The sequence below is a fragment of the Rhodococcus pyridinivorans genome, assembly GCF_900105195.1.
In the GTDB taxonomy this organism is placed as follows: domain Bacteria; phylum Actinomycetota; class Actinomycetes; order Mycobacteriales; family Mycobacteriaceae; genus Rhodococcus; species Rhodococcus pyridinivorans.
In genome coordinates this window covers 796551-1027236 of record NZ_FNRX01000002.1, presented here as the reverse complement: position 1 = coordinate 1027236, position 230686 = coordinate 796551, and the positions used below count along the sequence as shown (strand labels likewise).

General features: G+C 64.1%; 182 protein-coding genes, 13 pseudogenes, 1 riboswitch and 1 other annotated feature (2 of these 197 only partly in view). Of the genes and pseudogenes, 104 read left to right on the top strand and 91 right to left on the bottom strand.

Annotation, left to right across the window (positions count from 1 at the left end; all coding sequences use genetic code 11):
- Window positions 1-148, top strand: the 3' portion of a protein-coding gene (locus BLV31_RS05495; protein ID WP_064060860.1) for a TIGR03086 family metal-binding protein. Its footprint begins 419 nt before the window's first position; 148 of the gene's 567 nt are visible here — the last part of the coding sequence; the start codon falls outside the window, past its left edge; it ends in the stop codon at window positions 146-148.
- Window positions 145-1842: a dihydroxy-acid dehydratase gene (gene ilvD, locus BLV31_RS05490; protein ID WP_064060861.1), complete on the top strand. Its 1698-nt coding sequence runs from the start codon at window positions 145-147 to the stop codon at window positions 1840-1842. Before BLV31_RS05495 ends, ilvD begins: the two co-directional genes overlap by 4 nt.
- A gap of 34 nt (window positions 1843-1876) precedes the next feature.
- Here ilvD and BLV31_RS05485 read toward each other — a convergent pair whose 3' ends face one another.
- Both BLV31_RS05485 and BLV31_RS05480 read right to left on the bottom strand, forming a co-directional pair.
- On the bottom strand, window positions 1877-2539 hold the full coding sequence (locus BLV31_RS05485; RefSeq protein WP_006550994.1) for a chymotrypsin family serine protease: 663 nt from the start codon (window positions 2537-2539) through the stop codon (window positions 1877-1879).
- 48 nt (window positions 2540-2587) lie between these two features.
- A complete protein-coding gene (locus BLV31_RS05480) occupies window positions 2588-3424 on the bottom strand; it encodes a DUF6319 family protein (RefSeq protein WP_064060875.1) in 837 nt (278 codons plus the stop codon).
- A 140-nt stretch (window positions 3425-3564) separates the two neighbouring features.
- Here BLV31_RS05480 and BLV31_RS05475 point away from each other — a divergent pair, with 140 nt between their 5' ends.
- From BLV31_RS05475 to BLV31_RS05465, 3 genes are all read left to right on the top strand, one after another.
- Window positions 3565-4662 (top strand): adenylate/guanylate cyclase domain-containing protein, encoded by a 1098-nt coding sequence (locus BLV31_RS05475; protein ID WP_039586522.1) that lies wholly within the window; start codon window positions 3565-3567, stop codon window positions 4660-4662.
- Entirely contained in the window at window positions 4659-5087 is a 429-nt protein-coding gene (locus BLV31_RS05470) for a hypothetical protein (RefSeq protein ID WP_064060862.1), read from the top strand. The genes BLV31_RS05475 and BLV31_RS05470 overlap by 4 nt, the downstream gene beginning before the upstream one ends.
- A 118-nt stretch (window positions 5088-5205) precedes the next feature.
- A complete protein-coding gene (locus tag BLV31_RS05465) occupies window positions 5206-6138 on the top strand; it encodes an AurF N-oxygenase family protein (protein ID WP_006550998.1) in 933 nt (310 codons plus the stop codon).
- A 106-nt stretch (window positions 6139-6244) separates the two neighbouring features.
- On the opposite strand, the gene BLV31_RS05460 is transcribed toward BLV31_RS05465, so the two are convergent.
- On the bottom strand, window positions 6245-7084 hold the full coding sequence (locus BLV31_RS05460) for an IclR family transcriptional regulator (RefSeq protein ID WP_006550999.1): 840 nt from the start codon (window positions 7082-7084) through the stop codon (window positions 6245-6247).
- Between the two features lie 377 nt (window positions 7085-7461).
- On the opposite strand from BLV31_RS05460, the gene BLV31_RS05455 reads away from it, so the two are divergent.
- A complete protein-coding gene (locus BLV31_RS05455; RefSeq protein ID WP_039586519.1) occupies window positions 7462-8775 on the top strand; it encodes a bifunctional o-acetylhomoserine/o-acetylserine sulfhydrylase in 1314 nt (437 codons plus the stop codon).
- A 71-nt stretch (window positions 8776-8846) separates the two neighbouring features.
- Here the strand turns inward: BLV31_RS05455 and BLV31_RS05450 are convergent, their stop codons facing one another.
- From BLV31_RS05450 to BLV31_RS05430, 5 genes are all read right to left on the bottom strand, one after another.
- Window positions 8847-9212: a hypothetical protein gene (locus BLV31_RS05450; protein WP_019290778.1), complete on the bottom strand. Its 366-nt coding sequence runs from the start codon at window positions 9210-9212 to the stop codon at window positions 8847-8849.
- Window positions 9209-9913 (bottom strand): ABC transporter ATP-binding protein, encoded by a 705-nt coding sequence (locus BLV31_RS05445; RefSeq protein WP_006551002.1) that lies wholly within the window; start codon window positions 9911-9913, stop codon window positions 9209-9211. Before BLV31_RS05445 ends, BLV31_RS05450 begins: the two co-directional genes overlap by 4 nt.
- Window positions 9910-10653: an ABC transporter ATP-binding protein gene (locus tag BLV31_RS05440; RefSeq protein WP_039586515.1), complete on the bottom strand. Its 744-nt coding sequence runs from the start codon at window positions 10651-10653 to the stop codon at window positions 9910-9912. The genes BLV31_RS05445 and BLV31_RS05440 overlap by 4 nt, the downstream gene beginning before the upstream one ends.
- The gene (locus BLV31_RS05435; RefSeq protein ID WP_064060863.1) at window positions 10646-12916 is read right to left on the bottom strand and encodes an ABC transporter permease; all 2271 of its coding nucleotides are present in this window, start codon (window positions 12914-12916) and stop codon (window positions 10646-10648) included. Before BLV31_RS05435 ends, BLV31_RS05440 begins: the two co-directional genes overlap by 8 nt.
- A 65-nt stretch (window positions 12917-12981) precedes the next feature.
- Window positions 12982-14376 (bottom strand): ABC transporter substrate-binding protein, encoded by a 1395-nt coding sequence (locus tag BLV31_RS05430; RefSeq protein ID WP_174556304.1) that lies wholly within the window; start codon window positions 14374-14376, stop codon window positions 12982-12984.
- Window positions 14377-14680: 304 nt separating this feature from the next.
- Between BLV31_RS05430 and casG the strand changes: the two genes are divergently transcribed.
- Window positions 14681-16318 carry a steroid-24-oyl-CoA synthetase gene (gene casG / locus BLV31_RS05425; protein ID WP_174556303.1) on the top strand — a complete coding sequence of 546 codons (1638 nt, stop codon included), beginning with the start codon at window positions 14681-14683 and terminating at the stop codon, window positions 16316-16318.
- 16 nt (window positions 16319-16334) lie between these two features.
- On the opposite strand, the gene BLV31_RS05420 is transcribed toward casG, so the two are convergent.
- On the bottom strand, window positions 16335-17213 hold the full coding sequence (locus BLV31_RS05420) for an amidohydrolase family protein (RefSeq protein WP_006551007.1): 879 nt from the start codon (window positions 17211-17213) through the stop codon (window positions 16335-16337).
- 191 nt (window positions 17214-17404) lie between these two features.
- On the opposite strand from BLV31_RS05420, the gene BLV31_RS05415 reads away from it, so the two are divergent.
- From BLV31_RS05415 to BLV31_RS05400, 4 genes are all read left to right on the top strand, one after another.
- Window positions 17405-18388 carry an ABC transporter substrate-binding protein gene (locus tag BLV31_RS05415; protein ID WP_052227353.1) on the top strand — a complete coding sequence of 328 codons (984 nt, stop codon included), beginning with the start codon at window positions 17405-17407 and terminating at the stop codon, window positions 18386-18388.
- Between the two features lie 100 nt (window positions 18389-18488).
- Window positions 18489-19457, top strand: a complete 969-nt coding sequence (locus tag BLV31_RS05410; protein ID WP_033098431.1) for an ABC transporter permease — start codon at window positions 18489-18491, stop codon at window positions 19455-19457.
- Complete coding sequence (locus BLV31_RS05405) at window positions 19444-20454, top strand: iron chelate uptake ABC transporter family permease subunit (RefSeq protein ID WP_232333396.1); 1011 nt, start codon at window positions 19444-19446, stop codon at window positions 20452-20454. Before BLV31_RS05410 ends, BLV31_RS05405 begins: the two co-directional genes overlap by 14 nt.
- Window positions 20451-21209, top strand: coding sequence for an iron ABC transporter ATP-binding protein (locus BLV31_RS05400; protein WP_033098433.1), 759 nt, complete (start codon window positions 20451-20453; stop codon window positions 21207-21209). Before BLV31_RS05405 ends, BLV31_RS05400 begins: the two co-directional genes overlap by 4 nt.
- A gap of 12 nt (window positions 21210-21221) precedes the next feature.
- Here the strand turns inward: BLV31_RS05400 and BLV31_RS05395 are convergent, their stop codons facing one another.
- Window positions 21222-21740, bottom strand: coding sequence for a ribonuclease H family protein (locus BLV31_RS05395; RefSeq protein WP_033098456.1), 519 nt, complete (start codon window positions 21738-21740; stop codon window positions 21222-21224).
- Between the two features lie 125 nt (window positions 21741-21865).
- Here BLV31_RS05395 and BLV31_RS05390 point away from each other — a divergent pair, with 125 nt between their 5' ends.
- The 5 genes from BLV31_RS05390 (at window position 21866) to BLV31_RS05365 (ending at window position 25914) form a co-directional block, all read left to right on the top strand.
- Complete coding sequence (locus tag BLV31_RS05390; protein WP_006551013.1) at window positions 21866-22828, top strand: DNA-3-methyladenine glycosylase family protein; 963 nt, start codon at window positions 21866-21868, stop codon at window positions 22826-22828.
- A gap of 43 nt (window positions 22829-22871) precedes the next feature.
- Entirely contained in the window at window positions 22872-23351 is a 480-nt protein-coding gene (locus BLV31_RS05385) for a MarR family winged helix-turn-helix transcriptional regulator (protein WP_039586507.1), read from the top strand.
- A gap of 63 nt (window positions 23352-23414) precedes the next feature.
- Window positions 23415-23924, top strand: coding sequence for an acyl-CoA thioesterase (locus BLV31_RS05380; protein WP_081263431.1), 510 nt, complete (start codon window positions 23415-23417; stop codon window positions 23922-23924).
- Window positions 23925-24399: 475 nt separating this feature from the next.
- Window positions 24400-24999 carry a class I SAM-dependent methyltransferase gene (locus tag BLV31_RS05370; protein WP_081263432.1) on the top strand — a complete coding sequence of 200 codons (600 nt, stop codon included), beginning with the start codon at window positions 24400-24402 and terminating at the stop codon, window positions 24997-24999.
- Between the two features lie 75 nt (window positions 25000-25074).
- Window positions 25075-25914 carry an alpha/beta fold hydrolase gene (locus tag BLV31_RS05365; protein ID WP_033098434.1) on the top strand — a complete coding sequence of 280 codons (840 nt, stop codon included), beginning with the start codon at window positions 25075-25077 and terminating at the stop codon, window positions 25912-25914.
- Between the two features lie 30 nt (window positions 25915-25944).
- Here BLV31_RS05365 and BLV31_RS05360 read toward each other — a convergent pair whose 3' ends face one another.
- The 14 genes from BLV31_RS05360 to BLV31_RS05295 all read right to left on the bottom strand — a co-directional run bounded on the left by BLV31_RS05360 (window position 25945) and on the right by BLV31_RS05295 (window position 45425).
- The gene (locus tag BLV31_RS05360) at window positions 25945-27096 is read right to left on the bottom strand and encodes an acyl-CoA dehydrogenase family protein (RefSeq protein WP_039586501.1); all 1152 of its coding nucleotides are present in this window, start codon (window positions 27094-27096) and stop codon (window positions 25945-25947) included.
- A gap of 40 nt (window positions 27097-27136) precedes the next feature.
- On the bottom strand, window positions 27137-28654 hold the full coding sequence (locus tag BLV31_RS05355) for an acyl-CoA synthetase (protein ID WP_006551019.1): 1518 nt from the start codon (window positions 28652-28654) through the stop codon (window positions 27137-27139).
- A 57-nt stretch (window positions 28655-28711) separates the two neighbouring features.
- Complete coding sequence (locus BLV31_RS05350) at window positions 28712-29527, bottom strand: enoyl-CoA hydratase (protein ID WP_006551020.1); 816 nt, start codon at window positions 29525-29527, stop codon at window positions 28712-28714.
- A gap of 26 nt (window positions 29528-29553) precedes the next feature.
- On the bottom strand, window positions 29554-30402 hold the full coding sequence (locus tag BLV31_RS05345) for an SDR family oxidoreductase (protein ID WP_064060865.1): 849 nt from the start codon (window positions 30400-30402) through the stop codon (window positions 29554-29556).
- Entirely contained in the window at window positions 30402-32354 is a 1953-nt protein-coding gene (locus BLV31_RS05340) for a hydantoinase B/oxoprolinase family protein (RefSeq protein WP_064060866.1), read from the bottom strand. The genes BLV31_RS05345 and BLV31_RS05340 overlap by 1 nt, the downstream gene beginning before the upstream one ends.
- On the bottom strand, window positions 32351-34453 hold the full coding sequence (locus BLV31_RS05335) for a hydantoinase/oxoprolinase family protein (RefSeq protein WP_064060867.1): 2103 nt from the start codon (window positions 34451-34453) through the stop codon (window positions 32351-32353). Before BLV31_RS05335 ends, BLV31_RS05340 begins: the two co-directional genes overlap by 4 nt.
- 196 nt (window positions 34454-34649) lie before the next feature.
- Window positions 34650-35327: an SRPBCC family protein gene (locus BLV31_RS05330; protein WP_039586497.1), complete on the bottom strand. Its 678-nt coding sequence runs from the start codon at window positions 35325-35327 to the stop codon at window positions 34650-34652.
- On the bottom strand, window positions 35324-37852 hold the full coding sequence (gene cutA / locus BLV31_RS05325) for an aerobic carbon-monoxide dehydrogenase large subunit (protein WP_064060064.1): 2529 nt from the start codon (window positions 37850-37852) through the stop codon (window positions 35324-35326). The genes BLV31_RS05330 and cutA overlap by 4 nt, the downstream gene beginning before the upstream one ends.
- Entirely contained in the window at window positions 37849-38520 is a 672-nt protein-coding gene (locus BLV31_RS05320) for a (2Fe-2S)-binding protein (protein WP_006551027.1), read from the bottom strand. The genes cutA and BLV31_RS05320 overlap by 4 nt, the downstream gene beginning before the upstream one ends.
- On the bottom strand, window positions 38517-39431 hold the full coding sequence (locus BLV31_RS05315) for an FAD binding domain-containing protein (protein ID WP_019290758.1): 915 nt from the start codon (window positions 39429-39431) through the stop codon (window positions 38517-38519). The genes BLV31_RS05320 and BLV31_RS05315 overlap by 4 nt, the downstream gene beginning before the upstream one ends.
- A gap of 87 nt (window positions 39432-39518) precedes the next feature.
- Window positions 39519-40967 carry a uracil-xanthine permease family protein gene (locus BLV31_RS05310; protein ID WP_006551031.1) on the bottom strand — a complete coding sequence of 483 codons (1449 nt, stop codon included), beginning with the start codon at window positions 40965-40967 and terminating at the stop codon, window positions 39519-39521.
- A 177-nt stretch (window positions 40968-41144) separates the two neighbouring features.
- On the bottom strand, window positions 41145-42848 hold the full coding sequence (locus BLV31_RS05305; RefSeq protein WP_033098441.1) for a helix-turn-helix domain-containing protein: 1704 nt from the start codon (window positions 42846-42848) through the stop codon (window positions 41145-41147).
- A 54-nt stretch (window positions 42849-42902) separates the two neighbouring features.
- The gene (locus tag BLV31_RS05300; RefSeq protein WP_006551033.1) at window positions 42903-44006 is read right to left on the bottom strand and encodes an XdhC family protein; all 1104 of its coding nucleotides are present in this window, start codon (window positions 44004-44006) and stop codon (window positions 42903-42905) included.
- Between the two features lie 21 nt (window positions 44007-44027).
- The gene (locus BLV31_RS05295) at window positions 44028-45425 is read right to left on the bottom strand and encodes an amidase (protein ID WP_039586493.1); all 1398 of its coding nucleotides are present in this window, start codon (window positions 45423-45425) and stop codon (window positions 44028-44030) included.
- A 141-nt stretch (window positions 45426-45566) separates the two neighbouring features.
- On the opposite strand from BLV31_RS05295, the gene BLV31_RS05290 reads away from it, so the two are divergent.
- Window positions 45567-46742, top strand: a complete 1176-nt coding sequence (locus tag BLV31_RS05290; RefSeq protein WP_064060063.1) for an MFS transporter — start codon at window positions 45567-45569, stop codon at window positions 46740-46742.
- Here BLV31_RS05290 and BLV31_RS05285 read toward each other — a convergent pair.
- Together BLV31_RS05285 and BLV31_RS05280 are read right to left on the bottom strand one after the other, a co-directional pair.
- A complete protein-coding gene (locus BLV31_RS05285) occupies window positions 46712-47629 on the bottom strand; it encodes an alpha/beta fold hydrolase (protein WP_052227354.1) in 918 nt (305 codons plus the stop codon). The two genes, BLV31_RS05290 and BLV31_RS05285, sit on opposite strands and share 31 nt — an antisense overlap.
- A 133-nt stretch (window positions 47630-47762) precedes the next feature.
- Entirely contained in the window at window positions 47763-48734 is a 972-nt protein-coding gene (locus BLV31_RS05280; protein WP_064060066.1) for an LLM class F420-dependent oxidoreductase, read from the bottom strand.
- Window positions 48735-48902: 168 nt separating this feature from the next.
- Here BLV31_RS05280 and BLV31_RS24415 point away from each other — a divergent pair.
- From BLV31_RS24415 to BLV31_RS24410, 5 genes and pseudogenes are all read left to right on the top strand, one after another.
- Window positions 48903-49605 (top strand): annotated as a pseudogene (locus BLV31_RS24415) (transposase).
- 321 nt (window positions 49606-49926) lie between these two features.
- Window positions 49927-51060 carry an IS630 family transposase gene (locus BLV31_RS05265; RefSeq protein ID WP_064060061.1) on the top strand — a complete coding sequence of 378 codons (1134 nt, stop codon included), beginning with the start codon at window positions 49927-49929 and terminating at the stop codon, window positions 51058-51060.
- A gap of 1086 nt (window positions 51061-52146) precedes the next feature.
- The gene (locus BLV31_RS05260) at window positions 52147-53361 is read left to right on the top strand and encodes a cytochrome P450 (RefSeq protein ID WP_024102186.1); all 1215 of its coding nucleotides are present in this window, start codon (window positions 52147-52149) and stop codon (window positions 53359-53361) included.
- Window positions 53362-53458: 97 nt separating this feature from the next.
- The gene (locus BLV31_RS05255) at window positions 53459-54499 is read left to right on the top strand and encodes a 2Fe-2S iron-sulfur cluster-binding protein (protein WP_064060060.1); all 1041 of its coding nucleotides are present in this window, start codon (window positions 53459-53461) and stop codon (window positions 54497-54499) included.
- Between the two features lie 337 nt (window positions 54500-54836).
- Window positions 54837-55633 (top strand): IS5 family transposase gene (locus BLV31_RS24410; RefSeq protein ID WP_371850707.1). Its coding sequence is split into 2 segments (ribosomal slippage): window positions 54837-55173 and window positions 55173-55633, totalling 798 coding nucleotides; the frame shifts between segments, so codons are not numbered across the junction.
- A 337-nt stretch (window positions 55634-55970) separates the two neighbouring features.
- On the opposite strand, the gene BLV31_RS24640 is transcribed toward BLV31_RS24410, so the two are convergent.
- Window positions 55971-56153, bottom strand: coding sequence for a hypothetical protein (locus BLV31_RS24640; RefSeq protein WP_138941515.1), 183 nt, complete (start codon window positions 56151-56153; stop codon window positions 55971-55973).
- Between the two features lie 399 nt (window positions 56154-56552).
- Entirely contained in the window at window positions 56553-57647 is a 1095-nt protein-coding gene (locus BLV31_RS05240) for a VOC family protein (protein ID WP_039586482.1), read from the bottom strand.
- A gap of 222 nt (window positions 57648-57869) precedes the next feature.
- On the opposite strand from BLV31_RS05240, the gene BLV31_RS05235 reads away from it, so the two are divergent.
- The 5 genes from BLV31_RS05235 to BLV31_RS05215 all read left to right on the top strand — a co-directional run bounded on the left by BLV31_RS05235 (window position 57870) and on the right by BLV31_RS05215 (window position 62584).
- Window positions 57870-58748 (top strand): acetaldehyde dehydrogenase (acetylating), encoded by an 879-nt coding sequence (locus tag BLV31_RS05235; RefSeq protein WP_006551041.1) that lies wholly within the window; start codon window positions 57870-57872, stop codon window positions 58746-58748.
- The gene (gene dmpG / locus BLV31_RS05230; protein ID WP_006551042.1) at window positions 58745-59800 is read left to right on the top strand and encodes a 4-hydroxy-2-oxovalerate aldolase; all 1056 of its coding nucleotides are present in this window, start codon (window positions 58745-58747) and stop codon (window positions 59798-59800) included. The genes BLV31_RS05235 and dmpG overlap by 4 nt, the downstream gene beginning before the upstream one ends.
- A gap of 14 nt (window positions 59801-59814) precedes the next feature.
- Complete coding sequence (locus tag BLV31_RS05225; protein WP_019290744.1) at window positions 59815-61293, top strand: aldehyde dehydrogenase; 1479 nt, start codon at window positions 59815-59817, stop codon at window positions 61291-61293.
- A gap of 87 nt (window positions 61294-61380) precedes the next feature.
- Window positions 61381-62133 (top strand): SDR family NAD(P)-dependent oxidoreductase, encoded by a 753-nt coding sequence (locus BLV31_RS05220; RefSeq protein ID WP_039586480.1) that lies wholly within the window; start codon window positions 61381-61383, stop codon window positions 62131-62133.
- A gap of 25 nt (window positions 62134-62158) precedes the next feature.
- Entirely contained in the window at window positions 62159-62584 is a 426-nt protein-coding gene (locus BLV31_RS05215) for a tautomerase family protein (RefSeq protein WP_064060057.1), read from the top strand.
- A gap of 67 nt (window positions 62585-62651) precedes the next feature.
- On the opposite strand, the gene nphA is transcribed toward BLV31_RS05215, so the two are convergent.
- On the bottom strand, window positions 62652-63179 hold the full coding sequence (gene nphA / locus BLV31_RS05210; protein WP_039586529.1) for an NADH-dependent flavin reductase: 528 nt from the start codon (window positions 63177-63179) through the stop codon (window positions 62652-62654).
- A gap of 28 nt (window positions 63180-63207) precedes the next feature.
- Window positions 63208-64713, bottom strand: coding sequence for a 4-hydroxyphenylacetate 3-hydroxylase family protein (locus tag BLV31_RS05205; protein ID WP_139192999.1), 1506 nt, complete (start codon window positions 64711-64713; stop codon window positions 63208-63210).
- Window positions 64714-64921: 208 nt separating this feature from the next.
- Between BLV31_RS05205 and BLV31_RS05200 the strand changes: the two genes are divergently transcribed.
- Both BLV31_RS05200 and BLV31_RS05190 read left to right on the top strand, forming a co-directional pair.
- Window positions 64922-65920 carry a helix-turn-helix domain-containing protein gene (locus BLV31_RS05200; protein ID WP_039586476.1) on the top strand — a complete coding sequence of 333 codons (999 nt, stop codon included), beginning with the start codon at window positions 64922-64924 and terminating at the stop codon, window positions 65918-65920.
- Between the two features lie 367 nt (window positions 65921-66287).
- A complete protein-coding gene (locus BLV31_RS05190) occupies window positions 66288-67313 on the top strand; it encodes a helix-turn-helix domain-containing protein (protein WP_039586527.1) in 1026 nt (341 codons plus the stop codon).
- A gap of 414 nt (window positions 67314-67727) precedes the next feature.
- On the opposite strand, the gene BLV31_RS05185 is transcribed toward BLV31_RS05190, so the two are convergent.
- The 4 genes from BLV31_RS05185 to BLV31_RS05170 are packed head-to-tail and all read right to left on the bottom strand — an operon-like array spanning window position 67728 to window position 70367.
- The gene (locus tag BLV31_RS05185; protein WP_006551052.1) at window positions 67728-67925 is read right to left on the bottom strand and encodes a tautomerase family protein; all 198 of its coding nucleotides are present in this window, start codon (window positions 67923-67925) and stop codon (window positions 67728-67730) included.
- A 2-nt stretch (window positions 67926-67927) separates the two neighbouring features.
- The gene (locus BLV31_RS05180) at window positions 67928-68716 is read right to left on the bottom strand and encodes a 2-keto-4-pentenoate hydratase (RefSeq protein WP_037216937.1); all 789 of its coding nucleotides are present in this window, start codon (window positions 68714-68716) and stop codon (window positions 67928-67930) included.
- Window positions 68713-69507 carry a 2-keto-4-pentenoate hydratase gene (locus BLV31_RS05175; protein WP_006551054.1) on the bottom strand — a complete coding sequence of 265 codons (795 nt, stop codon included), beginning with the start codon at window positions 69505-69507 and terminating at the stop codon, window positions 68713-68715. The genes BLV31_RS05180 and BLV31_RS05175 overlap by 4 nt, the downstream gene beginning before the upstream one ends.
- Before the next feature lie 35 nt (window positions 69508-69542).
- Entirely contained in the window at window positions 69543-70367 is an 825-nt protein-coding gene (locus tag BLV31_RS05170) for an IclR family transcriptional regulator (RefSeq protein WP_033097545.1), read from the bottom strand.
- 440 nt (window positions 70368-70807) lie between these two features.
- On the opposite strand from BLV31_RS05170, the gene BLV31_RS24405 reads away from it, so the two are divergent.
- Complete coding sequence (locus BLV31_RS24405; RefSeq protein WP_064060065.1) at window positions 70808-71797, top strand: hypothetical protein; 990 nt, start codon at window positions 70808-70810, stop codon at window positions 71795-71797.
- Between the two features lie 188 nt (window positions 71798-71985).
- Here the strand turns inward: BLV31_RS24405 and BLV31_RS05160 are convergent.
- A pseudogene (locus tag BLV31_RS05160) lies at window positions 71986-72450 on the bottom strand (IS5 family transposase); the annotation flags it as partial.
- A 247-nt stretch (window positions 72451-72697) separates the two neighbouring features.
- Here BLV31_RS05160 and BLV31_RS05155 point away from each other — a divergent pair.
- A pseudogene (locus tag BLV31_RS05155) lies at window positions 72698-73923 on the top strand (transposase).
- A 20-nt stretch (window positions 73924-73943) separates the two neighbouring features.
- On the opposite strand, the pseudogene BLV31_RS05150 reads toward BLV31_RS05155, so the two are convergent.
- Window positions 73944-74291: pseudogene (locus BLV31_RS05150) on the bottom strand (transposase); the annotation flags it as partial.
- A gap of 222 nt (window positions 74292-74513) precedes the next feature.
- Window positions 74514-75912, bottom strand: a pseudogene (locus BLV31_RS05145) (IS1380 family transposase).
- Window positions 75913-76053: 141 nt separating this feature from the next.
- On the opposite strand from BLV31_RS05145, the gene BLV31_RS25775 reads away from it, so the two are divergent.
- Window positions 76054-76377 carry a helix-turn-helix domain-containing protein gene (locus BLV31_RS25775; RefSeq protein WP_072740548.1) on the top strand — a complete coding sequence of 108 codons (324 nt, stop codon included), beginning with the start codon at window positions 76054-76056 and terminating at the stop codon, window positions 76375-76377.
- Window positions 76378-76768: 391 nt separating this feature from the next.
- Window positions 76769-77779 carry a carbon-nitrogen hydrolase family protein gene (locus BLV31_RS05135; RefSeq protein ID WP_039584647.1) on the top strand — a complete coding sequence of 337 codons (1011 nt, stop codon included), beginning with the start codon at window positions 76769-76771 and terminating at the stop codon, window positions 77777-77779.
- Window positions 77780-77893: 114 nt separating this feature from the next.
- Here BLV31_RS05135 and BLV31_RS24400 read toward each other — a convergent pair whose 3' ends face one another.
- From BLV31_RS24400 to BLV31_RS05120, 4 genes and pseudogenes are all read right to left on the bottom strand, one after another.
- Window positions 77894-78373, bottom strand: coding sequence for an integrase core domain-containing protein (locus BLV31_RS24400; protein ID WP_081263344.1), 480 nt, complete (start codon window positions 78371-78373; stop codon window positions 77894-77896).
- The gene (locus BLV31_RS25770) at window positions 78370-78750 is read right to left on the bottom strand and encodes an IS3 family transposase (RefSeq protein WP_161793619.1); all 381 of its coding nucleotides are present in this window, start codon (window positions 78748-78750) and stop codon (window positions 78370-78372) included. Before BLV31_RS25770 ends, BLV31_RS24400 begins: the two co-directional genes overlap by 4 nt.
- 55 nt (window positions 78751-78805) lie before the next feature.
- Window positions 78806-78927: a sequence feature (AL1L pseudoknot), on the bottom strand.
- Between the two features lie 6 nt (window positions 78928-78933).
- Window positions 78934-79983, bottom strand: a complete 1050-nt coding sequence (locus tag BLV31_RS05125) for an IS110 family RNA-guided transposase (protein ID WP_064060056.1) — start codon at window positions 79981-79983, stop codon at window positions 78934-78936.
- A 210-nt stretch (window positions 79984-80193) separates the two neighbouring features.
- Window positions 80194-80481, bottom strand: a pseudogene (locus BLV31_RS05120) (transposase); the annotation flags it as partial.
- Between the two features lie 145 nt (window positions 80482-80626).
- Here BLV31_RS05120 and BLV31_RS25765 point away from each other — a divergent pair.
- The 11 genes and pseudogenes from BLV31_RS25765 to BLV31_RS05065 all read left to right on the top strand — a co-directional run.
- Window positions 80627-81075: pseudogene (locus BLV31_RS25765) on the top strand (IS21 family transposase); the annotation flags it as partial.
- Window positions 81063-81170, top strand: a pseudogene (locus BLV31_RS25200) (ATP-binding protein); the annotation flags it as partial. The pseudogenes BLV31_RS25765 and BLV31_RS25200, both read left to right, overlap by 13 nt.
- Before the next feature lie 824 nt (window positions 81171-81994).
- Window positions 81995-83875 carry a molecular chaperone DnaK gene (gene dnaK, locus BLV31_RS05105; RefSeq protein WP_039584650.1) on the top strand — a complete coding sequence of 627 codons (1881 nt, stop codon included), beginning with the start codon at window positions 81995-81997 and terminating at the stop codon, window positions 83873-83875.
- An 8-nt stretch (window positions 83876-83883) separates the two neighbouring features.
- On the top strand, window positions 83884-84408 hold the full coding sequence (locus BLV31_RS05100) for a nucleotide exchange factor GrpE (RefSeq protein WP_039584651.1): 525 nt from the start codon (window positions 83884-83886) through the stop codon (window positions 84406-84408).
- A 5-nt stretch (window positions 84409-84413) separates the two neighbouring features.
- Window positions 84414-85346: a DnaJ C-terminal domain-containing protein gene (locus tag BLV31_RS05095; protein WP_039584652.1), complete on the top strand. Its 933-nt coding sequence runs from the start codon at window positions 84414-84416 to the stop codon at window positions 85344-85346.
- Complete coding sequence (locus BLV31_RS05090; protein ID WP_039584654.1) at window positions 85343-85672, top strand: chaperone modulator CbpM; 330 nt, start codon at window positions 85343-85345, stop codon at window positions 85670-85672. Before BLV31_RS05095 ends, BLV31_RS05090 begins: the two co-directional genes overlap by 4 nt.
- Complete coding sequence (gene clpB, locus BLV31_RS05085; RefSeq protein WP_039584656.1) at window positions 85654-88284, top strand: ATP-dependent chaperone ClpB; 2631 nt, start codon at window positions 85654-85656, stop codon at window positions 88282-88284. The genes BLV31_RS05090 and clpB overlap by 19 nt, the downstream gene beginning before the upstream one ends.
- A 14-nt stretch (window positions 88285-88298) precedes the next feature.
- Window positions 88299-88751, top strand: coding sequence for a thioredoxin (gene trxA / locus BLV31_RS05080; RefSeq protein ID WP_033097415.1), 453 nt, complete (start codon window positions 88299-88301; stop codon window positions 88749-88751).
- Window positions 88748-89014, top strand: coding sequence for a UBP-type zinc finger domain-containing protein (locus tag BLV31_RS05075; RefSeq protein WP_072740546.1), 267 nt, complete (start codon window positions 88748-88750; stop codon window positions 89012-89014). Before trxA ends, BLV31_RS05075 begins: the two co-directional genes overlap by 4 nt.
- The gene (locus BLV31_RS05070) at window positions 88992-90713 is read left to right on the top strand and encodes an FAD-dependent oxidoreductase (protein WP_039584658.1); all 1722 of its coding nucleotides are present in this window, start codon (window positions 88992-88994) and stop codon (window positions 90711-90713) included. The genes BLV31_RS05075 and BLV31_RS05070 overlap by 23 nt, the downstream gene beginning before the upstream one ends.
- Window positions 90714-90726: 13 nt before the next feature.
- A complete protein-coding gene (locus BLV31_RS05065) occupies window positions 90727-91167 on the top strand; it encodes a DUF1931 family protein (RefSeq protein WP_174556302.1) in 441 nt (146 codons plus the stop codon).
- A 66-nt stretch (window positions 91168-91233) separates the two neighbouring features.
- On the opposite strand, the gene BLV31_RS05060 is transcribed toward BLV31_RS05065, so the two are convergent.
- The 3 genes from BLV31_RS05060 to BLV31_RS05050 all read right to left on the bottom strand — a co-directional run bounded on the left by BLV31_RS05060 (window position 91234) and on the right by BLV31_RS05050 (window position 94354).
- The gene (locus BLV31_RS05060) at window positions 91234-92517 is read right to left on the bottom strand and encodes an IS256 family transposase (RefSeq protein ID WP_072740545.1); all 1284 of its coding nucleotides are present in this window, start codon (window positions 92515-92517) and stop codon (window positions 91234-91236) included.
- Between the two features lie 113 nt (window positions 92518-92630).
- Window positions 92631-93251, bottom strand: coding sequence for a cysteine hydrolase family protein (locus BLV31_RS05055; RefSeq protein WP_039584661.1), 621 nt, complete (start codon window positions 93249-93251; stop codon window positions 92631-92633).
- 29 nt (window positions 93252-93280) lie between these two features.
- Window positions 93281-94354: an LLM class flavin-dependent oxidoreductase gene (locus BLV31_RS05050; RefSeq protein ID WP_006551092.1), complete on the bottom strand. Its 1074-nt coding sequence runs from the start codon at window positions 94352-94354 to the stop codon at window positions 93281-93283.
- 265 nt (window positions 94355-94619) lie between these two features.
- On the opposite strand from BLV31_RS05050, the gene BLV31_RS05045 reads away from it, so the two are divergent.
- The 5 genes from BLV31_RS05045 to BLV31_RS05025 all read left to right on the top strand — a co-directional run bounded on the left by BLV31_RS05045 (window position 94620) and on the right by BLV31_RS05025 (window position 100967).
- Window positions 94620-95360, top strand: a complete 741-nt coding sequence (locus BLV31_RS05045; RefSeq protein ID WP_064060777.1) for a GntR family transcriptional regulator — start codon at window positions 94620-94622, stop codon at window positions 95358-95360.
- A gap of 374 nt (window positions 95361-95734) precedes the next feature.
- A complete protein-coding gene (locus tag BLV31_RS05040; protein ID WP_064060776.1) occupies window positions 95735-97102 on the top strand; it encodes an MFS transporter in 1368 nt (455 codons plus the stop codon).
- 10 nt (window positions 97103-97112) lie between these two features.
- Window positions 97113-99008: an FAD-dependent monooxygenase gene (locus BLV31_RS05035; RefSeq protein WP_259444412.1), complete on the top strand. Its 1896-nt coding sequence runs from the start codon at window positions 97113-97115 to the stop codon at window positions 99006-99008.
- Window positions 99005-99874 carry an alpha/beta fold hydrolase gene (locus BLV31_RS05030; RefSeq protein ID WP_006551096.1) on the top strand — a complete coding sequence of 290 codons (870 nt, stop codon included), beginning with the start codon at window positions 99005-99007 and terminating at the stop codon, window positions 99872-99874. The genes BLV31_RS05035 and BLV31_RS05030 overlap by 4 nt, the downstream gene beginning before the upstream one ends.
- 136 nt (window positions 99875-100010) lie before the next feature.
- Complete coding sequence (locus BLV31_RS05025; RefSeq protein ID WP_039957954.1) at window positions 100011-100967, top strand: 3-carboxyethylcatechol 2,3-dioxygenase; 957 nt, start codon at window positions 100011-100013, stop codon at window positions 100965-100967.
- 126 nt (window positions 100968-101093) lie between these two features.
- Here the strand turns inward: BLV31_RS05025 and BLV31_RS05020 are convergent, their stop codons facing one another.
- Window positions 101094-101660 (bottom strand): IS5 family transposase, encoded by a 567-nt coding sequence (locus BLV31_RS05020; RefSeq protein WP_161793620.1) that lies wholly within the window; start codon window positions 101658-101660, stop codon window positions 101094-101096.
- 203 nt (window positions 101661-101863) lie between these two features.
- Here BLV31_RS05020 and BLV31_RS05015 point away from each other — a divergent pair.
- Window positions 101864-103102 (top strand): annotated as a pseudogene (locus BLV31_RS05015) (IS110 family RNA-guided transposase).
- Between the two features lie 20 nt (window positions 103103-103122).
- Here BLV31_RS05015 and BLV31_RS05010 read toward each other — a convergent pair.
- From BLV31_RS05010 to BLV31_RS05000, 3 genes and pseudogenes are all read right to left on the bottom strand, one after another.
- Window positions 103123-103464 (bottom strand): annotated as a pseudogene (locus BLV31_RS05010) (IS5 family transposase); the annotation flags it as partial.
- Between the two features lie 150 nt (window positions 103465-103614).
- A pseudogene (locus BLV31_RS05005) lies at window positions 103615-104529 on the bottom strand (ParB/RepB/Spo0J family partition protein).
- Window positions 104529-105191, bottom strand: a complete 663-nt coding sequence (locus BLV31_RS05000) for a ParA family partition ATPase (RefSeq protein WP_006554888.1) — start codon at window positions 105189-105191, stop codon at window positions 104529-104531. Before BLV31_RS05000 ends, BLV31_RS05005 begins: the two are co-directional and overlap by 1 nt.
- 1268 nt (window positions 105192-106459) lie before the next feature.
- Here BLV31_RS05000 and BLV31_RS04995 point away from each other — a divergent pair.
- From BLV31_RS04995 to BLV31_RS04965, 7 genes are all read left to right on the top strand, one after another.
- Window positions 106460-107635, top strand: coding sequence for a carbon-nitrogen hydrolase family protein (locus BLV31_RS04995; protein WP_230826513.1), 1176 nt, complete (start codon window positions 106460-106462; stop codon window positions 107633-107635).
- Between the two features lie 355 nt (window positions 107636-107990).
- On the top strand, window positions 107991-108950 hold the full coding sequence (locus BLV31_RS04990; RefSeq protein WP_006553303.1) for an AraC-like ligand-binding domain-containing protein: 960 nt from the start codon (window positions 107991-107993) through the stop codon (window positions 108948-108950).
- A gap of 1593 nt (window positions 108951-110543) precedes the next feature.
- Window positions 110544-111182, top strand: a complete 639-nt coding sequence (locus BLV31_RS04985; protein ID WP_006553302.1) for a TetR/AcrR family transcriptional regulator — start codon at window positions 110544-110546, stop codon at window positions 111180-111182.
- A 22-nt stretch (window positions 111183-111204) separates the two neighbouring features.
- Window positions 111205-112455, top strand: coding sequence for an acyl-CoA dehydrogenase family protein (locus BLV31_RS04980; protein ID WP_039584671.1), 1251 nt, complete (start codon window positions 111205-111207; stop codon window positions 112453-112455).
- Window positions 112456-112463: 8 nt separating this feature from the next.
- Entirely contained in the window at window positions 112464-113528 is a 1065-nt protein-coding gene (selD, locus tag BLV31_RS04975; RefSeq protein WP_371850705.1) for a selenide, water dikinase SelD, read from the top strand.
- Window positions 113525-114070 (top strand): adenylyltransferase/cytidyltransferase family protein, encoded by a 546-nt coding sequence (locus tag BLV31_RS04970; RefSeq protein ID WP_006553299.1) that lies wholly within the window; start codon window positions 113525-113527, stop codon window positions 114068-114070. The genes selD and BLV31_RS04970 overlap by 4 nt, the downstream gene beginning before the upstream one ends.
- Window positions 114067-115401, top strand: coding sequence for a BPG-independent phosphoglycerate mutase family protein (locus tag BLV31_RS04965; RefSeq protein ID WP_039958329.1), 1335 nt, complete (start codon window positions 114067-114069; stop codon window positions 115399-115401). The genes BLV31_RS04970 and BLV31_RS04965 overlap by 4 nt, the downstream gene beginning before the upstream one ends.
- 275 nt (window positions 115402-115676) lie before the next feature.
- Here BLV31_RS04965 and BLV31_RS04960 read toward each other — a convergent pair whose 3' ends face one another.
- From BLV31_RS04960 to BLV31_RS04935, 5 genes are all read right to left on the bottom strand, one after another.
- Window positions 115677-116036, bottom strand: coding sequence for a DUF5313 family protein (locus tag BLV31_RS04960; protein ID WP_255312755.1), 360 nt, complete (start codon window positions 116034-116036; stop codon window positions 115677-115679).
- A gap of 26 nt (window positions 116037-116062) precedes the next feature.
- Window positions 116063-116593 (bottom strand): MarR family winged helix-turn-helix transcriptional regulator, encoded by a 531-nt coding sequence (locus BLV31_RS04955; RefSeq protein ID WP_072740544.1) that lies wholly within the window; start codon window positions 116591-116593, stop codon window positions 116063-116065.
- A 459-nt stretch (window positions 116594-117052) separates the two neighbouring features.
- The gene (locus tag BLV31_RS04950; protein WP_039584677.1) at window positions 117053-117667 is read right to left on the bottom strand and encodes an acyl-CoA-like ligand-binding transcription factor; all 615 of its coding nucleotides are present in this window, start codon (window positions 117665-117667) and stop codon (window positions 117053-117055) included.
- An 896-nt stretch (window positions 117668-118563) separates the two neighbouring features.
- Window positions 118564-119652: a helix-turn-helix domain-containing protein gene (locus BLV31_RS04940; RefSeq protein WP_037215951.1), complete on the bottom strand. Its 1089-nt coding sequence runs from the start codon at window positions 119650-119652 to the stop codon at window positions 118564-118566.
- A gap of 14 nt (window positions 119653-119666) precedes the next feature.
- Window positions 119667-120563 carry an alpha/beta hydrolase fold domain-containing protein gene (locus tag BLV31_RS04935; RefSeq protein WP_039584680.1) on the bottom strand — a complete coding sequence of 299 codons (897 nt, stop codon included), beginning with the start codon at window positions 120561-120563 and terminating at the stop codon, window positions 119667-119669.
- Window positions 120564-120805: 242 nt separating this feature from the next.
- Here BLV31_RS04935 and acmB point away from each other — a divergent pair, with 242 nt between their 5' ends.
- Complete coding sequence (acmB, locus tag BLV31_RS04930) at window positions 120806-121987, top strand: methyl acetate hydrolase AcmB (RefSeq protein ID WP_006553291.1); 1182 nt, start codon at window positions 120806-120808, stop codon at window positions 121985-121987.
- Between the two features lie 327 nt (window positions 121988-122314).
- Here acmB and BLV31_RS04925 read toward each other — a convergent pair whose 3' ends face one another.
- The 3 genes from BLV31_RS04925 to BLV31_RS04915 form a co-directional block, all read right to left on the bottom strand.
- A complete protein-coding gene (locus tag BLV31_RS04925) occupies window positions 122315-124042 on the bottom strand; it encodes a sigma-54-dependent Fis family transcriptional regulator (protein ID WP_232512527.1) in 1728 nt (575 codons plus the stop codon).
- Window positions 124043-124506: 464 nt separating this feature from the next.
- Window positions 124507-125568, bottom strand: a complete 1062-nt coding sequence (locus BLV31_RS04920) for an alpha/beta fold hydrolase (protein ID WP_024102233.1) — start codon at window positions 125566-125568, stop codon at window positions 124507-124509.
- Between the two features lie 119 nt (window positions 125569-125687).
- Window positions 125688-127331, bottom strand: coding sequence for a flavin-containing monooxygenase (locus tag BLV31_RS04915; protein ID WP_064060773.1), 1644 nt, complete (start codon window positions 127329-127331; stop codon window positions 125688-125690).
- A 1181-nt stretch (window positions 127332-128512) separates the two neighbouring features.
- On the opposite strand from BLV31_RS04915, the gene BLV31_RS04910 reads away from it, so the two are divergent.
- Window positions 128513-129445 (top strand): MHYT domain-containing protein, encoded by a 933-nt coding sequence (locus BLV31_RS04910; RefSeq protein ID WP_254778501.1) that lies wholly within the window; start codon window positions 128513-128515, stop codon window positions 129443-129445.
- A 111-nt stretch (window positions 129446-129556) separates the two neighbouring features.
- Here BLV31_RS04910 and BLV31_RS04905 read toward each other — a convergent pair whose 3' ends face one another.
- From BLV31_RS04905 to BLV31_RS04895, 3 genes are all read right to left on the bottom strand, one after another.
- The gene (locus tag BLV31_RS04905) at window positions 129557-131002 is read right to left on the bottom strand and encodes an NAD-dependent succinate-semialdehyde dehydrogenase (RefSeq protein ID WP_039584682.1); all 1446 of its coding nucleotides are present in this window, start codon (window positions 131000-131002) and stop codon (window positions 129557-129559) included.
- 135 nt (window positions 131003-131137) lie between these two features.
- On the bottom strand, window positions 131138-132007 hold the full coding sequence (locus tag BLV31_RS04900; RefSeq protein WP_019288297.1) for an alpha/beta fold hydrolase: 870 nt from the start codon (window positions 132005-132007) through the stop codon (window positions 131138-131140).
- A gap of 34 nt (window positions 132008-132041) precedes the next feature.
- Complete coding sequence (locus tag BLV31_RS04895) at window positions 132042-132449, bottom strand: hypothetical protein (RefSeq protein WP_039584279.1); 408 nt, start codon at window positions 132447-132449, stop codon at window positions 132042-132044.
- Here BLV31_RS04895 and BLV31_RS04890 point away from each other — a divergent pair.
- Together BLV31_RS04890 and BLV31_RS04885 are read left to right on the top strand one after the other, a co-directional pair.
- On the top strand, window positions 132448-133635 hold the full coding sequence (locus tag BLV31_RS04890; RefSeq protein ID WP_269324910.1) for a LysR family transcriptional regulator: 1188 nt from the start codon (window positions 132448-132450) through the stop codon (window positions 133633-133635). The genes BLV31_RS04895 and BLV31_RS04890 overlap by 2 nt on opposite strands.
- A 302-nt stretch (window positions 133636-133937) precedes the next feature.
- Entirely contained in the window at window positions 133938-134954 is a 1017-nt protein-coding gene (locus BLV31_RS04885) for a nucleoside hydrolase (protein WP_072740543.1), read from the top strand.
- Between the two features lie 264 nt (window positions 134955-135218).
- On the opposite strand, the pseudogene BLV31_RS04880 reads toward BLV31_RS04885, so the two are convergent.
- The 6 genes and pseudogenes from BLV31_RS04880 to BLV31_RS04855 form a co-directional block, all read right to left on the bottom strand.
- Window positions 135219-136312 (bottom strand): annotated as a pseudogene (locus tag BLV31_RS04880) (hypothetical protein).
- Between the two features lie 331 nt (window positions 136313-136643).
- Window positions 136644-138023 (bottom strand): MFS transporter, encoded by a 1380-nt coding sequence (locus tag BLV31_RS04875; RefSeq protein ID WP_039584280.1) that lies wholly within the window; start codon window positions 138021-138023, stop codon window positions 136644-136646.
- A gap of 54 nt (window positions 138024-138077) precedes the next feature.
- Window positions 138078-139088 carry a 2Fe-2S iron-sulfur cluster-binding protein gene (locus BLV31_RS04870; RefSeq protein WP_039584281.1) on the bottom strand — a complete coding sequence of 337 codons (1011 nt, stop codon included), beginning with the start codon at window positions 139086-139088 and terminating at the stop codon, window positions 138078-138080.
- Window positions 139085-140017, bottom strand: coding sequence for a PdxA family dehydrogenase (locus tag BLV31_RS04865; protein WP_235367005.1), 933 nt, complete (start codon window positions 140015-140017; stop codon window positions 139085-139087). The genes BLV31_RS04870 and BLV31_RS04865 overlap by 4 nt, the downstream gene beginning before the upstream one ends.
- A gap of 77 nt (window positions 140018-140094) precedes the next feature.
- Complete coding sequence (locus BLV31_RS04860) at window positions 140095-140565, bottom strand: aromatic-ring-hydroxylating dioxygenase subunit beta (RefSeq protein ID WP_006552196.1); 471 nt, start codon at window positions 140563-140565, stop codon at window positions 140095-140097.
- The gene (locus BLV31_RS04855) at window positions 140562-141827 is read right to left on the bottom strand and encodes an aromatic ring-hydroxylating dioxygenase subunit alpha (RefSeq protein ID WP_039584283.1); all 1266 of its coding nucleotides are present in this window, start codon (window positions 141825-141827) and stop codon (window positions 140562-140564) included. The genes BLV31_RS04860 and BLV31_RS04855 overlap by 4 nt, the downstream gene beginning before the upstream one ends.
- 92 nt (window positions 141828-141919) lie before the next feature.
- On the opposite strand from BLV31_RS04855, the gene BLV31_RS04850 reads away from it, so the two are divergent.
- Complete coding sequence (locus BLV31_RS04850) at window positions 141920-142726, top strand: IclR family transcriptional regulator domain-containing protein (RefSeq protein ID WP_174556300.1); 807 nt, start codon at window positions 141920-141922, stop codon at window positions 142724-142726.
- Between the two features lie 829 nt (window positions 142727-143555).
- On the opposite strand, the gene BLV31_RS04845 is transcribed toward BLV31_RS04850, so the two are convergent.
- From BLV31_RS04845 to BLV31_RS04830, 4 genes are read right to left on the bottom strand one after another with little or no spacing between them, the layout of a single operon-like run.
- Window positions 143556-144533: a PDR/VanB family oxidoreductase gene (locus BLV31_RS04845; RefSeq protein WP_039584285.1), complete on the bottom strand. Its 978-nt coding sequence runs from the start codon at window positions 144531-144533 to the stop codon at window positions 143556-143558.
- A 2-nt stretch (window positions 144534-144535) separates the two neighbouring features.
- Window positions 144536-145042 carry a hypothetical protein gene (locus BLV31_RS04840; RefSeq protein ID WP_064060771.1) on the bottom strand — a complete coding sequence of 169 codons (507 nt, stop codon included), beginning with the start codon at window positions 145040-145042 and terminating at the stop codon, window positions 144536-144538.
- Window positions 145039-146226, bottom strand: a complete 1188-nt coding sequence (locus BLV31_RS04835) for a zinc-dependent alcohol dehydrogenase (RefSeq protein ID WP_064060770.1) — start codon at window positions 146224-146226, stop codon at window positions 145039-145041. Before BLV31_RS04835 ends, BLV31_RS04840 begins: the two co-directional genes overlap by 4 nt.
- A 32-nt stretch (window positions 146227-146258) precedes the next feature.
- Window positions 146259-147542, bottom strand: a complete 1284-nt coding sequence (locus BLV31_RS04830) for an aromatic ring-hydroxylating dioxygenase subunit alpha (RefSeq protein WP_006552202.1) — start codon at window positions 147540-147542, stop codon at window positions 146259-146261.
- Window positions 147543-147856: 314 nt separating this feature from the next.
- Between BLV31_RS04830 and BLV31_RS04825 the strand changes: the two genes are divergently transcribed.
- The 4 genes from BLV31_RS04825 (at window position 147857) to BLV31_RS04810 (ending at window position 152639) form a co-directional block, all read left to right on the top strand.
- Window positions 147857-148687: an IclR family transcriptional regulator domain-containing protein gene (locus tag BLV31_RS04825; protein WP_248846222.1), complete on the top strand. Its 831-nt coding sequence runs from the start codon at window positions 147857-147859 to the stop codon at window positions 148685-148687.
- 253 nt (window positions 148688-148940) lie between these two features.
- On the top strand, window positions 148941-150185 hold the full coding sequence (locus BLV31_RS04820) for an MFS transporter (RefSeq protein WP_039584292.1): 1245 nt from the start codon (window positions 148941-148943) through the stop codon (window positions 150183-150185).
- Window positions 150182-150976, top strand: coding sequence for an IclR family transcriptional regulator domain-containing protein (locus tag BLV31_RS04815; protein WP_039584294.1), 795 nt, complete (start codon window positions 150182-150184; stop codon window positions 150974-150976). The genes BLV31_RS04820 and BLV31_RS04815 overlap by 4 nt, the downstream gene beginning before the upstream one ends.
- Before the next feature lie 397 nt (window positions 150977-151373).
- The gene (locus BLV31_RS04810) at window positions 151374-152639 is read left to right on the top strand and encodes an MFS transporter (RefSeq protein WP_228044743.1); all 1266 of its coding nucleotides are present in this window, start codon (window positions 151374-151376) and stop codon (window positions 152637-152639) included.
- A 204-nt stretch (window positions 152640-152843) separates the two neighbouring features.
- On the opposite strand, the gene BLV31_RS04805 is transcribed toward BLV31_RS04810, so the two are convergent.
- Window positions 152844-154319: an aldehyde dehydrogenase (NADP(+)) gene (locus BLV31_RS04805; protein ID WP_039584295.1), complete on the bottom strand. Its 1476-nt coding sequence runs from the start codon at window positions 154317-154319 to the stop codon at window positions 152844-152846.
- Between the two features lie 162 nt (window positions 154320-154481).
- Here BLV31_RS04805 and BLV31_RS04800 point away from each other — a divergent pair, with 162 nt between their 5' ends.
- The 10 genes from BLV31_RS04800 to BLV31_RS04755 all read left to right on the top strand — a co-directional run bounded on the left by BLV31_RS04800 (window position 154482) and on the right by BLV31_RS04755 (window position 165919).
- A complete protein-coding gene (locus BLV31_RS04800; protein WP_071936074.1) occupies window positions 154482-155618 on the top strand; it encodes a CaiB/BaiF CoA transferase family protein in 1137 nt (378 codons plus the stop codon).
- 50 nt (window positions 155619-155668) lie between these two features.
- A complete protein-coding gene (locus BLV31_RS04795) occupies window positions 155669-156787 on the top strand; it encodes an acyl-CoA dehydrogenase family protein (protein WP_064060769.1) in 1119 nt (372 codons plus the stop codon).
- Between the two features lie 7 nt (window positions 156788-156794).
- A complete protein-coding gene (locus tag BLV31_RS04790; protein WP_024102240.1) occupies window positions 156795-157994 on the top strand; it encodes a CaiB/BaiF CoA transferase family protein in 1200 nt (399 codons plus the stop codon).
- Window positions 157991-159145, top strand: a complete 1155-nt coding sequence (locus BLV31_RS04785; protein ID WP_039584297.1) for a zinc-binding dehydrogenase — start codon at window positions 157991-157993, stop codon at window positions 159143-159145. Before BLV31_RS04790 ends, BLV31_RS04785 begins: the two co-directional genes overlap by 4 nt.
- The gene (locus BLV31_RS04780; protein ID WP_039584299.1) at window positions 159142-160266 is read left to right on the top strand and encodes a glycoside hydrolase family 88 protein; all 1125 of its coding nucleotides are present in this window, start codon (window positions 159142-159144) and stop codon (window positions 160264-160266) included. The genes BLV31_RS04785 and BLV31_RS04780 overlap by 4 nt, the downstream gene beginning before the upstream one ends.
- Before the next feature lie 55 nt (window positions 160267-160321).
- Window positions 160322-161503, top strand: coding sequence for a GAF domain-containing sensor histidine kinase (locus BLV31_RS04775; RefSeq protein WP_039584301.1), 1182 nt, complete (start codon window positions 160322-160324; stop codon window positions 161501-161503).
- Complete coding sequence (locus BLV31_RS04770) at window positions 161500-162138, top strand: response regulator (RefSeq protein WP_039584302.1); 639 nt, start codon at window positions 161500-161502, stop codon at window positions 162136-162138. The genes BLV31_RS04775 and BLV31_RS04770 overlap by 4 nt, the downstream gene beginning before the upstream one ends.
- 130 nt (window positions 162139-162268) lie before the next feature.
- On the top strand, window positions 162269-163579 hold the full coding sequence (locus tag BLV31_RS04765) for an MFS transporter (RefSeq protein WP_006552215.1): 1311 nt from the start codon (window positions 162269-162271) through the stop codon (window positions 163577-163579).
- A 181-nt stretch (window positions 163580-163760) separates the two neighbouring features.
- The gene (locus BLV31_RS04760) at window positions 163761-164522 is read left to right on the top strand and encodes an SDR family oxidoreductase (RefSeq protein WP_064060768.1); all 762 of its coding nucleotides are present in this window, start codon (window positions 163761-163763) and stop codon (window positions 164520-164522) included.
- 14 nt (window positions 164523-164536) lie between these two features.
- Window positions 164537-165919 (top strand): potassium channel family protein, encoded by a 1383-nt coding sequence (locus BLV31_RS04755; RefSeq protein WP_064060781.1) that lies wholly within the window; start codon window positions 164537-164539, stop codon window positions 165917-165919.
- A 165-nt stretch (window positions 165920-166084) separates the two neighbouring features.
- On the opposite strand, the gene BLV31_RS04750 is transcribed toward BLV31_RS04755, so the two are convergent.
- The 7 genes from BLV31_RS04750 to BLV31_RS04720 all read right to left on the bottom strand — a co-directional run bounded on the left by BLV31_RS04750 (window position 166085) and on the right by BLV31_RS04720 (window position 174843).
- Entirely contained in the window at window positions 166085-166342 is a 258-nt protein-coding gene (locus BLV31_RS04750) for a MoaD/ThiS family protein (protein WP_064060767.1), read from the bottom strand.
- Entirely contained in the window at window positions 166335-167210 is an 876-nt protein-coding gene (gene fdhD, locus BLV31_RS04745) for a formate dehydrogenase accessory sulfurtransferase FdhD (RefSeq protein ID WP_064060766.1), read from the bottom strand. The genes BLV31_RS04750 and fdhD overlap by 8 nt, the downstream gene beginning before the upstream one ends.
- A 156-nt stretch (window positions 167211-167366) precedes the next feature.
- Window positions 167367-169727, bottom strand: a complete 2361-nt coding sequence (locus tag BLV31_RS04740) for an FdhF/YdeP family oxidoreductase (RefSeq protein ID WP_072740542.1) — start codon at window positions 169725-169727, stop codon at window positions 167367-167369.
- Between the two features lie 349 nt (window positions 169728-170076).
- On the bottom strand, window positions 170077-170274 hold the full coding sequence (locus BLV31_RS04735; RefSeq protein WP_006552221.1) for a tautomerase family protein: 198 nt from the start codon (window positions 170272-170274) through the stop codon (window positions 170077-170079).
- A gap of 125 nt (window positions 170275-170399) precedes the next feature.
- Complete coding sequence (locus tag BLV31_RS04730) at window positions 170400-171656, bottom strand: metal-dependent hydrolase family protein (protein ID WP_039583665.1); 1257 nt, start codon at window positions 171654-171656, stop codon at window positions 170400-170402.
- A 69-nt stretch (window positions 171657-171725) separates the two neighbouring features.
- Window positions 171726-173201 (bottom strand): aldehyde dehydrogenase, encoded by a 1476-nt coding sequence (locus BLV31_RS04725; protein ID WP_081263415.1) that lies wholly within the window; start codon window positions 173199-173201, stop codon window positions 171726-171728.
- Between the two features lie 34 nt (window positions 173202-173235).
- On the bottom strand, window positions 173236-174843 hold the full coding sequence (locus BLV31_RS04720) for a nicotinate phosphoribosyltransferase (RefSeq protein WP_232512519.1): 1608 nt from the start codon (window positions 174841-174843) through the stop codon (window positions 173236-173238).
- A 690-nt stretch (window positions 174844-175533) separates the two neighbouring features.
- Here BLV31_RS04720 and BLV31_RS04715 point away from each other — a divergent pair.
- The 10 genes from BLV31_RS04715 (at window position 175534) to BLV31_RS04665 (ending at window position 184978) form a co-directional block, all read left to right on the top strand.
- On the top strand, window positions 175534-176625 hold the full coding sequence (locus tag BLV31_RS04715) for an LLM class flavin-dependent oxidoreductase (RefSeq protein WP_039583668.1): 1092 nt from the start codon (window positions 175534-175536) through the stop codon (window positions 176623-176625).
- Between the two features lie 34 nt (window positions 176626-176659).
- Window positions 176660-177301, top strand: a complete 642-nt coding sequence (locus BLV31_RS04710; protein ID WP_039583670.1) for an HAD family hydrolase — start codon at window positions 176660-176662, stop codon at window positions 177299-177301.
- Window positions 177302-177375: 74 nt separating this feature from the next.
- Window positions 177376-178131 carry a glutamine amidotransferase gene (locus tag BLV31_RS04705; protein WP_039583672.1) on the top strand — a complete coding sequence of 252 codons (756 nt, stop codon included), beginning with the start codon at window positions 177376-177378 and terminating at the stop codon, window positions 178129-178131.
- A gap of 20 nt (window positions 178132-178151) precedes the next feature.
- Entirely contained in the window at window positions 178152-179198 is a 1047-nt protein-coding gene (locus BLV31_RS04700; RefSeq protein ID WP_072740541.1) for a LacI family DNA-binding transcriptional regulator, read from the top strand.
- Window positions 179191-180114: a PfkB family carbohydrate kinase gene (locus BLV31_RS04695; protein WP_039583674.1), complete on the top strand. Its 924-nt coding sequence runs from the start codon at window positions 179191-179193 to the stop codon at window positions 180112-180114. The genes BLV31_RS04700 and BLV31_RS04695 overlap by 8 nt, the downstream gene beginning before the upstream one ends.
- Window positions 180115-180295: 181 nt before the next feature.
- Window positions 180296-181288, top strand: a complete 993-nt coding sequence (locus BLV31_RS04690) for a ribose-phosphate diphosphokinase (protein WP_052227156.1) — start codon at window positions 180296-180298, stop codon at window positions 181286-181288.
- 28 nt (window positions 181289-181316) lie between these two features.
- Window positions 181317-181850: a flavin reductase family protein gene (locus BLV31_RS04685; RefSeq protein ID WP_052227157.1), complete on the top strand. Its 534-nt coding sequence runs from the start codon at window positions 181317-181319 to the stop codon at window positions 181848-181850.
- Window positions 181851-181864: 14 nt separating this feature from the next.
- Window positions 181865-182194: an NIPSNAP family protein gene (locus BLV31_RS04680; protein ID WP_039583675.1), complete on the top strand. Its 330-nt coding sequence runs from the start codon at window positions 181865-181867 to the stop codon at window positions 182192-182194.
- 329 nt (window positions 182195-182523) lie between these two features.
- Complete coding sequence (locus BLV31_RS04670; RefSeq protein ID WP_064060765.1) at window positions 182524-183981, top strand: NAD-dependent succinate-semialdehyde dehydrogenase; 1458 nt, start codon at window positions 182524-182526, stop codon at window positions 183979-183981.
- Between the two features lie 115 nt (window positions 183982-184096).
- Window positions 184097-184978, top strand: a complete 882-nt coding sequence (locus BLV31_RS04665; RefSeq protein ID WP_064060764.1) for an HpcH/HpaI aldolase/citrate lyase family protein — start codon at window positions 184097-184099, stop codon at window positions 184976-184978.
- 702 nt (window positions 184979-185680) lie between these two features.
- Here the strand turns inward: BLV31_RS04665 and thiC are convergent.
- Complete coding sequence (gene thiC, locus BLV31_RS04660; protein ID WP_064060778.1) at window positions 185681-187438, bottom strand: phosphomethylpyrimidine synthase ThiC; 1758 nt, start codon at window positions 187436-187438, stop codon at window positions 185681-185683.
- Window positions 187437-187546, bottom strand: a riboswitch (TPP riboswitch). Its footprint overlaps the gene before it by 2 nt.
- A 142-nt stretch (window positions 187547-187688) precedes the next feature.
- Here thiC and BLV31_RS04655 point away from each other — a divergent pair.
- From BLV31_RS04655 to BLV31_RS24625, 6 genes and pseudogenes are all read left to right on the top strand, one after another.
- Window positions 187689-188018 (top strand): ArsR/SmtB family transcription factor, encoded by a 330-nt coding sequence (locus BLV31_RS04655; RefSeq protein ID WP_039583680.1) that lies wholly within the window; start codon window positions 187689-187691, stop codon window positions 188016-188018.
- A gap of 164 nt (window positions 188019-188182) precedes the next feature.
- Window positions 188183-189449: pseudogene (locus tag BLV31_RS04650) on the top strand (substrate-binding protein).
- A 599-nt stretch (window positions 189450-190048) separates the two neighbouring features.
- On the top strand, window positions 190049-191122 hold the full coding sequence (locus BLV31_RS04645; protein WP_371850706.1) for a glycoside hydrolase 5 family protein: 1074 nt from the start codon (window positions 190049-190051) through the stop codon (window positions 191120-191122).
- Window positions 191123-192361: 1239 nt separating this feature from the next.
- Window positions 192362-194203, top strand: coding sequence for a sigma-54-dependent Fis family transcriptional regulator (locus BLV31_RS04640; protein WP_496559993.1), 1842 nt, complete (start codon window positions 192362-192364; stop codon window positions 194201-194203).
- 256 nt (window positions 194204-194459) lie between these two features.
- Window positions 194460-194744, top strand: coding sequence for a YciI family protein (locus BLV31_RS04635; protein WP_006550534.1), 285 nt, complete (start codon window positions 194460-194462; stop codon window positions 194742-194744).
- 1288 nt (window positions 194745-196032) lie between these two features.
- Window positions 196033-196650 carry a hypothetical protein gene (locus tag BLV31_RS24625; RefSeq protein WP_139192934.1) on the top strand — a complete coding sequence of 206 codons (618 nt, stop codon included), beginning with the start codon at window positions 196033-196035 and terminating at the stop codon, window positions 196648-196650.
- 61 nt (window positions 196651-196711) lie between these two features.
- Here BLV31_RS24625 and BLV31_RS04630 read toward each other — a convergent pair whose 3' ends face one another.
- From BLV31_RS04630 to BLV31_RS04610, 5 genes are all read right to left on the bottom strand, one after another.
- Window positions 196712-197575, bottom strand: coding sequence for an SMP-30/gluconolactonase/LRE family protein (locus tag BLV31_RS04630; protein ID WP_039585272.1), 864 nt, complete (start codon window positions 197573-197575; stop codon window positions 196712-196714).
- Between the two features lie 88 nt (window positions 197576-197663).
- Entirely contained in the window at window positions 197664-199286 is a 1623-nt protein-coding gene (locus BLV31_RS04625; protein ID WP_064061491.1) for an AMP-binding protein, read from the bottom strand.
- Window positions 199286-200392, bottom strand: coding sequence for an acyl-CoA dehydrogenase family protein (locus tag BLV31_RS04620; RefSeq protein ID WP_039585265.1), 1107 nt, complete (start codon window positions 200390-200392; stop codon window positions 199286-199288). The genes BLV31_RS04625 and BLV31_RS04620 overlap by 1 nt, the downstream gene beginning before the upstream one ends.
- Window positions 200385-201545, bottom strand: a complete 1161-nt coding sequence (locus BLV31_RS04615) for an acyl-CoA dehydrogenase family protein (RefSeq protein ID WP_064061490.1) — start codon at window positions 201543-201545, stop codon at window positions 200385-200387. Before BLV31_RS04615 ends, BLV31_RS04620 begins: the two co-directional genes overlap by 8 nt.
- A gap of 5 nt (window positions 201546-201550) precedes the next feature.
- Window positions 201551-202324: an enoyl-CoA hydratase-related protein gene (locus BLV31_RS04610; protein ID WP_064061489.1), complete on the bottom strand. Its 774-nt coding sequence runs from the start codon at window positions 202322-202324 to the stop codon at window positions 201551-201553.
- Between the two features lie 1439 nt (window positions 202325-203763).
- On the opposite strand from BLV31_RS04610, the gene BLV31_RS04605 reads away from it, so the two are divergent.
- Window positions 203764-205407: a flavin-containing monooxygenase gene (locus BLV31_RS04605; RefSeq protein ID WP_064061488.1), complete on the top strand. Its 1644-nt coding sequence runs from the start codon at window positions 203764-203766 to the stop codon at window positions 205405-205407.
- A 430-nt stretch (window positions 205408-205837) separates the two neighbouring features.
- Here the strand turns inward: BLV31_RS04605 and BLV31_RS04600 are convergent, their stop codons facing one another.
- Both BLV31_RS04600 and BLV31_RS04595 read right to left on the bottom strand, forming a co-directional pair.
- Complete coding sequence (locus BLV31_RS04600; protein ID WP_072740604.1) at window positions 205838-206971, bottom strand: TetR/AcrR family transcriptional regulator; 1134 nt, start codon at window positions 206969-206971, stop codon at window positions 205838-205840.
- Window positions 206972-207543: 572 nt separating this feature from the next.
- Window positions 207544-208458 carry a LysR family transcriptional regulator gene (locus tag BLV31_RS04595; protein WP_064061486.1) on the bottom strand — a complete coding sequence of 305 codons (915 nt, stop codon included), beginning with the start codon at window positions 208456-208458 and terminating at the stop codon, window positions 207544-207546.
- A 114-nt stretch (window positions 208459-208572) separates the two neighbouring features.
- Here BLV31_RS04595 and BLV31_RS04590 point away from each other — a divergent pair, with 114 nt between their 5' ends.
- Together BLV31_RS04590 and BLV31_RS04585 are read left to right on the top strand one after the other, a co-directional pair.
- Complete coding sequence (locus tag BLV31_RS04590) at window positions 208573-210063, top strand: CoA-acylating methylmalonate-semialdehyde dehydrogenase (protein WP_064061485.1); 1491 nt, start codon at window positions 208573-208575, stop codon at window positions 210061-210063.
- A 10-nt stretch (window positions 210064-210073) separates the two neighbouring features.
- Entirely contained in the window at window positions 210074-211234 is a 1161-nt protein-coding gene (locus tag BLV31_RS04585; RefSeq protein WP_064061484.1) for an iron-containing alcohol dehydrogenase, read from the top strand.
- A gap of 146 nt (window positions 211235-211380) precedes the next feature.
- On the opposite strand, the gene BLV31_RS04580 is transcribed toward BLV31_RS04585, so the two are convergent.
- Window positions 211381-212475, bottom strand: coding sequence for an acyl-CoA dehydrogenase family protein (locus tag BLV31_RS04580; protein WP_064061483.1), 1095 nt, complete (start codon window positions 212473-212475; stop codon window positions 211381-211383).
- Window positions 212475-213626 carry an acyl-CoA dehydrogenase family protein gene (locus BLV31_RS04575; protein ID WP_064061482.1) on the bottom strand — a complete coding sequence of 384 codons (1152 nt, stop codon included), beginning with the start codon at window positions 213624-213626 and terminating at the stop codon, window positions 212475-212477. Before BLV31_RS04575 ends, BLV31_RS04580 begins: the two co-directional genes overlap by 1 nt.
- Window positions 213627-213908: 282 nt before the next feature.
- Here BLV31_RS04575 and BLV31_RS04570 point away from each other — a divergent pair, with 282 nt between their 5' ends.
- The 7 genes from BLV31_RS04570 (at window position 213909) to BLV31_RS04540 (ending at window position 222943) form a co-directional block, all read left to right on the top strand.
- A complete protein-coding gene (locus BLV31_RS04570; RefSeq protein ID WP_153008491.1) occupies window positions 213909-214607 on the top strand; it encodes an IclR family transcriptional regulator in 699 nt (232 codons plus the stop codon).
- Window positions 214608-215506: 899 nt separating this feature from the next.
- Window positions 215507-217147 (top strand): flavin-containing monooxygenase, encoded by a 1641-nt coding sequence (locus tag BLV31_RS04565; protein WP_060655096.1) that lies wholly within the window; start codon window positions 215507-215509, stop codon window positions 217145-217147.
- A gap of 40 nt (window positions 217148-217187) precedes the next feature.
- Window positions 217188-218636, top strand: a complete 1449-nt coding sequence (locus tag BLV31_RS04560) for an aldehyde dehydrogenase (RefSeq protein ID WP_039584512.1) — start codon at window positions 217188-217190, stop codon at window positions 218634-218636.
- A gap of 234 nt (window positions 218637-218870) precedes the next feature.
- Window positions 218871-220118 carry a CaiB/BaiF CoA transferase family protein gene (locus BLV31_RS04555; protein ID WP_039584513.1) on the top strand — a complete coding sequence of 416 codons (1248 nt, stop codon included), beginning with the start codon at window positions 218871-218873 and terminating at the stop codon, window positions 220116-220118.
- A 275-nt stretch (window positions 220119-220393) separates the two neighbouring features.
- On the top strand, window positions 220394-220678 hold the full coding sequence (locus BLV31_RS04550; RefSeq protein WP_006550551.1) for a YciI family protein: 285 nt from the start codon (window positions 220394-220396) through the stop codon (window positions 220676-220678).
- Window positions 220679-221070: 392 nt separating this feature from the next.
- Window positions 221071-221976: an alpha/beta hydrolase gene (locus tag BLV31_RS04545; RefSeq protein WP_039584514.1), complete on the top strand. Its 906-nt coding sequence runs from the start codon at window positions 221071-221073 to the stop codon at window positions 221974-221976.
- A gap of 166 nt (window positions 221977-222142) precedes the next feature.
- Complete coding sequence (locus tag BLV31_RS04540; RefSeq protein ID WP_039584515.1) at window positions 222143-222943, top strand: crotonase/enoyl-CoA hydratase family protein; 801 nt, start codon at window positions 222143-222145, stop codon at window positions 222941-222943.
- 427 nt (window positions 222944-223370) lie between these two features.
- Here BLV31_RS04540 and lipP1 read toward each other — a convergent pair whose 3' ends face one another.
- Window positions 223371-224303, bottom strand: coding sequence for a LipP1 family hormone-sensitive lipase (gene lipP1 / locus BLV31_RS04535; protein ID WP_039584517.1), 933 nt, complete (start codon window positions 224301-224303; stop codon window positions 223371-223373).
- Window positions 224304-224734: 431 nt separating this feature from the next.
- Here lipP1 and BLV31_RS04530 point away from each other — a divergent pair, with 431 nt between their 5' ends.
- Both BLV31_RS04530 and nudC read left to right on the top strand, forming a co-directional pair.
- Window positions 224735-225031 carry a Dabb family protein gene (locus BLV31_RS04530; RefSeq protein WP_039584518.1) on the top strand — a complete coding sequence of 99 codons (297 nt, stop codon included), beginning with the start codon at window positions 224735-224737 and terminating at the stop codon, window positions 225029-225031.
- A gap of 73 nt (window positions 225032-225104) precedes the next feature.
- Complete coding sequence (gene nudC / locus BLV31_RS04525) at window positions 225105-226031, top strand: NAD(+) diphosphatase (RefSeq protein ID WP_039584519.1); 927 nt, start codon at window positions 225105-225107, stop codon at window positions 226029-226031.
- Window positions 226032-226893: 862 nt separating this feature from the next.
- Here the strand turns inward: nudC and BLV31_RS04520 are convergent.
- The 3 genes from BLV31_RS04520 to BLV31_RS04510 form a co-directional block, all read right to left on the bottom strand.
- The gene (locus BLV31_RS04520) at window positions 226894-228540 is read right to left on the bottom strand and encodes a flavin-containing monooxygenase (RefSeq protein ID WP_006550557.1); all 1647 of its coding nucleotides are present in this window, start codon (window positions 228538-228540) and stop codon (window positions 226894-226896) included.
- 209 nt (window positions 228541-228749) lie between these two features.
- Complete coding sequence (locus BLV31_RS04515) at window positions 228750-229895, bottom strand: acyl-CoA dehydrogenase family protein (protein WP_039584521.1); 1146 nt, start codon at window positions 229893-229895, stop codon at window positions 228750-228752.
- A gap of 142 nt (window positions 229896-230037) precedes the next feature.
- Window positions 230038-230686, bottom strand: the 3' portion of a protein-coding gene (locus BLV31_RS04510; RefSeq protein WP_496559998.1) for a sigma-54-dependent Fis family transcriptional regulator. Its footprint extends 1127 nt past the window's final position; 649 of the gene's 1776 nt are visible here — the last part of the coding sequence; its start codon lies off the right edge, out of view; the stop codon is at window positions 230038-230040.

Here is a 230686-nt window from a genome sequence, read left to right as displayed (position 1 = left end):
CGACGCCGTGCTCGCCGACATCGAACCGCAGAAGGACATGCTCGCCTCGAGCGGTCTGTTCGCCGATCCCGTCCCGGTCCCCGACGACGCGTCCCCGCAGGACCGGCTCATCGCCCTCACCGGCCGCGACCCCAGGAAGGCGTCATGACGGACCGACCCGATATCAAGCCCCGCAGCCGCGACGTCACCGACGGCATGGAGAAGGCCGCCTCGCGCGGCATGCTCCGTGCGGTGGGGATGGGAGACGAGGACTGGGGCAAGCCGCAGATCGGTGTGGCGTCGTCGTGGAACGAGATCACCCCCTGCAACCTCCCGCTCGAACGCCTCGCGCGATCGGTGAAGGAGGGCGTGCACGCCGCGGGCGGTTATCCGCTCGAATTCGGCACCATCTCCGTGTCCGACGGGATCTCGATGGGGCATGAGGGCATGCACTTCTCCCTGGTGTCCCGCGAGGTCATCGCCGATAGCGTCGAGACGGTGATGCAGGCCGAGCGGCTCGACGGCTCGGTGCTGCTCGCGGGATGCGACAAGTCCTTGCCCGGGATGCTCATGGCCGCGGCCCGCCTCGATCTCGCCGCCGTCTTCCTGTACGCCGGGTCGATCCTGCCGGGCATCGCGAAACTGTCCGACGGTACCGAACGCGACGTGACGATCATCGACGCCTTCGAAGCGGTCGGGGCGTGCGCGCGGGGCCTGATGTCCGAGACCGACCTCGACGCGATCGAACGCGCCATCTGCCCTGGCGAAGGTGCCTGCGGCGGCATGTACACCGCGAACACGATGGCCGCCTCGGCCGAGGCGCTCGGCATGTCGCTGCCGGGGAGCGCGTCACCGCCCGCGACGGATCGTCGCCGTGACGGTTTCGCCCGGCGCAGCGGTCAGGCGGTGGTCGAGATGCTGAAGCGCGGCATCACCGCGTCCGACATCCTCACCAAGGAGGCGTTCGAGAACGCCATCGCGGTGGTCATGGCCTTCGGGGGATCCACGAACGCCGTGCTCCACCTGCTCGCGATCGCGCACGAGGCGCAGGTGGATCTGAGCCTCGACGACTTCGTCCGCGTGGGCGCGCGGGTGCCGCACCTCGCCGACGTCAAACCGTTCGGCCGGCACGTGATGAAGGACGTCGACCACATCGGCGGTGTCCCGGTCATCATGAAGGCGTTGCTCGACGCAGGTCTGCTACACGGCGACTGCCTCACCGTCACCGGGAAGACCGTCGCGGAGAACCTCTCCGGCATCGCGCCCCCGGACCCCGACGGCAAGGTGCTGCGCGCCCTGAGCGACCCGATCCATCCCACCGGCGGCATCACGATCCTTCGCGGCAGCCTCGCTCCCGGCGGAGCGGTGGTGAAGTCCGCGGGCTTCGACGAGTCGGTCTTCGAGGGAACGGCGCGGGTCTTCGAACGAGAACGGGCCGCGATGGATGCGCTCGAGGACGGCACCATCACCGCCGGCGACGTGGTGGTCATCCGCTACGAGGGCCCCAAGGGTGGCCCGGGTATGCGCGAGATGCTCGCGATCACGGGCGCCATCAAGGGCGCCGGGCTAGGCAAGGACGTCCTGCTGCTCACCGACGGACGATTCTCCGGTGGTACCACCGGGTTGTGCGTCGGGCACGTCGCCCCGGAGGCCGTCGACGGCGGCCCCATCGCCTTCGTCCGCGACGGCGACCGGATCCGTCTCGACGTCTCGAACGGCCTGCTCGACGTGCTGGTCGACGAGAAGGAAATGGAAACGCGGCGACAGGGCTGGGAGCCACTGCCGCCGCGCTACACCCGGGGTGTACTGGCGAAGTACACGAAGCTGGTCGGTTCCGCATCGAACGGTGCGGTGTGCGGATGAGGGTCGGGTGAACCCTCCCGCTCCGGGGGTGCTGCTAGATCGGACGGAAACCTGCGCCCGGCCCGCCCCGACCGTTGATGTCGGCCATGATCACGTCGATGTTCGTTCCGACCTCGGGGCCGGCGCACGGCGCGAGCAGGTAGGCGTTGACCATCGCGACGAGCGTCGTGCCCACCACGAGCGGTGCGCCCGAGTCGCCTTCGATGACGCACACCTGCGTCCAGGTCTCCTGCGAGCCGAACACGTCGCCCCAGACGATGCCGCAGGTGTTGCCCGTGGTGCGGCCTTCCTTGCAGGCGATGTTCGGGAAGCCCGCGGGGGCACCGAGGCCGGTGATCGTCACGTTGCCGACGCGGTTGACCGGAACGACCTTGCTCCGGTCGAACTCGATCACGGCGTAGTCGAGCCGTTCGTTGGTCGACACGATGCGGCCCACCGAGCCGGCAGCGAGGTCGTATTCGGCTTTCACCGTCATGCCGGGAGAGCCGCAGTGCGCGGCAGTGAGACCCACGAGGCGTCCGGCGGCGTCGTTGCCGATCGTGGTGAGCGTGCAGTCGAAGATGTCCTGCCCGTTGTCTCCGAGAGTGATGCCCGAACCGCCACCGAGGGTGACCGGAGGAGCCGCGACGGCCACCCCGGAACCCGCGCCGACCAGCGCGACCGCGCTCGCGATTGCAACAACCAGTTTTCTGAACATGGAGGCCCTCCTGCGCTGCGCCGTCCGGCAGCCGTCGGGCTGAGCGTACTAGAGGTTTCCGCCGGATTTCCGGGTTGCGCCCAAGCTTTCCAGAGCTTGACGGGCCTCCTCGAGCTCGCGGCTGAGCTGCGCGACCCGCTCCTCGGCCGCGCGACGCGCCTCCTCGATCACCGACTGGACGGCCTCGGTGGCCGTGGGATCGCCGAGTTCCTTCACCGCACGTTCGACGGCGTCGGGTGCGACCGTTGCGGGCTTACCGACCTTGCGGGTGCCGTGCGCGACCCCCACCGTCCACTCGTTCTCCGGGTCGATCGTGACGGTGATCGTGATCGACGGCGCCTTCTTCGCTTTGCGGGCCGGGGCCTTCGGCTTCGCCGGTGCCGGCGGCCGGGAGGCGGGAGTGTCGGACGAAGCGGGGGTCGTCTGGGTCACGGGCTTCTTCTCCTGGGCGCGGGGAACCGCAGCGACTGCTGGGCTCTCGGATTTCTGGGGAGCAGGCTTCGGTGCAGCAGGCCTGGATGCGGTAGCCCGTGGGGTCGCGGGTTGCACAGGTGGCACCTTCGCGGGAGCTGCCTTCGCCGGAGCGGGCTTCGCACCACCGGACGTGCGCGCGGTCTTCGTCGGTGCGCGCTTCGTTCCGGCCGGCTCGCGGGTGGCGCGCAGTTCGTCGGTCTCGAACGGCAACTCGTCGTCGACGCCCTTCGGCCGCACCATCACGGTGCTGCCGCTGATCGATACCACCCGCGCCGACGTCCCCGGGTCGATGCCGAGACTCGGAATGCCCTCGACGAGGTAGACGGTCGCGCGGCGCCCCTCGGCGAGAGCGGCACCGAGCTCTCCGAGTTGTTCCTCCGTCAGGTGGTCCGCGCGTCTGCGGGGCGACATGCGACGTCCTTTCTCGGTTCGCCGAAGGGTCGGCAGGGCTTCGATGTCGGTCACTGTCGCACATCCGTACGACACGCCTGTACACCTGTTCGATACGACCTGCCGCGCGCATGGGCCCGGGGCACGGTAAGGATGGAGGAGTGACCCCGTCCGATCCGGCACCTGCCTCAGGAACCGACGTGCTGTCCGTGATCCAGTCACAGCTGGAGAACGCGCTGCTCGGTGGTCCTCTTCGTTACACCCTGAACGAGGTGGCCGAGTTGTGCGGGCTCGCACCTGCGCGGGTGCGCCGGCTGTGGCAGGCACTCGGTCTGACCGTCGATCCCGATCCCGACGTCGTGATGTTCACCGACGGCGACGTCGAGGCCCTGCGTGCGACGGCGGCCATCATCGCGAGCGGCGCGATCGACGAAAGCCTCGAGGTGCCCGCGGCCCGGTCGATCGGACAGTCGATGTCGCGGCTGACCGAGTGGCAACTGAATCTGCTCAACACCCACGTCTTCACCCAGTTGGCCTCCGCCTACGCGAAAACGGAGACTCCCCCGCAGGAAGAGGAGATCCGCGCGCTGATCGACCACATCGTCGATCGCACGACCGAGCTCGCGCTGAGCCTCCAGAGCCACATGTGGCGTCGGCACCTGGTGGCCACGACCGCCCGGGCCGCCGCGCGCCCGCAGGATTCCGGGGAGCTCCACGAGTTGGTCGTCGGTTTCGCCGACATGGTCGGCTACACACGGTTGACCCGGCAGATCGATGCGGCCGCGCTGAGCGAGCTGCTCGACTACTTCGAATCGGAGGTCTCCGACGTCATCGCCCGGCACAACGGCTGGGTGATCAAAACCGTCGGCGACGAGGTGATGTTCGCGGCCGAACGTCCGGTCGACGCCGCACGGATCGCCCTCGAACTGCAGGATTCGTTCAGGTCCCAGAAGGACTATCCGGACCTGCGGATCGGACTGGCGTGGGGCCAGGCGTTGCCGCGCTTCGGCGACCTGTTCGGTTCGGTCGTCAACATCGCGGCCCGTCTCACCGGCGCGGCGCGGCCGGGCACGATCCTCGTCGACGAGAACCTCGCCGACGCCCTCTCCGACTGCGAGGAGTTCCGCTTCCAGACGGTGCGCACGCTGCGGCTGCGGGACTTCCAGCATTCGCGGCTGTACGTCCTGCGTCGTCCGCGCGAGGAGAAGAAGGCGGCGGTGGGCGTGGAGGGTCTGCACGACGAGGACATGGGTCTGTGACCGGCAGGCTGACAACAGTCGACGAGAAGCCCGATACTCCCTCATACCCACTGATACTTCTTCCGACCTCCTTCGCCCTCGAGGAGACCACGAAGTACCGCCCCCATGCGGCGGTCGACGACGCGACCCGCGAGATCGGTGCGGCGATCGGTGTTGCGATCACGGGCAGCGTCCTGGCCGCAGCCTACGGGCACGGCATCGATCCGGTGGCGCCGATGATCCCCGAGCCGGCCCGGGCCGCCGTGCAGGATTCGCTCGCCGCCGCGATACAGGTCGCCGAGCATGCGGGTCCGCAGGGCGAGCAACTCGCCGAACTCGCACAGAACGCCTTCCTCGACGGCTTGAAGCAGGCATCGTGGGCAGTCGCCGCGATCTTGCTGGTCGGAGCGTTGATCTCCGCCTTCTGGCCACCCCGGCGCTCGTAACCCTCCCCTCTCTTTTCTTTCTCGATGCCCGCGACGCAGGTCGCGGGCATTGTGCTGTGCGCGTGATCACGCTAACCTAGATAACAGTTACTAGTCGTCACACTAAAAAGGTGGAGGCATGACCGCATCGCTCACCCGCGAGACCAGCAAGGGCTTCATCCCCGGCGTCGCACTGTCCGATCGCGAAGAAACCGCCGGACGACTGCTCGCCTCGTCCGCACGTAAGTCGTACGACCCGGTCGTCGAGGTGGACTGGGAAGCCCCCGTCCCCGACGACAAGTTCGGAATGACCCCCGAATGGAGCACGCTCTACGGCACCGCACTGTGGGACGAGCTCACCGACGAACAGCGCATCGAGCTGACCAAGCATGAGGCCGCGAGCGTTTCGAGCGTCGGCCTGTGGTTCGAGATCCTGCTCATGCAGATGCTCCTGCGCGACGTCTACGACCGCGACAAGCATTCGCGTCACGTCCAGTTCGCCCTCACCGAGGTCGCCGACGAGTGCCGCCACTCGGTGATGTTCGCGCGCGCCGGCGAACGGCTGAACATGCCGGGCTACGGTCCGGCCCGCTACATCCACCAGCTCGGTCGCCTGTGGGGCCATTTCTTCAAGGGCGCCAACGCCTATGCATCGGTCATGGCTGCCGAGGAGATCCTCGACATGATGCAGCGCGACTTCATGCGCGACGAGCGGGTGCAGCCCGTCACCCGCGCGGTGTCGAAGATCCACGTCCTCGAGGAAGCGCGCCACATCCGCTTCGCCCGCGAGGAGGTCGCACGCCGACTCGCCGGTGCGAGCCGCACGCGACTCGCGTTCGAGCGGTTCAACACCGCGCTCGTGGTGTTCTTCGTCGTCAAGAGCATGATCCACCCCGACGTTTACGCCAATGCGGGCCTCGATCGCGAGCGCGCTCTGCAAGAGGCGAAGGGCAACAAGCACTATCACGATCGCGTGCGCAAGTCCGGCGCGAAGCTGATGACCTTCCTCGACAACGTCGGCCTCATCGGCGGACCGTCGAAGATCCTCTACAAGAAGGTCCACCTGCTCTGACACGGCCTACGGCCATACAACGAACTGTGCGCAGTTCTCGTCGATCTCCTCGAGGGATTTCCGACGAGAACTGCGCACAGTCCTTCGTGGCGAAAACCGAAAGGCGTCAGCCCACCTTCTCGGTGGCCCGCAGGCTGTCGTCGCGCTCCTGCTCCGGGAACAGCGTGCGCGTGATCTTTCGAGCGGTATCGGCGACGATCGGCGCCACCCACTCCAGGCGAGTCGAACGCGCGTCCGCTGCCAGCGACAGGGCGGCGACCGGGCCGTCGACGCCGCGGAGCGCGACGCCCACGCATCCGATGCCCCGCGCAGCTTCCTCACGTTCGAACGCGACGCCACGACGCTTGCGAATGCGGTTGAGCTCCTGGTGCAGTGCGACGTGATCGCGGATGGTGCGCTCGGTGCACGGCACGAGAGTCTTGCCGTACAGCGCGTCGATGCGTTCGGGCTCGAGCCACGCGAGGATGGACTTGCCGGCCGCGGTGGCGTAGGCGGGGAACCGACCGCCCACCCGTGACGGCACGCTCGACGCGAACTGTCCACCAACCTTGTCGAGGTAGAGCACCTCGTTGCCCTCGAGGACCGTCAAGTGGACGACGGCGCCGGTCTGCATCGCCAGGTCGTGGAGATGCGGCGCAGCGGCCTCCCGGATGCGGCGGTGGCCTGTGTCGCTGCCACCGAGACCGAGGGCACGCGGGCCGAGGCAGTAGCCGAAGGATGCGTGCTCGATCCAGTCGCGACGCACGAGGTGATCGAGGATGCGGTGCACCGTCGAACGGGGCAACCCGGAGCGACAGGTGACCTCTTCGAGAGTGAGTGCGCCGCGGCTGTCGAAGGCCTCCAGGATGAGGGTCATCCGATCGACCATCGATGGTGGAAGTTCTCGTTTCGACGAGGTTCCGACGGGCTCGAGCGCGGAGTCGACGGCGGTCAACTGCACCTCCATAAGTCCTGGCCACGACCCTGCGCGCCTCATGAAACTGGAATCTGTTCCAGAACGTTAGCAGTAACAGAGGTCACACCGGAAGGGGTACACACAGACTGTAGGTACTCCGGAGTCAGTTTCCTGGCGAGAGCGAATTCCTACGAGTCTGGTCGGAATCGTGCGGACAGGTTATTGTCGGGACCGTGAGCAAGACGTACGAGCGCGCGAGCCGGTCGCCGCACCGTCGTGCCCAACTCTCGTGTATCCGCGGGTGCCTGGCCCGCTGACCGCCGCACCCGTTCCTGCCCTCTCCACACCGCCGTACGGTGATGTCGTGTGCGGGGCCCGAAGGTCAGCATGTCGACGATCAGAACACATCCCGAATCCGGAGCAGAGCCATGAGCGACACCACCCCTGAAGCAACCGATCCCAGCGCGAACTGGAGCTTCGAGACCAAGCAGATCCACGTGGGACAGCCTGCCGGCGGCGACACGAAGGCCCGGGCCCTGCCCATCTACCAGACCACCAGCTACACCTTCGACAACACCGATCACGCCGCGGCGCTGTTCGGTCTCGCCGAACCGGGCAACATCTACACCCGCATCATGAACCCGACGCAGGACGCGGTCGAGCAGCGCATCGCTGCCCTCGAAGGTGGCGTCGCCGCCCTCCTCCTCGCGTCCGGACAGGCCGCCGAGACCTTCGCGATCCTCAACCTGGCGCAGGCCGGCGATCACGTCGTGTCGAGCCCGTATCTCTACGGCGGCACGTACAACCTGTTCCACTACACGCTGCCCAAGCTCGGCATCGAGGTCACCTTCGTCCAGGATCCCGACAACCTCGACCAGTGGCGCGAGGCCGTCCGCGACAACACCCGCGCGTTCTTCGGCGAGACGATCGCCAACCCGAAGAACCACATCCTCGACCTGCCCGGCATCTCGGGTGTCGCCCACGAGAACGGGCTACCGCTGATCGTCGACAACACGGTCGCGACCCCCTACCTGCTCCGCCCGCTCGAGCACGGTGCCGACATCGTCGTGCACTCGGCCACCAAGTACCTCGGCGGCCACGGCACGGCCATCGCCGGTGTCATCGTCGACGGCGGCACGTTCGACTGGACGCAGGGCCGCCACGTCGGTTTCACGACCCCCGACCCGAGCTACCACGGTGTCGTCTTCGCCGACCTCGGCGCTCCGGCCTACGCACTCAAGGCGCGCGTGCAACTGCTGCGCGACATGGGCGCGGCGGTCTCCCCGTTCAACGCCTTCCTCATCTCGCAGGGCATCGAGACGCTGAGTCTGCGCATCGAGCGGCACGTGGAGAACGCACAGAAGGTCGCCGAGTTCCTCGAGGGACGCCCGGAGGTCACCTCCGTCGCCTACGCCGGCCTGAAGTCCTCGCCGTGGTACGACCGCGCCCAGCAGCTCACCCCGCGCGGCGCCGGTGCGATCGTGGTGTTCGAGCTCTCCGGCGGCATCGACGCCGGCAAGCGCTTCGTCAACGCGCTGACCCTGCACAGCCACGTCGCGAACATCGGCGACGTCCGTTCGCTGGTCATCCACCCCGCGTCGACCACCCACTCGCAGCTCACCGGCGAGGAGCAGATCGCCGCGGGTGTCACCCCGGGTCTCGTGCGACTCGCCGTGGGCATCGAGAACATCGACGACATCCTTGCCGACATCACCACCGGTCTCGAGGCTGCCGGCAGCTGATTCCGGCACATCGACAACGGCGACGGCCCATCCCTCGGGGTGGGCCGTCGCCGCGTTCGGCGTATGTGCGCTCAGTCGTTGCGTGCGAGCGCCTGCGCGATCCGCTCGGCCTGCGTGCTGCTCTCGAGCAACTGCCTGACCAGCCACAGACGCAGGACACGAGTGACTGCGGCGGCGAGATGGACCGCCACACCGATCAGAGTGACAGCCACGAAGCCGAGAGCGAGCAACTGGTAGGACAGCAGGTCACGGGTATCGGAGAGGGTCAGCGACGCAATGTAGACGACGAAGATCGCGATGGCGCCGATCACCATCAGGGCCAGGCCGACGATGCGGGCCTTTCCTCCCGAATCCGGACGGGGAGCGTCGAGACCCAGCGCTGCAACGTCCTTCTTGAACTGTTCACGTCGCTCGTCGGCGAGTGCGGTCATGGTCATCCTCCTAGATAGGTGGTGGAAAGTTCTTCTTCGATCTCCGCCGGATCGCCCGTGCGCACCACCCGGCCCTGCAACATCAGCGCGGCACTGGTGGCGATCGGGAGCACCGCTCGCGCGAACTGTTCGGCTACGAGAATCGACACCCCCTCGGCGGCGAGTTCGCCGACGATGTCGTAGATCCGGGAGACGATGCGCGGCGCCAGACCCATCGACAGTTCGTCGAGCAACAGCACCGTGGGATGGGTACCGAGCGCCCGCGACAGCGCAAGCATCTGCTGTTCGCCGCCGGACATCGAACCGGCCAGCTGTGATCGGCGCTCACCGAGAACGGGGAATCGCGTGTACGCCACCTCTTCGAGGTCTGCGAGAGGAACACCGGTGCCGGTTCCGATCCACAGGTTCTCGCGGACGGTGAGGTTGGGGAAGATGCCGCGTCCCTCGGGAATCGAGCACACCCCCAGACGTGCGAATTCCGCTGCGGACACACCGTTGACGACACGGCCGGCCAGCCGGAACTCACCCGACGAGACCGGATGGATACCCGAGCACACGCGCAGGGTCGTCGTCTTACCTCCGCCGTTGGGCCCGAGCAGGGCGACCACCGCGCCCGGTTCGAGTATGAGATCCACGCTGTGCAGCACCTCGATCGCACCGTATCCGGCCCGGACACCCGACAGTTCGAGCAACGGTTCGACGCTCATACCGCTTCCTCCTCGGTGCCGATGTAGGCGTTGATCACTGCCGGATCGTTCTTGATCTCGTCCGGGACGCCACTGGCCAGCACCGCGCCGTAGTCGAGCACGTGAATCCGGGAGCAGATCTTCATCACGAGCGGAATGTCGTGCTCGACGAGGCAGATCGCGAGATCCGAATCGGCCAGATCGCGGAGCAGGGCGGCGAACGCCTCCGTTTCCTGTTCCGTCTGCCCGGAGGCGGGTTCGTCGAGCAGCAGCACCCGCGGCGAGGTCATCAACGCGCGGGCGACCTCCACGACGCGGGCGCGGCCGGTGGGTACGTCCGAGACGTCGGTGCTCGCGATATCGGCCAGGCCGGTCAGCTCGAGGAGCCGGTCGACTTCCTCGTCCAGATCGATCTTGTTGCGTCCGTTGGCATTGTGGATGTCCCCGGCCACTCGGAGGTTGTCGCGCACGGACAGCGACACGAACAACTCGAGACGCTGGAACGTGCGGGCCATACCCATGCGGGCCCGCTTGTAGGGCGGTAGCGACGTGATGTCACGACCATCGAGGAAGACCTTGCCTACCGTCGGCCGTTGCAGGCCGGTGATCGTGTTGAACAGGGTCGTCTTCCCGGCCCCGTTGGGTCCGATCAGGCCCGTCACCGTTCCCGGTTCGATTCCGAGGCTCACGTCCTTGACCGCGACGTGTCCGCCGAATCGGACTGTGATTCCGCGTGTTTCCAGAATGGGTGTCTCAGCCATGAGGAATCAGTTCCTTCTCCGACCCGGTGGCACGTGCGGCCAGAAGTTCGTCGATGCCGAGTTCACGGTCGATCTCGTCCCGTGCCTGCTCGTTGTAGGGCTCGTCGATTCCGATCCGTTCGGGAACCAGCGGCGCGCGACGTTGCGCTTCCTCTGCGCCGAGCACAGCTTCGGGCATCAGCCACTGTCCCACGACCGGAAGCATGAACACCGTCGCGATGGTGATCGACGCGAACCACCAGTTGTCGAGCGCGCCGACGAGCGCGAGCAGGTAGGACACGAGCACCACCGCGGCACCCCCGACCAGCACGGGCTCCGCGTTCTTCAGGTGACGGTAGCCCTCCACCATCTGGTGGACGCTGCCGCTCGGGTTGGCCGCGACGCCGATACCGATGAGCGCGGGGCTCACTGCGGCGACGTGACCGAGGAAGGTCCACATTCCGGCCAGTTCCGGCTGTCCCGCAGCGAGATCGGAGAACGAAACCATGATGACGGCGAAGCCGATACCCGACATCAGACCACCGAACAGCGCACCGGAGACGTAACCGATACCGGCCACGACGGTGAGCATCAGCAGCGACAAGCTCACCATGATCGAGAAGCTTTCGTTCGACACCGAGCCCATCGCACTCGACATGAACAGCCCTCCCAGTCCGGCGATGCCCGCCGACAGGGTGAAGACTCCGAGCTTCAGACGCACCAGGCTCTGGCCGAGCATCGCCGCCGCGGCGGGGCTGTCCTTCATCGCTGCGAGCCGGCGGCCGTAGCCGCTGTTGCGCAGGGCGATGAGGCCCACGCCGAGAACGGCGAAGATCACCGTCACCGTCATGAGGAAGGCCGTCTCGTTCCGCAGGTCGAGTGGGCCGACCTTCAACGGCGGGATCGCGATGTTGCCGTCGGTGAACAGCGAGAACCTGATGCCGAACAGCTCGTGCTGGGTGGTGTCGCGCAGCACCATGTTCGACAGGAACACACCGAACGCCATCGTGGCCAGGGCGAGATAGAGGCCGCGCAACCGCAGGGCCGGAAGCGCAATGAGCCCGCCGATCACGGCCGTGACGGCGACGCCGAGCGCCACGCCCCACAGGTTCAGGTGGGCAGCCAGTCCGCTCCCGGAGATACCGAAGTGGAACGCCACGATCGTCGCGATGGCACCGAAAGATACCGGCGCGAGGTTCATCTCGCCCGCGTATCCGGTCTGCAGGGTCAGCGACAACGCGATGATCGCGAAGGCCATGCCGATCGTGAGGGTCGTGACCGCCGACGTCACCATGAGCAGGCGGATGGCATAGACGATGACGACGAGCGCGACCGCCCAGGCGATCGCCTTGCGCACCGACGGCACGTGGTAGCGCTCCCGGGTACGGGTGACGGCACCGCGCAACCGATCCTGCGGCAGTACGACGAGAACCACGAACAGCGCGATCATCGGCAGGGACACCCGCAGATTCGACGTCCACGTCCACGCGGTCGGGAAGTAGGCGAGCACGTATGTGGCTGCCAGGCCGAGGAACAGCGCACCGGCGAAGGTGCGCGGAATGCTGCGCAGCCGGCCGAACATCGCCGCCGCGAACGCGTCGATGACGAGCAGGGTCAGCATGTTCGCTTCGAGGGTGCCACCGTTGATCGGTGTCACGAGGACACCTGCCAGCACCGCGAGGGTCGAACCCATCATCCAGGACAGCGCGGCGAGCCGGTCGGGGTCGTGCCCGTTCAGGCGCAGCAGATCGGGATCATCGACCACACCTCGCATCGCCACTCCGACGCGGGTGCGCACGAACATGATTCGCAGTCCCACGGCGATGAGCACCGCGGCGGCGAGACAGATCAATTCGTGGTAGCGAATGGTGACGCCGAAGAGGTCGATCCTTGCCTGGTCGCCGAAGAACATCGTCATGGTGCGTGCGGTCTCCGGATGCCAGAACCAGTGCGACACCGAGACCATGCCGAGCAGGATCGACACGGTGACGACGATTTTGGTGACCTCGGCGGTGTCACGCATGCCGCGCATGATCACGACGTAGAGCAACAGGCCCGTCATCGGGCCGAGGACGCCGAGGACGAGAAGCAACGCGACGGGTGTGGGCAGCCCCCAGCCGTAGCGCAGTTGCCAGTAGGCGAACGCACCGAGCATCGCCTGTGCGCCGTGCGCGAAGTTGAAGATGCCGGACGTGTTGTAGGTGAGAACGAGGCCCGATGCAGCGATCGCGTAAACCGATCCGAGCACCAACCCCACGATCGTGAAGGTCAGAAAGGTGTCCATACGAGTACCTCTGGTCGGGGTGCCGGCGAGTGCGTGTCAGGCCTCGCCGGCACCGGGCGCTCGGATCAGACGGTCGGTCTGATGATGTTCGGGTTCAGGTATTTCGTCGCGACGCGGTCGGGTCCGAGTTCGGTGCCCCACGTGCTCGGATCGGTTGCGACGCGGTAGCGGTCGTCGCACTTGAAGGTGCCGGCCTCCGTGGGGAACGCCTGGGTGTATTCGGCGCCGGTGAGCCTCACGACGAGCCCGCAGGTTGCCGGCATGTTGTTCCCGGGATCGGTGACGGCGTGCAGCCCGCCTCCGTCCCACTCGTCGATTCGGGACAGTTCGTCGATGACGCACTGACGGGACAGGTCCGATCCGCAGGCGTCCGCAGCGGTCGCCCACAACAGGAACGAAGAGGTGGCCTGCATGCCGAGCAGCGCGGTCTTGCCGTCCTGCTCGGTGACCAGCTCGACGTACTTCTTCACGGCCGGTACGGCATCAGCGTTCTCGATCATCTGGAAGGTCATGCCGGCGTGGAGGTTGTCGAGCAGACCGCTCTCCCCGTTCCACGCCTGGGCGGCGTTGCCGTACCAGGTGGCCTCACCGAGCAGGATCGGGTCGATGCCGACCTGGTCGAGTGCCTTCACGAAGTTGAACTCGGCCGGCACCGGAGAACGGGACGTCCACAGGCCCTTGACGTCGCACTGCTTGAACTTCTCGGCGAAGGGCGCGTAACTCGACTCGCCCTCGTAGTTGAGCGTGACACCGCAGTTCTTCAGCGTGAAGCCGGCGGCCTCGGCGATGGACCGGATCTTGGTGCTCGCCGAGATGATCGTGGGCATCGTGCTGTCGATGACGTCGAACTCGCCGACCAGGTCCGGGTACATCTCGGCGATCTGGAACCACTGCGAGCCGTTCGCGTAGTCGACCGGGAACGGGACGCCCTGGTAGGTCATTGGACCGTTGGCCGCGTCGGGGGACACGGTGAAGGCGGGGACAGCGGCGAGATTGCACGCGACCCGAGTCTGCTCGGACGTCTGGTCCATGGCGAAGCCGTGACCGACCATCATGAACTCGCTCGCACACGCGTTCTGCATCACGGCGTTGGCCTGCGTCATCGCAGCGTCGTAGTGGGTACCGACGATCGTGCGACCGTTGATGCCACCCTGGGCATTGCACCAGTCGATCATCGCGGAGACGGCGTCACCGATCTCTTTGTTGAGTCCGGGACTTTTCGAGTAGCCCCGGTCGTCGCCGTATCCGATGCGGATCTCGGTATCCGACACTCCCTGGTCGGTGCTTCCTGCCGCATCCCCCGGCCCGCACGGAGACACGAGGGTTCCGAACGATTCCTCGGCCGTGGGGGCCGCCGCTGCGGCGGCTGCCGCCGGAGCGAGGGCGCCCGCCGACGGGTCGGCGCCGCGGTCCGACGCACAAGCGGACGTCGCCACTACGACGGCGAACAGACCCGCCATCGATTTCGAGGCAGCGCTGAGTTTCACGACGATGGACTCCTTGGTCTCGGTCTGGGCTGAAGCGCAATTCCGGGGCGTCGGACGGTAGGCCGGGTGTCGCGAAGGTAGCCACCCCACAGAGTGAGACCTGGGCCACTCTCACTCACCGGGACAAATCTGTGACAGTGAACACAGCGCCTAGGGTTCGATGCACTACATCACCCGAAACAGTTCTCCGATCCCCCTGTGTACGCCCTACTGCGCGACGAAACCGTGCGGGACCGAGAAAGGCGAATCCTTGACAGCACAAGCAGATCTGCAGCAGATGTTGCAGATGGTCGTTTCCCAGCTCACCGGCCCCGGTGGCCGATTCGAAATCGTCGAAGAGGACGTGCGCGGCAACCGGATGCAGGTCATGCGCAACCGCGACCGCCGCATCGGTGACCTCGTCGCCGCGTCCCGGCAATGGGGCGACCGCGACTACCTCGTGACGGCCGATCGCCGCCTCTCGTTCAGCGCGCACGCCGACGCCGTCGCCGCCCTGGCGACCGTCCTGCGCGACGAGCACGGCGTGAAGAAGGGCGACCGCGTCGCGCTTCTCGCGGCCAACTCCCCCGAATGGATCATCACCTTCTGGGCCGCTCAGTGCCTGGGTGCAATTGCAGTGGGCCTGAACTCCTGGTGGACGCCGCCCGAGATCGCGTACGGCGTGAACCTGGTGCGGCCCAAGGTGATCGTCGCCGACGCCAAACGCGCCGCGTTGCTGGGGAGAGCGGGGGTCTCCGGGTTCGATCTGCTCACCACCGAGCAGGACGTGCCCCGGATCGTGGCCGCGGCGTCCGGCGCCGAACTGCCGTCGGCGGACGTGGAGGAGGACGATCCCGCGGTCATCCTGTTCACGAGCGGTACCAGTGGGCGTCCCAAGGGGGCACTGCACTCCCACCGCAACGTGCTCGCCGTCGTCGACTATCACCGATACTCCGACGCGCTGGTTGCCGCGATGCAGCAGCGCCCCTATGACGACTCGGTGCCCAACGACAACCGGTATCTCCTGACCTCACCGTTGTTCCACATCGCGAGCCTGCACAACCTTGCGGTGCCGCGACTCGCAACGGGAAGCGCCGCTGTCATGACGGAAGGCGGGTTCGACGTCGACAAGGTCTTCACGCTCATCGAGCGCGAGAGGGTGACCAACTGGGGTGCGGTGCCGACGATGGCTTCGCGCATGCTCGAGCACGAGAACACCGACAAGTACGACCTCGGCTCGCTCACTGCGTTCGCGCTGGCTTCTGCTCCGTCCTCCCCCGAGTTCAAGCAACGCCTGCAGGCGAAGTTCCCCTTCGCGCGACAGGCTCTGGTGGACAGCTATGGGCTGACCGAGTGCAGCACCGCGATCGCCATGGCGACGGCCCCGGAAATCGAGGCCTTCCCCGGAACCCTCGGCTCCCCCATCATCACGGTGAGCATGGAGATCCGCGATCCGTTCGGCGAACGGGTGCCCGACGGCACCGAGGGTGAGATCTGCGTCCGCAGTCCCTACGTAATGCTCGGCTACTGGGAGGATCCGGCCGCAACGGACGCGGCCATCACCCCGGAGGGATGGTTGCGTACCGGCGACTACGGCGCGATCGAGAACGGACGTCTGCGGCTCACGGGCCGACGGTCCGATCTCATCCTGCGCGGCGGCGAGAACGTCTATCCCACGGAGATCGAACAGTGCCTCGACGAGCACCCCGGCGTCGTCGAGAGCGCCGTGATCGGCGTGGACCACGAGGATCTGGGACAGGAGATCGCCGCCGTCGTCGTGCTGCGACCCGGCAGCACGATCACCGAGGACGAGTTGCGAGCCTTCTGCGCCGAGCGACTGGCCTACTACAAGGTCCCTACCGTCTGGCGGATCACGCAGGATCTGCTCCCCCGCAACGCGACCGGCAAGATCGTCCGACGCTCGATCACCGTCTGACCGGCGAACCCGTCGATCACTCGCCGAGCCCGAACAGCGACGTGGCGTTGTCGCGGCACACCGCGCGGATCCACTCGCTGTCGGGCGCGACGCGCTCGAGCACCTCGAGCTGGTGCAGATAGTCGTACGGAATGTTCGGAAAATCCGTGCCGAGCAGGATCTTCCGACGCAGCGCGTCGAGACGCGGCAGCTGATCCCTCGGGAAGGGTGTGTCCTCCTCGACGAAATCGGTGAACGCCATCGTCGTGTCGAGATACACCCGCTCGTACTGTTCCGCGAGGTCGAGGAACTCGCGGTACTCGGGCAGACCCATGTGCGCGACGATCACCGTCAGCTGCGGGTACCGGCGCATGAGTTCCTGCATCGGAGCCGGACCGGTGTACGTGCCGGGCGCCGGGCCCGACCCGCAGTGCACGACGATGGGCACGCCCGAGTCCTCGAGCAGGCCCCACACGTCGTCGAGGAGCGGATCGAGCGGCGAGTAATCGCCGACCTGGATGTGGGATTTGAACACGCGCGCGCCCGCCTCGATCGCCGACGCGACGTACTCCTTCGCCTCGGCCTCCGGGTAGAAGGTGGCGGTGTGGAGACAGTCGGGGGTCCGGGCCGCGAAGTCAGCCGCCCACGAGTTGAGCCACGCCGCCATCTCCGGCTTGTGCGGGTACAGCATGGCGGTGAACCGGCGTACCCCGAAGTCGCGGAGACGCGCGACGCGTTCCTCCTCGTCGTGCCGGTAGGTGATCGGCCAGGGCCGTCCGACGAGCGGGCCTGCGGAGTCGAAGTACGCCCAGACCTTGTCCATGACCTGGCGGGGCATGAAGTGCGTGTGGACGTCGATCAGGTGATCGAGACCGTGGGTGCTCCGAAAGCGTGCGACCGACTCGACTTCGTTCATGCCGCGACCCTATCCGGCGACCCTCAGCAGGGGTGACGTGAGTAGTTGATATTCGCTCCGGGAGATCGTTGTCACATACCCCCAGCAGGACAAAGGTTTGCCTTACCAATACTATGTGAAACTTGAATTACCGATCCGCGAGCGTCTTGGCACATGTCAGCACGCCGTCCGACCCTTCCTCGGAGTCACCCGTGAAACTGAATCTCAAGCGCCTGCTCCTCGCACCGGCCCTCGCCGGGGCGCTCGTCCTGACCGCCTGCGGTGACAGCGGTATCGACAGCGCCGACGCCGAGAACGGCGCGACCGTCACCATCGAGACCAACAACGGTGAGATGGAAGTTCCTACGGACCCCGAGCGTGTGGTGGCCCTCGACAACAAGTCGTTCGAGATGCTGCGCGATTGGGGCATCACGCCCGTCGCCCTGCCGAAGACCCTCCTCCCCAACACGGGCTTCGACGAGTGGCGTGAGGACGACTCCATCCTCGATGTCGGCACGCACCGCGAGCCGAAGCTCGAACTGGTCAGCGAGGCCGAGCCGGATCTGATCATCGGTGGTTCGCGCTTCACCGAGTTCACCGGAGAACTGTCGAAGATCGCGCCGGTCGTCGACGTCTCCGCGCTGGACGATTCCGAGGGCGGCTACATCCAGGGACTGAAGGATCAGGCCCTCGCGCTCGGGCAGATCTTCGAGAAGGAAGCCGAGGCCGAGGAGATCGTCGCCGAGCTCGAGGCTGCCACCGAAGCTGCCCAGGACGCCACGAACGGTGAGAGCGTCTTCCTCGCGGTCGTCGCGGGCGGCAAGATCGACAACGGTGCAGGCCGTATCGGTCGCCTCCTCGAGGGCGTGAACCTGAAGGACGTCTTCGCCGGCGACGCCGGTGATGTCCACGGCGATTCCGGTCTCGCTCCCGAGACCATCGCGCAGGCGAACCCCGACTGGATGATCGTCCTGGACCGCGACTCCGCCACCGCCGTGCCGGGCGAGGAAGCCCCGCAGCCGGCCGCCGCGGTGATCGACGCGCAGGAAGCGTTCGCCAACACCACCTTCGCCACGAAGGACCAGATCATCTACCTGGACGGCGACTTCTACAAGCGTGAGGGCATCGAGTCCTACACCGAAGCGTTCCAGCAGATCACCGACGCGTTCGAAGCTGCGAACCAGTCGGCACAGTAAGTCCCTGTTGTTCGACGCTCCACAGCAGCCTGCCCCGACCCGAATCACGGGCCGGGGCAGGCTGCGTGTGTGAGCGCACCTTCTCCGGATCCGAGCCCCCATGACGAAGAACAAAGTGCTGCTGCCGGTGATCTCGGTGGTCGTTCTGGCACTGACCGTGGCGTCCCTGATGGTCGGCGGCTACGACATCACCCTCGAATCGCTGATCCACGACCCGGCGGCCCGCGAGATGTTCTTCATCTCCCGCGTGCCGCGAACCCTCGCCCTGATCTTCGCGGCCGTCGCGATGAGCATCTCGGGCGTGATCATGCAGTTGATCACCCAGAACAAGTTCGTCGAACCGACCACCGCGGGCACCGCGCAGTGGGCCGGTCTCGGCCTGCTGGCCACATTGATCGTCGTTCCCGACGCGTCGCCGATGGTCAAGATGGTGATCTCGGTGATCTTCGCGTTCGCGGGAACGATGGTGTTCATCGTCGTCCTGCGCCGGATCGCGCTGAAGTCGTCGATCATCGTGCCGCTCGTCGGCATCATGCTCGGTGCCGTGGTCGGCTCGATCACCACTTTCCTCGCCGGCAACTTCGACCTGCTGCAGTCGATGTCGGCGTGGCGTTCGGGTGGCTTCAGCAGCGTGGTTCGCGGCTTCTACGAACCGCTGTGGGCGGTGCTCGCCGTCGCCGTCCTCGCCTATCTCCTCGCCGACCGGTTCACCATCGCCGGTCTCGGTAGAGACCTCGCCACCAACGTGGGGCTGAAGTACGAGCAGGTCGTCTTCCTCGGCGTCATGCTCGTCGCGATCGCCACCGGCGTCACTACCGTGGTGGTGGGCTTCATCCCGTTCCTCGGCCTGATCGTCCCGAATCTCGTGTCGATGATGCTCGGCGACGACATGCACAAGAACCTGCCCTGGGTCGCCGTCATCGGCGCCGGACTACTTCTCGCGTGCGATCTCGTCGGCCGCACGATCGTCGCCCCCATGGAGATTCCCGCGTCCGTCGTCCTCGGCGTCGTCGGCGCCGTCGTCTTCATCACTCTCGTTCTGAGGCAGCGTCGTCATGTCAGTGCTTGATTCCGTACGCGCCCGGGCCGTCCCGACCGGCAAGGGTGAGCGCCGTCGCCTGTCGCCGGGAGTGCGCCTGGCCATCGTCGCCGCGATCGCCGCCGTAGCGGTCGCCTGCTATCTGTTCCTGTTCATCCGCGGCTCGTTCGACTTCACCTTCCCTCGCCGGCTCACCGTCCTGGGAGCCATGGTGGTCGCGGCGTTCGCGCACGGCATGGGGACCGTCGTGTTCCACACGGTCACCGACAACCGCATCCTCACGCCGTCCATCATCGGGTTCGATTCCCTGTACACGCTGATGCAGACGCTGACGGTCTTCTTCTTCGGAGCCACCGCGATCGCGACCTCCGAAGGCATCCCGAAGCTCGTCCTCCAGACCGGGCTCATGGTGGCACTGGCGACGCTGCTCTATCGCTGGTTGTTCTCCGGCCGTTTCGGCAGCCTGTTCCTGATGCTGCTCGTCGGCGTCGTACTCGGAATGGCGTTCGACAGTCTCTCGACGTTCATCCAGCGGGTGCTCTCCCCCACCGAGTACGACATGCTCTCGGTCGAGCTGATGGGTCGCCTGTCGTCCGTACCCGGCGACTATCTGCCCCTCGCATTCGGCATCTGCATCGTCGTGGGGGTGATCCTGTGGCGCCGTCGCCACCGTCTCGATGCGCTGCTGCTCGGCCGCGACACCGCAACCAACATCGGTGTCGCCTACAAGCGCGAGTTGACGCTGATGCTCGTCCTCATCGCGCTGCTCGTGGCGTTCGCGACCGCATTGGCCGGGCCCATGACCTTCTTCGGCTTCCTCGTCGCCACCCTCGCCTACCAGATCGCCGGTTCGTACAAGCACCAGTACGTCATGCCCATGGCGTTCCTGCTCGGCGTGATCACCCTCGCCTTCGGCCAGTTCTTCATGCAGCACGTCTTCTACGCGGGCGGGTTCCTGACGGTGATCATCGAGTTCGTCGGCGGCATCCTGTTCCTGTTCATGCTCCTGAGAAAGGGAACGCTGTGATCGAGTTCCACGACGTCTCGATGTCGTACCAGGACAAGCGGGTCCTCGGACCCGTCTCCGGCACGATCCGCGAGGGCGGCATCACCTCCCTGATCGGACCGAACGGTGCCGGCAAGTCGACGCTCATGACGATCATCGGCCGACTGCTGCAACCCACCAGCGGCACCGTCACCGTGGGCGGACTCGACGTGCATTCCACGAAGACCCGGGAGCTGGCCAAGCATCTGTCGATCCTGCGGCAGGAGAACCACATCACCGCGCGCCTGACGGTCCGCGAACTGGTCGGCTTCGGTCGATTCCCGCACTGCCAGGGCAGACTCACCGCGGAAGACGTGCGGCACGTCGACGAGGCGATGGAATTCCTCAACCTCACCGACCTCGCAGACCGCTTCCTCGACCAGCTCTCCGGCGGTCAGCGGCAGCGCACCTTCGTGGCGATGGTGCTGGCACAGGACACCAAGTACGTGCTGCTCGACGAGCCGCTCAACAACCTCGACATGAAGCACGCCGTGCTGATGATGCGTCAGCTGCGGCGGGCAGCGGACGAACTGGGCAAGACGATCGTGCTCGTCATCCACGACGTGAACATCGCCGCCGCGTACTCCGATCACATCATCGCGTTGCGCGACGGCCTGATCGTCACCAGCGGCACGTCCGACGAGATCATGCGGGACGAGATCCTCACCGACGTGTTCGATACCCCCGTGACCGTCCACGCGATCAACGGGCAACCCACCGCGGTCTACGCGCGCTGAGCGGAACTTCGCTCAGAACAAGGTCAATTCGGCGTCGTCGGCGCACTTCGGCGGCTTGTGCGCGACCACGGGCGTGCTCGGCACCTCGATCGGTCCGGGCTGCGCCGCGATCTCGCGGGCGGCCTGGCCGGCGAGCGTGTCGGCCATCTCGTTGAAGTGGTTGCCGACGTGGCCGCGCACCCAGCGGAACCGCACCGGACCGGTGCGGTCGGTGAGCTCGCGGTCGATGGCGCGCACGAGTTCGAGGTTCTTCACCGGCGCGCCGGTGGCCGTCTTCCAACCCTTGCGCTTCCATCCGGGCAGCCATTCGGAGGCGCACTTGATCGCGTACTGCGAATCGGATTCGATGATCATCGGCTCGGCGCCGGGATGCGCGCGCAGTGCCTCGAGCACCGCCCGGAGCTCGGCGATCTGATTCGTGCCCGAACGCTCACCGCCCGACGCGCTGGGCCCCTCGTGATTGACCCACGCCCACCCGATGGCGCCACCGGGATTGCGAAGGCAGGATCCGTCGGTGCTCACGATGATCATGCGCCCGACCATAGCCGCACCCTCCGACACCACGAAAGTCGGCTCGAGCGCACAGAGTCGCGAAAGTCGGCTCCAGCGCACAGAGTCGCGAAAGTCGGCTCCAGCGCACAGAGTACGGTAGGACGGTGACCGTGTCCGACGAGCGAGGCCGTCGCATCGCGAGCGTGGCGGACGAAGCACCCCTCGACACCCGCGTGCGCGTGCCGTGGCCGGTCGACGTGGTGCGCACCCTGCGCCCGCTGCAGCGCGGGCCGTGGGATCCGTGTCATCGCGTCGTCGCCGGCGCCGTCTGGCGTACCTCCCGGATGAACACCGGTGCCGTGACGTACCGACTCACCCAGGACGGTCCGCACGGCGCGCGGTGTCTGGCGTGGGGTCCGGGCGCATCCGAGTTGGTCGATCGGCTTCCGGCGCTGCTCGGCGCCGACGACGACCCGTCCGGCTTCGTACCCGAGCATCCCCTGCTCGTCGAGGCGCACCGACGCATGCCTGCCCTGCGCATCACCCGCACGGGCCGGGTGCTCGAATCCCTGGTGCCGGCCATCCTGGAACAGCGGGTGCACGGGGTGGCGGCGTTCGCGTCCTGGCGTCGTCTCGTCACGTGGTTCGGCGATCCGGCGCCCGGTCCGGCCCCGGAGGGCATGCGCGTGCCGCCCTCCGCGGCGACCTGGCGGACCGTGCCGTCCTGGGAGTTCCATCGGGCGAACGTCGACCCCGGCCGCGCACGCACTGTGGTGCGGTGCGCGCAGGTCGCCGACTCCCTCGAGCGCCTCGTGCATGAACCGGCCGCCGACGCCCGACGGAAGTTGCGGGTCGTGCCGGGGGTGGGCGTGTGGACGGCCGCGGAGGTCGCCCAGCGCGCGTTCGGCGACACCGATGCGCTTTCCGTCGGCGACTATCACCTCGCGAAGGTCGTCGGATGGGCGCTGCTCGGTAAGCCCCTCGACGATCCCGGCATGATCGAATACCTCGAACCCCTGCGCCCGCAACGCTATCGGGCGGTTCGACTGATCGTGGAGTCCGGTGGGTACGCGCAGGTTCCGAAACGCGGCCCTCGCACCCCCATCACCGACCACCGTCGGCGGTGACGGGGTCTCGATCCACAGGGCCCGTAATCGTAGACTCGGTCACATGTCCGCCACCCACGACGCGGCCGGCCCCGATCGGCTCGGACACCTCCCGAGCTATCTGATGACCCTGGCGGCGCGACACGTGCATCGCGTCGTGTTCGACCGCCTCGATTCCGCCGATGCCCGAGGTCACCACTACCGGATCCTGGCCGCCCTCGAGGTACACGGTCCGTCCAGTCAGATCGACCTCGCCCGTCGCTGCGGACTCGATCGCAGCGACGTCGCCGCCGCCGTCGACGCACTCGTCGACCGGCGTTTCGTCGAACGAGCACCCGACCCGACCGATCGGCGACGCAACATCATCACCCTCCCCCAGCGCGGGCGCCGGCGACTGTTCGATCTCGACCGGATGCTCACCTCGGCGCAGGACGAGGCGTTCGCTCCCCTCGACGCGGCCGAACGCGCACAGCTCACCGCCATGCTGACCAGGATTGTCGAGTATCACACCAGGCCTGCGCCGATTTCCGCGCAGCAGTCGTAGGCTTGTAGAGGTGCATCCGGCGGAGATCCAGCCGTGAGCACGATCTACGAAAGGACCATCGGCGTGCAGGCCAAACCTTGCCGAGAATCGCGAGTCGTCAAGACCAGCAGGGTGTTTCCCAACGACGTCAACGACCACAACACGTTGTTCGGCGGGAAGCTGATGAGCGACATCGACATGACCGCGTCGATCTCGGCGACCCGTCACAGTCGTGCCTCGGTTGTGACGGCGTCGACCGATTCCATGGCCTTCCTCGAACCCGTCCGTCCGTCCGATTCGGTGTGCCTCGAGTCGTTCGTGACGTGGACCGGACGTAGCTCGATGGAGGTCTTCGTCAAGGTCACCGCCGAAGATCTGCGCAGCGGGGAGCGGCGCATCGCCGCCACCGCCTTCCTCACCTTCGTCGCCGTCGACGACGGCGGTCGAACCATGCAGGTCCCACCGGTGCTACCCGAATCCGACGAGGAACGCAAGCTGAACGAGTCCGGTGACGAGCGGGCGGAGCACCGCCGCATGCACCGCGCGCAGAGTCAGGAGATGGCGAAGTATCTCACCACGAGCCGGCCGTGGTAGGTGCCTTCACCCGGTGAAGGTCCGTCAACGGCCCGTCGCGAAGGCCGGCGAGCAGCCTCGTGAGGTAGATCGGGCAGTGGGACACTGCGCGGACGACATTCGCAGCATCCTCGGGTGGTATGGCGTCGAGTCGCCGGCTCGCGTTCCGGAGGATCGGTCGTTGGAGCCGTGCCCAGGCCCGCTCACCGAGCACCCGCGCCGCTGCCGCCAACGGAAACTGCGCAATGAACGACAAGCCGATACGGAACTCCCTCCATGACAAACGTTTCCGACCGCGACTCGGACTGACAGCAGCCGGCGAACGTGCACGGCCATGGCGTTCGAGTTCGAACCCGACCTGTCCACGGAGGGAGTTCCCGACGATGTGGCAGGTGCCCCAGCCCGATGCGTAGAGTTCACGCTCGATACCGTCGGCGATTCCGCGGACCCGACCTCATGCACCCTGACACGTTCCCGACGACGAGAAAGGAGCATCGTGACCGAGTATTGGAATCACAACACGGTCTTCCACTCGGAGTTGCTCGCAGCGGTTCCGCACCGTGACAGCAGCGTCCTCGATATGGGCTGCGGCGACGGACTTCTCCTTCGGAAACTCGCCACGGCAGCTGCATCGGTCACCGGCATCGATTCGGATCACTCGGCTGTCGCCCGAGCGCGCGCACGCCTTGCCGACACCCCCGACGCGCACGTCGTCGAGGGAGATGTCCTCACCTCGTCGGAACTCGATGATCGGCGCTTCGACCTGATCACGTGCGTCGCCACCCTCCATCACATGCCGCTGATCATCGCGCTCGAACGCATGCGAGAACTTCTGGCCCCGGAAGGGAGCCTGTGCATCGTGGGGCTGTCTGCCAACAAGACCGTGATCGATCGGCTCGTCGCCGGGGCCCTTGTTCTTCCCGTTCGCGTAGCGAGCACCATCCACCGCGAATCCGGCTACCCCGGCATGACGACCGAACAACCCCGCGAGTCACTCGCCGATATCCGTCGCGCGGCCGCGATGGTGCTGCCCGGAAGCCGTATCCATCGACGCTTCTACTACCGCTACACGCTGGACTGGACCAAGCCCCTCTGAGGGAATCAGTGAAATCCCGGTGATCGGCGTCGAACTGTGGAAGTATCTCGACGACTCGACGCGAAGGGGGATCGCGTGTTCGACATCGAGCTTTCGGCAGGAACGATCGAGTACGAGGACACCGGTGGCGACGGACCGGTTCTCGTGTTCATCCACGGTCTACTGATGGACGGAACCGCGTGGCGAAACGTCGTGGAACAACTCCGCGGCACCTACCGCTGCATCGCGCCGACCTGGCCTCTCGGCTCGCACCGCATACCGATGCGCCCGGAGGCAGACCTCACCCTCGTCGGCATGGGCCATCTCATCGGGGAGTTCCTCGACGCTCTCGACCTGCGTGACGTCACGCTGATCCAGAACGATTGGGGCGGCGCCCAGGCCTTCTTCGCCGTGTCGAATCCCGAACGGGTCTCGCGACTCGTGCTCGCCGCGTGCGAGGCATTCGACAACTACCCTCCCGGCCCGGTGAAACGACTCCTGCCGCTGGTCAAGCTTCCGGGTGGGGTACGCCTGCTCATGGCGGTGCTCGGCACGAAGTTCGGCCGGCGTGGCCCCGGCACCTGGGGATGGATGAGCAAACGTCCGGTACCCGGCCCCGTCATGGACGCCTGGTTCCGCCCGGCCACCGTCGACCGGAACATCCGGCGTGATCTGGCCAAGTACGCACTCTCGGCCCCGCCCAAGCAACAGCTGCTCGAGATCGCTGCGAAAGCGGCGCAATTCTCCGGGCCGGTGCTGGTCGTGTGGGCCACCGAGGACCGCATGATGCCGCGCGATCACGGGCGACGCCTCGCCGAGGCCTTCCCCGACGCGCGGCTGGTCGAAATCGACGACAGCTACACCCTGCTGGCCGAAGACCAGCCCGAGAAGCTCACGGCGGCGATCGAAGAGTTCTTGACCGCCACAGCACGCTGAGACGTCCCGCATCCGGATACGACTCGGCGGTTACAGCGCCCGCGCGATGATCTGCTTCATGACCTCGTTCGCGCCGGCGTAGATCCGCTGGACGCGCGCGTCCTCGTACATCCGCGCGATGAGGTATTCGCGCATGTAGCCGTAGCCGCCGTGCAACTGCACGCACCGGTCGATGACCTCGCACTGCTTGTCGGTCAGCCAGTACTTGACCATCGCGGCATCGGACGGATCGAGTTGGCCCTTCAGGTGCTGCTCGATGCAGTGGTCGAGGAAGATGCGGCAGGTGCGGGCGATGGTTTGACACTCGGCGAGTTCGAAGGCCGTGTTCTGGAACTCGAACAGGCTGTGCCCGAACGCCTGTCGCGCCTTGGTGTAGCGGACGGTCTCCTCGACGGCCCGGTCCATCGCACCGGCGGCCTGCGCGCCGATGATCAGACGTTCCTGCACGAGCTGTGCCATGAGCTGACCGAAGCCGAGACCTTCGGATTCGCCGAGCAGGTTCGTCACGGGCACGCGCACGTCGACGAACGACAGCTCGGAGGTGTCGGCGGCGTGCTGGCCGACCTTGTCGAGCACACGGCCCACCGAGAAGCCCGGGGCGTCACGGAGATCCACGATGACCAGCGACACACCCTTGGCGCCTGCCTTCGGGTCGGTTTTGACGGCGAGGACGATGACGTCGGCCGAAGAACCGTTGGTGATGAAGGTCTTCGAGCCGTTGACGACGTAGTGGTCGCCGTCGCGCACCGCGGTGGTCTTGATCGCTTTGAGGTCCGAACCCGCGCCGGGTTCGGTCATGCCGATGGCACCGAGGATCTCGCCGGTGGCCATGCCCGGCAGCCACGTCTTCTTCTGCTCCTCGTTGCCGTATTCGAGGATGTAGTGCGCGACGATGCCGCTGTGCACGGAGTTGCCGAACGCGAGATCGCCGGAGTAGCCCTGCGCGTCGAACACCGCGAGGTCGTGCGCGAAGGTACCGCCGCCACCCCCGTATTCCTCGGGGATCGAGCAGCACAGCAGACCGAGTTTGCCGGCCTCGAGCCACACCTCACGATCGATACGACGCTGCGAATCCCACTTCTCGGCCTTGCCCATGACCTCGCGATCGAAGAACTCGCGCGCGAGATCGTAGACGGCAGAGACCTCGTCGTCGTACCAGGAGGCGACGTGCTTCTTCGGCATCGGGTTCGGATTTCCTTTTCGCAGTGTTCGGTCGGAGTGGTCAGGATCCGCGCAGTTCGCGCTTGAGGAGCTTGCCGCTCTGGTTACGCGGCAGGACGTCGGCGAAGCGAACGGCCTTGGGCACCTTGAACGGTGCGAGGCGCTGCTTGACGTGGTCGATCAAGGTGGGCTCGTCGAGCTCGTGACCGTCCTTGAGGACGACCACCGCGGTCACCGCTTCGATCCATTTCTCGTCCGGAGTACCGATCACCGCGACCTCCGCGACGGCCGAATGCGTGTAGATCGCGTCCTCGACCTCACGTGAGGCGACGAGGATGCCACCGGTGTTGATGACGTCCTTGATGCGATCGACGACGGTGATGAAGCCTTCGGCGTCGCGGGTGACGAGGTCGCCGGAGTGGAACCAGCCGTCGCGAAAGGCCTCCTCCGTCGCGGCGGGATTCTCCCAATAGCCCAGGCACAGTTGCGGTGAGCGGTACAGGATCTCACCGGGTTCACCGTCGGGGACGTCGTTGCCGTCGGCGTCGACGACGCGGGTTTCGACGAACAGCACGGCCCGGCCGCACGAGGCGGGACGCGCGTCGTGTTCCTCGGGGCGGAGGACGGTGGCGAGCGGACCGATCTCGGATTGGCCGAAACAGTTGTAGAAGCCGAGCTCCGGGTAGCGGCCGCGGAGTCGCTCGAGGACGGTGACGGGCATGATCGACGCTCCGTACTGCGCCTTGCGCAGCGACGACAGGTCGCGCTCGTCGAGGTCGGGATGGTTGGTCAGCGGCACCCACACCGTCGGGGCGAGGAACAGCGATCCGATGCGCTCCTCCTCCACCAGCCGCAGGATCTCGGCGACGTCGGGTGCGGGCAGCAGCCGCACGGTCGCACCGACCGCGAAGTACGGGATGAGGAAGACGTGCATCGCCGCGGAGTGGTAGAGCGGCATGCACACGAGCGGGTCGTCGCCGGCCGACAGGTCGAGCGCCTCGATCGACGACATGTATTCGAAGGTGAGCGCCTGGTGGGTCATCATGGCGCCCTTGGGCTTCGACGTCGTGCCCGAGGTGTAGAGGAGCTGGACGAGGTCGGTGTCGGCCACGGCGACGTCGAGCGCCGGCACGTCGCCGGTCTGCGCGACCGTCACCAGGGAGTCGTCGGCGTCGCGGAGCGGGACGACGGTCTCGGCCGGCACGTCGGCCAGGACGGCGTCGAGATTGTCGCGCAACACGGGGTCGACGAGCACGGCTTTCGCGCCCGACTGACCGAGCAGGTACGACAGTTCCTCGCCGCGCAGTGCGTAGTTGATCGGCACGTGCACCAGGCCGGCGCGGGCAGCGGCGAGATATCCGATCGCGTAGCCGTCGGAGTTGGTGCCGTAGGCGGCCACGCGGTCGCCCTTGGACAGGCCCAACGAGAGCAGGTGCGCAGCGGCACGGGTGACGGCGTCGTCGAGTTCCCGGTAGGTGAACTGCCGGTCGCCGAAGCGGAGTGCGACGCGGGCGGGATAGCGCGCGGCGGTGCGGTGGAGGATGCCGTCGACGGTGCTCTGACGCGGGTCGGGGGTCATGCAGTGAACTTTATAGGACGTCCAACCAACTAGTCCAGACCTAGCGATCGCTCGGGATCAGCGGTCCTTCCAGACCGGTGCCCGCTTCTCGAGGAAGGCCGTCATCCCCTCCTGCGCGTCGTCGATCATCGCGTTCGACGCCATCGTCTCCGCCATTGCGGCATAGGCCGTCTCTTGCGGCAGATCGATCTGCCGGTAGAACGCCTCCTTGCCGATCCGCATCGTCTCGGGGGACGACGTGGCGATCTTCAGGGCGAGCTCGGTGGTCGCGGTCTCCAGCGTCTCCGGTTCGACGACGTAGTTCACCAGGCCCCAGTCGGCGGCGGTCTGCGCGTCGATGGTGTCGCCGGTCAGCAGCATCTGCAGCGCCCGCTTGCGGCCGATCGCGCGGCTGACCGCGACCATCGGCGTCGAGCAGAACAACCCGATCCGCACACCCGGGGTACCGAAGCGGGCGTCGCCGGCAGCGACGGCGAGATCGCACGCAGCGACGAGCTGGCATCCCGCCGCGAGCGCCGTGCCCTGCACCGATGCGATCACCGGTTGAGGGATCGACTGCACGGTCCGCATCATCTCGTTGCACGTCTCGAAGATCGCGCGTTCCTCGTCGAGCGTGCGTCCGATCATCTGCCGCAGGTCGTGCCCGGCCGAGAACACCGGGCCTTCCGCGCGGACCACGATCACCTTCGTGTCGGCCGCGAGCGCCGTCAGACCGGCGATGACCTCGCGCATCGTCTCCACCGACAGCGGGTTGCGCTGCTCCGGGCGGTCGAGGGTGAGCACCCCGATACCGCTGGCCTCGTCGACAGCGATGAGCACGGGTGGGGGCAGGGTGTCGACGGCGTCGGGGCCGTCCGCAGAGCGATCCGTCACGTTCCCTTTCCTACACCACCGGCGGGTTACCGGCGCGGCATCGACGAGACGAGATCCGCGACGCGGGCGGGCGCCCGACCGAGCAGCGCCGCCGTCACGGCGCTTCCCGCGACGAAGCCGTGATCGTCGTAGAAGTCGAACATCGCCGCCAGACGCTCCCGGGTATCCGCGGGCAGGTCGCGGCCGTGGCGCTCCATCCACACCGGGACGGACACCTGCTCGATCTCCACCGACCGCCCGGCGACCGCGCACAGCTGCCGCACACTCACCGAGTCCGGTCCCCCGAGCTCGTAGGTGGCGCCGTGGTGGATGTCCGTACCCTCGACGAGGACACGGGCCGCCACCGTCGCGACGTCCGACAGGGCGACGAACGAGAACGGCGCGTCGGGGTCGTAGGGGACGTCGAGTGCATCGACCGAGCCGTCGAGGACGGATGCGAAGTTCTCCGTGTACGCGCAGGGCTGCAGAACGGTCCACCGCACCCCGGAAGCGTGCAGGATGTCCTCGCAACGCGCCTTGTCGAGGTGGTGCGGCATCGCCGGCGTGTACGGCCAGGCGACGGAGTGGTAGACGACGTGATCGACACCTGCCTCGGCCACCGCCGCGAGGAACTGTTCGAACAGCGCCGGTTCGTCGGGGTGCATGTTCGGGGCGATGAAGTAGACGCCACGGCAGCCCGACAGGGCGTCGACGAGCCCGGCACCGGTCTCGAGGTCGACAGCACGATCCCCCGCCTGCCGAGCGGTGTGCACCACTCGGCGGACGGGGGTCGTGTCTGCTGTCTCCAGCGCCGCGATGACAGCCGTTCCGGTCTTCCCCGCGGCACCGATCACTGCGAGATCGGTGCCGCGGGAGAAAGTGGCCGTCGTCGACATCAGTTGCCGATGAAGTCGTACTCGGCGAACTCGGCACCACCCGACAGGCGGGCGTAACCGGGACCGCGGTCGAAGAAGGGCTCTTCCTCGCCGCGCTCGGCGCGCATCTGCGCACGCAGCGCCTCGGTGGCCTCGACGTCGGCGACGGGCTCCTCCGCCGAGGTGTCCTTCAGGATCACGCCGTAGTCGTCGCGGGCGCCCTCGACGGACACCTTGCGCCACAGCACGTCCCGGACCACCTCGTCGATCGGACGATCGAGCGGGTCGCCCCAGCCACCGCCACCGGTGGTGCGGATGCGCACGACCTCGCCGGCCTTGATCGGCTCGGCGTCCGTGAGGGCGTCGAACTCGCGCTCGTTCGGGCCGCCGGGAGCGAGGGTGACGGAGAACGGCTTGCCGGCCTTGCCGCCCTTGACGCCCCAGCAGGCGAGGATCGAACGGTCCGCGATGGACATGAAGTTCGCGTCCTTGAGCATGCGGATGTGCTTCTCGTAGCCGAGACCACCGCGGTAGCGGCCGGCCCCACCGGAATCGATTGCCAGACCCAGCTTCTCGACGATGAACGGGAAACGGCTCTCGGTGAACTCCGTGGGCAGGTTCCGCGAGTCGGGCACCACGTGGATGGTGTCCTCACCGTCGGCGTAGTGCCGGCCGCCGGAGCCGCCGCCGAGCACCTCACGCATGAGGTAGGAGTGGCCGTCGAAGTCCTCGCCGTACACACCGGTGTAGCGGATGGTCTCCTGGTCGGCGGGCATGTTGCCGTCGACCGCCTTGGCGACCACACCGGAGAGCACACCGAGCAGACGCAGGATCACGAACGTGCGAGCGTTGGTGGGAGCGGGGAAGATCGGCGTGATGAGCGTGCCCGGCTCCGGGAACCTCATCTCGATCAGCGGCACGACACCTTCGTTGACGTCCAGTTCCGCCATGCGGTCCGGGGTGTCGGCCAGGTTGCGGAGGATCGGCGCCAGCCACTTGATGAGGAAGTTGCCGTCGGCGTAGTCACCGCAGTGGTTGATCGGGCCCTTCGCCTGCGGACCGGTGCCGTTGAAGTCCAGGATCAGGCGCTCGCCGCCCTCGTCCTCCGGGGAGGTCTTGGTGAGGGTGATGCGCTGCACGTGCAGCATGGGCTCGTCCACACCGTCGTGCTCGGCGTAGTCCTCCCAGGTGTACGTGCCCACCGGGATCTTGCTGAGGATCTCGCGGCGGTAGGTCTCCGTGGTGGCGTCGAGGATCGCGTCGAAGCAGGCCTCGACGGTCTCGACACCGTAGCGTTCGAACAGTTCCGACAGTCGACGCGCACCCATGAGGCACGCCGAGCACTCGGCGTCGAGGTCGGCGGCGAGCGAATCGGGCATGCGGGAGTTGCGGGTCATGATCCGCAGCGCCGCCTCGTTGGGAACGCCCTGGTCCCACAGCTTGATCGGCGGGACCATCAGTCCCTCCTCGTACACGGTGGTCGCACCCGAGGGCATGGAGCCCGGGCAGCAACCGCCGATGTCGTCGTGGTGGCCGAAGGCCTGCACGAACGCGACCACCGAAGGCTCGGTGTCGCCGGGGCGGGTCGCGAAGACCGGGACCGTGACGCACAGGTCGGGCAGGTGCCCGATGCCGCCTTCGGAGAGGTAGACGTCGTTGTGGAAGAAGACGTCGCCGGGCTTCATCGTCTCGAGCGGGAAGTCCCGCGCCACCGGATGCACGAGCGCCGAGTACGAACGACCGGTGAGCTTGCGCAGGTTGCGGTCGTGGATGCCGGCACGGAAGTCGTGGGCGTCGCGGATCATCGGCGAGCGCGAGGTCCGGGAGATGGAGGTCTCCACCTCCATCTCGACACTGGCGAGGTAGCCGGCGACGATCTCGACCAGCACCGGATCGGGAGCGCTACCCGAAGCGTCGGTCAGCCGGAAGGGCTTGCGGGTCGTGGCCGCGGCGGGTTCGAGAGTCGCAGTCATCGGGTGGCTCCGTTCGAGTCGGACGTCTTGCTGAGGCGGATGTTGCCGAAAGTGTCGATGCGAGCGCGGAATCCGGGATGAACCGGGATGGTCGAGCTGAACTCCTCGATCACGGCGGGACCTTCGAGTTCGTCGCCGGCGCCGAGGCGGGCGCGGTCGTACACGCGGGTGGTGACCCACTCGTCGAAGTACGCCTGACGGGTGCCGGTGAGCGCGTCGTCCGCCCCCGTGCCCGGGGCGATCTCGGCGAGTTCCGGTCGCTTGATGGGGCCGATACCGCTGACGCGGAGGTTGACCCATTCCACGTGCTGGTGGGGATCGTTGCGGAAGTCGTAGCCGTAGAGCTCGCGATGGGCCTGGTGGAAGCGTTCGGCCGCCTCGTCCATCAGTTCCTGGGTGATGGGGCCGTCGCCGACCGGCACACGCACCTCGAAGGCCTGGCCGAAATAGCGCAGGTCCGCCGAGCGGGCGTACTGCCGCTGATCGGGCCCGAATCCCTCGTCCTCCAGGGCACGTTCGGCCTCGGCCGCGAGGGCGTCGAGTCCGGCCTGTAGTTCCTCGATCTCCAACCGGTCGTGGCGGCTGACGTGCGTCTGCACATAGTCGTTGCGGACATCGACGGTCAGCAGCCCGAAGGCCGAGACGTTGCCGGGCTCGAGCGGCACGAGGACGTCCTTGAGACCGAGGATGTCGATGAGGCGACAGGCCAGCAGCGACCCGGAGCCGCCGAAGGTCACCAAGGTGAAGTCGCGGACGTCGAGACCACGCTTGACGGTGATCTGGCGCAGCGCGTTGGCCTGGTTCCAGGCCGACACTTCGAGAATGCCCGTGGCGCACGCCTCGAATTCGAGGCCGAGACGGTGTGCGAGCTCCTCGACGCCCTTGCGGGCGAGTTCGGTGTCGAGCGGGATCTCACCGCCGAGCAGGTGGGGAGGGATGCGACCGAGCAGGACGTGGGCGTCGGTGATGGTCGGCTCGTTGCCACCCTTGGCGTAGCACAGGGGTCCGGGATCGGCGCCCGCCGACTGCGGGCCGACGCGCAGGGTGCCCTCGGGGGTCATCCACGCGATGGAGCCACCGCCGGCGCCGACGGTCACCACGTCGATCATGGGGATCTTGGACGGGTAGACACCCACGCGACCTTCCGTGGTGAGTGCCGGCTCGCCGCCGACGACCACGGTGACGTCCGTGGAGGTGCCGCCACCGTCGCAGGTCAGCACCTGGTCGACACCGGCGACGCCGGCAATCAGGGCCGCACCCAGGGCACCGGCTGCAGGGCCGGAGAGCACGGTCGTGATCGGCTGGTGCACGACCTCCTTCGCCGACAGCACGCCACCGTTGGACTTCATCACGTAGAACGGGATGTCGCGCTGTTCGCCCTCGGCGGAGGAGAACTCGCGGAGCCGGTTCGCGATGTTGTTGACGTAGTTGCGGATGTTGGGCTTGACCGCGGCGTCGACGAGGGTCGTGATGGACCGCTCGTACTCGCGGTACTCGCGCAGCACCTCGCTGGAGATGCTCACGGTCGCCTCCGGGTACTCCTCCATGAGGATGTCGCGGACGCGGCGCTCGTGCTCGGGGTTGGCGTAAGAGTGCATGAGGCACACGCCTACGGTGCGGATCTCGCGGGCCTTGAAGAAGCGGGCGGCGGCGCGGACGTCGTCCTCGTTCAGGGGACGAATCTCGCTGCCGTTGTAGGCGAGACGACCGCGGATGGTGCGGACACGGTCGGCCGGCACGATGCGGTCGGGCTTGACCCAGAAGTAGGAGTTGCCGTAGCCGTCGGGGACCGACTGGCGGGCGATCTCGAGGACGTGTTCGTAGCCCTCGGTGGTGATGAATCCGAGGGTGCCGACCTTGCCCTCGAGGAGCTTGTTGGTCGCGACGGTGGTGCCGTGACTGACGGCGTCGATCGCGTCGCCGGTCTCGCCGAGCTGCGCGAGGACCTTCTCGATGCCTGCGAGGAAGCCGATGGCCGGATCCTGCGGTGTCGACGGGGTCTTCGTAGTGACGATGGCGCCGGACTCGTCGTCCACCGCGACCACGTCCGTGAATGTTCCGCCGGTATCGATACCGACCCGAATCTTCCTGGATCCCATGTTTCCTCCTGGGTTCGTCTCGCCGGTGTCCCACCTGACGTCTGATGACATTCCACCCCCTGAGCGGCGGTGTTTCTTTGTCACATCTCGCCGAACTCGTCGCCTGGAGTTCGGGGTTCGTGCACCTGCCACCTGCAGACGACGGCACCCCCGGGCCGTGATGGCCCGGGGGTGCCGTGGAGATTCGACGAGAAGGTCAGCGTCGGGCGAGGATCGCTCCCAGGGCGACGCCCGCCAGCGCGATACCGGCGCCCACTCCCGCGGACAGCAGAACGGTTGCTACCGAAGGTGTTCCGGCCGGTACCGGTGCAGCGGACGCAGCGGCCACGGGCAGCGCGGTGGTCTTCACACCCGCACCCTCGGCGACCTCGGCCACCTCGGCTCCGTTCATGCCCGCGACAACTTCGGCTTCGGCCGCACTCGGCGCCGCCGGCAGACCGTCGGCGATCACACCGTCGATGCCGTTGAAGAACACACCGGCCATCTTCTTGGCGACACCGGTGATCATCCGTTGTCCGACACCACCGACCATGCCGCCGACGACCGCGTCCGCGTCGTAGGTGAGCACGGTGCCGCCGTCGCGTTCTTCGAGACGCACCGTCACATCGGCCTTGACCGTTCCCGGGGCACCGGATCCCGATGCCGTCATCACGAACGATTCGGGGCGATTCTGCTGCGACAGAACCACTTCCCCGTCGTAGGTGCCCTTGATGGAGGCCACTCCGGCGGTGATGGACAGCTTGTAGTGGTTGTCGTTGATCTGCTCGAGCGACTGCACGCCCGGGATCGTCGCCGCGAGAACACGGCCGTCCTGCAGGCTGTCGTACACCACGTCGGGAGGTGCCTGCAGTTGCGCGGTACCGGCGATTCTCATTCGTTCTCCTTGTTTCGGGACGCCGCGCGGGTCAGACGCAGCTCGAACAACTCCGAGGGGGAAATCGGCATGCTGGTGATCGGGATACCCTCCGCGTCCTCGACGGCCGCGGCGATCACCGCCGACGTCGGGATGACACCGGCCTCACCGGCGCCCTTCATCCCGAGGGGATTGAGTGCGGACGGGGTGACGGTGTGGTCCATCTCGAGAGAGTCGGGCATCTCCGTCACGAAGGGCATGAGGAAGTCCATGTACGACGCGTTGAGCATCTGCCCGTGCTCGTCGTAGACGATCTTCTCGTAGAGTGCGCCGCCGATGCCCTGCGCAACCGCGCCCTGCACCTGGCCTTCGACGATGCGCGGGTTGATGACGTTGCCGCAGTCGTGCACCACCGCGTACCGGAGCACCCGGATCTCGGCGGTGACGGGATCGGTCTCGACGATCGCCGCGTGGATTCCCGACGCGAACGTCGAGGTGGGCGGCGAGTAGTAGCCGGTCGCCTCCAGGCCGGGCTGCTCACCCTCGAGGACGGGCGGCACCGACATGTCGGTCTCGGCGTTCGCGAATCCCGTTGCGCGACGGGATGCGTCGTCGAAGGCGTAGCGGAGCGGGTTCGACAGTACGGCCACGACACCGAGTGGGATCGAGGTACCCTCCGCGCCGGGTTCGGTGCCCACCACGCACACGTGCCCCTCGCGCAGTTCGAGATCGGCGACGTCGGCGTGGAGGTGGTCCGCGGCGATCTTCTTCGCCTTCTCCGCCACCATCTGCGCGGCGACGTGGAAGGCAGATCCGGACATCACGGCACCGCGCGAGGCGAACGTGCCGACCGCGTACCCGAATCGGCGGGTGTCGCCGGTGACGATCTCGACATCGGAGACCGGCACACCGAGATCATCGGCGACGATCTGCGCGAAGGAGGTCTGGTGTCCCTGGCCCTGGGTGGTCAGGCCCGTGGCGGCCTTGACCTTGCCCGAGGTCTCGATGAGCACGTGGGCGCCCTCGTACGGGCCCGGCCCCGTGCCCTCGACGTACGCTCCAACACCGATTCCGACGCGGCGGCCCTCGGCGCGGGCACGTTCCTTGTACTCGGCGAACTCGTCCCAGCCGATGAGCTTCTTGAGTTTGTCCATTCCGGCCTGGTAGTCGCCGGTGTCGTAGATGAGGGGACGGCCGTCCTGGAAGATCAGGTGGAAGTCGTAGGGCATCTCCTCGGGGCGGATGAAGTTGGTCTCGCGGACCTCGAGGACATCCTTGCCGAGATGCTTGGCGATGGCGTCCATCGCCCGCTCCATTGCGAACACGCCCTGGGGTCGTCCCGCGCCGCGGTAGGGCGTGACGATGACCGTGTTGGTGTACAGCGAATAGGCGTCCACCCGGAAGGCGCGCGGTTTGTAGGGGCCGAGCACCTGGGTGGAGGTGTTGAGCAGCACGATGATTCCGTACGGCAGGTACGCGCCGTTGTCGTGCCAGATCGAGAAGTCGAAGGCCAGCAGCCTGCCGTCGTCGTCGAACCCGACGGTGACCTCGTGGACCTGCCCGCGCTCGTGGGCGCTCGAGATGAAATGTTCGCGCCGGTCCTCGACCCACTTGACCTCGCTGGAGATCCCGGCCTGCCCCAGCTTGCGGGCGGCCCAGGTGACCATGACCTCCTCGGGCCACGGGTGGACGATCTTCACACCGAAACCACCACCGACGTCGGGGGCGATGCAATGGACCTTGTTGTGCGCCATGCCCAGTCGCGCGGCGATCGCAGCACGGGCGGACGTCGAGGTTTGGGTGGACGTCCAGAAGGTCAGCACCTTCTCGTCGTCGTCCCAGCGGGCGTAGACGCCCTTGCCCTCCATCGGCATCGACGCCGAACGTTCGATCTCGAGGTCGAGGGTCAACGTGTGCGGTGCCGCGGCGAGTTCCGCCTCGATGTCGCCGAACCCGTGCTGGAGGTGCGCCGCGACGTTGTCGGGCACATCCGGATGGACGACGTGCTCGGCGTTGCGTGCGGTGTCGACACCGACCACGGCCGGAAGGGCCTCGTAGGTGATGTCGATCAGCGCGCAGGCGTCCTCGGCGATGTACCGGTTGTCGGCCACGACCATCACGATCGCCTCACCGACATGGTTCACCTCGTCCTTGGCGAGCGGATATCCGTTGCGCGGAGCGGTGATCGCGGGGTGCGGGATGAGCAGTGGGAGATTCTCGGCCATCTCGGGCGAGTCGGCCTCGAGATCGTCGTAGGTGTAGATGGCGTGCACGCCCGGCAGTTCGAGAGCCGCATCGACGGCGATGTCGAGGATGCGGGCGTGCGCGTGCGGCGACCGGACGAAGGCCGCGGCGAGCGCGCCGTGCCCGAGATCGTCGAGATAGCGGCCGTTACCGCTGACGAGCCGGTTGTCCTCGACACGCGGGATGGGCTTGCCGAACGACTTGCCCGACTCGGTGGCACCACCGATGTCGGCGGGGGCGAGGTCGGTTGCCGTGCTCGTCGAGACCGAGGTGGAGACGGGCGAATCGGAGACGCTGGTCATGCTCGTCCTGCCTTTCCTCCGACCGGAGCGGTGGCGCCGCGGACCTTGGCGTCGAGCGAGGCGCGTGCCGCCTCGCTGTCGGGGCCGAGCGGTGAGCCTCCGGACCGTTCGCGCTTGATCTCGGCGGCGCGCAGCACGGCCGCCCGGATGTTCTGGTAGCCCGTGCACCGGCAGAGGTTGCCGGCGATCGCATCGGTCGCCTCCTCGTGGGTGGGCGACGGGTTCTCCTCGAGGAAGGCGGCGATCGTGGTGACGAATCCCGGTGTGCAGAAACCGCATTGCAGACCGTGGCAGTCGACGAACGCCTCCTGCACGGGATGCAGGGTGCCGTCCGGTTCGACGAGCCCTTCGACCGTCGTCACCGAGCGGCCCTCGAGGCTCGCAGCGAGCACGAGGCACGACCGCACCGGCTTGCCGTCGAGCAGCACCGTGCACGCGCCGCACACACCGTGCTCGCATCCCACATGGGTCCCGGTCTGGCGGAGGTGATGACGGATCGCGTCCGATGCCAGCGTGCGCGAGGGCAGCACCACGGTCTGCGTCACGCCGTTGAGGGTGAAGGTCACGGCGACGTGGTGCTCGCCGGTCTCCGCCTGCAGCTCGTCGACCTGTTCGGCGACGGTCCGCCGCGAGGCATCGCGACCACCCTTGTGGATCGAGCTCGTCATCGACTTCCTCCCGTGTGCATCGGTACCCGTGTGTCGTCGCGGATCGCGTCCTGCGCGGCCGCGAAGCCGACACGGCCGGTCAGTGCCGCCACCAGCTGCGACCGGTAGCGGTCGGTGGCGTGGATGTCCGCCTCCGTCTCGACGGTCTCGCGTGCCTTCTCCGCGACCTGCTGCCAGAGCGGGTCGCGCTCGTCGTGCGCCGAGGCTCCGCGCAGGATGTCGGTGTAGTCGACGACCTGCCCGAGTTCTCCCGCGGAGACGTAGGTCATCCGGGCGGACGTCACCGCGCCGTCCTCGACCTCCACCTGCGCGACCACGCCGACGAGTGCGTAGTCGCCGTGGCGTCGTGCGATCTCGTCGATGGCGGTGCCGGTGCCCGGCCGCGCAGCCGGCACCGTCACGCTGGTGGCGATCTCGTCGGCCTCGAGGGTCGATTCGAGCGGCCCGGCGAACAGCTCGGCGGCGGGGATCTGCCGGACTCCGCGGACGGAGCGAACGGTGAGCGTTCCCCCGAGCAGCGACAGCACGGCCGGCATCTCCGCGGACGGATCGGCGTGGACGATCGATCCCACGGTCGTTCCGCGATTGCGGATGGTCGGGTGTGCGACCAACCGGAGCGCGCGGCCGAGCAGGGGCTGGACCTGCGCGACCGTCGAATCGGATTCGAGCGCTGTGTGGGTGGTGAGAGCGTCGAAGGTGACGCCGAGTTCCGGTGAAGCGGAGATCGCGTCGAGGCGCGGGATCGAGCCGATGTCGACGAGGTGAGCCGGTGCCGCCAGGCGCATCGACAGCAGTGGAATCAGTGACTGGCCGCCGGCGAGCACTTTGCCCTCGTGCGCGACCCCCGCGAGGATCTCGCAGGCTTCATCGATCGACCGCGGTCGGTGGTAGGTGAGTGGCGACGGTTTCATTGAACAGATCCTGCCCGCATAGTGTGATCGGCGTTTCGTGGAGAAGTGACAAAGCTCACCGGTCGACAATGTCAGATGTAATAGAGGTCACGCGAACTCCTTCAGCCTCCCGGCGCCGCTCTCCCCGTCGGGATCGGGCTCCGTCCGGACCGGTTCTCCCTGATCGGAGGGGGTATCGGGATCCTCGGGGGCGATGTCCTTGGGGGCGATGACCCGGCACAGGTGGTAGAGACCGATAACGACGATGGTGCCCAGCGCGATGCCGCTCAGCGAGAACGTGTCGGTGAACTCGAGGCTGGTGTCGCCGATGGCGATGATCAGGCCGGCCGCGACGGGCATGAGGTTGCGCGGGTCGCCGAAGTCGACGCCGTTCTCCTTCCAGATCTTGGCGCCGAGCAGGCCGATGATGCCGTAGAGGACCACGGTGATGCCGCCGAGCACGCCGCCGGGGGTCGCGGAGATGACCGCGCCGAACTTCGGGGAGAAGCCGAGGAGCATCGCGATGACACCGGCCGCGGCGTAGGCGGCCGTCGAGTACACGCGGGTCGCGGCCATGACGCCGATGTTCTCCGCGTAGGTCGTCGTCGGGGAACCGCCGACACCGGTGGCGAGGGCCGTGGCGAGACCGTCACCGGCCAGCGCGCGTCCCATCATGGGGTCGAGATCGGTCTTGGTGATCTCGGCGACCGCTTTGACGTGTCCGGCGTTCTCCGCGATCAGGGCGATGACGCCGGGCAGCACGAGCACGATGAAGGTGAGGCTGAACGACGGGGCATGGATGCCGACGACACCGGCGGCTTCGTCCGTGAACGGCGGCAGACCGAACCACGGCGCGGACGCGACGCCGTCCCAGTTCACGCGGAAGTGTTCGGTGACGGCGTCGGCACCGGCGTCGTAGGAGGTGATCGGTCCGCTGATCCGGTCGAGGATCCACGACAGTGCGTAGCCGAACAGCAATGCCAGGAAGATGGCGACGCGGCCGAGGAAGCCGCGCAGCACGACACTGCCCACGATCAGCGCGATCATCACCGTCAGCGCGACCCACTGATCCTGCGGCCAGTAGGTACCGGCCACCACCGGCGCCAGGTTGAAGCCGATGAGCATGACCACCGCGCCGGTGACGACCGGCGGCAGGATCTTGAAGACCAGCGAGCCGCCGAGGAAGTGGATCACCACACCGATCGCGGCGAGCACGAGCCCGGAGACCATGATCGCACCGGTGACCTCCGACGGCGAGCCGCCCTGGGCGTAGATCGCGGCGATGCCGCCGACGAAGGCCGCGGAGGTACCGAGATAGCTGGGGATCCGGCCCTTGACGACAGCGAGGAAGAACAGGGTGCAGAAGCCCGAAAGCATGACTGCGAGTTGCGGGTTGAGTCCCATGATGATGGGGAAGACGAAGGTGGCGCCGAACATCGACACCACGTGCTGGCCGCCCAGGCCGATGGTGCGGCCCCAACTCAGGCGCTCCATCGGCGCCACGACCTGTCCCGGTTCTATGTTCTTGCCGTCTCCGTGCACTGTCCAGATGGGCATATCGGACCTTTCAGCAGAGTGTGGGTGCCGATAGCGTTCACGTGGATCGTTACGCCTGTGTTGCCGATCACACGTGTACTTCGGTAGCCGCAAACGCTAACGGAGCAGCTCCGGCCCGGCGTGGGAGGAATCTGCCAGGAGCGACCTTCCGAAATTGGCAAGATCGGTGGTTGATCGTCAGGAATCGATCCCGCGCATCGCGATGATCTTGAGGGCGAGCGAAAGGTCCAGCCGCAGTTCGGGCTGCTCGGTGAAGGGACCGAGGATCTTTTCGAGTTTCGCCACACGATAGCGCAGAGTGTTGTAATGAAAATGTAACTGGCGCGCGGCTTCTGCGATGTTGATGTTGGTGGCGAGGAGCACCTCGAGGGTACGGCACATGTCCTGCGCCTCGGCCGTGCCGTCGGTCAGTTCCTTGAGCGTCTCGCGCGCGAACGACTCGAGTTCCTCGGTGTCCTCGACGAGGCTCAGCAACCGGTACACACCCAGATCGTCGAAATGGGTCACCGCCCACGGCCCGGAGATCTTGCGCCCCACTTCGAGTGCCGTGCGCGCCTGGGCGTAGAGCACCGGCAGGTCGTCGGTGGACGACGACGCACGCGAGACCCCCACACCGAACGGGCGACGTCCTCCCCCACCGGCTCCGCGCACCTGGGCGACGAGTTCGTGCACGAGGGTCATCGTGTCGCTGCCCTCACCCATGAGCACGACGGTCTCGGTCGCCAGGGCCGTGACGGACGCTCCGGAATCGCGGCCGGCGAGCGCACCCGCGAACGCGCGGGCCTGCCGTTCCACGACGGGCAGTCGCGCCGGTGCCGCCGAGGAATCGTCGTCCACGCGATCGGGTTCGACGGCGACCACCACCACCGGGCGGTCGAGATTCCAGCCGAACATCTGGGCGTGCACGATCACCTGTTCGGGTTCCCCGGCGCGGCCGCGCAACAGGTCCCGGACGAAGTTGGCCCGGTGCTTCTCCTCGACCGCCGACACTGCGAGTTCACGACTGACGACGAGCGCACACACCGTCGCCGCCTGCTCCACGAGATACAGATCCGGCGCGGAGAGATCGCGTGCGGGACAGAAGAACACGAGCCGGCCGTGGTCTATGCCATTGGCGGAGATCGCGGCGATCGCCACGTACTCGTTGCCGAATCGGTGCAGACCGAGCCCGCCCTCGATCGAATCGGTCCGCACCCGGCCAGTCGCGTCGACAGCCGCCGTCGAGGACAGCCAGGCGAAATCGGACTCTTTTCCGGCCCTGTAGGTCTGGCGTCCGTCGGGCGTGGTGATCAGAACCGCCCCGCCGAGCCGGCGCGAGATGCCTTCGGCGAGCGCCCTGTGCCCACCACCCGCCATGACGATCTCGAGCAGCCCGCGACGGAGGTGATCCGCCTCGAAGACCGCTTCCACCTGAGCGACAGCCATGTCGCGGAGATCCCGCGCGAGACGGTGATCCGCGACGACCTCCTCCGGCGTCGTCAGCACAGGGAGGGGAACGTCGTCCGTGAGACCCTGCGGCAGCGGGTGTCCGGTGTCGAGTCGGACCACCAGAGCCGAGACCTCGCTCCGGTCCAGCCGCGCCAGGAAGTCGGCGATCGGCACGGCGAGTCGCGCGAGCACGGTGGTGGAGGTGACGAGCAGCAGTCCCGGACGCAACCAGGGACCGATCTCGGGGAGCATCATCACCGCGACCCCGGTGACGGCTCGCGCCGTGGAGACGTCACCGGCGATCACCGTCGGTGCGACGAGGAAGCCCGAGGAGACGACGTCCGTGAGCGGGCAGGGTTCGAATGCGACCGCTGCGCTGTCCTCCGGATCGGCTGCGCTGCGATCCGGTTCGGCTGCGCTGGGCCCCGGTTTCTCAGCCTTGCGCACCGTCACAGCAATACCCGTCCACCTGCCAGTCGTTCACCCCTGCGTGGGAGACACGTGACATTAGAGGGCTGTGGCAACACCGTCAATCGCAGGCGGACAAGCCGCAGGTCGGGCAGCACGTCCCGCCGGGACCCGGTGGATGGGTCCGCGCAGTGTCGCGAGGCTGCGTCCGGTGGCACCGCGCGTGCTCACGAGGACCTCGGCGAAGATCGACACGGCCGTTTCCTCCGGGGTGCGCGCCCCGAGGTCGAGTCCGATCGGCGAGTGCAGCCGTCCCAGTTCGTCGGCGGACAGACCGGCCTCGCGCAACAGGGCGACCCGGCGCTCGTGCGTGGAGCGGCTGCCCATCGCCCCGATGTATCCGGCCTCGCAGCGGAGGGCCCGTTCGAGCAGTGGGATGTCGAACTTCTCGTCGTGGGTGAGCACCGCGACGACCGTGGTGGGGTCGATCGGCGCCGACTCGAGGAAGACGTGCGGCCACGCCACCACGACCTCGTCGGCGTCGGGGAATCGGGCGGGCGTCGCGAAGACGGGCCGGGCGTCGATCACCGTCACGCGGTAACCGGCAAACTTCCCCAGCGTGCACAGGGCGGACGCGAAGTCGATGGCACCGAAGACGTACATCCTCGGTCGCGGCGCGAAGATCGCCACGATCTGCGCACGCCCCTCGTCGACATAGACCTCCGAATCGCCGTAGGACAGGCGCAGGCGCACCTCGTCCCCGACGTCGGTGCCGTCGTCCCCGTCGAGGGTGACCACACGATGGTCGGCGGACTCCCGATCGGTAACGACGGCGACCGGCTCTCCAGCCCCGATCCGCCGTGCCACCTCGGGGAACTCGGGATAGGTCGCGGCATCGACCCGCTGCACGAACACCTCGATGGTGCCGCCGCAGGTCAGACCCACTCCGAAGGCGTCGTCGTCAGTGACGCGGAAGACCTCGGTCCGTGCACGCCCGTCGGCGAGCACGTCACCCGCGATGTCGTACAGCGCGCCTTCGATGCACCCTCCCGAGACACTGCCCACCACCTCGCCCGACCGCGAGACGGCCATCGCGGCGCCGGGTTCGCGCGGCGACGACTTCCAGGTGCGCACGACGGTTGCGAGCGCGAACGTCTCACCGTCGTCGAACCATCGCGACAGCTCGTCGAGAATGTCCCGCACAGCGGTCTCCTTACCGGTGTGTCACAGACGCGCGGCGACGGCCAGCGCGACGTGGTCGTGGAAGGGGCGCGCGACGACCTGCACGCCGATGGGCATGCCGTCACTCGTCCGCCCGACAGGGACGACGACGGACGGGAGGCCGGTGACGCTGATCGTGCGGCAGCTCGCCAGTGCCTCCTGCCAGGTGAGCAGCCGGTCGCCGACAGCGAAACGATCGTCGCTGAGCGGAGGCGCCCCGATGGACGCGACCGGCAGCACCAGCACGTCGCCCATCTCGTCGAGCAGGCGATGGATCAGCGCGGTGCGCCACGCCCAGAGGCCCTCCACCTCCCGATGTTCGGCGCGACCGGCCGTGGACAGCAGGTCGCGGATGACAGCACCGAAGCGGTCGGTCCTCGCCAGCGCGTCGATGTCGGCGTGGGTCTGGGTGGCCCTCAGCCGCCCGAACAACTCGTTCCCCTCTACCAGGGCCGACCCGCGGTATTCACGGGCACCGAGGCGCCGCGCGCTCTCGCGGACGACGTCCTCGATCTCTTCGTCGACGGGCACGGTGCCCTCCCCGGGCGCCCAGGTAATCGTCAGCGTGTCGACGTCGACGGTCGCCGGGTCGGTCCACGCGACGTGCGGTTCGGAGATCATGCGCAGGGCGAGGACGAGGTCGTCGAGGTTCCGTGTCATGGGCCCGACGGTCTGCAGCGCGCCGTGCACCGTCGTCGGATTGGCACGTACATGATCGCCGACGAGCACCCCCGGGTACTGGCCGTCCGCGGACACCCGGCCGACGGTGGGGCGGATCGAGCACAGGCCGGTGCAGTGCGCGGGCCAGCGCACGGACCCGCCGAAATCGGTGCCCAATCCGAGGACGCTCATGCCCGACGCGATCGACGCGGCTTCGCCCCCGCTGGATCCGCCGGGTGAGCGCGGCGACTCGGGGCTGCCGAGCGGGTTCACGGCCGGTCCGAACATCTCGTTGTCCGTGAGCCCGGAGGTCCCGAATTCGGGCGTGTTGGTCTTGCCGACGAGGATCGCGCCGGCCGCCTTCATCGCGGCGACGGCCGGTGCATCGACGACGGGGACGTTGTCGGCCAGCGCCCTCGAGGCGGCCGTCGTGCGCACGCCTGCGGTGGCGATGAGGTCCTTGACGGTGAACGGCACCCCGGCGAGCGGACCGGCCACCTCGCCGCGGTCGAGGCGTCGGTCGAGGGCGTCGGCCTCGGCGAGGGCACTCTCCGCCGCGACGGTGACGATCGCGTTGAGGCGCGTGTTCTGCTCGGCGATCAGGGCGAGATGGTCCTCGACGACCCGACGGGCGGTGACCTCGCGGTTGCGGACCACGGCGGCGATCGACCGCGCGTCGGCGCCGGTCCACGTGCCGGTGCGCTCGGTGTCGAGCGTCGGGGATCGACCGTCTACCGCCACTGGCCCTCCTTGGTCTGCGTTCGACGAGAACGCTATGGCCGGCTCCGGGCCCCTCCTACGTCCACACTCCACAGGAAGCCGGTCGCCGCGGTGTGAAGAGTTGATACTTTCCCGCCGGAACGGGCCTGAGAGGATCGGGGAATGATTCCGTCCTGGGCTCGTCTCGCGTTCGCCGTATTCGCGGTGAGCTGGGGCGCCAATCAGTTCGCTCCGATGCAGCTCGTCTACCGCGACCACCTGGGACTCGGCAGCGACTCGTTCACCGCCATGCTCGGCTCCTACATCGTCGGGTTGATCCCCGCCCTGCTCTACTTCGGGCGCGTGGCCGACCGGATCGGGCGTCGTCCGGTGATCCGGGCGATGATCCCGGTGAGCATCGTGTCGTCGATCGTCCTGCTTCTCGGCGCCGATATCCCGGCGTTGCTGTATCTCGGCCGGGTCCTCGCCGGATTGGCATCCGGGATGGCGTTCGGAGCCGGCACCGCGTGGATGAAGGAACTGAGCGAAGGTCCAGGTGTGGGAGCGCGCCGAGCCGCCGTCTCACTGTCGGCGGGATTCGGCAGCGGCGCCCTGTTCGCCGGTCTCATCGCGCAGTGGCTGCCCGCCCCCGACCGTCTGCCCTATCTCGTGCACATCGCTCTGATGGTGGTCGCGCTGGTACTGGTGTGGACCGTCCCCGACGCCCACCGGCCCCGCACCGTGCAGGGCTCGTGGCGCCTGTCGACGCTGTCGTCCCCGCGCTTCCGCTGGGGTGTCGTGCCGTGGGCCCCGTGGGTCTTCGGATGCGCGACCGTCTCGTTCGCCACGATGCCGCCGATCGTCTCGGGCCGCGTGGACAGCGTGGCCGTCGCGTTCACCGGCGTGGTCGCCGCCCTGACCCTGCTCACCGGTGCGTTGATCCAGCCCGTGGCCCGGCGCATCACCCGGCACGGTGAGGACCGTGGCGTCTGGACGGGGGTGGGTCTCGGTGTGCTGGGCTTCGTGACCGCCGGCGTCGCAGTGCTCGTCGACGGCCCGGTATCGGTGCTTGCCGTCCTCGTCACCGCCGTCCTTCTCGGCGGGGGTTACGGCATGCTGCTCGTCTCCGGTCTCGTCACCGTCGAGCACATCGCTCCGCCGGACGAGCTGGCGCAGACCGTCGCCGTCTTCTACTGCCTGATCTATCTGGGTTTCGCGGTGCCCTTCGTCACCTCGCTCGCCGCACCCCACGTCGGGTTCGTCGCATGCTTCGCGGTCGCCGTGGCACTGCTCGTGCTCGCGCTCGTCCCCCGGAAGTTGCTCGCCGATCAGGAAGCGACCCTCGTCGGCTCGCGCTGAGCGAGGCCGACGGGGTCCAGGCCGACGGGGTCCAGGGCGCGCACGTGCCCGAGCAGATCCGACAGCGCACCGGCGACCTCCTGGGGACGGTCGGCGAGCACGCGGTGACCGGCACCGACGAACCGCACGAGGTTCGCGTGCGGCAGCCGCGCCGTCATCATCTCCGACAACGACAAGGGCACGAAGACGTCCTCCGTGCCCGCCGCGACGACCACCGGCACTCTGGCGAGCACATCGAGGGCGGCGGACTCGTCGAGCACCGCGAAGTCGGCCAGCAGTCGCGACCAGGTGACGACGGAGGTCTCGTTCGACAGCGCCGATCCGACCACCCGCAGCCACGATTCCTCCGTGCGCCTGCGTGCGGCAACCGTGCACACCCGGCCCCCGGCGCGTTTCGACAACTCCATGACGCGCGGTGCACGCGACACCGCCCGGTGCACGATGGAGGCGGCCGGATGCCGCAGATAGCGTCCGATACCGCCGTCCGCGAGTCCCGATGCTGCGGTGGCGAACAGGCCGACACCCACGATGCGGTCGCCGACGGCGTCAGGGTGACGACGGACGTAGGACAGTGCGACCATGCCGCCCATCGAATATCCCGCCAGCACCACCGGTCCGTCCGGCGCGAGGGTCCGGAGCACCGCGTCGAGGTCGTCGGCCATCCCGGAGACCGTGCACGCCGTGACGTCGCCGGTCCCGGAACGACCGTGTCCTCGCTGGTCGTAGCGGACGATGCGCAGACCCGGCAGGTCCACCGATTCGCAGACGGCATCCCAGCTCGCGGCGTCCTGGCAGTGGCCGTGCAGGCACACGAGGGTCAGACCCGCATCCCGCGATCCGGTCACCGTGGTGGCCAACGGCACTCCGTCGTCGGCAACCACGGTCACACGAGCGATCGTGTTCGGGTCCGTACTCGACGTCGGCTCGGCCATCTCGCCTCCTGCACAGCGCATCTGCAGGAGTTGTCGCGTCGCCCTCGGGTGCCGTTAACCGCCGACATCGAATCGTGACGTCCGGTCGTCAGCGCGGGGCGAGCGCCCGGATCATCGGTGCGGGATCGCCCGAGGGCACCAGGGCGATGGCCGGGGTGGTCACACCTGCCTCGATGTAGCGCTCCACATGCTCGCGGCAGGCCTCGGGTTCGCCGTGGATCACGAGGGCGTCGACCACGTGGTCCGGGATCGCTTCGAGGGCGGCCTTGCGGTCGCCTTCCGCCCACGCCTTCCACATGCCGGCGAAATCGTCCGAACGGCCGAGGAATTCGTGGAAGGCCCGATAGACGGGGACGTTCATGTAGGCGGCGATCATGCGGCGGCCGATGGCGCGGGCGGTCTCGGTGTCGAAGCCGGGGAGCACGAAGATCCGCGCGACGATCTCCTTGTTCTCGCCGCCCTCGTGGACGTAGGGCGCCACGGTGCGGACGTCGTCGGCGGACAGCCAGTTGATGATGGCGCCGTCGGCCTCACGTCCGGCCAGACGCAGCATGCCCGGGCGCAGTGCCGCCAGCAGCACCGGCGGCGCCGGGTCGGATACGACGCCGGCCCGGAAGCCGTCGACGGCGAAGGTGTCGTACTTCTCGGAGACCTTCTCCCCCGCCAGCGCCGCACGCAGGAACCGCAGGGTGTCACGGGCACGCTTGAACGGTTCCTCGAAGGGGATGCCGTTCCACTTCTCCACGATGACGTCGGAGGAGGTGCCCACCCCGAGCACGAAGCGGCCGGGTGCGGCGGCGGCGAGGCTCGCGGCCGACATGGCCAGCGTCGCGGGGCCGCGAGTGTAGACGGGGACGATCGCGGTACCCAGGCGCAGGCCGGGAGCCCACACGCTCGCGAGGGTCAGCGGGGTGAACGCATCGGCAGCGCCGGCCTCGGACGACCACACGTCCGTGTACCCGAGATCGGGGAGCTCTTCGATGATGCGTCGCTGGTCGGGCAGGGGGATGCCGTCGAGCGGGACGGTCAGGCCCCATCGTCGTGTCGTGTTCTCCGTCATGACCGTCACCCTAGCCACACTGTGGTTCAGGTCATATCCGGGCGTGTCCCGCCCCGGGCGATCGAGCCCGCCCCGCGCCCACTCCGGTCCTCGGTGTCCGGCGTGTTCGACACCCACTCTCGCCACCGTGTCCGGAGAGTGCGGCATCACCGCGTTTTTCGATCGACGATCGACGAAGGGGAAATCTCCCGGCCCGTCACCGCGGCGAGGTTCGACGATGCGAATCTCGTGTCGGCCGCCGGGCTCGTTCCGATCATGGGTTTGGCACAGAACTGCGGCCTACAGGCTCTCGCCGACGAACACCTCAGCGTTCCCATCGACAAGGGTGCGCACTCCGGCGACCAGATCGGATCACTCATCGCAGGATTGATCACCGGCGCCGACAGCATCGCCGACGTGGCACTACTACGGCACGGGGCGATGGGAACACTCTTCGACCGTCCGTATGCACCCTCGACCCTGGGATCGTTCCTGCGCACCTTCACCTTCGGACACGTCCGGCAACTCGGGTGCCGTCGCCTCCGTCAAGCTCCACCGCCATCACGCGATCATCGAGCAGGTCCACGCGGACCTGAAGAACTCCGCGCTTGCTCGTGTGCCGTCGTCTCGGTTCACTGCCAATGCCGCGTGGCTGGTCTGCGCGGTGATGGCGTTCAACCTCACCCGCGCCGCAGCCGCCGCCACCGGCGATCCGAAGCTGGTCAGGGCAACCACCGGAACTGTCCGGCGGACCCTCGTGTCGGTTCCCGCACGGATCGCGTCGTCGGCGCGCCGGTTGACGTTGCATCTACCCCTGCGCGGGCCGTGGGAACCGGCGTGGAACTCCCTGTTCGACACAGCGTTCGGGCGGAACCGGCCGATCGTCGGCTAACCGGCTCGTCCTTGCCTGTCTACGACACGAAAGATCCAGTGGAACAACCCGGCACGAGCGGTCAGGCGGTCAGCTGTGTCCAGACTCTGTCCGAAGGTGCGCAAAGGAAGTCACGACGACCGCATCAGCCGATCGGTGCATTGAGGCTAAATCCTGTTGACGGCGCTCGGAAGTCGGACAGTTCCGACCACGCTGATGCCGTCCCGACGGAGGTCCGCGATCTGGATCCGCTAGTGCCGCACCCGTGAACCTTTGCCCCGTTCTCGCCGACACGCCGACCGGTTGCGGCGTGTCGGCCACGGGATCGATCAACCTGGTCGAGTGGCAGAACGAGTACGCGTGCGAGAACTCGATGACGACGAAGGCAAGCGGCTGGTGCGGATCATCCGCCGTGGCACCGGATCGGTGGTGACCTGGCGGCGCGCCCAGATGATCCTGCTCTCCGCCCAGAACATGCCAGTACCCAAGATCGCCGAAGTAGCTTTCACCAGCGCCGACCGGGTCCGCGATGTGATCCACAACTTCAATACCGACGGATTCGACTCGCTGTACCCGAAATATTCCGGTGGCCGGCCGAAGAAATTCACTCTCCCGGAACGCCGGGAGATCAAGAAGATCGCCAAATCGGTGCCGACCGAACATGACCTGCCGTTCTCGACCTGGAGCCTGACCACACTCGCCGAGTTCCTGGTCGCCGAGGGGGTGGTCGACGACATCAGCCACGAAGGTCTGCGCGTGCTGCTCCGCGAGGAGGGTGTCTCCTTTCAAAAAGTGAAAACCTGGAAACGATCGAAAGATTCGGAGTGCGCAGCCAAGAAAGCCCGTGTCGAGCACCTGTACGCCATCGCCGACGGCGAGGTCGTGCCCGATCCCGATGAGCCGCAGGTGATTTTCTGCCTCGACGGGTTCGGTCCCTCGAACTTGCAGCCGCATCCGGGCCGGCAGTGGGACGAGCGCGGTGGCAAGCACAAGGACCCGGACCGGGAACCGCGGCGCCGGCGGCGGGCGACCTATACCCGCCCGCACGGAGTGCGGCATCTGTTCGCCGCGTACGACCTGGGCAAGGACAAGCTCTACGGGCACGTCAAGACCACGAAGAACCGCACCACGTTCCTCGAATTCTGCCGCTACCTGCGCACCTTGTGCCCAGCCGAGGTCCGTATCGCGATCGTGTGCGACAACTTCTCACCCCACCTGACCACGAGAAAGTGCCGTCGCGTCGCGGAGTGGGCAGAGGCGAACAACGTCGAGATCGCGTACACCCCGACGAACAGTTCGTGGTTGAACCGGATCGAGGCGCAGTTCACGGCGTTGCGGTACTTCGCACTCGACGGCACCGATCACGGTAGTCATCGGGAGCAGGGGTCGATGATCCGTAGCTACATCATCTGGCGCAACAAGCACGCCGAGGATCAACGGCTACGCGAAATCGTGAACAGGGCGAACGTAGCCTGATGCGGCACTAGTCTTCGGGCAGACAGAGGGAACTGATCTCGCGGACGACGAGGCGGTCGAGTGGGGCGACGGTCGTGATCGATCTGCCGTCCCACTCGAGAATATAGCCGCCGGCCCAACTCCCCGGCGGCAGGTCGGGCTCCAACCTGTCGAGCGACGGTGCGTACGCCCTATCGGCGGGCACACAGCTCGAGGAATCGTCGGGGTTTGGCAGACAGTGGGCGCCGCCCCGCGCCCTATTGACATATCGAGTCGACGGCACAGCCTCCAGATGTGCAGGTGCGTGTCGCACACGATGGAGTGCGACCACCTCGGGGCCAGCTGCTCACTTTTCGACCGGACCCAACAACGAAGCTCAGGGATGCTCCCCGAATCATCCCTGACACGTCTCATTTCCGGTGCAGCCGAAAATGTCCCGACGATTCACCCTTTCCGTTCGGCTATCCCGAACAGTGCGACGCACAGCCGACGATTCCGACCATCCTCGTGACATCAGACACAAACCGACGCGGTTCGGTGAAGTTGGGAAGCCGGATCCTGCGGGCTCATGTCCGACGCTATTCGTGTGCGCGCCGCCACCCGCCGGCCGCCACACCACCTCTCACTCCGCCGCAGGTGACGAAGGAGAACGACGCATGAGTGACCGCCGCGACCGGTTCGATATCCAATCTCTGGCGCACGCGAAACCACTGAGCCTCCAACCTCGGGGAACTGAGATCGTCTTTACGCGGTTTCTAGGCGTGGACGGGGACCCATAGTGAGGTCCGAGCAGCTTGTCTGCGCTGCTACGAAGATCCGCGCCAGTGGCGTCCGAGGATGAACGAGGCCCCTGACATACGACTCGACCGTGCAGCACTTCGTACCAGCTCTCTCGACGCTCTCGAGCGCAGCACACGCTAGCGATCAGGTCCCATCAGACATCCCGATAATCGGCACACCCAACTGACGTTTGTCGCGGCCAGCTCACACAGACATTTACCAGCGCTTCGCTGACCCGACGATCACCTCCGCCTGGTCAACCGAAGCAGCTCACAGCCGCCTCAGCCCGCCTCCCGGCTCAAAGCACCCGAAATCAGAAGGAGCATGATGACTTCCACCCGCAGCTTCATCGACGAAATCACCATCGAGGAGCTCGAGGCCGATCCATACCCGTTCTACGAGCGCCTCCGCAAAGAGGCACCCATTGCCTACGTTCCCGCCCTCGGCATGCACATCGTCTCGACGAAAGAACTGTGTGCTGAGATCTCCAAAGACGACACAACCTGGCCTGCGGTGATCTCCGCTGCCGGTGGCCGCACCTTCGGCCCTCAGGCATTGCTGAATACCAACGGAGACGAGCACCGCAACCTGAGGGACATGGTCGAACCACACCTGCAGCCCTCAGCCGTCGACAAGTACATCGACGATCTCGTCCGACCGTTTGCGCGACAGCGCATTGCCGAGTTCGAGAACGACGGGCACGCGGATATCGTCGCCGCCTACTGCGAGCCGGTGAGTGTCCGCGCACTGGGCGACCTGCTCGGTCTCGGGGATGTCAGCACCGAAAAACTGCGCGAGTGGTTCCACAATCTGAGCGTGTCGTTCACCAATGCGGCAGTCGACGAAAACGGTGAGTTCGCCAACCCCGAAGGGTTCGCCCCCGGCGACCGCGCCAAAGCGGAAATCATCGCGCATGTCGACCCGAAGATCGACAAATGGATCGTCGAACCGGACCATTCAGCCATCTCGCACTGGCTGCACGACGGGATGCCGGAGGGCCAGACCCGCAGTCGCGACGTCATCTACCCCAACCTGTATGTCTTCCTGCTCGGAGCAATGCAGGAGCCCGGTCATGCCATGGCCACGACCTTGGCCGGACTGTTCAGCCGACCGGACCAGCTCGAACGTGTCATCGACGATCCGACTCTGATCCCCCGCGCCGCATCCGAGGGCATGCGCTGGGTTGCCCCGATCTGGTCCGCCGCGGTCAAGCGTGCCGCGAGAGAAGTTACCGTGGGCGGGGTCACGCTTCCTGAGGGTTCAATCGTGATGCTGTCGTACGGTTCGGCCAATCAGGACGAAAACGCGTACAACGCCCCCACCGAATACGACCTCGATCGTGCCCTGGTGCCGAACATGACCTTCGGCGGCGGAAAACACGCATGCGCCGGAACCTATTTCGCCAATGCAGTCGTCCGAATCGGACTCGAAGAATTGCTCGAGGCAATTCCGAACATCGAACGAGACGAAACCCACGAGGTGGACTTTTGGGGATGGGGTTTCCGCGGCCCCAAGCAGCTGTTTGTCGAATGGGAAGTGTAGGCGACCTCGACCTCACCCCTCCTGAATCATCTGCACAGATACGGCGAGCATCGGGAACACCCGAGGTTATCGATATTGAATTGGAGCGCTACCGGAAATGTCTGATCAATATTTGGTCCGTATAGAGGGAAAGAACACGGACATTGCCGTTGAAGAAACCCAATCCATTCTCGATGCTGCCCTGCGGGCCAACGAGTGGCTGCCCCACTCGTGCACTCAGGGAACCTGCGGGACATGCAAACTCAAGGTGCTGCGCGGTGAGGTCGACCACCGTCAGACTCCGGAGTACACCCTGACCGTCGAGGAAAGGGCCGAAGGACTGGCTCTGGGGTGTATGGCCACTCCCCGCTCGGACTTGACCGTCGAGCCGCTCGGCAACGTCAGCGATGACGGCGTGCCTCGTCATCCTCTACGCGACTATGAAGGCACCGTCGTCGTGTTGGACGACATCGCTGCCAACACGCGCAGACTGGTGATCGAGTTGGACACTCCGATGCAGTTCAATGCCGGTCAGTACGCCGAACTCATCGTTTCTGAGCACGCAGGGGCGCGGCAGTACTCGATGGCTAATCCTCCGACCGAGACTCGGCGGCTGGAATTTCACATCAAGCTCACCGCGGGCGGGTTGTCGACCGATGGGTGGATCTTCCGCTCAATGACGCTCGGGGAACGAGTCTCGCTGCGCGGCCCCCTCGGGCAGTTCAATCTCGTCGCGAAACAGGATGAACCGGCGATCTTGATCGGCGGTGGGACGGGGTTGGCTCCACTGAAATCGATCGTCCAACACGCCCTCGTCGAGGACCTCGTCCCAGAACTGTTCCTCTACCACGGCGGCCGCCGGCGGGAAGACCTCTACGATGTCGAATTCTTCCGCGATCTCGAACACCGGCACCCGCATTTCCACTACCGACCCGTTCTCAGCGAGGAGCAGTGGGAAGGGGCAACCGGGCTGGTCACCGATGTCGTGGTCAGCGACTTTCCCTCGTGCAAGGGGATGAGCGCATTCCTTTGCGGCCCACCCGCGATGGTCGATGCGGCGGTCAAGGCACTCAAGCGCAGGCGTATAGCTCCTCGATTGATCTTCCGCGAGGAGTTCGCCATCACGCCCGCAACCAGCACAGCGCCGGCAGTGCTCTGACCTTCAGGATCCACCACGACAAGAGTCTGGGGCAGCGCGTATGTACTCGCTGCCCCAGACTTTGTTCGTTGCCAGTTCATTCGCCCGGGGACGTAACCCGCAGATCTTCCGCAAAGCTGGACCCGAAGGCCGTTCTGTAACCCCGCCCCCGTGAACCGCCGAGCATGCAAGAACCCCAATTGCGCGACTTCAGTGACGTCGGCGGATGCACGGTCCTGCGCGGTTAGGCGTCACCGTATCCAGCTCGCGTCCTCGGATGTTCCGAGTCCCGATTTAGAGCATGTCTCTTATGGCTCGGATCTTGTGTGCGGCATAATGCACTGTCGTGGTCGATGCGTTGTCTTTACGGCTGGTGCCGGATGCGTTGTGGGAGATCATCGAACCGCTGCTACCCGAATTCCGGGCACGTCCGCAGGGCGGCGGCCGCGCAGCGCTCGATGACCGAGCGGTGTTCACCGCAATCGTCTACGTGCTCACCAGCGGCTGTGCCTGGCGGCACCTACCGCCGTCGTTCGGAGTCAGCGTCCCGACCGCGCACCGCCGCTTCACCACCTGGGCCCGGGCCGGAGTGTTCGACGAGCTGCACCGGCGCGTCCTCGATCGACTCGGCGCCGGCGGGGATCTGGACTGGTCCGCCGCGATCCTCGACGCCGCCCACGTCCGGGCGAAAAAGGGGGCTCTCTGACCGGTCCCAGCCCGGTCGACCGCGGCAAGAAGGGCTCGAAAATCCACATCCTCTCCGACGCCGACGGTATCCCGCTGGTCACCGCGGTGACCTCGGCGAACACCCACGACAGTGTCATGCTGCAACCGATGGTCAGCGCGATCCCTGCGGTGCGCTCGCGTCGCGGCCCACGACGCCGCCGACCCGGTCGGCTGCGGGCGGACAAGGGCTACGACTATCCCGTCCACCGCCGGTGGCTGCGGGCCCGCGGGATCGTCCCGCGCATCGCCCGCCGCGGCGTCGACAGCAGCGAACGCCTCGGCCGTTACCGCTGGAAGATCGAACGCACCTTGGCGTGGCTGAGTGGCTACCGCCGGCTGACCATCCGCTACGAACGCCAGGGCGAGCACTTCGCTGCTTTTCTTCAACTCGCCGCCGCGTTGACCTGCTTCAAGAAGCTCTCCAAATGAGACATGCTCTTATCGAGCATGGCAAGTGGCGGGAAATATTGCCTTCAGCCCGAGTAATCCGAGGAGGCTGGCTCGCCCGGCAGCTCGCTCTGCGCTCTGCTGCAGTTCACCAACGGCATCGGTCCATCAGTCTTGACCACCGTGTTCACAGGGAATCGCCCCCCGAACCAGGGGCGGCCATCACCTCGGCCTTCGTCACAATCCTTGGTATCGCGACTGCCGGCCTTTTCGCATTCCTACCCCTGCCCGCCACAGCTCTAGGCGAGCACAAGCATCTCGTACAGGCCAGTTCTACTGTGCACCAGAGCAATGCACCATCGAATTCGACAGTATGTCTTCACAACTGATGCGGGATACCCACACGAGACATCCTCTCGAGGTCGAGAGCAGACTCGACAGCCTCGATATCAACGGCCTCCATAGGGCGACCGGTCAGCGCTTGCAGCACTACCTCGAGATCGCGTGCGGTCACCGATTCGGTCGTCGAATCTGATACTCGATAACGAATGGGATATTCCATGACATCTCCTGACAGGATAGGGAGACAAGACATCTGGTAGCACTGCTCAACGGACCCAGCTGGGCTGCGACGGTATCCCTGCGAACTTCGCCATCAGCGCCAGCATCCCTTCCCAGGTTGGAGTTGACGCTCAATGCCGTCATCCCGAACCGACACCGATTTCCTTCACAGCAGAGGAAGAACTCGACCGCCCCGGACCTCATTCGAGACCACCCGCCGATGGACATCGCCCCTCAGTCCGTCGATTCGACTACACCAACGGCAATTCTGTATGGGAAGCGCTCCTGTACACACAAAGGTCTCCGATGTGGAGAGTTGTTCAACTCGCTGTCCACATCGGAGACCTCAGGCTCTCAACAACAATCACACGATTGCGGTTGAGCGGGTGCACGATCCCAATCAGGCGGGCGAACCGGAAACCGCCCGCGAGTGGTCGATGTCGTCCGGGATGGCCTGCTCGGCAGCAGCCACATCCGGATCCTCGATCGGCGCGCCGGGACCGAAGTGGGCGAACTTCTCGATGTGCTGATCCAGCGCGAGCGGATTGGGAGTGCCATACGTAAAGTACGTTTCCCACGGCAGCTTCGCACCGCCAACAGCGAGACCGGTATCGATGTCGGACATCTGCCAGGTCTTGGTCTCAGCGTCAGGATCCAGATGCAGATAGCCGGCTTCACCGAACAGCTCGATACGGTTTCCACCGGGCTCGAACACGTACAGGAACTGCCCCTGGGTGATGCCGTGCTTATCCGGACCAGCCTCGATCTGGATGTCATAGTCACGGAACATCTCGACCGCGTCGGCCAGGTGCTGTCCGGTGCCGTAGTAGAACGCCACGTGATGAAGCTTGCCGTTCCCACCGGTCATGTCGCGCATACAGGCAACTTCGTGACCGAGCAGGTTCGAGCTCATCCACGCCCCGATTTCGACGTTGCCGTCGACGACACGTTCAGTGGTCCGGAACCCGAGGTGCTGCTCGAACGATTCCTTGAGCGCGGTGACATTCGACGCCATCAGGTTGAGGTGATCGATGCGCTTGACCGGAATACCCGACAGCGGCTTCTTGGAAGGACGCGAAAGGATCTTGCTCTGCAGTGCCGTCGGGGCGACGTACTTCTCGACCTCCCACAACAACTGCAGGTTGTGTCCATCCGGGGACTGGAACTCGAAGGTCTTGCCGTAACCGAACTGGTCCTCGCTCCACTTACCGTCGACGTTGCCCTGCTCGAGCGATGCCACCCGACGTTCGAGTGCTTCCGGAGAGCTCGCGCGCAGCGCGGCGTGACCCATTCCTGCCTCGGGTGCCTCGGTGACCTTCAAGCTCCACTGGTACGGATCCTCGTAGCCTCGAAGGTATACGGACTGACCCTCCCGATGAGTGACATACATGCCGAGGAACTTGGTGAAGAAGTCGAGCGTCTCCTGCGGCTTGGGAGTGAACAGTTCGGTGCGAGCGAGATGCGCGATATCGAATCGAGCAGTGAGTTCGGTCATGGCTACTCCTGATCTGAGCTGTCCGGGCGAGCTGCACCGGGCTGTGGTGGTGACCACGAGCTTGCGGCGATGTAAACCAGGCAGTCGCTGACATCCGGGATAACCGAACAGGGACGTTCCCGACCGCGCACATGTTCAGGACCACGGGATTTCCGCCTTCCGACCAGCAACCCCTTCCTAGCGTCGAGCCCATTACCCGAGAGTTCAGGGAAGGCCGCACAGATGAGTCGATTGAAAGCTGCGATCGTCGGATCCGGCAACATCGGAACAGACCTGATGTACAAGTTGCTGCGATCCGAGCACGTCGATCCCATGTACATGATCGGTATCGATCCGACCAGCGAGGGGCTCGAACGAGCCCGACAGGAAGGCCTCGAGGCCTCCGCAAAGGGAATCGACTGGTTACTCAACCGGCCCGACCTTCCCGACGTGGTCTTCGAAGCGACATCAGCGAAAGTCCACGCCGCCGCTGCCCCGCGCTACGCCGAAGCCGGCATCCGCGCGATCGATCTGACACCTGCCTCAGTGGGCCCGTACGTGGTGCCGGCCGTGAACCTCAGCACGCACCTGGACGCGCCGAACGTGAACATGGTCAGTTGCGCCGGCCAGGCCACCATCCCGATCCTGTATGCCATCAACGAGGTCGCCGACGCGTCCTACGGCGAGATCGTCGCTGCCATCGCCTCGCACAGCGCCGGACCCGGCACCCGGCAGAACCTCAGCGAGTTCAGCGAGAAAACCGGCAAGGCACTTGCCCAGGTCGCCGGAGCCGATCGCGCCAAGGCCATCTCGGTGATCAACCCAGCCGAACCACCGATGAACATGCGCGACACGGTCTACGCCAAAGTCCGCAACCCCGACCCGGCCGCGATCGAGCGCGCAGTGATCGACATGGTCGCCAAGGTCCAGCAGTACGTCCCCGGCTACACCCTGCGCCTGGTCGACGTCGACGGCGACCAGGTCACCGTCATGCTCGAGGTCGTCGGCGCCGGCGACTTCTTGCCCACCTACGCCGGAAATCTCGACATCATCACCGCCGCCGCCGTGCAGGTCGCCGACGTCATGGCCCAGCGCACCCTCGTCAAGGAAGCAATCCAGTGACCACCACCGCCACCACCGATACACCCCGCAAGGTCACCCTCGTCGACACCACACTGCGCGACGGCATGTCGTCGGTCTCGCATCAGTTCACCACGCAGAACGTCGCCGATATCGCCCGCGGACTCGATCAGGCCGGCATCCCGACCATCGAGGTCGCCCACGGCATCGGCCTCGGCGCCTCGTCCATCCAGTACGGCTTCGCCGCCGCCACCGACCCCGAGTACGTGCGCGCCGCGGTCGACGCCGTCGACAACGCCGACATCGCCGCGCTCTACGTGCCAGGCATCGCTACCCTCGCCGAACTGCAAAGAGCGATCGACGCGGGCATCAAAACCGTCCGGGTAGCGGTGCACTGCACCGAAGCCGACTGCGGCCAGCAACCCATCGAATGGGCGAAAGAACACGGCCTCAACGTCATGACGTTCCTGATGATGAGCCACAAACTCGACCCCGAGCCGCTCGCCGAGCAAGCCGCCAAGCTCGATTCCTACGGCGCCGACGTCGTCTACGTCGTCGACTCTGCCGGCGCCATGGTGCCGCAGCACGCCGGCGAGCGCGTCGCCGCGCTGCGGCAGGCGATCTCCGCCGACATCGGCTTCCACGCCCACAACAACCTCGGGGTCGGTATCGCCAACGCTTTGGCCGCCGCGGAGAACGGGGCGACATTCATCGACGGATCTCTGCGCGGGCTCGGCGCCAGCGCCGGCAACGCCCAGACCGAGGTATTGGCCGCCGCGTTCGAACGAGCCGGCTGGGACACCGGCGTCGACCTGTTCACACTCATCGACACCGCCGAGCACATCGTCGCGCCGCTGATGAAAGAACCCCAGATCGTCGACGAGACCGCACTGATCCTCGGCTACGCCGGTGTCTACTCGACATTCTTCCACCCCACCAAACGCGCCGCGAAGAAATTCGGTGTCTCCACCCGCGACATCCTGATCGAACTCGGCCGACGCGGTGTCATCGGCGGCCAGGAGGACATGATCATCGACGTCGCTTCCGAGCTCGCCGGCCGCACCTACGAACTCCCGGCCCGCGCCGGAGTCTGACACAGGAGACTGTCATGACCCACACCCACAACGCACCGTCGACCACACAGGTCCGTCATCTCATCGGCGGCGAATGGAAGCACGCATCGGACGGAGCAACTTTCGAATCGATCGATCCGCACGACGGGTCGCTACTCGGTGTCGTACCCAAGGGCACCGCCGAAGACGGACAAGCTGCGATCACCGCCGCCCGCCACGCCTTCGACAGCGGGCCCTGGCCACAGATGTCGCCGAAGGAACGCGCAAAGATCCTGCACGCGGTCGCCGACAAGGTCGACGAGCACCGCGAAGAACTCGCCCAGCTCGAAACCCGCGACGGCGGTAAGGGCATCAACCAGTCCCTGCACGCCGAAATCCCGCGCGTGGCGCACAACCTGCGGTTCTTCGCCGACTACGCGTCGATGGCCGCCAACGAGGCCTACCCCGACGGGGATCTGCTGTCCTACGTGCTCTACCCGCCTGCCGGCGTGGTCTCGGCGATCAGCCCCTGGAACGCACCCCTGATGCTGGCCACCTGGAAGATCGCGCCCGCCCTGGCGTTCGGTAACACCGCAATCCTCAAACCGGCACCCCAAACCCCACTGACTGCACACCGCTTCGCCGAACTCGCACTCGAAGCCGGACTGCCCGACGGAGTACTCAACGTAGTACACGGTTTCGGTGGCGAAGCCGTCGCCGGCCCGCTGACCTCCGATCCGCGAGTCGACCGGATCACCTTCACCGGGTCGAGTGCCACAGGAGTCAAGATCCTTCAGGCAGCAGCACCCAACCACACGCCGGTCTCGGCCGAGATGGGCGGAAAGTCCGCAAACATCATCTTCGCCGACGCCGACCTCGACGTGGCCGTACCGATGTCGATCCGTGCGATCTTCGGCGGCAACGGACAGGTGTGCCTGGCCGGATCCCGACTGCTCGTGCAGAACAGCATCATGGACGAGTTCCTCGAGCGGTTCGTCGACGAGGCGAACAAGCTCAGCGTCGGCGATCCGAAGGATCCGTCGAACTTCATCGGCCCGCTCATCGAACAACGCCATCTCGACAAAGTCCACGGCTATGTCGAACTCGCGCAGCAGGAAGGCGGGAAAGTCGTCACCGGCGGCGCCCGTCTGGCCGGCGACGCCCACGCCAAGGGCTTCTACTATCCCCCCACCGTCATCACTGGGCTGACCAATGACTCCCGGACCGCGCAAGAGGAGATCTTCGGGCCCGTCGAAACCGTCCTGGGTTTCGACACAGAAGACGAGGCACTGCGCATCGCCAACGACTCACGCTATGGCCTGGCCGGGATGCTGTTCACCCAGAACCTCGACCGCGCCCACCGGATGGCCGCGCGCTGGAAGGCCGGCACCGTATGGATCAACTGCTTCTTCGAACGCGACCTGCGTCTCCCCTTCGGAGGCGAAGGCGCCAGCGGCCTGGGACGTGAAGGCGGTCAGTACTCCCGCGACTTCTTCACCGAACCGCGCGCCGTGACCCTTCGGCTGCGCGGCTGATCCGGTCCTTCGACTCATCCACGTGGGCGGCCGGTGCAGTAGGTGCTGCACCGGCCGTCCCCGCTTCTCCCCGAGGAGTAATCACCCGTGACCTGCCCCAAGTTGTGTGTCGTCGTCGGCGCCACCGGTGCGATGGGCACCGAGTTCACCCGACGCCTGGTCCGTCGAGGCCTACGCGTGATCGCGGTCGCGCGCAACGCCGAAGACCTCAAAACCCTTGCAGCCGAAAACAACCTGATCATCCCCTGTGTCACCGACATCAGCGACGACAGTGCGATCGAGGCGATCTCCGCCTATGTCGACGCGCCGATCCGGCTGGCCGTGTTCGCCGCGGGTCTGCCGGTACGTGGTTCCGCCGACACCATCAGCCCCGGCGAGCTTGCTGTAGGGGCGAACATCAAGGTCGGCGGGCTGGTACGGCTGCTGCACGCAGTCCGCGGCCAGCTGGTCCCCGGATCGCGATTCGTCGCCGTCGCCGGATCGCTCGGTTTCGAACCCGGCCCGCTCGACGCCGCGCCGGGCACCGTCAACGCCGCAGTGTTCAATCTGATGCGCCAGCTCAGCGCCCTGTACGGACCGAAGGGCATCACCACACACACCATCGCGCCCGGCCCGGTCGACACGCCACGGCTCCGCAAATTCGTCGAAACCGAAGCAGCCGAGACCGGCCGCGATCTCGACACCATTTGGGAGCGCTACCGCGCCAAGACCACGCTCGGCCGGTTACCGACGCTGGACGAGCTCGGCTGGGTCCTCGAGATGCTGCTCGCCCCCGAGGCGAGCGTGCTGCACGGCAGCGTCCTCAACGTCGACGCCGGCACACGCCACGGCGTCCAATAGAGCACCACTCCCGAAAGGCCCTCTCATGCCTGTTGCACATTTCCATCTGCTCGACGGACGGTTCACCGTCGAGCAGCGGCACCGTCTGCTTGTCGAGGCGAGCCACTGCTATTCGGAGGTTCTCGACTCCCCGCTCGAGCGAGTTCGGACCTTCATCGTCCGCTACACCACCGATGATGTCGCGGTCGCCGGCGCGGTTGCCTCCGAGAGCAGCACGGCTGCACCGTACTTTACAGCCATCGTGCTGGCGGGTCGTCCTCGCGCACAGCGCGAGGAGCTCGCGGCCCGGTTCACCGACCTGATCGTCGATTTACTCGGGGTGCCGCGTTCGGCCGTCCGTGGTCGGATCATCGAGGTGGACCCGGCGAACTGGTTCATCGGCGGCCACTCAGCAGCGGGGGTACGCGCCGACGAGATCGCCGCTCGCGCGGACAGCGGATCGTCCATCTGATCTACCCGACACCGCAAGGGGGTGGGATCGACCTTCGGCAATCCCACCCCCTGTCCGAGGGGTTTACTCAGAACCCCCACGGGTCGTCGCGCAGCAACTCGAGCGACCGGAAGCTACCGGTGTAGAAGACGAGCGGATGTCCGTCGTCATACCACAGTTGCTCCACTCGGCCCACGTACAACATGTGGTCACCGGCGGGATACGAGGCGTCCACCGAACAGGCCAGGTGCACCAGCGCGCCTTCGAGGAGAGGAACCTCCCGGCGCCAGACGAATCGCACCAGATCGGGTTGATGGGCAGCTCCTGCGAAGTGCAGTGACAACGGCTCCTGATCTGTCGCCAGGATCGAAACACCGTACTTGCCGGTCTTGTTGATCCGCTCGTTCATCTTGGCTCGGTTCGCGATGGATATCAGAACAAGCGGGGGGTCGAGCGAAACGGAGGTGAATGCGTTGGCCGTCATACCGTGCACCGACGCGTCGTCCTCGCTTTCGGCGGTGGTGACGATGGTGACGCCGCTGGCGAACCGGCCGAGGGCCTTCCGCATCTGTAGGGGTGTGACCTCGATTCCGCCGTTCGGGGTGTTGTCGGTCATGGTCGTGCTCGTCATCGTCGCGTCCCGTTCAACCACGCACGATCTTCAGATCATCATTGCTGATCAAGTCCGGACGTGTCCACCCGTCGACGTTGTACTCGGACATGCACTTCTCGGCGAAGCCCTTGAGCTCGGTATCCAGTCCCTGGGCCTGGTAGGCGAACAATGTCTGGAAGCGGACGGCCTCGTGGTCGCCACCGTAGTTGCGCTCGTACAGCTCGTGCCGACCTCCGAACTCGGTGCCCACGGCATCCCACAGCAGCTTGAGCAGCTGCACACGATCGATCGCGGTGATGCCGTTGGACCCGCGCACGTACTGGTCGAGGTAGGGCCGGATGTCGGGGTTACCCCAGTCGCTCGAATGCGAATTCAGGTAGATCAAGCTGCTACCGAGCGTCTGCTGGATGATCTCCTTGATCCGCGGATAGCCCACCCCCATGAACGTGCGATAGGCCAGACCGTAGTTCAGGTTCGGCTGCACAGCCCCGTTCACCCACTCATCGGGAGACTTGGCCATCGCATCCGACAAGCCCCAGAACATATCGCGCCAGTTGAGGATCTCGCCGATCTGCATCTGGACACCACGAAAATTGTTGGTACCTGTCGTCTCCACCGCCTTCAGAACACAGCCGGCGATGAAGTCGAGCTTGACCGCCAAGCGTGCACAACCATGGAACATGAACCGAGCCATGAACCCGGACTTCGTCACAAATCCGTTCGTGGTGTCCGCGTCATAGGCAAACACGTTCTCCCACGGAACCAGCACACGATCGAACACCATGATCGCGTCGTTCTCGTCGAAGCGGCTCGACAAGGGATTATCGAACGGGCTGCCCATCACTGCAGCGTTCATCTCGTAGGACGTCCGACAGAACAGCTTCAAGCCCGGCGAGTCCATCGGAATAGTGAAGATCAACCCGAACTTCTTGTTGCGCAGCGGAAGTCCATAATGGGCGATGAAATTGGCATTGGTGATCGCAGACCCGGTCGCCACCACTTTGGCGCCGGAAACGATCACGCCGGCGTCGGTTTCCTCCACCACATGTACGCAGATGTCCGCGGTCTCGTCGGCAGGCTTATCACGGTCGATGGGCGGATTGACGATCGCGTGATTGAGATAGAGCACCCGCTCCTGCGCCTTCTTGTACCAGTCGAGTGCGTTCTGCCTGTACTCACCGTAGAAGTCCGCGTTGGCACCGAGGGTCCCGAGGAAAGAGGCCTTGTAGTCGGGCGACCGGCCCATCCACCCGTACACCTCACGTTGCCACGCGACGATCGCGTCGCGGGACAGAAGAAGATCGTCGGAACTGTGGGCGGTCTTGAAGAACGGGTGCGTGAATCCACCGTTACCCGTATCGGTCGGCACCGCCAGCACCCCCTGGGCTTCGGGGGTATGAAGCGCGTCGTACATCCGAGCGATCGAGCGAACCGAATTCCGGAAAGCCGGATGAGTCGTGACATCCGGGACACGTTCTCCGCGGAAATACACTTCGCGTCCATCCTTCAAGGACTCGATGTACTCCGCGCCGGTCATCGGCCGGACATCGTTGGGGGTTCCGGTGGAGGTCTCGAGAATAGTTGGCGTCGTCACGTGCTCACTCCTGTTGTCGAGCTCAGACCGAGACGGTGTTCTCGGCCGATGCGAATCCAGGCGCCGCTCCGAGGCAATTCCGCACTCGACGGTCCGTACAGAGCCAGCTCCCTGTGACACGGAACACTAGATTCCGGAGGTACCGATAAACATGACTGAGCGCGAACGATGGAGTGACTCCACGCGTAAATCCACCAAACCCACTGTGGTATCTCTCGATACGCGAGGGCTCGACTCCACGGAAGGCCGTAATCTGTGGGCGAACACAGTCGGCACCCTCTATTGCGAGTCGGACGTGGCATGGCCCAATCCACGCCAACCGTTCATCGCAGAATGGGGCGGTCATCCCATCGGAGAACTGCATGTCAGCACGATGCGCGCGGACGTCCACTCGGTCATCCGTTCGCCGGCGATGGTGCGTTCGGACGACGCGGGAGACTTCCTCGTGTTGGTGGTGACCGACGGTAACGTCCGCGTCACCCAAAACGGACGCAGCGGAGTTCTCGAGCAGGGATCGTTCGCGTTACTGGACTGCGCCGCCCCGTTCGAATTCGAAGCCGAGTCGAATTTTCGTCAGGTCGTCATCGACACTCCCAGACCCCTGCTCGAAGCGCGGTTACCCCAGCGAGTACTCGAGCAGGGAACCGGGCTGCCCATCAGTGGGATCTCGGGAACGGGCCGACTCGTGAGCAGGTTCCTCCTCGACGTCGCCGAACAGGACCGGACACTGCCGACGAGGTCAGCGGTCTCGATATCATCCGTCGCTCTCGACCTGCTGGTCACCGCCCTCACCGACAGCGCCACCGAGACCGACCCGACGAAGATCAGTCACGCGCGTGATCTGGCCGAAGTGCAGCGGATCGTCGAGCGACAGCTACACGATCCCGCTTTATCACTATCCAGGGTCGCTGCAGAAGTGGGGATGTCTGTGCGACACATTCAGAACCTCTTCCGTGAGCAAGGCACGGCCCCTCGCGCCTGGCTGTACCGCACACGGGTGGAGCGAGCACGTAAGTACCTCCTGAGCACCGATCTGACAGTCGCCGAAGTGAGTGAGCAATCAGGCTTTCGCGATGTGTCCCATTTCAGCCGCACATTCCGCGCCGCATACGGTTCCAGCCCTGGCCGTTATCGAACCGAACACCGCTGACCTACACAGGTGGCCCGATTCGCTCCGGGTCACCTCCGCGGCTCATGCCGACAGTCGAGCCGGTCCTGCGCCCTCTACCGCGAACTCTTCCGTCGAGACAGTTCGCGAGATCGACACCAGATGCATGCCGACTACGCGGACGTAGGACACGGGTGCTTCGCGGCGAAGTCGAGCGTCATGGGGTTCCGGTCGGTGTCACTCCTTCAGGTGATCCAATCGCCCCAGGCGGAGCAGCGCGGGTCACGATCTACTCCGTTCGGGACGAGTGCGGACGCGGAAGCTGTGGGCGTGACTCCGGGGAGCGAATACCTCCTATATTCGAAGCCGGTGTGATCTGCAACACTAGGATATGGAGGTGAGCAGCGACATGACCGACAGTGCACAGAACAATGACTCCGATTGCACCGACAAGGGCAGCGCCAAGGTCGTAATCAGCACACGCGAGCTCGAATCGAGCGAGGTACGTTCGCGGTGGGTAGACACACTCGACTCGACATACTGCGAACTCGACGTCGACTGGCCTGACATATCGGACTCGTTCGGGGCGGAACTATCGGTGCGTCCCTTCGTCGACGTCACAGTCAGTGTCGTACGCGCAGACCCACACACAGTAATCCGCACCCCGAACATGATCTCGTCCGATCCCAACGACGACTACCTACTGTGCTTGATCACGAGCGGTACAGCGGTCATCGGTCAACACTCTCGGTCCGCAAAGCTCGAAAGCGGGGCGTTCGGAATCCTCGACTCATCGGCGCCGTTCATCGTCGACGCCCAGACCGAGTTCGAGCAGATTGTCGTCCGCGCGCCGCGCGCGGTGTTTGCGCCACATCTTCCCCTGGAAGCCGTAGCGGAGATTACCGGTGAAGGTTTTTCCGGCCACAGCGGCATCAGCCGATACGTCTCTCGCCTATTCGTCGACATGGCAACTGACGACTCCCTTCTTTCGCCCAACTCCTCAGCCTCCGTTGCCGCGTGCGCGATGGACCTACTCGTATCCGCCATCAGTGAACGCACAACTCCGTTCAACACCACCAAACGAGTTCACAACAAGGACTTTCGAGTCATACAGCAGGCAATGCAACGACACATGACAGACCCCGACTACTCGATCAGCGACCTTGCAGCCGAACTGGGAATGTCCGTGCGGTACATCCACAAACTATTCAGCGCAGCAGGCACGACACCACGCACATGGCTGAATCAACAGCGGCTCGAGCGAGCTCGCAAACTCTTGCTGAGCACCGACGCCACGATCTCTACCATCAGCGTCCGCGTAGGTTTCCGCGATGTCTCGCATTTCAGTCGAGCGTTCCGACGTCGCTTCGGGACCAGCCCACTGCATTTCCGCATGCAGCAACTCGGCACCAGCACCAGCAGCGACAACGGGTGACCAGACCGCCACGTTCTGACCTGTAGCCGTCATCGTGTATTCAATAGCGGTTTTCGAACTCCCGCAACGGTGTTCAGCAACCGCCGGTAAGCTGTTGAGCAATCTCGTCTACCCGGCGTGCTGGCGCGTCCGCAAATCGGACGCGCCAGCACCAGCGTTGAATCTCGCCGACTCCCTCGTAGATTTCCGACGGTCTCGCCTGCGACGTCCAACCGCAGCCATCTGCGACGTTGCTCGTCTGTCCCCGGTCAAGGCATTGCCGGCGACGACGTGCCGTCGTCATAGCGACTCCCCGAACGAGAAAAGGAACAGGGCAGTCCGCCCCAACTCCGGTCTACGTGTCCCTTGCACTCATCGTCTTGTCCCGACTCGCTTGCATTGACACGAGAATCGTTCGGGAGAATCAAACGAAAGTCATTGAGCAGGAGATCGTTCTGCAATCGTCACATCACCGGCGGCAAAGTGAGTAGCCGGAACTTCACGCAGCACCACCCGAATGTTGCTCAACGGCGCGTCCACGGCCCGCTGGGCGGCAAAGGTGAGTTCATGTATCAGTGCGCGGAGCTGTTCGGGCGAACGCCCTGCGGAAATAGTCACCTCGATGAACGGCATCATCAGCCTCCTGACACATTTACGGTACCGAGATGAGTGAAGTGAGCAGCGATCCGCGCCCCCGGCCGGACCGGAACCGCATCCGTCATCCCCCCGGTGAGGATCACCCAGCCCGGCTCGATCGCCAGGCCACGCTCGGCGAGGGTGTTCGCCGCGAAAGCCAGCGCCTCCGCGGGATGGCCGTGCACAGCAGCTCCTGTCGCCGAATCGACGATCTCACCGTCCACTTCGAGCAAGCAGGCTTCGAGACCGAGGTCCAGCGAGTCCGGCCGCACACTGATGGGACCGGTGACGTACCGGCCGGACGAATTGTTGTCCGCGACAGCATCCATCATGGAGAACTTGTAACCCGAGAACCGGCTGTCGATGATTTCGATCGCACCGACCACATGGTCGACCGCCGCGAGCGCAGTCGCCGCCGAGACCCCGGGCCCTTCGAGTCGACGTCCCATGACGAACGCAATCTCCGGTTCGGCACGCGCGTGGATCATCTTCTCCCGGGGCACCGGCTCACCGATCGGAAGGATCATCGCGTCCGTCAACCACGCCGTCGACGGCGAGTCGACTCCCACCTGACGCTGCTTCGCCTTGGAGGTCACACCCAGTTTGACACCGGTGACCCTCTCCCCCCGCGAGATCCGCATTTGCAGCGCAATATCTTGAGCCTCATATGCCGCGGCCAGATCGAGACCGTCCCATTCTGCGAGAATCGACGTCTGCGCGACGCCGCTATCCTCCGCTCGTATAAGAACATCGGCCACTTTGGCCGGGCTCCATAGTTGCTCGGTCACTGTTCGTCCTTTCCGCCGAGCACGGCGGTGACGGTGCCGAGCCCACTGATAGTCGCAACGATGGAATCGCCGGGTGCGACAGGATACGCACCGGTCATCGAGCCGGGCAGCACCACGTGCCCCGGCTCGAGGGTCACGCCGAGCGGACCTACCGTGTTGGCCAGCCACACCAGCGCACTGAGCGGTGACCCGAGAACTGCGCCACCGGCACCGGTTGCGACGAGCTCGCCGTTGATGTGCAGGTTACAGCCAGCCAGACGCAGATCCAGCTGGTCCAACGAGACCGGGCAACTGCCGAGTATGACCCCGCCGGATGAAGCGTTGTCGGCGATGGTGTCGAAAATTCCGATCTTCCAATCCTTGATCCGCGAATCCACAATCTCCAGCGCAGGCAGGACGAAATCCACTGCCCGCGCTGCCTCTGCGGCAGTCACGCCTGGGCCGACCAGTGGACGACCAAGGACGAATGCAATCTCCGGTTCGATACGCGGTTGCAGAAATGTGCCGCTGGCGATGGGATGGTGCTCCAGATGAAACATGCTCTGGGTGAGATGCCCGAAGTCGGGCTGGTCGACCCCCATCTGTCGCTGAATTGCTCGCGACGCGAGGCCTACCTTGTGTCCCTTGACGACATCGCCGGCCGATGTCCACTGCTCTACTTGCGCCTGCTGGATGCGGTATGCCACTTCTAGGGACGCGTCGGGATACTCGGGCGTCAGCGGGGCGATCGGCTCGGCGGTGCGATACGCGTCGAGCAGACGATCCGCTGCCTTCTGAACAGCAATATCCATAGTTCCTCGGTTGTGTCGTGCGGTTGATACAGATGTCAGGACGCTCGGGGACAGCTACCGACCGGCTCCAGCGATGGGTGGTTCCGGGATTCGAGTGGAACGATGTCCGCCGCCTCGGCAATAGAGCGAGTGATCTTGTTGGCGGCAGCGATCACAGCACGCTCGAGTTGAGCTCGCCGCGAAGCGAATCGGGTGGCCGGAACACTTATGCTCACTGCAGCAACCACCGAACCCATGTCGTCTCGTACCGGTGCGGCGACACAGTGCACCTCCGACACCGTCTCGCCCATGTCCACCGCGACACCAGCCATGCGAGTCATTTCGAGAGCATCGGCGAGCGCATGCGGACTCGTAGTCGTCGACGGTGTCAATCGACGTAACGGACGCGCTGTCAAGTACCGCTGCAATTCAGTCTTGTCGAGTTGCGCGAGCAGGACCTTGCCCACAGCTGTGGAGTGGGCATCGAGCCGGGTGCCCACTCGAGCCCCCTGCACGGTGATGTTGTGCGTACCGATCACCTTGTCGACGTAGAGGACACTCCAGCGTTCCATGATGGCCAGGTGTGTCGTTTCTCCATAGTTTTCGACCAGCTCTTCCAACACAGGAGCGGAACAGGAACGTACGTCCACAGTGCTGCGGAGTGTTTCCCCCAATTCGACGATGCGCCAGCCGAGCCGGTATCGGCCGCGATTCCGGCACTGCAACAACCCGGTGTCGACGAGACTGGCCAGCAATGCATGAGCACTCGACCGAGGCACGTCGATGGCCGCTGCAACTTCGGAAACACCCCATTCCGGACGCTGAACTGTGAACAGATCGAGCACCGGACCAATCTTTTGCACTGTTTGCAGACCAGCCACGCCGACAGCCACCTTTCAAAGTTCATCTGGATGACGGTTGAGCAACCCCGTCGCATCGCTGTGAGGTGGAACACTAGGTGGCCGAGCAGAGAACGAACATGTCCTGAAGCGCACGAATGAATGACCTCGAGCGCACGAGTTCACGACCGACAGCCCACCAACCGCGACCTTCGATCCCCCGAGGCGCACAGATATCTCGGCCCGCGTGTCGCTTCCCTCGTCTCCGCTGACCGGATCGAACCATGTGGTAGCTGCGGTTGCCTACCGCCATCCTCGTCCGTGGCCCATCTCAGGAGCAGGACACCACCGACGCCACGCCTATCACGGCCGAATGCCGGGATAGAACTCGAGAACGTCACCTATTTATCAGGCAATACAAGATAAGGTGCTATTTTCACTTACGCTTGTAAAGCGTCAGCGACGAGGGAATGGGGGACGACATGGACGAGACAGCACAGGTTCTCTCCGACGCCGTCGCGTTGCTGCGCCGCGCCGGCATCCGCCTGCCCTCCGGTTCCCTCGACGCCTGGGACCTGACCCTGCCCGACGGCCGAGAGTTGCCGACCCGGATGCGGGCATCCCGGCGGCCACCAACCCCCACGATCCTCACCCGACTGCTCGCACAGCCGGACCCGGCCCGGCGCCTACTCGTGGTGACCCCACGCGCCACCGCTCATCTGCGGACTCTCGCAACGAACGGCGAAGTCGATGTGATCGCCGTGAACCAGGACCTGCTCGTCTTCGCCGGCGAGCGCTACGACGTGACCGATGCCGCGTCCGCCGCGGCGGCCCCTGTTCGTGCTGCGAGGGGCCGGAAACCGTGGGTGCGCTGGGCACTCGCCCGCGCCCTGCTACTCTCGGACACCGCGCAGACCCAACACCGGCTCGCCGAGCTGCTGGGGGTCTCCCAGCAGGCGGTCTCGCATGCCCTCAAACAGCTCCAGGCGGTGCGCCGTACCGAACACGGCTGGCTCGCCGACTCCCCCGAGGCGTTGCTGGCAGAGTATCTGGCCGTCTATCCGGGTCCCGGTGGTGCCGTGACCTATTGGTACGGCCTGGACCCGGTGATCGCACAGGCCACCACCGCGGTCGAATTCTGCACCCGACAAGGTATGCCGGTGCTGGTCAGTGGGGATCCCGCCGCCGATGTGTACGCCCCGTGGCGGCTGCCGACCCGGGCGATGCTCTACACCGATCGATTCGTCGACCTGACCGACGCCGGCTTCAGTCCCGCCACCGAAGCCGAACACTCCCTGGCCGTGCAGGTCCCGGCCGACCCGACCCTGTGGCGCACCGCGGCGATCAGCGAACCGGCACTGTTGGCCGACCCCCCGATCACCGCGGGCGATGTGCTGCGCACCGGCGGCCCCGACGCCGCCGAGGCCGCCGACCATGTGCTCGCCACGATCCGACAGAGGGCCGTGCTGTAACTGATGAGACCGAGGTGGAGATCCTCGCCGCATCGAATTCCACCGACCGCGGACTGCGGGCGCTAGTCGATCTCGCCGCGGCCGCTGACCCGGACACCGTCAATACGCGGAGGCCACTTTCACGAAATGACGTGAACGCGACCTCCGTAATCCCGGGCCGGAATCGGCCCGGTGACTCAGAGAATGTCTCATTTGGCGAGTTTCTTGAAGCAGGTCAACGCCGCGGCGAGTTGGAGGAAAGCAGCGAAGTGCTCGCCGTGACGCTCGCAGCGGATGGTCAGTCGGCGGTAGCCGGTGGGCCAGGCCAGGGTGCGTTCGATCTTCCACCGGTACCGGCCGAGGCGCTCGCTGCTGCCGACGCCGCGACGGGCGATCCGCAGAACAATGCCCCGTGCCCGCAGCCACCGGCGGTGTACGGGATAGTCGTAACCCTTGTCCGCCCGCAACCGGCCGGGCCGGCGACGACGCGGACCACGACGCGAACGCACCGCCGGAATCGCAGTGACCATCGGCTGCAGCATGACACTGTCGTGGGTGTTCACCGAGGTCACCGCCGTGACGAGGGGAATGCCCTCGGCGTCGGACAGGATGTGGATCTTCGAGCCGTTCTTACCTCGATCGACCGGGCTGGGACCGGTTAGAGAGCCCCCCTGATGAGAGTCAGCGGGTCACGATCATACGGCAGACTCGTCACCGGTAGCGGCGGGCAGGTGAGCACTTCTCCCCCTGGACAACGTGGAGTCCTGAAAAAGATCGTGCCCCTGCCCGTCCGCCGGGAGAACGGAATCGCTGATGGGATGTCGTGCCCGCTCCGGCGTGAGCACTGCTTCATTAGGGTGCAGATGGTTCTTCCGCACGCTGCCGAACGTGGTCGAGTTCGAGGACGATGGGAGAAGCTCAATGCAGTTGTTCGTCGGAGATGACTGGTCGGAAGAGCATCACGATGTCGAGCTGATGAACTCGGCCGGACGGAGGCTGAGCAAGGCGCGACTCCCGGAAGGAGTAGTCGGGATCGCGCGTTTGCACGCGATGGTCGGCGAACAACTCGGCGACGATGTCGACGAGTCCGAGGTGGCGATCGGAATCAAGACCGACCGTGGCCCGTGGGTGGCGGCGTTGGTAGCCGCAGGGTACACAGTGTTCGCGGTGAATCCGTTGCAGGCAGCGCGTTTTCGGGAACGCAGCGGTGTTTCGGGTGCCAAGAGCGACGCCGCCGATGCCCACATGCTGGCCGACATGGTGCGCACCGATTCACACAAGCTGCGGACGGTGGCCGGCGACAGCGCCGAAGCCGAGGCGATCAAGGTCCTCGCCCGGGCGCACAAGGCCTTGATCTTTCGAACGCACCCGCCAGACCCAGCGGCTGCGCCACGCGCTGCGCGAGTACTTCCCGGCCGCGTTGGAGGCATTCGACGACCTCGACGCAGTCGATGCCCTCGACCTGCTCGGGAAGGCACCGGACCCGGCCTCGGCGGCGCGGCTGACGCGGGGCCAGATCGCTGCGGCGCTGCGGAACGCCCGCCGTCGCGACATCGAGACCAAAACCGATCGGATCCAGGCAGCTCTGCGAGGCGAACACCTGGGCCGGGCGGCGGTGATCACCACCGCCTACGCCGCGACCACCCGCTCCGCCGTCGCCGTGTTGAGCACTCTCAATCACGAGATCAAGGCGTTGCAAGGGCAGGTCGATGCCCATTGTGGCCGACACCGAAGACGCTGAGATCATCCTGTCCCAACCGGGGCTGGGATCGTTGCTCGGTCCCCGGGTGCTCGGTGAGTTCGGCGACGACCCGGAACGGTATGCCACCGCGAAGGCTCGCAAGAACTACGCCGCCACCAGTCCGATCACCCGCGCCTCCGACAAAAAGAAGGTCGTCGCGGCCCGGTTCGTCCACAATGATCGGCTCGTCGATGCGCTGAACGCACAGGCGTTCTCAGCCCTGCACGCCTCTCCCGGCGCCCGTGCCTACCACGACAAACAACGCGCCCGAGGACTCGATCACGGCCCCACCCTACGGCAGCTGGCCAACCGACTCGTCGGCATCCTGCACGGATGCCTCAAGTCCCGCACCCACTACGACGAAACGACGGCCTGGGCGCATCACGCCGAGAAGGCTGCTGCTTGACACCCAAGCTCCTGGGATGTCTTCTTCGCCCGCACGTGCGCTGCGTCGAGGATCGCGGCGGACCAGTCCAGGTCCCCACCGGCGCCGAGCCGATCGAGGACCTGGCGGTGCATCTCGTCGAACACCCCGGCCCGAACCCAGGCGGTGAAGCGGCGGTGTGCGGTCGGAACACTGACCCCGAACGACGGTGGCAGGTGCCGCCAGGCACAGCCGCTGGTAAGCACATAGACGATAGCGGTGAACACCGCCCGATCATCGATCGCCGCCCGGCCTCCGCCCTGCGGCCGCGCCCGGAAGCCGGGCAGCAACGGTTCGACGATCTCCCACAACGCATCCGGCACCAGCCGGGAAGACAACGCATCGACCACGACAGTGCATTATGCCGCACAAACGATCTAGTCCATAAGAGACATGCTCTCAACCAAACGTCGCCTGGACTCCTAAACCTGAATCCACCGACGTGATGCCGATGCCCGTTCCGGCCGGGCGAGTGGATGTATGAGCAGTTGCGGGCATGCGGTGACCGCTGGTCTGCCCAGCTTTTCCACGATGCGGTCCCGGTCGTGCCGTCTCGGCGGGTCGATCTGTGTTCAGTCGATAGCTGGCGGACTGTGACCGATGGTGTTGGTCCACAATCGAAGCCATGCGCCCGACCAGGGCCAGTGCATGGGAAGCCGCAAGATCGGTTTTCGTTGCGGTCGACACAACCGGGCGGGAAGGTTGACGATCTTGCGGCGTAGCGTCGCCCCACGGGCGCGAGCATGCCCACCACCTGCAAGAACACCGGCGGCGCGCAGCAGATTGTGGGCGATCGCCGCGCAGAGCACCCAGGCGGAGTTCGCCCCGAAGCGCCCCGACGGCATGTGCGCCAGCGGACCGTCGATGAGGTCGGCGAAGACGGTTTCGATGATCGCGTGCCGGCGATGGGTGACATCGGCGTCGGCGGCCGAGGTAGTGGTGTTGGTGAAAAACGGGTGATATCGCCACACCGGGAACAACGCGTCGGGGAAGCGGGCGTCTTTGACGCGACGCACGATCAACCGGGCGGTGACCGGAGTCTTGGTCGAAGCGAAAGCGGTGTAGGCGGTTTCGACGACCTCGGCATCTTCAGATCCACGCTCCGGTGTCCGGGTCACGCACGGCACCGGGATATCTCACCGGGGTCCACGCGTCGTCGGGGATCGAGTCGATCGCGCGTTGGACCGCGGTGTTCTTGGCCAGGACGAGCGAGAAGCACACCTTCGCGCGCAGGCATGCCGAGATGACCGAGCGGGTGCCGTAGGCGGAATCACCGCGTACCACGAGGGCACCGGTTGCGCCCGCTGTTCGGGCGGTGACGATGGCCTGCGTGACCATCCGACCTGCACCTTTACCGGATCCGGCTTTCCCGGCGCGCAGTCGCATCCCGGTGATGATCGGCGTGGAGTCCGCCGTGCTGAGTGTCGTCGCCAGCGGGGACAGGCCTTTGCGCAGGATCTGTCTGCCGGCGATTTTCGTGTGTCCGTAGCTCGCGCCTTGTTTGGCGTGTCCGTAGACCGGGCGCAGTAGCGAGTCGATGTCGATGAACGCCTGCTCGGCCAGGCCGGGCAGGATCTCGACCCGGGCGGTGAGTGCGATCAGGTGTTCGCGGAGCACGGATTCGAGCTGGCGGGCATGACCGAAGCTGAACTCGCGCAGCAGCGTTCCCACGGTCGAGGGCGCATAGACGCCTGCGAACAGATGCTTCATGCCGCCCGAGCGCAGCAGGTCGATATCGTCGATGCTGTCGGCGCCGGCGCACATCCCGGCGATCAGGGTGAGCAGTTTCGGGCCCGGGTTCGCCGCCCCGGACGCGACCTTCGTGGTGGTGATCGAAACCTTCTCGGCGAGCAGGTCCGGCAGGCGGGTGTGTTCGGCCAAGGCCATGACCGGGACCAGGCCGGCGCACGAGACGAGGTTGTCCTCGTCGAACACGGCCGAGCCGTCGATGAACTTGTGGGACACTTTCACCGGAAGTGCCTTTCCTGAACTGGCGGATTTGTTGTGTGAGAACTCCAATCTTCCCAGTTCAGGGGGCACTTTCTTCAGTTCGACACGCTGCTGTGCAGCCGATCCTTCGGTGGAATCAGGCTAAAAGACGCGTGGCTCGCAGTGGCTGCAGCGCAGACACCGCTCGTCGTGAACGCTTTGGCGTCCAAGTTGTTCGGCGCCCTCCAAAGTATCCCGGACGCATCGACCCTCATCGAAACCGCGCTCGCATACTGCAACGGCGACGGCACAGTGTCAAGGGTGGCGAACCAGCTCTACTGCCACCGAAACGCCGTTCTGAACCGGCTGGAGAAACTACGCGAACTTACCGGTTTTGATGTCCGGCGTCCACGTGACACGGCGGCTTTTCTGTACGCATTGAATGCCGGACCAAACGCCGATCAAGAGAGCGACCAAGCAGCGCCCAGCAAAGCTCCACGCGCATAGACAGATCCTCCCCACGATCCGAGCGTGCAGAGCATGCCGTGGAGACACAGGCCGCAATATCCGTCTCGGATGAATGTGGTTGAATCCGTCTCAGGCAGACGCAGCGTAGGCAATCCGCCATGCTGCTTCTCGACGGCTCCGCAGCAGTTCGCGGGCTCATCATGGCAGCGGTGCACACTCCGACCTACTCCGCAAGCGCATCATCCACTGCGTATGAACAAGTACACCAACCGAATCACGGCAAGCGCGATAGCTCCATATCCCAAGGTTCCTTGACAGGCCGACGCCGAGCAACCATATGATCGCAAGGTAAAGTTCGCTTCTGCAGGATAAGGGGAGCGACGTGCCTGCCGGGAACTCAACAATCCCGTCATAGACCTCAGGAGATTCGGTGAGCGACACAGCGCAGCCCACGAAGGCCGCGGCCATCCAGTTCGAAGGGGTCCCTGGCGACGTCGCGGAGAACATGCGCCGACTGGATGCGATGATCGCCGAAGCGGCCGGCAAGGGCGCTAAACTCATTGGGGTTCCAGAGTTTGCTACGTCTCCGCTGCCGTTTCGCAGTGAAGCGCATCGAAGCGTTCTCCCGCCCCAAAACGCGGCCGTCGACATGTTCAAGGCAGCGGCAAAACGGTATGGCTGTCACATTGGTGGCTCAATGCTGATCGCCGAGGACGACAACATCTACAATCGCTACCACCTGTTTGAGCCCGATGGCACAACCCATCTGCACGACAAAGATCTGCCCACGATGTGGGAGAACGCTTTCTACGGCCCCGGCAACGACGATGGAGCATTTGAAACCAGCCTTGGCCGCATGGGTGCGGCCGTCTGTTGGGAGCTGATCCGCAATCAGACCGCCCGCAGGCTCGTTGGCCGAGTCGATGTCGTCATGACCGGCACACACTGGTGGACAACCCCCAACAATTGGGGTGGTCTCGTCGACCGCATGTTTGGTCCGTTGTCGCAATACAACAGGTACCTTTCGGAGAATGCTCCCACCGAATTTGCCCGCCGAGTCGGAGCTCCAGTCCTGCAGGCATCCCATTGCGGGCAGTTCCGCACCGACTTCATGCTTTTGCCTGGCACATCGATGACAGCTCCGTACGACACCAACTACGTCGGAGCAACACAAATTGTCGATGCCGAAGGAAACATCCTGGCCTCGCGCAATACCGCCGAGGGCGCCGGCATCGTCGTCGCTGACATCATGATCGGTGCGCAGCAGCCGACAGAAACCATCGAAGAAACGTTCTGGATGCCCAGGCTTCCCTTGGCGTTACGCGCATACTGGCACCACCAGAACATATGTGCCAAGCGTTACTACCGTCGTGCCGGTCGACGGGCCGGCCTTGATGCCGCGGCAGAGAATCGAGTCGGATCGGTTGAAGTGGTCCGCTAACAGTGGCGAGTCTGCCTGTCGAGACTCAAACCGTATTGTCGGCCGGCGGACTTGTTTTCTTTGGTATAGGCGCTCGGTGTGATATGAATCGCCCCGAGTTCGGCGGAGGCTCGGCTATCTGGTTCCGGCCTCAGCGAGGACCGGTGTCTCACCGTAGTCAGCCGCCGTGTGATTCGCCCAGTGGGTCGCCTCGTACTCGGCAGGCGGAACGTGGTCGATCTCGCCATGCAAGCGGCGGTGATCGAACCAGTCGATGTACTCGGCGACCGCCCACTCGACCTCTTCAACGCCCCGCCAGCCCCCGTGTGGCCGCATCACAGGGTTGCCGATGCACTCGGCCTTGAACAACGAGTTGAACGCCTCCGCCATCGCGTTGTAATACGAATCACCCTTGGAACCAACGGAAGAGACCGCATCGCATTCATCGAGGCGTTCGGTGTAGCGCACCGCTCGATACTGCACACCGCGGTCGCTGTGGTGAATCGACCCGGCAACATCCTGGCCGGCCCGTCGGCGCGCCCACAACCCCATATCCAAGGCGTCGAGGGCCAGATCGGTGCGCATCGACGCCGAGACCTGCCAACCGACGATCATCCGGGAGACTCCCCCAAGGACTTCGTCCAGGGAGGTGCCCCCACGTCGAGGACGAATGCGGCGTAGACCCACCCCGAGTGCGTGCGAATGTAGGTCAGATCCGCTACCCACAACACGTTGGGTGCGTCGGCGACGAACCGCCGCTGTACTCGATCTGCCGGCCGCGGAGTCTCGGCGCCGTCACTGTGTGTGGTCTTCCGACCCTTCAATCGTGGTATTCCCTGTAACCCATCGATTTTCATCAATCTTTCCACGGTGCATCGGGCCACTGCCATCCCCTTTCGTTTCAGACTCGCATGCACCTTGCGGGCCCCGTACACGCCGAGATTGTCGGCATGAACCTTCCGGATCTCGGACGGACAGAACCTGACGGTCACGCACCGCACGGGCCGATTCCGTTCGTTGGGGACTCAGGTGAGCTCGGACCGTGGACGGAGCGATCTGGGCAGCTGTCTCGCGCAGGGCCGCGCAGATCGGATCGACTCCGTGTTCATCGCGGTGAGCAGCGATGAATTCCACGATCAGCGCTGTGGGCGGTCGATCTCCGCGATGCTTCTATGTCAAGCCGCCGCCAAAATCGATGCGTTCGCGACCTTTCCGAGTTCGGCTTCGTCGGCACGCAAGATCTGGAACACTCGGTCGGAGATACGGCGGCGGAGCAACCGCACCGCCTCCCGCCGAGTCTTTCCGGCTGCCTGTAGCTTGGCGACGTAGTCCTTACCCGGACCACCGCGAGCGACTTGGGTGATGGCGATGGCGTGCAGGGCCGCATTGACGGTGCGGTTGCCACCCCGGTTCAGACGCACCCGCTCTTGGGCCGACCAGACCGGGATCGGGGCGGTGCCGTTGAACTTCGCGTAGGCGTCCTTGGAGTGGAAGCGGTGCGCGCCGGCAGTCTCGCCGATGATGACCGCTGCGGAGAGAACTCCGCAGCCGGGGATGTCGAGCAACGACGGTGCCAAGGCGCGGACACGGTCGCGGATCCGTTGTTCGAGGTCGTTGATCTGACGGGTCATCTGCCGACACCGATCCAGGAGTTCACCAGCGATCTGGGCGACCACACCGGTGAACTGTGCAAGCCGGTCGGCAAGCTCGTCCATCACACGGTACCGTCGGATACCGCGGAGCGGGATGTGTAGTTCGGGGTCGAGTTCGTGTAGGTGCCAGCGCAGTCGGCTGATGAGTTTGGTTCTCTCGCATACCAAGTCGTGCCGGTGATCGCTCAGAAGTTTGACTTCGCGAGCGGGGCCGTCCAGTCGTGCGATCGGCAGGTTCGGTTCCCGTAGCGCGGCCATCGCGACCGCGTGTGCGTCGATCGGATCGGACTTGCCCGGTTCGCGGGCGCTGCGTCGGTGCACCGCCATCAGTTGGGTCTTCACCCGGACCACCGAGTGTCCGCGGCGCAGCAGGTCCGCTTCCAGACGTCGGGTGACGTGGCGGCAGTCTTCGAGCGCGAACTGCAGCTGCGGCCACTGGGAGGCCCACTCGATCGCGGACAGGTGACCGTCGGTGGTGGCCTTGACGGTCAGCTGTCCGAGTTTGCGTCCGACCTCGTCGACTGCGACGAAGGTGTGGGTGGATTTGTGAGCATCGACTCCGATGATGATCAACTGACGACTCCGATCCGTGGGTGAACGGGGCGCCCGGGCAGTCGTCATTGGGCACGCCTCAATCGGGCATCAGCGGCACGCTTCTATCAAGCCACGCGGACGACCATCCGGGGCCCGGCGGGCCGCACATCGGGATAAGCCACCAACCGAGGTTGGGGCAGCAAAGAAACGAGCGAGTCCCGCCGGGCCTGTTCAGGATGGCATTGACGCAAAGAAAGCCGAGGCCTGCTCGAGGATCGTGTTCGCCCGCCGCAGCTCGCGGTTCTCCCGTTCGAGCTGTGCGATCCGTTCGGCATCGCTGGTTGTGGTGCCGAGGCGCACGCCGCCGTCGACCTCGGCCTGCTTGACCCAGGTCCGGAGCGCTTCGGGGTGCACACCGAGTTGATCGGCGATCCGTTTGAGTGCTCCCGGCCGTGTCGCTGGATCCTGGCGGGCTTCGACGACCATTCTCGTTGCTCGTTCCTTCAGCTCAACGCTGTACTTCCGTGGTGCTGCCATGCTCTTCATCCTTCACAGGTTCGAGAGCCTCCGACAGACCCGGGGCGATTCAGTCGGGGCGCGGGTGCTGCTGCAGGTTCGCTTCTTCCCGAGGTCCACCGAGGACCTGGGAAGGGGCCCGGCGGTGGCAAGGAGAACGCGGACGATGACCGATCTGACGGAGTTGTTCCGGCATTGGCATGCCGGCCGCTCCCAGGTGCAGATCTCGACAGCCCTGGGACTCGACCGCAAAACCATCCGCAAGTACCTGGCCCTGGCACTGGCGGCGGGGCTGCCCCCGGCGACGGCCACAGATTCGACGAGAACCTGTGGCGCGAGTTGATCGGGGCCTGGTTCCCCTAAGTGGTGGACCCAACGGCGCGGGCGGTGACCTGGCCGGCGATCGCCGCCCACCACACCTGGATCGAAGGCCAGCTCGACGAGTCGGTGACCGTAGCAACGATCGCCCAACGACTGCGCGACGACCACGGTGTCCCGGTATCGGAATCAACTGTGCGTCGCTATATTTCGGCGCGATTCGCCGAACGGGTCGCGGCGTCGAAAGCCACGATGCCCCGCGGAGCGGTCCCGCCGGGCGACGAAGGTCAGGTCGAGTCTTCGGTGATCAGGCCGTCGCCGCCGCGATGATCGACCGGATCGTCCATCACGCCGACGTGTTGACGCTCAAAGGTGCCAGCTACCGCCTTTGAGGACGCGGAATCGACAGTCTTCCCAGGATCAGAATGGAGAATTAGGCAGACTAGCCACACACCGACACGGTGCTCTCGTTCTCCACCGTCGCATCGGCCTCGAATTCAAGCGTTGTCGACACTCTACTCCCGTCTTGCTCTCTTCGTCCCATCCGCACACTTCTCTCCAATCAGCAGGGTTACGACCAATACTTGAGCCCGCCGCGTCGATTCCCCCATTCCATGACGGTAGGCACCGTTCTGGGCGATACTGAGAAGTGCCCCGGACCGAGTAGAGGCTAGGTACATGCAGGACTCACGCAATCCTGACGCGACAATTCTCACTGCGGCCGAACCGCATCGGATGACACTGGGACTGCCCCTACGCAAAACCCCAGGCATCCGCGGCAGCGGCACCACACGGAGATATTCTGGCCGGCCAACCCATCAGGCAGGGAGGTGATGTCAGAGTCCAGTGGCGGGAGCCGGTCGAATAGGTCATCGGCACACTGAACTACCGCTGGGCCGCGCCCGCGCCGCCGCAGGCGCGTGGACAGCTACACCATTAGGCTGGATTTTTGGATTACTCCACCGAGGCCGGCCGCCGTGTACACGCCTCGATCTCAGCTTCTACGCGCCGATCTTCGGTGCCGTTGTCGGCGCTCCGTTCGGCCTGGTCATGCACGCATCACAGGACAGGGCAGCCAGCGCGACTTCACCTCGTTCCCAGTCCTTACGACCATGTCCCTACACAACCACGGCACTCCGAAGTCCTCGCCGACGTCGAAGTCGCGGACCAAGCCGTCCGCCGACTCACCGGCCGGACCAATCGAAAGGAATGAATCATGGCAACTGCGGTAGGCATCGACTTGGGCACCACCAACTCGGTCATCGCAAGCTGGCAAGGCGGCGAACCGGTGGTGATCTCCAATGTCGAGGGTGCGCGGACGACGCCGTCGGTGGTGGCATTCACCGATAGCGGCGAGCGCCTGGTGGGTCAGCTGGCCCGACGACAGGCGATCCTGAACCCGAAGGGCACGATCTACTCGGCGAAACGCTTCATCGGACGTCATTTCGACGAGATCTCCGAGGAGGCCAAAGCGGTCAGCTTCGACGTCGTACCGGGCGACAACGGTGAGGCACGATTCGACGTGCGAGGTAAGAAGTACGCACCAGAGGAGATCAGTGCCCTGGTGCTGCGCAAACTCGTCGACGACGCCAGCAAGTTCCTTGGCGAGAAGGTCAAGGAAGCGGTCATCACCGTTCCGGCCTACTTCAACGACGCGCAGCGCAACGCCACCAAGGACGCCGGCCGGATCGCGGGCCTCGAGGTCCTGCGGATCATCAACGAGCCGACCGCGGCGGCATTGGCGTACGGCATGGACAAACAGACCCACGAGACCGTACTGGTCTTCGACCTCGGCGGCGGCACGTTCGATGTGAGCCTGCTCGATGTCGGCGAGGGAGTAGTCGAGGTTCGCTCGACGGCCGGCGACTCCCACCTCGGCGGAGACGATTTCGACCGGCGCCTGGTGGACTACCTCGCCGACGAGTTCCAGAGCGCGGAGAACATCGATCTGCGCAAGGATCCACAAGCGCTGCAACGACTCTTCGAGGCGGCAGAGAAGGCCAAGGTCGAGTTGTCCTCGGTAACTCAAGCCCAGGTCAACCTGCCCTTCGTCACCGCAGACGCGAACGGCCCCAAACACCTCACCACCACGATCATGCGATCGAAGTTCGAGGATCTGACGGCAGATCTGGTGGAACGCTGCCTCGGTCCGGTAAAGCAGGCAATGAGTGACGCCAAGATCACCGCCAACGACATCCACGAGGTGATCCTGGTCGGTGGTTCGACACGCATTCCGGCGGTACAGGCACTCGTTCGCCGGCTCACCGGCGGTAAGGATCCCCACATGGGCGTCAACCCGGACGAGGTCGTGGCGCTCGGTGCCGCGGTCCAGGCAGGCGTGCTCAAAGGTGAGGTCTCCGACGTACTGTTGCTCGACGTCACCCCACTGTCCCTCGGCGTCGAGACGCAGGGCGGGGTAATGACCAAGATCATCGAGCGCAACACGACGATCCCCGCCCGACGCAGCGAAGTGTTCTCCACAGCGGAAGACAATCAGTCCGCCGTGGACGTCGTAGTCCTGCAGGGCGAACGCGAACGCGCCGCCGACAACCGGGTGCTGGGCCGGTTCCGGCTGGAAGACATCCGACCTGCGCCACGCGGCGAGGCGCAGGTCGAAGTCACATTCGATATCGATGCCAACGGCATTCTCAACGTCACCGCCCGTGACAAAGACACCGGCAAGGAGCAGAGCATCACGATCAGCGAACAGGGCAACCTCGACCAGAGCGAGGTCGAGCGCATGCTCGCCGAGGCCGAACGGAACCGGCGTGAGGACGAGGAGCTGCGCAAGGCGGTCGACGCACGTAACGCCCTCGATTCGGTTGCCTACCAGGTGGAACGGCGACTTGCCGAACTGGGTGACAGTGCGCCACCGCACGAGAAAGCGCGTGCCGAGATGTTGATCGCCGACGCGAGGAAGGCTGTAGAAGACGGTGCTCCACCCTCGGAGGTAGAGCCACTGACCTCGGAGCTGCAGCAGTTGCTCTACGGGCTTGCAGCGGTTCAAAACGGCGGCGAGGGATACCAGACCGGCGGAAGAGACGCTGCGTCGTCGGATGACGACGACGTGATCGACGCCGAGTTCGATCGGAGTTGAGGCACCTGATGGACAGATCTGCTGATCATTCGACGACCGAGCAGGCTACCGACCATACTGACACGGACCAGACCGAGACGAGGCCTGATCACACCGATACCGAAGCCAAGCTGGCTCGACTCGAGGACCGCTGGCGCAGAGCACTCGCAGATCTGGACAACCTGCGCAAGCGGTATGCCAAAGATCTCGACCGTGAACGCGCCGCGGAGACAGCGAGGGTATCGGCGGCGTGGCTGCCTGTCCTGGACAACTTGGAGCTCGCGCTGGCCCATGCGGATAGCGATCCTCAGGCCGTCGTCGAGGGTGTGAAGGCGATCCGGGATCAGGCGGTGCAGGTGCTGTCACGGCTCGGCTTCGAGCGCCACGACGAGGTCGGTGTGCCGTTCACCCCGGAACTCCACGAAGTAGTCAGTGTGGTGGCCCAACCCGACCTTCCCTCCGGGACCGTGATCGAGGTCTTGCGGCCAGGTTACGGAGAAAACGGACAGCAATTGCGTCCCGCCACCGTGGTCGTCAGCCGACCTGAGGAGTGAGCGCCATGGCGCGTGACTACTACGAAGCGCTCGGGGTCCCGCGCAGCGCCGACACCGACGAAATCCAGCAGGCCTACCGCCGACTTGCCCGCAAATATCACCCCGACATCAACAAAGACCCCACTGCGGAAGACAAGTTCAAAGAGATCAATGAGGCCTACCATGTGTTGTCCGACCCGGACACCCGGAAACGCTACGACCGATTCGGGGACGACTTCCGGCGGGTACCCGAGGACTACGACGAACGGGTCCGGGCCGGCGCAGGCGGGTACGGCGGCGGTGGGTACGGCGGCGGGGGCGGGGCCGGCGGCAGAAGGGTGCACTTCGGTCAAGGTTTCGGTGGCGAGGGCGGCGTCGACTTCGAGGACCTCTTCGGACAGATGTTCGGCGGCGGTGGCGCGTACGGCCCGATTCCCGGCGCCGATCAGGAAGCGGAACTGGAACTGACCCTGGAAGAGGCGTACCGGGGCGGCAAACGCACTCTCCGTCTGGACGGACGACGATACGACGTCGACATTCCGGTCGGTGTCCTCGACGGCCAAAGAATCCGGCTGGCCGGGCAAGGGGGCCGAGGCAACGGCGGCGCACCGCCCGGGGATCTGTACCTCGTGGTCCGGATCAAACCGCATGCCCGGTTCCGCGTACAGGGCCGGGACATCTACGTCGACCTTCCCGTCTCCCCCTGGGAAGCAGCCCTCGGCGCGACGGTCGCCGTTCCCACTCCCGGCGGTGAGGCGAAAGTCAAAGTCGTACCGGGCTCGTCGACAGGTAGGAAGCTGCGCCTGCGCGGAGAAGGCATGCCCAACCCGCGAGGCTCCAACGGCAACCTCTACGCCGAAATCAAGGTGATGGTGCCATCGAAACCGACAGCACGCGAACGCGAGCTGTTCGAACAGTTGGCCGCCGAATCGAACTTCGACCCGAGGAAACAGCCATGAGCACCCCCACCCCGGTCACCCAGTACATATTGGTTCGCCGTACCGGAATGTCGCTGGATGTCTTCGCCGAACGTACCGGGCTGCACCCCGACCTGGCAAGAAAACTCGTGGCTCTCGGCCTGATCGACGCACGCCGCGACCCCGGCGGCGAAATATTGTTCGAACCGTCAGCAGTGGCCCACGCTGCCCGCATCCAACGGTTGCGGACGGGTCTAGGCCTGAACTACTCGGCAATCGGGCTCGTGCTCGATCTGCTGGATCGAATCGAGAAACTCGAAGCAGCGTCCCGCAGAAGGAGGACACCCCCATGGACACCGGCAGCCTGACTGAAAGGTCACGAGAAGCCCTGCAGGAAGCCCAGAACGTAGCGACCAGAATGGGTCACACCGAGGTCGACGGAGAGCACCTGCTGCTCGCGTTGGTCGATCAGCAGGACGGGCTGGTACCCCGACTGCTCGAGCAGGCCGGCGCGAACGTCGACGCCCTACGCTCCGATCTGGAACGTGAACTCTCGCGCAGGCCGAAGGTCAGCGGCCCCGGCGCGACGCCCGGTCAGGTGATGATCACCCAGCGCCTGGCCAAGCTGCTCGACGCCGCGGAACGGGAGGCGAAGCGACTCAAGGATTCCTACGTGTCGGTGGAGCATCTCGTGATGGCCCTCTCCGAGGAGGGATCGGCCAGTGCGTCCGGACGGGTCCTCGCCAGTCATGGGGTCACACGAGAGACCTTCCTCGCCGCCTTGACCACAGTGCGCGGCAACCAGCGCGTCACCTCGGCCACCCCGGAGGGTGCGTACGAGGCGCTCGAGAAGTACGGACGCGACCTCGTCTCCGAGGGCCGAGCAGGCAAACTCGATCCGGTCATCGGGCGAGACGCCGAAATCCGCAGGGTAACGCAGATCCTGAGCCGGAAAACGAAGAACAATCCGGTGCTGATCGGCGACCCCGGCGTCGGCAAGACCGCGATCGTCGAGGGCCTCGCCCAGCGGATCGTCCGCGGCGACGTGCCCGAGGGCCTACGCGACAAAACGATCTTCTCGCTCGACATGGGTTCCCTGGTGGCCGGCGCGAAGTACCGCGGCGAGTTCGAGGAACGGCTGCAGGCGGTGCTGTCCGAGGTGAAAGCGGCCGAGGGGCGCATCCTGTTGTTCGTCGACGAGTTACACACCGTCGTCGGCGCAGGATCGGTCGGCGGCGAGGGATCTCTCGACGCCGGCAACATGCTCAAACCGATGCTCGCCCGCGGCGAACTGCACATGATCGGTGCCACCACTCTCGACGAGTATCGCAAGCACATCGAATCCGATGCAGCATTGGAGCGTCGATTCCAGACCGTTCTCGTCGACGAGCCCAGTGCCGAGGATGCAATCTCGATTCTGCGCGGACTTCGCGAACGCCTCGAGGTGTTTCACGGCGTGAAGATCCAGGACGGCGCACTGGTGGCCGCCGTGACCCTCTCGCACCGGTACATCACCGACCGCTTCCTGCCGGACAAAGCGATCGATCTGGTAGATGAGGCGTGTGCGCGGCTACGAACCGAAATCGATTCGATGCCCGCCGAACTCGACGAGCTCACCCGGAAGGTGACCCGCCTGGAGATCGAGGAGGCCGCGCTGTCCAAGGAAACGGACGCGGCCAGCAAGGCGCGTCTCGACGAGCTGCGCAAGGAGCTGGCCGATCTGCGGGCCGAGGCCGACGCCCGGCACGCGCAGTGGGAGGCAGAGCGCCAAGCGATCCGTCGGGTGCAGGAGCTACGGGGAGAGCTGGAACGGTTGCGCCACGAAGCCGAGGAGGCCGAACGCAATTACGACCTCAATCGGGCCGCCGAGCTGCGATACGGCGAGATCACCGAGCTCGAACGCAAACTCAAGGCGGCGGAGGAGCAATTGGCCACCAGGCAAGGCCGCAATCCGTTGCTGCGCGAGGTGGTCACCGAAGACGAGATCGCCGAGATCGTGGCCGCATGGACGGGTATCCCGGTCGCTCGACTGCAGGAAGGCGAGCGGGAGAAACTGTTGAAGCTCGACGAGATCCTGCACGAGAGAGTCATCGGTCAGGACGAGGCAGTGCAACTGGTCGCAGACGCGGTAATCAGAGCAAGGTCGGGTATCCGCGATCCGCGCCGGCCGATCGGTTCGTTCATCTTCCTGGGCCCGACAGGTGTGGGGAAGACCGAACTCGCAAAGACGCTGGCCAGTGCCCTCTTCGACAGCGAAGACAACATGGTGCGCCTGGACATGAGCGAGTACCAGGAACGGCACACGGTGAGCAGACTCATCGGTGCACCCCCCGGGTACGTCGGGTATGACGAGGGGGGTCAGCTCACCGAGGCGGTGCGCCGCAAGCCGTACTCCGTGGTGCTCTTCGACGAGATCGAGAAGGCCCACGCCGACGTCTTCAATACCCTTCTACAGGTGCTCGATGACGGCCGGATCACCGATTCCCAAGGCAGGCAGGTCGATTTCCGGAACACGGTGATCATCATGACCTCCAACATCGGATCCCAGCATCTCCTCGACGGAGTCACAGCCGACGGCGAGATCAAGCCGGACGCCCGGGCGCGGGTGCTGGCGGAACTGCGCGGGCACTTCCGTCCCGAGTTCCTCAACCGGATCGACGACATCGTGTTGTTCACCCCGCTCACACTGCCCCAGATCGAACATATCGTCGAGCTACAACTCACCGACCTTCGGAACAGATTGTCAGAGAGACAGATACACTTGAATATCACACCGGAAGCACGCCGGCTCATCGCCGAACACGGTTTCGACCCGGTCTACGGTGCACGACCCCTGCGCAGGTATATCGCCCATGAGGTCGAAACCAGGATAGGTCGTGCGCTGTTGCGCGGCGAAATCGAACCGGGCGGCACCATCGATGTCACGGTCGATGACGGCGAACTGTCCGTCGCATATACGGAACCCGCCATCGCGGCCTGAGAAGGGGTGTCGTCATGAGATCCGACACGGTGAAGTGCCCACACTGCGGCAAGGTCAACAGGGTACCGGCGGCCGGGAACGGGAGACCCCGCTGCGGAAATTGCCACGAGCCGCTGCCCTGGATCGCCTCGGCCGGGGACGGCGACTTCGCGGAGGTCGCCGAGAAATCCTCGGTGCCTGTACTCGTTGACCTCTGGGCGACGTGGTGCGCTCCGTGCCGCATGGTCAGCCCCGCGCTCGAGCAGCTCGCCACAGAACGCGCAGGTCAGATCAAGCTCGTCAAGGTCGACGTGGATGCTGCACCCCAGACGGCCGAACGGTTCACCGTCCGCGCCGTACCGACGCTGCTGGTGATGGACCGAGGTGAGGTCCTCGCTCGTCAGGCGGGCGCCGCTCCGGTACCCCAGCTGCGCACATGGCTCGATCAGGCGCTCTCGGAAAAAGCAGGCAATGAGGCGAACTCATGACTTTTGCCCACGCGGACCCACATGTGATCGCGATCCGGCCCGTGGCGCCCCGGACTCCGCAGGGTTGCGAGGAATGTCTTCGCCTCGGAACCCCGTGGGTGCATCTGAGGCTGTGCCTGACGTGCGGACACGTCGGTTGCTGCGACTCCTCGCCGGGTAAGCACGCGAGCGCGCACGCCCACAGCATCGGCCATCCGATCGTCCAGTCGATGGAACCCGGCGAGGATTGGCGGTGGTGTTATGTCGACCAGAACTTCGTCTGAGGACGCCGCACCCGTCCCCGACAGTCCGCCGGTCGACGACGAGACTCCGGACGAGGAAGGTGCTTTCCCACGGCTGACGGACGACCAGGTCGCGACGCTCGAGGTCGGCGGCACGCGTCGATCGGTTCACACCGGCGAGGTGCTGATCCGAGAGGGCGCGCCCAGCAACGACTTCTTCGTCATCCTCTCCGGCAAGGTCGCGGTCATCGACGAGGGCGCCGTGGACGGCGAACGCCGGATACTGCGCGTGCACGGCCCGGGCCGCTTCCTGGGCGAGCTCGGACTGCTGGATGGCCAGGTGGCGTTCTTCACCGCCGAGGTGATCGAGGACGGCGAGGTGCTCGTCGTCCCGGCCGAGCGGGTGCGCGCGCTGGTGGCCCACGATCTTGTGCTCAGCGATCTGATCCTGCGGGCCTACCTGGTGCGCCGGCACCTGCTGATCGGGCTCGGTTCGGGGTTCCGGATCATCGGCTCCTGCTATTCCCCGGATACGTTGCGGCTTCGGGAGTTCGCGATGCGCAACCGATTGCCCCACCGGTGGATCGATCTGGAGCGGGACGAACGGGCGGAGCAGCTGCTGCGCAGCCTGGGTGTCGCCCCAGAGGATACTCCCGTCGTGATCTGGCACGGCGAGAAGGTGCTGCGCAATCCGACGAATGCGGAACTAGCCCGCATCGTCGGGCTTCCGGTCCCGGTCCCGGACGCGGCCCAGGACGTGTGCGACCTCGTCGTGGTGGGTGCGGGACCGGCCGGTCTGGCCGCGTCCGTGTACGGCTCCTCGGACGGGTTGAACACGGTGACACTGGAGTCGATCGCCGCGGGCGGCCAGGCCAGTACCTCCTCCCGGATCGAGAACTACCTGGGCTTTCCGGCGGGGATCTCCGGTGCCGAATTGGCCGAGCGGGCCGTGATTCAGGCCGGGAAGTTCGGTACCCGCCTTCTCGTGTCGGCGGAGGTGACCGGTTTGGGATCCGAGGCCGGGAACCATGTGCTCCAACTGGCGGACGGCGGCGAGATCCGCGGCCGGGCCCTCGTGCTCGCCACCGGGGCGCGATATCGCAAGTTGACGGTTCCGGGAATCGAGGCACTGGAGGGGACGAGCGTGTATTACGCCGCAACCCATCAGGAAGCGCGGATGTGCGGCACCGACCCGGTGGCTATCGTCGGCGGCGGAAACTCCGCCGGACAGGCCACCGTCTTCCTCGCCGACCATGTCTCCCACGTTCACCTGCTCATCCGCGGCGACGACCTCGGAAAAAGTATGTCCCGATACCTGGTCGACCAGATCGAGCGCCATCCGCGCGTCACCGTGCACCGGAATACCGAGGTTCGTACGGTCCACGGTGAGAAGTACCTCGAAGAAATTGTGGTCGAGGACAATCGCACGGGGGAACAGGACACGATCGGGGTGCACGCCCTGTTCGTCTTCATCGGGGCGATGCCGCATACCGGGTGGCTGGCCGACGCGATCGCACTCGACGACCACGGCTTCGTACTCACGGGCCTGGACGCGGTCCGCGCCCGAGGGGACGGCGACCGGCGGATCGGCGCCGGGTTGTCGAGGACGCTCGAAACCAGCCGGCCCGGTCTGTTCGCGGCGGGTGACGTCCGCAGCGGCTCGGTGAAACGGGTCGCATCCGCTGTCGGTGAAGGAGCGATGGCGGTTCGCCAAATCCATGAATACTTCGAGAGGAGCTGACGACATGCCAGTGATGGGCACCGTGAAATTCCAGCGGTTCTTCCGGGTAGCGGCTGGACTGCACGTCGACCGGAACGACCTCAAGCGCTATACGGATTTCATCGACGACAAGATCTACGACGTGATCCTCATCGGCAAGGCCTCGGCAAAGGCAAACCTGCGGGACGTGATCGAACCGTGGGACCTGCCGATCACCAAGGGGCTGCAGGAGAGCATCGACCGATTCGAGAAGCTGGACGAGGAGATCGAACTTCAACCTCTGCTCGACCAACTGGCGGCCCGACCGCCCTTGGACGTAGCCCTCTCCGAGGAGACCGAGCAGCGGCTACCGCTGATTGCCGGCGGCTTGAGCGTGGCGCTGGCGCGCACTTTCGTCACTATCCAGCCGGACCGCAAAAACCCCGGGACCGCCGAGTGGAACGTCACCCTCGACATCTTCCATCAACTCCTCTGAACCCAGCCAGCGACCGGGCACTGATGGGGGTCTGTCAAGTTAACGGTGTAACTGGTTGAACTGTAGCTACTTTCGTCCAGCGGACAGGCGTCCGTCGAAGGTGATCTCGAAGGCGTTCAGTGCTGCCTTCCAGCGGTTGGACCAGCGTTGGCGGGCGGTGCCTTTGGGATCGAGGCTCATGATGGCCAGGTACACGCATTTCAGGGCCGCGGCCTCGGTCGGGAAATGACCGCGGGCCTTGACGGCCCTGCGGATTCGGGCGTTGACACTTTCGATGGCGTTGGTCGTGTAGATGACCTGTCTGATGGCGTTGTCGAACTGCAGGAACGGCACGAACTCGGCCCAGGTGTTGGTCCAGAGCCGGATGATCGCGGGATAGCGTTTCTCCCATTTGTCGCTGAACTCGGCGAACCGGTCCAGCGCGGCCTGCTCCGACGGCGCGGTGTACACCGGTTTGAGGTCCTTGGCGATCTCGGCCCAGTCCTTGTGGGAGGCGTAGGCGTAGGTATTGCGGAGGAGGTGGACCACGCAGGTTTGCACGATGGTCTGCGGCCACACCTGCCCGATCGAGTCGGGCAGATGCTTCAGACCGTCGCACACGACGATCAGCACATCCTGCACACCACGATTCTTCAGCTCCGACAACACCCGAAGCCAATACTTCGCCCCCTCCCCGTCGCCGTGCTCGCCGGCCCATAATCCGAGGATGTCGCGGGTGCCGTCCACAGTCACCCCCATCACGACGTAGATCGGCCGGTTGGCCACGTTGCCGTCGCGGATCTTGACGTGGATGCAGTCGATGAACAGCACCGGATACACCGGGTCCAGCGGCCGGTTCTGCCACTCGGCCATGCCGTCCATCACCCGTTCGGTGATCGTCGAGATCGTCTGCTTGGACACCTCGGCGCCGTAGACCTCGGCCAGGTGCGCAGAGATCTCACCGGTGGTCAGTCCCTTGGCCGACAGCGAGATCACCATGTCCTGCACCCCGGTCAGCCGCCGCTGCCGCTTGGCCACGATCTTCGGCTCGAACGAGGACTCCCGGTCCCGGGGTACGTCGCGCTCGACCGGGCCGGCCTCGGTCAGCACGGTCTTGGCGCGTCTGCCGTTGCGGGAGTTGCCGCTGCCCCTGCCGGCCGGGTCATTCTTGCCGTAGCCGAGGTGGTCGTCCATCTCGCCCTCGAGGGCGGACTCCACCACCAGCTTGGTCAACTTCGCCAGCAACCCGCCCTCGCCGGTGAGCTGGAGGCCTTCGGCCCGCGCCTGATCCACCAGTTCCTGCAGCCGGGCATCGCTGACACCCACAGGTGCCGAGTTCGATTCGTCCTCACGATCAATCACATCGGTCATGGTGGTGCATCTCCTTTCAGAGTTACACCGTTGTTCTTACAGTCCCGTCTGAGATCAGCAATGTGAGGGCGGATAGGCATCGACGCGCTGTGCCCGAGAACTGGTGTCGGCGGTCAAACCGGGGTGCCGGTGATCGTCGTAGCCAAAGCAGCGCGGACTTCGTCGACGGTGCTGATCTCGGCCAGTAGCGCGAGGGAGTCGATGCTGGCTTGATGCGCTGCGAGAGTGGCCGCAGAGCATGCATCCTCGACGATCACCACTCGGTATCCGAGATCGCCTGCGACCCTGGCTGTTCCCTCGACGGAGGCGTTTGTGGCCACACCTGCGAAGAGGAGGGTGGTGATGCCTTTGCTGCGTAGGATGGTATCGAGGTCGGTACGGGCGAAGGCTCCGATGCGCTGGTGAGTGAGCACGGTGTCCTCATCATGCGGCGTGAGGGGTTCGATGATCTCGGCGAGTTCGCTGCCTTCCTTGAGGCAACCGGATTGGGCGACGATGCCGAGTAGGGGCGAGTTGGCGTCGAGATCGGACAAGTCCGGCTTCCATGCGACCCGGGTGTAGACGATCGTGGTGTGGGCGGTACGGGCGGCGGTGATGAGCGTGGCTATGCGGTCGATGACCTTGCGCTCGGTCACCTGCTGGTAGAAGAAGTCGGCGAAGGCGCCGGTAGCTTCGACGACGTCGCCTTGACAGTGGACAGCCACGAGCGCAGTGGTACGCGGGTCGAGTTCCATCAGTATCTCCTGGGCAGAACGGGGAAGGATCAGACGTGGGCGAGGATCGAATGCCCGATGTTGTCGATGTCGCGGGCGGCTGTGCGTGGGTTGGACAGGAAGACTTGAAGGATGTCGACGCCGGCTTCGCGCATCAGGGCTGTTTTTTCTCGTAGCTCGGCAGGAGAGCCGTACAGGCACCAGTAGTCGACGAGTTCCTTGGTGATGATCGGACGGTGCCGGGGGTCGAGGCCGCGCAGGTACTTCGCCCAGACGTCGAGATAGTGCGGTTGGTCCGCGGATTTCGGGTCGCCGAGGTATTGCTGGGCGGCGGTGAGTGAGGCGTCGACGATCGAGTCGCCGAGTTCGTCGCGGTGTTGGTCCATCAGTCCGGCGTTGGTGATGCATGAGCTGATCGGTCCGGATCCGAAGCCGTTGGTGACGCCGTCTTCCCAGGTTTCTCCGTTGCCGAGTTGGTAGAACCAGGACAACGAGACGAGCTTGACAGAGCCTGGGGCTCGTCCTGCATCGGCGACGGCTTTGTCCAGGAGCCTACGAATCATCTGGATCATGTCGATGTTCGGTCCGAGGCAGTAGACGACGGCGTCGGCGTATTTGGCTGCTTCGGCAAGACCGCGGGGCCCGCCGGCAGCAACCCAGATCGGGATGTGGTCGGTGACGTTGTAGAAGCCACTTTCTTTGTCGAGGAACTCCACTTCCCGGGACTGTCCGAGCCAGGTGTGGTTGACCCGGTGGCCTGCCATCAGTTCACGGGAGACCTCGATGGCGTGGGACAGTTCGGAGATCTTCGCGGTGCGGTTACCCATGGAACGCAGCGCGTTGTTGGCGGTACCGATACCGAGGAAGGTTCGGCCTGGCGCCAGGGCATTGAGAGTGGCCATGGAGTTCGCGGTGACGGGGGCGATGCGGGTCAATGGATTGGTGACCATGGTGCCCAGGTGGATGCCGGTGGTCTGCTGCGAAGCCAGGGCGAGGAACTGGTACGGATCGGAGAACAGCAACGGGCCTTCGCCGACACCGAAGTGAGTGACCCCGAGGTCCTCGGCCTGCTTCACCATCGCGACCTGGTCGATCTTGGCGCAGGTGCCGATACAGAATTCCATAAGTTTTCTCCTTGCACGGGGCCCAGGGGTGTGCACTTGGCTCGTCCTACCCGTCGTAGCGGGGATGTGTCCGACGGCCTCACTACGGGTGTGCATGCCTCCGGAGGGGATTCCGCAATCGGGGATGCTGCCCACTGATCGCGAACTGGAATGCTAGCGTTCCAGATGAACGTAGCTCACAGTGACTCACACCACAAGTACTAGAATGCAAGTCGCTGCCTTCAGCTCCCAGCACCACCCGATAACCGACGGAAAGCCTGAGCCGATGACCTCGACCGATCCCGGCCCGACGGCTAGCACCGAGGCTGCCGCCCTCCTTGCGCACGTCCGCACCTCCGGGGCACGTCTGTCCTCCGCGCTCTACGACATCTTGAAGACCCGATTGCTCGAAGGCCGCTATACAGCTGGCGAGAAGATCGTCGTCGAGTCGATTCGGCAGGAATTCGGGGTGAGCAAACAGCCGGTCATGGATGCCCTGCGTCGCCTCTCGAGCGACAAACTGGTCTACATCGTCCCCCAGGTCGGGTGCGAGGTCGTTTCCTACACCCCGCGTGAGGTCGAGGACTTCTTCACCCTGTTCGGTGGTTTCGAAGGAGCCATTGCTGCGGTGGCGGCCACGCGGCGAACCGAGGCGCAGGTGCGGGAGCTGGATCTGATCTCTGCACGCGTCGATGCCTTGATCGCCTCCGACGACCCCGAGGTCCGCGCCCACGGATACCGAGTTCACAACAGGGAATTCCATGCCGCCATCCATGCGATGGCGCATTCACGGATCATGGAGGAGACCAGTCAGCGGATGTGGGATCTGTCGGATTTCCTGATCAACACCGCCGGCATCACCAACCCGCTCGCGAGTGCGTTACCCGACCGCCAGCACGACCATCACGAGATCGCCGAGGCGATCCGAAATCGCGATGCCGCTGCGGCGCGTGAGGCGATGGAGCGCCATATCGTCGGCACGATTGCGGTCATTCGCGACGAATCGAGTGCTCAGCCATCGCGCTGATGGTGAGCCCGCTCCCTATAACGGATTCTGCACGACCGGGCAGGCCTACAGGCTTCCGCCCCGCCTGCGGCGCTGTATCTTCAGGCAGCGCCGCATCACAATGATCGCCACAGTGCGATCCAGCCTCCTCCGACAGAGACTTGCGTCACCATTCGCGCTGGAGTAGCTTCGCAGCTAGACGTCTAGCATTCCAGTTGCTCGGCCCCTTTCTGCGGCGGCCCTCTTCGACATCCCGACGAATCTCAGACGAAAGGCGCGGCCATGACGACCGCCTCGCACCCAGCATTGTTCGCAGTGCCAGCCTGCTCCGACACTCGCAGCGGGGGAACCACACCGTGACCACCGCGCCGACTTCCGCAACGAAGACCTCCCCGATGCGGGTCGCCCTGGCCAGCTTCGTAGGGACCACCGTCGAGTACTACGACTTCTTCATCTACGGCACTGCGGCCGCACTGGTCTTCCCCACCTTGTTCTTCCCCGATGCTTCACCTGCTATCGGAATCCTGTTGTCCTTCGCTACTTTCGGCGTCGGATTCCTCGCCCGACCCCTCGGAGGCATCGTCTTCGGCCACTTCGGTGACCGGGTCGGCCGCAAACAGATGCTCGTCATCTCTCTCGTCGGTATGGGTGCCACCACAGTACTGATGGGACTGCTACCCGGTTACGCCCAGATCGGCATCGCCGCTCCGATCCTGCTCACCTTGCTGCGCCTGGTTCAAGGCTTCGCCGTAGGCGGTGAATGGGGTGGCGCCACCTTGATGGCCGTCGAGCATGCCCCCACCGCGAAGAAAGGATTCTTCGGCTCCTTCTCACAGATGGGTGCTCCCGCCGGGACGAGCATTGCGACCCTGGCGTTCTTCGCCGCTTCTCAACTCCCGGACGAGCAGTTCCTCAGTTGGGGCTGGCGGCTACCGTTCCTGTTCAGCGCGGTCCTGATCGTAATCGGCCTGTTCATCCGCCTGTCCCTGACCGAAAGCCCCGACTTCGCCGAGATCAAAGCCAACAGTGCTGTAGTGCGGATGCCGATCGCCGTCGCATTCCGCAAGCACTGGAAAGAAATCTTCCTCATTGCCGGCACCTACCTGTCCCAGGGAGTGTTCGCCTACATCTGCATGGCGTATCTCGTCTCCTACGGCACCACCGTCGCCGGAATCAGCCGCACCTTCGCCCTGGCCAGCGTGTTCGTCGCCGGCCTCGTCGCCGTCCTCCTCTATCCCGTCTTCGGCGCCTTGTCGGACACCTTCGGCCGCAAGACCATGTACCTGCTCGGCGCCGTCACCATGGGGGTGGCGATCGGCCCGGCCTTCGCACTGATCAACACCGGAAACCCCTGGCTTTTCATGACCGCGCAGGTACTGGTCTTCGGCATCTCTATGGCCCCCGCCGCCGGAGTAACCGGATCGCTGTTCACCATGATCTTCGATGCGGATGTGCGCTACAGCGGCGTCTCGATCGGCTACACGCTCTCCCAGGTCGCGGGCTCGGCGTTCGCCCCGACCATTGCGACCGCCCTGTACGCCTCCACCAACACCAGCAACTCGATCGTGCTTTACCTACTGATCGTCTCGGCCATCTCGGTGGTCTCGGTGATCCTGCTGCCCGGCGGCTGGGGACGCAAGGGCGCGACACGCCAACTGGTTGCCGACAAGCGCACCTCGACACCGAATGCAACTGCCACCGCATCCTTTTCGACTCCGCCCACCACCGACGCCGCACAGTCCCTGCAGACCTTGGACAAGTGAAGTGACCACCATGAACGACCACGACCCCACGTACGACACCGACGTCATCATCGTCGGACTCGGTCCCGCCGGCGGCACAGCCGCTCTCGCCCTGGCCACCTACGGTGTGCGCGTCCACGCCGTCTCGATGTTCCCCTGGGTGGCGAACTCACCCCGCGCGCACATCACCAACCAACGCGCCGTAGAAGTGCTCCGCGACCTGGGCGTCGAAGACGAAGCCCGCACATACGCCACTCCGTGGGACCAGATGGGCGACACCCTGTTCACCACCAGTCTGGCCGGTGAAGAAATCGTCCGGATGCAGACATGGGGCACCGGCGCCCGGTACGGCGACTATCTCGCCGGCAGCCCGTGCGCGATGCTCGACATCCCTCAGCCCCTGATGGAACCGGTACTGATCAAGAACGCGGCCGAACGCGGCGCGTTGATCAGTTTCAACACCGAATACCTCGATCACAGCCAGGACAAGGACGGTGTCACGGTGAGATTCCGGGATGTGCGCTCGGGCACCGAGTTCACCCAGCGAGCGCGCTTCCTGCTCGGCTTCGACGGTGCCCGCTCGAAGATCGCCGAACAGATCGGACTGCCCTTTGAAGGCGAGCTCGCCCGTGCCGGCACCGCCTACATCCTGTTCAACGCGGATCTGAGCAAGTACGTCGCTCACCGGCCGAGCATTCTGCACTGGATCTTCAACTCCAAGGCCGGTTTCGGTGAGATCGGCATGGGTCTGCTGCGGGCGATCAGACCTTGGGGCCAGTGGATCGCCGGATGGGGCTTCGACATGTCCCAAGGTGAACCCGACATATCCGATGACGTTGTGCTAGAACAGATCCGTACCCTTGTCGGCGACCCTGAGCTGACCATCGACATCGTGTCGCGCTCGTTCTGGTACGTCAATCAGCAGTGGGCCGAGCATTATCAATCCGGCCGGGTGTTCTGTGGCGGCGACGCCGTACACCGGCATCCGCCGAGCAGCGGCCTGGGCTCGAACACCTCCATGCAGGATGCATTCAACCTTGCCTGGAAGATCGCCTACGCCGCCAAGGGATACGCGGGACCGGGACTGCTCGAGTCCTACTCCCCCGAGCGGGTTCCGGTCGGCAGGCAGATCGTCGCGCGCGCCAACCAGTCCCGCAAGGACTACGCCGGTCTGCGCGAGTGGTTCGATCCCACCAGCGACGACCCGGTCACCGCCGGCCTGGCAAAACTCAAAGCTCCCTCCTCCGAAGGCGCGGCACTGCGTGAGCGCCTATACGAGGCACTCGAGGTCAAGAACACCGAGTTCAATGCCCACGGCGTCGAACTCAACCAGCGTTACGCCTCGTCTGCGGTGGTCCCCGACCTTGAAGCCGGTGAGGAGGTATGGGGACGCGACCGGGAACTGTACCTGCAGGCCACCACTCGTCCTGGCGCCAAGCTGCCACACGCCTGGTTGGTCGGCCCGCACGGTACCCGGGTCTCGACCCTCGATGTCACCGGCAAGGGACAGATGACCCTGCTCACCGGCATCGGCGGACAGGCATGGAAACGTGCCGCTGCCACATTGGACCTACCGTTCCTGCGCACCGTAGTCATCGGTGAAGCGGGCATCAACGACTCGTACGGGTACTGGCGGCAGCTCCGTGAAATCCATGAGGCCGGGGCTCTTCTCGTGCGCCCCGACGGCTACGTCGCCTGGCGGTACAGCGCTCCGGTATGGGGCGACAGCGAAGCACTCACCCACCTCGAGAACGCGCTCAGCATCGTCCTCGACCGTGCCCCGCATGAGACCCCAACCGCCGGGGACGGCGGTACGCCCCAGTACAGCATCCACGCCGTACCGATCGTCGTCCCGCACGTCACCGCCGACGACGCAACATCAGCCTCCACAGCCAGCATCACACCAATCGAGGGAGCACACGCATGACCCGCCCGTACACCAGCGTCTGGGACGATCTGAACCAGGTCGAGTTCAGCCAGGGGTTCATCCAGGCCGGCCCATACCGCACCCGCTATTTGCACGCCGGGGACGACTCCAAGCCCACACTCATTCTCCTACACGGCATCACCGGCCACGCCGAAGCATATGTCCGCAATCTGCGTTCACACGCCGAGCATTTCAATGTGTGGGCCATCGACTTCATCGGCCACGGCTACTCCGCCAAACCCGATCACCCCCTCGAGATCAAGCACTACATCGACCACGTGCTGCACCTTATGGATGCCATCGGCGTCGAGAAGGCATCCTTCTCAGGCGAGTCGCTGGGCGGATGGGTCACCGCCCAGTTCGCTCACGACCACCCGGACAAAGTCGAGCGGATCGTGCTCAACACCATGGGCGGCACCATGGCCAACCCACAGGTAATGGAACGGCTCTACACCCTGTCGATGGAAGCGGCGAAAGACCCGAGCTGGGAACGCGTCAAAGCACGCCTCGAATGGCTCATGGCCGACCCGAACATGGTCACCGACGACCTCATCCGCACCCGCCAGGCCATCTTCCAACAACCGGACTGGCTCAAGGCATGCGAAATGAACATGGCCTTGCAGGACCTCGAAACCCGCAAACGGAACATGATCACCGATGCCACCCTCCAAGGCATCACCGTGCCAACGATGGTTCTGTGGACCACCAAAGATCCCTCCGGTCCGGTCGACGAAGCAGAGCGCATCGCCTCCCACATCCCTGGCGCCAAGCTGGCGGTCATGGAGAACTGCGGACACTGGCCCCAGTACGAAGACCCCGACACCTTCAACAAACTGCACCTGGATTTTCTCCTCGATCGCAGTTGACACAGATGCAGCCGGTGCCGCCCTCCCCTGAAACCCCTGGCGGCACCGGCCGGACGCACCCATCCGACGAACCTCATCCGCTCTCGCTCGAACCATCCGGGCAGAGGCCGTGAAGTACCAGAAAGGAGGCTCCGCGATGCCTGTGGCGCTGTGCGCGATGTCGCACTCCCCCCTGATGGGACGCAACGACCCCGATCAAGAAGTCATCGACGCCGTCGACGCCGCCTTCGACCACGCGCGCCGATTCATCGCCGATTTCGCCCCAGATCTGATCGTGATCTTCGCCCCCGACCACTACAACGGGGTCTTCTACGACCTGCTGCCACCGTTCTGCATCGGAGCCGGCGCGCAGTCCGTCGGCGACTATGGCACCGAAGCCGGCCCCCTCGACGTCGACCGCGACGCCGCCCGCACTATTACGCGCGAAGTACTCGACAGCGGTATCGACGCCGCGTTCTCCGAACGCATGCACGTCGACCACGGTTTCGCCCAGGCTCTACAACTACTCGTCGGATCGATCATCGCAGTACCGACCGTGCCGATCTTCATCAACTCCGTCGCCGAACCCCTCGGCCCCGTCAGCCGAGTTCGGCTGCTCGGCGAAGCTGTCGGACGAGCAGCCAACAAACTGGACAAACGCGTCCTGTTCGTCGGATCCGGAGGGCTCTCCCACGACCCACCGATTCCGCAGTTCACCAGCTCGCCTGAGCAGGTGCGCGAACGGTTGATCGACGGCCGCAATCCGAGCGACGCCGAACGCAAGGCCCGCGAACAACGCGTCATCACCGCAGGTCGAGACTTCGCTGCCGGTACCGCCACCATTCAGCCGTTGAACCCCCACTGGGACCAGCATCTTCTCGAAATTCTGGCATCCGGCGAACTCGAACAAATCGACACGTGGACCAATGACTGGTTCGTCGAGCAGGCCGGCCACTCGTCCCATGAGGTGCGCACCTGGATCGCCGCCTACGCCGCGCTCCACGCAAACGGCCCCTACCAGGTCACGTCGAGCTTCTACCGCGAAATACCTGAGTGGATAGCAGGATTCGGAATCACGACAGCCCTCACTCGATCCTCGAACCATATGAAGTGACCGGCAGCTGCACCCCAAGAAAAGGTCTGCCGTCTTCGACAAGTCCAACTGAGCGCGACCATAACCGCACCGCCGCGGTTATCAAGCAGTGCACTACTACAGGCCCACTAGGGCCTGTCCTGTGAATCACTGAAGCCACAAGACGATCGCAGCGATGATCAACTCGGATCGGAAATAGGCAGCTCGTTTGGCGTAACGAGTGGCCAGGTCACGGAAGTGTTTGAGCCGGTTGATGCAGCGCTCGACGACGTTGCCGCCTGCGTACTCGGCCCGGTCGAACGCCGGTGGACGCCCACCACGGGAGCCTTTCGCCGCCCGGCCGGCCTTCTGATCCGCCCGTTCCGGACAGGTGAACCGGATCCCGCGCCCCCGTAGCAGGACACGGGTACTCGGATGCGAATACGCCTTGTCCGCCACCACCGCATCCGGACGGGATCGCGGCCGTCCACCCCCAAGGCGGGCGACCTCGATCCTGTCGAGCAGCGGAACCAGCTGCGGGTTGTCACCGGCCTGGCCGGCGGTAAGGATCACACTCATCGGCATACCGCGTCCGTCGACCGCGAGATGAATCTTGCTGCTCAGTCCTCCTCGGGAACGTCCGAGGCATTCTCCGTCGACGGCGAGCGCTTCGACTGCCGGTGTGCAGCCCCCTAATGAGAGCTGGCGGGTCCTGCGATGCGGCAGACTCGTCACTGGTAGCGGCGGGCAGGTGAGCACTCGAGCCCCCTGGACACCGAGTCCTGAAAAAAGACCGTGCCCCTGCCCGTCCGCCGGGAGAACGGAATCGCTGATGGGATGTCGTGCCACCGGAGCACTGCTTCATTAGGTTGCTGATCGTTCTTCCGCATGCTGCCGGATGTAGTGGCGTTGAACAGCAAGGGCGGGTGACGAGGCTGATGTTGTTTGTCGGAGACGACTGGTCGGAAGAGCATCACGATATCGAGTTGATGGATGCATCCGGGCGCAGGTTGAGCAAGGCTCGGTTGCCGGAAGGAGTGGCCGGGATCGCGCGGTTGCATACAATGGTCGGCGACCACTTGGGCGACAACGTCGACGAGTCCGAGGTGGCCATCGGAATCGAGACCGACCACGGCCCCTGGGTAGCGGCGTTGGTCGCTGCCGGCTACACGGTGTTCGCGGTGAACCCGTTGCAGGCATCTCGTTTCGTGATCGTCGACGAGTCTCGGGCGCCAAGAGCGACGCCGCAGATGCGCACGTGCTGGCCGATATGGTGCGGACCGATTCGCACCAACTGCGGCCGGTGGCCGGCGACAGCCCCGAGGCCGAGGCCATCAAGGTCGTGGCCCGGGCCCACAAGACCTTGATCTGGGAACGCACCCGCCATACCCAGCGGCTGCGGCATGCGTTGCGCGAGTACTTCCCGGCCGCGTTGGAGGCGTTCGACGACCTCGACGCCGTCGACGCCCTCGACGCCGTCGACGCCCTCGAGTTACTCGGCAAAGCACCCGACCCGACCTCGGCAGCGCGACTGACACGCGGTCAGATCACCGCGGCACTGCGCAAGGCTCGGCGTCGCGACATCGAAACCAAGACCGACCAGATCCAGGCCGTGCTGCGCGGTGAACACCTGGGTCGGGCAGCGGTGATCACCACCGCATACGCGACCACCACCCGCTCCGCCGTGGCCGTACTGACCACGCTGAACACCGAGATCACGACATTGCAGAAGCAGGTCGATGCCCATTTTGGCCGACACCCGGACGCTGAGATCATCTTGTCCCAGCCGGGACTCGGATCCTTGCTCGGTCCCCGGGTGCTCGGTGAATTCGGTGACGACCGCAGCCGCTACGCTACCGCCAAAGCGCGCAAGAACTACGCCGGAACCAGTCCGATCACCCGAGCCTCCGGCAAGAAGAAAACAGTTATGGCACGATTCGTCCTTGGGCGATCGGCTCGTCGATGCCCTGAGCGCACAGGCATTCTCGGCACTGCAAGCTTCCTCCGGTGCCCGCGCCTACTACGACAAACAGCGCGACCGCGGTCTCGGTCACCGTCCTGCCCTGCGGCAGCTCGCCAACCGACTCGTCGGCATCCTGCACGGATGCCTCAAGACCCGCACCTGCTACGACGAGACGACCGCCTGGTCACCTCACCCCGAGCAGGCTGCTGCTTGACTCTCAAGCTCCTGGGATGTCTTTTTCCGGGCACCGGCCGAATGCTGGTGTGCCCGGACCACGGTCGAGTCGACCGAGACGATCCACTCGACCGCCCCGACCGCGTCGTCTTTGACGACCGCGGCATCGAGGATCTTCTCCCAGGTGCCGTCCATGGTCCATTTACGCAACCGCTCGTGCGCCGTTTTCCACGGTCCGTAGCGTTCGGGCAGGTCCCGCCAGGGTGCGCCGGTGCGCAGCTTCCACAAGATCGCGTTGATCACCTGTCGGTGATCGCGCCACTGTCCGCCTCGTCCTGAAGCGGGCAGTAGCGGTTCGATCTGCGTCCAGGCCTTGTCGGTCAGCTCACCGCGTCCTACCACCCCGAATGCGTATCACGGGGGGGTGTTCACCGATTCACAGGACACGCTCTAGTCACTCTTCCCAGCCGGGCCCATATTCCAAGTACATCACTACGCAAGGCTGAGTAGTGGAAACTGCTGTGAAGCAACGCTATCGGCTTTGGATCGCGGTTACCGGAGCTCGAGTGCATCGATGAGCTTGCGACGCTCGTCGTCAGTGAAGTGCTTCCGCACCGCCGCGGCCAGCACATCCGGATCCGCTCCCAGACGCTTGAGTGCCTGAGCCACCTTGTCCACCGGCTCGAGCTTGCTCGCAGGCTCTTTCGGCTGCGGCGCCTCAGGCTCGGCAGTCTCTGCGTCGGCTTCGGGTTCCGGATCAGGGTTCTGGGCTGCTTCCCACGCCGCGACCTGTTCCTCGAGCGGAACCCGGGCCAGCGAGCGGGCCTGGCGCACAGCGAGATCACCTGCACGCAGGGCTGCTTGCAGCTCGGGGGCAAGTTTGAGCAGGGCGCGACGCTGCGACACCCAGCCCTTGGAGCGACCGAGTTTCTTCGCCGCCACATCCGCACTACCGAACTCGGAGACCATCAACTCCACAGCCTTGGCTTCTTCGAGGACGTCGAAGTCACGGCGGTCGATGTTCTCACTCGTTGCAGCCCACAGGATTTCACCCTTGTCGACGGCGATGCTGTCGCGCAGCACCACATCGAGACCGGGACGGCCGTACTTCTGGGCCGCAGCGAGCCGGCGGTTGCCGTTGACGACGATGTACTGCGCTGCACCGAGATCGTCTTCATCCTCGGGTCACAGTTTCAACCACGCTGTGCGGCTGACGACGGTGCCGGGTTGCAGCTGCCGGTCGGCGATCGTCGCCAGATCCGACAGATCCCCGAGTTCGTCGCGCGGGTTGCGGGGGTTGGCGATGAGCTGATCGACCGGAACATCGGCGAGCAGTTGACCTTCGAGCGGCTCGATCGTCGTCTTCGTCGTCGTGGGTGCGGGGGTGCGCTTACGGTCGACCGGAGAGTTGTCGCCGACTGCTCCGACGAGGGAGGCGAAGTTCGCGCGCCCACCCTTGGGCGGCATCAGCGACCACCATCCGCGAGCTCGAGGCTGAGCTTGTAGAAATCCTCCCGTGCCTGCAACGAGACGCGGCTGGCTTCGTACTCGGTAACGACGCGGCCTTCGGCAGCGGCGCGGGTGTGGACCTTGTAGTGCCGCACCACCGTTCGCGCCAGCGGCCATCCGTTGGCCTGGACGAACTCGCGGGTCTGCTCGAGGTCCACCTTGCCGTCGCGGGGATCCCAATTGTTCACCACGACAATGAAATTCTTGCCGAGAGGTTCGATGACCTGCTTGATGGTGCGCGCGGTGGGATCGAAGCACAGCGGTTCGGGTTCGATCGGAACGATGACCAGATCAGCGACCTCGAGCACCGCTCGCAGGGCGTCGGCGGAACTGCCGGTGCCGAGCACATCGGTACCGTCATCAGCACCGGACAGGTCGATCCAGCCCGGGGTGTCGACGTAGACGTGCTTGATGCCGGGCAGCTTGTCGAGATTACGCAGCACGTCGAGGTTGTCGTGAACCTGATCGATCAGAAACGGCAACTCCTCGACGCGCGAAGCCCACCAGACTGCGGAGCCCTGCGGGTCGACGGAGATCGCGGCGACCGGGGACTGAACATCGTCATCGGCACCAGCGGTCGCGGCGGTGAGGACATCCGCTTTGACAGCGGCAAGGTTCATAGTGAGCGTCGATTTTCCGACGCCACCTTTTGGTTGAGCATCACATGAACAGCCACAGGTTACCTCCGTATGCTTCACCCCAGGGTGGGGCTACTTCGGACTCGCGTCGTCATCTCTTGGCGGAGATGACGATTGCGCCTGCACCACGGTAATCTCCGCGAGACGCGCAACACGTACGATAGACCCTTACGGGTCTACCGAACAAGCTTTCGCCGTATCATCTCAGATGCCTTGCGCTCTCACCCTCACGTGAGAGCGCCGACCGAGTCAACGCCACCTCCAGCGCCACCGCACATCTTCTCTTCAAAGACATTCTGCACCAAGTGAATACATGGTAACTACCTCAATCCTGCTATCTCCCTGACACTGTCGATGCGGAAACGGTCCCACACGGCTCCGCAAACATACGGGTTCCCTATACCGCGCCGAACTCGGCCTGATCGGTGGCGTGCCGGGGTTCAAGAATGCAGGTTGGCGAGATGATGCAGGCAAGCCCTGACGGTCGAGCGCTGATCGCGTTACCTTGAACCGCGCATCACTTTCGTCACTGTGACAGCGAACCCGCGACTAGTCGAACCCGCCACTAGTCACACGACCTGGCAACCCATCGCGCTACTGAGAACCGCTATGAACCCCACTGCGGTTTACCGCGGTAAACCAGAGATCACCTCGAACCGTCGGCAGGGGCGCATTGTCACGATCAGAATTCACGGGTGCACCCAAGGCCGCACCGCTAGCTATTCAGATCCCGTTGGCCGAGAACTCCAGAGCCGAAGGCTTATCCACACCCTCAGACACGCGGGAGCAGCGGAACCCGAACTTTCGCCCCGGATCGAACTATTACTTTTGCAAAGCACCTACATCGCCTACAGTCGACCACATGACCTGATCGTCTCGGAAGTCGCTGTCCAACAAGTAATGTGGTGCATCGAGAGCATGCTACCACCGACTTCGCGGAGTGCAATCACGCCCTTACTCTCACGGAGAGCACGCAATTGCGGCGTGGACACAGTCCCTACCGAACGACTACCACAAACCCATCAATCCCCCGCTACTCGACGATCGAACCAGAAACGGGGACGCACAGCCGACGCAGACCTCGACCTATCCGCCGTTCCACAGAAGGACACCGACAACTACCGCCTCAACATCCTTCAACGTGCCCGGCCAGTCCTTCGACGAATCGAAACGGCGAAGAGCCGCCTCGGACCCCCGGCCGAACCGCTAGATGAACTCCCCTACACGGGTGGCGCAGAATGCCAGGACCCGTGTCATTCCACGTCAATTCATGCGCCTTTTCACCTCGTACTGTCCTGCCAAACACAAGCAACGGAGGTACGGACATGGTCGAATACACAAACACATTCAAAGTTGCTGCGGTGCAGGCACAGCCTGTGTGGTTCGACGCGGCCAAAACGGTCGACAAGACCGTGTCCATCATCGCGGAAGCAGCCCGGAACGGGTGCGAGCTCGTTGCGTTTCCCGAGGTATTCATCCCGGGGTACCCGTACCACATCTGGGTCGACAGCCCGCTCGCCGGAATGGCGAAGTTCGCCGTGCGCTACCACGAGAATTCCCTGACGATGGATAGCCCGCACGTACAGCGGTTGCTCGATGCCGCCCGCGACCACAGCATCGCCGTAGTGGTGGGAATCAGCGAGCGGGATGGCGGCAGCTTGTACATGACCCAGCTCATCATCGACGCCGATGGGCAGCTGGTCGCCCGACGCCGCAAGCTCAAGCCCACCCACGTCGAGCGTTCGGTATACGGAGAAGGAAACGGCTCGGATATCTCCGTGTACGACATGCCTTTCGCGCGGCTCGGCGCGCTCAACTGCTGGGAGCATTTCCAGACGCTCACCAAGTACGCAATGTACTCGATGCACGAGCAGGTGCACGTCGCGAGCTGGCCTGGCATGTCGCTGTACCAGCCGGAGGTCCCCGCCTTCGGTGTCGATGCCCAGCTCACGGCCACGCGTATGTATGCACTCGAGGGACAAACCTTCGTGGTTTGCACCACCCAGGTGGTCACGCCGGAGGCCCACGAGTTCTTCTGCGAGAACGAGGAACAGCGAAAGCTGATCGGCCGAGGCGGAGGTTTCGCGCGGATCATCGGGCCCGACGGCCGCGATCTCGCAACTCCTCTCGCCGAAGATGAGGAGGGGATCCTCTACGCCGACATCGATCTGTCTGCGATCACCTTGGCGAAGCAGGCCGCCGACCCCGTAGGCCACTACTCACGGCCGGATGTGCTGTCGCTGAACTTCAACCAGCGCCGCACCACGCCCGTCAACACCCCACTTTCCACCATCCATGCCACGCACACGTTCGTGCCGCAGTTCGGGGCACTCGACGGCGTCCGTGAGCTCAACGGAGCGGACGAACAGCGCGCATTGCCCTCCACACATTCCGACGAGACGGACCGGGCGACAGCCACCATCTGACTCGGGAGCACCCGTGGCGCCTCCGAAGCGCCACGGGTGTGTGAAGGGGCGAGACAGGGGAATCGGAGGATCACCGAGTACAACGCATCGTCGATCGCAGCGAGTCAGCCCGCCCGTAACCCCCGATAGGTCCACCCCACGTATCCCCGCCGGTCACACCTTATCGACATGGGGTAATCGAGGTCGTCGTGGCCTGTATCGACATCCAGAGTCCCTGAGCTGAAGGCGCCCACCACCCCATGTCGCGATGACCTTCTCGCCGCACCGCAGAGAGCCGACATCGAGACCGAGCCCGGCATCGCGATTACGGCTACCCTGAAAAGAACAATGAACGGGGTTAGCACCAGGTAGGTCGATGAACACTTTCTTCTCCTCTGACCAGGTCTCGGCACCCGATCGCGTCGCGCTCTGGCACGATGTCATCTGCCGCAGCTATGTCCCGCTCAACATCACCCTCACGAGCGAGCAACCCTTCATCGGTACGGTCTCGACGGGCAACTTGGGCACGGTACGTATCGCGACGTCCTCGTCACTGCCCCAGCAGATCACCCGCACTCGTCGCTTGATCAGCCAGGACGAGCGTGAGTACCTCATGGTTGGGGTGCAGTCCGCCGGCCATGCACTCGTGCAGCAGCACGGCAGAACTGCACGAGTCGGTCGCGGTGGACTGGTTTTCTGGGACACTCGCCATCCCTACGACATCCTGTTCCCGACAGACTGGAGAATGAGCGTATTCCAGTTCCCGCGATACTCTTTCGGCTTCACCGAAGATTTCATCGGTAGGATGACCGCGGTGAATGTCGGGGGCGATCGCGGTATCGGACGAGTGGTGTCATCCTTCATGACAAGCATCAACGATGCGACCGATGCAGGAGACTTGGCGGAGGTAGCTTCACTCCACAACAGTGCTGTCGATCTTTTGTCAGCGGCGATACGGACCGAGCTTGCCGATCAAGCCGCCGCCTCTGACGGCCTACTCGAGTGCGTGCTTGCGTATATCCGACAGAACCTGGCCGACCCGAACCTGTGTGCCTCACAGATCGCGGCGGAGCACAACGTCTCTGTGCGGACCCTCCACCGACTGTTCTCGGCCACGGGACAGGGCGTGGCCGAACACATCCGTACCCTCCGACTCGAGCGCATCAAGACTGAGCTGGCAGACCCAACGAGTCGGCGATATACGATCAGCGCGTTGGCGAGAAAATGGGGGTTCCTCGATCCCTCAACGTTTTCACGCGCGTTCAAAGACGCCTACGGCATCACTGCCCGAGAGTGGGCGGCTTCTGCATCAGCACCACCGACGGAGGCTTCGTAGAAAGAGCCCGGTATCCGGCCTACCCTTGTTCGCTTGCACACCGTTCGGTCCGTCACTTCCGATGAAGCCGGAGCCGGCAGGTTGGCTTCCTTCCGCAATTCGATCGCTCGGGGATTGTCCGGGGGCACCGCTGGTGACCTCCAGGACCATTCCGGCCTGGTGTCCGCGATCGGTATGCACCTGCCCCGATGCATCCGGGCCGCGAGGCCAGTGCTCGGCAGGACCCACCGGCGACGACGGCCAGCGTGACCCCTGGACCGGTCGGTCGAATTCGCGCCTGCCGACCGAGAGTCGGGACCCGGTGTGCCGCCGCAACGCTCCCGGCCGGTGACCGGATCGGCGGACGAGCACGCTAGGTGTCCATCGTCCTGTCCGTACATCAGCCACACCGAGTGTTCGCGTGCCGGTACGTAACCAGTCCCCCGGCTGGGTCAAGAGCCTTGCGATTCGCCGAGCCGGCCCTCCATCGGTGAAGCCGATCCGATCGGTGAAGTGCTGACCACCGGATGAGTAGCACCCGTTCCGACAGGTGTCAGCGCGGGGTCGCCGCGGTACTCGAGCCGAGTGGGAACATCGCACGTGCGTCGAGCACGGGGACCGGGGCCACCGTCGCCGCTGTGATCGCAGCCGTGGTCTCGGTGGTATCGAACGGCTATGGAGCCGACCTCGCGTCGTCTCCCCTGCGTACCGATGCTGACAGCTGCCGGCATATATCCGCAGATGTCGCTGCGGGCGTTCGGTGGACAGGCGCTGCGAGCAGCAGTGCAGCGCACTGTAGTCGGTGGCTCGACGGCGATCTCGTCCACCGCCAGAACGTGGTGCCGGCTGTCACCGACGTCGGAGTCCTACCGGAATCGATCACCCGGTTCGGTCACCAGCTGACCGAACCGGACCACCCCTTCGACCACACCACCCTTCCCTCCCTCAGGTCGAACAGAGTGACGACACAGAACGACCGAGGATCGCCCGGAAGGAGACGGCACAGACGGCTGCCGAGCCACCCCATTGCCGACCGGACCGCACCGTGCACCCAGCTGAGGGTCACATCAACGGGAAAGTTCGAGCCGCCTACACACCGGGGCTTGGCGCCGAGCAGGTGGACTCGGATCCGGAAGCCGCGAGCAGGCGCTGGTGCATCTCCGACGACCGGATCGGAGTGTGCAGCCCGCAGCGTCGGGCCGTGCCATGACGCCGTCGGTCACCAGCGCCTGCAGCATGTCCTGCTACTGCGGCGGGCAGCGAGAAAATCGCCTGTTCAGCATGCCGTCGGGCATCGCTGAGGTTGCCATGAGCATCATGTGAACCATCGATGGTGGGTGCATCCGTGTGGACGCAGAGCGCGAGTGGTCGACGGTGCACGAGCTTGTCGACTGTGGGGCCGTCCTCACCTCGGCCGACCGAGTACACCGGGTCTCGTTCAGACGCCGGATCCACGCGCTCGGTCGCTCGGTATCGGCGACGGCTGAGACGCAGGCCTGATGCCGGTACCACTCAGAACAACCCCGACAGTGGGTCCGGCAAGCTGGAACCGTTGACGCCCCTCACAGAAGAGAACTACAGTTAAGGAAACTGAACGATGTTATGGAAAATGACATGTCGATCAATGCTCAGAACACGGTCCGCGAATCCGGGTCACGGCGCGGTGCCGTGCGGGAGTTCAAGAAAGGACTGATACGCGATGCCGCGAAGCGCATCTTCGCCGAACGCGGCATCGACGCCGCCTCGATGCGCGAGATCGCCCAGGCCGCGGGCTACACAACGGGAGCCATCTACACCTACTTCGACACCAAGGAAGAGCTCTACGCCGAAGTGCTGCGAGACTCCCTGCACGCCCTGCAGTCCGAAGTGGCCACCACCGTCGAAACCTCACCCGACAGGCCGGCATCGGCCGCGGCACTGCACGGCTTGTGGTCCTTCTACGACACCCATCCCGCCGACTTCGAACTCGGCTTCTATCTGTACGGCGGAGTCCGCCCTGCAGGCCTCAACAAGAAGCTCGACGAGGAACTGAACACCCTGTTCGACCAAGTGATGACGTTGATCGCGAATGGTCTGATCACCGACGGACTGGCAACCGAGCAGACTGCACACCACCTCGCGGTGGTCCATGCCACCTGGGTCTTCGGATTGCTCCTGATGACAAAAACCGGTCGCGTGAAATCGGTCCGCGACGACGCCGAAGCCATGCTCGACAGCTACCTGAAGATGGTGGCTACGCACCAAAGGCTATGACCTGAAACAGAATCGAGAGACGATGACCGAACACTCCATGTCGATCGCTCCTACCGCCCGGGTGCAGGAGTACACCGACCGTTTTCGCGAGTTCCTCGACGAGGACGTCCCTCCACTCGAAGAGGAACTCGCGAAGCACAACGTCGGCACTGCCGGACAACCGAAGCTCGACAGTGAAGGCCGAATGCACCCGATCGTGTGGGAGGCTCGCCGTGAGGTGCAACGGCGCGCCGGCGCCCTGAACCTGTACGCCCCACACATCAGTGCCGAACTCGGCGGCGGTGGATTCAACCGCGTGGAGATGCACCACGTCGAGGAATTCGTCTACCGCCATTCCGGTCTCGGGCTCGGTTTGGCCGCCCTTGCATGGACAGAGGGCCCGAACCCCGCGAGCGAGCACATGTCGGAAGCGATGCGGGAGCGGTATCTCACGCCGTTGATCAAAGGTCAGATCACTGCTGCGTTCGCCAACACCGAACCCAATGTCGGCACTGATGTCCTGGGTATGGAGACCTGGGCGAAACAAGACGGCAGCGACTGGATCATCAACGGCCGCAAAGCATGGATCACCAATTCCCATTTCGCCGACGTATACCAGGTCGTCGCCGTCACCGAACCCGGCGCCGGAACCCGGTCGTTGACGATGTTCCTCGTCGATGCCGACACCCCCGGTCTCGAGCGCGGCCCCGACCTGCCGACCATGATGGACGACGGACTCACCGGCGAACTCGAATTCCGTGATGTGCGGGTGCCTGCGGAGAACATCGTCCGTGAGGTGGGCGACGGCTTCGCCCTGGCCATGTCCTGGATCAACTGGCGGCGATTGTGCCGCGGTGGCATGTGTTCCGGATGGGGCCAATGGCTCATCACACGAGCGATCTCCCGATCGCAGGAACGCAAATCCGGTGGCCGCCCCATCGGTGATCTGCAATCGATCCAGCACCTGATCGCCCGCATGGCTCTCGAGTTCTACCAAGCACGCTCGACCTCCCTGGTCGCACAAGCCGAACTCGACCAGTGGGGCGCGTTCGAGATCCCACTGCACAAGGAAGCGCCGCGCCTGATCAGCCTCCTCAAGATCATCAATGACGAGGCGTTCTACCGCCTGGCCGACAGTGCAATCCAGGTCCACGGCGCCAACGGTTTGCTGCGTGGCTCCCCGGAAGAAAAACTCTTCCGAGTGGCCCGCAACCTGCGGATCCCCGCTGGCACCTCCGAAGTGCAGCTCAACGCCATCGCCCGTGGCCTACTCCGCGAAGCAGCAGTGTCATGACCACCACGATGCGCCGCCTGACCGAGTATTCCCATGGCGGAGGATGCGCCTGCAAACTCCCACAGTCGATGCTCGACGACGTAGTCACCATGATGCGACAGGCCGGAGTTCCCCAGTCGGACGAGTCCGGATTGCTGATCGGACTCGACACCCCTGACGACGCTGCCGTCTACGCCATCGACAACACGAAGGCATGGATCGTCACCACCGACTTCCTCACTCCCCTCGTCGATGACCCCCGCGACTGGGGCCGGATCGCCGCCACCAATGCCCTGTCCGATGTGTACGCGATGGGCGGCCGCCCCCTGATCGCCCTCAACATCCTTGCCTGGCCCACCGACCTCGGCGCGGACATGTTGAACAAGGTTCTCCACGGCGGCGCGGATGCTGTCTCCGCCGCCGGCGCTCTGGTCGTCGGCGGCCACAGCATCACCGACCCCATCCCCAAATACGGCCTCGTCGCGATCGGTGAGGTCGAGCGCGACAAGATCCTCACCAAAGGTGGCGCTCGCCCCGGCGATCTACTGGTGCTGACCAAACCCATCGGGGTCGGCATCATCAGTACCGCAATCAAACGTGGTCAAGCCCCGCAGAACTCACGTACCGCTGCAGTCGCGAGCATGACCAGGTTGAACTCCTCGGCCAGCCGGATCGCCAGTGAGGCCGGGCTGAAAGGAGCGACCGACATCACCGGCTACGGATTGATCGGCCACCTGCACGAGATGGCGGCCGCGGCCGGCCTCGGAGCTCGCATCGACATCGACCGAGTTCCTCTTCTGCCCGGAGTTACGGCTCTGATCGCCGACGGCTGTTCTCCCGACGGAAGCCGCAGGACATTGGTCAATGCACTGCGGAAAGGGTGGTTCGAGCCTTCTTCGCTCCCGCAGGAGCAGCAGCTCCTATTGGCCGACGCCCAAACCTCCGGGGGGCTGCTTCTGGCCGTTCCACCCCACGATGCCGCCTCGGTCGTTGCCGCTCTGCGCGCCGGCGGTGATGCCCATGCCTGCGTGATCGGTGACTTCGTCGACGACGGCCGTCCCGGCGTCGTCACTGCTGAAACGAGCACACGATGACCGAATTCGGTTGTGTCACCGGCCGATTCCAGCCTGTGCACAATCAGCACATGGAACTGTTCGAGATCGCCCTGAACGAGTGCGATCACCTGGTGGTGGCGATCACCAACCCGGATCCGAGCGCACACCACGAAGAAGCAAGTTCGGCGCACCGACACACCCGGGCGGCCAATCCGTTCACCTACTTCGAGCGGGCCCGCCTGCTCGACGCTGCCCTGACCGACCACGTCCGGGCCGGACGAGTGACCATCGTGCCGTTCGACCTGACCCAACCGCAGCTCTGGCCGCAGTATGTACCCCACTCGGCACGGCATTTCGTGCGGGTTTTCAGCGACTGGGAACACGACAAAGCCAGATGGCTCGCGCAGGCCGGCTACGCGGTAACCGTCGTCGACGGCGACCCGGTAACCAAGCTGAACGCGACCGACATCCGCCAGGCGATGCTGGCCGGTGACGACAGCTGGCGACACCACGTGCCCGCAGCCACCGTGGCGTTGCTCAGCGAGCTCATCGCCACGAGCGTGCTGGAGGAACAGCCATGAGGATGCCCGGCTACGGCGAAACCCAGCCCCGCCTCGACGACGATCGGATGCCCGTCATCCTGGTCACTCTCGACGGGCTCGGGGACCGACCCGTCCCGGAGTTGTCGGGCCGGACCCCCGCTGAGGCGGCACGCACCCCCGTCCTCGACCGATTGACCGCCCGCGGGAGCAGCGGGTGGCACATACCGTTCGGATGGGGACGCGCCCCCGCCTCCGAACTGGCCCATTGGGCCATGTTCGGATACTCCGACATACCGTTTCCCGGACGTGCCGTCCTCGAAGGAGTCGGCGCGGGCATCGACCTACCGCTCGACGCCGCGACCACTTTTGCCGCACTACGCACGTCCTGCGTCCAGAACGGACAGGTATGGATCACCGGGCGCGTAGGTAAGGACGACGCTGCCGACGCCGATCGATTATTCGAGGAACTGGCACCGCTGTTCGACAAGGCCGACGCGCAGCTTCATCCGGTCGGTCGAGGGGAAGCGGTGCTCGTCCTCCCGCACCACACCCGCGGCGACGTCACCGACTCGGACCCCTTCTTCGAAGACTTCCACCCTTGGTTGCAGGTCACATCGGCCGGTCCGGAGGCGACAGATCTGGCCGAACACCTCAACGAACTGCTGCTGACCGCCCGGCGTCATCTCCTCACGAGTCCGGTCAACGCAGTACGCGCCGCCGACGGACGCCCCGCTCTCGACGTCATGACCACCAAATGGTCGGGCAGCCGGCGACCCGTGCCGGATTTCCTCACCCACGCCGGCGTGGCAGGAGCTGCCGTCACCAGCACCCGCCTCTATCGGGGCATCGCTGGGCTCCTCGGGATGCGGCACCATCACCTGCCTCCCGCCACCGATCACGGTGTGGATATGACCACACGTATCGAGGCGGCCGAGCACTTGATCGACGAGGGTGCACGCTTCGTCCACATCCACACCAAGGCCACCGACGAGGCCGGGCACACCAAACAGCCACGCGCCAAGCTGGACGTCCTCGAAGCGCTCGACCCGGCGTTCGAACGCTTCGAGTCCTTGTCGGATCGCGCCGTTATCGCGATCACCGGCGATCACGCCACTCCCTCGGTCGACGGCGTCCTGCACACCGCCGACCCCACCCCGCTCCTCGTCGTCGGCCCCACCGTGCGGCCCGACGCAGTCACTCGATTCGGGGAATCGTTCGCGCACCGCGGCTGGTACGGAACCGTCGCTGCCCGCGACCTGCTTCCCCTGTTGTTCGGTCACGCGAATCGGCCGGTGTTCCTCGGCCACCGAGCAACTCCGCGACAGACCCTCGCGTTGCCTGATAGCCCTGCCGCGATGCCGGCGGGCTGACCTTCCTTTCCCTGTCTGCACAGCACCGCTACGCTGAACGACGACTGTCGCCGCCACGTGCACCACTCACTCACCGGTTACACGAGGACGCCCCTCGTGCACCGTGTGCGGTACCGAAATCGGCCGTAGACCGTGCGGTCGTGCCTCGATGCCGGGGCATCCCACCACCGCCGCAAAAGCCGGGCAGGGGCCCTGCCGCCCGGCAATCCGCCAACGTGGGTGAGATAGGCGCCGGTCCGCAACCCTGACTCCGCGTTCAGAGCTGCCCATACTGTCTAGGCTGCGCGACCGAACCGGCGTTCGTAATCCTCGCGTTCACGCGAGGCGCGCGCCTGTGCCTTCGCACTGAGCAGATCCGGATCGAGACCGTGTTGCTGGAGTCGATGACGTTGCCAGATGCTCATCAACGCCACAGAAAAGTACATCCAGGGCAAGAGCAGCAACATCATCATCGAGACGGGAATCCATACCGGTCCCGGGATCAGCAGGAACAACAGCAGCAGCGGGATGACCGGCACATTCCACCGAAGAAGATATCGGCGCACGCCACCCGGCCCCAGGATGTCGTTACGGACCCAGTCCTGCATCTGCGGAGGCAAGGGGCGGCCAACCACATAGGCCAGGCGCTGAATCACGGTAGGTCGTGTGCGAAGTGGGGTCGTCACAGCGTTCCCTTCGTTGTATCCGGTGGCTCGGATGGATCTCGGGACGGACGTCGATCCGAACTGGTTATTGCATGTGCTGCAGCATCATTGAGAAGGGTCAGTGCCCGATGCAGCTCCTGGAGCTCCGCCGGCGAAACACCGAGCTTCTCGACCACGGCGACCGGGACTTTCTGGGCTTCGTTCCGCAGGGCTCGACCTTGGGCAGTGAGATCGATGACCAGTTGACGTTCGTCTACACGACTGCGCGAACGAGTGATCAGCTGTGAGGCTTCGAGGCGCTTCAACAAAGGCGAGAGCGTGGGCGAGTCCAGAGCCAGCGCTTCGCCGATCGCCTTGACCGACATCGGAGCTTTCTCCCACAGCGCCAACATCACCAGGTATTGCGGGTGAGTGAGGCCTAGAGGCTCGAGGATAGGCCGGTAGACAGCCAGGACGGCCCGGTTGGCAACGGCAAGCGCGAAGCAGACCTGCCGGTCCAACGCCAGGAGGTCGTCGTTCCCGATCGAAGCGAGGTCACCTGTGGTCACAGGACGAGCATACCGGACTCAGTCGTGCGCGAACGAATCGTGTGCGAGCAATATTTGAGATGTGCATCACCGGCACGACCTGCGATGCAGTTCGATATCCGAACAAGTGCGCCTCGCACCTGCGCACCCACTCCGATCCCTCGAAGTGTCGCGAATACCGAACCCAACGGCGCCACGCGCATCACCGGCCAGATACTTCATCAGTTCCCATTGGGTCGAGCGGCGACGAACCCTGCCTGGCCTGCGGGTCGGCACGATGCGGCGCCTCACGATCGACGGCCGGCATTCCGGACGGCGACGGGTCGGGAAACGGTGGGTCCCGTCCGGGGGCAGACCACCACCGCCACCGGCGGTGCATCGATCCGGTACATCGATCCGGTACATCGATGATGCGCACGTCACTGGACCTCGGGTACATCCCGCACGTAGGTCCGCCACTGCAGAGGAGGCCGATGCGCCTTACTTGTAAGGTTGTTCGTCGATCCACTTCTGCAGGCTGTACCCCAGCGAAGTCAACGACTTATCGAGCGTGGTCAACACCTCACCGGGGGATGCGGGAGACCTCACTCCCTCGCGCAGGACGGCGAGCACCACGGACTGCACCGCACCCCCGACAGCAGCCGGCACCACCGCCGCCGGACGCGTACCGATACGGGACGCAACGAACGTCGAGACGACCTCGGACCACACCAACCACCGTTGAGCACCCTCGGCCTGCAATTCCGGTGAGGCGTCGAGGATCCGAATCTGGGCGGTCCAGACGCCCTCGTCGTCGAGTCGGGCCGCTACCGTATCGATCACCCCGACCCGGATCGCCTCCATGACCGGCACCTCGTCGTCAACCGTGCCGAAGGAGCGCTGGAGGTCGCGGGTACTTTCCTCGAAAGGAAACCACACGAGTGCCGCTTTGCTGGAGAAGTACCGGAAGAAGGTGGTCTTGCTGATCCCCGCGGCCGCAACGATATCCATGATCGACGTCTCCGCATAGCCTCGTTCGAGGAACAGTTCGAACGCGGCGACCTCGACCTGCGCGCGAGACGACACCTGAGGACGCCCACGTCTGCCGGTAGCCATCGCATTCCCCCCTCTTTTCGACCCGAGACTTGATTTTGGGTACTCGGTACCGTAAATATAGGCGACGCGCGATGTGACCGATAAACATGATCTTGCAACACCACCACGATCCGTCACCCCCTGTAGGCGGACCGTGGTTCCCGGTCGGTGAACCGACCCCGTCCCGGATGCCCTGCCTGTCCCCCCCTCCAACGGGCAGGGCATCCGGGAACTTCCACACCGACCCGTGTAGGGCGGGTTGTGTCCTATCCGTTCGATTGAGGGGCCCGCCATGCCCCATCGATGCCGTTCGTCGGCGTTTGCTTGCGGGACAGCCGGTACGCCGATCGCTCCCACCGTCGGAGCGCTCTCCCTTATCGGAATCCTCTTTACGCTTTCCCACGAACGAGGGCAGTGCCGCTCACAGAGACCGATTCGGGAGTCCGACTGCTCGTTCGGCGCCGGGCATGATCGACTTGATTTTCGGAACCGGGTAGCATAATTATAGTTGAATGCTCGATTACCGCTGCTGTCGTCCGAGCTGAACCGCCCGGACGATCACCTCCGGCACGTAGATGGCAGGTCTGATCGCGATCGGCAGACCCGTTCTCCCGACGGGACGCCTCGGCTCCACCGAACGACATACGACCAAGGAAGACCGTTCTCTGATGATTTCCAGCCTCGTAATCCGGCCTCTGGCTCGCGCAATCGCAGTCGTACTGATCGTCGCCGATACCGCCCTCGCCACCCGAGTGCCGGCCCTGCCCGGCTGGGATGAAGACGGCTCCGTCGCCCGGAGCTGACGTCGCAGGGACATCACCCGCACAACGCTGTGCCGCTTCCGGCGATCACCGACACGCCAACGCACCGAACCGGCACCGAGATGACCGAGACCACATCATGAAGCGTTGACGGCCTCATACCGTCGCGCGGCGAGCAGGACCGAGCACGGCGACATTGCCGGGTGCCGCAGCCGCCGGCAGGTCGAGGACCGTCGACGTACGCAAGCGATGCAGCAGGAACGCTGCCCCGAGCCGGCTGCGCCCGAATCCCTCGAACGGGTTGAAACCGAGTGTCGCAGTGATGGTATCGATCCTGCTCTGAAGCGTGCTGTGGTGGATGTTGAGCAGTCGCGCCGCTTCCCGAACGGACTGCGCAGCGACGACGGCATCGATCGTCTCCATCCCCCAGGCGTAGTGTGCGATGGCCTCGACACGGTCGGCGTCGCTGTGCGGAGCGTGCTCATCGGCGTCGGCAAGCAGTTCGATCAGACCCCCGTAGGAGTCGGCCACAACCTGGGGTTCCTTCGGGGTTCGGCACAGGCGCAGAGCGACCATCGCGGTCCGGAACGACCGATCCAACGAGTCCGGCGGCGTGGCTGTTCCGATACCGCACGGCGAAGCGCCGAACGGCGGGTACCGCTCCGGCACAACGATGGCGTGGACCGGACCGAACGGGGTGGCGATCACGTCCTCCGGGCCGGCGGGATGATTGCGCCACACCGCGAACAGCGGTGCCACAACGAGGCGATACAGGCCCGTTGCCGACAATCCGAGCGCACTCGCCGCGGTCAAGCGCTCGTCGGGAATGCTCTCGCGACCGGTGAGTATGCCGAGGTGGCGGCGATTGTCGATCTCCCGGGCTCCACGCCCGTTCCGGATCCGCACAGCCAGTGCCAAGCGCTCGAGGATGAGTGCGTCGTTCGGCCCAGCAGCACCGTCGCGTTCGAGCCAGACGTCGATGCCGTCCTCCGACGCCACGTGCAGGTTCGAAGGATCTGTCGGCGATTGACCCTGCACTGCTTCACCTTTCGGAGTGACTCGTAGAGTCCGCGGCGGGACGCTCTGCCGGAACCCTGCAGTACAACCGGCCAGCGCGGCAGCGGTTGCGAGCAGGGCACGGGTGTTGACGTTGCCGACGATCAACTCGTCGAAGCACGCGATGACACGCAGACCCAAACTGGCGCTGGGATCGAGGCGGGCGATCCGTCCGAGTAGCTCTTGCATATTCGTTCCTGCCCTCAGTCCGCAAGGATTTTCTCGACCCAGGTGTTGCGGGTCCGGATCATGGACCGGCCCACGCTGGTGTGCGGGGCGAAAATGTCGCACGCGTGAAAGGCGCCGGACCATACGTGCAACTCGGCATCGCCACCGGCTTGCCAGATCCTGTTGGCATAGCCGATCGCCTCGTCCCGGAAGATCTCGGCCGCACCGACGTCGATGAAGGCCGGCGGCAATCCGCGCAGATTCTGCGCGCGGGCCGGGGCTGCATACGGCGAGACAAGGTCGGTGCCCCGCTGCTCACCCAGCAGGGCGGTCCAGCCGGTTTCGTTGCTGATCCGGTCCCACACACCGATACCGTCGAACTGCTCGATCGAAGCGGTCGTGCACCGGTCGTCGAGCATCGGATAGTCGAGCACCTGCCCACACAACCGGGGACCACCGCGGTCCCGCGCAGCCAGCGCGAGACCGGCTGCCAGTCCGCCACCGGAGCTGGCACCTGCGACCAGGATCCGGTCCGCCCGCACGTCCAGATCGGTGACATGCGCAGCCAACCACTCCAGGGCGGCATACATGTCCTCACGCGGGTAGGGGTCGGGATACTCAGGGGCCAAACGATACTCGACCGTGACAAGAACCGCCCCCAGTTCGGTCACCCAGTCCAGCACCAGGTCCAGGCCGCTGAACATGTCTCCGAACATCAATCCTCCGGAGTGCGCGTACAGCACCGCAGGACGGGGCCCGCTGAAGTCCCGGGAACGAAGCACCGCAGCGTTGACGGCAGCGCCATCACCCCCGGGGAAGGTCACGTCGTTCACCGCGATCCGTCGGCGGTCGAATTCCTCGTCCATCGGAGGGGACGCATAGGACGTACGCATGAACTCGATCAGGTCCGCAGTGATGGTCGGAGGGAACATACCGCCTACCACAGCCAATCCCGCCTTGAGTTCGGCATCGAATGGTGGACGGGGCACTGCTCGGGCCATCGTCACCTCCTCGAAGACTCGCATCGAGGATACGGCGGCCGCTCGACCGAGGGACCCGCCATTCGGCGGGGAAACAGAGCGAAACTGCGCCGCTGCGTCGGTTGAGACACCCATCACACTCTTGTGAAACTTGGAGCAGCGTCACTGTCGACCGAACGAGAGGAACAACCCCCATGTCCGATACCCAACGCGTCGTCGACTCAGCCCGCGAAGTCATCCACACCACGGTGAACAGCGGTGCCGTGCCCGGAGTAGTAGCGGGCATGACGAACGACCAGGAAACCCTGTTCATCGAGTCCGCTGGGGTACGGTCTGTCGACAACGATCAACCGATGACCGATGACACCGTCTTCAGCATCTTCTCGACCACCAAAGCCCTCACCGGCACCGTGGCGCTGCAACTCGTGGAATCCGGTGATCTCGACCTGGATTCCCCGGCCGAGGAGTACGCGCCCGCGATCGGCGAACTCCAGGTCATCGAGGGCTTCGACTCGAACGGCGAGCCGATGCTGCGAGCACCGAAGACCGACATCACGACCCGCCAACTACTGCTGCACACCGCCGGCTTCGGATACGACTTCTTCAACGAGACGTACAACCGCCTCGCCGAGAACCACGGTCAGCCCAGCATCGTCACCGCCACCAAGGACGCGCTCGAGACACCGCTGCTGTTCGATCCCGGCACCCAGTGGGAGTACGGCTCGAATATCGACTGGGCAGGCCAGGTGATCGAAGGCATCGTCGGCACCCGCCTTGGCGAGGCGCTGAAGACACGAGTCCTCGACCCCCTCGGCATGACATCGACGTCCTTCACTCCGTCCGACGACATGCGCGCGCGTCTGGCGACCATGCACCAGCGCACCGACGACGGACTCCAGGCCACCGATTTCGTCATCCCCACCCCGCCCGAGGTCGACATGGGTGGGCACGGACTGTTCTCCACCGTCGGTGACTACCTCGCCTTCATCCGGATGTGGCTCAACGACGGCGAGGCAGACGACGGCACCGTCATCCTCCGCCCCGACACCGTCGAGTGGGCGACCAGAAACGACCTCGGCGACCTGACCGTGAAGATGCTTCCGGGTGTCATCAGGTCTCTGTCGAACGACGCCGAGTTCTTCCCTGGCCAGCGCAAGGGCTGGTGCTACACGTTCATGACCAACGAAACCGAAGCACCCACGGGCCGTCCCGCAGGCTCTCTCGCCTGGGCAGGCCTGGCCAACCTCTACTACTGGATCGACCGGCACAACAAGATCGGAGGCTACTGGGCGACGCAGATCTTCCCGTTCGCCGACCCCAGCTCGCTCGGTGGTTACCTCGACATGGAGACCGCCGTCTACCGAGCCCTTTCCTGACCCCGGTTCCATCCCGGGCCGCGGCACCGGACATCGACCTCGATCCGTTGACCGCTCGCGTAACCGGCGCGCTCGCCGAACAGCCACACGACGACATCAACGAGATCGGGTGAAATCCCCACCCGACGCACGGACACCACACCGCTGCGGGTGTCGAAACACCCGCAGCGGTGTGGTGTTGCCACGCTGTTCGAGGTCTGGGTGCAACAGGTCGAGCGCGAACACCGTCGTCTCCCACGGGCTTGCCGCGAGGGCCGCACCTTCCGACAGTCACCGCTACCGCACGCAAGGCCATAGGACGACTCTCGGATCACGCATTCTGCGCGATCACACGTGGATGCCGAACGTGTCGATCTTGCGGTAGAGAGACGACCTTGCGATCCCCAGCAATTTCGCGGCGGCGACACGATTGCCACCGCTGTCCCGTAGCGCAGCCACTATGGCATCGCGCTCGACTCTTTCCATTGCCGTCATCGTCCGGCGAGGCGCGGAGCTGAGCGCTGGAGGCAGATCAGCTACTGCGATCGTTCCCGCGGGCTTGGCGCGAAGTACGTGATTGAGAGTGCCGACCAGTTCACGGACGTTGCCGGGCCAGTGGTACTTCTTCAGGGTTCGCATCGTGTCGTCGCTGAAAGCGGTTTCGCGGTGAGGTGCAAGGTGCATTCGGATGATGTCCGGGATGTCATCGGGGTGATGACGCAATGCGAGGACCTCGACGGTGGCGATGAAATGCTCGGCGAGAGCAGAATCCTGAAGTGCTTCCCCATCAGTGGATGTGGTCGCGACGATCCACCGAGCGGGGTACCGGTGCTGGTCGGCGGATATGAGGTCGGCAAAGAGCTCATCGGTGCTCGCGTCGAGTCGGTCGATGCGACGAAGGACGATCGTGGTCGCCGCGGAGTCGAGCGCAGTGCGCAATTCCTCGTGAGCGGACTTTTCAGCAGAGCAATCCACGACGACAATCGGGGCCTGCGGATTCTTGTACAGGTGCATGCCCCGAACGAGAGTGAGTTTGCCGCTTCCTGGTTCACCTTTGAGGATCACGTTGGCATCTGTCGCGGCGAGGGACGTCAACTCCCCTCGACACCGGTTCCATTGGAGCGAAGACCCCGCCACCCCCGGAAACACGGGAACCGTGCGCCGGGGTTGCATGATCTTCGTGGGACACGATGTCGCCTCGACTTCGAAGACGATGCCGGCGATGTCGCCGCCATGTTCGACGAGAGTGCGCTTGACGGTGATGCTACCTCCGGACGGAAGGCGCAGGTCGAACTGGGCAACTCGTGACGGATCGAGCATCGACTGTGCTTCCTCGCGGAGAAAAGCCTCGTCGATCGGGTCGAGAAGGCGCGAGCCGATCTCGTTCGACATGAAAACACCGCAACTGAGTGAGTACACCGCCGTCTGCCGGCGCCGACAGGCGACGAGGAACTCGCCGAGCACGAGTTGTTGCTTGATCGATCCCGTGGCGCGAAGAGCCGACTCGATATCACGAGCCGCTCCAAGGGCGAGCTGGCGCATCAACGGGTTCGATGTGTGGGTCAAGCCTGTGATGTCGATCAGTCCTTCGACACGGCCGGTGGTGGGGTTGTGAATGGGCGCGCCGGCACAGGTGAAATACTGGATCGATTCGTGATAGTGCTGAGCGCCGTCGACGTAGACGGCCATCCCGGTCTCGAGGGCTGTGCCCACTCCATTGGTACCGACGAGCTCTTCGGCGTAGGTGAACCCGGGAGCGAAGTACACCTTGTCCAGCTTCGCGGCGAGGACGGGATCATTGTCCCGCCGGACCAGCACACGCGCATGCTCGTCACTCAACGCGACACTGAGGGACATGTCGGACAGGTCGTCATGGAGCCGATCGAGGATCGGCAGGGCGCATCGCACCAGTCGTCGGCGAAGATCGAGGTCTTCGACGTACTGCAGCTGTGGAAGGTGCGAGCCGTCCGGGATGACACCCGCCTGACGTGAGCGTCGCCATGACTGTGCGATGAGGGGTGAGACGTCCTCGGAGGGGGAACCGGCGAGGTCATGGAGATGCCGGGCGGTGGTCACGCGGCGCCGGCGGTTATCACTGTCCATCACATTTCCTTGCAGGTCGCAGTACTGCCATCCCCCTCAATGTGCCGCACATCACATTCTATGAATGTCCCAGAATAGGACATCGATCTGCCGTCTCCAACGGCAGTAGCGGGGCGGGTACGGCCACCCCGCCGGCCGGAGATCGGCACTCGCGGTCCGCACCGCGCCTACTCCTCGGACCACCGACTGCCGCGATCCGGGGTGCACACCACCATCAGGAGACTGACGTCAGGTCGTCGACGGCGACCGGATCACCGGGCTCGGCTTCACCCCCCAGGGGAAGCCGAGCCCGTTCCATCACCTGCCCCGCCCTACGCATAGAGGTCGACATCGCCGGCAACCGCGCAAGAATCTCGATGTTCTCTGCCGCCACGACCGCCGGCGGGCACACTCACTACCGTCCCGCCCACGTGAACCGTTGTCGTGGCGGCACCGCTTCAGACCTCGATCGCGAGAAGATCCGCAAGGTGGCGGTCGATCTGCGGCATGTAGGTCGGAGCGACAGCGAACAGGCCCAAATGCCCGAGCACATCTTCGACCACGCGCAGTTCACTGCCCTTGATCAGTTCCTGCTCGGCAGCACAGTCGCGGACCGGGAACAACTGGTCTTCGTCGATGGGAATCACGAAGGTCTTGGCGGTGATCCGTCCGAGTGCAGCGGCCAGGTCTCCCCCGGTATGCCGAGAGACGTCGCCGCGTTGCCAGGCCCAGGATTGAGTGAGGAGTGCGTTGGGATCCATCGCCGTGAAGTAGGGCTCGAGGAATCCGGTCAGGAACGCGTCCAGGGATTCGAACTCCATTGCTCGCCATACTTCTTGCTTCCAGAACTCGGTCGAGAATCCGAGCACTCCCCAGATGTGAGCCTGCCTGGTGAGGCCGTCGACGACCTGCGTATGCGAGGTGTATTCGCCGCCGTTCCAGCCCGGATCCGACAGGATCGCTTCGCGCATGATCTCCGCGATCAAGAAATCACCGGGAGTGTTGCGTGCCGTACCGGCAATCGGTGCGGCGCGCAGAACCTTGTCGGGGAACCTCACTGCCCATTCGTAGGTCTGTTGAGCTCCCATGGAGCCTCCCGTCACCAACGCGAGGCGTTCGATACCGAAATGCTCCCGGAGCAGCCGCTCCTGGGCCACGACATTGTCCCCGATCCGAACACGAGGGAAGTTCGACATGGCGATCTCTGCGTTGACGCCGGTGGCGTTGTGGGGAGACGTCGACAGACCGTTGCCGATCTGATCCACGCAGACGATGAAATACTTGCTCGGGTCGAGAGCATGGTCAGGACCGATGTATGCGTCGCGCCAGATCTGGTGGGTCCCCGAGTACCAGGTGGGGATGAGGATTGCGTTGTCCTTGGCTTCGTTCAGCGTTCCGAACGTTGCCACTGCGAGCCGGCAGTCCGGGATCGAGCCACCCTCCTCGAGGTCGAGGGCTCCGATGCCGATCAGGTCGTAATCACCGTGGAAGTCGTGCGTGTAGTACGGGTTGTCGATCATCGAGATCGTCCTCCTGAGCTATGAGAAAGCGGTAGCAGCGCGTGCTCACCCGATGACATGTGCGTACGCCGCCGTGAGACGAGCAGTGGTCGACCGCAGGGGTCGGATATCCGAGAAGGTCAGCTCAGCTGGAATCCCTTGTAGCCGGCCGCGGCGGCCGCGAGAGTGAGTTCTCGATAGGTGCCGACCCCGCCGGTGTAGGACAGCACGCGACGAGGTTTTCCGGGAACGTTCGCGCCGTTGTACCAGGAATTGGTCTTCGAGATCAGCGTGGCATTCGCGGTTTCGTCGTGGTGGGCGACCCATTCGCCCTCACCCTCGACGGTCGGTTCGATGACGGTGTACCCGTGCTCACGCATGTGCCGGATGCATTCGGTGATCCATTCGGTCTGTTGCTGCAGACAGGTGGTCATGTTGCACAGAGCCGCGGAGGGGGCGAGTGGGGCACCGGTGGTCAGCATGTTGGGATAGCCGTGCACCATCAGGCCCATCGTCGTGCGGATGTCACGCGACCAGTCGCTCGTGAGCGATCGGTCCTCACGTCCACGGATGTCGATTCGTGTCAGCGCGCCGGATCCCGCATCGAATCCCGTGGCCAGGATGATGACGTCGACTTCGTGCAGCGTGCCGTCGTCCAACAGGATCCCTTCCGGGACGATTCGGCTGATCGGATTGGTGCGCACCCCCACTGCTTCGACATTCGGACGGTGGTAGACCTCGAGATAATTGGTTTCCAGCGGTACCCGGTGTGTACCGAAGCCGTAGTCGGTCGGAATCAACAGTTCACACAGCTTCGGATCCTTCAGTCGCGCACGCATCTTCTCTCGCACGAACTCGGACACCTGCTCACTGACCTCGTCATCGGAGAACACCTCCGCGAAAGAAGCGAGCCAGAGCTTGAGTGAACCGTTGTCATAGATCTCTTCGAGCCTTTCCCGCCGTTGCTCGGGAGTCAGGTCGACCCATGCATGCTCGAAGTCGTACTCGAAGCCACTGAACGTATGCGGCAACGTCGCGCGAAGTTCCTCGAAGCGCTCCTTGTACGCGGCAACATCCCGGTCGTCGTAGGACGGATTCTTCATCGGCAGGGCGTACTGCGGTGTACGGATGAACACCTTCAGATGTTCGACCTTGTCGGCGATGGTCTGGATGACCTGGATCCCGGTGGCGCCGACACCGATCACTGCGACCCTCTTGCCCGCGACATCGGCGCCCTCCTTCGGCCATCGAGAGGTGTGGAAGATCGGGCCGGCGAAGCTTTCCTGGCCCTCGAACACCGACGACATCGGTGCCGACAGCATGCCGGCGCAGGTGATCAGGAACTGGGTGGCAATCGTGTCCCCGCGATCGGTGCGCACGATCCATCGCTTCGAGTCCTCGACGTAATGCGCACTGGTGATCGTCGTCGAGAATTGGATGTCGCGACGCAGATCGAGACTGTCGGTCACATAATGCAACCACTGCTCGATCTCGGGTTGGCCGGGGAAACGCTGACTCCAGCTCCAGTTCTTGTACAGCTCATCGGAAAACAGGTACTGGTAGATGTAGGCCTCCGAATCGAATCGAGCACCCGGATAACGATTCCAGTACCAGGTGCCGCCGACGTCGGAGGCGGTATCGAAGGCGCGCACCCGCAGCCCCAGCTCGCGAAGCTGATGCAGCTGATACAAACCGGCGACTCCCGCACCGATGATCAACGCGTCCAGCTCGAGTGACACCTCGGTATCAGCAAGTCCGACCGCAGAGGAAGAGTGAGGCGACATGTCCTAGCCTTTCTGTAGTTCAGGTCACGTGGAAGCCATCATCGTGATGTGCGCCTCACTCAGCTGTCCCATCTTCGGACACTTCCCGGCTTCGCTGGCATGGATATCACCGAGTCCGGCGCCTCTCGCATCGCCAGCACCCCAGCAGAACCGATCTACAACTCGGGGATGTTTTCGACGACGCGGTGGGCAACCTTCGACACAGAGGCCTGTAATACATCCGAAATATACTGTCGTGCAATGATTCCTACCACCAGTCCAGTTCCGGGCCCATCTTGCCGCATGCTCGACACCGCCGCGATCGCGATCTCGATTCGGGTCGCTGTCGCACCGATATGAGCACACAGTCGGCGATCCGACACATTCCGGCCTTCCAACCGCGACCGTTGGCTGCCACAGAATCCGAACTCTGTTCTGGTAGCTGCAATTCGAATTGACATCGACTGATCCCTTGCGGCCGGGATCCGCCACGAAGACGGGACGAATCACAGCCTCCCGACGACCCGAACGAAGGGGACATTCGACGAAACATGGACACCAGACCGACCGGGCCTGTTCAAAATACGCATGATCTTGCAGAAAACGAATAATCTGCACGAGCACCGCCTGATCTTCTCGTCGGCGATCTTCTGCTGACGAGGAGAGCCGACGGGGCACGACACTTCCGGCGCAGGGGGCCGGAGTCGTCGATTGCCCCGTCGGCGGTCAGGCGACCGGCCGCGTCACCGGTCGCGATCGAACTCAACGCGATGACGGAAGGAAACGAGCGGGAATCCGACACCGACGGACAGCGTGGCGTCCGCCACCGCCACGGCCGGCGTCCGCCGAAGGAGAGGCCAATCGTTTTTGCTACGGCCTCAGCCTTAGTCCGTACATGGACGCAGACTCGTCCATACATCGTGCAGCCGACGAACTCGACCTTTGACTGCCTGAGGGAGATCGGGCGTACAGCCCTTCACGGTGCGCCGCGTCGAGTCGGCAACCATTCAGCGAAGGAACCGCCGCGACCGAGGAGGCGAGGCTGTCCGGGTCGCTCCGTTGTCTTGGTCTGGTTTGAAACATAAGTCGCGTTAGGTACGCTGCTGTCGCTGCTCGGGGGGCCGAGATCGCAGTCCTGCCCGGACGGTTCGGCACGCGACCGCCGGCGCAGGTGCTCGAGCGTGCCTTGGTAAGGAACACTGATGTCACACGAAATGCACCATTTCGATCTGGGACTGTGGGTGCTCTTTCTCGCCTACGGCACCTCGATCGCCGGGTCCTTCGTCGGCCTGTCCTGCGCTCGCCGAGCCGCTACCACCCCCCTCGGTCCGACGCGCTGGCGCTGGTTGGTGATGGCAGCCCTGTCCATCGGCGGTGTCGGGATCTGGATGACCCACTTCATCGCCATGATGGGCTTCGCGGTGCCCGGCACCATCATCCGCTACGACCCGATGCTGACGATCCTCTCGGCGGTCATCGCTATCGGCGCGACCCTGTTCGGGCTGTGGCTGGTCGATCTACGGGCCTTGGCCGGGCGTCCGATCCTGGACAGGTCGGCGTTACTGATCGGCGGCGCCGTGATGGGCGTCGCGGTGAGCCTGATGCACTACTGCGGCATGGCCGCTATCCGCATTCGCGGCGAACTGTCCCACGACCCGGTACTCGTCGCCGCCTCGGTGGCTATCGGGATCGGGGCGTCCATCGCCGCGTTGTGGTTGGTACGAACGGCATTCATTCGAGCCACCCGTCTGCTCGGCGCGCTGGTGATGGGTTGTGCAGTGGCGGCATTGCACTACACCGGCATGGCTGGAGTTCACGCGTCCTTGGACCCGACGGCCACCATGCCGGAGGGCGCGACGCTCCTCGATTTGATGCTTCCGGCATACATTTTCGGCACGATCATACTGGCCGCGCCGCTCGTCGCATTGGTGCTCGCTCGCCAGAGTGCCGACACCGAGGTCGACGAAGCGATCGCCACGTGGAGCGCGGAGATCAATGATGCTGTCCCCTACCCCGGTGGCCGGGGGCAGGAGGCCACAGCTGAACTCGACACTGGTCGGGACGTTCCGCGTCGACCTGCCGATCCCCTTCGCAAGGGTGATGTGCAGGTAGTGCCACACGAACGAGTGCGGTAACCACCTCTCTGGTGAAGGACCCACCGTTCGGCGGGTCCTTCACCAGACCCCGGCGCACGAGTGTTTGTTGAGGGCAGGGGCATTCGCCGGTCTGGATGCTGCCACCGGTGATCAGTGTGCGATGTACTTGGTGGCGAGATACTCGTCGATACCTTCGACCGATCCTTCGCGGCCGAAGCCGGACTCCTTCACCCCTCCGAAGGGTGCGGCCGCGTCGGCGATGATGCCTCGGTTGATTCCGACCATGCCGGTCTCGAGTGCGTTGGCGACTCGGGACGCTCGGTCGAGATTCTGGGTGTAGAAGTACGCAGCGAGGCCGTATTCGGTGTTGTTCGCCGCCGCGATCGCTTCGTCCTCCGTATCGAAGGTGGTGATCGCGGCTACCGGGCCGAAAATCTCCTCACGCAGCAGCCGCGCGTCGGGACTCACGCCATCGAGAACGGTCGGGGAATAGAACGTTCCCGGCCCGTCAGGACGGCCACCGCCGATGCGGATACGTGCACCCTTCGCGACGGCGTCTTCGACCAGAGCATCGACGGTGGCGCACTGCTTCGCGGTGATCAGCGGTCCGATATCGGTTCCTGCGTCGAGACCGTGTCCGGTGCGCAAGGCACCGATGCGTGCGGTGAACTTCTCGCTGAACTCTTCTGCGACGCTACGTGCGACGTGGAATCGGTTGGCTGCTGTACATGCTTGGCCGCCGTTGCGGAATTTTGCAGCCATCGCGCCGTCGACCGCTGCATCGACATCAGCGTCATCGAACACGAGGAAGGGGGCATTGCCTCCGAGTTCCATCGACATCCGCAGGAGCCGATCCGCCGATTGACGAACCAGCAGCTTGCCGACACCGGTGGATCCGGTGAACGTGATCTTGCGCAGATCAGCACTGTCGATCAGTGGTGCGGTCAGCGCTGCAGCATCGGAGGTCGGCAGAATCGACAGCACACCCTCGGGCAGACCCGCATCGGCGAAAATCTGACCGACGAGCAGCATCGCCAAAGGCGTTTCGGCCGCTGGTTTGACGATGATCGAACATCCGGCCGCCAGTGCTGGACCGATCTTGCGCGTGGCCATGGCCAACGGAAAGTTCCAGGGGGTGATGGCCAGTACCGGCCCGACCGGTTCTCTGGTGACGACGATGGTGCCGGTTCCCGAGGGGGACGGCGAGACTCGCCCGCTGATTCGGTTCGCTTCCTCGGCAAACCAGTGCAGGAATGATGCGCCGTATTCGATCTCCGCATACGCCTCGTGGAGCGGTTTACCCATCTCGAGAGTGATGGTGCGCGCGAGGTCGTCTGCCCGCTGGTGGATGAGTTCGAATGCGGTGCGCAGTATTTCGGCACGTCGACGCGAGGGAGTCCGCGCCCAGTCCCCCTGCACAGCAGTGGCGTGTTCGAGAGCTCGGCGTCCATCCTCGGGCGCGGCATCGGCGACATGCGCAATCACGGCACCGGTCGCGGGGTCCTCTACGGGGAAAGTGGTGCCGGTAGACGAATCGACGAGTTCTCCACCGACCCAGAGTTGGGTGGGGACGCCCGCGGGGAGAGTGTGGGTCATAGCTCCTGCCGAGTGTGTGAAGGTTCATCGCCACGCCCGACCAGTCGGCACCCGAACCGGGAGCCGAGGCCGATGCAGGTCGCTCGGGTGTAGCCACGCGCGTTCGGTGGCCACACCCGAGCGGGCGAGCGGGTACTAGCTGGTGGTGATGGACTTGCGTGCCTTGTCCTGGAGGGTTTCGAGTGCCCGGATGAGGTATCCACGGAAGACAGTGTGGTTTTCGCTCATCGGGAAGTGGCCGATCTCCTTCATCTCGATGAACTCGGCGTTCGGGATCTGCGCCGCGGTCCGGGCGCTGTCCTCGGGGGTGGTGAGGTAGTCGTAGTCACCGGTCAGCATCACAACCGGGCACCGGTCACCGTCGATGTCCGCGAGCTTTCCGCGCAGGTCGTGATCGACCGAGTAGAAGTGCAGGTCACCGCGGAAGGACTCGGAACCCTGGCTGTAGTAGAACCAGGTCTTCCAGCGATCCGCCTCCGGCGACTGAGGTGCCATCAGGTCCCACACGCCGCTCGCGCAGACCTGTGCCGCGTTGGCGTGGGGGTGCTGCCACCAGTCGAGGTAGAAGCCCGGCGAATAGTCCGCACCCTCGACAGGGATGACGCCGGCGAAGCGGTCAGGGTGCCGAAGCGCAAGCTGCAGGGCGATGTTCCCACCGAACGAGGATCCCATGAAGATCGGGTTCTCCAGTTCGAGCGCGTCGCACAACGCCACGATGAAATTGGCGAAGTGGTCCGCGGAAAGCTGGTACTCCTCGGTCCACCATTCGGTGTTCTCCGGCGGATCGGACTTGCCGTGCCGCGGCAGGTCGTAGGCGATGACACGGTAGTTGGCGGTGATCTCCTCGTCTTCGAGCAGACCGCGCCACTGGTGGTTGTGGCAGCCGGCGGTGTGCTGGCACACCAGCGGCTGGCCGGTGCCGTTCTCGAGGTAGAAGACCTTATACAGCAGTCCGTCGACGTCGACGTCGACGTAGTGGCCGGTGACCGGGGAAATCTTGCTCATCAGTGTTCCTTACGGCTCAAAGGGGGTGGGAGGATCAGACCGGGACGCCGACGGTGCGCAGGAGTTCGATCTGGCGGGTGATGCACCGCAGGTTCTGCATCAACACCAGGATGTCGCCTTCGAGCTTCATGTCGCGCTGGAAGCTCGCGGCCCAGATGCCGTGGTACATCGGGGCGGGCACCGGGACGCCGAAGTTGCGCCAGGTCTCGGCGCTGGCACGCAGCGCGAACTGGTACGGCACATCCAGCGGACCGGGGTCGATCGCGATGTCCACCACGTTGCCGCGGCTCATCTGGATGACGAACGTGTGGTCGGTCATGTCGAGCAGGTACGAGCAGGTGAAGTACTTGCCGTGTGCCTGGATCTCGAGGTCGGTGTTGTTCGCCTCGGTGAACGAGGCAGCCCAGTCGGCCGTGTCGAGGGCACGCGTAGTGACGGTCATGTGGGATTCCTTCGATGAGGGAGACAGCGAGGCCGAGTGCGAGCACTCGCTCCGGTATGCCGACCCGAATCCGGAAAGTGCTGGCCTCCCGGATGCCGTGCCGGCCATGACAGCCATCACACCTCGTGTCCGCCGGGTGCGTCCAATACCTATCCGGCCCGGATCGATAGGCAATGACTACTGGTCTCCCGGGGTGGTGTTGGCTATCTTCGGAAACATGCAACCCCAGCTCGACCTGCGACTTCTGTCCTATTTTGTGGCAGTTGCGGAAGAGTTGCACTTCGGGCGCGCAGCCGCCCGTCTGCACATCGCTCAGCCCTCATTGAGCGTGCAGATCCGCAAACTCGAGCAGAACCTCGGCGCGGTGCTGCTGCTGCGCAGCAGCAGGCATGTCGAACTGACCCCTGCCGGCCAGATCCTGCTCGACGAAAGCCGCCGGTTGCTGGCGAACGCCGAACGAGCCGTCAACCTCACCCGCGAAGCCGCCCACGGCGTCAGTACCCGCAAGTTGGTCATCGGCTTCCAAGGCAACGCAGCTGCCGAGCTCACACCGCACATTCTCAGTACGTTCCAGTCGCTGCATCCGGGCATCCAGGTGCAGATGCATTCCTACGATTTCTCCGACCCGTATGTCGGGTTGGCCGACGGATCCTCCGATGTCGCCTTCGTCCGGCCCCCGCTGTTGATGCAGGACTGGCTGGGCATGGAAGCCCTGTTCGTCGAACCCCGGGTGATGGTCGTGTCCGCGAATCATCCGCTCGCCCAGTTGCCCGAGGTGAGCGTCGAACAGGTCACCAACGAGTTCTTCGTCGCACGCAAAGCCCCCGAGAACTGGCGAAACTACTGGCTGGCCACAGAATCGCGCCAAGGCGAACCGGTGCGGGTCGGCGCAGACGTCGCCACCGTCGACGAATGCTTCGAAGCGATCCTCGCCGAGCGCGGCGTGGCATTCTCACAAGCCTCGACGCAACGCTTCTACAGCAGACCGAGCCTGGCATTCGTGCCGGTGACCGACATCCCGCCCACGGCGCTGTCCATCGCCTGGCGCACGGATGTCGCGTCCAAACCCGTACAGGATTTCATCGACACAGCACGCGCTGTGGCCTCGCTCCACACCGTGCCCGGAGCATGGTCCACCCGGCCTCACAACTCGATCACCGAAGGTGCCCACCGCACGACAGGCTGACTTCTCCTGGCCCCTCGAATCAGCATTCCGATCACTGGTGTCTTCTTACCGAACCCATTGCTCAGCGTGCGAGACCTGACCCCGCTATCTCACCGGTCTTCCCCTTCGATGCTCCTGCGCCGGAGTCGCCGAGAGCCACGAGCCCGCGTCCTTCGACACCTGGCTCGTCTCGTTCTTTCATGCGTTGCCGCCGCGGGACCCCGTATCGCCCCTGGGACGGCATCGTCCTCGGCGACCCGGCCCGGCCCGAGGGTCACCGTGTCACAGAGAACGACAACAGCTTTCAAGATAGAATCGTTTCTATGGGAGAAAATTCAATCAGTGGGGACCCCGTCTTCTACGTCGATTGTGATCCGGGAATCGATGATGCACTGGCGTTGATATACCTCATCAAATGCCATGCCGATCTGCGTGGCATCGGAGCAGTTGCCGGCAATGTCGCCGTGGACCAGGCCGCAGAGAACGCGCGTCGCTGGCTCGCGCTGACCGGCCGCCCCGATATCCCGGTCGCAGTAGGAAGACAGGAACCGATGACCGGGGAGTTTTGGGGAGGTGCTCAATGGATCCACGGACCCAACGGGTTCGCCGGCCTGGACTTACCTCCGTCCCAAACGCCCACGGACCATATGGCCGCCGCAGAACGGCTGGTCGCAACGGCTCACGAGATCGGGTCCCGGCTTCACATCATCGCTCTCGGCCCACTGACGAACATCGCGGTCGCACTGGCGATCGACGAAACCCTCCCAGAAACTGTCGGTGCCATCACCATCATGGGCGGCGCTCACCTCGTTCCCGGCAATGTCTCCCCCCACGCCGAGGCCAACATCTTCGCCGACCCCGTCGCCGCATCGCAAGTGTTCTCTGCCCCCTGGCGGAATCTCACGCTGGTACCGCTCGACATCACGAATAATCACAGTCTTTCCCGAGCCGACGTGGACCTGCTGCAGACCGCATCCACCGATCCGGCAGTCCAACTCGCTGCAACGATGCTCGCCTACTATCTCGACCGACACCCGGAGTTCGACCACTCCAAATGCCTGTTGCACGACCCCCTTGCCGCAGCGATTGCCCTCGGTTCGGTCAGCTTGAACGAGTCCCCCTCATGCACGATTTCGGTAGAAACCGACGGTGAGCATCGTGGCCGCACGCTCGTGACCTTCGACGAGGACGCATCACCGGACACGTCGGCATCGCGGCACCGCATCGCCTTGTCCGCGACTGCCGATTTCGGCCCCCTTCTCATGAGCGCCCTGCTCCCGAATGCCCAGACACTTCGGGAGCCTGACGCACAGATCATCTCTTTGCCCAGTTGCCCATAATGAGCGCCGACCAGGTCACCGACAAGGCCCCCTTGCACGGACACCACCCGAAAACCGACGAAAGCATTGGCTGGCTCAGACGAATCACGACAACTCGGTCACCGATCACCCCACCACAGGCCGGCTCTCACCTACGACGTCGAGACCGCGTTCTTGTCACAATGGCCCCGTCTCACCGAACCCCGGTCAAGGTGCGAAACCTGACCACAACCATCTCCACTGATCCGTCTTTGACGTTCCCGCCACCGGATGCCCCGAGGACACCTACCCCGTCTCGTTCGACGCCTCGCTCATCTTCTCCATGCGTTGCCGTTGACGGACCCCGTATGCCGCCTCTCGGACGGCGGCGTCGTCCTCGAGCCCCGACCCGAGCGCCCCCCAATGGTCGCAATGGACGTCAGCAACCAGGTGAGCGTCAGATAGTCGGAGAAGCTCACCCCGTGCCCGAGAACACGGGACAACAGTTCCGGGGGAAGAGTCAAACTCGCAGTAGCCAACAGCAGACAAAACAGAGCCACGTGCAGCACGACGACACCAACGGTCAAGGTCACCACGGTCGCGGTATTGTACAGCACCGAACGGTCACGCTCCTCCGGTGATTTCGGACGCTCCCACAGTTCATGGTCGAGGATCAGCCAGAGAATCATCGCCATGATCGACAGGACCGTCACCGCACTCATACGCCACGGTCCCATCGTGTCGGCGAACAACCAGATCGTATTGGTGGCCAAGGCGATCGCCCCCGTGGCGAACGCGCCGACGAGAACCTTCGACAGTCCGGTCACCAGCCGCCACGGCCGGTTGGCACGCACCATCCCCGACAACAACCGCAGTCGCCGCAGTCCCGAAGGCGCAAAATACCGGATGCCGTCCTCGATCTGCGTAGACGGAAACTGCCGCGCGGCCCCGGGCGTGAGTTCCGGCTCACCGAGTATGTGGGTGATCGCAAGTTCGGTGACCGTGCGAACGCGACGCTCGATGCCGAAACCACCCACTCCCGCGACCGAGACGAGCGCGAATTTGTGGTCGGCGCTGACGTCGGCCACCACAGGCAGGGTGTCATCGCGGCGCGGCAGATCGGTGAGGTAGACGACGATGTCTTCGTGTTCCGAAGACGGATCGACCGTGTCGATGACCTCCGCGAACTCCGCTTGCTCGTCGGGAAGATACGGTTCGTTGCGCACACACACCGTCCACCGGCGCTCGACGCGAGCAGAGCTGCGCAGGCGTTCCGGCAGGTACTCCGCAATGCGTTCGGCCAGTGCCGCCGGCTCGCCCGGATCCGCGATCAACAACACCGAGACCTGCTCACCGCCGGCACCGGAACGCGATCCTTGCAGATGCTCGTTCGCCGACACCGTCTTCGCGTACCCGCTCGGTACCCCCGCAAACTCCATGCAGTCGCACGCACATTGCCGTGCAGCGCGACGTCGGCTGTCACCCGACGAACTCGCGAGCTTCCGCGATTCGCGATCTCCATCAACAACCCTGGGCACGGGCCGCCCTTCGGTTCGTCGACCTGACGAAAAGCGAACCGAAGGACGGCCCATGCCGTGGAGACGCATAACGGCAGCACTCACCGAACACCGACAGAGACGGCTCTACCCGGACCGACCCGCAAGCGGGTACGCGGACATCCGTTCGCGGAGCAGCCCCGGCTCCGACTCCTCGGCATGTCGCCGACTCGTACTACTTGTGCGCCAGCGACTGACTTTCCGCCACCGCACGGTCGGGGTGTTTGTCGCTCCGGACCCATCGACCCAGGAGCAGTACCGCCACGCCGGCCACGAGCATGGGAATCGACATCGCATAGAACACTGCACTGGCGGACCACCCCATCCCGAGAGCCGCTCCGACCACGATCGGCCCGACAATTCCACCGATGCGGCCCACACCCAATGCCCAACCGACACCGGTCGAACGCATCGATGTCGGATAGAACACCGCAGACAAGGCGATCAAGCTCTTCTGTCCGCCGCTGATACACACACCCGCAAAGAAGTTGGCAGTCAGCAGGACCCACAACGGCGCACTCAAAGCAAGACCGGTCAATGCGACGAACGCGAATCCGACGATGTACACCGTTCCGAGGGTGAGATACGCACCGAGTCGGTCCATACACGGCCCGGTGACAAACGCCGCAGCGATGCCGCCGACAGTCGTCAGGGTCGTAGCGGTGACCACCGTACCCATGTCGTAGTCCAGGCTCGTCATGATCGACGGTAGCCAGCTCTGCAGTGCGTAGAACTCACCGAGATTGATGACGAAGACCAACCACAGCAGCAGCGTGCCCAACACCCGGTCACGGGTGAACAGGTTCCTCAGTGCAGTGCGCTGTTCGTCAGGCTGCTTCTCTGCCTCGTAGGTGAAGTCGGAGCCGGCGGCGAGACCGGGATCGATCCTGCGCAGGATCGACCTGACCCGCTTGGGTTCGGCACCTTTGTTGATCATCAAGGTGAGCGAGTCCGGCAGAAAGCGCAGCAATGCCGGGAGCAGCAGAAGCGGTGCTACTGCGCCGACGACGAGCACCGAGCGCCAGCCGAAGATCGGGATCAGCCAACCGGAGACCAACCCTGCCGCGACGAAACCGAGGGAGAAACCGCAGTAGATCGCCAGGACGAAGGTCGCTCGAAGACGCTTGGGGCTGTATTCGCCCGTCAGCGCGATGGCACTGGGCGCAGCAGCACCGAGTCCCATTCCGGTGATGAAACGCAACGCCATCAGCTCGGTGACGTTCTGCGACCAGGCCGCGGCCAACGTGCCGAGCGCGAAGAGGACTGTGCTCGCAATAATCATCCGGCGGTGACCGAACCGCTCGGACAGCGGCGAGAGCGCCAGATAGCCGACCATCAGACCGGCGAGAGCGGCAGAGAAGATGGGCCCGAGCACTTGTTTCGACAGACCCCACTCCTCGGCGATGTGGGGCGCCATGTAGCTGATGCTCTGGGTGTCGAAGCCGTCGATGAACATGACCAACCCACACAGGCCGATCACGATGTACTGGTATCGACTCACCGGCCGCGAATCGATGAAATCCGGCAGTGTCACGCGCGATGGTGCGATGGACATGAGTGCCTCACAGTGTCTGGTACCGGGATTCCCGGATGTGGTGGTGGTAGCGGATCACGCGGTGACAACAAGATCGCCCGACGGTACGAAGGCGTCGCAGTAGAAGTTGTCCGGTGCCAAACCGGCCTCGTGGACGAAATCCTCGCGTGCCGCCGAGGTCATTGCGGGACTTCCGCATGCATAGACCTCGTGGCCGCTGAGGTCTGCATAATCCTCGAGCACGGCTCGATGAACGAGACCGGTGCGACCGGTCCAGTCCTCGGCGGGATGCGACAGGACCGGAGTGAAGCAAACCCGATCCGAAACCGAGGGCCACTTCTCGGGCAACTCGGGCAGGTAGATGTCCTCTTGCCGTCGTGCACCCCAGTAGAGATGCAACGACCGCTCTCCCCCGCGTTTGAGGTGGTCCTCGACGATCGACTTCACCGGGGCGAAGCCGGTGCCGCTGGCGACGAAGATGACGGGCCTGTCCGAGTCGGGGTTCAACGAGAACTCGCCGTAGGGCAGCTCGATTCTCAGTTTGCTTCCCTTCTCGAGCGTGCGAAGCACCTCCTCGGAGAATCGTCCCCCCTGCACGTGACGAATGTGCAGTTGCACTCCGTCGTTCTCGTGCGGCGGATTCGCCATCGAATAGTTGCGGCTGTCCCCGTCGTCGAGAAAAACCTTGAGGTACTGACCCGCGGCGAACTTCGCACGCACTCCGGTGGGCAGACGCAGCTGCACGACCGCGACATCGGGTGTCGGGCGAGTGATTCGGTGGACCTTCGCGGTGAGTTGCTTACGTACCACCTTGTCTCGTTCGGTGATCCGCTTCGGTGTGATGTCGACGTCCGTGGTGGGCTGCGCCTGACAGAACAGCACTCCGTTTTCGGGGCCTTGCGCCGTTCCCCGGCCGCGCACCGCGAGGCTGCCGGCATCGAGCGCACCTTCACAACTCGAACACACGCCTTTGCGGCACGAGTACGGGATCGCGTATCCCGCGCGTTCCGCCGCGTCGAGCACACTCTCGTCGGGCTCGCACGGAAAATTGATGTCCGATCCCGTGACGGTTACCTGGTAGGTCATGACGTGACTCCTGCGGTTACGTGTGATGAGGCGCCGGCGGTGGCGCCGACCAGCCGCACCGCCGCGACAACGGCGTCCGCATCGGCTGTTCCCTTGCCGGCGATGTCGAACCCGGCGCCGTGCCCGACACTGGAGAACCGCACGCCGGCGCCGATCGTCATCGCGGCTGCGGTGCGTCCGGCGAGGAGTTTGACGGGAATATGGCCCTGGTCGTGGTACATGGCGACGAACGCGTCGAAGCTGGTATCGCCGAGCATGAGGTCGGCTCCGACCGGTCCGCAGGCGTCGATCCCTGCGGCGCGCAGCCGCTCGACCGCAGGCGCTGTCACCCGCAGATCGTCGTCGCCGAACAGGCCGCCTTCTCCGGCATGCGGATTGATACCGAACACGCCGATACGCGGGGACGCGATGCCCTGGTCCTGAAGGGTCTGCACCACAGCGTGCGCTGCCCTGTACACCAGCTCCGGTGTGAGGCGCCCGAGCGCATCTTTCAATGATTCGTGCAAGGTGGCGTGCACGATGCGCAGGCCGGCACCGACGAGCATCAGGAAAACCTCGTCCCGTCGCGCGCCGACGAGTTCGGCCAGCATGCCTGGATATCCGTTGAAAGAGATACCGGCGGCGTTGATCGCGGTTTCCGAGTGCGGGCACGCGACGATGCCGCGGGCTCCACCGCCCTGCAGGCAGCGCACCGCGCGTTCGAGGTACGCCACGGTCGCCGTCCCGGCTTCTGCGCTCACCCGGCCCGGAGCGAACGCTCCGGGGGGCAACGAGTCGACGGGGAGGATGTCGACCACACCGGCGAGGGGTGCGCGGTGGCCGTCGACCGTCTCGCGGAGCGTCATGCCGCCCTGGTGGGCGAGCGATTCGATGACATGTCGATCGCCCACCAGGACCGGATTGAATGCGGGATGTTCCTGTGCTGCCACGACGGCTTTCACCGCGATTTCGGGGCCGATTCCGTTCGGGTCGCCGATTGTGAGCAGGACCCGGGGCGGGGACCCGTTCATAGTGGGAGCGCCAGCAAGGTATCGATGTTGGTGCTGTCGCACACCACGACCCGTTCGGCAATCTTCAACTGACCGTCGACCTCCACGTACCGGTCGACATATCGCCCGCTGGTGAAGATGTCGGATTGGCCGTCACGCATCACCCGCACCACCAGGAAGCTGGTTTCGGCATGGATACCGTCGCCGTTCTCGTCCAGCACCAGGGGCTGGCCCAGGATATGACGGTAGGTGTGTCGCTCGTAGATGTTGGCTTCGCGCAGTGCCGATACGCGGTCGACGAGCATGCGGCGAGTGTTGGCCCATACCAGTCCTGCGGGCAGGCCCTCGCTGTAGTTCTGCGCGGTGGTGATCCGGTACATGCAGTCCTCGACGAAAAAGTCCGGCCAACGCTCGAGCGGGCCCTCGTCGATGCAACGGGAGTAGTCGGCCTGCACACGGCCGATTCGCTGGAAGTCGTTCATGCTCATGCCTCTTCCTGTCGGTTCATCGCGGTCCGGTATGCCTTCCAGAAGCCGCGTACCGATGCTTCGGTGACACGGCTCTCGCTGGATTCGGCCAGACTTCCTCCCATTTCGAGCACTGCAGACTCGCTTGCTGCACCTGCGATTCCGCGTTGCACGAAACCTCCGACGCAGCCGTCCTCCATCGAGATGTAACCTGCGGGGCCCACCAGGTTGGACTGCTTGAGACGGATCTCTCGCTGCTCGGGCGTGTCTTCTTCGAATCCGAGATATGTCCAGTTCAAGCGGGTTTGCTCGACTCCGGTCGGCAGGATCTGGCGCACGGCCACGGAGTTCTGGATCTGTTGCAGCACGAAACCCGGGAAGACGGAGAGGATCTGCAGCGTCGTATCGTCGCCGACCTCGCTGAACCCCTCGAGCAGCGACGGATCGGCCAGTTTGTAGGCGCTTTCGGATCGGATGTTCTGGTCGGCGTAGGCGACGTCCTTCTCGGCGTCTCGGTCGATCGCCGAGTAACTGACGTGGTGGCCGCCGCTCTCGTCGACGATGATCCCGCCGCGCTGCGACAGGCGGTTGAGTTCGAAGGTGGTGAAGAACAGGTGCAGGATGCTGGCGTGGTAGGAGTCCTTGACGTTCTCTACGTACAGCTTCCAGTTGTTGGGAAGCACCTGCGTGAAGCGTCCGATGATCTCGGGCGTACGGCCACTGAGGACCCGGGCGATCCGGCTCGTGATCTCTTCGCCGAGATACTCTTCGATGTCCGGCACGTCATCGGAAAAGCTTCCGAAGACCAGGCCGTGGAGGACGGCGATGCGCATCTTGCGCGGGCCGTGATCCTCCATGCAGAACGAATCAGGCATTCCCCCTTTGCCTTTGATTCCGTCTTTGAAGGCGACGCCGGTCAGATCGCCCTGCAGGTTGTAGCTCCAGGCGTGGTAGACGCAGGTGAAGTCCTTCGTGTTTCCGCGGTCGTCCAGTGCCAGGAGGGCACCGCGGTGGGCACAGCGGTTCTCGAATCCGTAGAGCTCCCCGTCGCGATCACGTGCCACGATCACCGGCGTCTCGCCGACGAAGGTCGAGCAGTAGTCTCCCGGGTCGGCCACCTCTGCCTCGAGGCACAGGTAGCTCCAATACGGCCCCTGGAACAGCTTGGTCTGCTCGGCGGCGTAGACATCCTGGTCCTGGAACACCCGATACGGCACTCGGGTGAGGTCGTCGGTCCACTCCACCGGGGTATCGCGGCCTGTGTCGACAACGCTGCTTTCCATTATTTCTCCTCAGTCTGGACAACCAGTCGGGACATCAGAGAACTCGCTCGCTTGGGCTTGACACACCCCGCGCTTGTTCGTATAACGAACAGATGAGCAATTCTCGAACAATTAAGCAGGACGCCCAAGAAAGTGTCAAGAGTTCTTCCCGCGCCCCCGAAGGAATGGCCGGATTGGCGAAGGGTCTGGCGGTCATCGAAGCCTTCGACATCCGCCACCCACAACTGACCGTCACCGATGCCGCACAGCGGACCAACACCTCTCGCGCCGCGGCACGGCGCTGCCTGCTCACCCTCGTCGAGCTCGGCTACCTGACCCACGACAACGGAAACTTCCGCCCGACACCCAGAATGCTCCGTCTCAGCGGCGCCTATCTGGACACCGCGCCGCTCCCGCAACTCGCCCAGCCGCAATTGACCGAGGCTCGCGATGCGTTGGACGAATCGGTATCGCTCGCTGTTCTCGAAGACGGATGGGCCCTGTTCGTCGCCCGCGCCGAGGCCACCCGGATCGTGTCGACCGGAGTCCGTGTCGGCGCCAAACTGCCCGCCCACAACTCGGCAACCGGTCGAGTACTGCTGGCAGGACTGACCGATACACAACTGGACGACTATCTCCGACAGTGCAACCTCCAGACACGCACACCCCAGACGCTGACCGATATCGATGCCGTCAGGGAACGGATTCTGGCAGCAAGGGAGAGCGGCATGGCGTATACCGACGAAGAAATCGAACGCGGCATGCTGTCGATAGCCGTACCGGTCCGAACCGCCCGCGGTGAAACCGTGGCGGCCATGAGTGTCAGTGCATCCACTGCCAGAACCACCCTCCACGACCTCCAGAAAGCGGCCGTGCCCGTACTGAACGAGTACGCCGAAAGGCTCGGCCGGCTTCTGTGAGATCCCTCGAAGGGTGCACCCAGGCGCGACATCCGTGCGCGAAACGATCGCTGCACCCTGCAGGCGTGCCTCCGGAAGAACACCGACATCAAGGAGGCGACGACCGATCCATGGAATCAGGTCTTGATGCGGTCCTGAACACCTCAAGAAGACATGCGCGAGGGCGGTTCGCAGGGCCCTCAAAGGGTGCGAGGTCGACAAGTATGAGAACTTCTACCCGCGAACAACAGTGCCCACGTGCACGGACAGCTGGTCGCACTATCGGCGCTTCGGCGCTGGCGACCGGTCTCCAGGACCGGCAGGCCGGACGTCATCGACGTCCGGCCTGACAGTCCTGCGAGGGCAACGAGGCACTCGCGGGGATAGCCGATCTCGCCGCGGTGATTGGTACGGAATCCGAGTGCACGGTCGACGATTCCGCTCCGCACGCGGTAGTCGGCGCCCGCGGGGTCAGCACATCGGCTGGTGGAACGATTCGATCGATCATCGCTGCAGCGACCATCCGGTCGCCGCAGCTTCCACCCCGCCCGAAGAATGGACGAGCGCTCGTCAGGGCCGCCGAGGTGTGTTCGCGGCCGGAAGAAAGGCGCTGGAAGTCTCACCGATCGCGTCGTCCAGGAAGTTAGATCCGATACCGGAATCGAGGGACGCGATAGCCCCTGCCGATGCGGCACCGTCGACGCATGGTTCGAGAAGTTCTTCGGCAACGAGCATGCCCGGTTGCAGCAACCGCAGGCCCTGCAATGGATAGTGCGAGTGCGGGTGGTCCGTCCCGTGATCCGAAAACATGGGAAGGCGGACACCCGACTCCTCGCAGCATCCCGCTACGTCAAGCGTCGAGGACCAGAGTGGGTGTGCGAGAACGTCCGACACAGATCATCATCGTCTGGCCCTTGTCTCGGTCTGCCTGAGAGAGGATCGAATCGTGATGTTCGGGAACTCCGTCGAGCACGCGGGTTTCGCAGGACCCGCAGAATCCGTCCTCGCAGGAGTACAGGATGTTCGGGTTCGCTTCGAGAACGACTTCGAGCAGGGTGCGGTCTGCAGGCACCTTCAACGTGCACCCGGTCCGGCGCAGTTCGACCTCGAATTCGGTGGGCGACTGCCCCTCCGATGCGTCGGCAGCCTCGGAAGAATCGACCTCCACGACAGGGGCACCGAACCGCTCGAAATGAATTGCTTCGTCACCGAGCGCCGGACCACACACCGATTTCACCGCCTGCAGTAGACCTTCGGGGCCACAGCAGTACACGGCGGTGCCGGCCGGAACGTCGGCCACGGCGCCTGCCAGGTCGAGGTTTCCGAATTCGTCTGCAGGACAGACGTCTACTTCGCCGAGTCCGCAAATCTCTTCCACGAATGCCATCGTGGCGCGGCTGCGGCCGCCGTAGAGCGCGGACCAGCTGGCGTTCTCCCGTGACAGTTTCCGTGCCATCGAAAGAATGGGAGTGATTCCGATTCCTCCGGCGATCAGGAGGTAGTGAGGTGCAGGCTCGAGGGCGAAGTGGTTGCGGGGTCCCCGCACCGCGAGGAGGTCCCCCACCCGGACACTGTCGTGGATTTCCTTCGACCCACCGCGTCCTTGCTCTTCTTTGAGAACGGCGATCCGGTAGGCAGTCTTGTCCTCGGGGTCACCACACAGGCTGTACTGCCGAACGGTCCCGGAGGGCAGCACGAGGTCGATATGTGCTCCGGGCTCCCATTCGTCGAGGGCGGCCCCCTCCGGGTGCTCGAGGGTCAGCGACAACACGCCGTCGGATTCGAGTCGTTGTTGCCGGACCACGAGGCGGCTGGTCTCTTGTGTCATTGTCAGATCCTTGGGGTCGAGAGAACTGGCGCGTAAGCACCCGGGGTGCGGTATCCCCCTTTGAGAACGTCGACGAAGGCAGTGGCGAGAGAGACCTGGGTGATGGACACCAGCATGTCGAGTTCCATCCGCAGTACTGCCATCGCTTCGGCCCCTTGCGGGCTGTCCCAGTCCTGTTGGTCGATCAGGACACCGGCGAGCAGGTTGCCCGATTCGCGGGCTGCTTCGGCCATGGCGGTGGCAAAGCCAATGGGGACCTGAGGCAGTACCGAACCGATGAGAATGACCATGTCCGATTCGGTGACCAACTCGTCGATACGACGCACCACCGTGGCCTCGGCGTTGATGTCGCGTACGGCCGCCTCGGCGGGCGAGTGCGCGGTGACGACGTCGACATCGGTCAACCCCGCCCGAGCCATCTGCTCGACCAGGTCGTCACCGGACTTCCCCAGGGGCACCAGCAGTATTCGAGCTACGTAGGACATCCGGCGGGGTGTCGTCTCGCTCATGACAGCGTTCCTCGTTTCTGAGTGTTCGGGCGGTGCAACTGTGGACGGATCACGACGTGAGGACTCACCGGCCCCTGTCCGGTGGCCATCCGCCCCAACATGTCGTCGACCTCGTCGAGGCCGACGTCGACGGAGGGCACGATCTCCAATCCGGATCGGCCGCCGGCGAGAAGTTCGATGCTGCGTGTGACTGCATCAGGAGAGCGGCCTCGGACACCGACGATGGTGTTGGCGCCGCGCACCAGAGATTTGAGATCGAGTTCGCAGACCGGCGTCGACCCCAGTCCGCCGATGACCAGCCGGCCCCGCTTGCGCAACGCACGGGCGGCGGCGGCCACGGCCTGTCCTCCGAGTCCTACGGTGTCGAGGAGTACATCGGCTCCCTCACCGCCGGTGGCTCGCAGGATCAGTTCGGCAAGGTCGTCGTTGTCGTTGATCACCGGCACCGCACCGAGCGATTCGGCGATCTCGAGGCGCCCGGCCGACTCCGGTACCCCGATCACGACGATGCGGGCGGCACCGACAGCCCGGGCTGCGGCTACTGCGGAGATACCGTGGTAGCCGGGGCCGATGATCACGACCGTCGACCCCTCCTCGGCGCCGCCGGCATCGACCGTCCAATCCAGCGCGTTGGCGAAGGGCTGTGTCCACGCTGCGAGGTCCGCATCGAGATCCGCCGGTAGGCGGTACACGAGGCTGTTTGCGCTGAGCTGCATGTATTCGGCGTTGCCGCCGTGCAGACCGGACCCGTCGTTCGCCGGGACCAGACCTACTCGCCGCTTTCCTACGAACAGATCGGTCTGGGGGCACATGCGGTGATCACCGATGCGGCACGCCGGGCAGTCCTGCTGCATACACGGCAGGTACTCCTCCAGCGCGACCCGGTCGCCGGGCCGCACGTCCCATGCGGCGGACTGGGTCCGATCCACCGAGACGACGGTCCCGACGACGTGATGGCCGAGCACTGTGGGCGAGTCCAGTCCGGCCCGATAGAGACCGACATCGGTTCCGCACACCGCGGAGGATTCGACTTCGAGCCAGCCCACGGCACCGACGGCTGCGCTGGTGTCGAGGTGGCGGATGGTCGTGGTTGTGTCGGGCATCGACACCGCGGCGCGGACCATCGTCGGCGGGCCGGCTAACGAGGGTGTCGATGCGGTGTCGATGTCGGCTCTATTGGTCACGACGGATTCCTTGTTTCTTGTTGCCGGAGTGGTCAGATGGAGACGAAGTCTTCGCCTTCGACCATGCGGAGTGCGTCCTCTGCACCTTCCTGGAAGGGCGTTGCCTTCGGCAGCAGGACCGAGGTTGACCGCACACGCTGGTGTTCGGGCTGCAGACCGGGCAGGGTTTCCGCTTCGAGTTCCTCGAGGGCGGCGAGCAGTCGGCGGCGGGCCAAGATGATGCCGGCGTCGGAAGTTCCGAGGCGTTCCTTGGTGCGATCGCAGATTGCTCCCATCGATTCCTGCAGGGAGAAGTCCTGGGCGGCGATGCCCTCGATGCCGGAGAACGTCTTCTTCTGCTTCTGGGCCTCGCGGTCCATCAGATAGTCGTTGTCCTTGTTCGCCAGCGTCCGGTAGGTCCCGGGGATGTACTTGGCGTGGATTCCGTCTCCGTTGCGCATCGACGCGAGTTCGTCCTCGCGCAGCTCCCGGGTGGGGTGGTAGTTGATGCTCCACGCCCAGCACGTCTCGTCGTCGATGGGCACCCAGGCGTGCCCGCCGAGCGGATTGTGGGTGCCGAACGGGGGAATGATGGTGTACCAGGGCATGATCCACTGGGTGATCCGCCAGTAGTACTCGTCGTCGTTGGCGTTGCGGCGAGCACCGATGACCAGACCGCCGTCGCTCTCGGCGACCTCGAACTTGGGGCGGGTGTCGGCCTTGAGGTACTTGTTGCCCTCGGTCCCCGAGTGCATCGGGTCGTCGTCGAGGTTGAATCGGTGGGCGAACGAGACGTGGCTCGAGTCGATGCCGCCCTCCATTGCCTGCAGGTAGTTCGTCTCCTGCAGTCGCTTCGAGACGAATCGGTGGCCGTCGCCGAGCATGGCCCATTCGAGTTCGGGCAGTTCGGGCTTGAGCTCGGGCGGACCCATGTACGTCCAGATCACGCCGCCGCGCTCGACACACGGGTATGCCTTCTGCTTGATCCGGGACTTGAACTTCGAGTCCTCCGGTTCGGACGGCATGTCGACGCAGTTGCCCTCGACGTCGTACTTCCAGCCGTGGTATGCGCAGCGCAGGCCGCAGTCCTCGTTGCGGCCGAAGTACAGCGAGGCGGTGCGGTGACTGCAGAACTCGTCGAGCAGTCCGAGCCTGCCCTGGGTGTCGCGGAATGCGATCAGTTGCTCGCCGAGCAGCTTGACCCGGACCGGGGCGCAGTCCGGCTCCGGCAACTCCTCCGCCAGCAACGCCGGGATCCAGTACCGGCGGAAAAGCCGGCCCATGGGCGTATCGGGGCCCGTCTGAACCAGCAGAGTGTTCTGGTCTTGCGTCAGCATGGCAGTCCTTTCGACCTTCAACGACTGATTGCGTCCGAATAGCGCGCACGTGCGCGGAAATTGATCGGTGGGAGCACTGTGGCACACGTCGCTTCGCACCGTCAACCATGGGCGGCCTTACTTTTCACCCTAAGACCCCTGGTACTCGCTGTTTCTGTCGCCGAGACACGCGATGGATCACCACCGGCGAAGGTGCGCACGCCGCCGTGGAAGGTCCGAAAAGAACGCGCATATGCGCGCACATCGGACTCCACTACACTCGCGGTCGTGGGATCGAAGAAGCCCACTCAGTGAGGGCACCGGAGAGGGAACAGATGACGCGAGCCAATAGCGCGGTGGACGCCATGCCGACGTCGACCCCCGTGCGGCCGGCCCGCCCGAAGGACGCGGTCCAATCACTCGAACGCGCCATCGCAGTGCTGACCACCTTCGACCGCGAGCATCGCCACCTCACACTGACCGAGGTGGCAGAGCGGTGCCGACTCCCCCGCTCGGCGGCGCGCCGATTCCTGCACACCCTCGTCGAACTCGGATTCGTCGAGGTCTCCGGCCGCAAGTTCACCCTGACACCGCAGGTACTCGAGCTGGGCTATGCCAACCTGTCGAGGTTCACCCTCGCCGACGTGTGCCAGCCACACCTCGAGGCACTTGCGCGAAACCTGGGTCTCTCCGCGTCCGTCACAGTGCTCGACGGTCCGGACATCCGGTACGTCAGCAGAGTGGAGGTTGCGTCCGGCATGTCGGTGTCCTTGAAGGCGGGCAGCCGATTGCCCGCCCATCAGACAGCGACCGGACGGGTGCTGCTGGCCGCACTTCCCGAAGCCGAACTGAACCGACATCTCGACTTCTCGGCTCCCCAGGACCCGCACCCGGCGCCCGCCCACGACGAGCGCAGTCGACTCGAGCGCGAATTGGACATCATCCGCCGCCAGGGCTGGGCCTTCGCCGACCAGGTTCTCGATGTCGGAGTGCAAGCGTTGGCCGTGCCGCTGCGCTCCCGAACCGGCCGCGTCGTCGGCGCACTCACCGTGTCGATGTACCAAACGCACGAATCCGCGCGCACCCTGGTTCCGCGGTACCTTCCCCCACTCCTCGAAACCGCCGGTCGAATCTCCCTGGAACTGCGCGCCGGAATCGACGTCTGAGCGCATCCCATCCCGCGAGGACGCGCGCGTCCACCCGTCGCCGAACACCCACGGCGTGCTCCGCGGCCTCCCGTCACATCTCGCCACGCTTCGATGGCCCACGAGAGTCGGGGACGCGGCGAGGTAGGTGCCACACCCGAGGACGTGCGACACTTGCGTCCGAAGATAGGTTTCTTGAACGCTATGCGGACGCTTTGCGCTGAGATCGTGCGCACCGTCGCGCAGCGATAGAACTGTCGATGGAGTGCCTGTAGTGAACAACCGCAATTCCCGAGCACTACTGCCGTTGCTGACGGCAGCCATGGCGATCGGCCCACTGCTGACCTACGGCCTGAGCGCGACGAGCGCGCTGGTCATCGACTCGCTCGGCATCACCGCGGCGCAGTTCGGAATGCTCGCCACGCTCAGCTTCCTGGCGGCGGCTGCCCTGTCCCTGTCCTTCGGGCGATTCAGCGACCGCTTCCCCGCTCGCGCACTGCTCGTCACGATCTTCGCGGGCGCCGCACTCTCGTTCGTCATCGCGGCGCTGTCGACGAACTACCTGTGGCTACTGGCAGCCATGGTCTTGTCCGGGGCTGCACAGGCCCTGTCGAATCCCGTCACCAACCGCGTGATCAGCGATAATGCCCCACCGGCCAAACGCTCTCCCTGGATCGGAGTGAAGCAGTCCGGGGTGCAGGTCAGCCAACTCGCCGCCGGAGTCGGATGCCCCACCCTGGCACTTGCCTGGGGATGGCGAGGCCCACTATGGGTCGGCGCGGCCATCGCGGGCATCTCGGCCCTCTGGGCCTGGCGTTGCGCACCGTCCCGGAACCGTTCCCAACGGTCGGCGAGCGCCCCCGAGCGTGCCGCACCCTCCTCCGACCGCACCGAGCGCCGCACCCTGCCTCCGGCCGTCTGGCTGTTCGCCGCCTACGCCTTGTTCTCCGGCGCCGCCCTTCAGGCCACCAACGTCTATCTTCCGTTGTTCGCGCACGACGAAATGGGATTGAACCTGACCGTGGCCGGGCTGACCGCCGCGATCGCCGGCCTGATCGGTGTCACCGCGCGAATCGGCTGGGGCCGCGCGCTTTCCGGAAGAACCGGCCCCTTCACCCTGCTGCTGGTCCTCGCATCGGGCTCCCTGCTCGGCGCACTCGCCCTGCTCGGTGCCGAACTCTGGGGATGGCTTGCCCTCCTGTGGATCGGCGTCGGCGTGCACGGTGCGACCGCCCTCGCAGCCAATGTGGTGTTGATGGCCGGTGCGCTCCGCGTGGTTCGGACCAGCACCGTAGGCCGCGCCTCGAGCGCCATCGCAGTCGGGATGTATCTCGGATTCGCCGGCGGGCCCGCTCTGATGGGCCTGCTGACCGATCACACCGGCGGATTCGCGACCGGCTGGTCTGCGGCGGCAGCGCTGTACGCAGTATGCGTCGCGCTCGGCCTCTGGGGGATCCGCACTTCTCACGCCCCCACTCGATCGGCAGCATCACACGAAGTAGATAGGTTGAGCCTGTGAGCGAGAACGAAGCAACCACGACGACCCCGGAGCAGAACCGCGATCACGTTCAAGCTCTCGGCCGGGGGCTCGAGGTACTCAAACTGTTCGGGCGAGAACGTCGCCCCCTGTCGGTCACCGAAGTCGCGACCCTCGCCGGTATCACCCGCACCGCGGCCCGGCGCTTCGTGCTGACACTCGAGTACATGGGTTATCTGTCCTACGACGGCACCGCCTACACCGCCCGCCCCGCGATACTCGAGATCGGCGACGCCTACGTCCTGAGCAGCGGACTTCCCGAGATCGTCCGGCCCCACCTCGAACGCCTGGCCGAGCAGACGCAGGAGACGGCCTCGCTCACCGTGCTGCATCACGACAGGATCTTCTATGTCGACCGGGTCCAGGCCGACCGGGTCCTCACGGTCGAAATCGTGGTCGGGACGAGTCTGCCGGCCTACGCCGTCGCCACCGGTCGTGTACTCCTGGCCGACCGCACCGATGCCGAACTCGACGCCTATCTGGCTAGCGTGGACACCCACAGTTACACCGCGGCCACCACGATCGACACCGACGAACTACGCGAGAAGATCCTCGCCGCACGCAACGAGGGATGGTCGCTGGCGGACGAGGAACTCACCGAGGGAGTGCGGTCGATCGCCGTGCCCGTTCGCGACGCCGAAGGCTACGCAGTCGCCGCTCTCAACGTCTCCGCTCAGTCCTCGCGGGTATCACTCGATCACATGCGGGGATCGATCCTCACCGCTCTGCGCACTGCGGCCGAGCAGATCCGCGAGGAGCTCGCAACGATGTGAGGCCCTGTCCGGTGATCGCGGTCGTCATCGGGACAGCGCCCTGCGCGCCGCGTGATCGACGGATCGAGCGGCGATCACACGATCCGGCCGATGGCCTCCCGGACCGGACCGATGGGCAAGATCCGTCCGAATAGCGCGCAATTGCTCCACAAACGGACGCAAACATTGTGTGAACGCGATCACCTTGATAAAACAGGTGCAGCGCTCGACCGGTCGAAGGTGACCCACCCTGAACTTTCCGCGACATACCCCCTCGTGACGTTCACAGCCCCTTCCACACCTCGACTGCATCAACGCTATTCGACCGACGGCAGCGATCCTCTCCCCCGAGAACCCGGGTAGCAGCAACACAACCCGAGACCCCCTTATCGCGCCGAGACCAGACAGGAAACCCCTCGTGCAGACGATTTCCACATCACCTGATCAACAGGCACGCAACCGATATCGGTGGGTCGTGCTCGTGCTCTGCTGGCTCGCCTTCACCATGACCTCCGTCGATCGCTCCACCTGGGGCCCGGCATCGGTGTTCGTCGGCGAGGACCTCGGCGTACCACTGGCCAGCCTCGGCGTGTTCGCCACCGCGTACTACATCGGCTACGTCTGCTCCAACGCCCTCACCGGGGTGCTCTCCGACCGGTTCGGTGGCCGCGAGGTGGTCACCGTCTCACTCGCCGGCGCAGGCGTGTTCATGATGATCTTCGGATCGACCACCTCCGCGGTCATCGGCATCGGCGTGCAAGCAGTCGTCGGCTTCTTCGCCGGTGCGGATTACGCCGCAGGCGTCAAGCTCCTGGCAAGCTGGTTCCAGCCCAAGGAACTCGGCAAGGTCATGGGACTGTTCACCTCCGCGACCTCGCTCGGCACCGTCATCGCCAACACCGCCGTCCCGTGGATGATCAACCACTACAGCTGGCACGCCTCCTACCACCTTTTCGGTGCCATCTCGATCGTCACGGCCGTCATCTGTTACGTGATCATCCGGCCGGGACCGGTCACCAACACGATCGCTACCGCGGGCGACGGCAAGCGCCCCTCCGCCTGGAAGACCCTGACCACCAACCGCGATCTCATGCTGCTCTCCCTCGCCGGATTCGGCGGGTTCTGGGGCACATACGGATTCGTCACCTGGTCCAACGCCCTGCTCATCAAGGGACACGGCGTTTCCGGCACCACCGCCGGGTTCATCGTGGCGATCTTCGCGGGCGTGGCGGTCGTCAGTAAACCCCTCACCGGAATACTCGGCGACCGGATAGGCAGCGCCCGAAAGCCCGCGATCGTCATTCTCGCGCTGTTCTCCATCATCCTGATCTTCTTCGGAACGCTGGACAACGTCCCTGCGCTCCTCATCGCAGCACCCATCCTCGGCCTGGTCGGTTACGGATACCTGCCCCTGATCGTCGCGATGATCCCCCGCCTGGTCTCGAGCGACGTCACCGGCACAGCCGCCGGCGCATCCAACGCCTTCTGGCAGATCGCCAGCACCCTCGTCCCCCTCGCCATCGGCGCGGTCTTCTCCGCCACCGGCTCGTTCCTGGCAGCGTTCGCAGCCCTCGCCGTCGGACCGATGATCGGCGCAGTGATCCTGTACTTCGTCGACGAGAACGGCGGAAAGACCACCGTCGCCGACACAGAACCGGTCACTCCCGACACCACCACCTCCTGAGACCCACAACCAACGACACGGCGGCCTCCCTCCGGAGACCGCCGTGTCGTTGGTTGTGCAGCACACCTGGGCGTGACTACCCGCGCCGGTCCGGAAGGTCGTGTGACACAACGCCACATACAAACCCGGTCCGAAGCCACGCAACAGACGTAGTCCTCTGCGCACCCAGTCCGAACCGAGGCGACATCGCGAGCACCGGTGGCCCTACGACAGCCGGCCGTTCACTCGGCGGGGGATACCCCACGGGTTCGCATCGACGAGAGCGGACGGCAGGTTCGCTTCGGGCACCGACTGGTAGGCGACCGGACGCAGGAATCGCCGAATCGCGGTCGCTCCGACGGAGGTGTGTACCGAGTTGGTGGCCGGGTAGGGACCACCGTGGTGCTGAGCCCAACCCACGGCCACACCGGTGGGCCATCCATTCCAGATGACGCGCCCCGCACGGCGCGCAAGCGCACCGAGCAGTCCCGCAGCATCGGGATCGTCATCGGTTCCGTGGACGGTCGCTGTCAACGTGCCCGGCAGGACAGCCATCGCCGCGTACAGCTCCTCGATCGATGTGTAGGTCACGATCAGCCCGAACGGACCGAAGCATTCTTCGAGCAGGTCCTGAGGGTTTCGACGCAGTGCCCGAGCGTCGGTCACGCCGATGACCGGCCGCACCGACAGTTCGTCCAGACCACTCTGCTCGGGCACTGCCACCGGCCGGACCTCGGGATGGTCGAGGATCTGCTGGGACACCTCGAGAAACGACTGCCGGATCCCTGCGTGCAGCAGACGGAACGAATCATCGGCGACCGCGGTTCGAACGAGCCACTCGATCGAACTCTGCTCGGGAACGAACAGCAGCCCCGGCTTGGTGCAGAACTGCCCCGCGCCGAGCAGCAACGATTCGAGGAACTCGCCGGCGATCTTGCCCGACCGGTCCTCGGCGGCCGCAGGTGTCACGAACACCGGATTGGTGCTGCCGAGCTCACCGTAGAACGGGATGGGATCCGGGCGACCGGCTGCCAGATCGGCCAGCGCACGGCCACCCGATGTCGAGCCGGTGAACCCGACGGCGGTGATACGCCGATCCTGGACGAGCTGACGTCCGATCTCGGCGCCCTGCACAACCCCGAAGGTGCCGTCCGGGGCGCCGCACGCCCGCAGTCCCTCGTCGATCGCCCGCGCATAAGCGGCGGTCAATCGCGGCTGAGCAGGGTGGGCTTTGGCCACGACGGGGCAGCCGGCAGCCAATGCCGAAGCAGTGTCTCCGCCGCCGAGTCCGAATGCGAACGGAAAGTTGCTCGCACCGAACACTGCGACAGGTCCGGTGGGCACGAGCATCCGGCGCAGGTCGGGACGCGGAGCAGGGTGCGCATCCGGATCGGCCGTGTCGATGATCGCTTCCAGCCAGGAGCCCTCCTCGACGACCTCGGCGAACATCCGCAGCTGCGTCGTCGTCCGCGTGACTTCGCCGCGCAGGCGCGGCTCGGGCAGTGAACTGTCGGCGGCCGCCAGCGGTACCAGTTCCGACGCTGTGGCGTCGAGCGCATCGGCCACCGACCGCAGAAGGTGCGCTCGCTCGTGCAGGTCCGTACGAGCAAGAGGCGCCGCGGCGGCCTCGGCGGCGTCGAGAATCCGCTCGTAATCCTGCGCGGAGGTGTCGAGAAGAGTGTCTGTCGCAGTGGTTTCCATTGCTGTCCTGTCGAATTCGGAGCGTCCCGTGCTGAGTGTGTGGATCTCAGTGTGCGGGAGAACCGATGTGATGCGACATCTCCACATGGAGATGGTGTGAGTGCAGTCACCGCCTCCAGGATGGGCATCACACGAGATACCGGATGACTTTGGAGGACGACGATGACCGCAACGACAGGACCACTCGCGGGGGTTCGGGTACTGGATATGACACGTCTGGCGCCCGGACCGTACGCGAGCATGCTGCTCGCGGACCTCGGCGCAGAAGTGATCGCAATCGGTGGTGGTCGTTCCGGGCTTCCGGTGCCCGCGCTGTCGCGAGGCAAGGAATTCATCTCGCTCGACCTCAAGACCGCCGACGGCCTCGACGCCCTGCACACCCTCGTTTCGGAAGCCGACGTCTTCATGGAAGGATTCCGCCCCGGAGTGGCAGACAAGCTGGGCGCCGGCTACGCGGAACTGTCGGCCCTCAATCCCGGACTCGTCTACTGCAGCGTGACGGGCTACGGCCAGAACGGGCCCATGGCGCAGCGCGCCGGGCACGACATCAACTACCTGGCCATCGCCGGTGCCCTCGGGACCTTCGGCCCCTCGGATCACCCGCCGACACTGCCGCTGAACCTGGTCGCCGACTTCGCAGGCGGCGGATTGCTGTCGGCATTCGGCATCATGTCCGCCCTCTACGACCGCACGCGTACAGGCAAAGGCCGGTACATCGATGCCGCCATGGTCGACGGCGTGCTGTCGATGATGGGAATGAACTTCGTCGACTGGCAGACGCCGACGCTGCCCGGACGTGGACACGGCGTACTGACCGGATCGATGCCGTTCTATCGGTGCTACCGCTGCTCCGACGATCGCTACGTCGCAGTCGGGGCACTCGAGACCGCCTTCTTCGAACGGTTGTGGACCACCCTCGACCTCGGCGCCGTTCCGAACCATTTCGACGAGTCCACCTGGGACCACATCGAAAAGTCACTGACCACAGCATTCGAGACGAAGACGATGGCGGAGTGGACCACAGTGTTCGCCGATGTCGATGCCTGCGTGACACCGGTACTCGAACCGCACGAACTGGCCACCTTCGATCAGATCGTCGCCCGGGACCCGGACTTCGCACTGGATTCGGTCCCCGTGGTCCCGGTGTTCTCCGACGGCCCGACACGGCGCGCCACCGACACCCACGTCAAGACCGAGGAAGTGCTGCGCCGTGCCGGTGTCGCCGAAGACCTCGCCCACCGGGCGGCCGCAGCCGGTATCCCCTCGTCCGTGACGGGTCTGAGCTGGCCCCCACTGTGACCGTCGAACTTCCGAATCATCACCTTCCCCACACAGACCAGGAGTAATTCATGAGTATCGAATATCGCGAATTCCGCGAGAGCGTCCGCAAACTCGCGCAGACCAAGATCGCACCGCACGCCGCCGATGTGGACGACAAGGAACGATTCCCCTCGGAATCCTGGGCAGCCCTGCGCAGCAACGACCTGCCCGGACTCGCCTACCCCGAGAGCCTCGGCGGCAGTGGAGCCGACCTGCTCGCCCAGGTCATCGCTGTAGAAGAAGTCGCAGCGTCCTGTGCAAGCACGGCACTGGTCATGCTGGTCAACTGGGCCGGCACCTCCACCGTGCTCCGTCAAGGCTCCGACGAACTCAAGCGACTGGTGGTACCGAACGTCGCATCGGGCGCCGCCGGCGCCGCATGGTGCATGACCGAGCCGCGCGTGGGCTCGGACCTGTCGGCGATCGCAACGACCGCAACCCAGGATGGGTCCGACTGGATCCTCAACGGTCAGAAGCGGTTCATCAGCAATGCGCCGTGGGCCGACTGGTACGCCGTGCTGGCGAAGACCGGCGAGAAGTCACTCGGCATCTTCATGGTGCACAAGGACGACGCCGGCGTCAGTTTCGGCGCTCCCGAAAAGAAGATGGGTATGCGCGGCAGCCCCACGACCGACGTGAACTTCGACGAGTGCCGACTGCCCGCCGTCCGGGTCGTCAACGACCCCTACCAGGGGTTCGCGTACATCTCCGAGGAACTGAACGTCAGCCGGGCACTCATCGCCGCGCAGGCTCTCGGCATCGCACAGGGCGCATTCGATGCCGCAGTGTCGTACACGACCGACCGCGAGCAGTTCGGCCAGTCCATCTCCCGCTTCCAGCTTCTGCGCGGCATGGTCGCCGATATGGCCGTCAAGATCGAGTCGGCCCGCACGCTGCTGTACGACGCAGCCCGTCTCATCGACGACGGGGAACCGGCGGGACGGACGAAGGCGGCCATGGCGAAGCTGCTGTGCAGCGACACCGCCATGTCGGTGACCACCGATGCGCTCCAACTGCACGGCGGATACGGCTATGTCCGTGATTATCCGGTCGAGCGGATGATGCGCGACGCCAAGATCACCCAGATCTACGAGGGCACCAACCAGATCCAGCGACTCATCATCGCCAAGTCGGTATACGGAAAGTAGGCGCACCGTGCACCACCCCCAGCAACAACAAGCGCTGAGCGGCATCCGGGTCCTCGACCTCGGCGAGATCATGCAGGCGCCCGTGGCCGCGCAGGTTCTCGGCGACCTCGGCGCCGAAGTGATCAAGGTCGAGCGCGGTGTCAACGGAGACATGCTGCGAGGCCTCGATCGCGAGTCACTCGACGAAGGTCGCCCCAGTGCCTACTTCGCCGCGGTCAACCGCAACAAGCGCAGCATCGCACTGAACCTGAAAACCTCTGAGGGGCAGGACATTCTCCATCAGCTCCTCGCGGAGGCGGATGTTCTCATCCACAGCTACCGGACCGCGGCAGTCGAACGACTGGGCTTGACCTACGACGATCTGCACGAGCGCTATCCTCGGCTCGTCTACGGCACTGCGACCGGATTCGGCGAGACCGGGCCATACGCCCACAAAGCAGGCCAGGACATGCTCGCGCAGGCACTGAGCGGAATGGCACGCGCGTGCGGCGACCCGTCGATCTCGGCATACGTACATCCGGTACCGACCGTGGACTACGCCTCGGGTATGGCCCTCGCCCAGGGAATCTTGGCAGCACTGTTCGAACGCGAGCGCTCCGGCCGCGGCCAGAAGGTCAGCGTCAACCTCTTCGATACAGCACTGGCCCTGCAGACTCTCGAAAGCTCCACACTGCTGGCGTACCAGCGTGAGACCAACTGGGTCAGCGACTGGTACAGCGGCATCTTCGAAACGACCGACGGTCTGCTCTTGGTACTCGGCCTGTTCCGCGAGAACGCTCTGGGTCTGGCATGCAAAGCTCTCGACATCGACGATCTGTCCGTCCAGCCGACGTTCGCCACACCACAGCTCCAGGCAGAGAACAAAGAGGCCGCCAACGCGGTTCTGCGTCCGCTGGTCGCACAGTTGAGCACCGCCGAGGCGGCAGAGTTGTTCGACGGGGTCGATCTGCTGTGCGCACCGCTGCTCACCTTGCAAGAAGCGCTCGATCATCCCCAGACGCGGCACAACGGCACGCTCGTCGACGTCGAGATCGAGGGTGTGCGCACCACCCGGTTGATGGGCAACCCTGTCACGTTGTCCCGCACCCCCGCCCAGGTGCACCGTGGGGTGCCGGCGGTCAGTGAACATGCCGACGAAATCCTCCATGAGCTCGGTATCTCCGAGTCCGATGTCCAGACCTTGCGCAATAAGGGAGTGATCCGATGAGTAATGCGATGCAGACGGACCCGACGAGCCCGACCACCGGCACCGCCACCGCGATGGTGCTCGAAGGCTTCGGACAGACCATGACCGCGAGGACGTTTCCGCGCGTGACCCCCGATGCCGGCGCGGTCGTCGTCGACGTCACGCACGCGGGAATCTGTGGAACCGACATCCACCTGCAGCAAGGTCGCCTGCCCATTCCGGTACCGCTCATCCTCGGACACGAGGCGGTCGGTCGCGTACACGCCCTCGGCGAGGGAGTCACCACCGATGCCCGGGGCGAGCAACTGCACGTCGGGGACGCGATCTCATGGGCGTCCAACATCCCGTGCGGGCACTGCTACTACTGCCAGGACCAGCACGAACCGTCGCTGTGCGAGACCCGCAAGGTGTACGGCATCAACCAGTCGTCGGCCGACTGGCCCCATCTGTCGGGTGGGTGGTCCGAACAGATCTACCTCCAGCCCGGCTCGACGATCATCCGCATCCCGTCCTCGGTGACCCCGCAGCAGGTGATCGCACTCGGCTGCGCCGGCCCGACGGCCGTGCACGCCGTGAACGATATCGCCAAGCCGCAGACAGGTGATGTCGTCGTGGTCCAGGGCAGCGGACCGGTCGGCCTGGCCTGCGCCATGTACGCCACACTCGCCGGCGCAGCGAAAGTGATCATCGTCGGCGGGCCGGCCAACCGTCTCGAGGTCGCGCAGGCCGCCGGCATCGGCGACATCCACATCGACATCTTCACCGAGACCGATCAAGAGGCCCGTCTGGAACGGATCCTCGCGCACACACCGGACGGGCGCGGCGCCGACGTCGTCATCGAGGCCACCGGCGTCCCGACCGCAGTAGCCGAAGGCATCGACCTCGCCCGCCGCGGCGGCAAGTACCTCGTCGTCGGACAGTACACCGACCACGGCACCACTCCGATCAACCCCCACTACATCACCAAAAAGCAGCTGCAGGTGCTGGGAAGCTGGGCGTTCTCTCCGCAGAACCACCTCGAATACGTCGAATCCCTCCCCCGGCTGACCGCCCACTTCGATCTCGCGTCGATGGTCACCGAATACCCGCTCACCGAGGCGGACGATGCCATGACCGATATGCGGGACGGGCGCACGCTCAAGTCGGTCCTCACCACCGGAGGCCGGTCGTGACCAACTCCCGGTACACCGCGGCGATCGAGGCGATGCTAGAGCGGATCGACTCGACCGCCAAGCAGACCGACGGCACCTTCCCGCACTACGGCGACATCGAATCCGGCGAATGGACCACCACCGCCGACGGAAACTGGACCGGAGGATTCTGGGGTGGCCTGGCCGCACTCGGCTTCGCCGCCTCGGGTGACAAGCGCCTGGCGCACCTCGCCGACGACATCACCGCGCAGATCCTGCCCCGGCAGAATTCCGACACCGCATTCCGCGGTTTCCTCTTCTGGTACGGGGCCGCAGTCAACCACCTCGTCACCGGAAGCAACGACGCGGCGCAGACCGCTCTGGCAGGTGCCCACGGCCTGCTCACCAGCTTCAACGATCGCGCCGGCATCATCCCACTCGGAGCAGAAGCAGAAGAAGCAGAGGCGGTCGGAGAAGGCGCCGCGAACATCGACGCCGTCCCGGGCACTGTCGCGCTGCTGTCGTGGGCCTCGGCACATACCGGCGACCCACGCTTCCTCGACGCCGCGATCCGCCACGCGCAGCGGCACATCGAACTGTGCATCCGCACCGATGGCTCGGTCTGCCAGTCGGCACGATTCGACACATCCAATGGTGCACTGCTGGATCGCTACACCCACAAGGGCATGAACGCCGACAGTACCTGGGGCCGGGCACAGGCGTGGGCGATGGTGGCATACGCCCAGGCTGCGCAGTGGGCATCGCCGTCCTTCCTGCCGACCGCCGTCCGACTGGCCGAATGGTGGCTCGACCGCACACCGAACGGCGGCGTCGTGTCCTGGGACTTCGACGCCGGCACCGGTCCGGACGTACCGATCGACACCTCCGCCACGGCCATCGCCGCTGCCGCGCTGCTCAAGCTCGATCGGCTCGTCCCTGAGCGGACCGACTTCCGGGACCGGGCCGTCGCCCACGTCGAGGCACTCCTCGATCACCTCACCCCCACCGGACCACACGACAGCAGACCGGCCGGGATCCTGATGGACGGTTGCTTCGACAAACGCCGCGACTTCGCGACCCGAAACGAACTGATCTGGGGCGACTACTTCTTGCTCGAGTGCCTGATCAACCTGAACAACCGGTCCGATACGCTGAAGTTGTGACCGAACCACCATGACGGGTCACCCGAGACCCCGGAAAGAAGATCGAGGAAAGCCGGTGTCGGAAAATACACCTACTGCAGCTCACGAGTTCACCCACTCGGACCTCAAACCGTCGATCCTCGACAATCTCGCACTTTCGCGCGCCGAGCTGCTGGTTCTGACCGACGAAGCGTCGGCGATGACCACAGCAGGCCAGCGGATCCGGGAGATCGGCGACTTCGACATGTCGCTCATCGGGCGCGTCGAGGTCGATGGGGTGATGGTTCACCGCAGTTGGCAGGGCACGAAGAGCAACGCTCTGCACCGACTGGTGGTGCCGGAAGGGATCGGGCTCGGCGGCAAGAGCATCATGCTCCAACAACCCGTCTGGGTACGGGACTATCTGTCCGATCCCGGAATCACCCACGACTTCGACGCGCTCGTCGAACAGGAGTCACTGCGAGGAATGCTTGCCGTGCCCATGGCTTATGAAGGTCATGTACTCGGCGCCATGTACGTCGGCACCCGCGAATATTCGTCCTTCGGTGATCGAGTCATCGCAGAGATCCAGTCAATCGCCGAAACGGCCGCCGTCACTCTCCTCAGCGCCCAAAGGGCCGCCACCCAGACAGAACTCGCCCTCGAAGCCGAACGGAAACGACTCGCCGAAGCCCTACACGATTCCGTGAGCCCGGTCCTTTTCCGGATCGGTGCCGAACTGCAGAGCCTGCGCGCCCTCGCTGACGCGCAGGCGATCCACGATCGCCTGCAGGAGATCACCGAACAGGTACACGCCGTCAATGCTTCCATCCGCAGATCGCTGACCGACCTCACCGCGCGGCCCCCCGAACGGAATCTTCCGGTCGGCATCGAGGAGGACTGCCAGGCATTCACCCTCCGGACCGGTATCCCGGCCCGTTTCGTGCCACTGACCGAATCCCCCGACCTCGATGTCAGCCGCGTCGAGGCACTCCAACGCCTTGTTCGCGAAGCGCTGGTCAACGTGGAGAAACACGCCGACGCGTCCACTGTGGTGGTCAGCTTGTCGGCGCGGTCGGGCAAGGTGACGGTCGTCATCAGCGACGACGGCCGGGGCGTCGACGGCACCGACGATCCGATGCGAGGAAGCCAGCTGGGGCTCGGATTGGCTGCAGGGCGCCTCGAGCGGCTCGGGGGCGGCATGTCGGTGGTCAGCGACGACGAAAGCGGCACCACCGTGCGCGGCTGGGTAGACGCTCTGGAGGGACCGAGCACATGACCGCGCCACCGAAGACCATCCGCATCCTCGTCGTCGACGATCATCCGATCGTGCGTGGCGGCGTGGAACTACTCGCCCGCGAGGACACCGACCTCGAAGTCGTAGGAGGTGCACTGACCGGCTCTGCCGCGGTCGAATTGGCCCGCACCCTGCCCGTCGACGTCATCCTCCTCGATCTTCGGCTCCCCGATATCCCTGCACCGGAACTGATTACGCGTCTTCGTCGAGCCGCGCCGCACGCGCGGATACTGCTGTTCACCGCGTTCGCCGATCACGGTGCCATCGATCTGCTGATGGAAGCAGGCGCCGACGGCTGCCTCGTCAAGGACATCAGCGGACAGGACTTCGCCACAGCCATTCACCGTGTGTCCAGCGGAATCCGGGTGGTCGACCCGAGGTTGACGGGACCACGAAAAGTCGTGACCTCCGAGGCGCTGTACCGGGCCGGCCTGACCCGGCGCGAGTACGAAGTGCTGCGTTTTGCGGCCATGGGTCACAGCAATCCCGAAATCGCTCAGGAACTGTCTCTCACCCGCAACACCGTGAAGACCTATCTGCAGAGTGCCATGCAGAAACTGAACGCGCGCAATCGCGTCGAAGCCATTGCACGCGCTCACGAACTTCGCTTGCTCTGAACCGAATTCGTTTTCCCCGGAGCGCACTCCACCTCTCCACATGGAGATGTTGTGTGTTCTGGATCACCCATATATTCGAGCCGCAGAAATCATCTCGCGCTCGCGGCAACGGAGGCCCCACATGCCAAAAATGTCCCAAACATCGAAAGTAGGATTTGCCAGCGGTGTCGGCACAACAGTCGAATGGTACGACTTCTTCATCTACGGCACCGCAGCCGGACTCGTCTTCAACAAGATCTTCTTCCCCGAGTTCGACTCTCTGATCGGCACTCTGCTCGCCTTTGCCACGTTCTCCGCCGCCTTCGTGGCGCGCCCGCTCGGCGGAGTGGTGTTCGGTCACTTCGGTGACCGGATCGGACGCAAGTCCATGCTCGTGATCACCTTGACCATCATGGGCTTGACCACTCTCGGAGTCGGGCTACTCCCGAGCTACGAGACCATCGGCGTCGCCGCACCGATCATCCTCGTCACCTTGCGTTTCGTGCAGGGTCTCGCACTCGGCGGTGAGATCGGCGGGGCGATCCTCATGGCCGTCGAACACGCTCCCGCCGACAAACGCGGCTACTACGGCAGCTGGGTGCAGATGGGCGTGCCGGCAGGACTGATGCTCGGTAACACGGTCTTCCTGTTGATGGCCGGACTGTCTCCCGAAGCGTTCGAATCCTGGGGATGGCGCATTCCCTTCTTGATCGGCGGCGCATTCGTCGCGATCGGCCTGTTCGTCCGACTGCATGTCGGCGAAAGCCCGAACTTCGACCGCGTCAAGAAGAACGCACAGTTGGAGAAGCTGCCCATCGGGGTGGTCCTTCGCCACTACCCCAAGCAGGTCCTCCTGACCTGTGGTGCCTACTTCGCCATCGGCGTCACCTTCTACGGCACTACGGTATTCGGCCTCAGCTACGGCGTCACGCAGGTCGGCTACACCCGAAACCAGATGCTGACACTCGTCCTCGTCGCCATGGCGGTCACGTTCGTCGCACTACCGTTGTTCGGCAAGCTGTCGGACGCCTACGGCCGAAAGCCGGTCTTCCTCGCCGGGGTTCTCGCCATGCTGCTGTTCACCTTCCCCTGGTTCTGGCTGGTCAACTCCGGATCCTTCGCGCTGGCGATGATCGGGTTCGTGGTGTTCTGCCTCGCCTTCGCCACCTCCTACGGTCCCCTCGCAGCCTTCTTCGCCGAAGCCTTCGACACCCGCATCCGCTACACCGGAATCTCCTTCGGCTACACGATCGGCACCCTCGCCTCGAGCGCTCCCGCACCGATCGTCGCCACCTACCTGCTCGATCGCACCGGCTCGTACGTCGCCGTGGCGCTGTTCATGGTCGCAATGTGCGCCGTCTCCGTCGTCTGCGTGATCGCCATGCGCGAGACCTACCGGCAGGACCTGTCCGACAACGACGAAACCTCCGGACAGGAACAGCTGTCACCGACCTCTCACTGAGCACGCTCACGCACCGGTCCCCGGTCCCCGGTCGCCGACGCCCCGCCCCCTTCGGCAAGCCGCCGATTCGTCCGCGCAGGATCCCACGGCCGTGGACCTCGACAGACATCCATCCCACCCCGATTCCCGGGGGCGCGGAACTCCTCCCCCCGCGCCCCCGGCACCCTCGAAACGAGTCCAGATGAGCATCGCCGAACCGTCGCTGCACCCGTTGGCTCTACCCACCACCTCACTGCGTGTCCTGGTCACCGGCGTCGAACAGAACGAAGGTGCCCACGTGGCCCGAACGTTGGCAGCAGCCGGACACCACGTGTTCACGCACAGCTTCACCCTCGATGCTGCCGAGCACCTCGCCGGCCGAGTCGCCGATGACGACGGGATCGCTCATCCGGTCGCGGCCGATCTGACCCTCGAATCCGACGTCGACAACATGTTCACCCACCTCGAGCGACGACATGGCGGCATCGACGCGCTCGTGCACACCGCATGGCTACCCGGCCCGGAAACCGCATGCCACTCGCTGAGCAAGATCCGCCCCGCCGACTGGGGCCGGTTCACCTACGACCACATGGCGTTGTTGTTCCACACGACCAGACGTGCTGCAGTATCCCTCCACCGCACCGGCGGCATCGGATCGATCGTCACCGTCACCGGCCTGGACACGCTCCGCAGAATCACCGACACCGATCGAGGACCGGCGCGAGACTCCATGGACGGCGCAATCGAATCCTTCGCTCTCGCCGCCGGACGTGAACTCGGCAGTAACCTCTTGCGGATCAACAATATTCGTCTGGTACCCACCCCGAATCCGGAGACAAGTGTCACCGCTGCTGCCCCGATACGCCTCGAAGCGGTGCTGCCGGAGCTGATCGACCCAACATCCGATATCAGCTCCGGTGGCATCTTCACTGCCTACACCTCGTTCCCTGCACCTGTGCGGTGATCGGAGTCGGCCCGATGTCCCCCTTCGTTGTCATCGGCGCGTCGAATGTTGCCCGGCTCGTGTGCGCGTCACTCACCCAACGCCACTTCGATGTTCTCCACCTCGATGCACCCGACGACCCGGAACTTCTGCAGATCACCCAGCACGACCCGGCCGGGGTCGCCGTCGTCACCCACGACGACGCGGTCGCCGTCCGTTATGCCCTCGCCATCGCCCACATCAGTCCCCACACACCGATGGTCGTGACCGTCTTCGATCGCACCATCGCCAACCAACTCACCCAATTGATTCCCCACTGTCAGGTCACCTCCCCCGCAGACCTCGCGACACCGTCCCTGGCCGGCCCGTGCATCGCTGCCACGATCGACGCCGCGCACACCGCGCCCGATGGCACCACACGCGTCCTCCGGCAATCGGCCCACGGTGACCAACCGACCTGGCAGCCGCTACCCCACAGCCGCACCAGCAGAATTCGCCGCCGATTCGTCCACTCCGTAGGCACACTGCGATCCCACGACGCCGGCACCCGCATGCTGCTCACCGGCCTTATCGGACTGCTCGCCATCCTCCTGATCGATTGGATATGGCTCACTGTCGGCAAAGGCCACCACTGGGTCGAGTCCCTCAAAGAAGCAGTCCAGGTCGTCGCCACCGTCGGTCCCGCACCGGCCTCACACGGCGACCACACCTATGACGTGTTCGCGGCTCTGGCGATGTTGGCGGCGATCGTGTTCACCGCCATGTTCACCGCCGGGATAATCGAACGTCTGCTCGGAACCAGCCTCATCGGCTTGATCGGTCAACGGGTTCTCCCCCGCCGCAATCACGTCATCGTCGTCGGATTGGGACAGGTCGGTCTCCGGTTGTGCCTCGAACTCCGCAAACTCGGCATCCCCGTCGTCGCCATCGAACGCGACGATCGAGCCCGCAATCTGCGCCTGGCCCGAGCGCTGAACATTCCCACCATCGTCGGGCACGGTACCGACAGAACCCTCCTCGAACGCGCCCGCCTCGACCGGGCCCGATGCCTTGCCGCCGTGGGCTCCGACGACCGTGACAACATCGCCGTGTCCGTGGCAGCCCACGGAGTGCACCCCGACGCCAGACTCGTCCTCAGAGCCGGCGAACACGAAGCCCTCACCGACACCGGATCCCTCCTCCCACTCGGGATCACCAGAAACGTCGCAACCTTGAGCGCAACCTTCGTCGTCGCCCGACTGCTCGGTCTCGACGCCCACCGCGTCGTAATCGCGAACAACGCAATCCACCTCGAACTCGACGACGCCTTCGAGCAGTTCACCCTCACCGCACCGCACCATTGCCCGCACCTGACCACACAAACATGCCCACGTCTCGCTCACCGCGCGTATCCGGAAAAGACCTCAACGAAGCGATGAATATTCATCCGAGGAGTCCTCTCCGATGGCGACGCTGCAGGCCGGCGCGGGCACGGCCTTATCAACCCTCGCCGAACTCGAAGAATTCGATGTGCTCACCTACGTGTCGGACTGCTCGTCCGTCGTCGTTGTAGCAATCACACGTATCGACATCGAGGTCTCACTTCAGCCGCCGGCGAACGGTGGTAGCACGTCGACTACAGGACCCACAGCACGAGCGGGGTCACGGGTGAGCTCATCCCCGACCAAGAACATCGCCACCGACAGCACACGAGCCATATCGGGGCCGTGTCGGTCGATCAGCACCGTCTTCAACGTCCCGAGGTCGGTGGTAGGCGGCAATGCCACCGTTTCCTTCTCCGTCCCTGCGGTCTCTGCCGCTGCGGCGAAGTAGCGCACCTCGATAGCCACTGTCCTATCCATCAAAAGCTCCGGTAGAAGTGCTCGCAGAGTCGAGACCTGCGTTCCCCGTACCAACCCGTTCGGCGCGGGTATAGACGTTCATGGTGTCCCCGCGCAGGAACCCGACAAGAGTCAAACCGGCGTCATGAGCAAGGTCGATGGCCAGCGACGACGGCGCGGAAACGGCCGCCAGAACAGGAATGCCGGCCATGACCGCTTTCTGGGTCAGCTCGAAGGAGGCACGTCCGCTCACCAGCAGCACGGTATGGCGCAGCGGTAATCGTCGGTGCTCGACCGCCCAGCCGATGATCTTGTCGACGGCATTGTGGCGTCCGACATCCTCGCGCAGTGCGAGGAGTTCCCCTGCAGCGGTGAACAATCCGGCAGCATGCAATCCGCCGGTGCGGTCGAAGGTCTCCTGCGCCTGTCGCAGCGCGGAGGGCATCACCGCCAGCACTTCCGGATCGACCACGACCGGGTCGTGAGCCGGTGAGTGGCGGGAGCGTTGGCGGATCGCATCGAGGGAGGCCTTCCCGCACACCCCGCACGAGGAGGTGGTGTAGAAGTTGCGTTCGATGCCGGTCTCGGGCAGAGCCACTCCGGGTGCGAGATCGATATCGAGGACGTTGTAGGTGTTGCGCCCGTCGTCGCCCGTGCTGTTGCAGTAACGGATTGCAGCAATATCGTCGCGGCCGGTGACGATCCCTTCAGTGAGCAAGAACCCCTGGGCAAGTTCGATGTCGGAACCGGGAGTGCGCATCGTCACCGCCAGTGCAGTGCCATCGACGCGCAGTTCGAGTGGTTCTTCGACAACGACCGTGTCCGGACGCACCACCCGCTGCGTTCCCTGCAGTCGGGTGATGCGGGCACGGGTGGTCACTCGCCCCATGATTCGAACCCATCGTCGAAACTGTCGCACCGGCCGGCGAGCACACGCTGTTCCGACCGGGGCGCAGATAACGCCGAGGACATGCCCACACAACGCAGCAGCAGCTGGACGACAGCAATGAACACATGAGCGAACAGAACAGGCATCGAGATTCTCCTACGCAGACTTCGGATCGAGCTCGATACCCGGCCCGTCCGGCCGCTTCCCAGGCGCCCGACGAGGCACAAGGCGGACGGTGACCGCCTTCGAAGCAGGAGTGTTGGACTTGAGTGCCACATGGTCGAGAGGCACGAGCGGGTTCGTTTCGGGATAGTAGGCCGCAACATTGCCCATCGGGGTCGAATAGGGCACGAGCCTGAAGTCCTCGGCCCGGCGCTCCTCGACGGTGCCGTCGGGACGGGTCCACTCCGACACCAGATCCACCCGGTCGCCGGGAGCGTATCCGGACGCTTCGATGTCGTCGGGATGGATGAACAGGACCCGCCGGCCCGCCTTGATGCCGCGATAACGGTCGTCGAGGCCGTAGACGGTGGTGTTGTACTGATCGTGGCTGCGCAACGTCTGCAGGATCAGCCGACCCTCGGGGACAGGAAGCCAGTGCAGGTCGTTGACGACGAAGGTCGCCTTGCCGGTGTCGGTGGTGAAGCGGCGTTCGTCCCGCGGCGGGTGGGGCAGGACGAACCCGTCCGGCCGCCGTACCCGGGTGTTGAAGTCCTCGAATCCGGGGATCACCCGCGAAATCGCATCGCGAATGCAGTCGTAGTCGTCGGCGAACCGCGCCCACGGCACCCGATGGCCGGAACCGAACAGGTGCTGGGCGAGCTCGCACACGATGGCGACCTCACTACGCAGATGCGAACTGGCGGGTGTGAGCCCTCCACGCGACAGGTGCACCACCGACATCGAATCCTCCACCGACACCATCTGTTTGCGTCCGCCGCGGATGTCCTTGTCGGTCCGCCCCAGGGTGGGCAGGATGATCCCGGTCGCTCCGTGCGCGAGATGACTGCGATTGAGTTTGGTGGAGACCTGCACCGTCAGAGCGCAACTGCGCAGCGCGGCGGCGGTCACCTCGGTGTCGGGGGTGGCAGACAGGAAGTTACCGCCCATGGCCATGAACACCGACGCCTTGCCGTCGCGCATGGCGCGGATCGCGTCGACCGCGTCGTAACCGTGCTGGCGGGGACAGCGAATCCCGAACTCGGTATCGAGGGCCTGCAGGAACGACTCGGGGGCTTTCTCCCATATGCCCATGGTGCGATCACCTTGAACGTTGGAGTGTCCCCGCACCGGGCACACCCCCGCCCCACGCGTGCCGATCATCCCGCGCATCAGCAGCAGCGCTACCGCGTCTTCGATGGTGGCCACGGCGTGGGGATGCTGGGTCAACCCCATCGCCCAGCAGATGATCGTCGCTCTCGAGGCGACCAACGCTGCTGCAGTGTCCTCGAGCTGAGATCGGCTCAGACCCGTCGCAGTCGACACGGTGTCCAGATCCACGGCGCGGATATGGGTGGCCCACTGCTCGAAACCGGCACAATGCCGGTCGAGGAAGTCGCGGTCGAGGACCGTGCCGGGAGCACGGTCCTCGGCGGCGAGCAGCAGTTTCGCCAGACCTTGGAACAGGGCCTGGTCACCACCGAGGCGGATCTGCAAGAACTCGTCGGCGATCGCCACTCCCTCGCCGAGCACGCCACGCGCCTTCTGAGGATCTTTGAAACGCAACAACCCGGCTTCGGGCAGCGGGTTGATCGCGATGACTTTCGCGCCGCGGGCCTTGGCTTTCTCGAGTACCGACAGCATGCGGGGATGGTTGGTCCCGGGGTTCTGGCCTGCGATGAGGATCAGGTCGGCGTGTTCGAGGTCGGTCACCGACACCGAACCCTTGCCGATGCCGATGGTCTCCGACAGGGCCGTACCGGAAGACTCGTGGCACATGTTCGAGCAGTCCGGCATGTTGTTGGTGCCGAACGACCGAATCATCAACTGGTACAAGAACGCGGCCTCGTTGGAGGTCCGCCCCGAGGTGTAGAAGATCGCCTCATTCGGGTCCGGCAGCGCCCGCAGATGCTCGGCGATCACCGCGTAGGCATCGTCCCAGTCGATCGGCTCGTAGTGGAGGCTGCCAGGCCGGATGATCATCGGGTGCGTCAGCCGGCCCTGGCGACCGAGCCAGTAGTCGGTGCGTGCGAGCAGTTCCGGTACAGAATGGCGGGCGAAGAAACCGGGGTCGACGGTGCGAGTGGTGGCTTCCTCGGCGACAGCCTTGGCGCCGTTCTCGCAGAATTCGGCACGTTTCCGGTGACCTGGTGTTTCCGGCCACGCGCAGCCCGGGCAGTCGAAGCCATGCTGTTGGTTCAGCTTCGTCAAGGTGCGGGCGGTGCGCACCGGACCCATCTGCTCGAATCCGTGCCGCAGCGAGACCAACACCGCCGGTACCCCGGCGGCATAGGATTTGCGCTCGCTGACTTCGATGTCGTTCTCGTCGTGAACGAGCGGATCGCTGATATCGGTCATACGCTGTGTCGTACCCATCGATCGGTCGGCGAGCACACCCCACCGAGAGAAAGTCGGTTTCGACGCCGAGAAGACGAGACCCCCTGTCGCGGCAGTTGATAACCGTGCCCTCTCGGAGGTTCCGTTGGTTGTTTCCTGACTGCATCCGAACCTATCGAGCGTGGCGGCGTCTCCACGATTCGGAGGTGATGTACAGAATCCGGATTACTGATCATCCAGTAATATATGCTGGCGGCGCGCAGCCGAAAGCTGCGCGCCGCCAGCATGTATCGGAGCGGCAGAGGTGGTTCGCCGAACCACGGTGGTACCGGTGAGTTGCCGAATGCGCACCTTTGCCGGCGGGGTCTGCTCAGCTGCTCTTTTCCATGGTCCGGCCTCCATGTCCCCACCGCTCACGCGGTACACCATGCAGCACGACCGTTGTTTCCGATCCGATCTCTTCTCCCAGGATCGAGGACACCGCTTCGGTCAGCGCTGCCACCATCTCGCCGGAGAACTTCGTCTCGGAGAACCTTTCTTCGAAGAAGCTTGCTTCGATGTACGGCATTTCCTTCTCGCTTTCTCGTCAATTCAATTCGTGCAACTACTATCGGCCGAGGCCGGAGTCGTTGATGTTCGGCCCCGGTTTTCAGATTTCCGGTACCGATATCTGCTTCCCGACGGAGACGACTCTCAGAGCGAGAGCAACGCGGCCGATTCCTCCAGATAGCTGGTGACGTCACGGCCCGATCGGACGACCGCTTTGATTCCCTGTCGCAGGCGAGTTATGTCCGAAAGGATGGTCCCATCGACCACCAGCGCATCTCCGATCGAGCCGGGTCGCAGCGAGCCGATGTCCGGGCGGTCGAGAAGTTCCGAAGCCACGACGGTGGCTGACGCCAACGCTTCATTCACCGACATCCCGTGTTCGACATACAGTTCGAGTTCTCGGTAATGGGCACCGAACGGGCACAGGGACCCGGATGAGTCCGTTCCCATCGCGATCTTGACTCCAGCCGAACGGGCGATATCGAACGATTCCAGAGCCCGATCGTGCGCCTCGCGCAGGCTTTCGACTCCGGCTTCGGTCAGGCCTCGGGCCGTCCCTTCGCGTTGGCACCAGTCGTTGAACGCGAGGGTCGGGACCAAGAATATTCCCTTTTGCGCCATTTCCGAAGCGCATTCTTCGTCGAGGAACGAGCCGTGCTCGATGCTGTCCACGCCGGCTTCGATACTGCGTCGAATCCCTTCCAACGACAGGGCATGCGCGGCGACGCGCAGATCCATGTCGTGCGCCTCTTCGACGATCGCCGTGAGTTCCTCGACACTGTAATTGGGCCAGTGCGGTTTCTCTCCTTTCGACATACCACCGCTGGCCATGACCTTGATGAAGTCCGCACCGCTTCGGGCCTGCAACCGGACCATTTGCCGGCAGGCATCGACACCGTCTGCGGTATCCCATTCGCGGCGTGGCGTGTAAGGAGGGTAGAACAGGTCACCGTGGCCGTTCGTCATGGTTATCCACCACGGCGCGACCAGAAGGTTCGGAGCGACGATCAGGTCGTCGGCGACCATGTCACGCAGTTCGACTTCGCCCACTCCCCGATGCCCCATGCATCGGAGCGTGGTGAACCCTGATCGTAGGGCACGGAGCGAGTTGCGATAGCCATGAAGCAGCTTTTCCGGACCGCTTTTTTGACCCCGGAACACATCGCTGGGAAGGATCCGCTCGTGATCCGAGTTCGTTGTCAGGTGCACATGACAATCCACCAGACCCGGCAGAACGACACATCCCGATGCATCGAGCCGCGCGACGCCGGGCCGGACCACCTCTGCCTTGTATTCGCCCGCATAGCTGACCCTGCCGTCTTCGATGTAGAGCAGTCCCTCCGAATAGGATTCGTCCGGGCCTACCCACACCAAGCCGTGTTCTATGGCAATCTCAGTCACATGATCCTCTTACGGTCGGCTTCGGTCGTCTGACCCGGCCGTGGTCTCTGCACCGCTCCGGGCACGGGTCTACTCGGGAGGTGCGTCCAGGACAACAGTCTTGTTCTCCAGGTACGCCTGCAGTCCTGCTACCCCGCCTTCGCGTCCGATACCGGATCTCTTGAATCCTCCGAACCCGATACCGAAGTCCACACGATTGCCGTTCTGCCCCACGGTGCCGGAGTGAAGCCTACGGGCAATGTCGAAAACCTTCTTCGAGTCATGGGTGAACACTGCAGCATTCAGACCGAACTCCGTTGCGTTCGCAATCCGAACGGCGTCCGTGAGATCCCGGGCCGGGGTCACGGCCAGCACCGGACCGAATATCTCTTCCTGAGCGATCCGCGACGTCTCCGACACATTTCCGAAGACGGTGGGCTCGACGAACCAGCCGCGATCGAGGTGGGACGGGCGTCCGCCGCCGTAAGCCAGTGTCGCCCCTTCCCTGATCCCGATCTGGATATAGTTCTCGACACGGTCCCGCTGCCGATCGCTGGCCAAAGGTCCCAGCGTGACCTGAGGATCGTACGGGTCGCCGATTACCACCCGGTCGAATTCGTCTGCCAACGCCTTGACCATCTCATCGTGACGTTCCTCCGAAACGATGATCCTGGTGAGCGATGCGCAGATCTGACCCGAGAGGAAGCACTCCGCAGAAGCGATGGTGTGTGCCGCCTCGGCAATGTCGAAGTCGTCCAGGACAATGGCAGGAGACTTGCCGCCGAGCTCCAGCGAAGACCGTGCAATTCGACCACCGAGGATGCTCCCGATTCGTTTGCCGACTTCCGTTGATCCGGTGAACGAGATCTTGTCGACCCGAGGGTCGGAGACCAACCGCTCGGAGGCAGCACGATCAGCGGTCACCACGTTCAGGACACCCGCCGGAATGCCGAGCTGATCAGCAATTTCCGCCATGATGTATCCAGCCCCCGGAGCTTCCGGGGACGACTTGATGACGACGGTGCATCCCGCCAGCAATGCCGGCGCCACCTTGAACGCGATCAGTCCCATCGGCGCGTTCCATGGAATGATCGCTCCCACGACGCCTACAGGCTCTTTCACGATCATGCCGAAGCGTGCGCCGTTGGTGGGTGTGACTTCTTCCTGGAACGGGAAGCTCTTCGCCAGACCTGCGTAGTACCGGTACGCGTCGATTACCTCGCGCATGACACCGGGGACCGACGATGCCAGAATCCCGGTCTCTCGCGGCCAGATCTCCACGATGTCATCGATCCGCGCTTCGACGGCATCAGCGATATCGAGCAGCACCTGAGCCCGCTCGGCGTGCGACAACCGCGGCCAGGGTCCCTCGTCGAATGCCTGCCGGGCCGCTGTAATCGCGCGATCGATATCGTCGACATCGGCGTCCGGCACCGAGTAGTAGACCAATTCGTTTGTCGAGTCGACTACATCGATCAGAGCAGACGAGTGCGGGGGAACCCACTTCCCGTCGATGTACAAGCAATCTGTATTGGCAAGTGGCACACTCGGCAACTTTGTCATCATGGATCCCTAGTTATCTGTTCAACAGTTGTTGTGGTCAGGCAGGCACCGCGGCGCTGTCCTGCGCACGCATCTGTTCGATGACGGGGTAGTAGTACTCCTCGGGGACCTCCGCCTCGCTCCGCTCGATCAGCTCGGAGAAATCCCACTTCTTCAGGAGCTTGCCGTTGCGGTACACCGGCTGAAGGAGGTTCTCCTCGGGAGAAACCGAGTCGCGTCGCACCGTGCGGTACTCACCATCCCGCTTGACGAGGGCGAGACGGCCGGCCTTGGACACCTTGAAGCTCGCCCCGGTCGGCTGCTTGGCCACATCGCGCCATTCACCGTTTACTCGCACAGCGTTGCACTTCTGCCCGAAGTTCAACGTGTCTCGGTTGAAGTGCTGGAGCAGACCGCCGCCCATACCGAAAATCGCGTTCTCTGCCGCCATGCCCCGGCGTTCGAGTTCCATGTAGATCTCCGACAGGGTATCGAGCGTGATGCCGTCGCCCTGGACGACCCGCAGATACCGGGGCAGAACCTTGAATCCCTTGGAGTTGACCTCATAGCCGAAGGCATCCATGAGCCACTCAGCGGTATCCGCGGTCACCTGCACAGGGTCGCCCGAGTCCGGACGAGCACAGACCACGCCCGGGAAGTTCTCGATCTCGGCCTTCAGTTCTTTGCCGAGGATGTTCTTCACAGCGTTCTCATGGTCGTACGAGTCGGTCAGCAACAGCACCACACCGGCATCGCGGTAGGTGTTCATCATGTTGCGAAGAGCGTCGACTTCCTGATCCCGACCCCATGCCGTGAAACCTGCATGCTCGCTGTTCGGGCCCGAGTTCGCCGGACACACCGCGTTGTAGTATTTCATCGCAGCCAGGATGCCCGGCACCGTGTCACTCTGGTTGAAGTTGACCAGGTGTGCCAGACCACCCAATGCAGCAGATTCCTGGGAGCTCACGCCGCGAGCGCCGTAATCGTGCAGCTGGAAGCGCAGCAGATCCGGATTGTCCGAGGTGCGAGCGAACGCTTCCTTGATGATCTGCTTGCACATCCAACTGACCGTTCCGATCGTGGTCGGGTACCACACCGCTCGCAGCAACGCGGTCTCGAAGAAGCTGGTCACCCAGTGGTACTTCGGATCGGTGTTGATAACCTGCACAAGGACATTGCGGGTGGGCAGCACAGTCCCCTCGGGGACTGCCTCGATCTCTACAGGAAGGAATCCGCCGTGGTCGTTGAGGATGCCCATCCAGTTCTCCCTGCAGAAGGGCATCCCCTGCGCCCTGGTCACCGCTTCGGCCTCATCGATGTCGGCGAGGGTGATCGGCCGGAGCAAGCGCTCCTGGATGTAGGCCTGCAGTCCGACGAACATCGTCGCCGGGAAGATGCCACCACGCGATTCGACGTAGCTGGAGACGTACTCGGTTCCCTGAGGATAGAGAGTGTGGTGGCAATGCTTGTAGGTATCGGTGTTGAGGATCAGATTGTCGAATCCCGAGATAGTGGGCATGGACGTTTCCCTTCGTTCGTGTGATGCGAAGACAGTTGTTGAAACGTTTCTACTGCTGCACGAAAACTGGGCCAGAAAGCCTGGGGGCATACCGCGAGTCGCAGCATTTGAATTCGTGCGGCCGTGTCGGCGGTTGCTAGAGATCATGGTCGAGCCCACACCTCAGGTCAAGCGTTGACGCGTAAAATCTTCCGGCAATATTCGCGCAACACAGTCGATACCTCCGGCAGCACCCAGGTCTGTCTACAGACCGCCACAACCGGGATGCAGCCCGTCACCGAACGATCGATAGTGCTCTGCGCCCTCGGAGCTGTGTTACGAACAGAAAGTGTGTTGTAGGAACACTTCCCGGAGCAGGGATGACAGAACCGTCTGCACAATCACGCAGCAACCGACACCCGCCGGCACGTCTCCCCTGTGCACCACCACCCGACCGCGGCCGACCACGCCTCTACCGACTGCCGGACGAATCCTGCCGAGCACCCGGGTTGAATCGCTTCTACATCTGCGTCGCTCATTGCCTTCGTGATTCGCGGATCTTGGAGGTTGATCCAAACACCGGAACACCCGGCCTTACGTCTCTCACCAGCGTGAACAACGTTTATCGAGTTTCTCGAAAGAAAACGAGTTCGGCACTATGCACAGGGCGCCGGACCGTTGTATGCTCCGGATGTACGAGATAGAACCGTTTCTACATCGCCCCACAGTCCGAGTTCGGCAGGGACCCACGCACCGGGTCTGGCCCGGAACTGCACGAGCAGCGTCCGCTCTGCAGCCGGAACTCGGCACGCCTCCAGCAATACAGGAACTGCCCAACCTCGTAGAAAGACAGCTTCCATGAAGATCTGGGTCACCACTCCATTCTTCTACCGCGACATGAGCCGTCCGTGGTCCGAACTCCTCAACGACATGCTCAGCATCGTCGATGCCGCAGAGGACCTCGGCTTCGAGGGCGTCACAGTCAACGAAAATCACTTTCAGAACTACGTCAGCAATCCTTCATCGCTGATGTTCAGCGCTTTGGCCGCAGCGCGCACCGAGCGCTTGCGAATCATGCCCGGCATCGTGGTCCTTCCGTACTACAACCCGTTGCTCATCGCGTCGGAGATGAGTTTCCTCGACCAGATGGCACCGGGGCGCATCGGCATCGGCGTGGCGCGGGGTGGCAGTCGCTACCCGCTCGACCGACTCGGCATCAACCCCAAAGAAGCACGCGACATCTACGAAGAATCCCTCGAGATCATCAAGCGGGTGTGGGTCGAGGACGATGTGTCGTTCGACGGCAAGTACTTTTCGTTCCCGCCGACGACTCTTGTGCCCAAGCCGGCATCCAAGCCGCACCCGGAGGTATGGGCGGCCTCGCAGAGCATCGACGGCGTACGCCGCGTGGCACGACAGGGAAACAACCTGATCACTGCTCCGAACTACGGCAACTTCGAGCCCTACGGCGATCTCGAAGCGTTGCTCGCCGCGTACAACGACGAGATCGAGACGAGCGGGATGCCTCGAAAGCAGGTGATGGCCCTTCGCCACACCTGGCTCGGCAACACCGAAGAAGAGGCGACCGAGTACTTCGACGACGTGCTCAGTGAGTACAACTACTATCTCACCCTGGTGCATGCCTCCAGCTCCGGCCAACAGTCCCAAGAGGAGCGTCTGGCAGCACGCGCCGAGGGAAAGAAGGACGACTCGGTGGTCCAGGGCGGAGCGATGAGGCCCGCCCAGGAGTCGTTCTCCAAGGAAGGGCTCCTCGAAAAGTACGCCGATCCCATCCTCACCACCCCCGACAAGATGATCGAACGATTCAAGTCCTACGAGGCATTGGGCGTCGATCACATGGCGTGCCTGATCGCCGTGGGACAGCCGATCGAGGCGATCATCAAGAACATGCAGTTCATGGCCAAGGAAGTGCTCCCGGAGTTCTCCTGAGACCCGGCCCGACGACTTCCACAGAAAGCAACACATGCCCACCCGACTGCACGTATTCGATATGGACGGCACGCTGCTCAACGGAGCAGCCGCCCTGGAACTGTCGACATTCTTCGGCCGCCGCGACGTTGGACTCGAAATCGAACAGCTCTGGCACGCTGGACAAATCACCGACTTCGACTTCTGGTCAACCCTGCTCGAGGTCTGTGCGCACGCGACGGAGGACGACCTCGACGCCGCGTTCGAACAAGCGGCCTGGCTCGATGGCATCACCGATACCTTCGACGATATCCGCAGGCGCGGTGAGATTGCCATCGTGATCTCGCAATCGCCGGCGTTCTTCGTTCAGAGACTTAGAAACTGGGGCGCTCACGAGGCCTACGGATCCGATGTGGTGATCGGACAGACGCTCTCCGAAGAGGCAACACTGTCACCGCAAGCCAAGGTCCACATCACGCGAGATGCACTGGAGCGCTACCACATCGAACCAGCCGACTGCGTCGCCTACGGTGACTCGTCCTCCGATGTGGATCTGTTCGGATGGCTACCGAACACCGTCGCTGTCAACGCCAGCCCGTTGGTGTCCGAGCTTGCCGCAGTCCAGTACCAAGGTAACGACCTTCGCCAGGCGTACGCATTGGGACGGAAGTTACTCAGCGCGAGCACCCCGTCCTGAACACGCGCCGGGCCACCGACGAACACTCCGCTACCGACACCCACCTCCCATTCCCAGGCACCACAGGAGACCTTATGGAACCGCTCAAGATCCTCTTCACCGGCGAATCCTGGATCAAGCACGTTATTCACATGAAAGGCTTCGATCAGTTCCACACCACTGAGTACGAGGAAGGCGCAAGCGTATTCCTCGAAAATCTCACCCGCGAAGGGCACGACGTCAACTACGTGCGCGGCCACGAGATTTCTTCACGTTTCCCCAAGACGGCACAGGAAATCGACGAGTACGACGTAGTTGTCATCTCCGATATCGGATCGAATTCCTTCCAGCTCCCCGACGAGACGTTCCTACGTTCGGAAGCATCGCCCAACCGTCTGGGAGTAGTCGCTGAATACGTCCGCCGGGGCGGCGGATTGGTCAAGGTCGGTGGCTATATGTCGTTCACCGGAATCGACGGCAAGGCCCGCTTCGGCATGACCCCCCTCGCCGACGTGTTGCCTGTGACCATGCTCCCCTACGATGACCGCATCGAGGTCCCGGAGGGCTGCAAGGTCGAGGTATGCCGACCGGAACATCCCGTCCTGGGTGACACCTCCAGCGACTGGCCTCCCCTGCTCGGCTACAACCGAGTGGTGGCCCGCGACGACGCCGAGGTCGTCGCCCGCACCGGAGACGACCCCATCCTGGTCACAGGACATCATGGCGACGGCCGAGTGGTCGCGTTCACCTCGGATCTCGCTCCCCACTGGGCCCCGCCGGAGTTCGTCGAGTGGTCGAACTACGCGCTGCTGTGGTCTTCGATACTGTCGTGGGCTAGTGGACGATCCTAATTCCGCAGAGAGGGATTGCTGTGGCGTCATCTGAGCACAGACGCACGCGCAAGCGCACGACCATCAAGGACGTCGCGGAACACGCTGGAGTCTCCATGAGCACGGTGAGCTACGTACTCAACGACTCCGGCCCGGTTGCGCCCGACCGCCGTACCCGTGTGCTCGACGCCGTGCGAGTTCTGGAATACTCGCCGAACGAGTCTGCGCGTAATCTCAAACGCCGCAGCGCTTCCCGTATTGGCATGGTCGTACCCGACCTGACCAATCAGTTCTTCGCCATGATCACCGAAGGGGTCCATCAAGCCGCATCGGCACGTGATGTCCTGGTGGTCCTGGTGGTCCCGGGCAGCTCGGAACAATCCGAGGAAGCCCAGACCAGATTGCTGCGCAGCCAACGCGTGGACGGAGTCATCTACCTGACCAGCACCGGGTCCATGCCCGAAGCTTGCTACGAACTGGCTCGCTCTGGTCCGGTGGTGCTCGTCGACGAGCAGATCCCGGGCATCGACCTGCCCGCCGTGGTCTGCGACTCCCGCAGGGGAGCTCGCCAGGTCGCGCAATACGTCCTCGACAAGGGCCACCGGGACGTTGCGGTCATCGGCGGTCCGGAGGGTCTGTGGACGGCTCAACAACGACTGGCCGGCTACCGCGAGGCACTTGCCGGGGCAGGCATCGACCCGGACACGGTCCCGGTGTACTACGGCGACTACCAGCAATCGTCCGGCCGGGACCTGGCCCAACGCGCGTTGGCGGCGCAGACTCGGCCCACTGCCCTGATCTGCGCCAACGACCTCATGGCTGTGGGCGCGATGGAGTATTGCCGCGCACAAGGGCTCCGTATGCCCGAGGACGTCAGCATCGTGGGCTTCGACGACCTTCCTCTGTCGTCGCTTCTCACGCCGCGGCTCACCACCGTGCGCCAGCCGGCGCGAGACATGGGCTACCGCGCAGCGACAGTCCTTTTCGATTTGATTGAGAACCGCACACCGGAACCCATGGATCCGTTACCGACGACACTCCAGGATCGGTCATCGGTGTGCACTATCAGCGGGAGCGTCAATGAGTAACGGGGTTCTAGTGGTCGGCGCCCTCAACGTCGATCTGGTCGTGGCCGTCGATCGGTTACCCGGTCCGGGTGAGACCGTCGTCGGTCCACACCTGGACAAGTTCGGCGGCGGCAAGGGCGCGAACGCGGCTATCGCAGCCGCCCGCATGAACGTGCCGGTGCGCTATTGCGGAGCGATCGGCGATGATGAACTCGGACGCGAGGCATTGGTCGAGCTCCGCGCCTCCGGTGTCGACGTCACCGACGTCGCCGTCCTCGACGACACCGCCACCGGCACTGCCCTGATCGTGGTCGACGCGGTGGGGGAAAACCAGATCGCCGTTGCCGCCGGGGCCAACGCTGCCCTTACGCCGGCACTCGTTCGCCGGGCCGTCGAGCGTGCATCGGGGTGGGCCGGATGTGTACTCGTCAGCACCGAAATCCTCCCGGCAGCGGTCGAAGCTGCCGTGTCGACAGCCTCCGACATGGGACTGCGCTGTGTGCTGAATCCGGCCCCTGTGCGCAACGAGTTCATCGCCAGCGCCCACGCAGCGTCGGTTCTGACACCCAATAGTTCAGAGCTTCGTGACCTGTGCGCTGCACTGTCCATCCCGTTCACCGACGTCGGTGACGCCTCGGCGAACGTCGCTCGGGCCACGGGAGCGTGCCTCGTCGTGACCAGAGGGGACAAGGGGGCGATCGTGGCCTATCCCGACGGAACCATCGAACCCGTCCCGGCCCTGCAGGTATCGGACGTGCGTGACACAACCGGTGCGGGCGACACGTTCAACGGTGTGCTCGCAGCGTCGCTTTCCTCCGGGATGCCGCTCGGAGCCGCAAGTGCGCTTGCAGTAACGGCAGCGTCACTGTCGGTCAGACATGTCGGTGCCCGCACAGGGATGCCGATCGCCGACGAGGTCAACGCCGCACACGTATAACCGATCACCGTGTGATCATGCTGGGCGCCGTATCCGCCCACCCTCCATAGAAACGTTTCTATCGCCGATACGGGAATCTCCACCTTCGAACCCACCGCTACATCCCCACGATGCTCTCGTCCTTTCGCGCCACACTCCCCGCACATGCCCGATTCCCCGGCATCTACCTGGAAGGCCACCAATGACGACCTCCATTCCGTTCGGATCCCAGAAACAATTGATGTTGTTCTCGGGCCGCGCCAATCCGGCGCTCGCCTCGTCGATCGCCTCCAACCTGCAGGTCGATCTGGGTCGGGTCGCTCTGAAGACATTCTCCAACGGAGAGGTGTACTGCAGATTCGACGAATCCATTCGAGGCGCAGACGTCTTCCTGATCCAACCGATGTGCGCAAACCCCATCGAAGGCCTCAGCGCCAACGACGCACTGGTCGAACTGCTCGTGATGATCGATGCAGCCATCGGCGCAAGTGCACGCCGAGTAGTCGCGGTCACCCCCTGGTTCGGCTACTCCCGTCAGGACAAGAAATCCTCACCCCGCGAACCCATCTCGGCTCGTATGGTGGCACGAATCCTCGAGGCAGCCGGTGTCGACCGGGTACTCACGATGGACCTACACGCGGGACAGCTTCAGGGCTTCTTCAGCGTTCCGGTCGACCACATGACCGCGCTGATGGCACTCGCGGACCACTTCGCCGCGCTGGACGACGACCTGGTGGTCGTCGCGCCGGACGCCGGTCGCGTAAAGCTCAATAAGCAATTCGCCACTCGCATCGGTGCCGGCCTGGCCATCCTGGACAAGGAACGTCCTCAGCAGCAGGTCGCGGAGATCACCACCGTCATTGGAGATGTACGAGGTAAAACCGCGATCATCGTCGACGACATGATCGACACCGCGGGAACCCTACGCGCAGCAGGCGAGGCGGTCGTCCGCGCCGGATGCTCGCGAGTCTTCGCCGCCGCTACCCACGCAGTGTTCAGCGGCTCTGCGCACGAGAACCTCGCCAACTCTCCGTTCGAGCGCATCGTCGTGACAGACACCATCCCCCTCGGGCCCGGAGCCCCGTCGACCGTCGACGTCGTATCGTGCGCACCGATGCTCGCCGACTCGATCCGGTGCATCTTCACCGACGACTCCGTCAGCGAGGTATTCGGGGGGAAGAACCATGTGTTCTGACAAAGCCTTACACGCCGAAGGCCAGATCATGACGGCCATAAACCTCAGAGGTGTCCACGACGACATCGGTACGGTCGACACAGCGGCGTTGCGCGCAACGTTCGGCCGCTTCCCGAGCGGGGTCACCGCGCTGTGCGCGACCGACGTGACCGGTGAGCCGATCGGTATGGCCGTCAGTGCGTTCGTCAACGTGTCATTGGAGCCTCCGTTGGTGGGCGTGTTCGTTCAGACGTCCTCGACCACCTGGCCCAAGCTACGAGAACGACCACGGATCGGACTGTCGGTCCTGGGAGCAGGACAGCAGACACCGTGCCGGCAACTCGCCGCCCGCCAGGTCGACCGGTTCGCCAACGTGAGCTGGGAGAGCGGGCCCGACGGATCAGTCTTCCTGCACGGTGCAGCAGCCTGGTTCGACTGCGAAATCGAATCGGAAACCACGACGGGCGATCATCGATTCGTGCTTCTCCGCATCATCGGACACGACTTCGAAGCCGAGCAGGACCCACTCGTATTTTACGCCAGCAAGTTTCACGAATTGCCCAACGGCATTCCGGATAACTGACAGAAAGGACAGCTGTGATCTACGAGATCAGGGAGTACGTCGCGGTACCGGGCAAACTGTCGGCGATAATCGACCTCTTCACCAACCACACGGCCCGCATGTTCAAGCGATACGACATGGAGCTGATCAGCGCCGGCCACACACTGATCGGAGAACACTCCTTCGGCGAATTGGTGTACACCGTTCGATTCGCAAACCTGGCCGAGCTCGAAAACAAGTGGTCCCAGATGCTCGCGGATCCTGAATGGCAGCAAGCGTTCGCTGCTGCCGAATCAGACGGACCACTGATTCGGACAATGCGCCGTCGGGTCATCGACGGATCATCGATCGAAGAAGCGCCATGATAGTCCAGATCAATGGGTGTCACGACATTCAACTCATCCCTACCGAGGACGATGACGTCCGGGTAGTAACACACGAGATCTTGCTCCCCTATCTACCGGGCATCGTGAAACTGACCGGATTGGGACGCGTCAACGGCCGCTCCGTGGAGCTCGACGAGAACTGGTCCGGATGGCCTTCTCATTGCTGTTCCTTGCCCAAAACCGCGACCATCGTCACTCGTTCCCTCTGAGCGGAAGTCGATGATCCGGCTCTTCGCAGAGCTTCACTTTTCACGAGTCAGGCTCGCACCCGCTATTGCCACGGTTGGCACCATCCGAAAGGAACCTCGATGACCGGCTTCAGCTCCCTACTGGCTGCCGTCCCGACCGGCCTCTGGATCGACGGCACTACTCGCGAGTCCTGTTCCGGTAGACGTTTCGACATTGTGAATCCTGCGACTGGCACCGTCTTGACGACCGTAGCCAACGGCAGCGTCGCCGACGCAAGACACGCGCTCGCATCGGCTGCCGAGGTTCAGCCGGCATGGGCTGCGACCGCCCCTCGCGAACGGTCGGAGATCCTTCGCAGAGCCTGGGAACTCGTCATGGAGCGGTCCGAAGAGTTCGCCCGGCTGATCACACTCGAAATGGGCAAACCGTTGGCGGAGAGTCGCGGCGAGGTGGTGTACGGAGCAGAGTTCCTCCGGTGGTTCGCAGAGGAAGCTGTTCGAATCGGCGGTCGTACCGCGACCGCACCGTCTGGAAACGGCCACATCGCGGTGATCAAGGAACCTGCGGGTCCAGCCCTGGCCATCACGCCCTGGAACTTTCCGCTCGCGATGGGGACACGCAAGATCGGCCCGGCGCTCGCGGCTGGATGCACCATCATCGTCAAACCGGCCGAGGACACTCCCCTCACCATGTTGCTGCTCGCACACGTCTTTGCTGAAGCCGGTCTTCCTCGTGGTGTTCTGTCTGTACTACCGACTCTCGATGCCCCAGACGTCGTCGGCACTCTGATGAAGGACCGTCGACTGCGAAAGGTCTCCTTCACCGGATCCACCGCCGTCGGGAAGAAGATCATCGAACAATCCGCAGATCAGATACTGAAGAGCTCCATGGAACTTGGCGGCAATGCCCCGTTCATCGTCTTCGATGACGCCGACATCGACGCCGCAGTCGACGGTGCGATGGCCGCCAAGATGCGTAACGGTGGTGAAGCCTGTACGGCCGCCAATCGACTGCTCGTACACAATTCGATCCGGGAAGAGTTCACTCGTGCTCTGTGCGATCGGATCGCCGCGACAACAGTGGGTCCCGGTTACGAAGACGACGTCACGCTTGGTCCGTTGATCAATGCCAAGCAACGCCACGCGGTTGCAGCACTGGTCGATGAAGCCGTTACTGCCGGAGCACGCGTGCGCACGGGCGGGACACCCATCGACGGTCCCGGCTACTTCTACCAACCGACCGTCATCGACAACGTACCTGCCGGTGCACGCATCCTCCGTGAAGAGATCTTCGGCCCGGTTGCGGTCATCACAGGCTTCGACACCGAGGCCGAAGTAGTCGCGAGCGCAAACGACACCGACTACGGATTGGCTGCCTACTTCTACACACAGAACCTCGATCGAGCGTCCCGAGTCGCTCGCGCCCTCGAATTCGGGATGGTCGGCGTGAACCGGGGCATTATTTCCGATCCGGCGGCTCCCTTCGGCGGCATCAAGCAGTCCGGGTTGGGCAGCGAGGGCGGCAGCGAAGGAATCGAAGAGTACCTCAACACCAAGTACATCGCTCTGACCCCCTGACAGTTGTTCATGACAACTGTCCTGCAGAAAGCTGAGATTCCAGGACTCGTCCGCACAGCATCGATAATCCACAACATCCACTGATTCGAATAAATACTGGAGATCGACAACAACGATGTCATTCGACTTCGAGGAACCCGATGCAGCCCGGGAAGCGCGAACCGAGCTGGCACGCCTTGCCCGATCATGGCTACTCGTCCCCCCTACCGATCTCGCTGAGTTACATACCGCGGTCGCTACCAGTCCGGACTGCCTTGTCCTCGATCTCGAGGATGGAGTGCCCTACAGGAAGAAAACATCTGCACGGACAGTTGCGGCGCAGTGGCTTCGCGACAGAGTCGGTTGGGTCCGAGTCAACGACGCTTCGACCCGTGAACTTGCACTCGACCTAGAAATACTCCGCGATTCTCCGGGCCTTACCGGAATTGTTCTTGCGAAGACCGAGAGTCCGCAAGACATCGACATCGTGTCTGCCGCACTCCCTCATGTCCCGATCGTCGCTATGGTCGAGACTGCTTCCTCGCTTCGTCAGGCCGACCGTATCGCTGAGTGCTCACCGGTCGTGCGCTTGGCCTTCGGCATCAGAGACTTCTGCAGCGACCTCGACATCGATGGGACACCAGAAGGCCTGGCGTATGCACGCTCGACCCTTGTCATCGCCAGCAAGACGGCGGAAATCGCAGCTCCTATCGACGGCCCGACCGCTGCGGATGATCGGGATACCGTCGCAGCCGACATCGACACAGCCCAAAAGTTCGGCATGACCGGAAAATTGTCGGTTCGGGCGCGTCATGTCGACACGATCAACGAGAGATTCTCCCCGTCGGCCCATTCAGTCTCGCAAGCGCATGCCACTATCGCCGAACTCGGCCCCTGCGGCGAGAACATCGAGACGGGGGCCGATCGGCCGCGCTTCATCTCAGCCACTGCCGTGCTTTCCAGATCTCGGTACTTCGGCCGCTTGGAGGCGACCAAATCCGCCTCTCTTGCCCAGTAGTCGGCGCGTTCACGCTGCTCTGATCGGCACCGTCAACGCTGCGAGGGTCTCGGGTGCGGTGTACCTGCCCGGGTCAAGAACCCGCAAGGCATCATCGAGAAGACTGATTAGCGCGCGGAGATGGTGGACAACGCCGCCGCGCGAGGTCGACGCCGAGCGAATGCGGGATGGTCCGGACGCGTTCCAGCGCGTGTGCAGCGACCGCCGATCCTGGAAGCAGAATCGACCGGGGCAACGATCACGACCGCTCCCCCGAGACGGCCGCCTGCCGTGACGCGGTGAGGGGAACGGCAACCCGCACCATGTCACGGCAGGCGTCGAGACGACCCGGGCAACTACTCCTCGGTCCCTCGAAGCTGAGCGAGTCACAAGTGCAGGTCACCCCCGATTCGGCAGCGAGGCGGGCGATGTCGTCATCGCCTCGCCCGCCAGCACCCGATCACTGCTACAGCGAACCCCGCTCGCACATGGGCACTTTCGTTGAGCACGAGTGGGTACCGCCGCTGAATCTCATTCCCCTCGTACTCGAACCCGGACGGTCGCCGGCACCGCGAAACCGCACATCGATGCCGACTCCGTCCTCGACCACCTTCGTCATCGCGACACAACGTCACCCGGCAGAGCAAGTGCGGGCGTGCGTCAAGCCGCTGAGGGCGTTGCGTCCGTGTCCTCTCGTCACCTGGACTCAACGCCCCTGCGACCTCAGTTGTCCTGTGTCACACGCTTACTTTCGGAGGACAGGACAGTAGGGGCATCCAAATACACCGTGCTGCCGGCGGCCCTGAACTGGTCGGACATATGTTGCATCCCGGCGACGGCGGCCTGGTCGGCGGCGTCACCGAACCTGGTCCGGATGTCTTGGGAGATACGCATCGAGCAGAACTTCGGCCCACACATCGAGCAGAAGTGCGCTGTCTTGGCCGGTTCGGCCGGAAGCGTCTCGTCATGGAACTGCTCGGCCGTATCCGGATCCAGCGACAGAGCGAACTGATCCCGCCACCGAAACTCGAAACGCGCCTTCGACAACGCGTCGTCACGCTCGACGGCACCGGGATGGCCCTTGGCGATGTCGGCGGCATGAGCGGCGATCTTGTACGTGATGACCCCGGTCTTCACGTCGTCCCGATTCGGCAGTCCCAGATGCTCCTTCGGGGTGACATAACACAGCATCGCGGTGCCATGGCGGGCGATCTCGGTGGCCCCGATCGCGGAGGTGATGTGGTCGTAGCCCGGAGCAATGTCGGTCACCAGCGGCCCCAGGGTGTAGAAAGGCGCTCCATGACATAGCTTCTGCTGACGCTCCACATTTTCCCGCACCCGATGGATCGGGATGTGGCCAGGGCCTTCGACCATCACCTGAACGTCGTGAGCCCAGGCACGGGTGGTCAGTTCGGCAAGGGTGTCCAGTTCGGCGTACTGCGCGGCGTCGTTGGCGTCGGCGATCGACCCCGGTCGCAGCCCGTCCCCGAGGGAGAATGCCACGTCGTAGCGGGCGAAGATCTCACACAGTTCGTCGAAGTGGGTGTAGAGAAAATTTTCCTCGTGATGGGCGAGGCACCAACCGGCCATGATCGACCCACCTCGGGAGACGATGCCGGTGAGCCGCTCGGCCGTGAGCGGTACGTAGCGCAGCAGCACTCCGGCGTGGATGGTCATGTAGTCCACACCCTGCTCACACTGCTCGATCACGGTGTCGCGGAAGATCTCCCACGTCAGCGCATCGGCCTGGCCGGCGACCTTCTCCAGAGCCTGATAGATCGGCACCGTGCCGATCGGCACCGGGGAGTTGCGAATGATCCATTCTCGGGTGGTGTGGATATCTTCGCCGGTGGACAGGTCCATCACAGTGTCCGCGCCCCAACGGGTGGCCCAGCGCATCTTGTCGACTTCGTCGACGATGGAGCTGGTCACCGCTGAGTTGCCGATGTTGGCATTGATCTTCACCACGAAGGACTTGCCGATGATCATCGGCTCGGACTCGGGGTGGTTGACGTTGGCGGGGATGATCGCCCGACCCGCCGCCACCTCCGAGCGCACCAGTTCCACGTCGCAGTTCTCCCGCAGCGCCACGAACCGCATTTCCTGGGTGATGATCCCCGCCCGGGCATAGTGCATCTGCGTGACCGTCCGGCCTGTCTTCGCTCGCACCGGGACAGGTCGGGGCCCCTTCCACTCCTGGGACGCCTCTCCACGCCGCACAGCCGAGCGGCCATCGTCGAGCAGATCCCGTTCTCGCCCCGGGTAGTGCTCGACGTCGCCGCGAGCAGCAATCCAGTCGGCGCGCGTCGGCGGGAGCCCGACCAGCGGATCGCTACCGGGACCTGCAGTGCGGTAGACCTGCAGCGGCGGGTTCGGCACCCCGCCGGGAGAGTCGTTCAAGCGGATCTCTGTGACAGGTACACGCAGGTCGTGTTCCTCGTCGTGGACATAGCTCAGGGCATGCGAATTGGATGCACTCATCGGAATCGTTCCTACTTCCTTCGCCGGCATTACCCGGGCAGGTTCGACGGTCGCAGGCTGCCTCAGCCCGATCTCAGCCCCTGCAATAGGGCTCCCGTGGGGACGTCACAGACCCTAACACCCGACTCGTCTCGCTGCAGATGTAGCTGGTCCGGTCGTCGGAGCGGTGCGAAGTCGGCCCGTCCTGTACGAGCTACGAGGAGGTACTCTTCTATACGTCATCGACTGTTGACTCAAGGAGATCGGGATCTTGTCCGCACAGCTGGCCTTCGATGCCCTCGCTGACCCTGTGCGGCGAGCCATTCTCACTGTGCTGGCAGAGCGCGATGAGTGCAGTGTCAAGGAACTGGTCGACCAGATCGACAGCGTGGGACGCACCGGCGTTTCGAACCACCTCCGGATCCTGCGGCACGCGGGATTGGTCACCGAACGCAAGGTCGGACGCTTCCGTTTCTACTCGATCGACCCGGCCGGTCCCGCCCGGGATGTCATCGCGATGTTGCAGGAAGTGTTTCGAGGAGCCCTGGTAGATGCCGTCGAGGCTGCCGATCGCACCGCTGCCACCGATAGATCTCTGTGACGTGCATAGCTTCCAGGGAACACGGGGACCCAGCTCGTATTGCACGCGGAAGAGTGGACCGCATCCCCACCCTCGGTGGCCTACAGCCTTTCGGAGCAGGCGAAGAGGCGGGATGGCTGTTCGGCGGGGTATGCGGTCGGGTCGAACCCGGCGCTGCCGTGCGTATGGCGGTCCACCTCAGCGGTTCCGGCGCAGAACCGGTCGAGATTCTCGGCCGTATCGCTGCTGCGCGTCCGTATGTGTACCTCGATATCGTGCACGACCAGCCTTGGCGGGGGCTTATCAAACTTCGTTTCGGAGCCGCCGATGGAGGCACGAGAGTTCGGCTCATCGCCGAACTCGACCAGCCCGGATTGGAATGGTTGATGCGGCGTCGAGGGTTCCCTACCGCTCGAAACGCCTCGCCCCATCCCCGTCTGGGCTTGTTGACGTCGAAATCCGGACCCTGCAGCCCCTTCGCTACCTCAATCGACAACGCTGCCATGCTGGCGCTCGAGGAAATCAATGCCGAGGGTGGCATTCATGGCCGACGGGTCGAGTTGATCGTGGGCGATGACGCCACAGACCCGGAGACCGGCGTCATGGAAGCGCGGCGACTCGTTCAGGCAGGCTGCCGGACCATCCTGATCGCCACCACATCGGCTACCTATACCGCAGTTGCCGAGGCGCTCGGCGATGCACCCGTGCTGCTGGTGCAGCCGGTCATGAACGAAGGAGGCAGCGGCGGTCGTCTCCGTCTCCAACTCGGGGAGCGGCCGGGCGATCAGTTGGCAACAGCTACGAAACCACTCACGCAGATGGAGGGGGTGCGACGATCGTTTCTGGCCGGCAACGATTATTGTTGGCCGCGAACGACACATGGCTTGGCTCGCCAACTGTTGCCCCGGTACGGCGCCCGAATCGTCGGTGAAGAGTTCGCATCGATGAGGACTCGAGACTTCGCTCAGATCGTCGAATCGATTCAGAAATCGGGAGCCGACATCGTCCCTCGTCGGATCTGATGCTGTTGAGTTCGAACGTCAGTGTTATGCAATGGGGTTGCGGGATCGGTGCATAACACTGGCGCCGGCATTGGAAGAGTCCATGCTGACGTACATCAGCGACGAAGCAGCCCGTGGTCTGCACTCCGTCTCGGGGTATTTCCAAGGATTACAAACGGAGGGCAACGCCTCGTTTCTGAGGAGGTACCAGGCACAGTTCGGTCCTTGGGCACCGCCACTGTCGACGTTGAGCGAGTCTGTGTTCGAGGCAGTTCACATATGGTGGCAGGCTGCCCGGAAAGCGGAGGATAGCGAGCGGATCGCCGCGGCAATGCGTCACGGGGAGTTCCAGCTACCGCGGGGTACTGTCACTTTGAGCGAGGACCGACTCGGGCAGCAGCTGCATGTGACGAAAGCGGCTGGCACGGAACTGTATCCCGCCATCGGATAGGCCGAGACCACGCGTGCTGGTACAGAAGACGAGGGCATCGATCTCGGTCATATCGATGTGGCCACTCCGTCTACATCCTCGTTCCCGGCCGGGCGGATGTGCGACCAGCGAGTGCAACTCGGAGTCGTCGGCGCATCAGTGTCGCCAGGATTGTTTCCGGTTACGACCAGGCCTCGCGTTATCGTCATTCGACGCGATGTCGATGCCGGTCAGGGCGACGATTACCGCTGCCAGATCCTCCTCTGTGGGATCGGGACCGGATGCGGAGGTCGAGATTTTCTGCGAGATCTGTTGCCCTCTCGGGGGTGGCTCTGCCTTCATTCTCCTCTTCTTTCTTGGTGACTTCTCGCTGCGGCACTTCCGGCCACAGTTAGCATCTATGAGCTCGCTCCGAGTGCAGACCGCTCCCAATCCCTTCCGGCAGGAGTCGTCGAGCGCCTTACAGTCGCGAAGCGGGCAACAGTGCGCTCGATCTTCTTGCCATCAGCGCAGCTGGGGCAGAGTGGGTGCGCAGCAATTGAACTCAGGCTAGCGAGCAGCTGTCGGACTGTCCATAGCGCGACGGTCCGATACGAGCGAGACTCGTCTGTATGACGGCGATGCTCCTGGCCGTTCCCCTCACGAGCGCGTGCACCCTCCCCGGACCCGGTGCAGCATCGCCAGGTGAGGACACAGGTGCGCCGACCTCCACCCCGTGGGTCTCGTATGCTCATCCGCTGCGGGTGACCACCACCGGCGGTATTTTGCACCTCGACGGTCAACCCTGGTGGCCCACCGGCTTCAATGCCTATCAACTGGCTACGGATTGGACGGTCAACGCCGGGTGCGGAGCGATGGTGGATCTGGACTCCTACTTCTCGTCTCGCCAACCGGGGACAGTGACCCGATTCAACGCCTTTCAGAATCTGGCCGTGGACAAGCGCAACGGCAAGCTGAACTTCGAACCGATCGATGCGGTGTTCGCGGCCGCCAAACGGCACCGACAGTTACTCATCCCGGTGCTCGCCGCCCAGGACGGCGCCTGTGAGGACGAGCAATACAAAACGCGCGAGTGGTATCTCGGCGGATGGAAAGAACCCACCGACATGCCGCTGAGCTACAGCGAGTGGGTTGCTGCCGCCGTCGATCGCTGGGCCGGATCACCTTCGATCGCTGCATGGGAACTACTCGGTGAACCCGAGGTCGGCGTCTGCACCACCCCCGACTGCGACCTGCACCAACGTCGGTGCCCGGAAGACTCGTCGCAGGTGCTGCGCGACTGGGTCGATGCGGCCGGGGCGGTGGCTCGTGCGCACGATCAGCGACACCTGCTCACGCTCGGTCTACTCGGGGGCGAGCAGTGCGGTCTCGCCGACGGTGGTTATGCCCTGGTCGCTGCCTCGCCCTATCTGGACGTGGTTCAGTACCACGACTACGACGATGCGGCATTCCTCCCACTGCGACTCGAGCAAACCGAGAAACCTGTGCTCGTTGCCGAGTTCGGGATCCGCGCTGGAAGCTGCCTACCCCTGACCGAACGCGCCACCCGCGTCGGTGCCCAGATCGACCGGTATCACACGATGGGCACTGCCGGGGCGCTGTTGTGGGCCTTCGTACCGGATCCTCGACCACAGGAATGCACGTACGACATCGGCCCCTTCGACCCCATTCACGGCTTGCCCCAGATGAGATAGGGACGCGCCCTGGGCCGGCGCGTCGGGGTGACAGTCGTCTCGGAGGCCACGGAACCGATTGCTCGGGCCGGCTTCCGCCACCTTCACCCATGGTGAAGGTGATGAGTACCTGTCGACCGCGGATAACAGTACTCTGTGTCCGAGCGCAGCGCCCCCCGCGTGCAGTCGCCTTCCTTGGTCGCACGAACCGAACTCGATGCCGAACTCATCTGCGCGCTAACGCTTCTGAATGGAAGTCGAAATGGTCGTATCGGTAGGCACCGTTGGTGCCCGCTTTAGCATCGTCGAGGCGGGCACCAACGGCTCCCGTACCTGTCGCCGACAGGGGACGGCGACGGTTCGTCGCAGAGCGACGAAACTGGGTTCTCGTTCTCGGTACTGCGCAGCGACTCGGACATGGTCGCCTAGCAACTCGGAACAGCAGGGGCGAGGTTCCAAGCACGGAGAACAGAATGTTGAAACAAGGCCCCACCCTCCCCGATAGGGCGACTCGCTCCAACACCAAAAGACTAGCGAAAAACTCGCCGTAACAGCAAATTACATGGCTCTTCATCCGTTCCGATACCGCAACACCGGAGCACCCGCCCACGAGCACCGGTGACATCCTGTCCCCTTCCCATCTCCCGACAGGCCGCATCTTTTTGCCAACGCCGCCGGCGAACGACTCCGCCCCCTGAGTCCGGCGCCGAGTACACTCCCACAACAGTGGGTTCCGGTCGGACAGATACGGACGAGTTCCGAACGTCCGGATCAATGCCACACGGCCGACTCCACTGTCCCCGGAACCCTGCCCGGCCACGAAACCCACTGGTAGCTACGCACCTCGTGGTCACGCGCAGGAACCCTGTGATATACACATACAGTTCACGGAGCATTGATGGTAGACAGTAGGGGTCACACTGCCAACCAACAGCTTTCGTGACGCACCAGCGTCGTTCCAGGGGAACACGGTGCGAACGGACGCGCGCAGACGCACGGCCTCGCCGACAATGCCAACGCACACCTCCCCGCTGTTCACTTCCGCCGACTCCGCCGGACCGATCGGCCGGAATGGCATCGGCCGAAACGGCCCTGGTCCTGCAGAGGAGATGGAACACTGCACGACGAATAGCATCGTGTTCCGCCACCGTGCGGATCGACAGGCCATCAAGACGCCGGTGAACACACTGGACAAGGTGCGCCCGCACCGAAGACAAGTCCAGAAACTCCCGGTGTAGCGTTCTGGGACACTCCGAACCGGTGTCACCTCGTTTGCATAGAGTCCGTTCTCGCCGTGAGGTCTTCGGAGGTGGATGTGTGGTAACCGACCGGTTCCGTGAGCAAGCAGAAGAACACGGTTCCGATAGCTGTGAGAATCCCATACCGAAAGTACGGCCGGAGATCGAACAGTCCTGGCGCCGCTGCCTCGCACTGGGAGTGACACCCGACAGTTCTCCACTGCGCTATATCGACGACGCACCCACCGATCCGAAGCTTGTGCGTGCGGCGCGGCCGGTCCTGGATCGGTTGGCCGATCAACTCGCCGATGCGCCGGTGACGATCTTGCTCGCCTCGCAGGATGCGACCATCGTCGATCGGCGGGCCGGGCAGCGGTCACTGCTCGGCCGTCTCGACCGTGCCCAGGTCGCCCCGGGGTTCATCTTCGCCGAGGAATGCGCCGGAACCAACGGGATCGGCACCGCCCTCGAAGAACGCAAAGCGTTCCGGGTCCGCGGGGAAGAGCACCTGCTCGAGGCGTTGCATCCGCTGGCCTGTGTCGGCTCCCCGATCGTCGATCCGGTCTCACGCGCGGTGACCGGCATCGTCGACATCACCTGCGAGATCGGCGATGTCAACGAGCTGATGGCACCGCTGGTGCTCTCGGCGGTACGCGATATCGAAGAGCGATTGTTCGCCCTGTCCGCCCGCAGCGAGCAGAACCTGCTGCGCGAATACATGCGCAGCAAACGCCGCGGCCACGCCGCGGTGGTGGCGATGAGCCGGGACACGGTGATCGCGACCCCGACGGTGTCACGGTTGATGGACTCGACCGATCAGATGATGATCTGGGACTGGATCAGCACCCATCTGGCCGCCAAGGACGAATGGGAAGGACCGCTGCGTTTCGCCGACGGGATCGACGTGCGGGTCCATGCCCGCCGGGTCGGTGAGTCCACCGATCCGCTCAGCGCGATCCTCGAACTGCGCCCGCTGGCCTCCCCGGCTCCGCCGCGACCGCGCGCCCGCCTGGCCCCCGCCGCGCCCGCCGGTGCGGCGCCGGCGACGCGTATCGCCGGCCGCAGCCTGGCCGCGCACCGACTCCAGGACCGGGTCGACGAGATCACCGCGACCGTCGCGCCGGTGCTGATCGTCGGTGAGTCCGGTGTCGGCAAAACCCATCTGGCGCGGCAGATCCAGCACCGCTGGGGCCGGCACGACCCGGTCCCGAGCGTCGATGCGTCGACGTTGACCCCCTCGGCGGTGGCCGAATTGCGGGCGCGTCTGTCCGGCAGTTTCGCGTGCATCATCGAGCACCTCGACGAGGTCCCCGACGACGCTGTGGCTTCTACTCGGCGGTTGCTCGACGCTGCCGTCGAGCTGGGTGCACCGGTGATCGCCACCGCCACCTCGAGCACCCCCGACGATCTGCGGCATCAGGTGCAGACCCATGTGCGGCGCAGTGTGTGCATCCCGCCGCTGCGCCAGCGCATCGAAGATCTCACCGATCTCGCGCGGGAGTTGCTCGCCGCCGAACTCCCCGACCGTCCGACCCCGCAACTGCAACCGGCCGCGCATCGGGCGTTGATCGACCATCACTGGCCCGGCAACCTGCGCGAACTCGCCTCGGTGCTCAGTACCGCGGCGGCGCGGTCGATGGGATTCGACATCAAACTCGAACATCTGCCCGCCGACTACCGCACCCTCGGCGCCGGCCGCCGGTTGACCTCGCTCGAACGCACCGAACGCGAAGCGATCGTCCGCGCCCTCGACGAGTCCGACGGCAACAAATCCCTCGCCGCCCACCGACTCGGTGTGGCCCGCTCGACCCTCTACCGCAAGATCCGCGCGCTGGGCCTGGAAAACGAAACATTCGGTTCCTGACCCCTGAAACACTCTGTCGCATAACAAGACATCCTCGCCGCTGAGTCTGCGCGGACACCCTCTTCCTCACGCCGAGCGGACGTCTTCCCACCTCTGTTCGGGACAGCAATGATGCCGTTTGTACCTCGTCGTCGTGCACGGACGATGTTGCAAAATAGGACACTCGCTGCGGCATCCGACGCCCTACCGTTCTCGAGTACGTATTCCATGAGGAGTACGCGCGTCGTTTCATGACCGTATCCCCCGAGGAGTGACCATGGCCCTGTTCGCTGTTATCTGGTCGTACACCACTGACGCATCCGTCAAAGAGGCCGCCCATGCCGACCACCTGGTCTTCGTCAAGGACGCGGCCGCCAAAGGCGTGCTACAGGAAGCGGGCGCCTGGGCCGACGGAGCCGGCGCCCTGCTCGTGTTCAAGGCGGACAGCGAAGACGACCTGCAGGCCCTGCTCGCCAAGGACCCCTATGTCACGCAGGGTGTGGTCGTCGACCAGACCATCTACCAGTGGAAGCCCGTCATCGGACCCCTCGTGGGAATCTGACGATGAAGCGGCATGCCTAGCTTCTGTTGGTCACAGCATGCAGCATTTTTGCAGTGGACCAGACGATGGGACGCACAGTGTGTGCATTCGACGAAGGCGCGGATCGTATGTGAGGCCAGGAATTGCGTCACGTGACGTCCTGAGGCGCCCGTCGATACATGGTGGCGTGAACGCGCAGACGGAGATGCAGCCGGCCGATCGAGTGCTCGCTTGATCGGGTCCAACCAAATCCACGGGTTCGAGAGACAATCAGCGCAGGGTGAGACTGTCGATCCACACAACCGACGTGTCAACGGAAACCGGTGTGACACGGCACTCTTGGAACAGATTTCTTTATCCTTGACGTGGACGCTACGCCGGAAGTCAGCCACGACTGTTCCCGCGCCCTCACACTCGGTTTCTATGCCCCCACCGCCCTTCAGAATGTCGCGCCCAGCGATCGCCGGGTCCTCGAAGCCTTCGGGATACCTGGGCGGGAGATCCGGGAGGCTCCGGCCAACGGAAACTGGACGTGTTCAGTAGGTGTGCGCGGATGGTGCACGGCGAGGCCTTGGCCACCCAGCACATGGTCGAGACTCGCGCAGGAACTGTGCTCCACGCTCCGAAGCCGCTGAACGAGCATCCAGAAATGATGGGGTGGCAATGTCGCGCAGTAGTGAACAGTACTGTTACATATATTGATTGAGCAGGTATCTTCCGTCGACAGTCATGCGGTCCAGAAACAGCGAGCTACCTGTTGACGGTTCGTCTCATGAGTATCCACCGAAAGCCACGTGTCGGCCGATGGTGCGTATGCGGCATGGGCAAGGCGGCGTGCCTCCGCCACTGGGCACGGGCAGATCCCACCTGCTGCCTGCGCTCGGGCTGCCAGGACCCTGCTTCGGTGATCAAAGGCGACGATCGAAGCAGGGTTCTCCGTCCTCGATAGAACACCCCCTTCGCCGGCGAGCTGTTTGCAGCATGTCGACGTAGCGACGGATCGCCGCAGTGCGCGCTGTGGTGTTCGTAGTGGCCCATCCACGACGGGAATCGCTGACGCCGGTCAGAGTCGTCCTACCGATACCCATCGAAGTGTACGTTGCTGTCGTCGGCTCCGTATCGATGTGCTTACCCGGATCCGGCTTCATATCTCAAGTTAGAGAACGTATTCGCGTCGATTCCAAGGAGATCGAACACAGAGTGATCCGAGCTCGCCGTCCCGTTGCCGGAGATGGCGCTGAGTCAGTAACGACAGGAGGTCGTCCACACGATCATATGACAGGGGTCGTAGTGAAGGAGTAGATGCACGATGACCTTGTCCGGTCCGAACCTCGGGGTAATGCCTTCGGTTTGTCGTTCTCAACCTGAGTCCGGTTTCGACACCGCACCTGTCCATACGGCGGCGTCCCAGCGGAGCAGGACGGACGCCGCGGACCCGCGCGCAATTGCGTCCAACATCAATCCGGGAGAAGCTGAGTCGAATTCGAATATTCGGCGAGAGTCGGAGTTCGATGCTGCAGGGTTTGTCGAGTTCGCCGAACGTCACCTCGAGTGGCTCGATCGGGTCGACAGTGCCGAAACCGCAGCATGGCGCGAGGTGAGGTCCCGCGGTGGTCGGATATTCACGTGTGTGCCTATGAACCCTGATGCTGAAGTCACCGAACCGATCTGTATCGACCTTTTCAATGGGGACTTGTTGACATCACCGGCGCGTGAACACATTCAGGTTGCCACTTCTTCGCCGGCGATCAGGAAAGCCTACGATCGCTGTGTCGCCACGATCGAGGCCGAACTTCCAGCCTATGACGTGCCCGATGCACTCGGGTTCTCCACGATACTGAACACCTATTTCGGGTACGCCTGTCAGACCGACCTGATTTCCCTCCTCGCGCGTATCCCACCTGCAGTGCGCCCGAATCCCGCATAAGCACCGGGGTCGACTCGGCCGAGATCAGCCCTTGGACCCGATACTTCTGCGGCAGTCCTACTCACATTGCCGGGCTGCCCTTGTAACCGACGTTCGCAGTCGCGACTACCGAAGTCGACTTGCCGTCGTGAAACTCCTCGAGCGTGGTCACATTGCACGCCATGTACAGGGTGCGGAGATCGTCACCGCCGAATGCACAGGTGACCGACCAGGCCCCTTCGATCGCAACCCTGTCGGTGATCTCTCCTCCCTCGACAACTCGGTAGAAGCCACTGTCCGACTCGAGGGTCAACGCGTTGCCGAACCACACACCGCCGTCAGCGTCGAGTGCGATGCCATCCGGGTGAACGGAATCGTCGAGCTGGGCCCAGATTCGTTCGTTGACCAGGCTTCCGTCTTCCTGGATGTCGAACGCCGTGATGCAGTGCCGCCATGTCTGGGCGGTGAGAAGAACTCTGTCCGGGGTGATCGCCATGCCGTTCGGGAACAGAACTTCACCACCGACGGGGTTGACGGAGCCGTCTGCAGACACATGGACCAAGCGTGTTGTCTTCGGGTCTTCCTCCCCGAGAGCGAAACCGAAGTTTCCGACGTACCCATCACCTTTGCCTGTGACGATCATGTCGTTGCCGATGCCGCCGGCGTACTGGCTGAAGTCAGCGTGCACCGACTGTGTACCGTCAGGCTCGATCCGCACGACGGTTCGATCCATCTGTGACACGACGAGGACCGAACCGTCATCCAGGAAGCCGAGTCCCGATGGCGAGCCTTCGACCTCGGCGACGTCCGTGTACGAACCGTCGGCGTTGAACGTCTTCACCGTCTTGCTGAAGAAATCACTGGCCCAGAGCTTGCCATGGTGCCAACGAAGACCTTCGAGGAACTGGTGACCGGTCGAGAAAACGGCCGAGCGGTGCTCTCTCATGATGTTCTCCATCCCGCCGCGAGGGATTCGCGGCGATGGTCATTGCTCGAGGAATGAAGGGTGCTTGTGTCCGGTGTGTCGGGTCCACTCAACGGTGGACTGTGCCTTTGGCGCGGTCCGCCGCGAGCTCCCGCAATTTGAACTTCTGGATCTTCCCGCTTGCCGTCCGCGGCAACTCGTCGACGACGATCAGGCTTTCCGGGAGCTTCTGCCGTGCGATGTTGCGTTCGATCAACCATCCGGTGAGATGCTCGAGCTCGATGTCGACTTCGGCCTCCGGTACAACGATCGCGCAGACTCGTTCTCCGAGGACGGGATCCGGCGATCCGACGACCGCGACGTCGGCAATCATCGGATGGGCGAATAGGTGGTCCTCTACCTCTTTGGCACTGAGATTCTCGCCGCCGCGGATGATGATGTCCTTCTTGCGGCCGACGATCTCGAGGTAGCCCTCGGTGTCGAGACGTCCGAGGTCACCGCTGCGGAACCAACCGTCCGCGGTGAACGCACTGTCGTTGAGCCGGTTGTCGAGATATCCGAGGAACATCTCCGGCCCGCGCAGCAGAATCTCGCCGGGAATCCCTGGGGTCACGTCCTGCATGTCGTCGTCGACAATTCGGATCTCCGCAGACTTGATTGCTCGGCCATCTGTCGTTGCTCGTTTGGTCAAGGGATCGTTGCGCTTGCCGGCCGATGCCGTCGGAAACTCCGTCGATCCGTAGACACGCGCAACCAGTGCATCAAGGGTGTCGGTGGCCTCGATGACCAGGTCAGGGGGAACATCGGCGCCACCACAAAGGAAGTTCCTCATCGAGGAGAGGTCATGTGACGAGCCGGACGGGTCGTGGACGATCCCGTGCAGGAACGGAGTCGCAGCGACCGTCGTGGTGCAGCGGTACTCGTCGATCAGACGCATGCCCGCCTGCGGACTCCAGACATCGAGCAGTGCCACGCCGCTGCGCAGCATCGGTGGTAGCTGGATCCCGTACAGGATTCCGGTGATGTGTCCGACCGGCGACGGCATGAAGATCACATCGGATTCGCTCAGTTCGAGAAGGTCGGCGATGCTGCGGTTCTCGTAGTTGAGAGTGTTGTGGCTGTGCATCGCGCCCTTGGGATCGGATGTGGTTCCCGAGGTGTACAGCAGTAGCACCACATCGTCCGGTGAGCGGTCGACACGGTTCAGCTTTTCCGCACCGTCGACGAAGGCGTCGTACCGAATGCCGCCGGCTGGGCTCCCCTCACCGACTACTACGACGGTAGGTGGTTCGTCCAGTTCACGAGCGATCTCGCAGGCCATCGCCGCGTAGTCGAAGTTCCGGAAGACCGACGGGACAAAGACGATTCTCGAAGCAGACTGTCGCAGAATGAACGCGGTCTCGGTATGCCGGTAGATCGGGATGATCGGGTTGCTCACAGCACCGATACGTATGGCAGCCAGATGGACCACGCACGCTTCGATCCAGTTCGGTAACTGCCACGAGACGACATCGCCAGGCGCAATGCCATGCGCTTGCAAGGCGCTTGCCAACGCATTCACTGCTGCGTCGAACTCGGCGAAGGTCAACGATCGGGTTGGCTCGGCGAGTGCCATCCGGTCCGGTACCGCGGCGGCTGCGGTCGCCAGATAGTCGTCGATGAAGGCGCCGTCCCAATCCCCGGACGCCACGTAGTCGCGAGTGGGAGCGACATTTCCACCTCGTGGGATCATCAGACCGCCTTCGCCGTGCTTGCGTGTTCTGTGGTCTGCGCCAATGCTGCCGCACCGACCATCTCTTCCAATGCCCGGGTATCGCCGTACCAGGGCCGTAGGGCGAGCGCTCGTTTGTAGAACCAGTGCAGATCGACCTCGGCGGTGAATCCGATTCCACCGTGCACCTGGATCGCGTCCTGGCAGACCTCGACGGCCACCTTGGAAGCGTGCGCCTTCAGCACAGCTGCGTCGACCGCTGTCGGCGCCTCGCTGTTCACCAAGTCCGCGAGTACGGAATCGCAGAGATTCCGGACCGAGGCGGCATGTACATGCATATCGGCGATGATGTGCTTGATCGCCTGGTAAGACCCGATCGGGCGACCGAATTGCTCACGCTCCTTCGCATAATCGATTGTGGTGCGTAAGCAATGGGCGGCGATTCCACTCAACTCACATGCGACGAGCGTTCTGACCCACGAACGGATCTCTTCGATCAGCCTCGGCGCTGCAGACGGATCAGCGAGCGGCGTGCCGGCGACGTCGTCCAGACCAACCGAAGCGAAAGACGAGAGCGGATCTGCGTTGGCATCGGCCTGGATCATCTCGAGGCCTCCCGCATGGGGATCGACGAGCCATAACTGCTGATCATCCGAAACGACGACCAGCTGCGTCGCATCACCACCGAACCGAACGAGGTGACAGCGTCCGAAGAGTCTGCCGTTGCGGACGGTGATCGATCCGCCGTCCCAGTCTCCGGTGGCGTGCGGATCGACGAGGGCCAACTGTCCGTCACCGCTCATCGCTGCCTTGAACGCTGCGCGGGCGGTCTCCGGTGCATCAGCGGCCAGAACAGCCGGAAGTAGCGAGTTCTCCAGCAATGGCCCCGGTACCAGGTACCTGCCGTACAGGGTGAACAACGGTCCGAGCGACGCCATCGGAAGCCCCAGCCCGCCGAACACCTCGGGTACAGAGGTAGCGAACACTCCCATCTCGCCGAGAACACCACCGAGCTCGGTGACCCTCCTCTCCGAGAGCACTGCGCGTCGGGTGGCGGAATCGTAACTGCGTGCGAGGAAGTCTTCCAGGCTGTTGGCCAGTTCTGCAGTAGTGGTGTCGTCAGCCACGAGGGAGTCCTAGCAGTCGTTCCGAGATGATATTTCGCTGAATCTGAGAGGTGCCGCCATAGATGGAGGTCGCCCGCGAATAGAGGTGGTCATGTGCCCACCGATCTGATGCCAGCCCCAACGGCCGACTTTCCTCGACGGCCCGGTATGGACCGAGAAGCTCGGCGATCTCCCCGAAAACTATCTGCTCGACCTCGTTGAGCAGAAGCTTATCGACGGAATCCTCCGGAGTCGGGACCTGTCCCGCAGCGAGTCGCGCGACCGTTTTCTGCGTTTGCGCGCTCAGGACTTTCAATGCAACGTGCGCCTTGCCGATCGCTATGCGTACACGGCGTCCGAGCCCGGTTTCCGGCGCGGGAAGCCCATGATCTCGAAGCGCAGCGACGGCGTCTTCGAACGCGACTTCGTAATCGACTCGCCGGCGCAACGTGTAGGCAGCACGCTCGATACCGAGAGTGTGCGTCGCAACAGCCCAACCGCCGTTGAGCTCTCCGACAAGATTCCGCCGCGGAACGCGCACTTCGTCGAAGAAGACCTCACAGAATTCGCGGTCGCCCGTCATCTGCTCCAGTGGCTTCGGCGTGATTCCCGGCGTGGACATATCCACCAGCAGGTAGCTGATTCCGGCGTGCTTGTGTGCCGCAGGGTCGGTACGAACGAGCAGCGCACACCATTGTGCCTTGTGCGCCCAGCTGGTCCATACCTTCTGGCCGGAGATGACGAACTCGTCACCGTCGAGCACGGCCCGGGTGCGCAGCGAGGCAAGGTCCGATCCGGCCCCGGGTTCGGAGAAGCCCTGGCACCAGATGTGCTCACCGGAGAGCAGCTTCGGTAGGAGTTCTTCTCTCTGCCACTGCTGGCCGAACTCGTCGATCGATGGTCCGACGACGTCGAGGCCGATCAGACCGATAGGCATCGGCGCCCGGGCATAGGCCAATTCTTCAGCGAACGCCAGTTGGTGCAGATGGGACAGCCCTTGGCCACCGGCCTCCTTGCTCCAGCTGATGCCCAACCCTCCGGCTTCGAACAGCACTTGCTGCCAGTCGCGCAGAACATCGAATCGCTCGTCGAGATCGAGGGGAACGGTGGGAATGTCCGCGTCGGCCAGCCACGCGCGGACCCCGGACCGATACTCGGCCAGATCCGTCGTCATCTAGGTCACCTGCCCGTGTAGTGGGGAGTACGACCTTCGAGGAAGGCGTTGACTGCTTCCTTGGAGTCCTCGTAACCGGACAGTTCACCGGTGAGCGACTGCTCGTACTCGTAGCCGGACTCGAGGTCCATGTACTCGATGGTGTTCATACTCAGCTTCGCGAAGCGCAGTGCGGCCGGGCTGTGCCGGGCAAGTGAATCGGCGAGAGCCTGGGCACGAGTCATCAGCTCGTCGTTCGAGACGACCTCGACGATCCCACCGAACTTGTAAATGTCTGCGGCCGGCACCATGTCACCGCTCAGATGCATCAAGCGGACCATGCCTTGTGGGACGAGACGCGAGAGATGCTTGGCGCCACCCATAACCCCCACGTTCACTTCCGGCAATGAAAATCGCGCGTTCTCCGCAGCTACGACCAGGTCACACGAGGCTGCAATGCACAGGCCCGTACCGACAGCCGCACCCTGCACCGCTGCCACCGTCGGCTTCGCACTGTCCCGGATCGAGAAAAAGGCCTCGCGTACCTGTTTCATGCGTGCGGGCGAGTTCTCCGGCGACAGGGTCTTGAATTCTTCCAGGTCGTTGCCACCGCAGAAATGCTTGCCGCGGCCTGCGACGACGACGACACGCGCGTCGGGAAGGTACTTGTCGACATTGTCGAAGAACTGCTTCAGTTCGACGTACATGTCCTGGCTGACTGCGTTGGCCGGCGGGCGGTTGAGCCAGACCGTCGCAGTCGCTCCGGACTCCTCGAACTCGATAAACTCGAACGTTTCCATGCTGGTCCATCCTGTTCTGAACACCGTGAGCAAGCCTGCAGCGTCCGACATTAAGTCTATGAATGCTAATCTCTAGTCGGATGCTTGTCTCGTGAGATGAGAGCACATTAGGGACCTTATCCGCATTTTGTCAACGGCTACTAATTTCTCACCCCGCGCGGAGCACAGATGCAGTCTGCGTAGCCGCGCATCTCGCTCCGGATCGGAATGCCCGCTCGTGCACCACCTTTCGTCCACAAGTCGCAATACGCACTACGAAGCCGCAGTGCGGCACAGTAGGCAGCGCGGCAATACATGCAGCCCCCGGCCGGGTCGGCCGCTCCTTGCTCGACCGACCCGCTTCACCACCACAACTTCCCCACACAGCGTCATGCACGTCACAGCACGATGTCAAGGGATACTAACTTCAGGCCCCTGTCCTAGTACCACGCAATGGATCCACATACGTCGACGCAGACATCCCGAGCGGCCGGTAAAGCCCCAGCGGCGCCCAACAATCGTCGAGGACTTCTCCCCTAGCAACGATGATTCGCGAAGAAACTCCCCCCACCGGTGACAACAAGTCATCAAATGCTAAGAAGATCTCCTAAACCGACTCGAACCCCTCTCCTCGATCCCGAGAAGTAGGCCGCTCACCGCTCACGCAACGGCACACGGTCAGCATCGGGGAGAGGCGTGTCCTGAGATCGACGCTGGCGGTCTTTACGCGGCAGCCTGGACGATCCGGTTCTCCGCACGCCCACGAGACCGTCGTCCTCGACCCGTCGAGATTTCGGGCGCCTCGTCGTGAACCAAGAATCACTTGTCGGACGCTGCGAACCGATCAGCTTCCATGCGCTCCGAACGATATTGGGAGGCTATGTAAGGTCTCGATGAGGCCGGTCGGTGGGAGACCAACCCTTGACGCATCCGCGATACGCGGCGGGTGCGAAGAAGTTCGGGGCCGGTCGACGCATTCCACCCGGCACCATTACGGGTCGACTCGGCACACCGTATGCGGGTCTCGGGCCATCCCGGTGGGCACCGGTCGCCACCTCGAGATCCCCGAGCCGCCTATGAGCTCAATTAAGTTAGCGATGGTTACCATTAGCGAAACGCTGCACCGTCCATACTTCGAGCCCGAGGCCGGCGGCTCCCCGACCACCGTGACCAACGACCGTGCAGAACACCTACATTCACTACAGTCGCATGGACGCGTCGGGAAGGCGCGGGTACCAGATCATCGCGAACACGAATTAGTGATTCTTGACATATTTTGACGACGGGGGCACCATCGTCCCATTCGGAGAGTGCGCGTTAGCGCTCGATGACATTCGTGAACTCGGGACATCGAAGGGTGCCCGCTGCGGCGTCCGACATCGACTTTGTCCAGAGCTGCGATCGATCAGATGAATCGAACAGCCCGAGGCTTCAGATCCAAGGTGCGAAAGGAATACACAATGGTCTCCCTACTCGAGGACACTCGTCCCGTAACCGAGGAGCTCGACGTGCTGGTAGTCGGCGGCGGGTTCGCCGGCGTCTACGCGCTCGAACGCCTGCGCGCGTTGGGGTTCACGGTGAAGCTGTACGAAGCAGGCTCCGAGGCCGGCGGTGTCTGGCACTGGAATCAGTACCCCGGCGCCCGGGTCGATACCGAGGCCACGGCGTACCAGTTTTCCGACGAGCGCATCTGGAAGGAGTGGGACTGGTCGGAGATGTTCCCCGGTCAGGAGGAACTGCAGGAGTACTTCCGCTTCGTGGTCGACAAGCTCGAACTCGGTCCGGAGATCCACTACAGCACTCGCGTGCTCGCAGCCCGATTCGACACCAGTCGCGATCAGTGGGTTGTCGAGTCCCGCAACGAGAATAGCGGTGAGACCTTTCTGACCCGGGCACGGTTCTTCCTTCCGATGCTCGGTACGGGTTCCAAGAAGCTCATCCCGAACATCGCGGGGCGCGACACCTTCGAGGGCGACATCTTCCACACCGCCGAGTGGCCCACGGGCTACGATATGCGCGGCAAGCGCGTCGCGGTGATCGGCACCGGCGCCAGCGGTGTACAGGTCATCCAATCGATCGCCCCTCAGGTGGAGTCGATGACGGTCTTCCAACGCACGCCGTCGATGACGCTACCGATGTATTCGGCCAAGCTCGATCATGCCGCGAACGAGGAGCTACGCAAGAGCTACCCGAAGTTCTTCGAGTTCCGCAACCAGACGTTCGGTGGTCTCGCCTACGACCTGGTCTACAAACCGACAGCCGAGATGACCGACGAGGAGTTCACCGAAGGACTCGAGAAGCTGTACGCCGAAGGAGGCCTACAGATCTGGCTGGGCGGTTACGCCGATCTGTTCTTCGACGTCGAGGTCAGTAACCGAATCTACCGTTTCTGGCGCGACAAGACCCGCGGCCGGATCAAGGATCCCGTCCTCGCCGAGAAGTTGGTTCCGACCGAGCCTCCGTATCCCTTCGGCTCCAAGCGATGCCCGCTGGAATACACCTACTACGAAGCCTTCAACCAAGACAACGTCGAACTCGTGGACGTCAACGACAACCGCATCGATCACATCTACGAGAACGGCATCGTCACCGCTGATGGTGTCGAGCGCGAATTCGACGTCATCGTCCTGGCGACCGGATTCGACTCGTTCACCGGTGGCCTCTGCGACATCGACATCGTAGGCACGAACGGTGAGACCTTCGGCGAGACCTACGCGAACGGTGTTCACACCCTCCTCGGTCGTGCCACCTCGGGTTTTCCGAACATCCTCTTCGTCTACGGACCGCAGAGCCCGTCGGCCTTCTGCAACGGACCGACCTGTGCAGAGCTCGAAGGAGACTGGGTGATCGACTGCCTGGTCAGTATGCGTGAGCGGGGCCTGACCCGGATCGAAGCGACGCCGGAGGGCGAGAAGGAGTGGCAGCAGCACTTCGAGGAAGTCACCGCCGCCACGATCTTCCCGCTCGCGGACTCCTGGTACATGAATGCCAATGTGCCCGGGAAGAAGCGTGAACTGCTGGCCTACCCCGGTGGTCTGGCCCAGTACCTGAAGAAGAACCAGGAGTCGGCAGAAAACGATTACGCCGGCTTCGTCCGCACCTGAACACAGTGATGTGACGGCACGGGTGCTGGGGTCGGACAACCCCAGCACCCGTGCCGTCACTGTTGAAGTAGATGGATGCGCCGCTCCACTGTGTGAGCTCGACGTTCGAGCCCGAGGTCACCGAATACTCGCTCACGGCGATGAACACTGCGCTCGAGCAGTTTTCGGAACCTCGGCAGGTCCTTCGATCCGAACGACACGGTCGGGACCTGGCCGGCATCCGCCCGACGTCGACTACGCCCTCAGGTCCGAACGCACCAATATGGACGACGTCGACGCCGATCTGTCACGTACGGTCCACCAGGCGGTCGTCTCCAACTCCGGTGCTCCGACCGGTCGAGAGCGGGAGAAGGGTCCGGTTCGAAAACCGACCTACAGATCGGAAGGCAGAGGCGTGCCTGACCCACGCGTCCCAGCACGCCGGTCGACATCAGTCTGCAAACAGGGCATGCACTACCCGATCGAGCTCGGATTCGAAGTCCGGGGAGCGGAGGAAATGGGGAATCCGAACCAAGTCGTGCACCACGGTGACCGCGATGCTCACGAGCGACTGCGCGGCCGCCGGGTCGACATCCGGCCGGACCGAGGAGTACCACCGGCGCAGCTCGGAGACAAAATCGTCATTGATCCGCTCGAAGCGCTCACGATCCTCGTCTGGAAGGTAATGCCCTTCGGTCAGTGCCACGGCGAGGAGATCCACGGCCTCGATTCCGAGACGCACGTACCCGGAAATCAACGCGGACAACACTTCGGCCGGATCAATGGAGGTGCGCAGCGCTCGAACGACCTCCAATGCTCGCCACTCGGCGAATCGCTCCATCAATGCGACGAGGATGCTCGACTTGGTCTTGAAATACCGGTAGATCGCCGGACCGGCGAACCCGACATCCGCTCCGATATCGTCGATGCTGACGCCGGCATATCCACTGCGACGAAAGGCTGCCGCCGCGGCCGCAAGCAACTGCTCGCGCCGCGCCATCGGCACGTTCTCGACAGTCGGCGTCTGCCGGCGACGCACAGGCTCGACTGTCGGCGCAGCGATGATCCGTTCGCATGCCGTTGCCATCACGGTAGCGAGACGAGACCGCGAAAGCGCGCTGTCGTAGAACGCCGGGCTGGTCAAGACGCTGACAACCGCCCAACTGCGAACATCGGTTGCGAACGCGCCGAGGCCGGGGTGGCACGGACGGATCAGTCGACCGGCAACGTTGTCCGAGATCCACACTGCCCTGCTTCGTACGGTTCGGAAATCATCCTCGTCGAGATGGCGTGCTTCACGCTGCCACAGCACCGACAGCCGGCGACTTTCGATACCGACACGCGCCAGGTAGTCGAGATGCCGGGCCAGCTCCTCATCCGACTCGACCTCTGAGATCGAATCCAGAGCGTCGATCCAACGCTGTTGATCCTCATCGATGATGCGGGCGAGGAGTTCCTGCTTGTTCTTGTAGTGCCGATACACCGCACGCGCGGTGACTCCACTCGCCTCGGCGATATGGTCTACGCGAACGGCGTGAAAGCCCCTGAGTGCGAACAGCTCACGTGCATTGTTCGCAATCTGCACATTGCGGTCCTTCGGCCGACGTGACGTCGGTGCAACTCGGGCTTCAGCCCCCATGGGTCTCTCCGTTCATGACGGGCTCAGCTCCGGACCTCGCCTCCGGTAGACACGTCGCGTCGCTGTTGAGCATGTCGGTCCAACTACGCCCCAGCCAGGGCGCTCCCCCGTCGGGTCGTGCGAGACTGCTACGTCGCTCCGGTTGAACGAGCACAGACCTCCTCCAATCTTCCGGAGACACTTCGCAGCCACACACCGACCACGACAAGTTGTTACCTCAGGTTACCTAATTTGCGCCTGCGACCCGACATGAACCACCCGCAAGCACATATCATGCAGGTTGTTTATCTCAGATGAGAGGTCAAACCACCATCTGGTGACGACCACTGACAGTTATGGACCATTGACTTACTATCCTATCGGTCGATAGGATCGTCCGAATGGACGTCCGAAGACCGAAGGCTGAAAAGTGAAGAGCTGCTCGGCATTCCCACACCGTCATGGTCTGTCCGTTCCCGAGACAGACAAGATGCCGGAGGCGTCCTTCCACCGCCACAGCCATCCGAGCGGCACGCGAATCAGCGTGAATCACCGCCCTGACCCGGCGCCCTCAGATCCGGATTCTCGCTGACGATGTCGAGAAGAACCTCGATGACGGCCTGCACCCGTGCCAGGCGAGCCAGTTCTCGCGGAACAACCAACCAATAGGTTCTCTCGGCCACGAACTTGTCCGGGAGTACGGGCACGAGATCGGGATCGGCATTACCGATGTAGGTCGGGAGCGGCGCGATACCCACCCCGTACCTGACAGCCTGATAGTGGCCGGTGATGTTGTTCGTCTGGACATGCGCGCGATCTTTGGGCAGGAGACGCTCGAGTCGACGTAGCGGCTCGACGTCCAAGATGGCGTTCACGTACCACACCAACGTGTGGTACTCGAGGTCGTCGAGGGCCTCGATGGCACTGTGCGTGTCGAGGTAGCGACGTGATGCATAAAGACGCAGGTCGTAGTTGGCCAGCTTGCTGACGGACACCGATCGTGGTGACGGCCGTTCGAGAGTGACTGCGAGGTCGAAGTCGCGACCGGTCACCAGATCGTGTGTGGTCGACGTACGCAGCTCGGTGAACAGGTCAGGGTGTCTGTCGCGCACCATGCCCAGTCCCGGAACCAACACATAGGCGCCGAAGCCGTCCGGGGTGAGAATCCGGACAGTGCCGTGAAGACTGCCGGATCCAGCGGACGATGTCGCGTCGAGTGCAGCCAACAGAGTCGATTCGACCGCTTCTGCGTACGGCACCAGACGCCGGCCGGCCTCGGTCAGTTGCCATCCCGACGATCCCCGGTCGAACAGTCGCGCTCCCATGTCTTTTTCGAGTCGGGTGATCCTGCGCGACACCGTGGTCTGATCGACGTCCAGACGTTTGGCCGCGTCCGCGATCCGCCCGGTCCGTGACAACTCCAGCAGAAAACGCATGTTATCGGCGGTGAACATCCCACTCCCTCGCTGCTGCAAAATTGCAGTTCTCACTGCGAAGATACTCGTTGACCGCGGCACATATGCACCGACAGACTCGAGAAAACCACAGAGTCACAGGAGCACATAACCATGACCGTCATCCCACACTGGTTGGACAACAAGCCCTTCACCGGCACCAACGGCACATCGGCCCCGGTCACCAACCCCGCCACCGGCGCAGTGACTGCAGAAGTTGCACTTGCGAGCACAGACGACGCCCGCACGGTGATCGAGGCAGCCGCGGCGGCGTTCCCCGCATGGCGAGATACCTCGATCGCCAAGCGCACACAGATTCTGTTCGCATTCCGTGAACTGCTCAACGCCCGCAAGCAGGAATTGGCTGCGATCATCACCTCCGAGCACGGCAAGGTGCTCTCCGACGCGCTCGGTGAGGTCTCCCGCGGCCAGGAGGTCGTCGAATTTGCCTGCGGCATCGCCCACCTTCTCAAGGGTGGGATGACCGAGAACGCGTCGACCAAGGTCGACATGGCGTCGATCCGCCAGCCCATCGGGCCGGTCGGCATCATCTCCCCGTTCAACTTTCCCGCCATGGTTCCGATGTGGTTCTTCCCCATCGCGATTGCCGCCGGGAACACCGTGGTCCTCAAGCCGTCGGAAAAGGTTCCCACGGCAGCGCTGTGGATCGCCGAACTGTGGTCCGAGGCGGGCCTGCCTGCCGGCGTGTTCAACGTCCTGCAGGGTGACAAGACAGCCGTCGACGAACTACTCACCAATCCGGCGATCAAGGCCATCTCCTTCGTCGGGTCGACCCCCATCGCGAAGTACGTCTACGAAACCGCAACCGCCCACAGCAAGCGCGTCCAGGCACTCGGCGGCGCGAAGAACCACGCCGTTGTTCTGCCGGACGCCGACCTCGATCTGGCCGCCGACGCGATGGTGAACGCGGGCTTCGGCTCCGCCGGTGAGCGCTGCATGGCGATCTCCGCACTGGTCGCGGTCGGGGACATCGCCGATGAGCTGGTTGCAAAGATCAAGGATCGCACCCTGAGCCTGAAAACCGGCGACGGCACAAAGGACTCGGATATGGGTCCATTGGTGAGCAAAGCACATCGTGACAAAGTGTCTTCCTATATCGACGCCGGCGAAGCTGCCGGCGCCACCGTCGTAGTCGACGGCCGGTCCGTGCAGGCCGATGGCGGAAGCGACGGATTCTGGCTCGGACCGACCCTTCTGGATCACGTCACCACCGATATGAGCGTCTACACCGACGAGATCTTCGGCCCCGTCCTGTCCGTCGTACGGGTCGAGACCTATGACGAAGCCCTCGAATTGATCAACTCGAACCCCTACGGCAACGGCACCGCCATCTTCACCAACGACGGCGGCGCAGCCCGCCGCTTCCAGAACGAAGTCGAGGTCGGTATGGTCGGCGTCAACGTCCCCATCCCCGTCCCCACCGCGTACTACAGCTTCGGCGGCTGGAAGAACTCCCTCTTCGGTGACACACACGCCCACGGCACCGAAGGTGTGCACTTCTTCACCCGCGGCAAGGTCGTCACCACCCGCTGGCTCGACCCCAACCACGGCGGCATCAACCTCGGCTTCCCTCAGAACGACTAAGGACGGCACCATGAGTATCCAGATCGCCTTCCCACGGTTCCTGCGAATCGGCGGGGGCACCGTCGACGACATCGGGGACGTGATCCGTCAACTCGGATTGCAGCGCCCGGTAGTGGTGACCGACAAGTTCCTCACCTCGACTGGCGCGTCCGAACGGATCTTGACTCTCCTGCGCGAAGCACGCATCACACCAGCCCTGTTCGACGACACCGTTCCCGACCCCACCACCGACTCCCTCGAAACAGGGCTCGCCCTGCTCGCCGATCACAACGCCGACTCGGTGATCGGCTTCGGTGGCGGCAGCCCGATGGATACTGCGAAGGCGCTGGCCGTCCTCGGGGTCCGCGGGGGCCGGATGCGGGACTACAAGGTCCCGCACGTCTACACCGGACCAGCGCTTCCCGTCGTCGCGATCCCGACCACCGCCGGCAGCGGCTCGGAGGCTACGCAGTTCACCATCATCAGTGACAGCGTCACGGACGAGAAGATGCTCTGTCCAGGCCTGTCCTTCCTGCCCATCGCAGCAATCGTGGACTTCGAACTGACAATGTCCATGCCCCCTCGCCTGACTGCCGATACCGGAGTCGATGCACTTACCCATGCGATCGAGGCGTATGTGAGCCGAAAAGCCAACCCTGTCTCCGACGGCCTCGCGCTCGCAGCCATGCGCACCATCGGCCAGAATCTGCGCACCGCGTATGAAGACGGTGAGAACAAGCAAGCGCGAGAAGCCATGATGCTCGCCGCTACCCAGGCCGGCATGGCGTTCTCGAACGCAAGCGTGGCCCTCGTTCACGGAATGAGCCGACCCATCGGCGCGCACTTCCATGTCGCGCACGGGCTGTCCAACGCCATGCTGCTCCCGGCGATCACCGCATTCTCCGTCAAGGGCGCCGAGTCACGGTACGCGGACTGTGCCAGGGCCATCGGTGTGGCCACCGAAGCCACCGGTGACGGTATCGCCGCGCAGTCCCTCGTCGACTCCCTGGCCGAACTATGTCATGACCTGGCTGTTCCCACTCCCCGCGACCACGGTATCGACCGAGCTCGCTGGAACGATCTGATCCCACTGATGGCGCAACAGGCGCTCGATTCGGGTTCGCCGGGCAACAACCCGGTTGTGCCCACTGTCGACGAAATCGCCGAACTGTACGTCGAGGTCTACGACTAGCGTGGATGCGATCCGCGCCCCGCGCTGTCCGACGAGTCAGGGTGAGAGCTCGAGCGGCAGGACCCTTTCGGTCCTGCCGCTCAGCCGCCCCCATCGCCGGGGAGCTCGCTCCGCAACGATGTCACCGTCGTCATGAACTCATGCACTCAGTCAGGACGTGAACGTCCGGATACAGCATCGAGATAGGCAGAAGCTGTACCCGTGATCCGCGTACCCTCGACGATCATCGGCCAGGTCCCGTCCATACCGGCGTCGACGGCGGCACGGCTGAGCTGACGCTCCCAGAACGCAGCGGACCCGAATTCCGAACGCCACTGCAACGCAGGCAGGGTGAGCCGGTGGAGGGTGTGCTCATGGGTGGTGCCGATTGCGCCGTGCACTTGGTGAGTGTTGCGCACCGCCACGGCCAGCGCTGGTGAGACCACACTGCGGGCCACCGCGACACGAAAGGCCGAGAAGTCGCCGGCAAGGTCGTCGGTAACAGCGTCTGCGAGAGCGGTGTCGACGGCGGCACGGGCAAGGACGGACTCGGCTGCAGTGTCGACCACGAGATTCTGCACGGACTGGAACCGCGCCAGAGGGCGCCCGAACTGAGCGCGGTCGGTGGTGTGTGCAACCGCCGAAGCCAGCATGCCCTCCATAGCGCCGACGCACTGGATCGCACGGATGAGAGCGCCGCGCAGGACGTAATCCTCGACGGCACGGGTGTCCACCGGTGTCCAGGTGACGTCACCGTCGACCCGGACCGACCCGAGGGGCACCTCGGAGATCCCCTCGACCGCCTCGACGGTCAGCCGATCGGTGGGCACGTCCGCGATCTCGTAGCCCGCATCGACCCGACGCACGCAGACAACGGACCCGGTGGCGCCAGCCCACGGCACACGTTGCGCGAGGCCGTCCGCCCTCAGGACGGCGACGGTCGCTGTGTCCGACGACGAGTCGTCGAGGCCGGCCGCGCGCCTCAAGGGACCTGCCAACAGATCGGTCTCGGCGAAGGGCACGGCCACGCCGCCAGCGGCGGTCGTGCGTAACAGAGCAGCGGCCTCGACCCAACCCGCGCCGCTGCCCCCGGTCTCCTCGGGTGCGGTCAGCCTGGCCAGTCCGACCGCACCCAAGGTGGCCCACACAGCGGCCGGATCCGGCTCGATGTCCGGCCCCGAGTGCCCAGCGACAAGATCGTCCATGAGGTCCTGGAGATCCCCGTCTACGGCAAGATCGATTGTGCTCGCGGTCGTGGTCATCAGCGCATCCCCAGCCCCCGCGCGATCACGCCGCGCAGGATTTCGTTGGTACCGCCGCGAAGTGTGAACCCCGGACGCTGGTGTAGTCCGGCCCTGCACAGAGCCTCGATTTCCGCTTGCCCGTCCATGGTCTCGTCACCCAGCCGATCAGAGACGTACTCGACGAGGTCGCCTTCCATGCTGGTACCGAGGAGTTTGACCAGGGCGGCGGCGGTGTCGGCCTTCTCGCCCCGTTGAAGGGCTCCGGCGATGTTCTGGCTCAGTGCGTGCAGTCCGACCATCCGGGCCACAGAACGTCCCAGGTCGGTGCGCTCGGGCAGCAGTCCCTTTCGGACCGCGCCGATCTCGGCAGCCAGGAGCCGGAAGGTCGAAAGGAAACGCTCGGGTCCACTGCGTTCGAAGGAAAGCTCCGAGTTGACCTGTTCCCATCCGTTGCCCAACGTGCCGAAGACCCTGGCGTCGGGAACGAATACCTCGTCCAGAACGACCTCGTTGAAGTGGTGGTCGCCGGAGAGGGAAATGATCGGCCGGATCGTCACGCCTCGGGAACGGAGGTCGACGATGAACTGGCTCAGGCCCGCGTGGCGGTGTGCCGTGTCGAGTGGTTCCGTGCGGGCCAGCACGATGAACGCCTCAGCGTGGTGGGCGCCCGAGGTCCACACTTTGGTGCCGGTGACGGTCCAACCGCCCTCCACTCGGGTGCCGCGGGTCCGGACACTGGCCAGGTCCGATCCTGAGTCGGGCTCACTCATTCCTATGCCGAAGAAGCACTCACCCGCAGCAATTCGGGGAAGGTACTTGTGCTTCTGCTCTTCGGTGCCGTATCTCAGCAGCGATGGTGCAATCTGGCGGTCTGCCACCCACTGCGCTGCAACCGGAGCGCCTACCGCGAGCAGTTCCTCGGTGACAACGAAACGCTCGAGATGGGTCCGGCCGTGCCCGCCGTACTCGGTCGGGATGGTCATTCCTACCCAACCGTGCTCGGCGAGGCGGCGGGTGAAGTCCTCGTCCCACCGGGTGAGCCAGGTGTCGATGCCCGGTGTCAGTGTCCCTGCCGCGGTCTCCTTCTCGAGAAAGGTGCGTACCTCGGCGCGTAGAGCATCCATTTCATCAGTGGTCACCGTCGTCGGCGGCGCGACGGAGGGGTTCATAGTGCCTCCATAGGAAGTTCCGGCTGGGGCGAGGCCCGACATGCTCGCGTGAATTTCGCCGCCGAGTAAGCGGCGGCCGGTCGGATCGGGGGGGCGAACGCCGGCCCCATCTCGGATGGACACTATCCAGTCCTCGACATCTACGCAATAGCGCATTATCTTACGTAATTATGTATCGGTTGGAGGAGTTCTCCCTGTTGATAGGCTCACGAAATGGCTGACACTCCTGGGTCCCCCGGAGCCGTGCCGGTCGAGAAGGTTCCCGGCCGTCCCCGGCACCGCATGGTCGATCGGGTGGCGTCGATCCTCGAACTCGTAGCCCGGTCCGAAAACGGCCTCACCCTCACCGCTATCGCACGGGCACTCTCCGCGCCCGTCAGTTCGGTCCAGGGCTTGATCAACGGTCTCGTCGCCGTCGGCTACCTCGACGAGCGCGACCGGATCTACACCCTCGGCACCGCGCCCTATCTTCTCAACGTCATCGCAGGCCGACCTCCGGTCACCTCGATCAGCCATGATCAGCTCGAGCAGGTCCATGCCGAGACCGGGTTGACCATCACACTGTCCACATCTGTCGGCGACGACCTGTTCTACGTCGATCACGTCTCTTCCGACCCGCATTACGCATACCTGGCAGAAAACCGGGTGCGCCGATCTCTCCTGCGTACCTCTGCAGGATGGCTCTTGCTGGCCGATCGCGATCAACGTGACATCTGGGCGTACCTCAACTCTCGACCATCCTCCGATGCCGACTTCGTCGAGCGCTTCCTGCACTCACTCGATGAGCTCGAGAACACCGGCGTATGCGTGGCACCCGGTGTGGCCGTTGAACATGCAGACGGGGTATCGGTCGCCCTCCGAGAACGCGGCCGGACCATCGCCACCCTCGGCGTGGTCGGGATACGGGAGACCATCGTCGAACGGCAGGACGAACTCGTCGAGATCTGCCTGCGATACGCCACCAAGTGGGGCTTTCGCTAGCCTGCAACACGGACACTGATTCCTCGATGAGTCGCTCGACCCGGCTCGACGACCGTGTCGACCGACGCCACACCCCGCCTGACACAGAAACGGACCAGGGTTGATGCGGTCACTCGCGGTAAGCGACCGCATCCGTGAGCAACACGCGACGGCCAGGCCGCCGCCTCTCGAGCGAGCGTGACCCTCACATCGCGATCGGACCCGCCTGCTCGATCTCTCGACCTTCACCTAACAGATGATCGATTCCCGGTGCACCGCTCGACCACCGGATATATCGGAGGGTGCGCCTCCACGCGGCGCGACTTCCGGATCGAACGCCGCAGACCGTAACGGTCGGCAGGGTCCGGCAGACGCCCTCGATCACAGCGGAGGAACGTGCGCCCGAACATGTCTCGCACCCTGTAGCCACCATTCACATCGTTGATCTGCTTCTGATCTCCGGCCGGCCGCAGGGGAGCGTCGCGCAAGCACTCCACAACAGCGAGTTCGCTTCGCCCACGTCGTCGCCGTAGCACCCGTCCGCGACATCGGGCGGAACCGAGGGTCCCGCACTCGTCGATGTGCCGTCGACACCAAGCAACTCGGCCTGCACGCGCCCGAGTGTCAAACTCCCCCGCCGACAACAAACACCCCTTGTCCTGACATGGTCCCCCCTCGCCTTCAGAAGACGCGCAAACCTTGCCGCAGAGCGCCTATCTACTTATTTACGTATTTTTATTTCTAGTTGCGGATTTTTTGGTGGGTCGCTATTGTCGATTCATTCCATCTCCGTGACCCATGCCACACCCCATACGCAACGAGGTCGCAACTCCGACAGGCCGTTTGACTTTCGGAAAGCAAAGCCAGACACAACGCCCCGGAACTCTGCCCGCACGTCAGCCTCGGAAAGGTCTAGGCCCATGACATCAACCCATCTCCCTGAGCACGCCACGACGGAAACGCAGGATTACGACGTCATCGTGGTCGGCGGCGGTTTCGGCGGGATCTATCAGCTGCGCCACCTTCGGGACAAAGGGTTCTCCGTAATCCTGCTCGAAGCCAGTGGAGGCTTCGGTGGGGCCTGGAGCCTCAACCGCTACCCAGGCGCACGCGTCGACAGCCACGCACCCGTCTACCAGTTCACCGATGAATACCTTTGGAAGGACTGGAACTTCTCACAGATGTTCCCGGACCACGAAGAGATGCGCAGTTACTTCAACTACGTCGACTCCAAACTGGACCTGAGCAAGGACTCGCGCTTCAACACCAAGGTCGTCAGCGCGACGTTCGACGAGGACGAGCGGATGTGGACCCTCGTCTCACAGAACGACGAGAGCTTCCGCGCACGCTTCGTCGTGTTCGCAACGGGATCGACTACCGAACCCTACATCCCGAACATCCCTGAAATGGACGCCTATCGAGGTGAACTCGTCCACACCGCGCGGTGGCGAGACGACATCGACATGACCGGCAAACGAGTTGCCATCATCGGCACCGGCGCCAGCGCAGTCCAAGTAGTTCAGGAAGCCGGCCCTGTCGTCGAGAAACTCACCGTCTTCCAGCGCACGCCGAACCTCTCGTTGCCCATGCATCAGGAATACCTCACCGAGGAGAGGCAGGCGGTCCTGAAGGAGACCATGCCGGATGTGGCGGTCAAGTGTCGCGAAACGTTCGCTGCGATCGACTACGAGTTCGATCCCCGAAATGGCGTCGACACGTCCGAGGAAGAGCGTCTCGCACTGTTCGAACGTCTCTGGAATCAGGGCGGATTCGCATTCTGGCTCGGGAACTTCTCCGATTACCTCTTCAGCGAAGAAACCAACTCGATGGTCTACGAGTTCTGGAAGAGCAAGATCAAGCCGCAGATCCTCGACCCGGTGAAGGCCGACCTGCTGGTGCCTGACGTAGCGCCTCATCCGTTCGGAGCCAAGCGGCCGGCCCTGCACCAGAACTACTACGAGGTGATGAACCAGGAGAACGTCGAACTCGTCTCCATCCAGGAGTCACCGATCACCGGGTTCACGGCAACCGGAATTCGCACATCCGATGGTATCGAGCACGGAGAGTTCGACATCATCGTACTTGCAACCGGATTCAACAATAATACCGGTGCGCTCACTTCGATGGAGGTCCGCAACTCCGCTGGCGTTACCCTCGGCGAGAAGTGGCGCCAGGGCGTCGACGCATACCTCGGCGCATTCACCGCCGGCTTTCCCAACGCCATGTTCGTGTACGGTCCGCAGAGCCCCGCCGCCTTTGCGAACGGGTCCACGAACGCGGAGCTTCAAGGTGAGGTCATGGTCGAGTTCCTCGAATTTCTTCGTTCGGAGGGCCTTACCCGGTTCGAATCGACTCCCGAAGCCGACCAGACCTGGACCGATCACATCAACGGTACCGATGACATGGCGCTGTTCAAGCATGCAAAGTCCTGGTACAACGGCAGCAACATCCCCGGCAAGAAGCCCCAGATGCTTCAGTATCTGAACGGTCTGCCCATGTACCTGGATTTCTGGCACAAGGAAAAGGCGGCAGGATACACCGACGGACTGCGGGTATCGTGAGGTTTCGCTCAATCGGATTCAACCTCGGAAGAAGTGAATAATGCCTGTCATCAACAGCATTGAACGTGAACGTTTCTTCATCGACGGCCAATGGCGCAAAGCGAGCACCTCCGATCTGGCACCGGTGTTCGAGGCAGCAACCGAGCGCCCTCTGGGTGTTGCTGCGATGGGCGGGCCCGAGGAGATCGATGCGGCTGTGCACGCCGCACGGGCCGCACTCCAGAAAGGACCCTGGGGGCGCAGCACCCCCCACGAGCGAGCTACAGTGATGCGGCGCTTCGCCGACAGCCTCGAGCGTCGAGGAAGATCGACTGCAGAGCTCGTCAGCCGGCAGACCGGAATGATCTCCTCCTTGTCGGTGAGCACAAGCGCAACGGCTCCGGTAGCGATCCTGCGGTCCATGGCAGATCTCATCGAGACACGAACATTCGAGACCCGCCGACCCAGCAGCATGGGCTCCACCATCGTGCGAGAAGAACCCGTAGGAGTCGTGGGCGCAATTACTGCCTGGAACTATCCACAGCTCTTGGCCATGGCCAAGATCGGGCCCGCACTGGCAGCAGGATGCACTGTAGTTCTCAAGCCGGCACCGGAGACGTCGCTCGATGCCTATGTACTCGCAGAGGCAGCCGAGGAAGCCGGTCTACCACCTGGCGTCCTCAACATCGTTGCCGGCGGCGTTCATGCAGGCAAAGCCCTTGTAGCCCATCCCGATGTCGACAAGATCGCCTTCACCGGTTCCACTGCAGCAGGACAAGCGATCGGCGAGGTCGCCGGCCGCAGTTTCAAGAGAGTCTCCCTGGAGCTCGGAGGAAAATCCGCAGCCATTGTGCTCCCCGATGCCGACCTCGGCGTCTTTGCCAGAAGCCTCAAAGACGCCGTGCTCAAGAACGGGGGACAGACATGCACCACGAACTCCCGCATCTTGGTTCCCCACGGTAGGTCCAGCGAGATCATCGACGTCCTTGCGTCCTACGTAGACGGCTTGGTCATGGGAGACCCACTCGACGAGTCGGTAACCATGGGCCCCATGGTAAGCGAGCAGCATCGGGAGCGGGTGAGGAGTTACATCCGCCTCGGGCAGTCCGAGGGATTCCGAACGATCCGCGGCGGAACCGACTCCCCTGAGCAATGTCCCCGCGGCTGGTTCGTGTCTCCCACCATCTTCGAGGGTGTCGATAATCGCAGTCCGCTGGCACAGGACGAGATTTTCGGACCTGTCATCTCCGTCATCCCTTATGAGACCGAAGAGGACGCCATCAACATGGCGAACGACACACCATTCGGTTTGGGAGGAGTCGTCTTCACGGAAGACACCGAACACGGCTTGGACATCGCGTCACGTATTCGATCCGGAACCGTGGGAGTGAACTACTACTCCCTCGATACCGGCTCCCCGTTCGGCGGCGTGAAGAACAGCGGAGTCGGCCGCGAATTCGGGCCCGAGTCCCTGGACTTCTATCTCGAGTACAAGTCGATATACGTCTAGGCTTCGCAACGCCCGCAGACCCTCCATATCGCCCCCGACAGTGCGTCCAGCCTGAGACTTCATCCGATGGAAGGAACGAGTAGCTACACGGAGCATGCCCGTCGTCTTCAGCGTCGCTGACTATGGGCAACTACCCGCGGTCGATGCAGGTCAGCGATGGCTGAGAATACTCCGTTCATGCTTTGTCCCTCCCTCCGGAGGCCAGCGACTTCCAACCGCACAGAATGAGCAATCATGCCTGAATCCTCATCTGCCATCCTCCCGGCCGAGACTCGAGAATCCGCATCCGAGACTCTGCGTCCACGGACCGGCGCACTCACCGACATCCGGGTCGTCGATCTTTCGCGGGTGCTGGCCGGCCCGCTGTGCGCGCAAGTGCTCGCCGACCACGGTGCCGACGTGATCAAGGTGGAGCCACCTACTGGTGACGACACACGCAGCTGGGGCCCGCCTTTCGTCAAGGATGACCACAGCGCCTACTTCGATGGCTTGAACCGCAACAAGCGGAACATCAGTGTGGATTTGCGTACCGAGGCCGGCCAACAACTGCTGCGCACGATGCTTGCCGAAGCCGATGTCGTCATCGAAAACTTCAAGGCGGGCACCCTTGCGAAGTGGGGACTCGACGACGACGTGCTCGCCGCCGAATTCCCGCGACTCGTGCACTGTCGAATCACCGGGTACGGAGTCGACGGGCCGCTCGGTGGTGCTCCCGGCTACGACGCAATTCTCCAAGCCTTGTCGGGGCTGATGAGCATCAACGGTGAGCCCCACGGTGATGCCATGCGGATCGGGATCCCTCTGGTCGACATCATCACGGGTCTCAACGCTGTGAACGGCATCCTCATGGCACTTCACGTGCGGCAAAAGACCGGACGCGGGCAACTCGTGGATCTGGCACTACTCGACAACGCTGTGTCGATCCTGCACCCACACGCCGGCAAGTGGTTTGCCACCGGCGTCGCGCCGGAGCGGACGGGCGTGGCACACCCGACGATCTGTCCCTATGAAACGTTCACCTGCGCCGATGGCCCCTTCTTCATCGGTGCCGGCAACGACCGGCAATTCCGCGCTCTGGTCGTGGCGCTCGACGCTTCAGACCTGGCCGACGACCCGAGATTCGTCACCAACTCCGACCGGATGGCAAACGCAGCTCAACTGCGCGACATCCTCGGCGGCCTCGTCAAAACTTGGCAGCGCGAAGCTTTGGCGGCCCTGCTACGGCGAGCCGGCGTACCGTCGGGGTCGGTGAACAATGTCGGAGAGGCCCTTTCGCTACCGCAGGTCCGTCACCGCGAGATGGTGGTCGAGTGTGACGGCTACCGGGGTCTCGGCGTACCCGTCAAACTCGCTGGGTCCCCCGGTGCTGTGCGGTTCGGGCCGCGCGACCGTGGCGCCGATACCGATACTGTGCTAACAGAACTCGGACTTCTCGAAGACGATATCGAGCAGCTGCGCGCCGCCGGGGCACTGCCCGAGTAACAGCTCACCTGCACGGCGGATCTTGGCCATGCCTACCAGCAGAGCTGGTTCCACACACAGCTGCCGGCAAGGTCACCGACCGTATGCAAGCCACACCGTCGTCCGGCCGTTCAACGCCGATCGCGTTCTCTCCGTTCTATATTCGCCGTCGTTCACCAACAGGTGTTGCAAAATAGGACACTGGTGACCTCATCCCTGCTTCTAGCGTTCTAAAGTGCGCATTCTCCTGAATATCCGCACCGTTTCACATCCCTTATCCCACTCAAGGAGTGACCATGGCCCTGTTCGCTGTTATCTGGTCGTACACCACTGACGCATCCGTCAAAGAGGCTGCTCATGCCGACCACCTGGTCTTCGTCAAGGACGCGGCCGCCAAAGGCGTGCTGCAGGAAGCGGGCGCCTGGGCCGACGGGGCCGGCGCGTTGCTCGTGTTCAAGGCGGACAGCGAAGACGACCTGCAGGCCCTGCTCGCCAAGGACCCGTATGTCACGCAGGGTGTTGTCGTCGACCAGAGCATCTACCAGTGGAAGCCCGTCATCGGACCCCTCGTAGGGATCTGAGGACGACCCGGCTGCTCCACCTCGATGGAAAGAAGTTGCAGCATCTCTACATCGAGTTGCAATCAGCACTCTTCCAGTAGCGTCGGCACAAACGACCCGCACAACTTGCATCTGTGCGTTCGCATAGTGAGCGACGGATGCGAAAAGTTCGATCAGCGACATCGCGGAACCATCACATCACCGCCTCGACGGCGCAAGCCTCGACGCCGAACCGATGTGGCGGTCGATGAGTATCGACATTTCGACAATCCGAGGCAATCGTTGACCTTCCCTAGCGGCCTTTTCTAATCAGCCGACTGGGTGGGGTGACACCGTGCGTACGCGATACACCAGCTTCACGCCTTCCTGATCAGTCAATTTCCTTCTCGACCGGTGATGAAAGTGAGCAACACATGTCCGTGAGCAAAGAATCGCTGTTCCTCAACGACCTGTACTCGTCCTGGCTTCGACGGTCCGAAGGTATGGATCTCGCAGGTCAGCGAGACATGTTCGAAGAATGGCATCTTCCCACCATCGAACCCACCGATGTCACGTATGAAGAAGTGACAGCCAACGGTGTGCCGGCAACATGGGCCAAGCCGCTGGGCGCCGCCGAGGACCGGGTGATCGTCTTCACGCACGGCGGCGGATTCGTGACAGGTTCACGCTTTTCCCATCGCAAGCTTGCCGCACACCTCGCCAAGCTGGCAGGAGTTCACGCACTCGTGGTGGACTACCGGCTCGCGCCGGAGGCAAAGCATCCAGCACAGCTCGAAGATTGCATTGCCGTGCAGAAGTGGCTCCGTACGCAGGGCTACAAGGCAGAACATACGGCGACGGTCGGCGACTCGGCAGGCGCACATCTCGCCATCTCGACCGTGTTCGAACTTGCGGGTATGGCACTTCCCATTCCGGCCGCCGTCGTCGCTCTTTCGCCGTGGCTCGATATGGAGATCAAGGGGTTGACGATCGAATCGAACGACGCAGTCGACGTCCTGGCCAAGAGGGCAGTCCTCGAGATGATGCGAGAGAATTTCCTCACCGATCTCTCGGAAGCAACGGACCCGCGGGCAAACCCGCTGCTCAGGGACTACACAGACTTCCCTCCCGTCTATGTATCGGTCGGCGGCTACGAGACTCTGCTCGACGACTCGCGCCGGGTCGTCGAATTGATCGAAAAGGCAGGGAGCGAAGCCGTGCTCGACGTGGTCGACGAACAGCAGCATGTCTTCCACTTCAACGCGGGACGAGCACCCGAGGCGGATCAGGCCCTGAACCGGATCGCCCAGTGGCTACGGCCGAAGTTGGGGCTCGCCTGAACACCGTGTGTGGGGCGTGCAACTGAAAGCAAAGCGCGCCGACGAAGGAGGAACGTGTCTCGGCGGCGGTCTGCTTCGACCAGACTGCCGCCGAGTCCGTTCGCATGCCAGTCAGCAGTGCATTATCCGAACCATCGATTGCAGTGAAGATCGGGAAGACACATACATGGAAAATCCAGTTCTCGTAGAACGCGACGGATTCATCGAAACGTGGACGATCAATCGGCCGGCTGAACGTAACCCAGTCTCAGGGATGGATGTCGTCGACGCATTGGTCGCATGCGTGGATGCCGTCAACGCCGATTACGGGGTACGCGCTGTCATTGTCACCGGCGCGGGATCGACCTTCTCCGCCGGCGGCAACGTCAAGGACATGGCGAATCGCCAGGGACTGTTCGGCGGGAAACCTCACGAACAACGCGATGGCTATCGCGCCGGGATACAAAGGATCCCACGAGCGATGTACAACTGCGACGTACCCTTGATTGCAGCGGTGAACGGCCCTGCAATCGGTGCCGGGTGCGATCTTGCCCTCATGTGCGACCTCCGAATCGCCAGCGAAAAAGCGTTCTTTGCTGAGAGCTTCGTCAAGCTGGGCATCATCCCGGGTGACGGGGGTGCGTGGCTGTTGCCGAAAGCGGTCGGTATGGCGCGGGCGGCCGAGATGATCCTCACGGGCGACCGTGTCGACGCAACACAGGCTCTCGAGTGGGGATTGGTCTCGAACGTCGTTCCTCCCGATCAGCTGCTCGACGAAGCTCGCGCACTCGCCAATAGAGTGGCCGCCAATCCTCCGCACTCGGTACGGATGGCAAAAAAACTCCTGCGCGAAGGGCAGCACCAGAGCCTCGACAGCCTCCTCGAACTGTCCGCTGCTCTGCAGGCGCTGGTTCAACAGACCACCGATCACACGAGAGCAGTCAACGCCCTCATGGAGAAGCGAACTACCGCATTCACCGGCGAGTGACGATGCCTCACGTAGCAAGCTCCTCGATCAGCGGTGCGGACACGTGGACGTTCGGCAAGGCAACCGCATCAGCAGGAACGATGTCGTGAAGTTCGACGAGTCCTCTTCGATCGAGCACTGGTCTACTGACTGTTACCTCAGTACCAGGGCAGGACGAGGAGCATGTTGTTCATCCGCCCGAATTCGGACGTCTCGACCTCCCTGAGTTGCCCGCAGAGGAACCGGACGACCGTGTGCGTGTCTCGTGCACATCCCGCGCTCGAGAATCGTGTGCCGGCGGGCCCGCCACTTCGAGGAGCCAGCAGCTGGACCAGACATGTGCTCCGTGAGGACCTGAGTGCAGCACGCCGGCGGGCACGCGCTGAGCGAGCAACGGGTGGCTGCACTCGCAGCACATGACTGCGGCACAGCCACCGGCCACTCGTACTCAGCGAGCGAACTGTTTGCCGAGGAATTCGACAACCGCGCTGTGCAATTCAGCACTGCGCGGAACTGCACCGGTCATCCAGTACACGCCATGGACAAGACCGCTATACAGTTCGACCTGGACCGGGACACCCTGCTCGGTCAGCATCCGCCCGTAGTTCAGGCATTCGTCGCGTGTGACCTCGTACTCGTTGACCAACATCAGCGTCGGAGGAAGCCCCGCCAAGCTCTTCGCCTTGGCCGGCGAGGCGTACGGGTTCTCGGCGTCTTCCAGTGTGGCCAGGTACTGCTCCCAGAACCAGCCGATTGCTGCCGCGGTGATCAAATATCCCTCGGCATTCTCCTCCCATGACGGGAAGCGTGCCGTGCCGTCGATAACCGGATAGACCAACACCTGAGCACACAGGGCCGGTGAGCCGGTATCACGTGCCCGAAGGGCGGTGACTGCGGCGAGATTGCCACCGGCACTGTCGCCCATGATGGCGACACGCGTCGCATCACCACCGAAGTCGGCGACGTTGTCGACTACCCAATTCAGAGCAGCGAACGCGTCTTCGGGTGCGGCAGGGAACTTGTGTTCGGGAGCGAGCCGGTAACTCACGGCGGCCACGATGACCCGGGCGTCCGCGGCCAGCGCGCGACAAGGCTGCTCGGTAACGTCGAGGCTGCCCGCAACCCATCCGCCGCCGTGGATATACACCACAACCGGCAGGGGCGCATCGGACTCCGGAATGTACAGACGCACGGCCTGATCACCATCCGGTCCGGGGTAGACCGTGTCGACGACACGAGCAAGATCCGCTTTCGGCGCCTGCAGTTCGCTGAAGGATTCGATGACCTCACGGACCTCAGCGACACTCATCTGCTCGAACGACCTCAGTCCCTGCTCGTTCAACGTATCTATCAACTGCTCGACTACAGGATCGAGTGCCATGGTGATCTCCTTGATGTGATAGGCGGACTGGTCAATCGCCGAGTCGGTGGAGTCACACTACGAGGAGGCCCGAGCGGACGAGTGTCCGAAAACAACACACCTGTCCGTCTGTCCCGGTTCTCGGAGATGTGTGTTGCACAATCGGACACACCGAAGGTCCATCACTGTTCTACCGTCACCCACGTGACCCACAGACGGCCAGAATCTCCCCATCACCGTTCGATGACGGGCCGGCACCGCGAGGGAACCCACCGGAGAACGGGTTCACCCCCGAGGCGCTCTCGAGAAGTGGGTTCCCCTGTACGTCCGCGGACTGCGGGGAGGGATGTTCGGTCGCCGCACGTCATGGTGAGGGCACATCAGCGGCTCTGAAAAACGTGCCGCTCACTTCGGGTGTCGAGCTCGAATTATGCTTCCAGAGAGGGATTATCATGTTGCATCATGTCGTAACATTCAGTTGGAAGAAGGACATCACCGACGAGCAGGTCGAATCGTTCCACAAAGCTCTTGACGCGATATCGGCGAGCATTCCCCAGGTCGTCGAGTTTCGCTACGGAAGGGACCTCGCCCTCAAGCCCGGGATCGGCGACTATGCAATATCTGCGATCTTCGAAGACGTCCCCGCCTTCCGCGCATATCTGGTCCATCCCGATCATGTGCGCCTCGTTGAAGAATTCATTTCGGTGATGTCCGAATCGTACTCGTCGATCCAGTTCGAGTTTGCCTGACGGCAGTGCCGGCCGCACGCGCACGAACGAAGTGCCGGTCGACATGGTCGCTCGTTGCGGAAGGTTGTGATCAATGGTGAACGCTGACGGTGTCGGGGGTGCCCTTCCTGGTGATGCCTTGAGTCGCCCTGTGGCGCTACGTGACGATGCGACCGTGCAGGCGAGGGCATGGCCGGATGCGCGGCTGCTTCGCGTGAACGGTGCCGGTCAGGTTCGTCTCATCGATGGACAACTGCTCCTCGAGTCGGCTGCCGACTATTGTTCCCAACCTCCGACACACGCGGTCTTGTTGGGAGTCGTTGGTACGGTGCATCAATGGGCTGTACGGGACGAGTTTCTCACGGAGGCCCCCATGGAGAGCGTGGGCATCGAGTTCGGTGACCTGCGGTCACACGGAGCGCTTCTCGATGCAGTTGATGCCGAACGGTATCTCACCGCGCAGGCCCTGCTGATGTGGCAGGACGAATCCCACTTCTGCGCCAAGGACGGGGCGCCGATGACGATCACCTCGGGTGGTTGGACGCGCGTGTGCACTGCGTGCGGTCGGGAGGAGTACCCGCGGACCGATCCTGCGATCATTTGTCTGGTACATGACGGGGCGGACCGCGTGCTGTTGGCGCGACACGCGGCGTGGCCGGCGCGGAACTTCTCGACGCTGGCGGGATTCGTCGAGGCCGGCGAGTCGCTCGAAAGCTGTGTGGCGCGGGAGATTGCGGAAGAGGTCGGTCTCGTTGTCTCCGACGTAGCCTACGTCGGAAGTCAGCCATGGCCGTTTCCGCGTTCCCTCATGCTCGGCTTCCATGCCGTCGCCGATCCTCGAGAACCGCTCATCTTCAGTGATGGTGAGATCTGCGAGGCTGTGTGGTGCTCCCGCGCGGAGGTGAAGGAGGCCCTCGCCGCCGGCGACTGGGCTAGTTCGGTCGATGCGCCCGTGTTGCTGCCGGGGAAGGTCTCGATCGCACGGCGCATGCTCGAGGCATGGGTGCGAACTGCTAGCTGAACGTCCGGATTGATCGCCGCCGACCTGACATCGTGATACAAGGGTCGCTTGTGGTCGACGATCCGGAGTCGCAAGGCGAGGGCACGCGCTGCGGCAGTCCTGATCTGCATCGTGTGCCCTTTTCCTCGGGTGTGTCGGTGCTGAGTCCTGTCAGCCGCTGCCGACAGGACTCCCATCGGCGACGAATGGCCGCTCACCCGGGAGGAGGTGATGCAGCTCAGCGGAATGGCGACGGATACTGTTGTTGTATAACGAAATTAAGTATTATGTTCGTGTCGACAGTATTGTGGTTGCCGGCTGGCGCGGCCCACTTGTCGGCGGTTCGTCCCACGAGCATCCACCACGGGCAACATGGTCGCCCCGCGGTGTGCATGCAGTGGCGGCGAGGCGGCGTGCCTCCATCTCCGGGCACGGGCAGATCCCGATATCCCCCTGCGTTCGGGCTGCCGGGGTCCCGCTTCGGCGATCGACCGATAGTCGAAGCGGGGCCTTCCGTCCACTTGTCGATGCCGCCTTGTCGGCGACCTCCGCTCGATCCCCCAACACGTCAGGGTCGTGGCTACACCCCTCCAGGTCCGTCATCGGTTCGGTTTGAACCAAAACTCTGGACAGTCGACCCTCTCGCTCGGGCGATCCACGTCGTGTTCGTGTGATGGCGTTTGATCAGCCTCGCCTACATCGTGACCGCATCACCGATGCTCGCGCCCGTCTCGTCTACGGCGACGTGCTCGAAGGCAATGCTCTCGGTTCCATGATTGCCCCATCGACGCAGTCGATGTCCATCGGGGATCAGGGCAGTGAGCCCCGTCGAACGGATGCTTGGGCTACTGGGGGACCCAGTAGCCCAAGCGTGTCCGTCTCGTCAGTCGGTCTCGTAGGTGTCGTAACCGTTGGACTTGATTTCTTCCCAACGAGCAAAGTACTGAGGGACTCCTCCTGAGTAGTTGAGCATCTGCGCCGGCTTACCGGGCACGTTTGCACCCCAGTACCACGAACGTGCCTTTGTGAACATCGAGTTCACGAAAAGCTCGTCGACGTGTGCGCGCCACTGCTTCTCGGACTCTTCGGTGTTCTCGAACCGTGTCGCCCCTTTCTCGCGCAGGTACTCGAGGAACTCGACGACGATTTCGCCTTGGTACTCGGCAGATGTCGGGCCGTTGCAGAACCCGGACGGGCTCTGAGGTCCGTACAGGAACATCATGTTCGGGAATCCGCGGGTCGACAGGCCCAGACACGTGTCGACACCGGACTTCCACTTGTCCTGAATCGTCAGGCCGTCGACGCCGGTGATATCGATAGCCATGATCCCACCACGGTTGTTGTCGAACCCTGTTGCCAGTACGAGGAGGTCGCATTCGATGACACCGTCGTCGGTTTCGACACCATGCGGCAGCACCCGTCGAATCGGCGTGACGTTGGAGTCGATGACATCGACATTGTCCTGATTGATGACATCGAAGTAGTCCTGTTCGAGGGAGGGACGCTTGACGCCGTAGGGGTGCGGAGGCGTCTCCGGTGCGACGATTGCCGCCTTCTTGGGGTCGGTGACCCGTTCGAGGACCTTGCCACGCCAGAAGTCGTAGAACGTACGGTTGGCCTCCTCATCTACAAGGATGTCCTGGAAGTTTCCGAGCCACATCTCGAAACCACCTTCTGCCCACATCTTCTCGTAGATCGCGTCGCGCTCTTCCTTACTCAGGTCGGTGGCGTTCTGCGGAATGAAATCGAAGTCGAAGCCGGCAAACGCCTTGTAGCGCGTAGCAAACCGCTCGGGAAGTCCCTTCCGGAAGTGCTCGTTGTCGTCATGGGTGAGTTTGCGTTGCTGCATCGGAAGTGCCAGATTCGGGGTGCGTTGGAACACGGTGACGTGTTCGGCCACATGACCTGCCTCCTGGACGACCTGCACACCGCTGGCGCCGGTACCGATGACGACAACTTTGCGGCCACTCATATCCACGCCCTCTTGAGGCCAGCGCGCAGTGTGGTAGCACTCACCGGCGAAGGAATCGAGCCCTTCGAGATTCGGATACAGCGGCTTGGCGCCGAATCCTGTGGCAACAATGACCTGCCGTGCCTTCTGGATCTTGCCGTCGGCGGACCGTACGGTCCACTGACGGGTTTCCTCGTCCCACGTGCATGCTTCGGCGAAAGTGTCGAACACGACGTCGCGGGTGAGGTCGAGCTGTGAGTCGACGTAGTTGAAGTACTCACGAACCCCTTGGTGGCCCGGATACAGTTCGGTGAAGTCGTACTTCTTCCACAGGTCCTTGTACGAGAACTGGTAGATCTGCCCGGTGCTGTCGGTACGGGCTCCGGGATAGCAGTTCCACCACCAGATTCCGCCCAATCCACCCGCGGCGTCCCAGACATTGACGGTGAAACCGAGATCGCGCAGTCGGTCCAATGCGTACAGGCCGGAGAATCCTCCCCCGATGATCAGAACATCGAGTACGTCATTGTTCGAGTGCGAGCCGCTGCGGGTCGCTGTGGCGACCTGGGATTCGGTCATGTGGTCCTCCTGGAGATTTCCCGGGACGGGTGCTTCCGCCCGGACATCTACGACGGTAGAAGCGAACATGTGATGTGAAGTGTCCGAAATCGAGTCAAGACATTTCAATACGGCGCACGTATTGATAAGCAGTGCAAACTAATTCGCTTACCATGCGGCATTCCAACCTTCTGCACTCACGACAGAACGATCGGTACACGACGCCGAGATCAGAAGCCCAGATCGCGACCGATCAGTTCTTTCATGATTTCGTTCGATCCCGCCCAGATCTTCGTGACCCGGGCATCCCGCCAGGCTCGTGCCACTCGGTACTCGTTCATGTAGCCGTATCCCCCGTGCAGTTGCACACAATGATCGAGGATCCGGTTCTGGATCTCGGCAGTCCACCACTTGGCCTTGGCTGCATCGATCGGTGTCAACGTCCCCTCCGAGTGGGCTTCGATGCAGCGGTCGACGTACGCCTGTGTCACGTCGAGCTGTGTCACGAGTTCGGCAAGCAAGAACTTGTTGTGCTGGAACGTTCCGATGGACTGCCCGAATGCCTTTCGTTCTCGGCAGTAGTTGATCGTCTCGAGCAGAATCTGCGCAGCGTGCGCGAGATTGGCAATGGCGCATCCGAGTCGTTCCTGGGGCAGGAAGGACATCATGTGGATGAATCCTCGATCGAGCTCGCCGATCACGTCGTCATCGGTGACGCGCACCCGGTCGAGGAAGAGTTCAGCGGTGTCTGCTTCGTCCTGTCCGACCTTGTCGAGTTTGCGGCCACGCTCGAATCCGGGCAAGGAGGTGTCCACGCCGAAGAGGGTAATTCCCTTGGCCTTCTTCGATGGAGAGGTACGTGCCGGAATGATCACCAGGTCTGCAGAGTAACCGTTGGTGATGAATGTCTTGGCACCCGAGAGCAACCACCCGTTGCCGTCCCGCACTGCGGTGGTCTTCAGTGCGGCCAGATCCGATCCCCCACCGGGTTCGGTCATTCCGATGGCGGTGAGCACGTCCCCGGAACACAGTCCTGGGAGCCACCTCGCCTTCTGTTCGTCGGTGGTCAGGTGCACCAGGTACGGCGCCACGACGTCACAGTGAATACTCACGCTCGACGCCAACGCGGCATTCATCTTGGCCAATTCTTCGATGAGAACCGCATTGAAGCGATAATCCCCTGCCTCGACGCCTGAATATCGTTCGGGTACTTCGAGTCCCAACAGGTCATGCTTACCCGCGGCAAGCCAGAACTCTCGCGGCAATGCCTTGTTGGCACGAACGTCGGCGGCCAGGGGCTCGAACCATCGAGCGAGAAACTCGCGGACAGAGTGTCGGTAAGCCTCGTGATCATCGCCGTACACCGTTCGCTTCATGATGGGTCATCCTTCGGATCGGGTGGACGTCACCGTCCAGACGGACGATGTGAGGAGGCAAGGAGTGATTGCCTACCCCATATCATCGTCTCGTTCACCGGCCGTTTGAGATGTCCTGTTATGCGACAGAGTGTTTCAGGGGTCAGGAACCGAATGTTTCGTTTTCCAGGCCCAGCGCGCGGATCTTGCGGTAGAGGGTCGAGCGGGCCACACCGAGTCGGTGGGCGGCGAGGGATTTGTTGCCGTCGGACTCGTCGAGGGCGCGGACGATCGCTTCGCGTTCGGTGCGTTCGAGCGAGGTCAACCGGCGGCCGGCGCCGAGGGTGCGGTAGTCGGCGGGCAGATGTTCGAGTTTGATGTCGAATCCCATCGACCGCGCCGCCGCGGTACTGAGCACCGAGGCGAGTTCGCGCAGGTTGCCGGGCCAGTGATGGTCGATCAACGCCCGATGCGCGGCCGGTTGCAGTTGCGGGGTCGGACGGTCGGGGAGTTCGGCGGCGAGCAACTCCCGCGCGAGATCGGTGAGATCTTCGATGCGCTGGCGCAGCGGCGGGATGCACACACTGCGCCGCACATGGGTCTGCACCTGATGCCGCAGATCGTCGGGGGTGCTCGAGGTGGCGGTGGCGATCACCGGTGCACCCAGCTCGACGGCAGCGTCGAGCAACCGCCGAGTAGAAGCCACAGCGTCGTCGGGGACCTCGTCGAGGTGCTCGATGATGCACGCGAAACTGCCGGACAGACGCGCCCGCAATTCGGCCACCGCCGAGGGGGTCAACGTCGACGCATCG

Bases quoted from the DNA above. Each gene is read 5' to 3' on its own strand.
- BLV31_RS04705 (WP_039583672.1), top strand. From the start codon at position 177,376: ATGGAACCGCTCAAGATCCTCTTCACCGGCGAATCCTGGATCAAGCAC.
- nphA (WP_039586529.1), bottom strand. From the start codon at position 63,179: ATGACCGACAACACCCCGAACGGCGGAATCGAGGTCACACCCCTACAG.
- BLV31_RS04910 (WP_254778501.1), top strand. From the start codon at position 128,513: ATGTCACACGAAATGCACCATTTCGATCTGGGACTGTGGGTGCTCTTT.
- BLV31_RS05215 (WP_064060057.1), top strand. From the start codon at position 62,159: ATGCCTGTTGCACATTTCCATCTGCTCGACGGACGGTTCACCGTCGAG.
- BLV31_RS04990 (WP_006553303.1), top strand. From the start codon at position 107,991: ATGAACACTTTCTTCTCCTCTGACCAGGTCTCGGCACCCGATCGCGTC.
- BLV31_RS24640 (WP_138941515.1), bottom strand. From the start codon at position 56,153: ATGGAATATCCCATTCGTTATCGAGTATCAGATTCGACGACCGAATCG.
- nudC (WP_039584519.1), top strand. From the start codon at position 225,105: ATGGTGAACGCTGACGGTGTCGGGGGTGCCCTTCCTGGTGATGCCTTG.
- BLV31_RS05050 (WP_006551092.1), bottom strand. From the start codon at position 94,354: ATGGAATTCTGTATCGGCACCTGCGCCAAGATCGACCAGGTCGCGATG.
- BLV31_RS04905 (WP_039584682.1), bottom strand. From the start codon at position 131,002: ATGACCCACACTCTCCCCGCGGGCGTCCCCACCCAACTCTGGGTCGGT.
- BLV31_RS04965 (WP_039958329.1), top strand. From the start codon at position 114,067: ATGAGGATGCCCGGCTACGGCGAAACCCAGCCCCGCCTCGACGACGAT.
- BLV31_RS05465 (WP_006550998.1), top strand. From the start codon at position 5,206: ATGACCGCATCGCTCACCCGCGAGACCAGCAAGGGCTTCATCCCCGGC.
- BLV31_RS04985 (WP_006553302.1), top strand. From the start codon at position 110,544: ATGTCGATCAATGCTCAGAACACGGTCCGCGAATCCGGGTCACGGCGC.
- BLV31_RS05260 (WP_024102186.1), top strand. From the start codon at position 52,147: ATGACTTCCACCCGCAGCTTCATCGACGAAATCACCATCGAGGAGCTC.
- BLV31_RS04645 (WP_371850706.1), top strand. From the start codon at position 190,049: ATGCTCCTGGCCGTTCCCCTCACGAGCGCGTGCACCCTCCCCGGACCC.
- BLV31_RS24625 (WP_139192934.1), top strand. From the start codon at position 196,033: ATGACCTTGTCCGGTCCGAACCTCGGGGTAATGCCTTCGGTTTGTCGT.
- BLV31_RS04760 (WP_064060768.1), top strand. From the start codon at position 163,761: ATGAGCATCGCCGAACCGTCGCTGCACCCGTTGGCTCTACCCACCACC.
- BLV31_RS04560 (WP_039584512.1), top strand. From the start codon at position 217,188: ATGCCTGTCATCAACAGCATTGAACGTGAACGTTTCTTCATCGACGGC.
- BLV31_RS04710 (WP_039583670.1), top strand. From the start codon at position 176,660: ATGCCCACCCGACTGCACGTATTCGATATGGACGGCACGCTGCTCAAC.
- BLV31_RS04695 (WP_039583674.1), top strand. From the start codon at position 179,191: ATGAGTAACGGGGTTCTAGTGGTCGGCGCCCTCAACGTCGATCTGGTC.
- BLV31_RS04720 (WP_232512519.1), bottom strand. From the start codon at position 174,843: ATGATCTCTAGCAACCGCCGACACGGCCGCACGAATTCAAATGCTGCG.
- BLV31_RS05290 (WP_064060063.1), top strand. From the start codon at position 45,567: ATGATTCCGTCCTGGGCTCGTCTCGCGTTCGCCGTATTCGCGGTGAGC.
- BLV31_RS05480 (WP_064060875.1), bottom strand. From the start codon at position 3,424: ATGTCGCCCCGCAGACGCGCGGACCACCTGACGGAGGAACAACTCGGA.
- BLV31_RS05030 (WP_006551096.1), top strand. From the start codon at position 99,005: ATGACCCGCCCGTACACCAGCGTCTGGGACGATCTGAACCAGGTCGAG.
- BLV31_RS05315 (WP_019290758.1), bottom strand. From the start codon at position 39,431: ATGAAACCGTCGCCACTCACCTACCACCGACCGCGGTCGATCGATGAA.
- BLV31_RS04670 (WP_064060765.1), top strand. From the start codon at position 182,524: ATGACCGGCTTCAGCTCCCTACTGGCTGCCGTCCCGACCGGCCTCTGG.
- BLV31_RS04935 (WP_039584680.1), bottom strand. From the start codon at position 120,563: ATGTTCCCTCCGACCATCACTGCGGACCTGATCGAGTTCATGCGTACG.
- BLV31_RS04855 (WP_039584283.1), bottom strand. From the start codon at position 141,827: ATGGAAAGCAGCGTTGTCGACACAGGCCGCGATACCCCGGTGGAGTGG.
- clpB (WP_039584656.1), top strand. From the start codon at position 85,654: ATGGACACCGGCAGCCTGACTGAAAGGTCACGAGAAGCCCTGCAGGAA.
- BLV31_RS04605 (WP_064061488.1), top strand. From the start codon at position 203,764: ATGGTCTCCCTACTCGAGGACACTCGTCCCGTAACCGAGGAGCTCGAC.
- BLV31_RS05255 (WP_064060060.1), top strand. From the start codon at position 53,459: ATGTCTGATCAATATTTGGTCCGTATAGAGGGAAAGAACACGGACATT.
- BLV31_RS05040 (WP_064060776.1), top strand. From the start codon at position 95,735: ATGCGGGTCGCCCTGGCCAGCTTCGTAGGGACCACCGTCGAGTACTAC.
- trxA (WP_033097415.1), top strand. From the start codon at position 88,299: ATGAGATCCGACACGGTGAAGTGCCCACACTGCGGCAAGGTCAACAGG.
- BLV31_RS04545 (WP_039584514.1), top strand. From the start codon at position 221,071: ATGTCCGTGAGCAAAGAATCGCTGTTCCTCAACGACCTGTACTCGTCC.
- BLV31_RS04615 (WP_064061490.1), bottom strand. From the start codon at position 201,545: ATGACGACGGATCTGGCCGAGTATCGGTCCGGGGTCCGCGCGTGGCTG.
- BLV31_RS05395 (WP_033098456.1), bottom strand. From the start codon at position 21,740: ATGATCATCGTGAGCACCGACGGATCCTGCCTTCGCAATCCCGGTGGC.
- BLV31_RS05385 (WP_039586507.1), top strand. From the start codon at position 22,872: ATGTCCGCCACCCACGACGCGGCCGGCCCCGATCGGCTCGGACACCTC.
- BLV31_RS05410 (WP_033098431.1), top strand. From the start codon at position 18,489: ATGACGAAGAACAAAGTGCTGCTGCCGGTGATCTCGGTGGTCGTTCTG.
- BLV31_RS04840 (WP_064060771.1), bottom strand. From the start codon at position 145,042: ATGAGCGAGACGACACCCCGCCGGATGTCCTACGTAGCTCGAATACTG.
- BLV31_RS04530 (WP_039584518.1), top strand. From the start codon at position 224,735: ATGTTGCATCATGTCGTAACATTCAGTTGGAAGAAGGACATCACCGAC.
- BLV31_RS05435 (WP_064060863.1), bottom strand. From the start codon at position 12,916: ATGGACACCTTTCTGACCTTCACGATCGTGGGGTTGGTGCTCGGATCG.
- BLV31_RS05460 (WP_006550999.1), bottom strand. From the start codon at position 7,084: ATGGAGGTGCAGTTGACCGCCGTCGACTCCGCGCTCGAGCCCGTCGGA.
- BLV31_RS04575 (WP_064061482.1), bottom strand. From the start codon at position 213,626: ATGAACCCCTCCGTCGCGCCGCCGACGACGGTGACCACTGATGAAATG.
- BLV31_RS04635 (WP_006550534.1), top strand. From the start codon at position 194,460: ATGGCCCTGTTCGCTGTTATCTGGTCGTACACCACTGACGCATCCGTC.
- BLV31_RS04800 (WP_071936074.1), top strand. From the start codon at position 154,482: ATGACCGCAACGACAGGACCACTCGCGGGGGTTCGGGTACTGGATATG.
- BLV31_RS04900 (WP_019288297.1), bottom strand. From the start codon at position 132,007: ATGAGCAAGATTTCCCCGGTCACCGGCCACTACGTCGACGTCGACGTC.
- BLV31_RS04845 (WP_039584285.1), bottom strand. From the start codon at position 144,533: ATGACACAAGAGACCAGCCGCCTCGTGGTCCGGCAACAACGACTCGAA.
- BLV31_RS04685 (WP_052227157.1), top strand. From the start codon at position 181,317: ATGACGGCCATAAACCTCAGAGGTGTCCACGACGACATCGGTACGGTC.
- BLV31_RS04515 (WP_039584521.1), bottom strand. From the start codon at position 229,895: ATGAAGCGAACGGTGTACGGCGATGATCACGAGGCTTACCGACACTCT.
- BLV31_RS04590 (WP_064061485.1), top strand. From the start codon at position 208,573: ATGACCGTCATCCCACACTGGTTGGACAACAAGCCCTTCACCGGCACC.
- BLV31_RS04555 (WP_039584513.1), top strand. From the start codon at position 218,871: ATGCCTGAATCCTCATCTGCCATCCTCCCGGCCGAGACTCGAGAATCC.
- BLV31_RS24400 (WP_081263344.1), bottom strand. From the start codon at position 78,373: ATGATCGTCGGTTGGCAGGTCTCGGCGTCGATGCGCACCGATCTGGCC.
- BLV31_RS05320 (WP_006551027.1), bottom strand. From the start codon at position 38,520: ATGACGAGCTCGATCCACAAGGGTGGTCGCGATGCCTCGCGGCGGACC.
- BLV31_RS05200 (WP_039586476.1), top strand. From the start codon at position 64,922: ATGACTGAGCGCGAACGATGGAGTGACTCCACGCGTAAATCCACCAAA.
- ilvD (WP_064060861.1), top strand. From the start codon at position 145: ATGACGGACCGACCCGATATCAAGCCCCGCAGCCGCGACGTCACCGAC.
- BLV31_RS04765 (WP_006552215.1), top strand. From the start codon at position 162,269: ATGTCCCAAACATCGAAAGTAGGATTTGCCAGCGGTGTCGGCACAACA.
- BLV31_RS05455 (WP_039586519.1), top strand. From the start codon at position 7,462: ATGAGCGACACCACCCCTGAAGCAACCGATCCCAGCGCGAACTGGAGC.
- BLV31_RS05055 (WP_039584661.1), bottom strand. From the start codon at position 93,251: ATGGAACTCGACCCGCGTACCACTGCGCTCGTGGCTGTCCACTGTCAA.
- BLV31_RS04580 (WP_064061483.1), bottom strand. From the start codon at position 212,475: ATGACCACGACCGCGAGCACAATCGATCTTGCCGTAGACGGGGATCTC.
- cutA (WP_064060064.1), bottom strand. From the start codon at position 37,852: ATGACCAGCGTCTCCGATTCGCCCGTCTCCACCTCGGTCTCGACGAGC.
- acmB (WP_006553291.1), top strand. From the start codon at position 120,806: ATGTCCGATACCCAACGCGTCGTCGACTCAGCCCGCGAAGTCATCCAC.
- BLV31_RS04895 (WP_039584279.1), bottom strand. From the start codon at position 132,449: ATGACCGTCACTACGCGTGCCCTCGACACGGCCGACTGGGCTGCCTCG.
- BLV31_RS04870 (WP_039584281.1), bottom strand. From the start codon at position 139,088: ATGACCTACCAGGTAACCGTCACGGGATCGGACATCAATTTTCCGTGC.
- BLV31_RS05360 (WP_039586501.1), bottom strand. From the start codon at position 27,096: ATGCCGAAGAAGCACGTCGCCTCCTGGTACGACGACGAGGTCTCTGCC.
- BLV31_RS24405 (WP_064060065.1), top strand. From the start codon at position 70,808: ATGGACGAGACAGCACAGGTTCTCTCCGACGCCGTCGCGTTGCTGCGC.
- BLV31_RS05240 (WP_039586482.1), bottom strand. From the start codon at position 57,647: ATGACCGAACTCACTGCTCGATTCGATATCGCGCATCTCGCTCGCACC.
- BLV31_RS04825 (WP_248846222.1), top strand. From the start codon at position 147,857: ATGACGCGAGCCAATAGCGCGGTGGACGCCATGCCGACGTCGACCCCC.
- lipP1 (WP_039584517.1), bottom strand. From the start codon at position 224,303: ATGGCACTCGATCCTGTAGTCGAGCAGTTGATAGATACGTTGAACGAG.
- BLV31_RS04970 (WP_006553299.1), top strand. From the start codon at position 113,525: ATGACCGAATTCGGTTGTGTCACCGGCCGATTCCAGCCTGTGCACAAT.
- BLV31_RS04520 (WP_006550557.1), bottom strand. From the start codon at position 228,540: ATGACCGAATCCCAGGTCGCCACAGCGACCCGCAGCGGCTCGCACTCG.
- BLV31_RS04740 (WP_072740542.1), bottom strand. From the start codon at position 169,727: ATGACCGATATCAGCGATCCGCTCGTTCACGACGAGAACGACATCGAA.
- BLV31_RS05185 (WP_006551052.1), bottom strand. From the start codon at position 67,925: ATGCCGTTCATCGAGGTGACTATTTCCGCAGGGCGTTCGCCCGAACAG.
- BLV31_RS04850 (WP_174556300.1), top strand. From the start codon at position 141,920: ATGAGCAATTCTCGAACAATTAAGCAGGACGCCCAAGAAAGTGTCAAG.
- BLV31_RS05335 (WP_064060867.1), bottom strand. From the start codon at position 34,453: ATGGGATCCAGGAAGATTCGGGTCGGTATCGATACCGGCGGAACATTC.
- BLV31_RS04690 (WP_052227156.1), top strand. From the start codon at position 180,296: ATGACGACCTCCATTCCGTTCGGATCCCAGAAACAATTGATGTTGTTC.
- BLV31_RS05330 (WP_039586497.1), bottom strand. From the start codon at position 35,327: ATGAGAATCGCCGGTACCGCGCAACTGCAGGCACCTCCCGACGTGGTG.
- dnaK (WP_039584650.1), top strand. From the start codon at position 81,995: ATGGCAACTGCGGTAGGCATCGACTTGGGCACCACCAACTCGGTCATC.
- BLV31_RS04885 (WP_072740543.1), top strand. From the start codon at position 133,938: ATGGGAGAAAATTCAATCAGTGGGGACCCCGTCTTCTACGTCGATTGT.
- casG (WP_174556303.1), top strand. From the start codon at position 14,681: ATGTTGCAGATGGTCGTTTCCCAGCTCACCGGCCCCGGTGGCCGATTC.
- BLV31_RS04550 (WP_006550551.1), top strand. From the start codon at position 220,394: ATGGCCCTGTTCGCTGTTATCTGGTCGTACACCACTGACGCATCCGTC.
- BLV31_RS05310 (WP_006551031.1), bottom strand. From the start codon at position 40,967: ATGCCCATCTGGACAGTGCACGGAGACGGCAAGAACATAGAACCGGGA.
- BLV31_RS05025 (WP_039957954.1), top strand. From the start codon at position 100,011: ATGCCTGTGGCGCTGTGCGCGATGTCGCACTCCCCCCTGATGGGACGC.
- BLV31_RS04805 (WP_039584295.1), bottom strand. From the start codon at position 154,319: ATGGAAACCACTGCGACAGACACTCTTCTCGACACCTCCGCGCAGGAT.
- BLV31_RS04795 (WP_064060769.1), top strand. From the start codon at position 155,669: ATGAGTATCGAATATCGCGAATTCCGCGAGAGCGTCCGCAAACTCGCG.
- BLV31_RS04540 (WP_039584515.1), top strand. From the start codon at position 222,143: ATGGAAAATCCAGTTCTCGTAGAACGCGACGGATTCATCGAAACGTGG.
- BLV31_RS05190 (WP_039586527.1), top strand. From the start codon at position 66,288: ATGACCGACAGTGCACAGAACAATGACTCCGATTGCACCGACAAGGGC.
- BLV31_RS05175 (WP_006551054.1), bottom strand. From the start codon at position 69,507: ATGGATATTGCTGTTCAGAAGGCAGCGGATCGTCTGCTCGACGCGTAT.
- BLV31_RS05060 (WP_072740545.1), bottom strand. From the start codon at position 92,517: ATGACCGATGTGATTGATCGTGAGGACGAATCGAACTCGGCACCTGTG.
- BLV31_RS05405 (WP_232333396.1), top strand. From the start codon at position 19,444: ATGTCAGTGCTTGATTCCGTACGCGCCCGGGCCGTCCCGACCGGCAAG.
- BLV31_RS04920 (WP_024102233.1), bottom strand. From the start codon at position 125,568: ATGATCGACAACCCGTACTACACGCACGACTTCCACGGTGATTACGAC.
- BLV31_RS05440 (WP_039586515.1), bottom strand. From the start codon at position 10,653: ATGGCTGAGACACCCATTCTGGAAACACGCGGAATCACAGTCCGATTC.
- BLV31_RS04785 (WP_039584297.1), top strand. From the start codon at position 157,991: ATGAGTAATGCGATGCAGACGGACCCGACGAGCCCGACCACCGGCACC.
- BLV31_RS04875 (WP_039584280.1), bottom strand. From the start codon at position 138,023: ATGTCCATCGCACCATCGCGCGTGACACTGCCGGATTTCATCGATTCG.
- BLV31_RS04585 (WP_064061484.1), top strand. From the start codon at position 210,074: ATGAGTATCCAGATCGCCTTCCCACGGTTCCTGCGAATCGGCGGGGGC.
- BLV31_RS04595 (WP_064061486.1), bottom strand. From the start codon at position 208,458: ATGTTCACCGCCGATAACATGCGTTTTCTGCTGGAGTTGTCACGGACC.
- BLV31_RS05070 (WP_039584658.1), top strand. From the start codon at position 88,992: ATGTCGACCAGAACTTCGTCTGAGGACGCCGCACCCGTCCCCGACAGT.
- BLV31_RS04625 (WP_064061491.1), bottom strand. From the start codon at position 199,286: ATGATCCCACGAGGTGGAAATGTCGCTCCCACTCGCGACTACGTGGCG.
- BLV31_RS05445 (WP_006551002.1), bottom strand. From the start codon at position 9,913: ATGAGCGTCGAACCGTTGCTCGAACTGTCGGGTGTCCGGGCCGGATAC.
- selD (WP_371850705.1), top strand. From the start codon at position 112,464: ATGCGCCGCCTGACCGAGTATTCCCATGGCGGAGGATGCGCCTGCAAA.
- BLV31_RS04750 (WP_064060767.1), bottom strand. From the start codon at position 166,342: ATGGATAGGACAGTGGCTATCGAGGTGCGCTACTTCGCCGCAGCGGCA.
- BLV31_RS05355 (WP_006551019.1), bottom strand. From the start codon at position 28,654: ATGACCCCCGACCCGCGTCAGAGCACCGTCGACGGCATCCTCCACCGC.
- BLV31_RS04830 (WP_006552202.1), bottom strand. From the start codon at position 147,542: ATGCTGACGCAAGACCAGAACACTCTGCTGGTTCAGACGGGCCCCGAT.
- BLV31_RS04950 (WP_039584677.1), bottom strand. From the start codon at position 117,667: ATGGCTACCGGCAGACGTGGGCGTCCTCAGGTGTCGTCTCGCGCGCAG.
- BLV31_RS04770 (WP_039584302.1), top strand. From the start codon at position 161,500: ATGACCGCGCCACCGAAGACCATCCGCATCCTCGTCGTCGACGATCAT.
- BLV31_RS04665 (WP_064060764.1), top strand. From the start codon at position 184,097: ATGTCATTCGACTTCGAGGAACCCGATGCAGCCCGGGAAGCGCGAACC.
- BLV31_RS04890 (WP_269324910.1), top strand. From the start codon at position 132,448: ATGTGGGATTCCTTCGATGAGGGAGACAGCGAGGCCGAGTGCGAGCAC.
- BLV31_RS05065 (WP_174556302.1), top strand. From the start codon at position 90,727: ATGGGCACCGTGAAATTCCAGCGGTTCTTCCGGGTAGCGGCTGGACTG.
- BLV31_RS04565 (WP_060655096.1), top strand. From the start codon at position 215,507: ATGACATCAACCCATCTCCCTGAGCACGCCACGACGGAAACGCAGGAT.
- BLV31_RS05095 (WP_039584652.1), top strand. From the start codon at position 84,414: ATGGCGCGTGACTACTACGAAGCGCTCGGGGTCCCGCGCAGCGCCGAC.
- BLV31_RS05280 (WP_064060066.1), bottom strand. From the start codon at position 48,734: ATGACGGAGAACACGACACGACGATGGGGCCTGACCGTCCCGCTCGAC.
- BLV31_RS04980 (WP_039584671.1), top strand. From the start codon at position 111,205: ATGACCGAACACTCCATGTCGATCGCTCCTACCGCCCGGGTGCAGGAG.
- BLV31_RS05035 (WP_259444412.1), top strand. From the start codon at position 97,113: ATGAACGACCACGACCCCACGTACGACACCGACGTCATCATCGTCGGA.
- BLV31_RS04630 (WP_039585272.1), bottom strand. From the start codon at position 197,575: ATGAGAGAGCACCGCTCGGCCGTTTTCTCGACCGGTCACCAGTTCCTC.
- BLV31_RS04610 (WP_064061489.1), bottom strand. From the start codon at position 202,324: ATGGAAACGTTCGAGTTTATCGAGTTCGAGGAGTCCGGAGCGACTGCG.
- BLV31_RS04755 (WP_064060781.1), top strand. From the start codon at position 164,537: ATGTCCCCCTTCGTTGTCATCGGCGCGTCGAATGTTGCCCGGCTCGTG.
- BLV31_RS04915 (WP_064060773.1), bottom strand. From the start codon at position 127,331: ATGTCGCCTCACTCTTCCTCTGCGGTCGGACTTGCTGATACCGAGGTG.
- BLV31_RS05045 (WP_064060777.1), top strand. From the start codon at position 94,620: ATGACCTCGACCGATCCCGGCCCGACGGCTAGCACCGAGGCTGCCGCC.
- BLV31_RS04940 (WP_037215951.1), bottom strand. From the start codon at position 119,652: ATGCAAGAGCTACTCGGACGGATCGCCCGCCTCGATCCCAGCGCCAGT.
- BLV31_RS05485 (WP_006550994.1), bottom strand. From the start codon at position 2,539: ATGTTCAGAAAACTGGTTGTTGCAATCGCGAGCGCGGTCGCGCTGGTC.
- BLV31_RS04860 (WP_006552196.1), bottom strand. From the start codon at position 140,565: ATGAGCATGAACGACTTCCAGCGAATCGGCCGTGTGCAGGCCGACTAC.
- BLV31_RS05225 (WP_019290744.1), top strand. From the start codon at position 59,815: ATGACCCACACCCACAACGCACCGTCGACCACACAGGTCCGTCATCTC.
- BLV31_RS05420 (WP_006551007.1), bottom strand. From the start codon at position 17,213: ATGAACGAAGTCGAGTCGGTCGCACGCTTTCGGAGCACCCACGGTCTC.
- BLV31_RS05340 (WP_064060866.1), bottom strand. From the start codon at position 32,354: ATGACTGCGACTCTCGAACCCGCCGCGGCCACGACCCGCAAGCCCTTC.
- BLV31_RS04570 (WP_153008491.1), top strand. From the start codon at position 213,909: ATGGTCGATCGGGTGGCGTCGATCCTCGAACTCGTAGCCCGGTCCGAA.
- BLV31_RS05205 (WP_139192999.1), bottom strand. From the start codon at position 64,713: ATGACCGGCGCGGAGTACATCGAGTCCTTGAAGGATGGACGCGAAGTG.
- BLV31_RS04715 (WP_039583668.1), top strand. From the start codon at position 175,534: ATGAAGATCTGGGTCACCACTCCATTCTTCTACCGCGACATGAGCCGT.
- BLV31_RS05450 (WP_019290778.1), bottom strand. From the start codon at position 9,212: ATGACCATGACCGCACTCGCCGACGAGCGACGTGAACAGTTCAAGAAG.
- BLV31_RS05000 (WP_006554888.1), bottom strand. From the start codon at position 105,191: ATGAACCTTGCCGCTGTCAAAGCGGATGTCCTCACCGCCGCGACCGCT.
- BLV31_RS05345 (WP_064060865.1), bottom strand. From the start codon at position 30,402: ATGTCGACGACGGCCACTTTCTCCCGCGGCACCGATCTCGCAGTGATC.
- BLV31_RS05100 (WP_039584651.1), top strand. From the start codon at position 83,884: ATGGACAGATCTGCTGATCATTCGACGACCGAGCAGGCTACCGACCAT.
- fdhD (WP_064060766.1), bottom strand. From the start codon at position 167,210: ATGGGGCGAGTGACCACCCGTGCCCGCATCACCCGACTGCAGGGAACG.
- BLV31_RS05090 (WP_039584654.1), top strand. From the start codon at position 85,343: ATGAGCACCCCCACCCCGGTCACCCAGTACATATTGGTTCGCCGTACC.
- BLV31_RS05075 (WP_072740546.1), top strand. From the start codon at position 88,748: ATGACTTTTGCCCACGCGGACCCACATGTGATCGCGATCCGGCCCGTG.
- BLV31_RS04735 (WP_006552221.1), bottom strand. From the start codon at position 170,274: ATGCCGTACATCGAAGCAAGCTTCTTCGAAGAAAGGTTCTCCGAGACG.
- BLV31_RS05430 (WP_174556304.1), bottom strand. From the start codon at position 14,376: ATGGCGGGTCTGTTCGCCGTCGTAGTGGCGACGTCCGCTTGTGCGTCG.
- BLV31_RS04725 (WP_081263415.1), bottom strand. From the start codon at position 173,201: ATGATGACAAAGTTGCCGAGTGTGCCACTTGCCAATACAGATTGCTTG.
- BLV31_RS05235 (WP_006551041.1), top strand. From the start codon at position 57,870: ATGAGTCGATTGAAAGCTGCGATCGTCGGATCCGGCAACATCGGAACA.
- thiC (WP_064060778.1), bottom strand. From the start codon at position 187,438: ATGAGTGCATCCAATTCGCATGCCCTGAGCTATGTCCACGACGAGGAA.